The 230,686-nt window shown below is 55.6% G+C and carries 208 protein-coding genes, 8 tRNA genes, 1 other RNA gene and 3 pseudogenes (1 of these 220 cut by a window edge); 83 read left to right on the top strand and 137 right to left on the bottom strand.

Translation table 11 applies throughout. The annotated features are described in order from the left end of the window. From BV390_RS06960 to yejF, 9 genes are all read left to right on the top strand, one after another. A protein-coding gene (locus BV390_RS06960; protein ID WP_085396749.1) for a mannitol dehydrogenase family protein crosses the window boundary here: on the top strand, positions 1–359 show its 3' end. 1,108 nt of this gene lie to the left of the window's left edge; only the last 359 of its 1,467 coding nucleotides appear in the window; its start codon lies off the left edge, out of view; its stop codon occupies positions 357–359. A gap of 121 nt (positions 360–480) precedes the next feature. Then, positions 481–1,458: a CobW family GTP-binding protein gene (locus BV390_RS06955; RefSeq protein ID WP_047663322.1), complete on the top strand. Its 978-nt coding sequence runs from the start codon at positions 481–483 to the stop codon at positions 1,456–1,458. 42 nt (positions 1,459–1,500) lie between these two features. After that, on the top strand, positions 1,501–2,208 hold the full coding sequence (locus tag BV390_RS06950) for a phosphatase PAP2 family protein (RefSeq protein ID WP_085396748.1): 708 nt from the start codon (positions 1,501–1,503) through the stop codon (positions 2,206–2,208). A 425-nt stretch (positions 2,209–2,633) separates the two neighbouring features. After that, entirely contained in the window at positions 2,634–3,206 is a 573-nt protein-coding gene (gene mepS, locus BV390_RS06945; protein ID WP_032686691.1) for a bifunctional murein DD-endopeptidase/murein LD-carboxypeptidase, read from the top strand. A gap of 181 nt (positions 3,207–3,387) precedes the next feature. Next, positions 3,388–4,962, top strand: a complete 1,575-nt coding sequence (locus tag BV390_RS06940) for a cyclic di-GMP phosphodiesterase (protein ID WP_085396747.1) — start codon at positions 3,388–3,390, stop codon at positions 4,960–4,962. Positions 4,963–4,992: 30 nt separating this feature from the next. Beyond that, a complete protein-coding gene (locus BV390_RS06935) occupies positions 4,993–6,804 on the top strand; it encodes an extracellular solute-binding protein (RefSeq protein ID WP_085396746.1) in 1,812 nt (603 codons plus the stop codon). Positions 6,805–6,813: 9 nt separating this feature from the next. Then, positions 6,814–7,908: a microcin C ABC transporter permease YejB gene (locus BV390_RS06930; protein ID WP_032686688.1), complete on the top strand. Its 1,095-nt coding sequence runs from the start codon at positions 6,814–6,816 to the stop codon at positions 7,906–7,908. Further along, entirely contained in the window at positions 7,908–8,933 is a 1,026-nt protein-coding gene (locus tag BV390_RS06925) for a microcin C ABC transporter permease (protein ID WP_032695449.1), read from the top strand. Before BV390_RS06930 ends, BV390_RS06925 begins: the two co-directional genes overlap by 1 nt. Position 8,934: 1 nt before the next feature. Continuing rightward, positions 8,935–10,524, top strand: a complete 1,590-nt coding sequence (gene yejF, locus BV390_RS06920; RefSeq protein ID WP_032699100.1) for a microcin C ABC transporter ATP-binding protein YejF — start codon at positions 8,935–8,937, stop codon at positions 10,522–10,524. Between the two features lie 3 nt (positions 10,525–10,527). On the opposite strand, the gene BV390_RS06915 is transcribed toward yejF, so the two are convergent. From BV390_RS06915 to rsuA, 3 genes are all read right to left on the bottom strand, one after another. Next, positions 10,528–10,872 (bottom strand): YejG family protein, encoded by a 345-nt coding sequence (locus BV390_RS06915; protein ID WP_004864837.1) that lies wholly within the window; start codon positions 10,870–10,872, stop codon positions 10,528–10,530. Between the two features lie 333 nt (positions 10,873–11,205). Then, positions 11,206–12,402, bottom strand: coding sequence for a Bcr/CflA family multidrug efflux MFS transporter (locus BV390_RS06905; protein ID WP_032686684.1), 1,197 nt, complete (start codon positions 12,400–12,402; stop codon positions 11,206–11,208). Continuing rightward, the gene (rsuA, locus tag BV390_RS06900) at positions 12,399–13,118 is read right to left on the bottom strand and encodes a 16S rRNA pseudouridine(516) synthase RsuA (RefSeq protein WP_004864842.1); all 720 of its coding nucleotides are present in this window, start codon (positions 13,116–13,118) and stop codon (positions 12,399–12,401) included. Before rsuA ends, BV390_RS06905 begins: the two co-directional genes overlap by 4 nt. A 147-nt stretch (positions 13,119–13,265) precedes the next feature. On the opposite strand from rsuA, the gene BV390_RS06895 reads away from it, so the two are divergent. Then, positions 13,266–15,023: a DEAD/DEAH box helicase gene (locus BV390_RS06895; RefSeq protein WP_085396745.1), complete on the top strand. Its 1,758-nt coding sequence runs from the start codon at positions 13,266–13,268 to the stop codon at positions 15,021–15,023. Positions 15,024–15,160: 137 nt separating this feature from the next. Further along, a complete protein-coding gene (gene rplY / locus BV390_RS06890; protein WP_004864846.1) occupies positions 15,161–15,445 on the top strand; it encodes a 50S ribosomal protein L25 in 285 nt (94 codons plus the stop codon). A gap of 56 nt (positions 15,446–15,501) precedes the next feature. Here the strand turns inward: rplY and BV390_RS06885 are convergent, their stop codons facing one another. Then, a complete protein-coding gene (locus tag BV390_RS06885) occupies positions 15,502–16,392 on the bottom strand; it encodes a LysR family transcriptional regulator (RefSeq protein ID WP_085396744.1) in 891 nt (296 codons plus the stop codon). Between the two features lie 105 nt (positions 16,393–16,497). Here BV390_RS06885 and BV390_RS06880 point away from each other — a divergent pair, with 105 nt between their 5' ends. Next, entirely contained in the window at positions 16,498–17,811 is a 1,314-nt protein-coding gene (locus tag BV390_RS06880; protein ID WP_085396743.1) for a serine hydrolase domain-containing protein, read from the top strand. On the opposite strand, the gene BV390_RS06875 is transcribed toward BV390_RS06880, so the two are convergent. Continuing rightward, on the bottom strand, positions 17,808–18,428 hold the full coding sequence (locus tag BV390_RS06875) for an NUDIX domain-containing protein (protein ID WP_085396742.1): 621 nt from the start codon (positions 18,426–18,428) through the stop codon (positions 17,808–17,810). The genes BV390_RS06880 and BV390_RS06875 overlap by 4 nt on opposite strands. An 81-nt stretch (positions 18,429–18,509) precedes the next feature. On the opposite strand from BV390_RS06875, the gene BV390_RS06870 reads away from it, so the two are divergent. Then, positions 18,510–19,274: a DeoR/GlpR family DNA-binding transcription regulator gene (locus BV390_RS06870; protein ID WP_032686679.1), complete on the top strand. Its 765-nt coding sequence runs from the start codon at positions 18,510–18,512 to the stop codon at positions 19,272–19,274. A gap of 63 nt (positions 19,275–19,337) precedes the next feature. Here BV390_RS06870 and yejK read toward each other — a convergent pair whose 3' ends face one another. Beyond that, positions 19,338–20,345, bottom strand: coding sequence for a nucleoid-associated protein YejK (yejK, locus tag BV390_RS06865; RefSeq protein WP_032686678.1), 1,008 nt, complete (start codon positions 20,343–20,345; stop codon positions 19,338–19,340). A gap of 189 nt (positions 20,346–20,534) precedes the next feature. Between yejK and BV390_RS06860 the strand changes: the two genes are divergently transcribed. The 5 genes from BV390_RS06860 (at position 20,535) to eco (ending at position 24,888) form a co-directional block, all read left to right on the top strand. Further along, positions 20,535–20,762, top strand: coding sequence for a YejL family protein (locus BV390_RS06860; RefSeq protein WP_032686767.1), 228 nt, complete (start codon positions 20,535–20,537; stop codon positions 20,760–20,762). A gap of 19 nt (positions 20,763–20,781) precedes the next feature. Further along, positions 20,782–22,542, top strand: a complete 1,761-nt coding sequence (yejM, locus tag BV390_RS06855) for an LPS biosynthesis-modulating metalloenzyme YejM (RefSeq protein ID WP_032686677.1) — start codon at positions 20,782–20,784, stop codon at positions 22,540–22,542. Between the two features lie 77 nt (positions 22,543–22,619). Beyond that, a tRNA-Pro gene (locus tag BV390_RS06850) sits at positions 22,620–22,696 on the top strand. 233 nt (positions 22,697–22,929) lie between these two features. After that, complete coding sequence (locus tag BV390_RS06845) at positions 22,930–24,039, top strand: AI-2E family transporter (RefSeq protein ID WP_032686676.1); 1,110 nt, start codon at positions 22,930–22,932, stop codon at positions 24,037–24,039. A gap of 357 nt (positions 24,040–24,396) precedes the next feature. Further along, positions 24,397–24,888: a serine protease inhibitor ecotin gene (gene eco / locus BV390_RS06840; RefSeq protein WP_032686675.1), complete on the top strand. Its 492-nt coding sequence runs from the start codon at positions 24,397–24,399 to the stop codon at positions 24,886–24,888. Between the two features lie 52 nt (positions 24,889–24,940). Here eco and mqo read toward each other — a convergent pair whose 3' ends face one another. Then, positions 24,941–26,572, bottom strand: coding sequence for a malate dehydrogenase (quinone) (gene mqo, locus BV390_RS06835; protein WP_015583824.1), 1,632 nt, complete (start codon positions 26,570–26,572; stop codon positions 24,941–24,943). Between the two features lie 272 nt (positions 26,573–26,844). Between mqo and BV390_RS06830 the strand changes: the two genes are divergently transcribed. Further along, a complete protein-coding gene (locus BV390_RS06830; protein ID WP_032686674.1) occupies positions 26,845–28,092 on the top strand; it encodes a SulP family inorganic anion transporter in 1,248 nt (415 codons plus the stop codon). Here BV390_RS06830 and mgtE read toward each other — a convergent pair. The 6 genes from mgtE to ompK36 form a co-directional block, all read right to left on the bottom strand. After that, positions 28,055–29,491, bottom strand: a complete 1,437-nt coding sequence (gene mgtE / locus BV390_RS06825; protein WP_032686673.1) for a magnesium transporter — start codon at positions 29,489–29,491, stop codon at positions 28,055–28,057. The two genes, BV390_RS06830 and mgtE, sit on opposite strands and share 38 nt — an antisense overlap. Before the next feature lie 143 nt (positions 29,492–29,634). Next, a complete protein-coding gene (locus BV390_RS06820; RefSeq protein ID WP_032686672.1) occupies positions 29,635–31,278 on the bottom strand; it encodes a multidrug ABC transporter permease/ATP-binding protein in 1,644 nt (547 codons plus the stop codon). Between the two features lie 69 nt (positions 31,279–31,347). Next, complete coding sequence (gene alkB, locus BV390_RS06815; RefSeq protein WP_085396741.1) at positions 31,348–32,004, bottom strand: DNA oxidative demethylase AlkB; 657 nt, start codon at positions 32,002–32,004, stop codon at positions 31,348–31,350. Next, a complete protein-coding gene (ada, locus tag BV390_RS06810; protein WP_085396740.1) occupies positions 32,004–33,068 on the bottom strand; it encodes a bifunctional DNA-binding transcriptional regulator/O6-methylguanine-DNA methyltransferase Ada in 1,065 nt (354 codons plus the stop codon). Before ada ends, alkB begins: the two co-directional genes overlap by 1 nt. A 72-nt stretch (positions 33,069–33,140) precedes the next feature. Continuing rightward, entirely contained in the window at positions 33,141–34,193 is a 1,053-nt protein-coding gene (gene apbE, locus BV390_RS06805; protein WP_032699095.1) for an FAD:protein FMN transferase ApbE, read from the bottom strand. A gap of 103 nt (positions 34,194–34,296) precedes the next feature. Beyond that, positions 34,297–35,388 (bottom strand): porin OmpK36, encoded by a 1,092-nt coding sequence (gene ompK36 / locus BV390_RS06800; protein ID WP_085396739.1) that lies wholly within the window; start codon positions 35,386–35,388, stop codon positions 34,297–34,299. A gap of 775 nt (positions 35,389–36,163) precedes the next feature. Here ompK36 and rcsD point away from each other — a divergent pair. Together rcsD and rcsB are read left to right on the top strand one after the other, a co-directional pair. Continuing rightward, on the top strand, positions 36,164–38,821 hold the full coding sequence (gene rcsD / locus BV390_RS06790) for a phosphotransferase RcsD (RefSeq protein ID WP_085396738.1): 2,658 nt from the start codon (positions 36,164–36,166) through the stop codon (positions 38,819–38,821). Between the two features lie 16 nt (positions 38,822–38,837). Next, positions 38,838–39,488: a response regulator transcription factor RcsB gene (gene rcsB / locus BV390_RS06785; protein ID WP_002913007.1), complete on the top strand. Its 651-nt coding sequence runs from the start codon at positions 38,838–38,840 to the stop codon at positions 39,486–39,488. Between the two features lie 63 nt (positions 39,489–39,551). On the opposite strand, the gene rcsC is transcribed toward rcsB, so the two are convergent. Beyond that, positions 39,552–42,407 (bottom strand): two-component system sensor histidine kinase RcsC, encoded by a 2,856-nt coding sequence (rcsC, locus tag BV390_RS06780; RefSeq protein ID WP_032695459.1) that lies wholly within the window; start codon positions 42,405–42,407, stop codon positions 39,552–39,554. 167 nt (positions 42,408–42,574) lie between these two features. After that, on the bottom strand, positions 42,575–45,214 hold the full coding sequence (gene gyrA / locus BV390_RS06775) for a DNA topoisomerase (ATP-hydrolyzing) subunit A (RefSeq protein ID WP_032686665.1): 2,640 nt from the start codon (positions 45,212–45,214) through the stop codon (positions 42,575–42,577). 234 nt (positions 45,215–45,448) lie between these two features. On the opposite strand from gyrA, the gene ubiG reads away from it, so the two are divergent. The 4 genes from ubiG (at position 45,449) to yfaE (ending at position 50,307) form a co-directional block, all read left to right on the top strand. Then, a complete protein-coding gene (gene ubiG / locus BV390_RS06770; RefSeq protein WP_085396737.1) occupies positions 45,449–46,177 on the top strand; it encodes a bifunctional 2-polyprenyl-6-hydroxyphenol methylase/3-demethylubiquinol 3-O-methyltransferase UbiG in 729 nt (242 codons plus the stop codon). 356 nt (positions 46,178–46,533) lie between these two features. Beyond that, positions 46,534–48,819, top strand: coding sequence for a class 1a ribonucleoside-diphosphate reductase subunit alpha (gene nrdA, locus BV390_RS06760; protein WP_032699089.1), 2,286 nt, complete (start codon positions 46,534–46,536; stop codon positions 48,817–48,819). A 103-nt stretch (positions 48,820–48,922) separates the two neighbouring features. After that, on the top strand, positions 48,923–50,053 hold the full coding sequence (gene nrdB / locus BV390_RS06755; RefSeq protein WP_032686662.1) for a class Ia ribonucleoside-diphosphate reductase subunit beta: 1,131 nt from the start codon (positions 48,923–48,925) through the stop codon (positions 50,051–50,053). Further along, positions 50,053–50,307, top strand: coding sequence for a class I ribonucleotide reductase maintenance protein YfaE (gene yfaE, locus BV390_RS06750; protein WP_004201692.1), 255 nt, complete (start codon positions 50,053–50,055; stop codon positions 50,305–50,307). The genes nrdB and yfaE overlap by 1 nt, the downstream gene beginning before the upstream one ends. An 83-nt stretch (positions 50,308–50,390) precedes the next feature. Here the strand turns inward: yfaE and glpQ are convergent, their stop codons facing one another. After that, entirely contained in the window at positions 50,391–51,461 is a 1,071-nt protein-coding gene (gene glpQ / locus BV390_RS06745) for a glycerophosphodiester phosphodiesterase (RefSeq protein WP_085396736.1), read from the bottom strand. Between the two features lie 9 nt (positions 51,462–51,470). Then, on the bottom strand, positions 51,471–52,817 hold the full coding sequence (gene glpT / locus BV390_RS06740; protein WP_032686660.1) for a glycerol-3-phosphate transporter: 1,347 nt from the start codon (positions 52,815–52,817) through the stop codon (positions 51,471–51,473). Between the two features lie 270 nt (positions 52,818–53,087). Between glpT and glpA the strand changes: the two genes are divergently transcribed. The 3 genes from glpA to glpC are packed head-to-tail and all read left to right on the top strand — an operon-like array spanning position 53,088 to position 57,134. Next, the gene (glpA, locus tag BV390_RS06735; protein WP_032699088.1) at positions 53,088–54,710 is read left to right on the top strand and encodes an anaerobic glycerol-3-phosphate dehydrogenase subunit A; all 1,623 of its coding nucleotides are present in this window, start codon (positions 53,088–53,090) and stop codon (positions 54,708–54,710) included. Next, positions 54,700–55,959 carry a glycerol-3-phosphate dehydrogenase subunit GlpB gene (gene glpB / locus BV390_RS06730; protein WP_085396735.1) on the top strand — a complete coding sequence of 420 codons (1,260 nt, stop codon included), beginning with the start codon at positions 54,700–54,702 and terminating at the stop codon, positions 55,957–55,959. Before glpA ends, glpB begins: the two co-directional genes overlap by 11 nt. Beyond that, a complete protein-coding gene (gene glpC / locus BV390_RS06725; protein WP_032699086.1) occupies positions 55,956–57,134 on the top strand; it encodes an anaerobic glycerol-3-phosphate dehydrogenase subunit GlpC in 1,179 nt (392 codons plus the stop codon). Before glpB ends, glpC begins: the two co-directional genes overlap by 4 nt. A 424-nt stretch (positions 57,135–57,558) precedes the next feature. Here the strand turns inward: glpC and BV390_RS06720 are convergent, their stop codons facing one another. Both BV390_RS06720 and BV390_RS06715 read right to left on the bottom strand, forming a co-directional pair. Beyond that, positions 57,559–58,755 (bottom strand): nicotinamide mononucleotide deamidase-related protein YfaY, encoded by a 1,197-nt coding sequence (locus tag BV390_RS06720; RefSeq protein WP_004864909.1) that lies wholly within the window; start codon positions 58,753–58,755, stop codon positions 57,559–57,561. A 102-nt stretch (positions 58,756–58,857) separates the two neighbouring features. Next, a complete protein-coding gene (locus BV390_RS06715; RefSeq protein ID WP_004864911.1) occupies positions 58,858–59,400 on the bottom strand; it encodes a YfaZ family outer membrane protein in 543 nt (180 codons plus the stop codon). A gap of 229 nt (positions 59,401–59,629) precedes the next feature. Between BV390_RS06715 and nudI the strand changes: the two genes are divergently transcribed. After that, positions 59,630–60,055 (top strand): nucleoside triphosphatase NudI, encoded by a 426-nt coding sequence (nudI, locus tag BV390_RS06710; RefSeq protein ID WP_004864913.1) that lies wholly within the window; start codon positions 59,630–59,632, stop codon positions 60,053–60,055. On the opposite strand, the gene BV390_RS06705 is transcribed toward nudI, so the two are convergent. Together BV390_RS06705 and tctD are read right to left on the bottom strand one after the other, a co-directional pair. Then, positions 60,032–61,471, bottom strand: a complete 1,440-nt coding sequence (locus BV390_RS06705) for a sensor histidine kinase (protein ID WP_004864915.1) — start codon at positions 61,469–61,471, stop codon at positions 60,032–60,034. The genes nudI and BV390_RS06705 overlap by 24 nt on opposite strands. Continuing rightward, a complete protein-coding gene (gene tctD, locus BV390_RS06700; protein ID WP_004864917.1) occupies positions 61,458–62,132 on the bottom strand; it encodes a transcriptional regulator TctD in 675 nt (224 codons plus the stop codon). Before tctD ends, BV390_RS06705 begins: the two co-directional genes overlap by 14 nt. 15 nt (positions 62,133–62,147) lie before the next feature. Between tctD and BV390_RS31110 the strand changes: the two genes are divergently transcribed. The 5 genes from BV390_RS31110 to BV390_RS06680 all read left to right on the top strand — a co-directional run bounded on the left by BV390_RS31110 (position 62,148) and on the right by BV390_RS06680 (position 66,058). After that, positions 62,148–62,294, top strand: a complete 147-nt coding sequence (locus BV390_RS31110) for a hypothetical protein (RefSeq protein ID WP_155117247.1) — start codon at positions 62,148–62,150, stop codon at positions 62,292–62,294. A gap of 275 nt (positions 62,295–62,569) precedes the next feature. Further along, positions 62,570–62,770: a small membrane protein gene (locus BV390_RS31905; protein WP_369804295.1), complete on the top strand. Its 201-nt coding sequence runs from the start codon at positions 62,570–62,572 to the stop codon at positions 62,768–62,770. A 331-nt stretch (positions 62,771–63,101) separates the two neighbouring features. Further along, positions 63,102–64,082: a Bug family tripartite tricarboxylate transporter substrate binding protein gene (locus BV390_RS06690; RefSeq protein WP_004865070.1), complete on the top strand. Its 981-nt coding sequence runs from the start codon at positions 63,102–63,104 to the stop codon at positions 64,080–64,082. Positions 64,083–64,097: 15 nt separating this feature from the next. Beyond that, positions 64,098–64,529, top strand: a complete 432-nt coding sequence (locus tag BV390_RS06685; protein WP_004865072.1) for a tripartite tricarboxylate transporter TctB family protein — start codon at positions 64,098–64,100, stop codon at positions 64,527–64,529. Positions 64,530–64,540: 11 nt separating this feature from the next. Beyond that, entirely contained in the window at positions 64,541–66,058 is a 1,518-nt protein-coding gene (locus BV390_RS06680; protein ID WP_004865073.1) for a tripartite tricarboxylate transporter permease, read from the top strand. On the opposite strand, the gene menE is transcribed toward BV390_RS06680, so the two are convergent. The 7 genes from menE to BV390_RS06645 all read right to left on the bottom strand — a co-directional run bounded on the left by menE (position 66,055) and on the right by BV390_RS06645 (position 73,684). Continuing rightward, complete coding sequence (menE, locus tag BV390_RS06675) at positions 66,055–67,431, bottom strand: o-succinylbenzoate--CoA ligase (RefSeq protein ID WP_085396734.1); 1,377 nt, start codon at positions 67,429–67,431, stop codon at positions 66,055–66,057. The two genes, BV390_RS06680 and menE, sit on opposite strands and share 4 nt — an antisense overlap. Next, positions 67,428–68,393: an o-succinylbenzoate synthase gene (gene menC, locus BV390_RS06670; protein WP_004865075.1), complete on the bottom strand. Its 966-nt coding sequence runs from the start codon at positions 68,391–68,393 to the stop codon at positions 67,428–67,430. The genes menE and menC overlap by 4 nt, the downstream gene beginning before the upstream one ends. Continuing rightward, positions 68,393–69,250 (bottom strand): 1,4-dihydroxy-2-naphthoyl-CoA synthase, encoded by an 858-nt coding sequence (gene menB / locus BV390_RS06665; RefSeq protein ID WP_085396733.1) that lies wholly within the window; start codon positions 69,248–69,250, stop codon positions 68,393–68,395. The genes menC and menB overlap by 1 nt, the downstream gene beginning before the upstream one ends. 14 nt (positions 69,251–69,264) lie before the next feature. Further along, positions 69,265–70,023, bottom strand: coding sequence for a 2-succinyl-6-hydroxy-2,4-cyclohexadiene-1-carboxylate synthase (gene menH, locus BV390_RS06660; protein WP_085396732.1), 759 nt, complete (start codon positions 70,021–70,023; stop codon positions 69,265–69,267). Continuing rightward, positions 70,020–71,690, bottom strand: coding sequence for a 2-succinyl-5-enolpyruvyl-6-hydroxy-3-cyclohexene-1-carboxylic-acid synthase (gene menD / locus BV390_RS06655; RefSeq protein WP_047663335.1), 1,671 nt, complete (start codon positions 71,688–71,690; stop codon positions 70,020–70,022). Before menD ends, menH begins: the two co-directional genes overlap by 4 nt. Before the next feature lie 76 nt (positions 71,691–71,766). Further along, a complete protein-coding gene (menF, locus tag BV390_RS06650; RefSeq protein WP_004865080.1) occupies positions 71,767–73,062 on the bottom strand; it encodes an isochorismate synthase MenF in 1,296 nt (431 codons plus the stop codon). Between the two features lie 160 nt (positions 73,063–73,222). Then, positions 73,223–73,684, bottom strand: a complete 462-nt coding sequence (locus tag BV390_RS06645; RefSeq protein ID WP_004865081.1) for a GNAT family N-acetyltransferase — start codon at positions 73,682–73,684, stop codon at positions 73,223–73,225. Positions 73,685–73,738: 54 nt separating this feature from the next. Here BV390_RS06645 and rnz point away from each other — a divergent pair, with 54 nt between their 5' ends. Next, positions 73,739–74,659 (top strand): ribonuclease Z, encoded by a 921-nt coding sequence (gene rnz / locus BV390_RS06640; protein WP_032699078.1) that lies wholly within the window; start codon positions 73,739–73,741, stop codon positions 74,657–74,659. Positions 74,660–74,768: 109 nt separating this feature from the next. Here the strand turns inward: rnz and nuoN are convergent, their stop codons facing one another. The 14 genes from nuoN to BV390_RS06560 all read right to left on the bottom strand — a co-directional run bounded on the left by nuoN (position 74,769) and on the right by BV390_RS06560 (position 91,407). Then, positions 74,769–76,226, bottom strand: coding sequence for an NADH-quinone oxidoreductase subunit NuoN (gene nuoN / locus BV390_RS06635; RefSeq protein WP_004865083.1), 1,458 nt, complete (start codon positions 76,224–76,226; stop codon positions 74,769–74,771). A gap of 6 nt (positions 76,227–76,232) precedes the next feature. Further along, entirely contained in the window at positions 76,233–77,762 is a 1,530-nt protein-coding gene (gene nuoM, locus BV390_RS06630; RefSeq protein WP_004865084.1) for an NADH-quinone oxidoreductase subunit M, read from the bottom strand. A gap of 151 nt (positions 77,763–77,913) precedes the next feature. Then, entirely contained in the window at positions 77,914–79,755 is a 1,842-nt protein-coding gene (gene nuoL, locus BV390_RS06625; protein WP_004865085.1) for an NADH-quinone oxidoreductase subunit L, read from the bottom strand. Continuing rightward, positions 79,752–80,054, bottom strand: a complete 303-nt coding sequence (nuoK, locus tag BV390_RS06620) for an NADH-quinone oxidoreductase subunit NuoK (protein WP_004865088.1) — start codon at positions 80,052–80,054, stop codon at positions 79,752–79,754. Before nuoK ends, nuoL begins: the two co-directional genes overlap by 4 nt. Next, positions 80,051–80,605, bottom strand: a complete 555-nt coding sequence (gene nuoJ, locus BV390_RS06615) for an NADH-quinone oxidoreductase subunit J (protein ID WP_004865089.1) — start codon at positions 80,603–80,605, stop codon at positions 80,051–80,053. The genes nuoK and nuoJ overlap by 4 nt, the downstream gene beginning before the upstream one ends. A 10-nt stretch (positions 80,606–80,615) precedes the next feature. Then, complete coding sequence (gene nuoI / locus BV390_RS06610) at positions 80,616–81,158, bottom strand: NADH-quinone oxidoreductase subunit NuoI (RefSeq protein ID WP_004865092.1); 543 nt, start codon at positions 81,156–81,158, stop codon at positions 80,616–80,618. Positions 81,159–81,172: 14 nt separating this feature from the next. Further along, a complete protein-coding gene (nuoH, locus tag BV390_RS06605; RefSeq protein ID WP_004865093.1) occupies positions 81,173–82,150 on the bottom strand; it encodes an NADH-quinone oxidoreductase subunit NuoH in 978 nt (325 codons plus the stop codon). After that, the gene (gene nuoG, locus BV390_RS06600) at positions 82,147–84,873 is read right to left on the bottom strand and encodes an NADH-quinone oxidoreductase subunit NuoG (protein ID WP_049265606.1); all 2,727 of its coding nucleotides are present in this window, start codon (positions 84,871–84,873) and stop codon (positions 82,147–82,149) included. The genes nuoH and nuoG overlap by 4 nt, the downstream gene beginning before the upstream one ends. An 85-nt stretch (positions 84,874–84,958) precedes the next feature. Further along, complete coding sequence (nuoF, locus tag BV390_RS06595; RefSeq protein ID WP_085396731.1) at positions 84,959–86,296, bottom strand: NADH-quinone oxidoreductase subunit NuoF; 1,338 nt, start codon at positions 86,294–86,296, stop codon at positions 84,959–84,961. Next, entirely contained in the window at positions 86,293–86,793 is a 501-nt protein-coding gene (nuoE, locus tag BV390_RS06590; protein ID WP_004865099.1) for an NADH-quinone oxidoreductase subunit NuoE, read from the bottom strand. Before nuoE ends, nuoF begins: the two co-directional genes overlap by 4 nt. Positions 86,794–86,795: 2 nt before the next feature. Then, positions 86,796–88,604 (bottom strand): NADH-quinone oxidoreductase subunit C/D, encoded by a 1,809-nt coding sequence (gene nuoC / locus BV390_RS06585; RefSeq protein WP_004865102.1) that lies wholly within the window; start codon positions 88,602–88,604, stop codon positions 86,796–86,798. Positions 88,605–88,693: 89 nt separating this feature from the next. After that, complete coding sequence (nuoB, locus tag BV390_RS06580) at positions 88,694–89,368, bottom strand: NADH-quinone oxidoreductase subunit NuoB (protein ID WP_002913178.1); 675 nt, start codon at positions 89,366–89,368, stop codon at positions 88,694–88,696. Between the two features lie 15 nt (positions 89,369–89,383). Beyond that, positions 89,384–89,830, bottom strand: a complete 447-nt coding sequence (nuoA, locus tag BV390_RS06575) for an NADH-quinone oxidoreductase subunit NuoA (protein WP_004865103.1) — start codon at positions 89,828–89,830, stop codon at positions 89,384–89,386. 650 nt (positions 89,831–90,480) lie between these two features. Then, the gene (locus tag BV390_RS06560; RefSeq protein ID WP_032695476.1) at positions 90,481–91,407 is read right to left on the bottom strand and encodes a LysR family transcriptional regulator; all 927 of its coding nucleotides are present in this window, start codon (positions 91,405–91,407) and stop codon (positions 90,481–90,483) included. Between the two features lie 892 nt (positions 91,408–92,299). Between BV390_RS06560 and alaA the strand changes: the two genes are divergently transcribed. Further along, positions 92,300–93,520: an alanine transaminase AlaA gene (alaA, locus tag BV390_RS06555; RefSeq protein WP_004865108.1), complete on the top strand. Its 1,221-nt coding sequence runs from the start codon at positions 92,300–92,302 to the stop codon at positions 93,518–93,520. An 84-nt stretch (positions 93,521–93,604) separates the two neighbouring features. Then, positions 93,605–94,204 (top strand): 5'-deoxynucleotidase, encoded by a 600-nt coding sequence (gene yfbR / locus BV390_RS06550; protein WP_004865109.1) that lies wholly within the window; start codon positions 93,605–93,607, stop codon positions 94,202–94,204. A gap of 56 nt (positions 94,205–94,260) precedes the next feature. On the opposite strand, the gene BV390_RS06545 is transcribed toward yfbR, so the two are convergent. From BV390_RS06545 to yfbV, 4 genes are all read right to left on the bottom strand, one after another. After that, entirely contained in the window at positions 94,261–96,093 is a 1,833-nt protein-coding gene (locus tag BV390_RS06545; protein ID WP_004865111.1) for an SLC13 family permease, read from the bottom strand. A 76-nt stretch (positions 96,094–96,169) separates the two neighbouring features. Next, positions 96,170–96,829 (bottom strand): sugar phosphatase, encoded by a 660-nt coding sequence (locus tag BV390_RS06540; RefSeq protein WP_032695611.1) that lies wholly within the window; start codon positions 96,827–96,829, stop codon positions 96,170–96,172. A gap of 11 nt (positions 96,830–96,840) precedes the next feature. After that, on the bottom strand, positions 96,841–97,335 hold the full coding sequence (locus tag BV390_RS06535; RefSeq protein ID WP_004865120.1) for a YfbU family protein: 495 nt from the start codon (positions 97,333–97,335) through the stop codon (positions 96,841–96,843). Between the two features lie 86 nt (positions 97,336–97,421). Beyond that, positions 97,422–97,877, bottom strand: coding sequence for a terminus macrodomain insulation protein YfbV (gene yfbV / locus BV390_RS06530; RefSeq protein WP_004865125.1), 456 nt, complete (start codon positions 97,875–97,877; stop codon positions 97,422–97,424). A 337-nt stretch (positions 97,878–98,214) separates the two neighbouring features. On the opposite strand from yfbV, the gene ackA reads away from it, so the two are divergent. After that, positions 98,215–99,417 (top strand): acetate kinase, encoded by a 1,203-nt coding sequence (ackA, locus tag BV390_RS06525; RefSeq protein ID WP_004865128.1) that lies wholly within the window; start codon positions 98,215–98,217, stop codon positions 99,415–99,417. Between the two features lie 200 nt (positions 99,418–99,617). Beyond that, positions 99,618–101,759: a phosphate acetyltransferase gene (pta, locus tag BV390_RS06520; RefSeq protein WP_032686765.1), complete on the top strand. Its 2,142-nt coding sequence runs from the start codon at positions 99,618–99,620 to the stop codon at positions 101,757–101,759. Between the two features lie 72 nt (positions 101,760–101,831). Here pta and BV390_RS06515 read toward each other — a convergent pair whose 3' ends face one another. The 5 genes from BV390_RS06515 to BV390_RS06495 form a co-directional block, all read right to left on the bottom strand. Beyond that, on the bottom strand, positions 101,832–102,785 hold the full coding sequence (locus BV390_RS06515; RefSeq protein ID WP_004865134.1) for a transketolase family protein: 954 nt from the start codon (positions 102,783–102,785) through the stop codon (positions 101,832–101,834). Beyond that, on the bottom strand, positions 102,778–103,608 hold the full coding sequence (locus BV390_RS06510) for a transketolase (RefSeq protein WP_004865137.1): 831 nt from the start codon (positions 103,606–103,608) through the stop codon (positions 102,778–102,780). The genes BV390_RS06515 and BV390_RS06510 overlap by 8 nt, the downstream gene beginning before the upstream one ends. Next, positions 103,605–104,996 (bottom strand): PTS ascorbate transporter subunit IIC, encoded by a 1,392-nt coding sequence (locus BV390_RS06505; RefSeq protein WP_032686648.1) that lies wholly within the window; start codon positions 104,994–104,996, stop codon positions 103,605–103,607. The genes BV390_RS06510 and BV390_RS06505 overlap by 4 nt, the downstream gene beginning before the upstream one ends. Before the next feature lie 22 nt (positions 104,997–105,018). Then, the gene (locus BV390_RS06500; protein WP_004865143.1) at positions 105,019–105,291 is read right to left on the bottom strand and encodes a PTS sugar transporter subunit IIB; all 273 of its coding nucleotides are present in this window, start codon (positions 105,289–105,291) and stop codon (positions 105,019–105,021) included. Between the two features lie 80 nt (positions 105,292–105,371). Beyond that, positions 105,372–105,815 carry a PTS sugar transporter subunit IIA gene (locus BV390_RS06495; protein ID WP_004865146.1) on the bottom strand — a complete coding sequence of 148 codons (444 nt, stop codon included), beginning with the start codon at positions 105,813–105,815 and terminating at the stop codon, positions 105,372–105,374. Positions 105,816–106,050: 235 nt separating this feature from the next. Here BV390_RS06495 and BV390_RS06490 point away from each other — a divergent pair, with 235 nt between their 5' ends. Next, on the top strand, positions 106,051–107,070 hold the full coding sequence (locus BV390_RS06490; RefSeq protein WP_004865150.1) for a LacI family DNA-binding transcriptional regulator: 1,020 nt from the start codon (positions 106,051–106,053) through the stop codon (positions 107,068–107,070). Positions 107,071–107,073: 3 nt separating this feature from the next. Here the strand turns inward: BV390_RS06490 and yfcD are convergent, their stop codons facing one another. From yfcD to BV390_RS06470, 4 genes are all read right to left on the bottom strand, one after another. Further along, complete coding sequence (gene yfcD / locus BV390_RS06485; protein ID WP_004865153.1) at positions 107,074–107,646, bottom strand: NUDIX hydrolase YfcD; 573 nt, start codon at positions 107,644–107,646, stop codon at positions 107,074–107,076. Positions 107,647–107,704: 58 nt separating this feature from the next. Beyond that, positions 107,705–108,256 (bottom strand): phosphodiesterase, encoded by a 552-nt coding sequence (yfcE, locus tag BV390_RS06480; RefSeq protein WP_004865155.1) that lies wholly within the window; start codon positions 108,254–108,256, stop codon positions 107,705–107,707. A gap of 56 nt (positions 108,257–108,312) precedes the next feature. Continuing rightward, the gene (gene yfcF, locus BV390_RS06475; RefSeq protein ID WP_032686644.1) at positions 108,313–108,957 is read right to left on the bottom strand and encodes a glutathione transferase; all 645 of its coding nucleotides are present in this window, start codon (positions 108,955–108,957) and stop codon (positions 108,313–108,315) included. Positions 108,958–109,053: 96 nt separating this feature from the next. Next, positions 109,054–110,472, bottom strand: a complete 1,419-nt coding sequence (locus BV390_RS06470; RefSeq protein ID WP_004865161.1) for an aldehyde dehydrogenase family protein — start codon at positions 110,470–110,472, stop codon at positions 109,054–109,056. Positions 110,473–110,575: 103 nt separating this feature from the next. On the opposite strand from BV390_RS06470, the gene BV390_RS06465 reads away from it, so the two are divergent. From BV390_RS06465 to BV390_RS06445, 5 genes are all read left to right on the top strand, one after another. Continuing rightward, positions 110,576–111,490, top strand: a complete 915-nt coding sequence (locus BV390_RS06465) for a LysR family transcriptional regulator (RefSeq protein WP_032695482.1) — start codon at positions 110,576–110,578, stop codon at positions 111,488–111,490. Between the two features lie 71 nt (positions 111,491–111,561). After that, positions 111,562–112,191, top strand: a complete 630-nt coding sequence (gene yfcG / locus BV390_RS06460) for a GSH-dependent disulfide bond oxidoreductase (protein ID WP_015583782.1) — start codon at positions 111,562–111,564, stop codon at positions 112,189–112,191. A gap of 66 nt (positions 112,192–112,257) precedes the next feature. Next, positions 112,258–112,620 carry a dihydroneopterin triphosphate 2'-epimerase gene (gene folX / locus BV390_RS06455; RefSeq protein WP_004865171.1) on the top strand — a complete coding sequence of 121 codons (363 nt, stop codon included), beginning with the start codon at positions 112,258–112,260 and terminating at the stop codon, positions 112,618–112,620. An 18-nt stretch (positions 112,621–112,638) separates the two neighbouring features. Next, positions 112,639–113,532, top strand: coding sequence for a TIGR01777 family oxidoreductase (locus tag BV390_RS06450; RefSeq protein ID WP_032686641.1), 894 nt, complete (start codon positions 112,639–112,641; stop codon positions 113,530–113,532). Between the two features lie 336 nt (positions 113,533–113,868). Beyond that, positions 113,869–114,366 (top strand): GNAT family N-acetyltransferase, encoded by a 498-nt coding sequence (locus tag BV390_RS06445; protein WP_004865177.1) that lies wholly within the window; start codon positions 113,869–113,871, stop codon positions 114,364–114,366. Between the two features lie 41 nt (positions 114,367–114,407). Here BV390_RS06445 and hisP read toward each other — a convergent pair whose 3' ends face one another. The 15 genes from hisP to pdxB form a co-directional block, all read right to left on the bottom strand. Next, entirely contained in the window at positions 114,408–115,181 is a 774-nt protein-coding gene (gene hisP / locus BV390_RS06440) for a histidine ABC transporter ATP-binding protein HisP (RefSeq protein ID WP_004865181.1), read from the bottom strand. A gap of 7 nt (positions 115,182–115,188) precedes the next feature. Continuing rightward, positions 115,189–115,905, bottom strand: a complete 717-nt coding sequence (hisM, locus tag BV390_RS06435; protein WP_004865184.1) for a histidine ABC transporter permease HisM — start codon at positions 115,903–115,905, stop codon at positions 115,189–115,191. Beyond that, positions 115,902–116,588, bottom strand: a complete 687-nt coding sequence (locus tag BV390_RS06430) for a histidine ABC transporter permease HisQ (protein WP_004865186.1) — start codon at positions 116,586–116,588, stop codon at positions 115,902–115,904. Before BV390_RS06430 ends, hisM begins: the two co-directional genes overlap by 4 nt. A gap of 66 nt (positions 116,589–116,654) precedes the next feature. Further along, positions 116,655–117,437: a histidine ABC transporter substrate-binding protein HisJ gene (hisJ, locus tag BV390_RS06425; RefSeq protein ID WP_004865189.1), complete on the bottom strand. Its 783-nt coding sequence runs from the start codon at positions 117,435–117,437 to the stop codon at positions 116,655–116,657. A gap of 267 nt (positions 117,438–117,704) precedes the next feature. Then, on the bottom strand, positions 117,705–118,487 hold the full coding sequence (gene argT, locus BV390_RS06420; protein WP_004865192.1) for a lysine/arginine/ornithine ABC transporter substrate-binding protein ArgT: 783 nt from the start codon (positions 118,485–118,487) through the stop codon (positions 117,705–117,707). A 273-nt stretch (positions 118,488–118,760) separates the two neighbouring features. Then, positions 118,761–119,345 (bottom strand): UbiX family flavin prenyltransferase, encoded by a 585-nt coding sequence (locus BV390_RS06415; RefSeq protein WP_032699144.1) that lies wholly within the window; start codon positions 119,343–119,345, stop codon positions 118,761–118,763. A gap of 134 nt (positions 119,346–119,479) precedes the next feature. Next, a complete protein-coding gene (purF, locus tag BV390_RS06410) occupies positions 119,480–120,997 on the bottom strand; it encodes an amidophosphoribosyltransferase (RefSeq protein WP_032686639.1) in 1,518 nt (505 codons plus the stop codon). A gap of 33 nt (positions 120,998–121,030) precedes the next feature. Then, positions 121,031–121,519 carry a colicin V production protein gene (cvpA, locus tag BV390_RS06405; protein WP_004865201.1) on the bottom strand — a complete coding sequence of 163 codons (489 nt, stop codon included), beginning with the start codon at positions 121,517–121,519 and terminating at the stop codon, positions 121,031–121,033. Between the two features lie 198 nt (positions 121,520–121,717). Further along, a complete protein-coding gene (gene dedD, locus BV390_RS06400) occupies positions 121,718–122,416 on the bottom strand; it encodes a cell division protein DedD (RefSeq protein WP_004865204.1) in 699 nt (232 codons plus the stop codon). Next, positions 122,406–123,674 carry a bifunctional tetrahydrofolate synthase/dihydrofolate synthase gene (gene folC, locus BV390_RS06395; protein ID WP_032699073.1) on the bottom strand — a complete coding sequence of 423 codons (1,269 nt, stop codon included), beginning with the start codon at positions 123,672–123,674 and terminating at the stop codon, positions 122,406–122,408. Before folC ends, dedD begins: the two co-directional genes overlap by 11 nt. Before the next feature lie 189 nt (positions 123,675–123,863). Then, complete coding sequence (gene accD / locus BV390_RS06390; RefSeq protein ID WP_015583770.1) at positions 123,864–124,778, bottom strand: acetyl-CoA carboxylase, carboxyltransferase subunit beta; 915 nt, start codon at positions 124,776–124,778, stop codon at positions 123,864–123,866. 200 nt (positions 124,779–124,978) lie between these two features. Continuing rightward, positions 124,979–125,638 (bottom strand): DedA family protein, encoded by a 660-nt coding sequence (locus BV390_RS06385; protein ID WP_004865212.1) that lies wholly within the window; start codon positions 125,636–125,638, stop codon positions 124,979–124,981. A gap of 149 nt (positions 125,639–125,787) precedes the next feature. Continuing rightward, positions 125,788–126,600 (bottom strand): tRNA pseudouridine(38-40) synthase TruA, encoded by an 813-nt coding sequence (gene truA, locus BV390_RS06380; protein ID WP_004865214.1) that lies wholly within the window; start codon positions 126,598–126,600, stop codon positions 125,788–125,790. Further along, entirely contained in the window at positions 126,600–127,613 is a 1,014-nt protein-coding gene (locus tag BV390_RS06375; RefSeq protein WP_004865217.1) for an aspartate-semialdehyde dehydrogenase, read from the bottom strand. Before BV390_RS06375 ends, truA begins: the two co-directional genes overlap by 1 nt. Before the next feature lie 62 nt (positions 127,614–127,675). Then, positions 127,676–128,812, bottom strand: a complete 1,137-nt coding sequence (gene pdxB / locus BV390_RS06370; protein WP_085396730.1) for a 4-phosphoerythronate dehydrogenase PdxB — start codon at positions 128,810–128,812, stop codon at positions 127,676–127,678. A 108-nt stretch (positions 128,813–128,920) separates the two neighbouring features. On the opposite strand from pdxB, the gene flk reads away from it, so the two are divergent. Then, complete coding sequence (flk, locus tag BV390_RS06365) at positions 128,921–129,895, top strand: flagella biosynthesis regulator Flk (RefSeq protein ID WP_064794181.1); 975 nt, start codon at positions 128,921–128,923, stop codon at positions 129,893–129,895. A 95-nt stretch (positions 129,896–129,990) separates the two neighbouring features. Here the strand turns inward: flk and BV390_RS06360 are convergent, their stop codons facing one another. The 4 genes from BV390_RS06360 to BV390_RS06345 form a co-directional block, all read right to left on the bottom strand. Next, positions 129,991–131,664, bottom strand: a complete 1,674-nt coding sequence (locus BV390_RS06360; protein ID WP_085396729.1) for a carbohydrate porin — start codon at positions 131,662–131,664, stop codon at positions 129,991–129,993. Between the two features lie 59 nt (positions 131,665–131,723). Next, on the bottom strand, positions 131,724–132,035 hold the full coding sequence (locus BV390_RS06355; RefSeq protein ID WP_046852005.1) for a PTS lactose/cellobiose transporter subunit IIA: 312 nt from the start codon (positions 132,033–132,035) through the stop codon (positions 131,724–131,726). Between the two features lie 24 nt (positions 132,036–132,059). Further along, positions 132,060–133,382: a PTS sugar transporter subunit IIC gene (locus tag BV390_RS06350; RefSeq protein ID WP_085396728.1), complete on the bottom strand. Its 1,323-nt coding sequence runs from the start codon at positions 133,380–133,382 to the stop codon at positions 132,060–132,062. 112 nt (positions 133,383–133,494) lie between these two features. After that, positions 133,495–133,809, bottom strand: coding sequence for a PTS sugar transporter subunit IIB (locus BV390_RS06345; protein WP_085396727.1), 315 nt, complete (start codon positions 133,807–133,809; stop codon positions 133,495–133,497). Positions 133,810–134,005: 196 nt separating this feature from the next. On the opposite strand from BV390_RS06345, the gene BV390_RS06340 reads away from it, so the two are divergent. Then, positions 134,006–134,725 (top strand): GntR family transcriptional regulator, encoded by a 720-nt coding sequence (locus BV390_RS06340; RefSeq protein WP_032686630.1) that lies wholly within the window; start codon positions 134,006–134,008, stop codon positions 134,723–134,725. 15 nt (positions 134,726–134,740) lie between these two features. Here the strand turns inward: BV390_RS06340 and BV390_RS06335 are convergent, their stop codons facing one another. Both BV390_RS06335 and fabB read right to left on the bottom strand, forming a co-directional pair. Next, positions 134,741–135,916, bottom strand: coding sequence for an MFS transporter (locus tag BV390_RS06335; RefSeq protein WP_049265688.1), 1,176 nt, complete (start codon positions 135,914–135,916; stop codon positions 134,741–134,743). 216 nt (positions 135,917–136,132) lie between these two features. Further along, positions 136,133–137,350 (bottom strand): beta-ketoacyl-ACP synthase I, encoded by a 1,218-nt coding sequence (gene fabB / locus BV390_RS06330; protein ID WP_032686628.1) that lies wholly within the window; start codon positions 137,348–137,350, stop codon positions 136,133–136,135. A 158-nt stretch (positions 137,351–137,508) separates the two neighbouring features. Between fabB and mnmC the strand changes: the two genes are divergently transcribed. Then, positions 137,509–139,497, top strand: a complete 1,989-nt coding sequence (gene mnmC / locus BV390_RS06325; protein ID WP_064384686.1) for a bifunctional tRNA (5-methylaminomethyl-2-thiouridine)(34)-methyltransferase MnmC2/FAD-dependent 5-carboxymethylaminomethyl-2-thiouridine(34) oxidoreductase MnmC1 — start codon at positions 137,509–137,511, stop codon at positions 139,495–139,497. 109 nt (positions 139,498–139,606) lie between these two features. Here the strand turns inward: mnmC and BV390_RS06320 are convergent, their stop codons facing one another. Genes BV390_RS06320 through prmB form a run of 6 tightly spaced genes read right to left on the bottom strand, consistent with a single transcriptional unit; the run spans position 139,607 to position 144,146 of the window. Further along, positions 139,607–139,882, bottom strand: coding sequence for a YfcL family protein (locus BV390_RS06320; protein ID WP_032686625.1), 276 nt, complete (start codon positions 139,880–139,882; stop codon positions 139,607–139,609). A 31-nt stretch (positions 139,883–139,913) separates the two neighbouring features. Continuing rightward, entirely contained in the window at positions 139,914–140,462 is a 549-nt protein-coding gene (locus BV390_RS06315) for an elongation factor P hydroxylase (RefSeq protein ID WP_032695490.1), read from the bottom strand. Then, a complete protein-coding gene (locus BV390_RS06310) occupies positions 140,462–141,271 on the bottom strand; it encodes a sulfite exporter TauE/SafE family protein (RefSeq protein WP_085396726.1) in 810 nt (269 codons plus the stop codon). Before BV390_RS06310 ends, BV390_RS06315 begins: the two co-directional genes overlap by 1 nt. Beyond that, positions 141,271–142,095, bottom strand: coding sequence for a penicillin-insensitive murein endopeptidase (gene mepA / locus BV390_RS06305; protein WP_004865256.1), 825 nt, complete (start codon positions 142,093–142,095; stop codon positions 141,271–141,273). Before mepA ends, BV390_RS06310 begins: the two co-directional genes overlap by 1 nt. Before the next feature lie 3 nt (positions 142,096–142,098). After that, on the bottom strand, positions 142,099–143,184 hold the full coding sequence (gene aroC, locus BV390_RS06300) for a chorismate synthase (protein WP_032686621.1): 1,086 nt from the start codon (positions 143,182–143,184) through the stop codon (positions 142,099–142,101). Positions 143,185–143,213: 29 nt separating this feature from the next. After that, positions 143,214–144,146 carry a 50S ribosomal protein L3 N(5)-glutamine methyltransferase gene (gene prmB / locus BV390_RS06295; RefSeq protein WP_015583759.1) on the bottom strand — a complete coding sequence of 311 codons (933 nt, stop codon included), beginning with the start codon at positions 144,144–144,146 and terminating at the stop codon, positions 143,214–143,216. Positions 144,147–144,312: 166 nt separating this feature from the next. Between prmB and smrB the strand changes: the two genes are divergently transcribed. Next, positions 144,313–144,864: an endonuclease SmrB gene (gene smrB / locus BV390_RS06290; RefSeq protein ID WP_015583758.1), complete on the top strand. Its 552-nt coding sequence runs from the start codon at positions 144,313–144,315 to the stop codon at positions 144,862–144,864. A 20-nt stretch (positions 144,865–144,884) separates the two neighbouring features. Here the strand turns inward: smrB and sixA are convergent, their stop codons facing one another. The 4 genes from sixA to BV390_RS06270 all read right to left on the bottom strand — a co-directional run bounded on the left by sixA (position 144,885) and on the right by BV390_RS06270 (position 149,477). After that, positions 144,885–145,370 carry a phosphohistidine phosphatase SixA gene (sixA, locus tag BV390_RS06285; RefSeq protein WP_032699066.1) on the bottom strand — a complete coding sequence of 162 codons (486 nt, stop codon included), beginning with the start codon at positions 145,368–145,370 and terminating at the stop codon, positions 144,885–144,887. A gap of 209 nt (positions 145,371–145,579) precedes the next feature. Then, on the bottom strand, positions 145,580–147,724 hold the full coding sequence (gene fadJ / locus BV390_RS06280; protein WP_085396725.1) for a fatty acid oxidation complex subunit alpha FadJ: 2,145 nt from the start codon (positions 147,722–147,724) through the stop codon (positions 145,580–145,582). Further along, entirely contained in the window at positions 147,724–149,034 is a 1,311-nt protein-coding gene (fadI, locus tag BV390_RS06275) for an acetyl-CoA C-acyltransferase FadI (protein ID WP_032686615.1), read from the bottom strand. The genes fadJ and fadI overlap by 1 nt, the downstream gene beginning before the upstream one ends. A gap of 158 nt (positions 149,035–149,192) precedes the next feature. Then, positions 149,193–149,477, bottom strand: a complete 285-nt coding sequence (locus BV390_RS06270; RefSeq protein ID WP_032686614.1) for a YfcZ/YiiS family protein — start codon at positions 149,475–149,477, stop codon at positions 149,193–149,195. A gap of 371 nt (positions 149,478–149,848) precedes the next feature. On the opposite strand from BV390_RS06270, the gene fadL reads away from it, so the two are divergent. Then, positions 149,849–151,171, top strand: coding sequence for a long-chain fatty acid transporter FadL (gene fadL / locus BV390_RS06265; RefSeq protein ID WP_032686613.1), 1,323 nt, complete (start codon positions 149,849–149,851; stop codon positions 151,169–151,171). Between the two features lie 68 nt (positions 151,172–151,239). Here the strand turns inward: fadL and mlaA are convergent, their stop codons facing one another. After that, complete coding sequence (gene mlaA / locus BV390_RS06260) at positions 151,240–152,001, bottom strand: phospholipid-binding lipoprotein MlaA (RefSeq protein WP_015583753.1); 762 nt, start codon at positions 151,999–152,001, stop codon at positions 151,240–151,242. A gap of 268 nt (positions 152,002–152,269) precedes the next feature. Here mlaA and BV390_RS06255 point away from each other — a divergent pair, with 268 nt between their 5' ends. Beyond that, positions 152,270–153,175 (top strand): formate/nitrite transporter family protein, encoded by a 906-nt coding sequence (locus tag BV390_RS06255; protein WP_032695493.1) that lies wholly within the window; start codon positions 152,270–152,272, stop codon positions 153,173–153,175. A gap of 74 nt (positions 153,176–153,249) precedes the next feature. Beyond that, a tRNA-Arg gene (locus BV390_RS06250) sits at positions 153,250–153,321 on the top strand. 279 nt (positions 153,322–153,600) lie between these two features. On the opposite strand, the gene BV390_RS06245 is transcribed toward BV390_RS06250, so the two are convergent. From BV390_RS06245 to tssB, 24 genes and pseudogenes are all read right to left on the bottom strand, one after another. Beyond that, positions 153,601–154,995, bottom strand: a complete 1,395-nt coding sequence (locus BV390_RS06245; protein WP_085396724.1) for a VasL domain-containing protein — start codon at positions 154,993–154,995, stop codon at positions 153,601–153,603. Between the two features lie 82 nt (positions 154,996–155,077). After that, positions 155,078–155,533 (bottom strand): type VI secretion system baseplate subunit TssE, encoded by a 456-nt coding sequence (gene tssE, locus BV390_RS06240; RefSeq protein ID WP_032695495.1) that lies wholly within the window; start codon positions 155,531–155,533, stop codon positions 155,078–155,080. After that, positions 155,533–156,078, bottom strand: coding sequence for a type VI secretion system lipoprotein TssJ (gene tssJ, locus BV390_RS06235; protein WP_064384679.1), 546 nt, complete (start codon positions 156,076–156,078; stop codon positions 155,533–155,535). The genes tssE and tssJ overlap by 1 nt, the downstream gene beginning before the upstream one ends. After that, positions 156,056–157,141, bottom strand: a complete 1,086-nt coding sequence (gene tssG / locus BV390_RS06230) for a type VI secretion system baseplate subunit TssG (RefSeq protein WP_085396723.1) — start codon at positions 157,139–157,141, stop codon at positions 156,056–156,058. Before tssG ends, tssJ begins: the two co-directional genes overlap by 23 nt. Further along, complete coding sequence (gene tssF, locus BV390_RS06225; protein WP_085396722.1) at positions 157,105–158,859, bottom strand: type VI secretion system baseplate subunit TssF; 1,755 nt, start codon at positions 158,857–158,859, stop codon at positions 157,105–157,107. Before tssF ends, tssG begins: the two co-directional genes overlap by 37 nt. Positions 158,860–158,944: 85 nt before the next feature. Continuing rightward, entirely contained in the window at positions 158,945–159,421 is a 477-nt protein-coding gene (locus BV390_RS06220; RefSeq protein ID WP_085396721.1) for a hypothetical protein, read from the bottom strand. Continuing rightward, complete coding sequence (locus BV390_RS06215; RefSeq protein WP_085396720.1) at positions 159,418–160,482, bottom strand: polymorphic toxin type 44 domain-containing protein; 1,065 nt, start codon at positions 160,480–160,482, stop codon at positions 159,418–159,420. Before BV390_RS06215 ends, BV390_RS06220 begins: the two co-directional genes overlap by 4 nt. 30 nt (positions 160,483–160,512) lie before the next feature. Further along, a complete protein-coding gene (gene tssA / locus BV390_RS06210) occupies positions 160,513–162,114 on the bottom strand; it encodes a type VI secretion system protein TssA (RefSeq protein WP_085396719.1) in 1,602 nt (533 codons plus the stop codon). Next, positions 162,114–165,596 (bottom strand): ImcF-related family protein, encoded by a 3,483-nt coding sequence (locus BV390_RS06205; protein ID WP_085396718.1) that lies wholly within the window; start codon positions 165,594–165,596, stop codon positions 162,114–162,116. The genes tssA and BV390_RS06205 overlap by 1 nt, the downstream gene beginning before the upstream one ends. Continuing rightward, positions 165,593–166,801 (bottom strand): hypothetical protein, encoded by a 1,209-nt coding sequence (locus tag BV390_RS06200; protein WP_085396717.1) that lies wholly within the window; start codon positions 166,799–166,801, stop codon positions 165,593–165,595. Before BV390_RS06200 ends, BV390_RS06205 begins: the two co-directional genes overlap by 4 nt. Positions 166,802–166,946: 145 nt before the next feature. Beyond that, positions 166,947–167,492, bottom strand: a complete 546-nt coding sequence (locus BV390_RS06195) for a M949_RS01915 family surface polysaccharide biosynthesis protein (protein ID WP_369804297.1) — start codon at positions 167,490–167,492, stop codon at positions 166,947–166,949. A 231-nt stretch (positions 167,493–167,723) separates the two neighbouring features. Next, positions 167,724–168,071, bottom strand: coding sequence for a hypothetical protein (locus tag BV390_RS31445; RefSeq protein ID WP_227517229.1), 348 nt, complete (start codon positions 168,069–168,071; stop codon positions 167,724–167,726). A 32-nt stretch (positions 168,072–168,103) separates the two neighbouring features. Then, positions 168,104–168,340 carry a hypothetical protein gene (locus BV390_RS06185; RefSeq protein ID WP_227517228.1) on the bottom strand — a complete coding sequence of 79 codons (237 nt, stop codon included), beginning with the start codon at positions 168,338–168,340 and terminating at the stop codon, positions 168,104–168,106. A gap of 86 nt (positions 168,341–168,426) precedes the next feature. Further along, positions 168,427–168,711, bottom strand: a complete 285-nt coding sequence (locus BV390_RS06180; protein ID WP_127624805.1) for a hypothetical protein — start codon at positions 168,709–168,711, stop codon at positions 168,427–168,429. 419 nt (positions 168,712–169,130) lie between these two features. After that, positions 169,131–169,490 carry a hypothetical protein gene (locus BV390_RS31440; RefSeq protein ID WP_223526082.1) on the bottom strand — a complete coding sequence of 120 codons (360 nt, stop codon included), beginning with the start codon at positions 169,488–169,490 and terminating at the stop codon, positions 169,131–169,133. 5 nt (positions 169,491–169,495) lie between these two features. After that, entirely contained in the window at positions 169,496–170,728 is a 1,233-nt protein-coding gene (locus BV390_RS06170; protein WP_085396714.1) for a hypothetical protein, read from the bottom strand. Further along, positions 170,721–173,240 carry a type VI secretion system Vgr family protein gene (locus BV390_RS06165; protein ID WP_085396713.1) on the bottom strand — a complete coding sequence of 840 codons (2,520 nt, stop codon included), beginning with the start codon at positions 173,238–173,240 and terminating at the stop codon, positions 170,721–170,723. Before BV390_RS06165 ends, BV390_RS06170 begins: the two co-directional genes overlap by 8 nt. Then, a complete protein-coding gene (gene tssH / locus BV390_RS06160) occupies positions 173,237–175,891 on the bottom strand; it encodes a type VI secretion system ATPase TssH (RefSeq protein ID WP_085396712.1) in 2,655 nt (884 codons plus the stop codon). The genes BV390_RS06165 and tssH overlap by 4 nt, the downstream gene beginning before the upstream one ends. Before the next feature lie 300 nt (positions 175,892–176,191). After that, positions 176,192–176,683, bottom strand: coding sequence for a type VI secretion system effector Hcp (gene hcp, locus BV390_RS06150; RefSeq protein ID WP_032686595.1), 492 nt, complete (start codon positions 176,681–176,683; stop codon positions 176,192–176,194). A 4-nt stretch (positions 176,684–176,687) separates the two neighbouring features. Then, a pseudogene (locus BV390_RS06145) lies at positions 176,688–178,398 on the bottom strand (OmpA family protein). Further along, positions 178,395–179,084: a type VI secretion system protein TssL, short form gene (gene tssL, locus BV390_RS06140; RefSeq protein WP_085396711.1), complete on the bottom strand. Its 690-nt coding sequence runs from the start codon at positions 179,082–179,084 to the stop codon at positions 178,395–178,397. Before tssL ends, BV390_RS06145 begins: the two are co-directional and overlap by 4 nt. After that, positions 179,081–180,421, bottom strand: coding sequence for a type VI secretion system baseplate subunit TssK (gene tssK, locus BV390_RS06135; RefSeq protein WP_085396710.1), 1,341 nt, complete (start codon positions 180,419–180,421; stop codon positions 179,081–179,083). The genes tssL and tssK overlap by 4 nt, the downstream gene beginning before the upstream one ends. A gap of 17 nt (positions 180,422–180,438) precedes the next feature. Next, a complete protein-coding gene (tssC, locus tag BV390_RS06130; protein WP_463671388.1) occupies positions 180,439–181,929 on the bottom strand; it encodes a type VI secretion system contractile sheath large subunit in 1,491 nt (496 codons plus the stop codon). 95 nt (positions 181,930–182,024) lie between these two features. Then, positions 182,025–182,522, bottom strand: coding sequence for a type VI secretion system contractile sheath small subunit (gene tssB / locus BV390_RS06125; protein WP_032699049.1), 498 nt, complete (start codon positions 182,520–182,522; stop codon positions 182,025–182,027). 416 nt (positions 182,523–182,938) lie between these two features. On the opposite strand from tssB, the gene BV390_RS06120 reads away from it, so the two are divergent. From BV390_RS06120 to BV390_RS06110, 3 genes are all read left to right on the top strand, one after another. Then, the gene (locus BV390_RS06120; RefSeq protein WP_085396708.1) at positions 182,939–183,151 is read left to right on the top strand and encodes a hypothetical protein; all 213 of its coding nucleotides are present in this window, start codon (positions 182,939–182,941) and stop codon (positions 183,149–183,151) included. Beyond that, a complete protein-coding gene (locus tag BV390_RS06115; RefSeq protein ID WP_032686587.1) occupies positions 183,152–183,634 on the top strand; it encodes a WbuC family cupin fold metalloprotein in 483 nt (160 codons plus the stop codon). A gap of 210 nt (positions 183,635–183,844) precedes the next feature. Beyond that, the gene (locus BV390_RS06110; RefSeq protein WP_032686586.1) at positions 183,845–184,642 is read left to right on the top strand and encodes a MipA/OmpV family protein; all 798 of its coding nucleotides are present in this window, start codon (positions 183,845–183,847) and stop codon (positions 184,640–184,642) included. Positions 184,643–184,652: 10 nt separating this feature from the next. Here the strand turns inward: BV390_RS06110 and cynR are convergent, their stop codons facing one another. Next, entirely contained in the window at positions 184,653–185,552 is a 900-nt protein-coding gene (cynR, locus tag BV390_RS06105; RefSeq protein ID WP_085396707.1) for a transcriptional regulator CynR, read from the bottom strand. A 142-nt stretch (positions 185,553–185,694) separates the two neighbouring features. Between cynR and BV390_RS06100 the strand changes: the two genes are divergently transcribed. From BV390_RS06100 to ypdK, 4 genes are all read left to right on the top strand, one after another. Further along, on the top strand, positions 185,695–186,153 hold the full coding sequence (locus BV390_RS06100; protein ID WP_032686584.1) for a nucleoside deaminase: 459 nt from the start codon (positions 185,695–185,697) through the stop codon (positions 186,151–186,153). Then, positions 186,150–187,346, top strand: coding sequence for a cyanate transporter (locus tag BV390_RS06095; protein ID WP_032686583.1), 1,197 nt, complete (start codon positions 186,150–186,152; stop codon positions 187,344–187,346). The genes BV390_RS06100 and BV390_RS06095 overlap by 4 nt, the downstream gene beginning before the upstream one ends. Next, positions 187,333–187,527, top strand: a complete 195-nt coding sequence (locus BV390_RS30595) for a hypothetical protein (RefSeq protein ID WP_139155980.1) — start codon at positions 187,333–187,335, stop codon at positions 187,525–187,527. Before BV390_RS06095 ends, BV390_RS30595 begins: the two co-directional genes overlap by 14 nt. A 196-nt stretch (positions 187,528–187,723) precedes the next feature. After that, on the top strand, positions 187,724–187,795 hold the full coding sequence (gene ypdK, locus BV390_RS30590) for a membrane protein YpdK (RefSeq protein WP_099130696.1): 72 nt from the start codon (positions 187,724–187,726) through the stop codon (positions 187,793–187,795). A 74-nt stretch (positions 187,796–187,869) separates the two neighbouring features. Here ypdK and alaC read toward each other — a convergent pair whose 3' ends face one another. Next, complete coding sequence (alaC, locus tag BV390_RS06090) at positions 187,870–189,108, bottom strand: alanine transaminase (RefSeq protein WP_032686582.1); 1,239 nt, start codon at positions 189,106–189,108, stop codon at positions 187,870–187,872. Positions 189,109–189,507: 399 nt separating this feature from the next. On the opposite strand from alaC, the gene BV390_RS06085 reads away from it, so the two are divergent. Then, positions 189,508–191,187: a sensor histidine kinase gene (locus tag BV390_RS06085; protein WP_162180075.1), complete on the top strand. Its 1,680-nt coding sequence runs from the start codon at positions 189,508–189,510 to the stop codon at positions 191,185–191,187. 11 nt (positions 191,188–191,198) lie between these two features. Beyond that, positions 191,199–191,942, top strand: a complete 744-nt coding sequence (locus BV390_RS06080) for a LytR/AlgR family response regulator transcription factor (protein WP_032699044.1) — start codon at positions 191,199–191,201, stop codon at positions 191,940–191,942. Positions 191,943–192,006: 64 nt separating this feature from the next. Here BV390_RS06080 and glk read toward each other — a convergent pair whose 3' ends face one another. Further along, entirely contained in the window at positions 192,007–192,972 is a 966-nt protein-coding gene (glk, locus tag BV390_RS06075; protein ID WP_032686580.1) for a glucokinase, read from the bottom strand. A 264-nt stretch (positions 192,973–193,236) separates the two neighbouring features. Between glk and BV390_RS06070 the strand changes: the two genes are divergently transcribed. Further along, positions 193,237–194,472, top strand: coding sequence for an ion channel protein (locus tag BV390_RS06070; RefSeq protein WP_032686579.1), 1,236 nt, complete (start codon positions 193,237–193,239; stop codon positions 194,470–194,472). On the opposite strand, the gene BV390_RS06065 is transcribed toward BV390_RS06070, so the two are convergent. Beyond that, the gene (locus tag BV390_RS06065) at positions 194,469–196,130 is read right to left on the bottom strand and encodes an alpha-keto acid decarboxylase family protein (protein WP_049265758.1); all 1,662 of its coding nucleotides are present in this window, start codon (positions 196,128–196,130) and stop codon (positions 194,469–194,471) included. The two genes, BV390_RS06070 and BV390_RS06065, sit on opposite strands and share 4 nt — an antisense overlap. A 177-nt stretch (positions 196,131–196,307) precedes the next feature. Here BV390_RS06065 and mgrA point away from each other — a divergent pair, with 177 nt between their 5' ends. After that, a complete protein-coding gene (gene mgrA / locus BV390_RS06060) occupies positions 196,308–197,300 on the top strand; it encodes an L-glyceraldehyde 3-phosphate reductase (RefSeq protein ID WP_032686577.1) in 993 nt (330 codons plus the stop codon). A 153-nt stretch (positions 197,301–197,453) separates the two neighbouring features. Further along, positions 197,454–197,804, top strand: coding sequence for a DUF2502 domain-containing protein (locus tag BV390_RS06055; RefSeq protein ID WP_032686576.1), 351 nt, complete (start codon positions 197,454–197,456; stop codon positions 197,802–197,804). 49 nt (positions 197,805–197,853) lie between these two features. On the opposite strand, the gene BV390_RS06050 is transcribed toward BV390_RS06055, so the two are convergent. After that, positions 197,854–199,092 (bottom strand): Nramp family divalent metal transporter, encoded by a 1,239-nt coding sequence (locus BV390_RS06050; protein WP_085396706.1) that lies wholly within the window; start codon positions 199,090–199,092, stop codon positions 197,854–197,856. A gap of 346 nt (positions 199,093–199,438) precedes the next feature. Here BV390_RS06050 and BV390_RS06045 point away from each other — a divergent pair, with 346 nt between their 5' ends. Next, the gene (locus BV390_RS06045) at positions 199,439–200,641 is read left to right on the top strand and encodes a NupC/NupG family nucleoside CNT transporter (protein WP_032686573.1); all 1,203 of its coding nucleotides are present in this window, start codon (positions 199,439–199,441) and stop codon (positions 200,639–200,641) included. A gap of 42 nt (positions 200,642–200,683) precedes the next feature. Here BV390_RS06045 and BV390_RS06040 read toward each other — a convergent pair whose 3' ends face one another. From BV390_RS06040 to BV390_RS06030, 3 genes are all read right to left on the bottom strand, one after another. After that, on the bottom strand, positions 200,684–202,864 hold the full coding sequence (locus BV390_RS06040; RefSeq protein WP_085396705.1) for a sensor domain-containing phosphodiesterase: 2,181 nt from the start codon (positions 202,862–202,864) through the stop codon (positions 200,684–200,686). 211 nt (positions 202,865–203,075) lie between these two features. Beyond that, positions 203,076–203,151: transfer RNA gene (locus BV390_RS06035), tRNA-Ala, on the bottom strand. A 39-nt stretch (positions 203,152–203,190) separates the two neighbouring features. Then, a tRNA-Ala gene (locus tag BV390_RS06030) sits at positions 203,191–203,266 on the bottom strand. Positions 203,267–203,485: 219 nt separating this feature from the next. Here BV390_RS06030 and BV390_RS06025 point away from each other — a divergent pair. Beyond that, positions 203,486–203,839, top strand: a complete 354-nt coding sequence (locus BV390_RS06025) for a YfeC-like transcriptional regulator (protein ID WP_004865414.1) — start codon at positions 203,486–203,488, stop codon at positions 203,837–203,839. A gap of 4 nt (positions 203,840–203,843) precedes the next feature. Continuing rightward, entirely contained in the window at positions 203,844–204,236 is a 393-nt protein-coding gene (locus tag BV390_RS06020; protein ID WP_085396704.1) for a YfeC-like transcriptional regulator, read from the top strand. A gap of 60 nt (positions 204,237–204,296) precedes the next feature. On the opposite strand, the gene gltX is transcribed toward BV390_RS06020, so the two are convergent. After that, entirely contained in the window at positions 204,297–205,715 is a 1,419-nt protein-coding gene (gene gltX / locus BV390_RS06015; protein WP_032695522.1) for a glutamate--tRNA ligase, read from the bottom strand. 259 nt (positions 205,716–205,974) lie between these two features. On the opposite strand from gltX, the gene BV390_RS06005 reads away from it, so the two are divergent. From BV390_RS06005 to BV390_RS05985, 5 genes are all read left to right on the top strand, one after another. Beyond that, a tRNA-Val gene (locus tag BV390_RS06005) sits at positions 205,975–206,050 on the top strand. Between the two features lie 42 nt (positions 206,051–206,092). Continuing rightward, a tRNA-Val gene (locus BV390_RS06000) sits at positions 206,093–206,168 on the top strand. Between the two features lie 46 nt (positions 206,169–206,214). Then, positions 206,215–206,290, top strand: a tRNA-Val gene (locus tag BV390_RS05995). Between the two features lie 4 nt (positions 206,291–206,294). After that, positions 206,295–206,370: transfer RNA gene (locus BV390_RS05990), tRNA-Lys, on the top strand. 34 nt (positions 206,371–206,404) lie between these two features. After that, a non-coding RNA gene (locus BV390_RS05985) (RtT sRNA) lies at positions 206,405–206,524 on the top strand. A 63-nt stretch (positions 206,525–206,587) separates the two neighbouring features. On the opposite strand, the gene BV390_RS05980 is transcribed toward BV390_RS05985, so the two are convergent. Then, positions 206,588–207,514, bottom strand: a complete 927-nt coding sequence (locus BV390_RS05980; RefSeq protein ID WP_032695524.1) for a LysR family transcriptional regulator — start codon at positions 207,512–207,514, stop codon at positions 206,588–206,590. Between the two features lie 89 nt (positions 207,515–207,603). Between BV390_RS05980 and BV390_RS05975 the strand changes: the two genes are divergently transcribed. Continuing rightward, complete coding sequence (locus tag BV390_RS05975) at positions 207,604–208,602, top strand: bile acid:sodium symporter family protein (RefSeq protein WP_032686553.1); 999 nt, start codon at positions 207,604–207,606, stop codon at positions 208,600–208,602. Here the strand turns inward: BV390_RS05975 and BV390_RS05970 are convergent. The 3 genes from BV390_RS05970 to zipA form a co-directional block, all read right to left on the bottom strand. Next, positions 208,599–208,817: a DUF3820 family protein gene (locus BV390_RS05970; RefSeq protein ID WP_032686567.1), complete on the bottom strand. Its 219-nt coding sequence runs from the start codon at positions 208,815–208,817 to the stop codon at positions 208,599–208,601. The genes BV390_RS05975 and BV390_RS05970 overlap by 4 nt on opposite strands. Before the next feature lies 1 nt (position 208,818). Continuing rightward, the gene (gene ligA / locus BV390_RS05965; RefSeq protein WP_032686552.1) at positions 208,819–210,834 is read right to left on the bottom strand and encodes an NAD-dependent DNA ligase LigA; all 2,016 of its coding nucleotides are present in this window, start codon (positions 210,832–210,834) and stop codon (positions 208,819–208,821) included. Positions 210,835–210,908: 74 nt separating this feature from the next. Continuing rightward, positions 210,909–211,937 (bottom strand): cell division protein ZipA, encoded by a 1,029-nt coding sequence (gene zipA / locus BV390_RS05960; RefSeq protein ID WP_085396703.1) that lies wholly within the window; start codon positions 211,935–211,937, stop codon positions 210,909–210,911. A gap of 230 nt (positions 211,938–212,167) precedes the next feature. Here zipA and cysZ point away from each other — a divergent pair, with 230 nt between their 5' ends. The 5 genes from cysZ to crr all read left to right on the top strand — a co-directional run bounded on the left by cysZ (position 212,168) and on the right by crr (position 217,061). Next, positions 212,168–212,929, top strand: coding sequence for a sulfate transporter CysZ (gene cysZ, locus BV390_RS05955; protein WP_085396702.1), 762 nt, complete (start codon positions 212,168–212,170; stop codon positions 212,927–212,929). Positions 212,930–213,128: 199 nt separating this feature from the next. Then, positions 213,129–214,100, top strand: a complete 972-nt coding sequence (cysK, locus tag BV390_RS05950; protein WP_004865450.1) for a cysteine synthase A — start codon at positions 213,129–213,131, stop codon at positions 214,098–214,100. 379 nt (positions 214,101–214,479) lie between these two features. Next, positions 214,480–214,737 (top strand): phosphocarrier protein Hpr, encoded by a 258-nt coding sequence (ptsH, locus tag BV390_RS05940; RefSeq protein WP_000487600.1) that lies wholly within the window; start codon positions 214,480–214,482, stop codon positions 214,735–214,737. Positions 214,738–214,781: 44 nt separating this feature from the next. Continuing rightward, complete coding sequence (ptsI, locus tag BV390_RS05935) at positions 214,782–216,509, top strand: phosphoenolpyruvate-protein phosphotransferase PtsI (RefSeq protein ID WP_004866073.1); 1,728 nt, start codon at positions 214,782–214,784, stop codon at positions 216,507–216,509. 42 nt (positions 216,510–216,551) lie between these two features. Further along, positions 216,552–217,061, top strand: coding sequence for a PTS glucose transporter subunit IIA (gene crr / locus BV390_RS05930; protein WP_003861316.1), 510 nt, complete (start codon positions 216,552–216,554; stop codon positions 217,059–217,061). A 43-nt stretch (positions 217,062–217,104) separates the two neighbouring features. Here the strand turns inward: crr and BV390_RS05925 are convergent, their stop codons facing one another. Both BV390_RS05925 and pdxK read right to left on the bottom strand, forming a co-directional pair. Beyond that, positions 217,105–217,344, bottom strand: a complete 240-nt coding sequence (locus BV390_RS05925) for a hypothetical protein (protein ID WP_032686548.1) — start codon at positions 217,342–217,344, stop codon at positions 217,105–217,107. Further along, complete coding sequence (pdxK, locus tag BV390_RS05920; protein ID WP_032686547.1) at positions 217,341–218,207, bottom strand: pyridoxine/pyridoxal/pyridoxamine kinase; 867 nt, start codon at positions 218,205–218,207, stop codon at positions 217,341–217,343. The genes BV390_RS05925 and pdxK overlap by 4 nt, the downstream gene beginning before the upstream one ends. An 82-nt stretch (positions 218,208–218,289) precedes the next feature. On the opposite strand from pdxK, the gene ptsJ reads away from it, so the two are divergent. Genes ptsJ through BV390_RS05905 form a run of 3 tightly spaced genes read left to right on the top strand, consistent with a single transcriptional unit; the run spans position 218,290 to position 220,733 of the window. Further along, positions 218,290–219,585: a MocR-like B6 salvage transcription factor PtsJ gene (gene ptsJ / locus BV390_RS05915; protein ID WP_046851981.1), complete on the top strand. Its 1,296-nt coding sequence runs from the start codon at positions 218,290–218,292 to the stop codon at positions 219,583–219,585. Between the two features lie 14 nt (positions 219,586–219,599). Beyond that, a complete protein-coding gene (locus BV390_RS05910; protein ID WP_032695527.1) occupies positions 219,600–220,316 on the top strand; it encodes a type 1 glutamine amidotransferase in 717 nt (238 codons plus the stop codon). A gap of 15 nt (positions 220,317–220,331) precedes the next feature. Continuing rightward, entirely contained in the window at positions 220,332–220,733 is a 402-nt protein-coding gene (locus BV390_RS05905) for a YybH family protein (RefSeq protein ID WP_047663365.1), read from the top strand. On the opposite strand, the gene cysM is transcribed toward BV390_RS05905, so the two are convergent. From cysM to BV390_RS05855, 9 genes are all read right to left on the bottom strand, one after another. Continuing rightward, positions 220,730–221,641 carry a cysteine synthase CysM gene (cysM, locus tag BV390_RS05900; RefSeq protein WP_032695529.1) on the bottom strand — a complete coding sequence of 304 codons (912 nt, stop codon included), beginning with the start codon at positions 221,639–221,641 and terminating at the stop codon, positions 220,730–220,732. The two genes, BV390_RS05905 and cysM, sit on opposite strands and share 4 nt — an antisense overlap. Before the next feature lie 119 nt (positions 221,642–221,760). Continuing rightward, entirely contained in the window at positions 221,761–222,855 is a 1,095-nt protein-coding gene (gene cysA / locus BV390_RS05895; RefSeq protein ID WP_004866097.1) for a sulfate/thiosulfate ABC transporter ATP-binding protein CysA, read from the bottom strand. Beyond that, positions 222,845–223,720: a sulfate/thiosulfate ABC transporter permease CysW gene (gene cysW, locus BV390_RS05890; protein WP_032686543.1), complete on the bottom strand. Its 876-nt coding sequence runs from the start codon at positions 223,718–223,720 to the stop codon at positions 222,845–222,847. Before cysW ends, cysA begins: the two co-directional genes overlap by 11 nt. Next, entirely contained in the window at positions 223,720–224,553 is an 834-nt protein-coding gene (gene cysT / locus BV390_RS05885; RefSeq protein WP_004866101.1) for a sulfate/thiosulfate ABC transporter permease CysT, read from the bottom strand. The genes cysW and cysT overlap by 1 nt, the downstream gene beginning before the upstream one ends. Further along, entirely contained in the window at positions 224,553–225,575 is a 1,023-nt protein-coding gene (locus tag BV390_RS05880; RefSeq protein WP_085396701.1) for a sulfate ABC transporter substrate-binding protein, read from the bottom strand. The genes cysT and BV390_RS05880 overlap by 1 nt, the downstream gene beginning before the upstream one ends. Before the next feature lie 279 nt (positions 225,576–225,854). Then, positions 225,855–226,754 (bottom strand): Dyp-type peroxidase, encoded by a 900-nt coding sequence (locus tag BV390_RS05870; RefSeq protein WP_032686541.1) that lies wholly within the window; start codon positions 226,752–226,754, stop codon positions 225,855–225,857. Between the two features lie 94 nt (positions 226,755–226,848). Continuing rightward, on the bottom strand, positions 226,849–227,424 hold the full coding sequence (locus BV390_RS05865; protein ID WP_004866110.1) for an RpoE-regulated lipoprotein: 576 nt from the start codon (positions 227,422–227,424) through the stop codon (positions 226,849–226,851). Positions 227,425–227,485: 61 nt separating this feature from the next. Beyond that, complete coding sequence (locus tag BV390_RS05860; protein ID WP_004866113.1) at positions 227,486–227,935, bottom strand: DUF2919 domain-containing protein; 450 nt, start codon at positions 227,933–227,935, stop codon at positions 227,486–227,488. After that, positions 227,922–228,347, bottom strand: a complete 426-nt coding sequence (locus BV390_RS05855) for a GNAT family acetyltransferase (protein ID WP_004866116.1) — start codon at positions 228,345–228,347, stop codon at positions 227,922–227,924. The genes BV390_RS05860 and BV390_RS05855 overlap by 14 nt, the downstream gene beginning before the upstream one ends. A gap of 210 nt (positions 228,348–228,557) precedes the next feature. Between BV390_RS05855 and amiA the strand changes: the two genes are divergently transcribed. Then, positions 228,558–229,433: an N-acetylmuramoyl-L-alanine amidase AmiA gene (gene amiA / locus BV390_RS05850; protein ID WP_015583734.1), complete on the top strand. Its 876-nt coding sequence runs from the start codon at positions 228,558–228,560 to the stop codon at positions 229,431–229,433. After that, positions 229,430–230,329 (top strand): oxygen-dependent coproporphyrinogen oxidase, encoded by a 900-nt coding sequence (gene hemF, locus BV390_RS05845; protein ID WP_032695533.1) that lies wholly within the window; start codon positions 229,430–229,432, stop codon positions 230,327–230,329. The genes amiA and hemF overlap by 4 nt, the downstream gene beginning before the upstream one ends. A 77-nt stretch (positions 230,330–230,406) precedes the next feature. On the opposite strand, the pseudogene BV390_RS31900 reads toward hemF, so the two are convergent. Together BV390_RS31900 and BV390_RS31895 are read right to left on the bottom strand one after the other, a co-directional pair. Further along, positions 230,407–230,493: pseudogene (locus BV390_RS31900) on the bottom strand (phosphate acyltransferase); the annotation flags it as partial. A 106-nt stretch (positions 230,494–230,599) separates the two neighbouring features. Further along, positions 230,600–230,686, bottom strand: a pseudogene (locus BV390_RS31895) (phosphate acyltransferase); the annotation flags it as partial.

Here is a 230,686-nt window from a genome sequence, read left to right as displayed (position 1 = left end):
CGATGGACGGTAGTCAGAAGCTTCCGCAACGTATGCTTGACGGTATTCGCGTTCACCTGCAGCGCGGTAGCCGCTGGCCGTTGCTGGCGCTCGGGGTGGCAGGCTGGATGCGCTACGTCAGCGGTATAGATGATGCCGGTCAGGCTATTGATGTTCGCGACCCGCTGAGCGAGAAGATTCAGGCTCTGGTTGCCGGCAGCCGCGACGAGGAACGCGTCAGCGCCCTGCTCTCACTGGAAGAAATCTTTGGTCGCGATCTGCCGCGCAATACGCTGTTTGTGGATCACATCACCGCCGCCTGGCGTCAGCTTTCTGCCGTCGGTGCCCGCCAGGCCATCGCCAACGTGCCCGGGATTTAACAATTGCTGCTTTTTAGCGGACAGAATTCTTTTCTGTCCGCCGTAGCCCTTCTCTTTTCCCCTTTTTTTCGTCAGGATAGTCCCAACTGTTACAACATTACATTTGTATCCTGGAGAAAATGTGACCAAAACCAACTTGATCACGGGGTTTCTCGGCAGCGGTAAAACGACCTCGATTCTTCATCTGCTGGCCCACAAGCCTGCAGATGAAAAATGGGCCGTGCTGGTTAATGAGTTTGGCGAAGTGGGTATCGATGGCGCTTTGCTCGCCGATAGCGGCGCGCTACTCAAAGAAATTCCCGGCGGCTGTATGTGCTGCGTCAACGGCCTGCCGATGCAGGTTGGGTTGAATACCCTGCTGCGCCAGGGGAAACCGGATCGTCTGCTGATTGAGCCTACCGGGCTCGGCCATCCCAAACAAATTCTCGATATTCTGACCGCCGCCGTCTACGAGCCGTGGATCGATCTTCGCGCCACCCTGTGCGTGCTCGATCCCCGCCAGCTGCTGGACAGTAAAGTGATGGCGAACGCCAACTTCCGCGATCAGCTGGCGGCGGCCGATGTCATTATCAGCAATAAAACGGACCGGATGACGGCAGAAAGCGAACGGGCCTTTGACGCCTGGTGGCAGGAGCACGCGGGCGAGCGTCTGCATATTGGCGCCACCCACGGCAATATCGACCCGCAGCTGCTGGATTTACCGCGCCTGAATCTCACACCGCTGCCGGAAAGTGCCGAACATGCGCACAGCCACGGGCAGAAAAAAGGTCTGGCCGCGCTCAGCCTGCCGGCCCACCAGCGCTGGCGCCGGAGCCTCAACAGCGGTCAGGGTTATCAGGCCTGCGGCTGGATTTTTGATGCCGATACAACCTTTGATACGATTGGCCTGCTTGAGTGGGCTCGTCTGGCGCCGGTTGCCCGCGTCAAGGGCGTGATGCGTATTGCGGAAGGTCTGGTACGCATCAACCGTCAGGGACTTGATCTGCATATCGAAACCCAAAACGTTGCGCCGCCGGACAGCCGTATTGAACTGATTACCGAATCCGAGGCCGACTGGAATGCGTTACAAGCCTCTTTGTTGAAACTTCGTTTAAGTTAAGGCGGGTATGTTTCCCGCCGTCTTACACAACTCGCAACTGTTATGATTAAAAACCGAACTCCCCTGATCCTGCTGCTTAACGCCGCGGGCTTTGCCCTCTTTTTTTCGTGGTATTTGCCCGCTAATCATGGTTTCTGGTTACCGCTGGATTCCGCCATTTTCCACTTCTTTAACCAGGGTGTGGGAAAGAGTCAGGCCTATGCCTGGCTGCTGGCTATCATCAATAACCGGGCTTTTGACGCCTGCTCTTTGCTGGCGATGGGCGGCCTGATGCTGAGCTTCTGGTTGAAGGAGCAAAGCGCCGGTCGCCGGCGGATCGTCATTATCGGTCTGGTCATGCTGCTGTTCGCGGTAGTCATTAACCAGCTGGCGCAGCATCTGATGCCGGTTAAACGCGCCAGCCCCTCGCTCACGTTCAGCGAGATTGTAAAAGTAAGCGATGTGGTCGCCTTCCCGACCAAAGATGCGTCGAAAGACAGTTTTCCCGGCGATCACGGCATGATGCTGCTGATTTTCGCCACCTTCATGTGGCGCTATTTTGGCCGTCGGGCATTGGCTATTGCTTTGACTATTTTTGTCGTTTTCGCTTTTCCGCGGGTCATGATCGGCGCCCACTGGTTTACCGATATTGCCGTTGGTTCATTGACCGCCGTCCTCATTGGCATCCCCTGGGTGCTGATGACACCATTAAGCGACACATTGATCGCCTGGTTTAACCGTTCGCTTCCGGGCGGAGTGGGTAAAAATTAATCTCTTCCTTACATATTATTAACTATATCCATAAGGGATCGTTCTCGGTCCCTTTTTTATTTGTCCATCTTTTTATCGCCCGCGTCATCTTCCTGTCACATTAATCATCTTACAAATGAAGGAATTGCATATTTTTTACCCACGACTGCCGCTATTTTGTGCTTTCCCGATGATTCACTTTTAGATGCACAAATTCTTATAAGAAATCGCGCGAAACCGCTCGCCATCCCACGTTTGATAGGGTAATCTCAATCTCGTTTTGCCTTTCCAGTAACGTCAATCCGGCTCAAAAATAAATTTGTGCGGTATCCCACAAATTTAGGTTTAAGGAATTGTCTCATTGCTGGCAGGTATTTAGGCTCTAACACGTTTGGCATTTTTTATAACGACATTGTCGTTAAGGACAACAAGGGAAAACAAACAGCATGGTCAAATCTCAGCCGATTTTGAGATATATGTTGCGGGTAGTGCCCGCGATAGCAGTGGCAGTTTTGCTCTCTGCCTGTAGTTCGACAAGTAGTACCGCAAAGAATATGCATTCTGAGACGCATGCTGTGGGTAGTGGCGATTTATCATCACTGCAAGCCTCTCAGGATGAATTTGAAAAGATGGTCAGCAATCTGGACGTTAAGTCCCGTTTGATGGACCAGTATGCCAGCTGGAAAGGCGTGCGTTACCGCCTCGGCGGCAGCACCCGGAAAGGCATTGATTGCTCTGCCTTCGTGCAGCGTACTTTCCGTGAACAATTTGGTCTGGAACTGCCCCGCTCCACTTCTGAGCAGCAGGATTCCGGCAAGTCCATTTCACGCTCTCAACTGCGTACCGGCGATTTAGTTCTGTTCCGGGCGGGCTCCACCGGTCGCCACGTCGGTATCTATATCGGCAACGATCAGTTCGTCCATGCTTCCACCAGCAGTGGTGTGACCATCTCCAGCATGAACGAGCCGTACTGGAAGAAGCGCTATAATGAAGCGCGACGAGTTCTGAGCCGCTCGTAATCCTTTCTGTCGTGAGTTATCCCTTGGCTGACCTCAGAACAAAAAACACTGCTGCGGCGGTGTTTTTTTTTGCCTGTTTACCTGTGAATGCCGCAATATAAGCTATCCCTTTAAGTGGCGATAGAGAAAACGTTTTCTACCCATTGGCGCAACTCATTAACATGGACCGACTATAGAGCCTATGCTTACCCGTTACCTGTCACCCCGGCGTAATATCTGGCTGACCAGCATACTCATCGGAGTGATCGTCGCCCTGCTGGCCGGTAGCATTCAGGTTATGGTGATTTACCATAGCCGGTCTGAACGTTTTGACAGTATCATCGACAACGTCAACGTCTACCTGACTGAATACTTTAGCCAGCTCGAGAAGACGATGGTCGGCCTGCAGCCGCTGGTCAATCAAAAATGTGAAAATATTGTGTCAGACCTGACCGCACGGGCAGCCTTTAGCCCAAACGTGCGCGCGTTTTTGCTGGTAAAAGAGGGCGTCGCCTTTTGCTCCTCCGCCACTGGCTCCATGAATACTCCGCTGGTGCAGCTCATCCCCCATCTCGATACCCGTAAAGCGGTCGACATGCGGCTCCTGCCGGGGACACCGATGATGCCTGATAATGCCGCCCTGGCGATGTGGGTACGCAATCCGCACGACGATAACGATGGCATTTTCGTCTCAATCAATACCAACCTGACACCCTATATTCTTTATTCCGCCCGCCAGAACGATTTCAGCAGCATCGCGCTGGTTGTCAACGATACCGCCCTCTCCACCCTGACCAACCGCCTTATTGACCCGCAGAATCTGCGCGCAGAGCCGATTCGTCAGGTACAAATCAGAGGGCTGCCGCTGAAAGTCTATCTCTATGCCAACAGCTGGCTATCGGAAAATACGCTATTCTCGCTGCTGCTCGGCGTCGTGTGCGGTCTGCTGGCTGGCCTGGTGAGTTACTACGTGCTGACGTTGAAATCCGATCCGCGTAAAGCCATTCTGCTGGGGATAAAAAATAATCAGTTCTATGTTGTCTATCAGCCGGTAGTCAAAGCCGATACCCTGCGCATCAGCGGTATTGAAGTACTGATGCGCTGGCGCCATCCGGTAGCCGGGGAGATTCCGCCTGATGTGTTTATTAACCTGGCGGAAATGCAGCAAGTGATTGTGCCGCTCACTCATCATTTATTAGCACTGATCGCCCGCGACGCACCGGCCCTGCAAAAAATTCTGCCCGCTGGTAGCAAGCTGGGGCTGAATATCTCACCGGCCCATCTGCACGCCGACGAATTTCAGGATGACCTGCAGCAGTTCGCTGCATCCATGCCAGCCAACCACTTCAATGTGGTTCTCGAAATTACCGAACGTGCGATGATCGATAAAAACAGGTCGTTGGCCATCTTTGACTGGCTGCATGAGCAGGGGTTTGAGATTGCGATTGACGATTTTGGTACCGGACATAGTGCGCTTATCTACCTTGAGCGTTATAAATTTGACTATCTGAAAATCGATCGCGGCTTCGTGCAGGCCATCGGAACCGAGACCGTCACCTCCCCGGTGCTGGATGCGGTACTGACGCTAAGCCGCCGCCTGCAGCTCATGACCGTTGCAGAAGGAGTAGAAACACCGGAGCAAGCGGAGTGGTTACGCAAACATGGCGTAAACTTCCTGCAGGGCTATTGGCTGAGCCGCCCGCTGCCGCTGGAAGCGCTGATCGCGGCACATGATGAACCGGCTAACTATTTTTCCGCCGGTAATGGCTCTTTATGATGTCTGCCCACAGAGGATATTAATCTGGCTATGTTTGCGCGTGTCTGCCTGATATTACTGACCCTGTTCAGCCTGAATAGTCAGGCGCAAACCATAACCATAAAAGAGGGCAGCACTTTTGCCATCATTGGCGAACCGAAATACGCCGTCGGCTTTGACCATTTTGATTATGCCAATCCCAGTGCCCCGAAAGGGGGAACAATAGTCAACGCCAGCATTGGCACCTTCGATAACTTCAACCGCTATGCGCTGCGCGGCAACCCGGGAGTACGTACCGACGCTCTGTACGACACGCTGTTCACCACCTCCGATGATGAACCGGGCAGCTATTATCCGCTCATTGCCGCACACACGCGCTACGCCGATGATTTCTCGTGGATGGAGATAACCCTCAATCCGCACGCCCGTTTTCATGATGGCAGCCCGATTACCGCCGGCGATGTCGCCTTCACGTTCCACAAATTTATGACCGAAGGGGTACCGCAGTTCCGCTTGTTCTACAAGGGGACCCGCGTCGAGGCCATTGCGCCGCGCACCGTGCGCATTACGCTGGCGCAGCCTGGCAAGGAGAACATGCTGAGTCTGCTCTCCCTGCCGGTGATGCCTGAGGCATTCTGGCGCAACCATAAGCTCAGCGACCCGCTTTCCACCCCGCCGCTGGCCAGCGGCCCCTATCGAATTACCGACTGGCGGATGGGTCAGTACATCATCTACTCGCGGGTGAAGGACTACTGGGCGGCCGATCTGCCGGTGAACCGCGGGCGCTGGAATTTCGACACGCTGCGCTACGACTACTACCTTGACGATAATGTCGCCTTTGAAGCCTTTAAGGCCGGCGCCGTCGACCGACGCGCAGAGACGATGGCCAAAAACTGGTCGACCCGCTATGTCGGACGCAATTTTACCCACGGCTATATTGTCAAAGATGAGTACCCGAACACCTCGGCGCAGGATACCCAATGGCTGGCGTTTAATATCCAGCGCCCGGTGTTTAACGACCGCCAGGTCCGGGAAGCCATCACCCTCGCCTTTGATTTCGAGTGGATGAACAAGGCGCTGTTTTATGGCGCCTACAGCCGGGCCAGCAGCTACTTTCAGAATACCGAATATGCGGCGCGTCACGCGCCCGATGCCGAAGAGCTCGCCCTGCTGACGCCAATGAAGGCCGATCTGCCGCCGGAGGTTTTCACCTCCGTCTATCAGCCGCCGCGATCCCGCGGCGATGGGTTCGATCGCACAAATTTGCTGCAGGCGGATGCGTTGCTTAAGCAGGCGGGCTGGGTGCTGAAAAACCAACGCCGAATCAACGCCGTCACCGGCAAGCCGCTGCGCTTTGAACTGCTGCTGCCTTCCGGGGGCAACGATCGCTGGGTGCTGCCGTTCCAGCATAATCTCCAGCGCCTCGGTATTACGATGGATATTCGCCAGGTCGATAATTCACAGTACAGTAACCGCCGACGCAGTCGTGACTACGATATGATGCCCATCGTCTGGCGCGCGACGCCCTGGCCCGGAACCGACCTGCAAATCTCCTGGGATTCGTCATATATTCACTCCAGCTACAATGCGCCCGGGGTTCAGAGTCCGGTGGTGGACAAACTGATTGCGCAGATCATCCGCTGGCAGGGGAATAAGCAAAAGCTCCTGCCCCTGGGGCGCGCGCTGGACCGGGTGCTGACCTGGAACTATTACATGCTGCCGATGTGGTATATGGCGCAGGACAGGACGGCGTACTGGGATAAATTCTCCTTCCCGCAGACCCGTCCCGTCTACTCATCCGGGTTCGATACCTGGTGGTATGACGTGAACAAAGCGGCAAAACTACCCGCGGACAAACGGTAAGGAATAACGATGGGCGCATACCTGATCCGCCGGCTGTTGCTGATAATCCCCACGCTGTGGGCGATCATTACGATCAACTTTTTCATTGTCCAGATAGCCCCGGGCGGCCCGGTCGATCAGGCCATCGCCGCCATTGAGTTCGGCAACCGTGGCGGCTTACCGGGCGCCGGAGAAAGCGGTATGGCTGCCAGCCATGCCCGGACCGGCGTCGGCAACATCAGCGAAGGCCATTATCGCGGCGGGCGCGGTCTCGATCCGGAAGTGATTGCCGAAATCACCCACCGCTACGGCTTTGATAAACCGCTCCACGAACGCTACCTGAAAATGCTCGGCGACTATCTGCGCTTCGATTTTGGCGACAGCCTGTTTCGCAGCGCGTCGGTCTTGCAGCTGATCAAAAACAGCATGCCGGTCTCCATCACCCTGGGGCTGTGGAGCACGCTGATTATCTATCTGGTCTCGATTCCGCTCGGCATCCGCAAAGCCGTCCATAACGGCAGCCAGTTTGATATCTGGAGCAGTACGCTGATCATTATTGGCTACGCCATCCCGGCCTTTCTGTTCGCCATTATTCTGATCGTGCTCTTCGCGGGGGGCAGCTATCTGGACCTGTTTCCGCTGCGCGGGCTGGTGTCAGCTAATTTCGATAGCCTGACGTGGTATCAGAAGGTTCTCGACTATCTCTGGCACATTACGCTGCCGGTGCTGGCGACGGTCATCGGCGGCTTTGCGGCGCTCACCATGCTGACCAAGAACAGCTTTCTTGACGAGATCCGCAAGCAGTATGTCGTGACCGCACGCGCCAAAGGGGTGGGCGAAAAGCATATTTTATGGGGCCATGTTTTTCGCAATGCCATGCTGCTGGTGATCGCCGGTTTCCCGGCGATGTTTATCAGTATGTTTTTCACCGGTTCCTTGCTGATTGAAGTGATGTTTTCCCTCAACGGCCTGGGACTGCTGGGCTATGAGGCGACCGTTTCCCGTGATTACCCGGTGATGTTCGGCACGCTGTATATTTTTACCCTGATCGGCCTGCTGCTGAATATTGTCAGCGATATCTGCTACACGCTAGTCGATCCGCGTATTGATTTTGAGGGCCGCTGATGTCTTTTCTGAGTCCCGTTAATCAGGCCCGCTGGGCGCGTTTTCGTCACAACCGCCGCGGCTATCTGTCGCTGTGGCTGTTTATGATTCTTTTCGTGTTCAGCCTGTGCGCCGAACTGATTGCCAACGACCGCCCGCTGCTGGTGCAGTATCGCGGCAGCCTGTACGTTCCGGCATTGAAAAATTATAGCGAGACGACCTTTGGCGGCCCGTTTGCTACCGCCGCCGACTACCAGGATCCGTGGCTGCAAAAGCAGCTGGATGATAACGGCTGGATACTGTGGGCGCCGATCCGATTTGGCGCCACCACCATCGACTTCGCCACCCAAACGCCCTTCCCTTCTCCCCCCTCGACGAGAAACTGGCTGGGTACCGATGCCAACGGCGGCGACGTGCTGGCCCGTATTTTATACGGCACGCGAATATCGATTCTGTTCGGCCTGCTGCTGACCTTTTTCTCCAGCGTGCTGGGGGTACTGGCGGGTGCCATTCAGGGGTACTACGGCGGCAAGATTGACCTGTGGGGTCAGCGATTTATTGAGGTGTGGTCAGGCATGCCAACCCTGTTCCTGATTATTTTACTCTCCAGTGTCGTCCAGCCGGGCTTCTGGTGGCTGCTGGCCATTACGGTACTGTTCGGCTGGATGGCGCTGGTCGGCGTCGTGCGGGCGGAATTCCTGCGCACCCGTAACTATGACTATATTCGCGCGGCGCAGGCGCTGGGGGTCAGCGATCGGCATATTATCCTGCGCCATATGCTGCCCAACGCCATGGTCGCCACTCTGACCTTCCTGCCGTTTATTCTGTGCAGCTCCATCACTACCCTGACTTCCCTCGATTTTCTCGGCTTCGGCCTGCCGCTCGGTTCGCCATCGCTTGGCGAACTGCTGCTGCAGGGGAAAAACAATCTGCAGGCGCCGTGGCTGGGCATCGCCGCCTTTCTGTCGGTCGCGGTGCTGTTATCGTTGTTAATTTTCATTGGTGAAGCCGTCCGCGACGCCTTCGACCCCGGTAAGGCGGTATAACATGACGCAGCCTTTGTTAGAGATAGACAACCTCTCCATCGCCTTCCGCCAGCAGGGGAAAACGCATACCGTCGTCAGCGAGCTCTCCCTGAATATTGGCGCCGGGGAAACCCTGGCGCTGGTGGGGGAATCCGGCTCCGGTAAAAGCGTCTCCGCGCTCTCGGTGCTGCGGCTGCTCCCCTCTCCGCCGGTCTGCTACCCCGGCGGAGACATTCGCTTTCACGGCCAGTCGCTGCTTCACGCCGATGAGCGCACGCTGAGTCAGGTGCGCGGTAATCGGATCGCGATGATTTTTCAGGAACCGATGGTGTCGCTCAATCCCCTGCATACGCTGGAAAAGCAGCTGTATGAAGTGCTGTCTTTGCATCGCGGTATGCGCAAAGAGGCCGCGCGAGGTGAGATCCTTAACTGCCTGGAGCGGGTCGGTATCCGTCATGCCGTACGCCGGCTGGCGGACTACCCGCATCAGTTTTCCGGCGGCGAACGCCAGCGGATCATGATTGCCATGGCGCTGCTCACCCGTCCAGAGCTGCTGATTGCCGACGAACCCACTACCGCCCTGGATGTGACCGTACAGGCACAAATCCTGCAGCTGTTACGCGAGCTGAAAAATGAACTGAATATGGGGCTGCTGTTTATTACCCATAACTTAAGCATTGTCCGCCAGCTCGCTGACCGCGTGGCGGTGATGCAAAACGGTCGCTGCGTCGAACAAAACGCCTGTCGGGCGCTTTTTGCCGCCCCCGAACACCCTTATACCCGTCGTCTGCTGGACAGCGAACCCGCCGGCAGGCCGGTGCCGCTGGCCACCGATGCGCCGCTGCTGCTGAAGGCCGTCGATCTGAGCGTCGCCTTCCCGGTGCGCAAAGGGCTCCTCCGCCGGGTAGTGGATCATAACCGGGTGGTTAACGCGCTCAATTTCCAGCTGCGCGCGGGGGAAACCCTGGGCCTGGTGGGCGAGTCGGGATCGGGCAAAAGCACCACCGGGCTGGCCCTGCTGCGCCTGATTGCCTCGCAAGGGACGATCGCCTTTGAGGGGCAGGCGCTGCAGGGACGTAGCCGTCGGCAAATGCTGCCGCTGCGCCGCCAGATGCAGATAGTCTTCCAGGATCCCAACTCGTCGCTGAATCCCCGGTTGAACGTGCTACAGATTATTGAAGAGGGTCTGCGCGTCCACCAGCCAACGCTAACGTCGGCCGCGCGTGAACAAGCGGTGATACAGGCGATGCAGGAGGTGGGGCTCGATCCGCAAACGCGGCATCGCTATCCGGCTGAGTTTTCCGGTGGCCAGCGTCAGCGTATTGCGATTGCCCGGGCGCTGATCGTGAAACCTCAGCTCATCGTGCTGGATGAGCCCACGTCGTCGCTGGACAAGACTGTCCAGGCGCAAATACTGGCTTTGCTGAAAGCGTTACAGCAAAAATATCGGCTGGCCTATATTTTTATCAGCCATGATTTACGCGTAGTGCGGACGTTGTGTCATCAGGTGATGGTGTTACGGCAGGGAGAAGTCGTCGAGCAGGGGGAGTGCGAACGCGTTTTTACCGCTCCACAGCAGGAATATACCCGCCAGCTTCTGGCGCTGGGCTGACGGTCAGAATGGGTTGTGGCCAGAGAACGGTTCGGCAATCGCCACGCCGAAATTTTTCAGTCGACAGGTTGCCGCAAACTCGTCCTGTAAATTCACAAACAGGCACGGCTCCCCTTCACACTCAACGATGGAGCAATCGACTTCGATGTCGCTGAGGGCCTGGCTGAGCTTATGCATCACCGGCCACGCTTTCTCTCCGTCCGGGCTGAGTAGCTTCAGCGCAACGAGGCTGTTTTCACTCTCGGCGCCGTTTTGCGGAATCGGTTCAACTCTTGAACCCGCAAAACCGGCCAGCCAGCGATAGCTCTGCGGCAGACGGTGTACGATAGAGAGTTGCTGTGTATTCACTTAGTTTCCCCGGAAGCAAAATGCTTCACAATAAATTTACATCAATATTAACACATCGTTGACAAATAGTCCTGCATCAGCATAGAAAACGTTTACACCCGCGTCACGCCAGGGTTAACGACTTATAATCCAGAACCTTATAGTTTCGCTGCGGAAACAGATCGGGGCTATATGTACCCGTTTCTGTGATCCAAAACAACTTTTTTATCGCAACAATGCGACTTTTTACACTAATTGATTTTACATAAAAGAAACAAATTACAGAACCGGGAAGCCCATCGCGGTTGATGTGCATCAAAAAAGGGGCGGAAATCGCCCCTTGTGGCAGGTATTTTAGTGCGCGGTTTTACGTCGCCGACTGGCGTAGAGGTAAAAAAGGATGGAACTGCTGGCGCAAAATGCGATCGAAATCAGCATCGGCCAGGCGGTAGTAAAGGTGGCCATGGACAGCAGCGCGCCAATAATCGCCCCGATGCCAAAGCGGAAGGTCCCCGCCAGCGATGAGGCGGTGCCCGCCATATGCGGAAACTCGTCCAGAATGACCGCCATCGCGTTGGAGGAGACCATCGAAACGCAGCCGACAAACGCGGCAACGCCGACCACCAGCGCCCAGAATCCGACATCCAGCAGCGCGCAGACCACCATCCATACCGCCATCACAAACTGAATCCACAGCCCGGCGCGGAACATATTCAGCGCCCCGACCCGTCGGACAAAGCGGCTGTTAATGATGGTCATGATGAACAAGAAGACAATGTTCAGCGCAAAATAGTAACCAAAGTGCTGCGGCGAAACGTGGTTGATATTGATGTAGACAAACGGCCCGGCGCTCAGGAAGGAGAACATCCCGGCAAAGCTGAAGCCACTCGCCAGCATATAGCTCAGCACCCGCTTATGCCGGAACAAGGTCGCAAAGTTACCCAGCGTGGTGCGCAGACTAAATTTTTGTCGCCGTTCAACCGGCAGCGTTTCGCTGATGAAAAAAGCAATCATCGCCGAGGCCAGCAGCGCCGCCAGCGCGAGAATCCAGAAGATCGCATGCCAGCTGAACCACACCAGAACGGCGCCCCCTACCATCGGCGCAACCAGCGGCGCGATAGTGGTGACCAGCATGACGAACGACATCATCCGCGAAAACTCTTCTTTCGGATAGATATCGCGCATCAGGGCATTGATGACCACGCTCGCCGCCGCGGCCGCCAGACCGTGGAAGAAGCGCATGGTAATCAGCATGTCGATAGTCTGCGACAGCGCGCAGGCCACCGCAGCCGCGGCGAAAATCAGCGTTCCTCCGAGGATCACCGGCTTACGGCCGATGCTGTCGGCCATCGGGCCATACAGCAGCTGACCGAAAGCAAAGCCCAGAATATAGGTACTGAGCGTCATCTGCGCACTGCCGTCCGGCACATTAAACTGCGCCGAAATCACCGGCAGCGCCGGGAGGTACATATCAATCGACAGTGGCATCAACATGGCCAGCAGGCCAAGAATAAACACAATCCCCAGTGAAGAATTCTGCTTTGCCGTCACGTTTTACTCCGTGCATGCTGGAGGCCAACGCTGGCTATCTCGTCTTCCGTCAGCGGGCGGTACTCGCCAGGCTCCAGAGATTCATCCAGCATGATGTCGCCAATACGTTCACGATGCAGGCCGACGACGTGATTACCCACCGCCGCGAACATGCGTTTCACCTGATGGTAGCGCCCTTCGCTTATCGTCAAGCGCACTTCCGTTGGCGTCAGCACTTCCAGACGCGCAGGTTTCGTCAGATCCTTTTCATTGTGCAGCTGAACGCCTTTCGCAAACTGTTCAGCCGTTTGCTCATCCACCGGGTTTTCCAGCGTCACCAGATAGGTTTTCTCACAGTGATGGCGCGGAGAAGTGATGCGGTGCGACCACTGCCCGTCATCGGTCATCAGCACCAGTCCGGTGGTGTCGATATCCAGTCGACCTGCGGCATGCAGCTTATGCGCGACCGGGACATCCAGGAAATAGAGAATCGTTGGATGATCCGGATCGTCCGTGGAGCAGACGTACCCCTGCGGCTTGTTGAGCATAAAGTAGCGCGGGCCGTTCTGCTGGGTCAGCGTATTGCCGTCATACTCCACGTCGTGCTCTGGCTGGAGCTTAAACGACGCATCTTTGACGATTTCGCCGTCTACGAGAACGCGGCTGCTGCGGATTTCACGCCCGGCAATAGCCCGACTGACGCCAAGTTGCTGAGCGATAAACTTATCAAGTCGCATGAGATTTTTTTAGCCTGTAATAATGCTGGAGCGGGCAAACGCCCGAAAAAGAAGAAGTTCGCTGGCTAGTATAACGGGCTCTTAACGCCACTCAAGGGAAAAGATTCGTGGCATACTATTTGCGAGTTAATTAACGCCAGTATAGCCATGACTTTTACATTACGTCCCTACCAAAAAGAGGCCGTCGACGCCACGCTCGCCTGGTTTCGTCGCCATCATGAACCGGCCGCCATCGTCCTGCCAACCGGCGCAGGTAAAAGCCTGGTCATCGCCGAACTGGCGCGTCTGTCGCGCGGCCGCGTTCTGGTGCTGGCGCACGTCAAGGAGCTGGTCGCGCAAAACCACGCCAAGTATTGTGCGCTTGGGCTGGAGGCGGATATTTTTGCTGCCGGCCTGAAACGTAAAGAGAGCCACGGCAAGGTGGTTTTCGGCAGCGTGCAATCGGTAGCCCGTAACCTTGAACAGTTTCAGGCCGAGTTTTCACTGCTGATCGTCGATGAATGCCACCGCATCAGCGACGATGATGACAGCCAGTACCAGCAAATTATCAGCCATTTGCAGCAGGTCAATCCGCAGCTGCGTCTGCTCGGGTTGACCGCCACGCCGTTCCGCCTCGGCAAGGGCTGGATCTACCAGTTTCATTATCATGGTATGGTTCGCGGTGATGAGAAGGCGTTGTTCCGCGACTGTATTTACGAGCTGCCGCTGCGCTATATGATCAAGCACGGGTATCTGACGCCTCCGGAGCGGCTGGATATGCCGGTCGTACAGTACGATTTCAGCCGCCTTCAGCCGCAGAGCAACGGGCTGTTTAGCGAAGCGGACCTGAACCTTGAGCTAAAAAAGCAGCAGCGCATTACGCCGCATATCGTCAGCCAGATCGTCGAATTTGCCCAGACGCGCAAGGGAGTGATGATTTTCGCCTCCACGGTAGAACACGCGCGGGAAATTACCGGCCTGCTGCCCGCCGGCGAGGCGGAGCTGATTACCGGTGACACGCCCGGTCCGCAGCGCGATCGCATCATCGAAGCATTTAAGGCGCAGCAGTATCGTTATCTGGTGAACGTGGCGGTGCTCACCACCGGGTTTGATGCCCCGCATGTCGATCTGATCGCCATCCTGCGCCCCACGGAGTCGGTCAGCCTGTATCAGCAAATTGTCGGCCGCGGCCTGCGTCTGGCGCCGGGGAAAACCGACTGCCTGATTCTCGACTATGCCGGAAATCCTCACGATCTCTATGCGCCAGAGGTGGGCTCGCCGAAGGGCAAGAGCGATAACGTCCCCGTACAGGTATTCTGTCCGGCCTGTGGCTTTGCCAATACCTTCTGGGGAAAGACCACCGCCGACGGTACGCTGATTGAACACTTTGGCCGCCGCTGCCAGGGCTGGTTTGAAGATGACGACGGTCATCGTGAACAGTGCGATTTTCGTTTTCGTTTTAAAAACTGTCCGCAGTGCAATGCGGAAAATGATATTGCCGCCCGCCGCTGCCGCGAGTGCGACACGATTCTGGTCGACCCCGACGATATGCTGAAGGCCGCGCTGAAGCTCAAAGACGCGCTGGTGCTGCGCTGCAGCGGTATGGACCTGCAGCACGGTGGTGACGATAAAGGCCCGTGGCTGAAAATCACCTATTACGATGAGGACGGCGCCGATGTCAGCGAGCGCTTCCGCCTGCAGACGCCGGCCCAGCGGACCGCGTTTGAGCAGCTGTTTATCCGCCCGCATACCCGCACGCCGGGCGTGCCGCTGCGCTGGATAACCCCTGCCGACATTGTTGCCCAGCAGCCGCTGTTGCGTCATCCGGACTTTGTCGTCGCGCGCATGAAAGGCCAGTACTGGCAGGTCAGGGAAAAAGTCTTCGACTATCAAGGCCGCTTCCGTCGGGCAAACGAACTGCGTTAATCAGCGCCGCGCCTGAGGTTTTCATTGCCGTCAACGCCATAGGTGGATATAATGCCGCCCGCTTTTGCATTCGCAAAGCAGATCATCTGCCTGCTGCTGGGTCGCCTGTAGCAGGATTTAAATATAGAGAGACATCAATGTTTACTATCAACGCAGAAGTACGTAAAGAGCAGGGTAAGGGTGCGAGCCGCCGCCTGCGTGCAGCTAACAAATTCCCGGCCATCATTTATGGCGGTGAAGCTACTCCGGTAGCAATCGAGCTGGACCAGGACAAACTGTGGAACATTCAGAGCAAAGCTGAGTTCTACGGTGAAGTTCTGACCATCGTTATCGATGGCAAAGAAGAAAAAGTAAAAGTTCAGGCTGTTCAGCGTCACGCGTTCAAGCCAAAACTGACTCACATCGACTTCGTTCGCGCTTAATCGCGATAGCAAGTTGAGTGGCAAACGCCCCGGCCCGCAAGGTCCGGGGCGTTTTGTTATGCGTCTTGTTTCCATAGCAAAGGCGCAAAATCAACCACCTCTCCCAGCGTCGGATGCTTGTTCATTCCCGGCTGCCACAGCATTACCATCGTGACATTCAGCCCCTGGGTACCGACTTCGGTGTCAATCTCCTCCACCCCTTGCCAGTCGACCGCCTGAAAATGGTCAGGTAAGAATCCCCACCCCTGCCCCTGCTGCAGCGCATGGCGCAATAACGCTTTCTCATTCATGTACAGCGTGTGTCCCGAGATTTGCACCCGGCGGGCAATTTGCTCGTCTGCACGGCGATGCATCACCAGCTGTGGCACCAGCGACAGATTGAGCAGAGTCAGCGGACGCGCGCAGTCAGCAAACAGGCGCTCCGTCGCATAAAAGCGCAGATCGACGGTTCCCAACGCTCGCCATTCCATTTCGCTACCGAGAGTCCGGTTATTGGCCTGGCAAATAGCCAGATCGGCCTGCCCGTCGGCCAGCGCCTGCTCCGCCTCGCGACGCGATGCGCTCCAGCAGCTCATTCGCAGCTGACGTCGGGCAAGGTGGTCTGCCAGCGCGCAGAGAAAGGGGCGCGGGACAAACGGATCGTACACCACCCGCAGCTCCTGCCCCGCCGTGCGCGGCAGAGTCTGCGCAAATGACTCAAAGGCCTGCGCCTGGCGCAGGAGTAGATGCGCCTGGCGAAACAGTTGTTCCCCTTCGGCGGTTAACGCCAGGCTCCGCCCTTCGCGCAGGAACAGCGCATATCCCAGCGCATCTTCCAGATAATCCAGCAGATCGCGCAGCGTGGTACGGTCCTTTCCGAGCCGAATCGCCGCCCGTGAGAGACTCCCGGTTTCCGCGATGGTGGCAAAGGCTTCAATCTGGGCAAATGAGTAATGCAGCATTTTCATCCCGAGGTTTCCTTTGGGGGAAAATCCCCCATCGGCTGATTTTAGCCTGCCGAAGGCGATTTATATACTGCAGGCCTGGTTGTTATGGCTAATAAGGAATCTCTGATGACAAAGATAAAAAAAACCACACCGCTGGCCCTGGCGCTGATGTTCGCGCTTTGCCCTACCGTCAGCATGGCGCAAACCCCGTCACCGCAGTCCTGCGGCGGAGTGATGCTGGATGTCTGCCCGACGCCTTTTGATCCCGTGCTGCCCGCCACAAAAGATATGCTCAACTGGGATCAATCTGCCCGGGTTATCGGCTTTCGCAACGACTACCGTAACTATGACGGCGATGTCTTCCGTCACGGTAGCGCCACGCCGCTGTCGCCATCAGATAAGCCGCTGACCGACGTCAGCTACACGGTAAACGGCCAGACATGGAACCTGCAGGATTACCTGAAGCGCCAGAACGTTACCGGTTTTCTGGTACTCAAAGAGGGTAAAATTGCCTACAAATATCTCGGCGCAGGCAACACCGACACCACGCTGTGGACCTCCCGCTCGGTAGGTAAAGCGGTGGTCTCCACCTTAGTCGGTATGGCGATTCAGCAAGGTAAAATCCATTCGCTTAATGACCGGGTCACCGATTACGAGCCCGACCTGAAAGGCACCGCCTGGGATGATGTCACCCTTAAGCAGCTGATTCAGCACACCTCCGGCGTCGAGTGGAATGAAGATTACACCAATCCACAATCCCATTTCGCCCGCCTGACCCAGTGTGAGGCCCATCCGGGCGCCTACGCATGCGTGCGCAAGATCGTGGCTTCCCTGAAGCGTACGCATCCCGCCGGCGAGCAGTGGTCCTACTCATCAGGGGGCGCATGGCTATTGGGGGATGTGGTGGAGCGGGCCACCGGAATGCCGCTTGCCGCATGGCTGGAGCAGGCCCTGTGGCAACCCGCCGGAATGGCGCATGACGGCGTCTGGCACGCTTATCAGCAGGGTAAACATGACGTCGGGGCGCATGGCTTTAACGCCACGCTGGAAGACTGGGGTCGTTTCGGCGAGTTTGTCGCCCGGGATGGACGCCTGGCCAACGGCCAACGACGGGTGCCTGAAGGCTGGTTTGACCAATCCTCCGCCTGGACTCAGGCGCAGAAATCAGTCTCCCCGGCACACCCGGAAGGCATTTACGGCTATCAATGGTGGAATAACGCGATTCCGGCCAACGCGCAGCACGTCGACCCTACCGCTCGCCAGGGGCTGAAAGGTTCGCTGTGGGCGCTGGGTATCTATGGCCAGGTGATTATGGTCAACCGCGCGGAACATCTGGTGATCGTGCAGTGGTCAACCTGGCCGCAGGCCGAACCTTCGTTTAACGCCCAACCGCTGGAAGCCGCGCTGATGTACAGCGCTATCGCTCGCAAGCTGCGTTAAGGGTTATCGCGCCTTGTTTCACCCGGAGCAAGGCATGATGAAACCGTGAGGGCCAGGTGTTGCAGGAGCATAATGGTTTTGGCATCCACAATTTCCCCCTCGCGTATCGCTTGTAACGCCCGGGCCAGTGGCCACTCCAGCACTTCAATATCCTCCCCTTCCGCCGCCAGCCCGCCGCCTTCGCTGCGGCGATCGTCCGCCGAATATTCGGCAATGAAAAAGTAGAGTTTTTCGGTAACCGACCCCGGACTCATGTAGGCAGTAAAAACCGGTTCAATACCGGTGACGCGAAAGCCGGTCTCTTCTTCCGCCTCGGCGATAATGCGCTCTTCCGGCGACGCATTATCCAGCAGTCCGGCAGCCGCCTCGATCAAAAAACCATCATGACCGTTAATCCACACCGGAAAACGAAACTGGCGAATAAGCACGACGGTTTGCTTTACCCGGTTATAGAGCAGAATCACCGCGCCGTTGCCGCGATCGTAGGCCTCACGGCTCTGCTCCTGCCAACGGCCGTCCCGTCGCAGCAATTCAAAAGTGTATTTTTTTAACGTATACCAGTTGTCGGACAGCAGCGTTTCACGCACGTGGCGAACGCGGGATGTATCGCAGGACATATTTTTCTCCTGATAAGATGACAGCGGCCACGATAACATGCAAAATAACGCACAAACAAGATCAAACATGAAGGAAAAAATATGTTTGCCAGCCAACGAAAACAGCAAATACTGCAGATTCTGGCCGTCGAAAAACAGGTAATGTCCGGTGAGCTTAGCCAGCGGTTTAACGTCTCTGAAGACTCTATCCGCCGGGATTTACGCGAGCTGGCGGGGGAAGGCAAGCTGCAGCGGGTCCACGGCGGGGCGCTGCCGGTTTCGGCGGCCATCGCGCCGATCGAAACAAGAAAAAACGTGCAAATCGCCTCGAAACAGGCCATTGCCCGCCGGGCGGCGGCCCTGATCCAGCCGGGTCAGGTGGTGATTATCGATGGCGGGACCACCACAGAAGAAATGGTCCGCTGTCTGCCGGCTGATTTAGCCTGCACCATCGTGACCCATAGCCCCGGTATTGCCGTCGCGCTGGTGGAGCGGCCGTTGATTGAGGTCATTCTTATCGGCGGGCGGCTGTTTAAACATTCGGTGGTCACCGTCGGCGCCAGCGCGCTGGAAGGTATTGCGCGGATCAATGCCGATCTGTTTTTTATGGGCGTTACCGGGGTGCATGACCGCGCTGGTTTCACTACCGGCGATTATGAAGAGGCGGCTATCAAGCGGGCGCTCGCCGCGCGGGCAGCTGAAACCATTGTGATGGCGTCGCAGGAAAAACTGAACTCGGCATCGGCGTTTGCCATCGGCGAGTTAAGCCTTGCCAGTACCCTGATTATCGATGGTTTGCTGGATGAGGCCCTGCAGGCGAAGCTGACCCAGCACGGGATCGAGACGATCCGCGCCGATGCAGAGTAAGAACGCCGCGGGCCGACGATGGCCCGGGCAGCAGCCCCGGCCTTCACCGGGGCTGGCGGAGAATCAGCTACCGCCGGAAGTCCGACGCTGCAGCTGATCGCGCAGGTTAGGCGGCGTACCTTTGATGGTCAGCGTATCCGTTGCCGGATCCCAGAACACCCGCTCGCCCAGCAGCATGGCATCAAAGTTGATCGTTAACCCGCCGCCGCTGCCGGCAAACTTGGTCAACTGACGCAGCGTGCTGCGATCCGCCGGGAAGCTCTCTTCCAGCTCATACCCCTGTTCAGCGGTAAATTGCTGGAAGCTCTTCTCGCTAACGCCGGCCAGCTCTTTGGATAAAGATTCCAGCTCAATCTCTTCTCCCGCCTGCAGCTGCTCGTTGCAATAAGCATAGACCTGCTGACGAACGTTCTGCCGTTCGGACTTATCGAGCTGAGCATCGGAGGCGAAATCATCGACCGCCTGGAGCAGGCCACGGTTCTGCGCTTTCGCGTTCAGCCCTTCGCTGGCGCCAAGGAAGTCCATAAAGAAATCAGCCACTTTACGCCCGACACGGCCTTTGAGGAAGGTCAGGTAGCGGGTCGACTCCGGATTGGTTTCCCATTCAGTTAAGTCAATGCGCGCCACAATATCGGCATGATTGATATCCAGATAGTGGGTCGAGCTGATATCCAGATCTTCATTAACGCGCATACTGCTCAGGTTGTTCAGCACCGCCACCAGCAGGTACTCTACCGCCAGATACCGATACTGACAGAACAGCACGATACCGCCTTCTGCGAAAGGATACTTCGCCAGTTCGTCACGCAGACGGCCGGTTGCCGCCCGGCTGAACGGGAGAAAGTCTTCCTCGCCCTGACGCTGCAGGCGAAGGGCCTGCGCCAGCTCGCTCTCCTGGTTAAACAGACCGTAGGCCTTGTTTTTAGCGCTGTAGACACGATGCAGCTCGGCCATCATTTCCACGACCGTCGCATTCGGCTCCAGTAAGGAATCGCGCAGCACCAGTTCGAGGTTTTGTTCATCACGTTTAATTAACTGATGCAGGGCAATCTGGTCGATATCCAGACTCATGTTAAACTCTCCTTTTAGACCGGCCGGTATTCAACCACCGCCGGGACGGCGACGCAACCGCCGCGTGACTCTTCGACGACCTGAGACTCGCGATCCTGCGCGCTTTTGCGCCGTGGCGAAAAAATGCGGAAAAAAAGCTGCTGCTACGGTAATATGTTGCCCTTTCACGAACAAACAGATTTTGAGTTTATGCCGCAATTATCCCGCTATAGTGATGAACACGTCGAACAGCTGCTTAGCGAGCTGAGCAACGTGCTGGAAACACACAAAGCCCCCGTTGACCTTTCACTGATGGTGCTAGGCAATATGGTGACTAACCTGATCAATAGTAGCGTCGCGCCGGCGCAGCGTCAGGCGATCGCCCGTTCTTTTGCCCAGGCTCTGCAGTCTTCAATCAACGACGACCCGGCGCACTAAGGATAACCAACAACTGTATATGGTGACTCTTCGTCAGCCCTACCGAGAAAAAATCTCCCAGATGGTCAGCTGGGGGCACTGGTTCGCCCTGTTCAACATGTTGTTGGCCATGGTGCTCGGCAGCCGCTATCTTTTTGTCGCCGACTGGCCCACGACTCTGGGCGGACGTATTTTCTCGTATGTCAGCCTCGTGGGTCACTTCAGTTTTCTGGTGTTTACCAGCTATGTCCTGATTCTCTTCCCGCTGACCTTTATCGTCATATCGCAGCGATTGATGCGCTTCCTGTCGGTCATTCTGGCGACCGCGGGCATGACGCTTCTGCTGATCGATAGCGAAGTCTTTACCCGTTTCCACCTGCATCTTAACCCGATTGTCTGGGAACTGGTCATCAACCCTGACCAGAATGAGATGGCGCGCGACTGGCAGCTGATGTTTATCAGCGTGCCGATTATCTTCCTGCTGGAAATGCTGTTTGCGACCTGGAGCTGGCAGAAGCTGCGCAGCCTGACGCGTCGCCGCCACTACGCCCGGCCTGTCGCCTGGTTTTTCTTTCTCTCTTTTATCAGCAGCCACCTGATTTATATCTGGGCGGATGCGAATTTCTATCGCCCGATCACCATGCAACGGGCGAATCTGCCGCTCTCCTATCCGATGACGGCCCGCCGTTTCCTTGAGAAACATGGCCTGCTCGATGCCCAGGATTACCAGCGTCGGCTGGTAGAACAGGGGGCGCCGGAAGCCGTCTCCGTTGAGTATCCGCTGAGCAACCTGCGCTATCGCGATCTGGGGGCTGGCTACAACGTTCTGCTCATTACCGTCGATAACCTGAACTATTCACGGTTTGAGAAAAATATGCCGGAACTGGCCCGTTTCGCACAAGAGAACGTCAACTTTACCCAGCATATGAGCTCCGGCAACACTACCGATAGCGGTATGTTTGGCCTGTTCTACGGGATTTCGCCGGGCTATATGGATGGCGTGCTGTCGGCCCGCATTCCGGCCGCGTTGATTACGGCCTTTAACCAGCAGGGATATCAGCTGGGGCTGTTCTCCTCCGATGGCTTCAGCAGCCCGCTCTATCGCCAGGCGCTGCTGTCCGATTTCTCGCTGCCAAATGAGAAAACGCAAAGCGATGAGCAAACGGCGGACCAGTGGATTGGCTGGCTCAATCGCTATGCGCAGGATGAAAACCGCTGGTTCTCATGGATTTCGTTAAACGGCACCACGCTGGACAACAGTCAGCAGCAAAACTTCGCGCGTCGCTACAGTCGTGCGGCGGGAGATGTTGATAGTCAAATCAGCCGGGTACTGAGCGCCCTGAGCGATGCCGGAAAACTGGATAACACCGTGGTGATTATCACCGCCGCTCACGGTATGCCGTTGAATCCGCAGCGCGGTAAGTTTGACTGGTCCCGGGAGCAGCTGCAGGTGCCGCTGGTTATTCACTGGCCAGGAATTCCGGCGCAGAACATCGCGACGCTGACCAGCAACAAAGATGTGATGACCACGCTGATGCAGCGCCTGCTGCACGTCTCCACGCCTGCCAACGAATATTCACAGGGTGAAGACCTGTTCAGCCCCGCGCGTCGCCGGGCCTGGGTGACGGCAGCCAACGGCGATACGCTGGCGGTCACGTCGCCAGAGGTGACCGTGGTGCTAAACCACAACGGTACCTACAGCACCTGGAACAGCGATGGCAAAAAGATTGATAACCGCAAACCTCAGCTCAGCCTGCTGTTGCAGATCCTGACTGACGAAAAACGCTTTATCGCTAACTGATTGATTAATTATGAATCAATCAGCCGTTCCCCGGCTTGCATTCGGTCGGGGAACGGGTAATATTGTCCTCCATACGTCGGCACGTAGCGCAGCCTGGTAGCGCACCGTCATGGGGTGTCGGGGGTCGGAGGTTCAAATCCTCTCGTGCCGACCAAATCATTCACCGGTAGGTTATCTTAACCACCGGTAACCCCTTAAAAACCCGCATCCTCTCTGAGCCTGCGGGTTTTTTAATGCCCGAATCCGCCCCACCGACACGGTCGCGGTCCGCGCTCGAATCCATCCCCGTTTCCGTGCTGCCGATGAACAAACTCCGACCTTACTGATTGTAAAACGAAGAATAGCTTCTATTATTCGTCGTACTTGCCTGACACCGGAACAATTAATATGAGAGTTAATGGACTTACGAAGGGATTTTTTATCCTGATTTTGCTGATGGTCAGCCTCGCCTTTTTTAATGTTCTTTCGCCTTATTATTCAGCCATACTGTGGGCCGCGATTCTGTCGGTCATCTTCAACCCGGTAAAGAACAAATTGCGGGCTCGCCTCGGTGAGCGCAATGACCTGGCATCGTTGTTGACCGTGGTGATTATCTGCCTGATTGTTTTCACGCCGCTGGCGATCATCATTTCATCGCTGGCGTTCGAGCTAAACCTGGTTTACACCCGGCTTCAGCATAATGACACCCAGTTTCCGGTGGTGGTGGCAAACCTGTTTGCCCATCTGCCCGAGTGGGCCAGAAGCTTTCTCTCCGAACATAACCTTGACAGCGCAGAGCAGATTCAGAAACAGCTCTCTGACGCCGCCCTGAAAGGCGGGCAATATCTGGCCGGTAGCGCGTTCCTGATTGGTAAAGGGACATTCGGCTTTACCGTGAGCTTCGGCATCATGCTGTATCTGCTGTTTTTCCTGCTCAAAGATGGCCCCTATCTGGTCATGCTCATCCTTGAGTCCCTGCCGCTGTCTAACTACGTTAAGCAGCATCTGTTTGCCAAATTTGCCGCCGTATCACGGGCAACCGTAAAAGGTACCGTCGCCGTCGCCCTCGCCCAGGGGATACTTGGCGGTATCGCATTTTCTATCGCCGGCCTCGACGGCAGCATTTTGTGGGGCGCCATCATGGCGTTTCTGTCGCTGATTCCGGCGATCGGTTCCGCCATAGTCTGGGTACCGGCGGCTATCTTCCTGTTTGCCACCGATCAGCTATGGCAAGGGGCGTTTATCGTGGGCTTCTTCGTGATTGTGATAGGCCTGGTGGATAATATTCTGCGCCCGCTGCTGGTGGGCAAAGACACCAAAATGCCGGACTATCTGATTTTGATTGCCACCCTCGGCGGCATGGAGATTTACGGTATTAATGGCTTTGTCATCGGGCCGCTGATCGCCGCCCTGTTTATCGCCTGCTGGAATCTGTTATCGGGGCGCGAACACGCGGGCAACACCGACGAAATAGATGAAGAGTTCATCGAGGAAGGGAAAGTCAGTCGCGATGAGTAAGCATCGGGGGGAGCATTTCGCTTCCCCCTTCTGTTTGCATTCATGTCACTGATAACGCCTCATCATTCGCGGGTATGGGCCGGTCAGAGTGGAATCATTGCACCTGAAAGCGTCTTCGCTTGCTGATGATTATTAACGCCGGATTACCGGCCGCAGTTGGCGGCAATATCCCGTCAAGGATACCGCAAGAACCTTTCGCTCAGAGCGTGGAAATGGGTAGTGAATACTTGCACACCATCAAGAAAAGTCAGTCAATAAGACCAGAATGTATGAAAATAATGGTAAATTATTCTTACCATTACGCAAAAGAGTGCTAGTCTTTTGCCGTTAAAGATCGATAACAAAGGATGATGAATCGTGAATAAAATCTCTACGCTTGCTGTTTCTCTGTTGGCCGTTGCCTGTGTTTCCACCAGCGCGCTGGCCGCTGAACAGCCTCTGGAAAAGGTCGCCCCCTATCCGAAGGCGGAAAAAGGCATGAAGCGTCAGGTGATTCAGCTGCCGCAGCAGCAGGACGAATCCGCATTTAAAGTCGAACTGATGATCGGCCAGACCCTTGAGGTCGACTGCAACCGCCATCGCCTCGGCGGCCAACTGGAAAGCAAAACGCTGGAAGGCTGGGGCTACGATTACTACGTTTTTGATAAAGTAACCGGACCGGTTTCAACCATGATGGCCTGCCCGGACGGCAAAAAAGAGCGTAAATTTGTGCTGGCAGGGTTAGGTGATGATGCGATGCTGCGCTACAACAGCAAGCTGCCAATCGTGGTCTACACGCCAGATAACGTCGAAGTGAAATACCGAATCTGGAAAGCAGACGAAACCATCGGTAATGCCGTTGTACGCTAACGCGAAGCGATAAACAGTCACTATCCGGCGGCATCAGCCGCCGGATGTCGTTCTATAGCGCAATATCCGCCATAGGTTTGTCACCGGACAGCGGCTTCAGCTCCGCAAGCGGGACCTGATCAACCACCGCGACTGGCTCGTAATGCAGCTGCAGCACTTCACTGGTCCACGCCAGCGCCTGTTCAATTGCCGCCGGATTACCGTCCAGACGCAGACCGTAGGACGGAACGATCTCTTTCAGTTTCGCCTGCCAGGCGGCCGACTGCACCTTCTCTTTAAAGACCTTCTCCATCAGCTGTAGCATGATAGGCGCCGCCGTCGATGCTCCCGGAGAGGCTCCCAGCAGCGCTGCAACGGTACCTTCGTCATCGCTGACCACTTCCGTGCCCAGACGGAGTACACCCTTCTTGCCGTTGCGTTTGATAATCTGTACGCGCTGGCCAGCCTGCCACAAGCGCCAGTCCTCTTTATTCGCTTCCGGATAGTATTCGCGCAGCGCCTCGTGACGATCGTTATCTTTCTGCATCACCTGGCTAATCAGGTATTTCACCAGATCGAAGTTATCCAGACCAACATTGAGCATCGGTAGAATATTCGAGGTGTTGGTTGATGCCAGCAGATCCCACAGCGAGCCGTTTTTCAGGAAGCGGGTCGAGAAGGTCGCGAACGGTCCGAACAGCACCACGCGCTTACCATCGATAATCCGCGTATCGATATGCGGAACCGACATCGGCGGCGCGCCCACTTCGGCCTGGCCATACACTTTCGCCAGATGATGGTTCACCACCTCCGGGTTTTCGCACACCAGGAACTGACCGCCCACCGGGAAGCCCGCGTACTCTTTCGCCTGAGGAATGCCGGTTTCCTGAAGCAGCGTCAGCGCGGCGCCGCCGGCGCCAATAAAGATAAATTTGGCTTTAATAACGCGCTTCTGGCGACGATTATCGGCATCGGCCAGGGTCACCGTCCAGCTCTTGTCCGCGTTGCGCTTAAAGCGACGCACAACGGTGCCAAGCTGCAAAGAGAAGTTATCATGGGTCTGCAGTCCGGCAATCAGCTGGCGGGTGATTTCCCCGTAGTTGACGTCGGTTCCGACTTCGGTGCGGGTCGCGGCCACTTTTTGCTGCGGATCGCGCCCTTCCATCACCAGCGGCGCCCACTCTTTGATCTGCTGATGATCTTCAGAATAGCGAATCCCGCGGAACAACTCACTCTGCTGCAGCGCCGCGTAACGTGCGCGCAGGAAATTCACATTGTCTTCGCCCCACACAAAGCTCATGTGCGGCACGCTGTTAATAAACGATTTCGGCTTACTGAGTATGCCGCGTGTCACCTGGTGAGCCCAAAATTGCCGGGAGATATGGAAGGATTCATTGATATCGACCGCTTTGTCGATATTAATCCCGCTGGCGGTTTGTGGCGTGTAGTTCAGCTCCATCAAAGCCGCATGGCCGGTACCCGCATTGTTCCAGCCGTTCGAGCTCTCTTCAGCCACGCTGGACATCTGCTCGACCATGGTAATAGACCAGTCCGGCTCAAGTTCCTGAAGCCAGGTTCCCAACGTGGCGCTCATGATGCCGCCGCCAATCAACAATACATCCGTCTCTTGCTCATGGCGGGTGTTGGTCCGAGGTGTATTTGAACCAACAGCCGGTGAGCTGGGTACGGCCATCTTTTTCTTCATCGGATTTGAGCCTTACTTTACTCGCTTTTGGATTTAGCGCAGGTGAAACGATTATCGGGAATCAAGGTAACACCGAAGATCAAAAAATTAAATATTGTTTAAAATTTAAGTTGAGTTTTGAGATCTGTTATAAAAATGTTTAATAAATGTGTACGCTAAATCATATTTTGTACTGGTATATGTCACGTCCACGCGCTATCATCCCCTGTTTTGTGACAGACCGCACACAAGCTCAGGCTCGTGGCTCCGGTTTATCTACCAGCGAAACGCTTATGCATCAGGCCACCAACCACGTACCACCCTCTTCGAACGGCGCTCTTCGCCATGTATTACGCTCGCCCTCGCTGCTGACCCGCGAAGCGCTGGCTGGCGTACTCACCGCGCTGGCCCTGATTCCAGAGGTTATCTCCTTCTCCGTGATTGCCGGGGTTGACCCGAAAGTCAGCCTGATTGCGTCCGTTGTGCTCTGCCTGGCGATGTCGGTTCTTGGCGGCAGACCGGCCATGGTCACCGCTGCGGCGGGGTCGGTGGCGCTGGTGATTGGCCCTATGGTGCATCAGCACGGCGTCGGCTATATCCTGCCCGCTGTTATTTTGGCTGGTATTATTCAAATTTTGTTTGGGTTGTGCGGCATGGCCCGGCTGATGCGGTTTATTCCGCAATCGGTGATGACCGGTTTTGTGAATGCGCTGGGAATACTGATCTTCTTTGCCCAGCTGCCGCATTTCTGGAGCACACGGCCGCTGATCATCGGCCTGTTCGTGCTGACACTGCTGATTGTGCTGTGGGCGCCGCGCTATATCAAAGCCATCCCTTCGCCGCTAATCGCTATCATCCTGCTGACCTTGTTTACCGTCACCACCGGCCAGCTGCTGCCCACCGTCGGTGATGAAGGCAGCATGAGCGGCGGACTGCCCGGATTTACCGCTCTGCGGGTACCGCTCGATCTGCACACGCTGAACATTATCTGGCCCTGCGCATTGAGTATCGCCTTCGTTGGGCTGCTGGAGTCGCTGCTGACGGCTAAACTCGTGGATGATCTGACCCACACGCCATCCAGCAAAGCGCGCGAGAGTACCGGGCTGGGCATCGCCAATATTCTCGCCGGACTCTACGGCGGTATCGCCGGCTGCGCCATGATCGGGCAGACCATCGTTAACGTCGAAATGGGCAAAGGCCGAAGCCGCGTCTCAACCGTTGCGGCAGGCCTTGTACTGCTGCTGCTGGTGACCGCGCTGAGTGAAGTGATGGCTAAAATTCCGATGGTGGTGTTGGCCGGAGTGATGGTGATTGTGGCGGCAAAAACCTTCAGCTGGCATAGCATTCGTCCGGCGGAAGTGGCGCGTCATCCGTGGCCGGAGACGCTGGTCATGCTGGCGACCGTCGGCGCGACGGTCGGAACCAGCAATCTGGCCATTGGCGTTCTGGCCGGACTGGCAGTGATGGCGCTGATTCCCCGTCGCCTGCGCAGCAGGCCGGCGCTTACATCAGAAATATCGTCGCCAGACCGAGAAAAATAAAGAAGCCGCCGGTGTCGGTAATCGCGGTAATCATCACGCTGGAGCCGACCGCCGGATCGCGCCCCAGCTTGACCATCACCATCGGGATAATCACCCCCATCATCGCGGCCATCAGCAGATTCAGCATCATCGCCAGCGTCATCACGCCGCCCAGCTGCGGGTCCTGATACAGCCACCAGGTGATCGCTCCCATGATCCCGCCCCACACCAGGCCGTTAATCAGCGCGACGCCCATCTCGCGCATGATCAGAAACGAAAAGCTGCCGGGCTGGATGTGCTGTAACGCCATAGCGCGCACGATCATGGTGATCGTCTGATTACCGGTATTGCCGCCGATCCCGGCGACGATCGGCATCAGCGAGGCAAGCGCCACCAGCTGTGAAATAGTGTGTTCAAACCCGTCAATCACCCGCGAGGCGATAAAGGCGGTGCACAGATTAACCGCCAGCCAAGCCCAGCGGGTCTTCACCGCTTTACTGACCGGCGCAAAGACATCCTCTTCGCTGCTCAGGCCGCCCATGCCGCGCAGATCGCTGTCCGTCTCTTCATAGACGACGTCAACGATCTCATCGATGGTCAGACGCCCCATCAGCTTCCCTTCCGCATCAATCACCGCGGCGCTGATCAAGTCGTCACGCTCAAAGGTACGCGCCACCTTTTCAGCCTCTTCATGCGGCTGGAAGGTAACCGGGTCCCCTTCCATAACGTCGCCGACCCGTTTTTGCGCATCATTGAGCAGAATCGTTTGCAGCTGAAGCTCACCCAGCAGAAGCTTATTGCGGGTGGTCACAAACAGCTTATCGGTGTTCTCCGGCATTTTGCCCAGCCGCCGCAGGTAGCGCTGTACCGCCGCCAGCGTCATTTCCGGACGCACGACAATCACTTCGAACTCCATGATTGCCCCGACGGTATTGTCGGCGTAGCGCATAATCTGGCGGACACGCGCGCGCTTTTCCGGCGGCATCGTCGCCAGTAAGCGGCCGGTCAGGTTACGCGGCAGGTGCTGAACCAGATAGACCTGTTCGTCGATATCCAGGGTTTGCAGCGCGTCGAGCAGCTCGTGGTCGCTCATCTTATCGATGAGATCGCCCCAGACGTTTTCCGATGCCTCGAGCAGCACCTCGCCGCGTTTGTCGTTGCTGACCAGCTGCCAGAGCGCATTACGCCCGTCGTACGGCAGCGCTTCGAGGGCATCGGCAAGGTCCGGCGGCGGCAGGTGAGAAACCAGCACCTCGACCTCCGCCAGATCGTCTGCCAGCGTACCGTCGTCATAGCGTTCAGCGAGAGTGAGTTTTCCCAGCAGCGCCGAGGTCACGGCTTTATCGGTGGTCAGCAGCCAGATAAGACGGGCACGCTCTTCATCACGTAATCTGGCACTTTTTTTATGCGAAACGGACATCGGTCAGGCAATCCTTTTGAGAACATGTGGCAGGCCAGGAGCCATAAGCATAGCGCGGGGAGGGAGAAAAAATAACCGTCGCCCCGTTCAGGCGGCGGAAAAATCAACAACCGCGCCGCCGGCGAGCCGGGCGACGCGGTCAGTCAGGCGGTGCGAGCCACCGCATCCCGGGTAGCCAGCTCGCGCTCTTCTCCCGTCAGCTCTGTCAGCTGGCCGCCTCGCATCTCCAGCAGGCGGTCGGCATGCTGGAAGTAGTGATCGTCGTGGCTAATGGCGAAAACGGTTTTCCCCATCTGCTGCATCAACGGCAGCAGCAGCTGGTAAAACTCGCGACGGAAATGCGGGTCCTGATCCGCCGCCCATTCATCAAGCAGGATGATATCCCGCTCCTCCGCCAGCGCCAGCAACAGCGCCACGCGTTTTTTCTGCCCTTTCGACAGCTTCAAATCGACAATCCTGCCGTTATCCAGCTGCAGTTTGTGCGTCATTTTCAGGTACTCCATCCACTGGCCGACCAGCGCAGGGTTCGCCGCTTTCCCGCCAGGCCCCAGCAGCCGATCGAACAGCCAGACATCGGTAAAGACCGCCGAAAAAAGCTTGCGGTAATCTTCGGGCTTGTCCGCCGCAAGGGGCTGGCCATCCAGCAGAATCTGCCCGGAAGCCGGTTGATACAACCCGGTCAGCAGCATCGCCAGCGTGGATTTCCCGCTACCGTTGCCGCCAATTAAAAACACCAGCTCGCCACGCTGCAGGGTCAGGTTAATCGGCCCGACGGCAAAGCTGTTATCCGGATAGTGGAAGCAGACGTCGCGCAGCTCCAGAGTCTGCCAGTGCGGGTGCGGTTCCGGCTGCGGGAAGTCGGCGCGATACGGTGTCAGCGAGAAGGTATTCAGCTTGTTGAACGCGACCTGGGCGCTGAGCAACGTCGGCAGCGCTCCGACCGCCGAGAGCAGCGGCGTGCGCAGGAACAGCAGCGTCAGCGAGTAGGTCGCCGCCACCGCGGTATTCGCCCAGCCGAGGCTGTTTGCCATCCAGAACACCAGTCCGATGGCCCCCAGCATCATAATATTCGACCAGTTCACCGCGCTGAGATGGAACGTATCGGCGCGGATAATATGGTGACGATATTCGCGGGCATCCGGCAGATACAGTTGATTAAACACGTATTCCGCGCGTTCCCGGTTGAGGGTTAGCTCTTTACGCCCTTCCAGCACCGTCTGGTAGTCGTGGTACAGCTTGTCTTCGGTTTCCCGCAGCGTCGCCATATGCCGGTAGACGCGAGCCACCAGCACAAACCCGCCCCAGATGGTCAGCGCCATCCACAGCGCGGTGACCATCATCATTTTGCCCGACAGCCACGCCAGGTAGGCGGCGGAACCAACGGTCAGGATAATCCCCTGCACCAGCTCCGGCAGGCGAACAAAAGCGATGGTGATATTACGAATGTCGCTGGTTAAACCGGCGAGCAGCGAAGCGCTACCGATCTTCTCGACCTTTTCGATTTGGCTATCAAGGATGCGTTTGATAAATTCGCCGCGCAGGCGGAAGACAAAATGGTGTCCCAGGGTGGTCAGAGCCAGCTGGGAACCCAGCGTCACGACCATCAGCAACAGCAATAAACCGAGAAATTCCGGCAGCACCGCCAGCGAGGTATCGACCACGGTCATCAGGCGCAGATTAATAAAGGCAATAAGCCCGAGTCCCAGCGCCGCGCTGAGCAGACTCAGGGCAATGACGGAGATAAACGGCCAGCGATACTGGCGCCAGACAAGCAGCAGAAGTTCCATAACTCACAATCCGGGCAAGCAAAACAGCCAGCAGTTTAAACTGCTCGCCAATGACATCAAGAATAATTCTTATTTTTGTTCTTTCGCGCCGGCCAGACGGAAGGTGAGATTATAACGGCAGACGCCGGTCTGCGGATGGTTGCCCTCTTTCAGCGGCTGGATACCGTGGTAAAACAGGCGCGATTCTCCGCCCCAGACCACCACATCGCCATGCTCCAGCAGCACGCGCTGCAGCGGATCGCTGCGCCGCAGACCGCCAAACTGAAACACGGCGGGCAACCCCAGTGACACCGACACAATAGGCGCCCGCAGATCGCGTTCATCTTTATCCTGATGCAGAGACAGCTTTGCCCCGGGCTGATAGCGGTTAATCAGACAGGCATCAGGAGCAAAACGGAGATAGCCGCAGGCAAGCGCCGCCTCCGCAGCCAGTTCGCGAAAGATCGTCGGCATCGACGGCCAGCGCTGACCGGTTAACGGATCGTCGGGGGCATAGAGGTAGCCGTGCATATCGGTGGTCCAGCCAACTCTGCCACAGTTGGTCATCGCCACCGACATGGTATAGCCTCCCGGCGTCACCATTTGACGAAACGGCGACCGGCTGGCGACCTGCATTATCGCCTGGAGCAACGCCGCCGCGCGCAGGTGGGCGAAGCGCCGCAGAATGGCGGCCCCCGGCGCCAGCGGCTCCTGCCAGGGAGGCGTATCGGCGAATAAATCGAGCATCACTTCTCCTCGGTTTGCGCTTCCCGGGCCAACAATTGCGCTTTGCGGGCCGTTCCCCAGCGGTAGCCTGAGAGCGCCCCGCCCTCGCGGACCACCCGATGACACGGGATAACAATGGCCAGTTTATTGGCCGCGCAGGCGCCTGCTACGGCTCTCACCGCACGGGGTTGGCCAATGCTCTGCGCGACCTGACGATAGCTGCGGGTCTCTCCTGCCGGGATCTGGCGCAGCGCCTGCCAGACGCGCTGCTGAAACGCGGTGCCGCGCAGATCCAGCGGTAGATTAACCGCCTGGCGAGGATCGTCCAGATGGGCGAAAACCTGGGCTACCCGCTGGCAAAAATGCGCATCCCCCGGCAGAAGCCGGGCGTGAGGAAAGAGGCGGGATAACGCATCAAGCAGCGCCGCGTCCTCTTCCCCCGGTAAAACGGCGCACACGCCCCGTTCACTTTCTGCGACCAGGCAGCGACCGACCGCACAGTCGCCGACAGTATAGACAATGTCGGTATCCTCGCCGCCGCGGCGAAACTGACGGGCGGTCATACCAAGCGCGGCATCCGCCTGACGATAATAGCTGCTGCCTCCGGGAAAGCCTGCCGCTAACACGGCGGGCGTCACTTTTTCACCCTGCCCCAGCGCTTCGCGCAAACGTCGTGCACGCCATGCCTGCTGCCAGGCTTTCGGCGTCATTCCGGTGACGGATTTGAATAAACGATGAAAATGAAAGGGGCTGACCGCCAGCTCCTGTGCCAGTGCCTCAAGGGTCACCGGCGCTTCCTGTTCCAGCAGGCGACAGGCCCGGGTAACTTTGTCCACCTTCTGTTGCTGCGGATCGCTTCTATCCGGCTGGCAGCGCTTACAGGGACGAAAGCCATCGGCGATAGCCGCCTCGACACCGGGGTAAAAGCGCACATTCTCCCGCAGCGCTCGCCGCGAACGGCAGGACGGGCGGCAACAGATACCGGTGGTCAGTACGGCAAAGACAAACTGACCATCGGCTCGCACATCACGATCGCACACCGCCTGCCAGCGGCGATCGTCGGTATCAGCAATTATCGGTTTCATAACGGGCTCCTGCTTTAAGTGTATCGTCAGTCTGAATCAGCGCCCGATGAAAAAAACCCGAAATCTTGCTGTTTAATTCTTTTCGCCGACCAGGAAAGTGCGGAACTGCGGCGACATCCAGGTTTTAAACCCGTCGCCCTCTTTGATGATCATGTAGACCGCCAGCCCCTGCTGGCGCACCACTTCCTGCGCCCTTTCCGGCCCCAGCACCATCAGGCCGGTATCCCAGCCGTCCGCTTCCAGCGCCGTCGGAGCGATAACCGTGACCGAGACCAGTTTATGATCGATAGGCCGGCCGGTTTGCGGATCGATAACGTGGGAAATACGTTTACCGTCCAGCTCATAGTAGTTGCGGTAGCTGCCGGAGGTACTGATCCCATGTCCGTTGATATCAACAATCGCCTGTACGGCATTCTCGCGATCGGTGGGTTTCTGGATGGCCACCCGCCACGGCTGCCCGTCGCCATTCATCCCCCGGCTGACCAACGCCCCGCCGACCGAAACCAGGTATCGGGAAATGCCCTCCTGCTCCATCAGGCGAGCCAGATGATCGGCGGCATAGCCTTCGCCAACGGTGGAGAGATCGACAAACAGATCCGGGATGTCTTTTTGCAGATATTGCCGATCCGCGTGGTTAATGACCGTCAGATGCTGGAGCCCCGTGCGCGCTTTCGCGGCGGCGATCTGCTGAGGATCCGGCGTTTTAACCGGTTGCTTGTCGGGGCCAAACCCCCAGAGGTTCACCAGCGGCCCCACCGTAATATCCATGGCGCCCGCGGTTTTTGCGCCGATGCGCAGCGAGAGGGTGACAATATCAGCCATCGCTTCGCTGACCGGCCACGGATCGGTCGTGGTGGCATGGTTAAAGCGCATCAGCGCAGAATCGTTTTTCCAGGTGGAGAGCAGGCGATCGTCGGCATCGAGCTGTGCCTGGACCTTCTGTCGCAGCGCCTCGGCTTTGGCTTCATCAACGCCAATGACGCTGACCCGCCAGAATGTGCCCATCGTCTTACCATCCAGCACGGTCGCGGCACTTTTTGGCGCAGTGGGGGTGGTGGCTGAATCGCAGCCGGAAAGCAGTACGCAGACGCTGAACAGCGCGCTACGGAAAAAAGTGATATCCATAAAATCAGGTTCCTCTTGCTAAGGCAGCAAGATTACACCAGCGAGGTTAAACCGGGCATAAAAAAAGGCGCCAGAGGCGCCTTTTTTCGTCACTTCAGCGTGCTTAGAACTGGTAAACCAGGCCCAGAGCAACCACGTCGTCGGTAGAGATACCGGCGTTACGGGTGAAGCTGTTGTCGTCCAGCAGGTTGATTTTGTAGTCAACGTAGGTGGACATGTTTTTGTTGAAGTAGTAGGTCGCGCCTACATCAACATATTTCAGGATATCCTGGTCGCCGTAGGAGCCCATGTCCTTACCTTTAGACTGCAGGTAAGCAACGGACGGACGCAGACCGAAGTCGAACTGGTACTGAGCAACCACTTCGAAGTTCTGTGCTTTGTTAGCAAAGCCCAGGTCACCCGCGCGAGTTGCGTTGTAGGTCTGGGTGTACTGAGTTGCCAGGTAGATGTTGTTCGCGTCGTATTTCAGGCCGCCGGTGTAGGTTTCAGCGTGGTCGCCTTCACCCAGAACCAGTGCGTTCTGATCGTCGGTACGCTTGGAGTTAGCGTAAGCGAAACCAGCGCTGATGCCGTCCCAGATGTCATAAGTTACGGAAGTACCGAAACCGTCGCCGTTCTGTTTCAGAGCGCCACGACCGTTGTTGGTTGCGCCTTCGCCGCTAACGCTGCCGTTTTTACCCTGGTACTGCAGAGCAAAGTTCAGGCCGTCAACCAGACCGAAGAAGTCAGAGTTACGGTAGGTTGCAACGCCGTTAGCACGGGACTGCAGGAAGTTGTCAGAACCGTAGGTGTCGCCGCCGAATTCCGGCAGAACGTCGGTCCAGGAAGTTACGTCGTAAACAACGCCGTAGTTACGACCGTAGTCGAAAGAGCCCGCGTCGCCAAATTTCAGACCAGCAAACGCCAGACGAGTCCATGCCTGATTGCTGGAGCTTTCAGTGTTGTTCGCCTGAACGTTGTATTCCCACTGGCCGTAACCGGTCAGCTGGTCATTGATCTGAGTTTCGCCTTTAACGCCTACACGCATGTAGGTCTGGTCGCCGTCAACGCTCTTGTCGTCAGAGAAATAGTGCAGACCGTCGATTTTACCGTACAGGTCTAATTTGTTGCCGTCTTTGTTATAAATTTCAGCCGCATTCGCTGCGCCTGCTACCAGCAGAGCCGGTACCAGGAGGGACAGTACTTTAACTTTCATGTTATTAACCCTCTGTTTGTTATATGCCTTTTATTATTGCCACTGCTTACTGATTACCCTTCTAATCAGTCGGCTATATTCATTGTGCTGTAAAATGCAGAATAATCCAACAAGAATATGATACGAAAACTTCTAAGGTGTTTCAAAATGCGCACAAGATGTTTCAAATTGTAAACGCAGGGGAACTTTTCTTCATCGCTAAAAAGCACTAAAATAAGCACCAATAATCAAGAAAATAAATTTTCTCAATGAAGTTCATGCAGTTACACGTTGTTTCATGTATAGCACTGAATGACAAAACAAAATCCACCCCGGCGACTAGAATAACTCTCGCTATCATCATTAACTTTATTTATTACCGTCATTCAGTTCTGAATGTCTGTTTACCCCTATTTCAACCGGATGCCTCGCATTCGGTTTTTTTTTACCCTTCTTTACATAACTTTAATTACCCTGCGATATCCATGGAAAAAAATAACGGTTATTAATCAATCACCTCGCAAGTGAGTAAAGTCTTATCGAGATAATTTCTTGTTATTTAGTGCTATTTATTGCGTAAAACAGGTAAATAATTGTACAAGGTTCGCCTTGTTGTACATCTCATTGCGCCCGCTCTTTTTAAGATAATTCTCAGGATTAAAAAAAATTGCAGAACCGCAATCTGTAGTATGGATTTGATAAATTAGCCTTTATACTGCTTAGCGTATTCACTCTGCTAGCAGCTACCTGGGGCGATGCCCTGCTTACAAACCTTGATGAGTCGCTCCGTCACACGATGACCCAGAAAAAATTCTCCCTGATGCCAGGCAGCATCACCCGCTTCTTCGTTTTAATGGTCATCGTCCTGCTGGCGACGATGGGTGTTATGATCCAAAGCGCGGTCAATACCTGGCTGAAAGATAAAAGTTATCAGGTCATTGATGTCAGCCACGCGCTGCATAAACGCATCGATACCTGGCGCTACGCAACCTGGCAGATTTACGACAATATCGCCGCCACTCCGTCCAGCACCGTCAGCGATGGCCTGCAAGAAACGCGGTTGAAGCAGGATGTTTACTACCTGGAAAAACCGCGGCGCAAAACCGAAGCGCTGATCTTCGGATCCCACGATAGCTCCACCCTGGAGATGACGCAGAAAATGTCCAGCTACCTCGACATCCTGTGGGGAGCGGAAACCATCCCCTGGTCGATGTACTATCTGAATGGTCTGGATAACAGTCTGATCCTCGTATCGACGCTGCCGCTGAAAGACCTGTCATCCAGCTTTAAAGAGTCAACGATTACCAGCGTGGTTGAATCCCGTCGCGCAGAAATGTTGCTGCAGGCGAACACCCTGGACGAGAGGGAGACCTTTTCCTCCCTGCGCCGCCTCTCCTGGCAAAATGGCCACTATTTCACCCTGCGCACCACCTTTAACCAGCCGGGCCACCTGGCGACGGTTGTCGCCTTTGACCTGCCGATTAACGACCTGATTCCGCCCGGCATGTCGCTGGATAATTTCCGTATTGAACCCGACCCGGCGCAAAGCGCGGTCAGCAACCCGGAAAAAGAGACCGCCGATAGCGTCAATATCGACTTTAACGGTGCGCGGATTGAAATCATCACCAGCATTAGCACCACCGGTATGCGCCTGATCTGGGTGGTTCCCTTCGGTTCACTGCTGCTGGAGTCCCTGCAGAATATTCTCCTGCCGCTGCTGCTGATTATCGGCCTGCTGGCGCTAACGCTGTTCGGTTTCACGACGTTTCGTCATTTCAACGGCCGCGGCCGTCAGAACGGTACCGCCGTCTCTTCCGCGGCCAATAGCGAATTGCGCACCCTGCGCGCCATTAACGAAGAGATCGTCTCGCTGCTGCCGCTGGGGCTGCTGGTCCACGATCAGGAAGCCAACCGCACAATTATCAGTAACCCGATAGCCGATCATCTCCTGCCGCACCTCAATCTGCAAAACATCACCAACATGGCCGATCAGCATCAGGGGGTTATTCAGGCGACGATCAATAACGAGCTGTATGAAATACGCCAGTATCGCAGCCAGGTTGCGCCGCGGACGCAGATCTTCATTATTCGCGATCAGGACCGGGAGGTTCTGGTCAATAAGAAACTGAAACAGGCCCAGCGTCTGTATGAGAAAAATCAGCAGGGGCGCGTTGCATTTATGCAGCATATCGGCAGCGCCTTAAAACAGCCGGCGCAAAGCCTGGCCGAAGAAGCGGCAGCCATTGGCATTGCCCAAAGCCTGCAGCTTGCGCAGCATGCGGATCAGCTGGTACAGCTGGTTGATGAAATTCAGCTGGCAAATCTTCTGGAGAGCGACAGCTGGAAAAGTAATCCTGGACTGTTCTCCATTCAGGAGCTGATCGATGAAGTGGTGCCTGAGGTGCTGCCGGCCATTAAACGTAAAGGTCTGCAGCTGTTGATTAACAATGCGCTGCCGGCCAACGAACAACGCTATGGCGATCGCGAAGCGCTGCGCCGCACGCTGCTGTTGCTCATTCAATACTCGGTGACCACGACGCAAATTGGCAAAATCACGCTCGAAGTGAGTAAAGATGAATCCGCAGACGACCGGCTGACCTTCCGTATTCTGGATACCGGCAACGGCGTTTCCGGCAACGAAATCGACAATATGCACTTCCCGTTCCTGAACGAGACCCAGTCCGACCTGTATGGTAAAGCCAACGCCCTCACCTTCTGGCTCTGCGATCGTCTGACGCGCAGGCTTGGCGGTCAGATGAATATCAAGGCGCGTGAGTCGCTGGGAACGCGTTATTCTCTCCATCTCAAAATGGCGGCCAGCGAAGAAGAGAGCGACTCCGGCGAGCATCTGCTGGATGATGTCGTGGTGATGCTGGATATTACCGCCAATGAGGTCCGCCGGATTGTAGTGCGCCAGCTCGAAAGCTGGGGAGCCACCTGCATCACGCCGGATGAAAGGCTGACAAGTCAAGAATACGATCTCTTTTTAACGGATAATCCGTCTAATCTTACTGCTTCGGGCTTGCTTTTAAGCGATGATGAGGTCGGGATACGCAAAATTGGCCCAGGCCAGCTGCGTGTCAATTTTAATATCAGCACGGCAATGCAGGAAGCGATTCTGCAACTGATTGAACAGCAGCTGGCGCAGGAAGAGGGACAATCCACCTCTGCGGGAAGCGAGAGTAACGCCGAACTCCATGCCAGCGGCTATTACGCACTGTTTGCCGACACAGTTCCGGATGATGTTAAGAGGCTGTATACTGAACTGGCAACGAGCGACTTAGCTGCGCTGGCGCAGACAGCGCACCGCCTCAAAGGGGCGTTTGCTATGCTTAATCTGATACCCGGCAAACAGTTATGTGAAACGCTTGAGCATCTGATTCGCGAGAAAGATGCGCAAGGCATAGAAAAATATATCAGCGACATTGACGTTTACGTCAAGAGCTTGCTGTAGCAAGGTAGCCTAATACATGAACACTATGAACGTAATTATTGCCGATGACCACCCGATCGTACTGTTCGGTATTCGTAAATCCCTTGAGCAAATCGAATGGGTCAACGTAGTCGGCGAATTTGAAGATTCAACGGCACTTATCAATAATCTTCCTAAGTTAGACGCACACGTTTTGATTACCGACCTGTCGATGCCTGGCGATAAATACGGCGACGGGATCACGTTGATCAAATACATCAAACGCCATTTCCCGGATCTGTCTATCATCGTTCTGACGATGAATAACAACCCGGCGATCCTTAGCGCTGTGCTGGATCTGGATATCGAAGGGATCGTGCTGAAACAAGGCGCCCCGACCGATCTGCCTAAAGCGCTGGCGGCGCTGCAGAAAGGCAAAAAATTCACTCCGGAAAGCGTTTCGCGCCTGCTGGAAAAAATCAGCGCCAGCGGTTACGGCGACAAGCGCCTGTCGCCGAAAGAGAGCGAAGTGCTGCGCCTGTTCGCCGAAGGGTTTCTCGTGACCGAGATTGCCAAAAAGCTGAACCGCAGCATTAAAACCATCAGCAGCCAGAAGAAATCGGCGATGATGAAGCTGGGCGTGGAAAACGATATCGCGCTGCTGAACTATCTGTCTTCCGTTTCTCTGAGCGCCACCGACAAAGAGTAACGCTGCCTGCCCGGATAACGGCGTCGCGCTTTATCCGGGCTGGTACACAATCGGTTCCCTGCCCTACTCCCTTTCCTGACGTTCTTTACGCACCCGCGCGGCGTAGACCGCCAGCGTCTGCTTGATAATATCGAGCGTCACCGGTTTAGACAGACAGTTATCCATACCAGACTCCAGACAGCGCTGTTTCTCCTCAGCCAGCGCGTTGGCGGTCACCCCAATTACCGGCAGGGTCATTCCCAGCTCGCGGATACGTTGCGTCAGGCGATAGCCATCCATATTCGGCATGTTGACATCGCTCAGCACGATATCGATATGCTGTTTGCTCAGCACGCCCAGCGCATCGACCCCATCGTTTGCCGTCACGCACTGATATCCCAGCGAGCCAAGCTGGTCGGCCAACAGCCGACGGTTAATCGGATGATCGTCCACCACCAGGATCATCATATCGTCATTGCTGGCGACTTGCGTTTCCGGAGCAGCGAGCGCCGGACCGTGTTCGGTGGTCGTCACCGCAATCCGGAAGATACGTCCCAGTAGCGGCAGCAGCTCGTGCGGTGTCGTCACGCTGTGTATCCACTCGCCGGGCGCGCGTTCCAGCGGAATACCGATATGGCGGCGACAGAAAATCACCGCCGCACTCCCCTGCCAGCGAGCATCCGGCTCATCATCCGTCAGCAAAATATCATCTGCACCGGGCTGCTGCCCGTCATAGATTTGGGCGTGAAGACCGTGATGGGTAAGCAGCGACTCGACAAACAGCGCCAGGGAGGTATTGCGGATAGCCAGCCAGCAGCATTTACCCACCAGACCATCAATCACCAGCGGCGAGCGGTTTTGCACGCCGTACAGCGGAATACGAATAGTAAAGCGGCTGCCCATTCCCGGTTCGGTTTCGACGGCAATATCGCCGTCCATCATGCTGATGAGCTTTTCACATATCGCCAGCCCCAGACCGGTACCCTGGAAGTTGCGCTGCACGCCGGTCCCCACCTGGAAGAACGGGTCAAACAGGCGCACCACCTCTTTTGCCGGGATCCCTTCGCCCGTATCGCGCACGCTAATTTGCAGGTAATCCCCGGCACACTGCACGTGCAGGACGATGCAGCCGGTGTCGGTAAACTTAATGGCGTTGCTCAGCAGGTTAGAAATGACCTGCTGCAAACGCATCGGATCGCCGGACATCAGCTGCGGAACGTCAGGCTCGATAAAGCAGTAGAGCCCCAGCTGTTTACGTACCACCAGCGGTAAATAGTTGGCCGAGATATGGTTCATCACCTCACGCGGCGAAAATTCGCCGGGTTCGATTTTCAGCTGCTCGGATTCAATTTTCGAGAAGTCGAGGATATCGCTGATGATTTTCAGCAGCAGGCTCGAGGAGTTATTCATCGCCGTGACCAGCCTGTCGACGCCCTTCGGCAGCTCTTTGGTTTGCAACAGGTCAAGGTTACCGATAATTCCATATAGCGGCGTACGCAGCTCATGGCTGACGGTGGCGAGGAACATCGATTTCGACTGGCTGGCCTGCTCCGCGGCCTGCGCCATCTCCTGCAACGACTCTTCCATCTTGACGCGGGCGCTGACGTCCACCAGCACGCAAATCGCGACGTTTTCATTGCGATAGCGCGAATGCACGAAGCTAATCTGCAGGTTGGTGTTGTTACTGGTCAACACATCCACGAAGTTGACCTGCTGGCCGCAAATAATCTGCGTTAACCGCTGCCGATCCTCATGGGTTAACATATTGAGGTAGTTGTGCGCCAGTTCGTTGCTCAGAATATTGGTGCCATCGAGGGTGCGCAGGATACAAATTCCCACCGGCGCCGACGCGACAATTTTACGGTTGAACTGCTCATGCTCTTCCAGCCGCTGGGCATCATTCTCCGCCGGGATAAAGATCCGCCGCTCATACATCCGCGCCAGGGCAAACAGAATCACCCCGGTCAGAATATTCAGGACAATCGCGTTGATAATCAGCATCCGGATACGTTCAAGCACCTGATCGACCGACACGGAATAGACAATGCTTAACGACGATGGCGGCAGGCTCTTCTTCAGCGCCAGCTCGCGGAAACCCGCGGTGTAGCCAAACCAGATCCGCTCCTGCATCCAGCGGGCTTCGCTCTTGATTTTGTTATCCTGCCCGGCAAGAGAAATAAGCGGCTGCCCGTTGTCGTCGAGAATCGTGACGCTCATTGGCAGACTGCCCGGCGTAAAGAAGCTCTCCATACGAATGGTCTGCTCAATACCCAGCAACGCCTGCAGGCGGTTTGCCATATAAACCGGCGTCAGGGCGTAAAAATAGCCCACGCCCGGACGCACGCCCTGGCTTATCCAGAACAGGTTGTTGCCGCGCTCGTTTTGCGGCGCATCGCGGTACTGCTCAATACGCTGGTGCAGCACTTTCAGCGCCTGATCGCGCTCCAGCGGCATTTCCCGCAGGCCAAAGTTGGCCATACACAAATTATCGCTGCCAATGAGAAAGATGCGGTTGAGGTCATAGGCCGCGGAAAAGTTATCGCGCCAGTAGCGCATAAACCACGCCAGCGACTGCAGAGAGTTGCGCCAGGTGGCGCCCATGGTCCCGCAATCAGAATCAGGGTACAGCGGCTCGAAATCAGGGACGGCGATGTTGCCGCCCGGAGCGGGAGTCGCCCCCCCCTCGCCGCCGCTGGTCGGACGGTTTCCCGCCACGTATTTCAGCTCTTTAATCACATCCGCGGTTCGCTGGATATAGCGCTGTGCCTGATCGGCATTGAGGTTAAATTCCTGGCGGATTTCCGACTCTCTGTCATGCAGGGCATTGACGATATAGAACACGGAAACGAAAGCGATCAGCATCCAGAGCAGTACCGCCAGCGCTCTGAACAGGTAGCGTGAAACCTTTAGCGTGGTATGAAAAGAGGCAAGATATTTCAATGGGGCGATACTCGGCCGTCAGGGACTCAACAGAATGGGGTTAAGGTAGCGGTAAACACGTTTCGTCGCAACGTTATACTCTCTGGATTTCGCGTCGGATAAAGGGCGGCGTACAAATAAAAAAGGGCCGGAGTCTCTCCCGGCCCTTTTCGCACCACTAGCGCAGATTATTCTTCATCTTCGACAGTGTCATCATCGGCGTCAGCGTCAGTTTCCGGCGCGATCTCGTCGTCACCTTCCGCCACGCTGCCGTCGATGGCATCCAGCTCTTCGTCATCAACCGGCTCGGCTACGCGCTGCAGACCCACAACGTTTTCATCTTCCGCGGTACGGATCAGAATAACGCCCTGCGTGTTACGACCGACGATGCTGACTTCCGACACGCGCGTACGCACCAGCGTACCCGCATCGGTGATCATCATGATCTGATCGCAATCATCGACCTGCACGGCACCGACCACGGAACCGTTACGCTCGGTGACCTTAATGGAGATCACGCCCTGCGTTGCACGGGACTTAGTCGGATACTCTGCCGCCGCCGTACGTTTACCGTAACCATTCTGCGTGACGGTCAGGATAGCGCCTTCGCCGCGTGGAATGATCAGCGAGACCACTTTATCGTCACCCGCCAGCTTGATGCCGCGAACGCCGGTTGCGGTACGGCCCATGGCACGGACCGCGCTCTCTTTAAAGCGCACCACTTTACCGGCGGCTGAGAACAGCATCGCTTCATCGTTACCGTTCGTCAGGTCAACGCCAATCAGCTCGTCGCCTTCGTTCAGGTTCACCGCGATGATCCCGGCAGAACGCGGACGGCTGAACTCGGTCAGCGCGGTTTTCTTCACGGTACCGCTGGCGGTCGCCATAAAGACGTTCACGCCTTCTTCGTATTCGCGTACCGGCAGAATAGCGGTAATGCGTTCGTTAGCTTCCAGCGGCAGCAGGTTGACGATTGGACGCCCGCGCGCACCACGGCTGGCTTCCGGCAGCTGATAAACCTTCATCCAGTACAGGCGACCACGGCTGGAGAAGCAGAGGATCGTGTCATGGGTATTGGCCACCAGCAGGCGGTCGATAAAGTCTTCTTCTTTAATACGTGCGGCCGATTTACCTTTGCCACCGCGACGCTGCGCCTCATAGTCGGTCAGCGGCTGATACTTCACATAGCCCTGGTGAGACAGGGTGACCACCACATCTTCCTGGTTGATCAGATCTTCGATGTTGATATCCGCGGTGTTGGCAGTGATTTCGGTACGACGCGCGTCGCCGAACTGTTCGCGCATGGCTTCCAGCTCTTCCCGAATCACTTCCATCAGACGATCGGCGCTGCCGAGGATATGCAGCAGTTCAGCGATCTGTTCCAGCAGCTCTTTATATTCATCGAGCAGTTTTTCATGCTCAAGGCCGGTCAGTTTCTGCAGACGCAGATCCAGGATCGCCTGGGCCTGCTGTTCGGTCAGATAGTATTGACCGTCGCGCACGCCGAACTCTGGCTCGAGCCACTCCGGACGCGCGGCATCATCACCGGCACGTTCCAGCATCGCCGCCACGTTGCCCAGATCCCATGGACGCGCGATCAGGCCAGCTTTAGCTTCCGCAGGCGTTGGCGCACGGCGGATAAGCTCGATGATCGGGTCGATGTTGGCCAGCGCAATCGCCAGCGCTTCAAGGATATGCGCACGATCGCGGGCTTTACGCAGTTCGAAAATGGTACGACGCGTCACCACTTCACGGCGGTGGCGCACGAACGCAGAAAGAATATCTTTCAGGTTCATGATCTTCGGCTGGCCATGGTGCAGCGCAACCATGTTAATACCGAAGGAGACCTGCAGCTGCGTCTGGGAGTAGAGGTTGTTGAGAACCACTTCGCCCACCGCATCGCGTTTCACTTCAATCACGATGCGCATCCCGTCTTTATCAGACTCGTCACGCAGCGCGCTGATGCCTTCAACGCGTTTGTCTTTCACCAGCTCGGCAATTTTCTCGATCAGGCGCGCTTTGTTCACCTGATACGGAATTTCGTGCACGATGATGGTTTCACGACCCGTCTTCGCATCGGTTTCCACCTCAGCGCGGGCGCGAATATAAATTTTGCCACGACCGGTGCGGTAAGCTTCCTCAATCCCACGACGACCATTAATAATGGCGGCAGTCGGGAAGTCCGGACCCGGGATGTGCTCCATCAGCCCTTCGACGGAGATATTTTCATCGTCGATATAGGCCAGGCAGCCGTTGATCACTTCCGTCAGGTTGTGCGGCGGAATGTTGGTTGCCATCCCGACGGCGATACCGGACGAACCGTTCACCAGCAGGTTAGGGATTTTCGTCGGCATGACGTCAGGAATACGTTCCGTACCGTCATAGTTATCAACGAAATCAACCGTCTCTTTTTCCAGGTCGGCCATCAGCTCGTGGGCGATTTTCGACATACGGATTTCCGTATAACGCATCGCTGCGGCGGAGTCGCCATCGACAGAACCGAAGTTACCCTGGCCATCGACCAGCATATAACGCAAGGAGAATGGCTGTGCCATACGTACAATGGTGTCATAAACGGCGGTATCACCATGAGGGTGGTATTTACCGATTACGTCACCAACGACACGGGCGGATTTTTTATAGGCTTTGTTCCAGTCATTGCCCAATACGTTCATGGCGTAAAGTACGCGACGGTGTACCGGTTTCAGGCCATCTCGGACATCCGGCAGCGCACGGCCAACAATGACCGACATCGCATAATCCAGATACGAGCTCTTAAGCTCTTCCTCAATGTTGACCGGTGTAATTTCTCTCGCAAGGTCGCTCATCTAACCGCTATCCCTCTACTGTATCCCGGATTCAAAGGTCGCAAATTATAACACAGCCACGGTGATACGGGTAAACCTATACCCAATGAATTTCGCGCCGCATCGTGGCGGCAAATGCAGGCGCTCCGATTCGCGCTATCGGGTCCCGGCAAAAGGCGATGGGGATAGACGGTTTATTCATGTCGGTCACCTGATATACTCGGCGGTCTGAACAGAAAAGGAGTCGAAGCGCCCATGAATGCCGAAAAACAGCCGGTGGCCCACAACGTTGATCATCATGAAATTGCTAAATTTGAAGCCGTCGCCTCGCGCTGGTGGGACTTAGAGGGCGAGTTCAAGCCCTTACATCGTATCAACCCGCTGCGTCTTGGCTATATTGCGGAGCGTTCTGGCGGCCTGTTTGGCAAAAAGGTACTCGATGTTGGCTGCGGCGGCGGCATCCTTGCCGAGAGCATGGCCCGTGAAGGCGCAACGGTAACCGGGCTCGACATGGGCTTTGAACCGCTGCAGGTAGCGAAGCTGCACGCGCTGGAAAGCGGCGTTCAGGTCAAGTATGTCCAGGAGACGGTAGAAGAGCACGCGGCGAAGCACGCCGGTCAGTACGATGTGGTGACCTGCATGGAAATGCTGGAGCACGTTCCGGATCCACAATCGGTGGTGCACGCCTGCGCACGGCTGGTGAAGCCCGGCGGTCAGGTCTTCTTCTCGACCATTAACCGCAATGGTAAAGCGTGGCTGATGGCGGTAGTCGGCGCTGAGTACGTGATGAAAATGGTGCCCAAAGGGACGCACGACGTGAAGAAATTCATTAAGCCGGCGGAGCTGATTGGCTGGGTTGATCAGACTACTCTGAAAGAGCAGCATATCATCGGCCTGCATTACAATCCGCTGACCAACACCTTCAAGCTGGCGCCGGGCGTAGATGTTAACTATATGTTGCATACAACCGCGAAAAGCGCATAACGTCAGCAGTTTTTCATATGATGATTATTTGATGATTGCGCGGCATCAAGCCGCGTAATTTTTACATCCGTCGAAGAAATCAGCATTCGATCAAATTTTCATATTTATTTTCCAGTTTATTGACATCTCCGCCAGGCCTTATGCGGCGTGGACTTAGCGATCATTACGCTTCCGCAACCTCAAATTAACGTCAAAATCAACCCTTGTACTCAAAAGAATCCTTACTAAAATACTCACCATATAGCGTTTCTTTTATCTACAACCCCCTACATATAGTATTTATCCACAGAGTTAGTCACAACGGCGTTCTGTGGATAAGCGGGGGATATTTTCTCTCACGGACAGGTATAATCCACATGAATCAGAGTCTGCTGGTGACAAAGCGTGACGGTAGCACCGAGCGCATTAATCTCGATAAAATCCACCGTGTACTGGATTGGGCGGCAGAAGGACTGAATAACGTTTCGATTTCTCAGGTAGAACTGCGCTCTCACATTCAGTTTTACGACGGCATCAAAACCGCCGATATCCACGAAACCATCATTAAGGCAGCCGCGGACCTGATCTCCCGCGAAGCGCCGGATTACCAGTATCTCGCCGCGCGCCTGGCCATCTTCCATCTGCGTAAAAAAGCCTACGGCCAGTTTGAACCGCCTGCGCTGTACGACCACGTCACCAGGATGGTGAAAAAAGGTAAATACGATACTCATCTGCTGGAAGACTACACGGAAGAAGAGTTCAAGCAGATGGATTCGTTCATTGTTCACGATCGCGATATGAGTTTCTCCTACGCTGCCGTTAAGCAGCTGGAAGGCAAATATCTGGTCCAGAACCGCGTCACCGGCGAAATTTACGAGAGCGCCCAGTTCCTCTATATTCTGGTTGCCGCCTGCCTGTTCTCCAACTACCCGCGCGAGACGCGTCTGGACTACATCAAGCGTTTCTATGATGCCGTCTCCACCTTTAAAATCTCGCTGCCGACGCCGATTATGTCCGGCGTGCGTACCCCAACGCGTCAGTTCAGCTCCTGCGTGCTGATCGAGTGCGGCGATAGCCTCGACTCCATCAACGCCACCTCCAGCGCCATCGTGAAATATGTTTCCCAGCGCGCAGGTATCGGCATTAACGCCGGCCGTATTCGTGCGCTGGGCAGCCCGATCCGCGGCGGCGAAGCGTTCCACACCGGCTGTATTCCGTTCTATAAGCATTTCCAGACCGCGGTGAAGTCCTGCTCGCAGGGCGGCGTACGCGGCGGTGCGGCGACGCTGTTCTACCCGATGTGGCATCTGGAAGTCGAAAGTCTGCTGGTGCTGAAAAACAACCGTGGTACTGACGCCAACCGCGTTCGCCACATGGACTACGGCGTACAGATCAACAAACTGATGTACACCCGCCTGCTGAAAGGTGAAGACATTACCCTGTTCAGCCCGTCCGACGTCCCGGGTCTGTATGACGCCTTCTTCGCCGATCAGGACGAATTCGAACGTCTGTACACCCTGTACGAAAAAGACGACAGCATTCGTAAGCAGCGCATCAAAGCGGTTGAGCTGTTCTCCCTGATGATGCAGGAACGCGCCTCCACCGGCCGTATCTACATTCAGAACGTTGACCACTGCAACACCCACAGCCCGTTTGACCCGGTGGTGGCGCCGGTTCGCCAGTCCAACCTGTGCCTGGAAATCGCGCTGCCGACCAAACCGCTGGATGACGTCAACGACGAAAACGGTGAAATCGCGCTGTGTACGCTGTCTGCCTTTAACCTTGGCGCCATTGAAAGCCTCGACGAGCTGGAAGAGCTGGCGGTACTGGCGGTGCGTGCGCTGGATGCCCTGCTGGATTACCAGGACTACCCGATTCTGGCGGCTAAACGCGGCGCGATGGGCCGTCGTACGCTGGGCATTGGCGTAATCAACTTCGCCTACTACCTGGCGAAGCACGGTAAACGCTACTCTGACGGCAGCGCCAACAACCTGACGCATAAAACCTTTGAAGCGATTCAGTACTACCTGCTGAAAGCGTCAAACGAGCTGGCCATTGAACAGGGCGCGTGCCCGTGGTTCAACGAGACCACCTATGCTCAGGGCGTGCTGCCGATCGATACCTATAAAAAAGATCTCGATGCCATCGTCAACGAGCCGCTGCACTACAACTGGGAAGCGCTGCGCGAGTCCATTAAAGAGCACGGCCTGCGTAACTCCACGCTCTCCGCGCTGATGCCGTCAGAGACCTCTTCGCAGATTTCCAACGCTACCAACGGTATTGAGCCGCCGCGCGGACATGTCAGCATTAAAGCCTCGAAAGACGGCATTCTGCGTCAGGTGGTACCGGACTACGAAAAACTGCAGGGCAACTACGAGCTGCTGTGGGAAATGCCGAACAATGACGGCTACCTGCAGCTGGTGGGTATCATGCAGAAGTTTATCGACCAGTCGATTTCGGCCAACACCAACTATGACCCGACGCGTTTCCAGTCGGGTAAAGTGCCGATGCAGCAGTTGCTGAAAGACTTGCTCAATGCCTATAAATTCGGCGTAAAAACTCTGTACTATCACAACACCCGTGATGGCGCGGAAGATGCCCAGGACGATCTGGCGCCGTCCATCCAGGACGACGGCTGCGAAAGCGGCGCATGTAAGATTTGATAATATTGCCCGGCGGCGCGTTGCTTGCCGGGCCTACGGTCTATTGTAGGCCGGGTTAGCGAAGCGCCACCCGGCGTATAATTCCAGGACAGGATCCCCACTCATGGCATACACCACTTTTTCACAGACGAAAAACGATCAGCTGCTTGAGCCGATGTTTTTTGGCCAACCGGTTAACGTCGCCCGTTACGATCAGCAAAAATATGACATCTTCGAAAAGCTGATCGAAAAACAGCTCTCCTTCTTCTGGCGTCCGGAAGAAGTTGACGTCTCCCGCGACCGTATCGACTATCAGGCGCTGCCGGAACACGAAAAACATATCTTCATCAGCAATCTGAAGTATCAGACGCTGCTGGACTCTATTCAGGGCCGTAGCCCGAACGTCGCCCTGCTGCCGCTGATTTCGATTCCGGAACTGGAAACCTGGGTAGAAACCTGGGCATTCTCAGAGACGATTCACTCGCGCTCCTACACCCATATCATCCGTAATATCGTCAACGACCCGGCGATGGTCTTCGACGATATCGTCACCAACGAGCAAATCCAGAAACGCGCGGAAGGTATCTCCCACTACTACGATACGCTGATCGAGCTGACCAGCTACTGGCATCTGCTGGGTGAAGGCACGCACACCGTCAACGGGAAAACCATCACCGTTAACCTGCGCGAGCTGAAAAAGAAACTCTACCTGTGCCTGATGAGCGTCAACGCGCTGGAAGCGATTCGCTTCTACGTCAGCTTCGCCTGCTCCTTTGCATTCGCCGAGCGTAAGCTGATGGAAGGCAACGCCAAAATCATCCGGCTGATCGCCCGTGACGAAGCGCTGCACCTGACCGGCACCCAGCACATGCTGAATCTGCTGCGCTCCGGCGTCGACGACCCGGAAATGGCGGAAATTGCCGAAGAGTGTAAGCAGGAGTGCTACGATCTGTTCGTGCTGGCGGCACAGCAGGAGAAAGAGTGGGCGGATTATCTGTTCCGTGACGGTTCAATGATCGGTCTGAACAAAGATATTCTCTGCCAGTACGTGGAATACATCACCAATATCCGCATGCAGGCGGTGGGTCTCGATCTGCCCTTCCAGACCCGCTCCAACCCGATCCCGTGGATCAACACCTGGCTGGTGTCCGATAACGTGCAGGTTGCGCCGCAGGAAGTGGAAGTCAGCTCCTACCTGGTTGGCCAGATCGATTCCGAAGTCGATGCCGACGATCTGAGCAACTTCCAGCTCTGATGAAACGCATTTTTCTGAAAATCTCTGACACTCGCCTTGAGTGTCAGGATGAACACCCTTCCCTGTTGGCCGCCCTGGAATCACATAATATCGACGTGGAGTATCAGTGTCGCGCCGGCTATTGCGGATCCTGTCGCACGCGGCTGGTTTCCGGTCAGGTTGACTGGCTGACCGAGCCGCTGGCGTTTATCCAACCGGGAGAGATTTTGCCCTGCTGCTGCCGGGCGAAGGGTGATATAGAAATCGAGATGTGATTGTGTCGGGCGGCGCTTCGCTAACCCGACCTGTAAAACCGCAGTTCACAGGCCGGGTAAGGCGCAGCCGCCACCCGGCAATTTCAGCGTTTATCCTTCAAAAAGCTCACCGCCTTATCCGGGAAATCCGTAAACAGCCCGTCCACGCCCGCCTGGTTATACAGCAGGTCGTAAAGCTGATTCACATCCGTGGTATATTCCGGCAACTGGTCTGCCCGGACGGTGTACGGATGCACCTGCATTTTGCTCTCATGCGCCTCTTTCACCATCTCGTTTAGCACAACCTGACCCGGCCTGGAATTCGCCGCCACCAGCATATGGTAGTCCGGGCCAATTCCGTCGGCATATTGCGCAATCTGCTGCATCGCGCCGGGCTTAAACATCCAGTCATAGCTGTAGTTAACCCATTTGCCGTCCGCCTGGCGTTGCCGGGTTTCGTTCCAGTCGGTGTAAGCGATCAGCTGCACCAGCTTCAGGTCCATCCCCATCTTCGGCTCCAGCTCATGCTTAATACGCTTGAGCTCGTTAGCATCAAAGCACTGCAGATAGATCTTATCCTGCTTGCGAGTATACCCGTATGTCTTCAGCACCTGCAGGACGCTGGCGGCGATATCCTTGCCTTCCTGATGGTGGAACCACGGCGCCTTAATTTCCGGGTAGATACCAATATTTTTCCCCGTTGAATGGTTCAGCCCCTGAACAAACTCGATCTCCTCTTCAAAAGTATGAATGCGGAAGTCCGATTTCCCCATCGGGAAGCGGCCAGGGAAGGTCTGTACATGCTTGCCGTCCTTCGGCTCAAACCCTTCGCTGAACCGCAGCGATTTTATCTCCGCCAGGGTAAAGTCGATGGCGTAGAAGCGGCCATCCTGCCGCGCGCGCTGCGGGAAACGCTCCGCGACGTCGGTCACCCGATCGAGATAGTGGTCATGGAGCACCACCAGCCGATCGTCTTTGGTCATCACCAGGTCCTGCTCAAGATAATCGGCGCCCTGAGCGTAGGCCATCGCTTTTGCCGGCAGCGTATGCTCCGGCAGATAGCCGCTGGCGCCCCGGTGGGCGATGACAAGCTTATCCGCCGCAGAGGCGGAAAAGCTCAAAGTAGAACCGGCCAGTAAAATCCCCGTCATTAACGTTGTGGCTAGCGTTTTCATGCGCATTCCTTAAGCCTGTTTCAGTTGTTGGTGATGGCGTTTTTCGCCAATCATCACCACCACCAGCAGTAGAACCGCCAGTACGCTGCCGCCAATCATCACCATGAAACCGCCGTCCCAGCCGAAGAAGTCAACGGTATAGCCGACGATCGCGCTGGCGGCAACGGAACCGCCCAGGTAGCCAAATAAACCGGTAAAACCTGCGGCAGTGCCAGCCGCTTTTTTCGGCGCCAGCTCAAGGGCATGCAGGCCAATCAGCATCACCGGGCCATAGATCAGGAAGCCAATCACAATCATACAGGTCATATCGATACCCGGGTTACCCGGCGGGTTGAGCCAGTAGACAACGGTCGCAATCGTCACCAGCGTCATAAAGAAGACGCCGGTGGCTCCGCGATTGCCCTTAAACACCTTGTCGGACATCCAGCCGCAAATCAGCGTGCCTGGAATCCCCGCATACTCATATAAAAAGTAGGCCCAGGAGGATTTATCCAGCGCAAAGTGCTTCACTTCTTTCAGGTAGGTCGGCGACCAGTCGAGGATGCCGTAGCGCAGCAGATAGACAAAGACGTTCGCCACGGCGATATACCACAGCAGCTTGTTCGGCAGGATATACTGCTTAAAGATCTGGCTGGCGGTCAGCTCCTGTTCATGCTTTTCGCTGTAATCATCAGGATAGTCATTTTTATACTCTTCAATCGGCGGCAGGCCGCAGGACTGCGGCGTATCGCGCATCATCGCGAAGGCAAACACCGCCAGCAGAATCGCGCCGAATGCCGGCATATACAGCGCCGCGTGCCAGTCGTTAAACCAGGCCATCCCCAGCAGGAACAACAGCGGTGGGATCCCGCCCCCCACGTTATGCGCGCAGTTCCACACCGAGACAATGCCGCCGCGTTCTTTCTGCGACCACCAGTGCACCATCGTCCGCCCGCACGGCGGCCAGCCCATCCCCTGGAACCAGCCGCAGAGGAACAGCAGCACGAACATCACCATAATGCTGGAGGTCGCCCAGGGTACAAACCCCATCACCAGCATCACCAGCGCGGCCAGGATCAGCCCCGCGGGCAGAAAAATGCGCGGATTCGAGCGATCCGATACCGACCCCATGATGAATTTCGAAAATCCATAGGCGATCGAAATACCGGAGAGGGCGAAACCGAGATCGCCGCGGGAAAAACCTTGCTCCACCAGATAGGGCATAGCCAGAGCAAAGTTCTTACGCACCAGATAGTAAGCAGCGTATCCAAAGAAAATACCGATGAAAATTTGCCAGCGCAGTCGGCGGTACAGCGGATCGATTTCCGCCGCGGGCAAACGCGCTTTGTGCGGCGCAGGTTTAAAAATAGTTAACATAGCAGCCTCCGTGGCCATCTCTTCTCTACTGACAGCGATAAGAAAAATCTAATCTAATCACCCACTTCTGATGAGCCGGGATGGTAGGCAAAGCTGGCCCTGGATACTGTGAAACATCGCACGCTTTGTTACAAAAATATGACAAAACATTCCATTATGAGCATGAAATCACATAACCCGCTCGAATAACGCGCGAATATGCTCGAAATCAAACAATACCCACTATTTGTATGGCTAAATGGCGTAAAACGAACATAGAGGGACTTGGAGATGGCCGATAGCGGTGAATGTGATGTCATCATCATTGGCGGCGGCGCCACCGGCGCAGGGATCGCGCGCGACTGTGCGCTTCGTGGGCTGCGCGTGACGTTAGTGGAACGCCACGATATCGCCACCGGGGCGACCGGGCGCAATCATGGGCTGTTGCACAGCGGCGCGCGCTATGCCGTAACCGATGGCGAATCGGCCCGGGAATGCATCAGTGAAAACCGCATCCTGCGCCGCATCGCCCGCCACTGTATTGAGCCCACTAACGGACTGTTTATCACCCTTCCCGAGGACGACCTGGCCTGGCAGCAGACCTTTATCAGCGCCTGTCAGCAGGCCGGTATCGAGACCCGCCAGCTGTCGCCAGCGGAAGCGCTGCGTATTGAGCCGACCGTGAATCCGACTCTGCTCGGCGCCGTTCAGGTCCCCGATGGCACCATCGACCCGTTTCGCCTTACGGCAGCCAACATGCTCGACGCCCGGGAACATGGCGCGACCATTCTGACCGGTTGTGAAATTACCGGGCTCATCCGCCGTGGAGAACGCGTTTGCGGGGTCGAGTTTTATGATCATCAACAGCGTGAGAGACGCACGCTGTACGCCGGTGTCGTGGTCAATGCCGCCGGGATCTGGGGACAGCGGATCGCGGAATATGCCGATCTGCGCATCGCCATGTTCCCGGCCAAAGGATCGCTGCTGATCCTCGACCACCGTATCAACCGGCAGGTCATCAACCGCTGCCGCAAACCCGCCGATGCCGATATTCTGGTGCCCGGAGATACCATTTCGCTGATTGGCACGACGTCGGAACATATCCCTTACGACGAAATTGATGACAACCGGGTCACGACGGCCGAAGTCGACACCCTGCTGCGGGAAGGGGAAAAACTGGCTCCGGTACTTGGGCGTACTCGCGTGCTGCGCGCCTATTCAGGCGTGCGTCCACTGGTGGCCAGCGATGATGACCCCAGCGGACGCAGCGTCAGCCGCGGTATCGTTCTGCTCGACCACGCCGGACGCGACGGCATGGAGGGCTTTATCACTATTACCGGCGGCAAGCTGATGACCTACCGTCTGATGGCGGAGTGGGCCACGGATGCCGTGTGTCGTAAGCTGGGCAACAGCGTCCCCTGCTCTACCGCCGACACTCCGCTTCCGGGCTCAACGGAGCCCCCCGAAGTCACGGTAAAAAAAATCATCTCGCTACCCGCGCCGCTGCGCGGTTCCGCCCTCTACCGCCACGGCGACCGCACGCCTGCCTGGCTGGGCGATACCCGCCAGCATCGCAGCTTAATCTGTGAATGCGAGATGGTGACCGCCGGAGAAGTACAGTACGCGGTGGAAAACTTAGCGGTTAACAGCCTGCTCGATCTACGTCGCCGTACGCGCATCGGCATGGGCACCTGCCAGGGAGAGCTGTGCGCCTGCCGGGCGGCCGGGCTTCTGCAACGGTTTAACATCACCACTCCCGCCCAGTCGCTGACCCAGCTTTCCGATTTTTTAAACGAGCGCTGGAAAGGTGTGCAGCCCATTGCCTGGGGCGATGCGCTCAGGGAAAGTGAATTCACCCGCTGGGTCTATCTCGGACTGTGCGGGCTGCCAAAGGAGTCTCAGGATGAAATTTGATAGCGTGATTATCGGCGGTGGCCTCGCGGGCCTGCTCTGCGGGCTCACGCTTAATCAGTTCGGCCTGCGTTGCGTCATCGTCAGTCGGGGTCAAAGCGCGCTGCACTTTTCTTCCGCTTCGCTGGATCTGCTCTGCGCCCTTCCCGATGGGGAACGCGTCAGCGAGGTGGCTCACGGGATCGCCCGCCTGGCAGAACAGCATCCCGAACATCCCTATGCCATGCTGGGCGCCGATCGGGTGATGGCATACGCCGCGCAAACCGAGGCGCTGCTGGCCGCCAGCGGGATCGCGATGCGCGGCGAGGCCAGCCAACCGCATGAGCGCGTGACGCCGCTGGGCACCCTGCGCCCGACGTGGCTTTCGCCGCAGGAAGTTCCCGTGGCGCCACTCTCCGCAGGAAGCGTTGGCGTCGTGGGTATCGGCGGGTTCGCCGACTTCCAGCCGCATCTGGCCGCCGCCTCGCTCACCCGGCAGGGGGTAAAAGCGACGGCGACCGAGATAGACTTACCGGTACTGGATGTTCTGCGGGATAACCCGAGCGAATTTCGCGCGGTGAATATCGCCAGAATGCTCGATGAACCGTGTCATTGGCCCGCGCTCCTCGCCGCGTTACGTCCGCTGGCGCAGGCGCACGACCTGCTGATCATGCCCGCCTGTTTCGGTCTGAACGACGCCGGGCTGTATAGCTGGCTACAGGAACAGCTGCCCTGCCCGCTGCGCCTGCTGCCGACGCTGCCGCCTTCGGTTCCCGGCATGCGCCTGCATAACCAGCTTCAGCGTCGTTTTATTCGGACCGGTGGCACCTGGCTGGCTGGCGATGAAGTCACGCGGATCGGCCATCAGGAGGGGAACGTCAGCGAAGTCTGGACCCGGCAGCACGGCGATGTTCCGCTGCGTCCCCGTTTTGCAGTTCTGGCCAGCGGCAGTTTCTTCAGCAATGGCTTGATCGCCGATAAAGAGCGCGTTCGGGAGCCGATTCTCGGCCTCGACCTTCAGCAGACTACCCCGCGCGAGAACTGGTATCAGCGCGATTTCTTTGCTTCGCAACCCTGGCAACGCTTCGGCCTGAAAACGGATACGATGCTGCGCCCGCTGCTCGACGGCCAGCCGCTGGGCAACCTGTTCGCCATCGGTTCGCTACTGGGCGGTTTTGACGCCATCCAGCTGGGATGCGGCGGCGGCGTTTGCGCGGTCACCGCGCTCCACGTCGCGAAACAGATTCATGACCTTGCCGGAGGCACGCGATGAACGATACCCGCTTTGAGAGCTGCATTAAATGTACCGTTTGTACGACCAGCTGTCCGGTCAGCCGGGTTAATCCCCGCTATCCGGGCCCGAAACAGGCGGGTCCGGACGGTGAGCGCCTGCGGCTGAAGGACGGGGCACTGTACGACGAAGCCTTAAAATATTGTATTAACTGCAAGCGCTGTGAAGTCGCCTGTCCCTCTGATGTAAAAATTGGCGATATTATCCAGCGGGCACGGGCGCAGTACAGCCAGCAAAAACCGACGCTGCGCGATGCTATCCTCAGCCATACCGACCTGATGGGCACTCTCTCCACGCCGTTTGCCCCGCTGGTCAACGTCGCAACGGGCCTCAAGCCGGTGCGCCGGCTGCTCGATGCGACGTTAAAGATTGACCACCGGCGAACGCTGCCGAAATACGGTTTCGGCACTTTTCGCCGGGCTTACCGCCAGCAGGCGGACCGCCAGGCGCAGTTCAGTGAGCAAGTGGCGTTTTTTCACGGCTGTTACGTCAACTACAACCATCCGCAGCTTGGCCACGATCTCATCCGCGTGCTGAACGCGATGGGCACCGGCGTACAGCTGTTAAGCAAAGAAAAATGCTGCGGCGTGCCGCTTATCGCCAACGGCTTTTTTGCCAAAGCCCGCCGCCAGGCGCAGAGCAACGTCGCCGCCATGCGAGAGACTGCGCTGCCGGTCATTGCCACCTCATCAACCTGCGCTTTTACCCTGCGCGACGAATACCCGCATCTGCTGGATGTCGATAATCAGGACCTTCGCGACCGGGTTGAACTGGCCACCCGCTGGATCTGGCGCCAGCTTGATGCCGGGCGAACCCTGCCGCTTCGGCCGCTGCCGCTGAAGGTGGTTTATCACACGCCGTGTCATATGGAGAAGATGGGCTGGTCGCTGTATACCCTCGAACTGCTGCGGCTGATCCCGGGTTTACAGCTGGAAGTGCTGGATTCGCAGTGCTGCGGTATCGCCGGCACCTACGGGTTTAAATCGGAAAACTACCCCTCTTCTCAGGCCATCGGCGCACCGCTGTTCCGGCAAATTGAGGAGAGCGGTGCCGACCTGGTGATCACCGATTGCGAAACCTGCAAATGGCAAATCGAGATGTCCACCAGCAAACGCTGTGAACATCCCATCACTTTGCTGGCGCAGGCGCTGACCTGATATCGGCGCCAGAACCGAGTGAAATCAATGGGCGATGACAAATCCGCTGTGAATACTGTCGCCGTGTTTTTGCCGGGTGGCGGCTAACGCCTGACCCGGCCTACGGGTGCTTGCGAATTGGGTATTAGCATCGCCCTGACTGACGACCTGCCTGGCGCCATATGCGGATCTCGTAGGCCCGGTAAGGTGCAGCCGCCGGGACTTTACTTGATTCCAGCATCCTGGACTCCAATCCTGAGTACTGGAATCAGTGTTGCGGTTGTCCGGGGGGTAAATTGTCAGCGACCTCAAATGGCGACGCTATTCCAGCAGAGTGGACGTTCGGCGGGAGGAAAAGGCGAGATGGCGCACGGAATATTTAAAAGCAAGTACAACCGGCTGGACCGATCGCGCGTCGGGAGGAGTTCCCGACGCAGAGGTTTGTTTAAACCGAGAGAGATTCGACGACGTTAATCCAACCGTGTTCGCCGGCGACCGGCTGACCGTTCAACCAACGGCGCAGCATATTCAGCGCCATCATGGCACAGACTTCCTGACGAACCGCCAGGCTGTAGCGCGTGGCGCTGAATTTGACCCGTAGCGCATGGGTGCCTTCCGGCGTCGAGAGGACGAAATTCAGGTGATCGGCTTCCTGGCCGCTCACCGCCAGTGCCAGACCGGCGAAATGATTGACCCGCCGTTCTGCGGCCCAGCGAGCAGACTGCGCCAGCGACTCCTCCTGGCAAGGGACGACTTCGCTTGCCAGCAGCGGCGCATTTGCCCGCGAAAGCTGAAGCGCCAGCAAACCGCCGGTAAACTGTTCACTCAGCGTCAGACTCAGCTGGCGCTCCTGTAAACAACGCGCGATCTGCGCGGGCAGCCCTTCGGTGCCCTCGAAAATCATGCTCTCTCCCGCCACTTTTTTCACTTCCGGCCATATCGCCAGCATCGCTTCGCGCTGCTCCGCCGGCCCGGTGAGCTTCAGCTCAATAATCGGCATTGAAGAACGGTAGCCCATGACGACGCCCGGCGGCAGCTCCAGCGGATCGAGGCTTTGCGCCAGATCGCTTTCCGAACGGCCAAAAGTCGTCAGACGCAGACACAGCGGCGGTGCAGAGAGCGGGAAACGCTCACGCAGGCGGGGTAAAATTTCCTGCTCGACCATGACTTTGAATTCCGACGGGACGCCGGGGGTGAAAAACATCAGACAGCGGTTAAGCTGAACGGCAAAACCGCAGGCCGTCCCCACCGGATTATTGATCATCTCCGCGCTGGCGGGGATCTCCGCCTGCTTGCGGTTGCTTGCGGCCATCGGGCGACCGCGCTCGGCAAAGAAACGGGTCATCGTTTCCAGCCACGCTTCGTGCAGAATCAGTCCTTCGCCCTTGGCGGTCGCTGCGGCCAGCGCGCTCAGATCGTCACTGGTTGGCCCCAGGCCGCCGTTGACGATCAGCACATCCGCCTGTTCACTGCGTTCACGTAACACCGTGACCAGGGAATCAAGGTCATCGCCCACGGTGTTGCGGCGCGTTAACGGTAATCCCTGATTGAAAAAGAAATCGGCCAGCCACGCGGCATTGGTATCGACGATTTGCCCGTGCAACACTTCATCGCCGGTGGACAGCATTTCCACATTTATCATTATTCACTTCACTCCTTGCCTGCCAGGTGGCAATACTATAGCGCAAGGCGCAGGCGGAGTAGACAGGAATACGGCGCGGGAAAGGTTCGCGCCGTTGCGGGATTAGAAGCTGGCGCTGACGCCGAGGTACGGGCCGTCTGCAATCGTGCTGTCTTTGTTGCCGTCTTTCCCTTCGAGGTTCAGATAACGATAACCGGCTTCGATGCTCAGAGGACGCATAATCGTCCAGCTCGCACCGGCGTTGGCTTCCTGATAGCTCTGAATACCGCTGGAGAGTGAATCCGGGGAATAATAGTATTCGCCGAACAGACGGAAGCTGTCGCCAATTTTCCACTGCAGGCCGCCGCCGACGGCCGCCGCATACCCTTCATCGCCGCTCTTCGGGTTGGTGTAAACGCCCTTGCCGCCAACCGTCGCGAGGAATGGCCCCAGCGGAATATTCAGACCAAGACCTAAACCCGCCGCGTCGCCGTCATTGTCGCTGTGCATCCAGTTGCCGGTCACTGCCAGACCAGATGACTCAGTCCCGAAACCGACGCCAAGGTTGGTGTAGTGCTCGCCAGCCTGCCCGGTTACGCTGATGGCATTTGCCGCCGTAGAGACGAACATCATGCCGGCAAGACCTAATAAAATGCTCTTTTTCATTTTTACTCTATCCAGAAAACAAGAATCAAAAAAGTCCCAAAAACCGCAGAATTGTACTGCCGAACGCTGAGGAATCAATGCACTAAAATGACCTTTACTCTCGTGATTGTAACCAGTTGCTACGGATAGCGTCGGCTAAATACGGACAATGCAGCTTGCGGTTTAGCGAGACGGCTCGCAAACTGGTGCTCCAACACCTTTTTCCTACCGTTTAGTCAAGGAGATCACCATGCGCCAAAGGACCATCGTCTGCCCGCTGATTCAGAATGAGGGCCACTATCTGCTCTGCAAAATGGCTGACGATCGCGGCGTTTTTCCCGGGCAGTGGGCACTTTCCGGCGGCGGCGTTGAACCGGGCGAACGTATTGAAGAGGCGCTACGTCGGGAAGTTAGTGAGGAGCTTGGCGAGGCGTTGCAGCTGACGCAGATTACGCCGTGGACCTTCAGCGATGATATTCGGGTCAAAACCTATGCCGACGGCCGTCAGGAAGAGATATATATGATTTACCTGATTTTTGACTGCCTCAGCGCCAATCGCGAAATCACCCTCAACGACGAGTTTCAGGCGTATGCCTGGGTGAAACCGCAAGATTTGCACCGCTACGATCTGAACGTCGCGACCCGCAAAACATTAACCCTGAAAGGCCTGCTCTGAGCGACCCGGCGCCGCGGCCAGAAAACGCAGTCTGACTTTCAGGCCGCCCAGCGTTTCGCTGCGCAGCAGCTGCGGGTGACTGCGATGCAGTCGGGCAATATCCGTCACCAGCGCCAGCCCGAGACCCGCACCGGGGTTATCCCCGACATTTTCCAGGCGCTGAAATGGCAGCAGCGCCTGCTGAATCTGGTCATCCTCAATACCCGGGCCACTGTCTTCGACCTCCATGACGACGCCTTCTCCATCGCGACGCAGGCTCAGCGTCACCGTTCCGTTTGCCGGCGTGTAGCGAATTGCGTTATCCAACAGATTGGCGCACAGCTCAGCCAGCAGGACGCCGTCGCCGGCGATCATGACCGCGGACCGTTCGCCCTCATAACCGAGGTCGATATTTTTACTGCGCGCCTGGGTAATCCGCGAAAAGCAGCTGTTTTGCACGATGTCCTGAAGATCGACGGCCAGGAAGGCCCGATCCCCCTGCTCTTTACCTTTAACGCTCGCCAGCTGCAGCAGACGTTCGGTCAACATAATCGTCCCATCGAGCGTGGTACGCATGGCCTGCAGACTTTCACGCCACAGCTGCGGGTCATCGCTGGCCAGCGCGACGGAGGCCTGGGTCTTTAAAACCGCCAGCGGCGTCTTGAGCTGATGGGAGGCGTCGGCGCTAAAGCGCTCCTGCCGTGAAATCATCACTCGCAGCCGGTCAATATAGCGGTTAAATGCCACTATCAGCAGCCGGGTTTCTGACCACGGCAGCAGTTCCGGCAGCGGCGTCAGCAGGCCAGGTTCGCGCCGGACCATCAGCGCCGAGAGCTGGCGCATCGGGCGCAGCACGCGCCGCAGCAGCCAGCCGGTCAGCACCAGCGTCAGCAGCACCAGCAGCCCCTGCGATACCCAGGAAGAGAACAGCAGCTGCCCGGCAAGCCAGCGCCGCGACTGCAGGGTCTCAGCGATATAGATTTCCGCCATCCCGAGAATGCCCCCTTCGTTGATCGGCTGCAGCAGCCGCGCCACGCGAATGGCCTGGCCACGATATTCGGTGTGGTAAAACCATGCCAGCGCCGGATAGAGCGTCGTGCGCGAGGTTGCCGGCGGCATGGCGGGCAAATCATCAAAACCTGAAATCACCTTCCCGTCCGGGTCCACCACCTTGTAATACAGGCGGTCGTTCATGTTGAGCTCAAAACTATCCAGCACGACCCAGGGCACGTTGACCTCCAGCCGCCCCTCGCGCACCACCAGCCGTTCCGCCACGGTGCGGGCCGAGGAGAGCAGCGTCCGGTCATAGGCCTGCGTCGCCGCCTGGAGCGCGCTCACATAGCTGTTGAATGCCGACAATCCCCACAGCAGCACCAGCGGCAGCCCGAGAAACAGCATCAGTTGGGCAAACAGCGACTGCGGCTTACCCCACTTCATGACCGCCCTCCAGCACATAGCCGAGCCCACGCAGCGTGGTAATCCGCACGTCGCTGTCCTGTAGCTTTTTCCGCAGCCGATGGACATAGAGTTCGATACTTTCCGGACTCACTTCGTCATTCAGACTGAAGACCTGCTCAAACAGCTGCTGGCGTGAGACGGGTCGGGAACGACGAAACATCAGCACCGTCAATAGCGCCTGCTCGCGCGGGGTTAGCGACAACCGCTGTCCTCGCAACAAAAAATACCCCTCATCGCGATACTCCAGCTCGCCCAGCTGCTGTACTTCATGCACCTGACCTTCGCTGCGCCGTAGCAATGCCCGCAGCCGCGCGTCCAGTTCCTCAAGCTCAAAGGGCTTCGGCAGATAATCATCGGCGCCGACGTTCAACCCTTTAACCCGATCCGCTACCGCGCTGCGTGCCGTCAGCAACAGTACCGGTAGCGTCTGCCCGCGTTTGCGCAGCCGCTGAACCACTTCCAGTCCGTCGAAACCGGGCATCCCGATATCCAGCACCGCCAGCGCGTATTTTTCACTTTGCAGCAGATGGTCAGCCGCCCGACCATCGAAGACGCAGTCGACGGCAAACCCGCCCTGTACCAGCGCTTTTTCCAGCCAGTGGGCCAGTTCACGATTATCTTCAGCTAATAAAAGGCGCATTGTGGTGATATCTCCATGTTTATCGGCACGGCAATCGGCAGGACTGACTTTGGTTCCGTGGTCACCCATTGGCGCAAGCATCCATCACAGCGCGACGAGCAACAAAAAGATGAGAATGACAAAATGAAACAAATATGCAACATCGACGCAGCTGATTTGTAAGCGGTTTAACACTCTGAACAAAGAGGGCGATCGCTCTCCCCACCGTCTGCCGCTATTCAGCCCGCAGATAGCCGTCAACGCGCTTGCGGGAAACCCAATTCGCCATCTGTTTATTCTCATGCATATTCTGACGAAATTAACTTTAAATCATCATTAAATACGCTGACTTTATTATTCATTCAGCGCAAAATAACATTATAAGAACGCCCAATATTATAGAGATCATAAGAATGTACTAATTATGTTCATTACTGTATGAATGGGAATAACATTTGATGAAGATCATACTTTCACCGGATAAATATCCCGATACTGAAAATGAAAAAACACCACACTATCAATGGACTAATAGCATGGTTAATATTTTATTTTTAATTCTCGCCGTCGTACTGCTGGCCGTATCCGTATTTTCCCTGTACTCATATCTGAAAGATATCCGCAGAACAAAACGTGTATTTATAAAAAATCGCAGATAAGTGCTCAGCCTCATTCATAATACATTCGGCTGAATCTGGTACTTTCCTGCGCCTGCTCAGCTGATCCCACCGGCGATTTATGCTGCTCAATCCCTGGGCCAGTTCTGGCCCGTTTTATCGTGCTTCGCATTTCCCATCGCCGGAAATAACCCCGCCGCTGATGCCTCCCTGTCGCTGAGGGAAATAAGAGAGATCTATCACATCCTGTAAAGTTATCCCGCGACTGAAAGGGAAATGAAAGGTTGTTGATTTAACAATTGCGCAACCAAACAGTCCGACATTGTTCCACATAACCAGAATAAACCAACCCTGTACCCGACTGAGGAAGCCCATGAACACACCATTCCTTCGCCATCTTAGCGCACTCGCGCTATGCCTCTGCAGCGTCTCAGCGTATGCCGCCGAAGCCCCTTCCCGTACCGAATGTATTGCGCCGGCTAAGCCCGGCGGCGGCTTCGATCTGACCTGCAAACTGATTCAGGTCAGCCTGATGGAAACAGGGGCGATCGCTAAACCGATGCGGGTCACCTACATGCCCGGCGGTGTCGGCGCGGTCGCCTACAACGCCATCGTCGCACAGCGTCCGGGCGAGCCGGGCACCGTTGTCGCCTTCTCCGGCGGTTCGTTACTCAATTTATCGCAAGGTAAATTTGGCCGCTACGGCGTCGATGATGTCCGCTGGCTCGCCAGCGTAGGTACCGATTACGGGATGATTGCCGTGCGCGCCGACTCTCCGTGGCAGGACCTCCCTTCGTTTATGGCCGCAATGGAAAAAGATCCCGCCAACATCGTCATCGGCGCCGGCGCCTCCATCGGCAGCCAGGACTGGATGAAGGCCGCGCTGATGGCGCAAAAAGCCCATGTTGACCCGCATAAAATGCGCTACGTCGCTTTTGAGGGCGGCGGCGAACCGGTGACCGCGCTATTGGGAAACCATGTTCAGGCGGTCTCTGGCGATCTGAGCGAAATGGTGCCCTATCTGCAAGGCAACAAAATTCGCGTGCTGGCGGTCTTCTCCAGTGAACGGCTGCCCGGCGCGCTGGCCAATGTCCCGACCGCTAAAGAGCAGGGTTACGATCTGGTCTGGCCGATTATTCGCGGCTTTTACGTCGGTCCGAAGGTCAGCGATGCTGACTACCAGTGGTGGGTCGAGGAGTTCAACAAGCTTCAGCAGACCGAGGAGTTCAAAAAACAGCGCGAACTGCGCGGCCTGTTTGAGTTCAACCTGAGCGGCGAAGCGCTCGATGCCTACGTGAAGAAACAGGTCAACGACTATCGCGAACAGGCCAAAGCCTTTGGTCTGGCGAAATAATCTGCGGAGGTTGCCATGAGCGATCGTATTTTTGCCAGTATCTGGCTGCTGCTCTGCGCGGGGGGGATGTTCGTTGCCTGGCAGATTCACAGCGAGTACGCCTATGAACCCGTTGGTCCTCGCCCGTTCCCGCTGGGGATTATCGGCCTGATGCTGCTGTGCTCGGTCCTGCTGTTATTACGCCGCCCCGACGCGGTGACGTGGCCCGGGAAGCGAGTTTTACAACGCTTGTTAACCATGGTGGTGGTTCTGGTGGTCTATGCATGGGGATTTGAATGGCTTGGTTTCCCGCTGGCCACCGCCTTGCTGACCGCCGTCATTGGCCTGCTGTTTGGCGCCACGCTGCCTGCCACCGCCGCGGCCGGGGTGGTGATGGGCGCGGCCCTGTGGTACGCCTTTGACACCCTGCTCGATGTCACGTTGCCGCTCGGCATCTGGTTAAGTTAACGGAGAAGTCTATGGATACCTGGATTTATCTTTCGCAGGGCTTCGCCGTGGCGATGACGCCGACGAACCTGATGATTGCGCTGATTGGCTGCTTCGTCGGCACCATCGTCGGCCTGTTGCCCGGCCTCGGGCCAATTAACGGCGTGGCGATTCTGCTGCCGCTGGCGTTCGCACTGCATCTGCCCGCTGAATCTGCCCTTATTCTGCTGGCGACGGTCTATATCGGCTGCGAGTACGGCGGGCGCATCTCGTCCATTTTACTGAATGTGCCCGGCGATGCCGCCGCCATTATGACCGCTCTCGACGGTTATCCGATGGCCCAGCAGGGACGCGGCGGGGTGGCCTTATCGATTTCGGCGGTCAGCTCTTTTGTCGGATCGCTTATCGCGATTGGCGGCATTATTTTGTTCGCACCGGTGCTGGCACAGTGGTCGCTGGCATTCGGTCCCGCAGAGTATTTCGCCCTGATGGTGTTTGCCATTGCCTGCCTGGGCAGCATGATGGCGCAGAACCCGCTGAAGTCGTTTCTCTCCGCCTTAATTGGTTTAGGTCTGGCGACGGTGGGTGTCGATGCCAATACCGGAGTCTACCGCTTTACCTTCGACAGCATCCACCTCTCGGATGGCGTGCAGTTTATCGTCGTCGTCATAGGGCTGTTTAGCGTCTCTGAAATTCTGCTGATGCTGGAAAGCACCAGCAGCGGGCAAACGCTGGTGCGGAAAACCGGGCGTATGTTGTTTAACGCCAAAGAGGCCGGTCAGTGCGTGGGCGCCACGCTGCGCTCGTCGGTGGTAGGTTTCTTCGTCGGTATTCTGCCCGGCGCCGGGGCTACCATTGCCAGCGCCATCACCTATATGACCGAGAAAAAGCTCAGCGGCAGCAGCGACAGCTTCGGCAAAGGGGATATCCGCGGCGTCGCCGCCCCGGAAGCGGCCAATAACGCCTCCGCCTGCGGCTCGTTCATCCCGATGCTGACCCTCGGGGTGCCCGGTTCCGGCACCACGGCGGTGATGATGGGAGCCCTGACGCTGTACAACATCACGCCAGGCCCCGCCATGTTTACCGAACAACCGGACATCGTCTGGGGATTGATCGCCGCCCTGCTGATCGCCAACGTGATGCTCCTGATTATGAACATCCCGCTGATCGGCCTGTTTACCCGGATGCTGACGATCCCACTGTGGTTCCTGGTGCCGGCGATTGCCGCCGTTTCTGCCGTCGGCGTCTACGCGGTCCACAGTACGACCTTCGATTTGCTGCTAATGGTCGGACTCGGAGTGCTCGGTTACATTCTGCGTAAAATGCACTTCCCGATGTCGCCGCTGATCTTAGGTTTCGTGCTCGGGGAGATGCTGGAGCAAAACCTGCGCCGGGCGCTGTCTATCAGCAACGGCAATCTGTCGATTTTGTGGGGAAGCGGCGTGACCAAAACATTATTGTTCCTCGCCATCGCCGCGATCGTTATTCCCCCGCTGCTACGCTATCTGCGTAAGCAACGCCGGCGCCGTGCCGAGGCCAACCCCGGTTAACGGGTCTGGCTGCCTGGCAACGCATTAACCCAGTCACGTAATGCCCGGCGGGAAATTTTAATCCCGCCGGTTTGCAACGAATCAGGTAACATCAACCAGCGTACCGGCTGCTGAAAACGTGCCAGCTTATCCTGTGCCCAGACCGCCAGCGCGGCGACATCGCACTGCGCAGCGCACTCCACCACCGCCACCGGACGCTGACCAAACTCCGCATCGTCTAACGGCACGATAAACGCCTGCTGAATCTGCGGATGAGCCAGGAGTACTCTCTCCACCTCTTCAGGCTGAATACCTTCCCCTCCGCTGAAAAAGAGGTTATCCATCCGCCCAAGCAGAGTCAGTTTGCCCTCCCTGATCTCGCCGCGATCGCGAGTGGCAAACCAGCCCTGTTCGTTGACCAGCGGCTGCACCCCGCCATCGCGCCAGTAGCCAGCCGCCATGCTGTCGGCACGCAGCCAGACTTCGCCTTCAACGATTTTCAGCGCGCGCCCCGGCAGCGGCTGGCCAACGTCCGGTGCGCCATCCGCCTCTTTGCCGCATACCGTCGAGGCGAACTCCGTCAGACCATAGCCGCACCAGCAGCGAATCCCCCGGCCGCGCGCCTGTTCGGTCAACGCGACGGGAATCGCCGCCCCGCCCAACAGCACCGCCTTCAACGACACATCAGCCTCACTATTGAGCAACCGCCAGAGCTGAGTGGGCACCAGCGAGGCATGCGTACAGCCTCGCAACGCCTGTTCCAGCGGTTGTCTTTCTCTTACCGTCAGGCGGGCGCCCGCCAGCAGCCAGCGCCAGAGAATACCCTGGCCGGAAACATGAAACAGCGGCAACGACAGCAGCCAGTCATCATCCGACGCCAGCGGAATCATCGCCAGCACGCCTTCAGCGCTGGCAAGATGCGCCCGACAGCTGTGCACGGCAGCCTTCGGCAGCCCCGTAGAGCCGGAGGTGAGCGTCATTGACGCCAGGCGTTCTTCGCACCAGGGTAGCGTCAAGCCACCCGCCTCGCGTTGCAGCGCCAGCGGCGCAAAGTCGAGGGCGAGCGGATCGCCGTTCAGCGCCAGCGCATAACGCAAATCGAGGGAGGGTAACACTGCCGCCAGCAGCGAAGGCGGGAGCTGAGGATTCAGAGGAAGCACCCGGGCGCCGCACTGAAGCAGCGCCAGCCATGCCAGCAATGCCGACGGCTGGTTATAGGCCCGCAGCAGCACGCCCTCCCCTTCATTGACCCCTTGAGCGCGGAAGCCCGCGGCCAGCGCGTCAACTTCAGCGCACAGCTGTCGCCAGTTCAGGACAACGTCGTTCAGACGCACCGCCGGCGCATCGCCGCGCAGCCGGCGCCAGTGGCGCCATGGCCAGTCGCTAAAGGTCACAGCAGCGGCTCCAGCTCATCACTGTTCAGGCAGGGTAACGGGCTGTCAGGCCAGGGGCGAATCAGCTGCGCGCGCATCAATGCCAGGGTATCCAGACCGGGAAGGGTCTGCGGCGTCAGCCAGGCGGCAATCCGCGCCAGCTGCGTCAGTCCAAGGCTTGATTCGATCGATGAGCTGATCACCGCCGTCAACCCCAGCGCGTGTGCCGCGGCGACCTGTTCCCGTACTTTGTCCAGGCTACCGGTGAGCGTCGGCTTGATCACCAGCGCACGCAAACCCGGCTCCGCCTGAAAACGAAAATCCGCCTCACGCAGACTTTCATCCCAGGCAATCGCAATGCCGGTTTCCCGGGCAAAAGCCCGGGAGTCGTCGCGGGTTTTACACGGTTCCTCAAGGAAGGCGATACGGTCGCGGTACTGCGGATGGACATATTTCGCAAACTGCTGCGCTTTGAGCGGGGTCCAGGCGCGGTTGGCGTCCAGACGCAGCTGCAGATCGGGAATCGCTTCCAGCAGCAGGTTAACCACCATGCCGTCACGCACCGCTTCATACAGCCCGATCTTGACCTTCGCTACCTTTTCACCGGGCAGCGCCGCCAGCCTGGCAAACAGTTCGTCCGGGTCGCCGGTGCACAGCGGCACCGCGCGATACTCCGCCTCCAGCGGCAGTTCATCGTTCAGCTCCGCCAGCGCGCAGCTGACGCCGAAGGCCACGGAAGGGTGAGACGGCCCGGACAGGTTCTCGCCCTGCCGCCAGGCTTTCGCCCATGCCACCAGCGCGCACTGCGCCTCCTCCAGCGTTTCCGCGCTAAAGCCCGGCAGAGGCGCAATTTCGCCCCATCCCTGACGTTCACCGTCCTGCAGGTGGATGAACAGCCCATCGCGAGTTTTTAACCGCCGTTCGCGCAGTACCACGCCCGCGTCCATCGGTACCTGCCAGCGGTAAACCTGCGCCTGACGCATTATGGATTCCGTTTAAATTTGCTGAAGTCCGGCTGACGTTTCTGGTTGAAAGCGTTACGCCCTTCCTGCCCCTCTTCGGTCATGTAGAACAGCATGGTGGCATTCCCCGCCAGCTCCTGCAGCCCCGCCTGGCCATCACAATCGGCATTCAGCGCCGCCTTCAGGCAGCGCAGCGCCATCGGGCTGTTTTGCAGCATTTCTCGACACCAGCGCACGGTCTCTTTTTCCAGATCTGCCAGCGGGACGACGGTGTTGACCAGCCCCATATCCAGCGCCTGCTGCGCATCGTACTGACGGCACAGGAACCAGATTTCGCGCGCTTTTTTCTGTCCGACGATCCGCGCCATGTAGGATGCGCCCCAGCCACCGTCAAATGAGCCGACTTTCGGGCCGGTCTGGCCGAAGATGGCATTTTCTGCGGCAATCGTCAGATCGCACATCATATGCAGAACGTGACCGCCGCCGATGGAATACCCCGCCACCATCGCCACGATCGGTTTCGGGCAGGTGCGGATTTGGCGCTGAAAATCGAGCACGTTCAGGTGGTGAACGCCGGAATCATCCTGGTAGCCGCCGTAATCGCCGCGTACCTTCTGGTCGCCGCCGGCGCAGAATGCTTTATCGCCTTCGCCGGTGAGGATAATGACGCCGATATTGTCGTCATATCGGGCATCGGACAGCGCCTGAATCATCTCATTCACGGTCAGCGGGCGGAACGCATTGCGCACCTGCGGCCGGTTAATGGTGATTTTAGCAATCCCGTCCGTCGACTTCTGGTAACGAATGTCGGTATAGCCTTCGGAGCAATCGTGCCATTCCACGGGGGCGTAGAGCATTGCTTCATCAAGAGAGATCATAGAATGTCCTTTGGTTAACTCGCTAAAAACTGGGCCAGACATGACACCACCGCCGCGGGATTTTCCCGATGCGCGTTATGCCCGGCATGATGAATAATATGTGTCGTTGCGGCGACGTCGCGCGCAAGGGCGCGAAACTTCGCATCGCGCTCGCCGCAAAGATAGTGAAAAGGGTAGCGCCGGGCGCGGAGTTGCGCACGCAGGTCGGGCTGTACGGCGAGGGAAGTCGCCTCCAGCATCGCGGCCAGACTGGCACCGCTGTTGTGGCTGCGCAGCGCAACAAGCGCTTCCCGCTGCTGCGTACTTAAGCCGGCGAAAACCGGCTGCTGGTACCAGTCGGCAAAAACCTGAACCAGCGGCTCGCGGCGAAAGCGCTCAGCCCAGGCAGCATCGCTACAAGCGCGCTGCCGGCGTTGATGCGCATCCTGGAGACCGGGATGGCCGCCCTCTACGACCAGTCCGCACAGCCCGCACCGCGCCTGACTGGCAAAAAACATCGCAATACGCCCGCCCAGCGAATAGCCGATCAGCCAGTAGTCCCGAACATGATAGTGCGCCAGCGTTTTCTCCAGCCGCAGGCTAACCTCGGCAAAACCGCTGACCCTGACATCGCGCGAACCACCGTGGCCCGGCAGATCAATATACAGCTGCGGATAAGCGCTGAACGCGGCGCCCACCGTTTGCCACTCCCGGCTGTCGCCGGAAAAACCGTGTAAAAAGACCAGCCAGGGATAGCCCGACTGCCCCTTTTCGCACCGGGCGTGCAGACTCATAGCCGGCTGACCTGCGCCAGCAGCTGTTGCAGAGTATGAGTGCCTTCCGTCTCATTCACCACCAGCTCAATCAGCGTGGCGCCAGGAAGACGCCAGGCGCCGGCCAGCGCCGCTTCCAGAGCCTCCCAGTTGCCCGGGCGATGATAATGAAGGCCAAACATCGCCGCCGCATGGCCGAAATTGACATCCTGCGGCATCAGATAAAACTGGCGCCGTTGATCCTGCGGCGTCGGCAGCAAAGAGAAGATCTGCCCGCCGTTGTTGTTTACCACGATCAGCACCAGCGGCGCAGAGGCCTGGCGCAGCAACGCCAGCGAGTTCAGATCGTAGAGCGCGGAAAGATCGCCGACGATCGCCAGCGTCGGGCGGGCGCTGGCTCGCTGAACCCCTGCCGCCGTCGCCAACAGGCCATCAATACCGCTGGCGCCGCGGTTGCTATAAACCGGATATCCTGCCGGAAGCTGCGCCAGGGCATCAATTAACCGAACCACCAGGCTGTTACCGACAAACAGCTGCCCCTGTTCCGGAAGATAGCGGTGAATCCGGTGAGCCAGCTGGGCTTCGCCAAATGCCTCACTGCGGTCGGCCGCCGCCTGCCAGGCCTGCCGCGACAGCTCCGGGATCGTCGTCGCCCACGGCTGGCGGCTTTCCGCCGGATGCAGATCCAGCCACTGTTCCACCGGGCAGACCAGCCGACGACCGCGGTGATGAGCCGGGTCGAGGCGACCGGGGAGATTATCCACGACCCAGTATTCTTCCGGTTCACAGGTGGCCTGCCACTGCAGCACGCGTTTACCGGTGAGGCTGCTGCCCAGTTGTACAACGATTTGCGCCTGCTGCAGTTCGCTCACCGCTTTGCCGTTCGCCAGCCACAGGTCGGCGCACGGCAGCGGCTGCCCGGTCTGGGAAAGGATGTCGCCAATCAGCGGCCAGCCGAGCGTTTTTGCCCACCCGGCGACTTTTTTACCTTCAGCAGCGCTCATGCGACCCGCGACGACAACGCCCCGCTTCTGTCGCCAGAAAAACCAGTCGCGCTGCTTTTCGCTTTCCAGATGCAGGGACTGCCGCAGCCAGGGTTTATCGCTTTGCCACCACGCGCCGAGCTGCTGCTGCCACTCCACGCCGGTGTCATCCATCTCGCCGTACAGCGGCTCGGCGAACGGACAGTTGATATGGATACCGCCGGAATGCAGAGCGCCCAGCGCCTGGTCAATCGTCGATACCAGCCAGCGCGCGGGCACATCCTGCGACGGACGCGGCAACGACAGCGTCTGCGAGGGATGAGAAGCAAACATGCCCGGCTGGCGGATAGCCTGGTTCGCACCACAGTCAATCAGCTCCGGGGGACGATCGGCAGTGAGAAGTATCAGCTTTTCACCGGTCAGCCCCGCCTCAATTAAGGCCGGATAGAGGTTAGCCGTCGCCGTTCCGGACGTGACAATCACCGCCACCGGCTGCCGGCTGGCTTTTGCCAGCCCCAGCGCCAGATGGCCGAGACCGCGCTCATCGAAATGGGTATGAGGAATAAACGCGCGGTTTTCCGCCGCTGCCAGGGTAAGAGGTGTCGAGCGCGAGCCCGGCGCAATGCAAATATGCTGCACGCCGTGGCGAGTTAATGCTTCGAGGATCACCGCCGCCCAGCGTCGGTTAAATGCGCTTACTGACATGAAATTGTCCGGTATCAAATATTGAGGCTAAGTATAGGTAATACAAAGCAATGGAGTATTGATATGCGTCGTTTATCTACGTTTTTGTCAATAACAAGGAACGCAGTCCCGCCGCCTTATTTTCTATCTCCTGCCACTCCTGCTCAGGATCGGAACCGCTGACAATCCCGGCACCGGCATACAGCCTCAGCGTGACGTTTTCGACTTGCGCCGAACGCAGGGCCACGCAGAATTCGCTTTGCGCCAGCGACAGGTAACCAGCGGAACCGGCGTACCATTCCCGGGTAAAAGGTTCATGGCGGGTAATAAATGCCAGCGCCGCCCGACGCGGTAATCCTGCGACCGCGGCGGTCGGCTGCAGCTGATGCAGGCAGCGGGTATCGTCAGGCTGAGAGAGTTCAGCCCAGATGCAGCGGCGCAGATGCTGAACTTTACGCAACCGCACCACCTGCGGCGGCAGGACGTCCAGCGAACGGACCTCATCCTGCATACGCTGGCAGATATCCTCCACCACCAGCATATTCTCGCGCTGATTTTTATCATCTTTCATCAGCCAGTCGGCCAACAATTGCGCCTGGCGATCGTCAGGATGGCTGGCAACGGTCCCGGCCAGCGCTTCGGTGCGCAGCAGCGTCCCGCGCCGGCGCCAAAGCCGCTCCGGCGTTGAACCAAAGAATGTCCGCTGTGCGTTAAAGGCCATCATAAAATGAAAACAGCGGTGGTTACTGCGCCGGCTGGCAGCCACGATCGCCAGCGGATCCGGCGGCGCGGCAAACTGGACATCGGTGGCCCGCGCCAGCACCACTTTATCCATCTCCCCTGCGGCAATCGCCTGAGTTGCCTGTTCAATCAACGCATGCCATTGCGGATAGTCCGGGGAATGGTGTTCGCTGAGCACCGGCGGCAGAGCGGCGGGCTGCGCCTGGTCAGGCGTTAGCGTCTGGAGAAATTCCCGGGCCGCGATGGCATCTTCGCGCAGTGAGGTCTCGCTACTCAACAACAGGCGCAGGGTGGCTCTCCCCCCGACCCGACGCCACTCCAGCCGCGGCAGAAAGAGCCTCCCTTCCTGCGGATTAAATGCATTCAGGCCGCAAATACGTAAATCCGCCAGCCCCTGGCGCTGCAGGAAGCCGTGAGCCCCGGCCAAAGACGGGAAGGTTTTGACCGCGCCGAGCGCGGCAAGCTCTTCATCGCCATTGCGCTGCTGCCAGTAAAACTGCGGCCACTGCGCTTGATGACCGCACCACAGAAGCGGGTCAAAAGCGTCATGAAGAGGGAAAGGAATATCGAAAATTCGCGTACCGGACGACGGCGGAAAATCGTCAGACAGGCAGTCACGTAAGCGTTCCAACGCAGTGGAAACAGACAGCACGCAAACCTCCAGAGAATAAAAACCACAGATTATACGGGGTACTGGGGTGAAATTGCAGTACCCATAATGAGGGAGAGGACTTTCCGCATGCGGCGGCGGCCAGCCAGAGCAAACTGAAGGAAAAAAATATAGATTCTTTGCGTAGTTACGCTAACGGCGCTTAACCGGTGACCGCCTCGCGGGCCATACCAATATGCGCAATACCGTCCTCATCGTAAACGTCGGTCACCGGTTGAAAACCGAAGCTGGCGTAAAAACGTTGCAGATGCGCCTGGGCGCCGAGATAGATAGCCTTGTGCGGCCAGTGACGACGACAGCTGGCCAGCGCCTGCTCCATCAGCTGATAACCCAGCTTTTCACCGCGCACCGCCGGGCTGACAATGACGCGTCCAATCACCACCGGCTCAATATCATCGTCGCTTTTCAAAATGCGCGCATAGGCCACCAGTTCATCCCCTCGCCAGCCGAGCAGATGGCGGTTTTCACCGATCAGATCATCACCGTCAACATCCTGATAGGGGCAGGTTTGTTCGACGACAAATACCGCGCAGCGCAGCTGTAGCAAAGCGTACAGCTGCGGGACGGTCAGCTCTGCGTGGTGAAGATCCTGCCATGTAATCATTGACTGCTCCTGTATACTTGAGTTTTTTCACCCACGCCCTGAGGACACTGGACGATGGAATTGACATTTTTGGGGACATCCGCAGGCGTGCCGACCCGTACACGTAATATGACGTCTATCGTGCTGAATTTGCAACAGCCGACGGCAGCGGAGATGTGGTTGTTCGACTGCGGAGAAGGTACCCAGCATCAGTTTTTACATACCCCATACCACCCAGGAAAACTGAATAAGATTTTTATTACCCACCTCCACGGCGATCATCTGTTCGGCCTCCCCGGCCTGCTGTGCAGCCGCTCCATGCAGGGCAACTCGCTGCCGCTGACGCTGTACGGCCCGACGGGGCTCAGGGAGTTTGTGGAAACCGCGCTGCGCTTAAGCGGTTCATGGACCGATTATCCGCTCACCATTGTCGAAGTGGGCCCCGGTCTGGTCTTTGATGAAGGAGGCTATCGGGTCAGCGCGTATCCGCTGAATCATCCGGTGGAATGCTACGGCTATCGTATCGAAGAGCACGCCCGCCCTGGCGCCCTTGATGCCGCGCGTCTGATTGCCGACGGCGTCCGCCCGGGCCCGCTGTTTCAGCGCCTGAAACAGGGAGAGACGGTGGAGCTGGAAGATGGCCGGACGATCGATGGGAAGCGCTATCTTGGCCCGGCGACGCCCGGCAAAACGCTGGCAATTTTTGGCGATACGGCCCCCTGCGAGGCGGCGCTTGAGCTGGCGCGCGGCGTTGACCTGATGGTTCATGAAACGACGCTGGAGCAGGCCATGGCGGAAAAAGCCAATAGCCGCGGTCATTCGTCGAGCCAGCAGGCAGCGGCGCTGGCCCGCGATGCCGGCGTCAGTATGTTTATCGCTACCCATTTTAGTTCGCGCTATGACGCGGAAGGCTGTCTGCGCCTGCTGGCGGAGTGTCGGGACGTGTTTCCCCGGACGCTGCTGGCCGAAGACTTTATGGCGTACAGCCTGAGTTAGCCGGGCTGGAGGGGATAAAACAGCGGAACGAGGCAAAAAAAATGCCAGCCCGTCTCACAACGGGCTGGCAGGGTTACAGGGCCAGCGGTATCCACCCCGGCCCCGGCGATTACATCAGCGGTGTTGCCAGCTGCACAATGCTAATCAGCGGCTGCGGCCACACGCCAAGCACGAGGACCAGCAGCGCGGAGATCAGCACCACGATACCGCCCGCGCTGTACTGCCAGTTCGACGGCGCATCGCGATTCAGTTTATCCGGCGCGCTCAGGTACAGACTCACCGCCACGCGCAGGTAGTAGTACAGACCAATCGCCGAACCGATCACCACGGCGGCAACCAGCCACCACAGGTGTGCATGCACACCGACGGCCAGCACGTAGAATTTACCGATAAAGCCCAGCGTCATCGGGATACCCGCCAGCGACAGCATCATCACCGTCATGACCGCCGACAGAATCGGACGGTGCCAGAACAGGCCGCGATAGGAGTACAGCGAATCGGCATCCGGACCACGGTATGGGCTGGACATCAGGCTCACCACGCCGAACGCGCCGAGGCTGCTGAACAGATAGCCGGCCAGATAGACACCCACGGCTTCCATCGACATTTCACCGCTCTGCAGGGCAATCAGCGCCACCAGCAGATAGCCAAGATGCGAGATGGAGGAGTAGCCGAGCAGACGTTTGATATTGGTCTGGCTCAGCGCCATCAGGTTACCGAAGATGATGGAGGCAAAGGCAATCAGGCCAAGCACCACGCGTACCGCTTCGCTGTTGCCCACCGGCATGTACAGGAACAGACGCATCACCACGCCGAAGATAGCAATCTTGCTGGCGGTTGCCAGGAAGGTAGATACCGGCGCCGGCGCGCCCTGGTAAACGTCTGGCGTCCACAGGTGAAACGGCACCAGCGACAGCTTAAAGCCGAGGCCGACGATCATCAGGCCCAGACCCGCCAGCAGCAGCGGTTCGTGCAGAGCGTTGTCTGCCAGGCTTTTACCCAGCGCCAGGAAGGACAGGTTGCCCGAGTTGGCATACACCAGCGCCATACCGAACAGCAGGAATGAAGAGGCTGCGGCGGACAGAATGGTGTATTTGATACTCGCTTCCAGCGAACGCTTCTGGCGGAAGGCATAACCGATAAGGCCGAACAGCGGCAGCGAAATCAATTCAATACCGAGGAACAGCGCGGCCAGATGGTTGGCGCCCGCCAGCAGAATGCCACCCAGCGCGGCGATAAGCACCAGCAGGTAGAACTCTTCTTTGTTGTCCTTGTATCCCTCAAGCCACGGGTACGCGAAGGTACAGGTGGCCAGGCTTGCCAGCAGCACCAGCCCGGTATAGAGCATGGCGTAGCCGTCAACGCGAATCAGCGGCGTGACGTCCATCGCACCGTTCTGACCCACGAACCAGAGTGAGATCAGCGCAGCGTTCAGACCAAGAACCGACAGCGTGGCATTAAGGAAATGATTGCGTCGCCACGCAATGGAGAGCATCACAACCACCACCGTCAAGCCGACGATCAGCAGCGGTAGCAGTGCGATCAGTTGTTGTGGAGTTATTGTCATGGCGAATTACGGCCTTGTAGTAGAAACGGAATTAACAAACCACTGCTGAATGTTGCTCATCGCAGCATGTGAGGTGTCCAGAATCGGCTGCGGGAAGAAGCCCAGCAGCACCAGCAGAACCACCAACAGCAGAACAATCGACAGTTCACGCAGCGACATTCCCCGCATCTCCTGCGCCGCGATGTCGCTCTTCGCTTTACCGAAGTACGCGCGATGCAGCATTGAGAGCGAGTAGACGGAAGCGAAGACCAGTCCAAAGGTGGAGATCACGGTAATCACCGGCACCACTTTGTAGCTGCCGAACAGAATCATGAATTCGCCGACGAAGTTACCGGTACCCGGCATCCCCAGCGTTGCCACGGCGAAGAACATCGACAGCGCCGGCAGCCATTTAATTTTGCTCCACAGACCGCCCATCTGACGCATATCGCGGGTATGCAGGCGTTCATACAGCTGGCCGCAGAGAATGAACAGGCCGGCCGCGGACAGACCGTGGGCAATCATCTGAATGACCGCCCCCTGGTACGCCAGCTGGCTGCCGGTGTAGATAGCAATCAGCACGAAGCCCATGTGGGAAACGGAGGTGTAAGCAATCAGGCGTTTGATGTCGTACTGGCAGAAGGCCATCCACGCGCCGTAGAAGATACCGATAACGCCCAGCCACATGGCGATGGGAGCAAACTCGGCGGAGGCATTCGGGAACAGCGGCAGAGCAAAACGCAGCAGGCCGTAGGCCGCCGTTTTCAACAAAATACCGGCGAGGTCAACGGAACCGGCGGTCGGTGCCTGAGAGTGGGCATCCGGCAGCCAGCCGTGCAGCGGAACCACCGGCATTTTCACCGCGAAGGCGATGAAGAAGCCGAGCATCAGCATGTATTCGACGCCATGGGACATCGGGGTTTTCAGCAGATCTTCATAGTTGAAGGTCCAGACGCCGGTCGCGTTAAAGTGCACGAAGGCCAGCGCCAGGATGGCAATCAACATCACCAGGCCGCTCGCCTGGGTATAGATGAAGAACTTGGTTGCCGCCGTGATACGCGTTTTACCGTCGGAAGCCTTATGGCCCCACAGCGCGATCAGGAAGTACATCGGCACCAGCATCATTTCCCAGAAGAAGAAGAACAGGAACAGGTCGATGGCAAGGAACACGCCGATAACGCCGCCCAGGATCCACATCAGGTTCAGGTGGAAGAAGCCCTGGTATTTTTCGATTTCGCGCCACGAACAGAGCACGGCCAGCACGCCGAGCAGACCGGTCAGCACCACCATCAGCAGCGACAGACCGTCGATAGCCAGATGAATGCTAATACCGAAGCGAGGGATCCACGGCATCACGAATTCTGACTGCCACTGCGGAATACCCGCGGATTGCGTCAGCGAATAACCGCCCTGTAGCCACAGCTGCAGGGAGAGCACCAGCGTCAGTCCCATGGTAATCAGCGCAATCCAGCGCGGCATCTTCACGCCAAAGCGTTCAGTCTGCCAGCACAGAAACCCGCCGATAAAGGGGATTAGTATTAACCAGGGTAATAGCATAGCTAAGTATGTCCCTTATATTCTCACTCCCGAACAGGCTATCGCACTCGCCGATGACGCCTGGACTTCAGAAGCAGTTACCTAAAATTCATTCTTGGTTCACAAACCCGGCAGCGGACCGCCGCCGGGGATATTCACTCAACCCACAAACTCAGCGCAGTACCATCAGCAACGCCAGGACGACAACCGCCCCGACGCTCATTGACGCCACATACCAGCGTAGATAACCATTCTCGCTAAGCAGCAGGCCTTTACCTGCAAAGCGGGAGAGGATGGCCGGAATGTTCATCATGGCATTCAGCGGATCGCTCTTCAGCAGCCACGCGATGCCGAGGAATGGTTTCACGAACACTTTGTCGTACAACCAGTCGAAGCCCCATGCGTTGTACCACCAGGTACCCAGCAGACGGCCCGGCGCGCTGTTGGCGATGGAGGTCACCAGCGTACGTTTACCCAGCCACAGCCAGGCGGCAATCAGGATGCCGGCAATCGCGATGATCCCCGAGGCGATTTCCAGCGTCATCACGCGACCGTGCTCAAGTTCGGTGGTCTGCGGCAGTACGCCCTGCAGCGGCGGAACGATCAGTGCGCCAACGAAGGTCGACAGAATCAGCAGCACAATCAGCGGCAGATGGTGGGTAATCCCCTTCCCGGCGTGCGCGTGGATCTGTTCTTTACCGTGGAAGACGATGAAGATCATCCGGAAGGTATACAGCGAGGTCATAAACGCCCCGACCAGGCCGGCTACCATCAGGTTGATATGACCGTTAGCCATCGCGCCAGCGAGGATTTCGTCCTTACTGAAGAAGCCTGCGGTAATCAGCGGCAGTGCGGACAGCGCCGCGCCCCCCACCAGGAAGCAGACGTACACCAGCGGAATCGACTTACGCAGGCCGCCCATTTTGAAGATGTTCTGCTCGTGGTGGCAGGCCAGAATGACCGAGCCGGACGAGAGGAACAGCAGCGCTTTAAAGAACGCGTGGGTCATCAGGTGGAAAATCGCCGCATCCCATGCCTGTACGCCCAGCGCCAGGAACATGTAGCCAATCTGGCTCATAGTGGAGTAAGCGAGTACGCGTTTGATGTCGGTCTGAACCAGCGCGGCAAAGCCTGCCAGCACCAGCGTCACCGCCCCGACGATACCGACCAGATGGAGAATTTCCGGGGTCATCAGGAACAGGCCATGGGTACGGGCAATCAGGTAGACGCCCGCGGTCACCATGGTGGCGGCGTGGATCAACGCGGAGACCGGCGTCGGACCGGCCATCGCGTCCGCAAGCCAGGTCTGCAGCGGCAGCTGCGCCGATTTACCGACCGCACCGCCCAACAGCATCAAGGTGGCCCACCACAGCATATTGTTGCCGGCTTCAAAGTGCGCAGGCGCCAGTTCGACCATTTCGCGGAAGTTCAGGGTGCCCAGCTCGTTGTAGAGAATGAACAGCGCAAACGCGAGGAACACGTCACCGACACGGGTCACCACGAAGGCTTTCATTGCGGCGGCGCCATTCTTCGGATCGGTATAGTAGAAACCGATCAGCAGATAGGAGCACAGGCCCACGCCTTCCCAACCGAGATACATCAGCAGCAGGTTATCGGCCAGCACCAGCACCACCATGCTCGCGATAAACAGGTTGGTGTAGGCGAAGAAGCGGGAGTAGCCCTCTTCACCGCGCATATACCAGGAGGCGAACATGTGGATCAGGAAGCCAACGCCGGTGACCACGGAGAGCATGGTCAGCGAAAGACCATCCAGCACCAGGTTAAAACCGATGTTGAAATCACCCACCGACATCCAGGTCCACAGCGGTACGCTGACCGCCTGTTTGCCGTTCGCAAAGAAGTCGACGCCGACAAACGCGGTCACCAGCGCCGCCAGGCCGACTGACCCCATTCCCACGGTGGCGGAGAGGTTTTCCGACCAGCGGCCACGGGAGAATGACAGCAGAACAAAGCCAATCAATGGCAGAAGAATGGTTAAGGCAAGCATGTTCATCCACGCAACTCACTTACTGAATCGATGTTCAGGTTCTGGCGGCGACGATGGAGCTGCAGCAACAGCGCCAGGCCGATACTCGCTTCCGCAGCCGCGAGGCTGATGGCGAGGATATACATTATCTGACCGTCGGTCTGACCCCAGTAGCTGCCTGCCACCACGAAAGCCAGCGCCGCGGCGTTGATCATGATTTCCAGGCTAATCAGCATAAACAGCAGATTGCGGCGGATAACCAGACCCGTCAGGCCGAGCACAAACAGGATCGCGGCGAGGATCAGCCCATGTGTTAAGGGAATCATGCGTGTTCCTCCGTTTTTCTTTTGTCGCTATCGCCCTGACGGTTGCTCAGCACTTCACCGGCGCGCTCTTCGCGGCCAATGTGGAAGGCAACAACCAGACCGGCCAGCAGCAGCATGGAGGCCAGCTCCACCGCCAGTACGTACGGCCCAAACAGCGTAATACCGACTTCTTTCGCGCTTATCGCCGCGCCATCAATCCCCTGATCGTTAAGACCGAGGATGGCATACACGATAACCACCAGCAGCACCGCGGACAGGATAGCCGGGCCAATCCAGATCCCCGGCTGCAGCCATTTGCGTTCCTGTTCGATTTCGCTACCGCCCAGGTTGAGCATCATCACCACGAAGACGAACAGTACCATGATGGCCCCGGCGTAAACGATGATTTCCAGCGCCCCGGCGAAGTACGCGCCCAGAGAAAAGAACACGCCGGCAATCGCCAACAGCGAAATAATCAGGTACAGCAGCGCATGCACCGGATTGGTGTGGGTGATCACCCGCAGGGTTGCGAGGATGGCGATGAGGCCACAGATATAAAAAGCGAATTCCATTGCCCTCTCCTTACGGTAACAGGCTCTTGACGTCGATAGGCTTAGCTTCGTTCTCTGCTTCGCCTTTATCTTTGCCGTCGATTGCCATACCCGCCATCCGGTAGAAGTTATATTCCGGGTATTTGCCCGGACCGGAAATCAGCAGATCCTCTTTTTCGTACACCAGATCCTGACGCTTGTATTCACCCAGTTCGAAGTCCGGGGTCAACTGAATCGCCGTGGTCGGGCACGCTTCTTCACACAGACCGCAGAAAATGCAGCGTGAGAAGTTGATACGGAAAAACTCCGGGTACCAGCGGCCATCTTTGGTCTCTGCTTTTTGCAAAGAGATACAGCCTACCGGACACGCTACCGCACACAGGTTACAGGCCACGCAGCGCTCTTCACCGTCCGGGTCGCGCGTCAGCACGATACGGCCACGGTAGCGCGGCGGCAGATATACCGGTTCTTCCGGGTACATCTGGGTCTCACGTTTGGCGAAGGCATGCATCCCGATCATCCAGATACTGCGGACCTGGGTGCCAAACCCCACCAATAATTCTTTTAAGGTCATGGTCAATTCACCCCTTATTGCGCCTGCCAGAGAATGACAGCCGCCGTTACCAACAAGTTGATCAGCGTTAACGGCAGGCATACCTTCCAGCCAAAGGACATTACCTGGTCATAGCGCGGACGCGGTAATGATGCGCGGATCAAAATGAACATCATCATGAAGAACGCGGTTTTCAGCGCGAACCAGATGAACGGAGGTAACCATGGGCCATTCCAGCCGCCGAAGAACAGCGTCACGATCAGCGCTGATACGGTGACAATCCCGATGTACTCACCGACGAAGAACAGACCGAACTTCATGCCGGAATATTCGATGTGGTAACCATCGGCCAGTTCCTGCTCGGCTTCCGGCTGGTCAAACGGGTGACGGTGACAGACCGCTACGCCGGCGATAGCAAAGGTGACAAAGCCGAAGAACTGCGGAATCACGTTCCACAGATGCGCCTGGTTGTTGACGATATCGCTCATGTTGAACGACCCCGCCTGCGCCACCACGCCCATCAGCGACAGACCGAGGAACACTTCGTAGCTCAGGGTCTGCGCGGATGCACGCATCGCCCCCAGCAGCGAGTATTTGTTGTTACTCGACCAGCCGGCGAACAGCACGGCGTAAACCGCCAGACCGGCCATCATCAGGAAGAACAGGATGCCGATGTTCAGGTCGGCGACCACCCACGTCGGGCTGACCGGCACGATAGCAAAGGCCAGCAGCAGCGACGTAAAGGCGATAACCGGCGCCAGAGTAAAGATTACGCGGTCCGTAAAGCGCGGAACCCAGTCCTCTTTAAAGAACATCTTGATCATGTCGGCGACGAGCTGCAGCGAGCCGCCCCAGCCGACACGGTTAGGTCCGTAGCGGTTCTGGAACAGACCCAGCAGACGACGTTCGCCAAAGCTCATGAACGCGCCGCAGGTTACCACCACCAGCAGAATCACCACTGCCTTGAGGATGCTTAACAGAATGTCGATGAGATCCGGTGTTAACCAACTCATGCTTTCGCCTCCTGCAGAGTGTCAATACGTGCTCCGGTCAGTACCGGCGCAATACCCGGCATGCCCATCGGTAAACCCACCTGCCCTGCCGTCAGTCCCGCAGAAATCACCAGCGGGAGACTAAGCGTCTGGCCTTCAACGCGGAACGAAATCATCGCGCCCTCATTGACGCCAAGCTTCGCGGCATCGGCCGGGTTCAGCTTGATGTACGGCTGCGGCATGCGGCTCTGGAAGACCGGAGAACGCTGCGACAGTTCATCACTGCCGAACAGATGGTAGTACGGCGCGATACGCCATTGACCTTCTTCAGCCTGGAAGCCTGCCGGCACCGCGGTAAAGTACTCCAGACCGCTGGCGGAAGCTTCGATCAGACGCACGCCCGGATCGCCATGGCGCAGTTTACCGCCCACTTCATCCTGGAATTTGTTCCACGCCTGCGGGGAGTTCCAGCCCGGCGCCCAGGCAAACGGAATTTGCGAACGCGGTGCAGACGGCTGGTTGTTCCCTTCCATCGAGAAGGCAAACATGGTGTCTTTATCCTGCGGCTGACGCGGTTCATGCACGCTGATATTGGCGCGCATCGCCGTACGACCGCTATAACGATGCGGTTCACGAGCCAGTTTCTGCCCGCGAATGCGGAAGGTCGCGTCCGGCGCGGCATCTTTAATCCCCGCCAGCTGCGGCAGCTTAGCAATGGCGGCATCAATCACATGATCCAGCTGCGTCCAGTCAACCTGACGGTTGTCGACGGTGCTGTGTAGTGAGTGCAGCCAGCGCCAGCTTTCCAGCATCACGGTATTCGCATCGTAGTAGGACGGGTCGTAGACCTGGAAGAAACGCTGTGCGCGCCCTTCGTTATTGACCACGGTTCCGTCGCTTTCGGCGAAGCTCGCCGCAGAAAGCACCAGGTGCGCTTTGTCCATAATTGCGGTGCGTTGATGGTCAACGACCATCACCAGCGGCGCTTTGGCCAGCGCGGCGTCAACGCGCGCGGCAGAAGCGTGACGATGCAGATCGTTTTCCAGCACCACTACCGCATCGGCAGCGCCGGTTTCCAGCTCGCTCAGCGCCTCTTCCAGAGAACCGCCGCCAATCATGCCAAGGCCAACGCTGTTCACTGCCCGGGCCACCATGGTGACGCCGACGTCAATACCGCGGCCTTTCAGCGCTTTGGCTACGTTGGCCGCCGCCTGAATGATTTCAATGCTGCCGGCGTTAGTCCCGGAGACAATCAGCGGTTTCTTCGCTCCGGCCAGCGCCTGAACGATCACGTCAATTTTGCCTTTCAGATCGCTGCTCAGACCGTCCACCGCCGGTGCGGTTTCATCCAGCGCATGGGCAATCGCAAAGCCCAGACGCGCTTGATCTTCAACCGGTGCGCGGTAGGTCCACGCGGCGACATCGTCAAGACGGGTGTCGTCAATATTGGTAACGAACAGCGGATGCTTCGCGCGTTGACCGATGTTGAGGATTGCGGCTATCTGCCAGTCGGCGACTTTCTGCGCCGCCGCCATTTCACGCGCTTTCCCTTTCACCGCCTGGCGCACGGCCAGGGCAACGCGGGCGCCGGTCTGGGTAATATCTTCCCCGAGTACCAGAACCGCATCGTAGGATTCAATGTCACGCAGCGTCGGGGTATGAATACCGCCGTCACGCAGCACGGTCAGCATCATCTGCAGACGTTCCTGCTCAGCCTTCGCAATGCCGGTATAGAAGTTCTCTGCCCCGACCAGCTCGCGCAACGCAAAGTTGCTTTCAATGCTGGCGCGCGGCGAGCCGATACCAATCACCTTTTTCGACTGACGCAGAATATCCGCCGCACCCTGCATTGCCTGCTCGGCGTTAAGGGTAATCAGATCGTCGCCACGGCGCTGAACCGGCTGACGCGGACGGTCTTTCAGGTTCACATAGCCATAGCCAAAACGGCCGCGGTCGCAGAGGAAGTAGCGGTTAACGGTACCGTTGTAACGGTTTTCGATACGGCGCAGTTCGCCATAGCGCTCGCCCGGGCTGATGTTGCAGCCGATGGAACACTGCTGGCAGATGCTCGGCGCAAACTGCATATCCCATTTACGGTTATAGCGCTCGGAGTGCGTCTTATCGGTGAATACGCCGGTCGGGCAGACCTCAACCAGGTTGCCGGAAAATTCGCTTTCCAGCACGCCATCTTCCGGACGACCGAAGTAGACGTTGTCATGCGCACCGTAAACGCCCAGGTCGGTACCGTCAGCGTAATCTTTGTAGTAACGCACGCAGCGATAGCAGGCGATGCAGCGGTTCATTTCATGAGAGATGAACGGCCCCAGGTCCTGGTTGCGGTGGGTACGCTTGGTGAAACGGTAGCGGCGGAAGCTGTGACCGGTCATGACGGTCATATCCTGCAGGTGGCAGTTGCCCCCTTCTTCACAGACCGGGCAGTCGTGCGGGTGGTTGGTCATCAGCCACTCAACCACGCTCTCGCGGAACTGCTTCGCTTCACCGTCGTCGATAGAGATAAAGGTGCCGTCGGATGCCGGTGTCATACAGGACATCACCAGGCGACCACGCGTGTCTTCCGCGTTTTGATATTGCTTCACCGCACACTGGCGGCAAGCACCGACGCTGCCAAGCGCCGGGTGCCAGCAAAAGTATGGAATATCAAGACCAAGAGAGAGACAAGCCTCTAACAGGTTGTCCGCTCCGTTGACCTCGTATTCTTTGCCGTCTACATGAATCGTAGCCATTAGCATGCTTCCAAATTAAAAAATCGTTACCACTTCCTCTTCCCGGTTGCCGCCTTCGCGTCGCCTGGAAGAGCCTGTGGAGACATTACCAGCGCGTCTTAAGCAGGTTCGGCTGAATCCCGTTGATAGCATGGGTATTACTGAACTGCTGCTTAATGCCTGCTTCGAATTCGTCGCGGAAATATTTAATGGCGCTCTGCAGCGGTTCTACCGCACCTGGCGCATGCGCACAGAAGGTTTTGCCCGGGCCAAGGAACCGACACAGTTGCTCAAGTGTCTCGATATCTCCCGGCTGACCTTCACCGCGTTCCAGAGCGCGCAGAATTTTCACGCTCCACGGCAGACCGTCACGGCACGGCGTACACCAGCCGCAGGATTCGCGGGCAAAGAACTCTTCCAGATTACGCACCAGCGACACCATGCCAATCTCATGGTCAACGGCCATCGCCAGCGCGGTACCCAGACGGCTCCCCGCTTTGCCAATACTTTCGAATTCCATCGGCAGATCAAGATGCGCGTCGGTCAGGAAGTCAGTCCCCGCGCCGCCCGGCTGCCAGGCCTTGAACTTCAGGCCGTCGCGCATGCCGCCGGCATAATCCTCGAGGATTTCGCGCGCGGTGGTACCAAACGGCAGTTCCCAGACGCCCGGGTTTTTCACCCGGCCAGAGAAGCCCATCAGCTTGGTACCAGCATCTTTGCTGGTTGAAATGTTCTGATACCACTCGACGCCGTTGGCCAGAATCGCCGGGACGTTACACAGGGTTTCAACGTTGTTCACGCAGGTCGGTTTACCCCACACGCCGGAGCTCGCCGGGAACGGCGGCTTGGAACGCGGGTTGGCGCGACGGCCTTCAAGGGAGTTAATCAGCGCGGTTTCTTCACCGCAGATGTAACGCCCTGCTCCGGTGTGCACGAACAGTTCGAAATCGAAACCGGTGCCGAGAATGTTTTTGCCCAGCAGACCGGCTTCGGTCGCCTCGGCAATGGCGCGGCGTAAATGCACCGCCGCTTCAATATATTCGCCGCGCAGGAAGATGTAGCCGCGGTACGCTTTCAGCGCAAACGCGGAGATCAGCATGCCTTCCACCAGCAGGTGCGGCAGCTGCTCCATCAAAAGACGGTCTTTATAGGTGCCCGGCTCCATCTCATCGGCGTTACACAGCAGGTAACGGATGTTCATGGATTCGTCTTTCGGCATCAGGCTCCACTTCAGACCGGTGGAAAAGCCCGCGCCGCCGCGCCCTTTCAGACCGGCGTCTTTCACCTGATTGACGATCTCATCCGGCGCCAGGCCCAGCAGCGCCTTACGCGCGCCGGCATAGCCGTTTTTGCTCTGATACTCTTCCAGCCATACCGGCTGTTTATCATCGCGCAGTCGCCAGGTCAGCGGATGCGTTTCGGGAGTGCGGATCACTGTCTTCATTTATACTGCTCCAACAGGTCAGGAATCGCCTCCGGCGTCAGATAACTATGAGTATCCTCATCAATCATCATCGTCGGTCCCTTGTCGCAGTTGCCCAGACAGCAGGTCGGCAGCAGAGTAAAGCGGCCATCAAAGGTGGTTTGACCCGGTTTGATGTCGAGCTTTTTCTCGATCGCCGACTGAATGCCCTGGAAGCCGGTAATGTGGCAAACCACGCTATCGCAATAGCGGATCACGTGACGGCCAACCGGCTGGCGGAAGATCTGGCTGTAGAAAGTGGCTACCCCTTCCACGTCGCTTGCCGGGATCCCCAGTACGTCGGCGATCGCATAGATCGCGCCATCCGGCACCCAGCCGCGCTGTTTCTGAACGATCTTCAGCGCTTCGATGGACGCCGCACGCGGGTCTTCGTAGTGGTGCTTCTCGTGCTCAATGGCCTCACGCTCTGCCGCACTCAGCTCAAAAGCCTCGGTTTGTGGTTGTTGATTCTCGTGCATAATTAGCGGTCCACGTCTGACATAACAAAATCGATACTACCCAGATAAACGATCAGGTCGGATACCAGGCTGCCGCGAATCGCCGACGGGATCTGCTGCAGGTGCGCATAGCTCGGCGTGCGGATACGGGTACGATAGCTCATGGTGCTGCCGTCGCTGGTCAGGTAGTAACTGTTAATACCCTTCGTCGCTTCTATCATCTGGAAGGATTCGTTGGCCGGCATGACCGGGCCCCAGGAAACCTGCAGGAAGTGCGTAATCAGGGTTTCGATATGCTGCAGCGTGCGCTCTTTCGGCGGCGGCGTCGTCAGCGGGTGATCCGCCTTGAACGGGCCTTCCGGCATATTATCGAGACACTGCTGGAGAATGCGCAGGCTCTGGCGCAGCTCTTCGACTTTCAGCATCACGCGGGTATAGCAGTCGGATACACCGCCGCCAACCGGCACTTCGAAGTCAAAGTTCTCATAGCCAGAGTATGGACGCGCTTTACGCACGTCGAAGTCGATCCCGGTGGCGCGCAGACCGGCGCCGGTGGTGCCCCACGCCAGCGCTTCTTTCGCGCCATAAGCGGCGACGCCTTTTGAACGGCCGATCAGAATGCTGTTGCGCAGCGCGGCTTTCTCGTAAGAATCCAGACGCTTGGGCATCCACTCAAGGAATTCACGCAGCAGACGATCCCAGCCGCGCGGCAGATCGTGCGCCACGCCGCCGATGCGGAACCACGCCGGGTGCATACGGAAACCGGTAATCGCTTCCACCAGATCGTAGATCTTCTGACGGTCGGTAAAGGCAAAGAACACCGGCGTCATTGCGCCGACGTCCTGAATAAAGGTCGAGATATACAGCAGGTGACTGTTAATGCGGAACAGCTCAGAGAGCATAACGCGAATCACATTGACGCGATCCGGTACGGTGATCCCCGCCAGCTTTTCGACCGCCAGAACGTACGGCATCTCATTGACGCAGCCGCCGAGGTATTCGATACGGTCGGTATACGGAATATAGCTGTGCCAGGACTGACGTTCGCCCATCTTCTCAGCGCCACGGTGGTGGTAGCCGATATCCGGTACGCAGTCGACGATCTCTTCGCCATCAAGCTGCAGAACGATACGGAAAGCGCCGTGGGCAGACGGGTGGTTCGGGCCGAGGTTGAGGAACATAAAGTCCTCGTTTTCGGTTCCGCGCTTCATGCCCCACGCTTCCGGTTTGAAAGTCAGCGCTTCCATCTCCAGATCCTGCTTGGCTTTCGTCAGCTCAAACGGATCGAATTCGGTGGCGCGCGCCGGGTAGTCTTTACGCAGCGGATGGCCTTCCCAGGTCGGCGGCATCATGATGCGCGTCAGGTGCGGGTGGCCTTCGATATCAATCCCGAACATTTCCCACGTTTCACGCTCATACCAGTTGGCATTCGGGAACAGTTTGGTCAGTGTCGGCACGCGCAGATCGTTTTCAGACAATGCTACCTTGAGCATGACGTCACGATTGCGTTCAATAGAAATCAGGTGATAGAAAACGGAAAAATCCGCGGCGGGCAGCCCGTCACGGTGGGTACGCAGACGTTCGTCCATGCCATGCAGATCGAACAGCATGACGTAAGGTTTTGGCAATTTCTTCAGGAAATCAACCACCTCCAGCAGCTGCTCGCGCTTGACCCAGACCACCGGAACGCCGGTGCGGGTAGGCTGAACGGTAAAGGCATCCGGCCCAAAACGATTGCGCAGTTCGCCGATCACCGGGTCATCGAGGTGATCGCGGGTTTGCCAGGCTGGTGCGGCGTCATGCGCATGTAAATCGGTCATATTGTTCACCATTGCAAAAGGTCCGTGGTGACTGCCGGGCGAGGCTTCGCGCTGTTGTAGATTGATTTGCGAAGTGTTATTCCGCCGCCCGCAGGCGCAAGTTAAATCTCGTCCGGTGTCCGCAGATTGGTCACTGCAATGCGTTCACCACGTTTACGCTCGCGTTCCGACTGCATGTTGGCGCGGTACACGCCCTGATCGCCAACCACCCATGAGAGCGGGCGACGTTCTTTGCCAATGGACTCCTGCAGCAGCATCAGCGCCTGCATATAAGCTTCCGGACGCGGCGGACAGCCCGGGATGTAAACATCAACCGGAATAAACTTGTCCACGCCCTGGACGACAGAATAAATATCGTACATCCCGCCGGAGTTGGCGCAGGCGCCCATGGAGATAACCCACTTAGGCTCCAGCATCTGGTCATACAAACGCTGAATGACCGGCGCCATTTTGGTGAAGCAGGTGCCGGCGACCACCATCAGGTCCGCCTGACGAGGAGAAGCACGCAGTACCTCGGCGCCAAAACGCGCAACGTCATGCACCGCAGTGAATGACGTCACCATTTCAACGTAGCAGCATGACAGGCCGAAGTTGTAGGGCCAGATTGAGTTCTTGCGGCCCCAGTTCACCATGTCATGCAGCGCATGTTCGAGTTTCCCCATATACACGCTTTTATTGACTTCTTGCTCCAGGGGGTCGGTTACGATCTCCTGTTTCTGCAGGGGGTAACGGTCGTTCTCACCGTTAGGATCTATGCGGGTGAGCGTATAATCCATCTTATTGCCTCGCTTTTACTGCATATGACGGTTAGTGGGACTGTCTGTTTCTGAATTAACCAGCGTGCGACGGGAACGCGCAGGCGTCCAGTCCAGTGCGCCGATACGAACGAGGTAAACCAGACCTGCCAGTAGCACTAAAATGAAAATTGCGGCTTCCACAAAGCCGACCCAGCCGCTTTCGCGGATAGAAGTCGACCATGCGTAGAGATACAGAGCTTCCACGTCGAAGATAACGAAGAACATGGCAACCAGATAAAACTTCGCAGAAAGACGTAAGCGAGCCGAACCAACGGAGTCGATCCCCGATTCAAACGGCGTGTTCTTGCTACGCGCGCGCGCGCGACCGCCGAGGTACCAGCCCCCGACAAGCATCAGGCAGCACAGGCCGATGGCAATGATGAGAAATATAGCGAATGCCCAATGATGAGCGATGACTTCAGTGGATGTTGACATACGCATTGCTTAACCAAAAAAGTGTAGCGCTAAACCCTCTGCTCTTGCTGGCAGATGAACGCCACAGCGTTTCACGGGGAGGAATAAAAAAATAACCTTGCAAAAAAGCGTCCCTACTTAGCGTAGAAGGCTGTATGCGGTGGCTTTTTACCCCTTTCTTTAACCTTTTGTCAACTTCAACAAAAGTTTTAACAACATTAATTTACATTAGATTTTTTTCATTAACATTAAATGCCCTTTTATGCGGAATAACCTTGCATACAAACCGGATTTAGTGTTGTTGAATCGTGTCCGTTTCTGGTGTAAATCAAAATTACCCGTCTATTTTGACAGGATTTAGCCTCGATTCCTCCCCCTAAGGAGGGGTATTTTTTTGATCTGTGACACGGTTTTGTTAATTAAACCTATAAAACAGCAACAATCCAGCCGGTTTTTTAACATTAGCATGAAGTATTGAAAGTGCAGGGAAAAGTCGGGGAGTGAGCGCCGCATTGAATGTAACCAACTGATAAACATACAAATAAAACAATAAAATATTAAAAACCCCTGTAAAATAAGAAAAAAAAGAACCGCAAGGCATAATTCAGACCTTTGCGGCTCATTTTTACACTTACAATTTGTTACCAGCTTTTTGTGATCTGTGTAACTAATTCCACTCAGGAAATGAGGGAATTATCTCCCCCTTCCGGGGTAAGCGCAGGCTCAGATGACCAGGGGGTATAATCCTGGGTCAGCGACTGGAAAATAGCCTGCGCCGACTCGCTTATCCTGTGCGCATTACAGCTCAGCACATATTGCGTATCCGGCAGAACAGGAAGCCCCTCATTCTTGCCGACAACCCGTAGCTCGGGACTCATCATTTCTACCGGACGGGCGGTCACACCCAGCCCTGCTTTTACCGCCGCTTTGACGCCCGCAAGCGTCGAGGCGGAATGGGCCAGATGCCACGGCGCACTGGCGGCATTCAGCGCGGCAATGATGTCCTCACGGAACGGGCCTGGCTCTTCCAGCAGGATCAGCGGGATCGACTCCTCACGCGGCAACACATAATCAGCAGCGCAGTACCATAGCGTTGGCGAAGTGCGTAGGATCAGCGTATCGAAATCCGCGGCCTGGTGAGTCGTCAGCGCGAGATCAATCGCCCCGCTCGCCAGCCTGTCCACCGCTTCAGCATGATTAAGAACCTTAATTTCCAGCGTCAGTTTCGGGTAGAAACTGCCGATCCGGTTCAACAAAAACGGCAAAATAGTCTCGGCCGTTTCATCAGATGCGCCAATGGTTAAGATCCCTTGCAGGCCGCTGAACATCAGCGACATACAGGCTTCATCATTAAAACGCAGGATTTTGCGTGCGTAGCCCAGCAGTTGAATACCCTGCTCAGTCAGCAATTTATTGCGCCCATGGCGGGCAAAGAGCTCTTTTCCGACCAGCTGTTCCAGACGTTGCATCTGTTGACTTACCGCAGACTGAGTTCGGCATACCGCTGCTGCGGCAGCGGCAAACGTATTCAGATCGGCGACGGCAACGAATGTTCTCAGCAGATCGAGGTCGAGATTCAGTATCGGACGATTTGCATTTATCATATTTCTTCACTTACAGGTGGCGAATGCGGACCTGCCTTATTGACGCTGTGCTCCAGGTTTCCGGCTAATCCTTGAGCCTTGTGCCATTCACAAACGGAATGTGCAGCTGGATGAACGTTATTGCATGTGAAAGTACTCGCCCGCGACAAGTGCGCGAAACGTCTGAGTCATATATTGTTCGTAGTTCTACGCTTTCTATTACACCGTTTTGATTTCTGTGACGGCCTTCAAAAAAAGGCGTCTACGGCAAGTGATGTTGCCATCAGCATCCCGGCACATCCATTGTAAAAAGCGAAAAAATCAAACAAAAAAAAGCCTGCAATAACAATATATTAATAACTTAACCTGCCAAAAAACAGGTTCTTAATCGATATTAACGCCGGTATCCTAACCGAAAACGGAATTCTTTATAAGGTCTAATCATTATTATTAAAGCCAATTTTAAATTTTTTTTCATGACTTTAATTTAATTAACAAAAAGAAAATTCCAGATTGCGAAAAAATAAAAGCTTTTTAATTAATTAAATATTCTTATTAAGCATATTTAACATTACCGTTACAGCCACCACGTTCTACCCGTTATACGCCTTTTCATACCCACCTGCGTGCCATGCGCAAAAAATAACCTCCGGCACTACGCTCAGGACATCGAACCATATAAATGTTCACAAAACAGCGAATACAACACAATTATTGACCATTAAAATACCACTTATAGGCATATTCTATAAAAGACACAGGTAATCAACAGACAAATCAATTAAACCAAAAAAAACACATAAGCAAAATCTTCTCCTGCTAACCCTTCAAAACCTCGGGGATGAAGAGTACATTGTTCCGTGCTGACTTCCACGGCAGGGAGTGGCGATAACAGCTAAAAGGTCAAAGATTCATGTCCCCTATCGAAAAATCCAGCAAGTTAGATAACGTCTGTTACGACATCCGTGGCCCGGTTCTGAAAGAGGCAAAACGCCTTGAAGAAGAAGGCAATAAAGTCCTGAAACTGAACATCGGCAACCCGGCGCCGTTTGGCTTTGACGCCCCTGACGAGATCCTTGTTGATGTTATTCGCAATCTGCCTACCGCCCAGGGTTATTGTGACTCTAAAGGCCTTTACTCGGCGCGTAAGGCTATCATGCAACACTATCAGGCGCGCGGTATGCGCGATGTGACGGTCGAAGATATTTATATCGGTAACGGCGTCTCAGAACTGATTGTTCAGGCCATGCAGGCGCTGCTGAACAGCGGCGATGAAATGCTGGTTCCGGCACCGGATTATCCGCTGTGGACAGCCGCCGTCTCGCTCTCCAGCGGCAAAGCGGTGCACTATCTGTGCGATGAATCTGCCGACTGGTTCCCGGACCTCGACGACATCCGCGCTAAAATCACCCCGCGCACCCGCGGCATCGTGATTATTAACCCGAACAACCCAACCGGGGCGGTGTACTCGAAAGAGCTGCTGATGGAGATCGTTGAGATTGCCCGCCAGCACAACCTGATCATCTTCGCCGATGAGATCTACGACAAGATCCTCTACGACGAAGCCCAACACCATTCGATCGCCGCACTGGCTCCCGACCTGCTGACGGTGACCTTTAACGGCCTGTCCAAAACCTACCGCGTTGCCGGTTTTCGCCAGGGCTGGATGGTACTGAACGGACCGAAGAAACACGCAAAAGGTTATATCGAAGGTCTGGAGATGCTGGCCTCTATGCGACTGTGCGCTAACGTACCGGCGCAGCACGCGATTCAAACCGCATTAGGCGGCTATCAAAGCATCAGCGAGTTTATCGTTCCCGGCGGCAGACTGTACGAACAGCGCAACCGCGCCTGGGAGTTGATCAACGAGATCCCCGGCGTTTCCTGCGTGAAGCCGAAAGGCGCGCTGTACATGTTCCCGAAGATCGACGCGAAGCGCTTTAATATTCACGATGACCAGAAAATGGTGCTCGACTTCCTGCTGCAGGAGAAAGTCCTGCTGGTTCAGGGAAGCGCCTTTAACTGGCCGTGGCCGGATCATGTGCGTATTGTCACCCTCCCGCGTGAGGACGATCTGGAAATGGCGATTTCTCGCTTTGGTCGCTTCCTCTCCGGCTATCACCAGCTCGGATAAACATTGCCCGGCCGCCGGTATTTGCATCCGGCGGCAATCCCTGCGCACAATAGGACCCGATGTTGTCACTGATTAAGGGTTGCTATGAGTCAGAGTCATTTCTTTGCCCACCTCTCTCGCCTGAAGTTAATTAACCGCTGGCCGCTGATGCGTAATGTACGCACCGAAAACGTCTCCGAACACAGTCTGCAGGTGGCGATGGTTGCCCACGCGCTGGCGGCGATCAAAAACCGGATGTTTGGTGGCAAGGTTAACGCCGAACGAATCGCCCTGTTGGCGATGTACCACGATGCATCGGAAGTGTTAACCGGCGATCTGCCGACTCCAGTCAAATATTTCAACTCGCAGATTGCGCAAGAATATAAAGCCATCGAGAAGATTGCCCAGCAGAAGCTTATCGACATGGTTCCTGACGAACTACGCGATATCTTTGAACCGCTGATCGACGAGCATCGCTATAGCGAAGATGAGCAATCGATCGTCAAGCAGGCCGACGCGCTCTGCGCCTACCTGAAATGCCTGGAAGAGCTGTCTGCCGGCAACAACGAGTTTCTGCTGGCCAAGGGCCGGCTTGAGAAAACGCTGGAATCCCGGCGCAGCGAGGAGATGGACTACTTTATGCAGGTCTTCGTCCCGAGCTTCCAGCTGTCGCTGGATGAAATCAGCCAGGATTCCCCGCTGTAAATGTACTGTGCCCCGGCCTGCGCTATGCGTATCAGACCGGGGCTGCGCCGTGGCGGTTAAAACGGAAACAGTATCGGCACGAGCAGCACGCAAACCACCATCACCAACACGGTGAACGGCACGCCAATCTTCACAAAATCGCTGAAGGTATATTTTCCCGGTCCCAGCACCAGCGTATTTACCGGTGAAGAGACCGGCGTCATAAAGGCCGCCGAAGCCGCCATCGCCACCACCATGGCAAAAGGATAAGGCGAGACGTCCATTGATTTCGCCGCCGCCAGGGCTATCGGCGCCATCAGTACCGCCGTGGCGGTGTTGGAAATAAACAGACCGATAGTGGCGCACATCACGAACAAACAGCCCAGCATCACGTAAGGGCCTTTGCTGCCGGCGACATCCATCAACCCTTCCACCACCAAATCGACGCCGCCGGTTTTTTGCAACGCCAGTGCAAAGGGCATCATCCCGACGATTAATATAATGCTTGGCCAGTGAATCGCTTTATAAGCGCTCTCAGCATTAATACAGCGGAACTTACCCATCAGCAGGCAGGCGATAATCGCCGCTATCGGGTTGGGGATCTCGTCGGTGAGCATCAGGGCGACCATCAGTACCAGGCAAAAGATGGCGTGCGGCGCCTGGCTGTGCGCGGGAGAAGCGTCATTTACTTCAACCGGCATGTTGAGGACCACAAAATCGCGACCGCGTTTCGCCAGCTGGCCGATGTGCCGCCAGTCCCCCACCACCAGCATAATATCGCCCAGTTGAAGCGACTCATCGACCACTGACCCATCAAGGGCTTTACCATCGCGCTTCAGGCCAACGATATTGAGGCCAAAGCGGGTACGAAAACCGATTTCGCGCACCGTTTTGCCGATCAGCTCTGAGTCGGGAATCAAAGATACCTCCGCCATGCCGACATCCAGCGCCTGGTCAGCGAAATATTCGCCGCGCAGCACCATTGGTTCGAGCATTTGCTCGCCGCAGAACTGGCGTAAATCAACGTCTGACGCCGACATGTCGATCAGCAGCACGTCGCGGGCGCGAAACTCGGACACACCGTTCACGTTGACGATAACCCGGCGAAAACGGCGCCAGCGCTCTACGCCGATCACGTTGGCGCAGTAACGTTCACGCAGCTTGAGGTCATCAAGCCGCTGGCCGATCATGGGAGAACCCGGACGAATGGCCAGACGGCGGGCCCGGCCGGTCAAGTGGTACTCTTTGATTAAATCGCGAAAGGTGCTCCTTTTGCGCCCGTCCCGCGCATGGTCGCTCTCCCCGCCTCTGAGCATAAAGCGCACCGCCAGCATATAGACGACGCCCAGCAGCAGCACCACCAGGCCAATCGGCGTGACGCTAAAGAAGCTGAATCCATGTAGCCCTTCACGTAACAGTTCACTGTTCACCACCAGGTTCGGCGGCGTAGCGACCAGCGTCATCATCCCACTGATGAGCCCGGCAAAGCTAAGCGGCATCATCAGGCGCGATGGCGACGTATTCATCCGCATGGAGACGCTGAGCACAACCGGAATAAAGATAGCGACCACGCCGGTCGAGCTCATAAAGGCGCCCAGTCCGGCGACGGTCAGCATCAGAAAGACCAGCATTTTTGTTTCGCTGTTGCCGGCCACGCTCACCAGCCAACTGCCGACATTGGTAGCCACCCCGGTACGGACCAGACCATCGCCGATAATAAACAGCGCCGCAATCAGGATCACGTTCGGATCGCTAAAACCCGAGAACGCTTCGCTGAGCGTCAGCGTATCGCTGAGGACAAAGGCGACTATCACCAGCAGCGCAATCGCGTCCATGCGCACTTTCCCGCTGGCAAAGAGCACGACCGCGACGGCAAGAAGAGACAACACCCAAATCAGTTCACCGTTCACAACTTATCCTTGTCTGAAGATGGAGCCGGAATTTTTGCATAAAAAAGCCCCGGCCATGCGGGGCTACATCATGAGATCACGCTTTAAGAGCGACATTCACCCTACCGTCCGCCAGCTTCTCAACCGCCAGACTTTCAAGGCTGGTCAGCACAAAATCAGCTTCATTGAGACGGGGCGCATCCGCCGGCATATTCACGGCGATGGTATGACACCCGGCGGCCAGACCGGAAAGTAGCCCGGCAGGCGCATCCTCCACCACGACGCACTCCTGCGGCGCCAGTCCCAGCAGTTCCGCTCCGAGCAGGTAGGCATCCGGCGCCGGTTTACCATGCTTCACGCGCTCCGCGGTGACGAAGACTTTGGCCTCAGGCAGCCCCGCGGCGCGATGGCGGGCGTGAGCAACGGGCACCGAACCAGAGGTGACGATGGCCCACGGGATCCCCGCCTCATCCAGAGTGGTCAGCAGCGCCACCGCCCCCGGCAGCGCCGTGATGCCATCGGTATCCGCCGCTTCCACCGCTTCAAGACAGGTGAACTCCGCCTGAATTTCCTCTTCACTGCGCCCCGCTAAAAAATGGCGTAAAGAGGTTATCGCCTGCTTGCCATGAATGAAGTTCAGCACCTCATCGTGCGGGATGTCGAAACGATCCGCCCATTTGCACCACGAGCGCTCCACTACGGGTAATGAATCGACTAACGTCCCGTCAAGATCAAACAGGAAACCTTTACACTGCACGGAAACCTCCATCAGGCATTAATAATTTGATTAATTTCGTTGCTGCTTAAATGGTACTGACGCGGGCAAGCGTGCCAGGCGTTGAGCATCCGCTGGTATTTATCCCACATCGGTGTCTGTGAGTTAAAGCCATGGGTGCCGGCGTCAAAGTGGCTGTAGCGTCCCTCAACGTTGACGATAAAGCGAACGTAGCCGAGGAAGCGCGCTTCGGTTGCGACATCAAATCCGAGGAAAGTGACCCGGCGTTCGTCGATTTCACTTGCGTCCTTCAGGTTCGTCCAGGAGACATGCAGCGCATGATACATTTCCATAATATCAATGATGGTACGGCAGGTTTCTTCCGTTAGCTGGCCAAACTCGCGATCCAGTTCGCGCATTTGCAATCCGTATCCACGCTCAATGATGGTCTGTAGACGGCGGTAACGTTCAGCGTTGTCCGGGTCGAGCATCGTCATCATCTTGTACTGATTAGATAAAATCAGACGCTGCGCATTGGTCATTTCCATTTTTTGACTCCTGTAGCACTTTACGGCGTGAAAAAAGAAGGCGCATTAATCATGCGCCTTCTTTTATATGCGTTTTCCTTAGTGAATTACAAATCATCAAGGAAAGTTTTATCCAGTTGTTTGAAGGCGCGCTTAAGCGTGTCAGCTAATGCCTGATAATCCGGCTTACCGTCGACAGGCGCCAGCGCCTGTCCTGCCTCCTGCAATTTGCCACGCACTTCATAAAACCAGTTCAGTACCGACGGCGGCAGCGGCGTCACCGAACGTTTACCCAGCCACCATAATCCCTGCATCGGCAAACTTAAGGCAAATAGCGCAGTCGCCACCGCCGGACCAAGCTGCCCACCCAGCGCGATTTGCCAGCACAGCGTAAAGACCGCGATCGGCGGCATGATGCGGATAGCGTAACGGGTGGCGCGAATAATGCGGTTTTCAATAAATACCGGGGCGAGGCGTTTGTCCAAAGGCCAGGTCTTTGCGTAGTGCTGCCCGCGGCGGAACAAGCTAAAGAAGCTGACGGGACGATTATCGGGGGTCGACATGGCTTTACCTCAACTTTACATATAAAACTTAAAAAATTCGTGCAAAACACCAACTGTGCATGACAACGTTCAAAACATTTTGGCAATGGCTGCGGCAATCAGGTATCCTGTGCCCGCCTGAAAGGGCGATAGACCCTTTGACCAGGTTAGTCAAATTATCGCACATTCTGCCATTGGCTGAAAATTATCCAAAATGGCATAAAATCAAATGTACTTCTCCCATCGTGCCCGAAAACAGAACAAGGCATGATGTTAATCATAAATGTCGTTGTCATCCTGCGCTACGCTTTGTGACACACTGACGTTTTTTTAGCCACGTATCATAAAAGGTACTTCCATGTCGAGTAAGTTAGTACTGGTTCTGAACTGCGGTAGCTCCTCACTGAAATTTGCTATCCTTGATGCCGTAAACGGTGACGAATATCTGTCTGGTTTGGCCGAATGTTTCCATCTTCCTGAAGCACGTATTAAGTGGAAAATGGACGGCAGCAAACACGAAGCAGATTTAGGCGCTGGCGCCGCTCACAGTGAAGCGCTTAACTTTATCGTTAACACTATTCTGGCACAAAAACCAGAACTGTCTGCTCAGCTGACCGCAATCGGCCACCGTATTGTTCACGGTGGTGAAAAATACACCAGTTCCGTGGTCATTGATGATTCTGTTATCCAGGGCATCAAAGATTCCGCCTCTTTCGCTCCGCTGCACAACCCGGCTCACCTGATCGGTATTGCTGAAGCGCTGAAATCATTCCCGCATCTGAAAGAGAAGAACGTTGCCGTGTTCGACACCGCGTTCCATCAGACAATGCCGGAAGAATCCTATCTGTATGCCCTGCCGTACAGCCTGTACAAAGAGCACGGCGTACGTCGCTATGGCGCACACGGCACCAGCCACTTCTACGTAACTCAGGAAGCGGCTAAGGTCCTGAACAAGCCGGTTGAAGAGCTGAACATCATCACCTGCCATCTGGGCAACGGTGGTTCTGTTTCCGCTATCCGCAACGGTAAATGCGTTGACACCTCTATGGGTCTGACCCCGCTGGAAGGTCTGGTCATGGGTACCCGCTCTGGCGACATCGACCCGGCTATCATCTTCCACCTGCACGACTCCCTGGGCATGAGCGTTGATGCTATCAACAAAATGCTGACCAAAGAGTCTGGCCTGCTGGGTCTGACCGAAGTCACCAGCGACTGCCGTTATGTTGAAGACAACTACACCGATAAAGCCGATGCTAAACGTGCAATGGACGTTTACTGCCATCGTCTGGCCAAGTACATCGGTTCCTACACCGCGCTGATGGACGGTCGTCTGGATGCCGTTATCTTCACCGGTGGTATCGGTGAAAACGCAGCGATGGTTCGTGAACTGTCTCTGGGCAAACTGGGCGTTCTGGGCTTCGAAGTTGATCACGAGCGTAACCTGGCTGCCCGTTTCGGCAAGTCTGGCTTCATCAACAAAGAAGGCACCCGCCCGGCTCTGGTTATCCCGACCAACGAAGAGCTGGTTATCGCGCAAGACGCCAATCGTCTGACTGCCTGATTCCACACCGCCAGCGATAGCCCTGAACCACTCGAGTTGCAGGAAGGCGGCGATGCCGAAAATCCCCAGGAGCGTACAAGTAGTACGTGACTGGGGTAAACCGGGAAAGCCAACGCACATGCTGCTTGAAATATAACGGGAAGCTGGTGGTGCAGTTTTGTATCCCGCCTGATACCGGCGGTAACGAAAGAGGATATATCGTGTCCCGTATAATCATGCTGATCCCGACCGGAACCAGCGTTGGCCTGACCAGCGTCAGCCTCGGTGTTATCCGCGCAATGGAACGCAAAGGCGTTCGTCTGAGCGTCTTTAAACCTATCGCCCAACCGCGCGCTGGCGGCGATGCACCAGATCAGACGACCACCATCGTTCGCGCTAATTCAAGCCTTCCGGCCGCTGAGCCGCTGAAGATGAGCCACGTCGAGTCGCTGCTGTCCGGCAACCAGAAAGACGTGCTGATGGAAGAGATCATCGCCAACTATCACGCCGCGACTCAGGATGCAGAAGTGGTGCTGGTAGAAGGTCTGGTCCCGACCCGTAAACACCAGTTTGCTCAGTCTCTGAACTTCGAAATCGCCAAAACGCTGAACGCGGAAATCGTCTTCGTGATGTCTCAGGGTACCGACACCCAGGAACAGCTGAACGAACGTATCGAGCTGACCCGCAATAGCTTCGGCGGCGCGAAAAACACCAACATTACCGGTGTTATCGTCAACAAGCTGAACGCACCGGTTGACGAACAGGGTCGTACCCGTCCCGATCTGTCGGAAATCTTCGATGACTCTTCCAAAGCGAAAGTCGTGAAGATCGATCCGGCTCAGCTGCAGACTGGCAGCGCTCTGCCGGTTCTGGGCGCGGTGCCGTGGAGCTTCGATCTGATCGCAACGCGGGCGATCGATATGGCCCGCCACCTGAATGCCACCATCGTCAACGAAGGCGACATCAACACCCGCCGCGTGAAGTCTGTCACCTTCTGCGCACGCAGCATCCCGCACATGCTGGAACATTTCCGCGCGGGTTCTCTGCTGGTGACTTCCGCAGACCGTCCTGACGTACTGGTCGCCGCCTGCCTCGCCGCCATGAACGGCGTTGAAATCGGCGCGCTGCTGCTGACCGGTGCTTACGAAATGGACGCGCGCGTCAGCAAGCTGTGCGAACGTGCATTCGCAACCGGCCTGCCGGTCTTTATGGTGAACACCAACACCTGGCAGACCTCCCTGAGCCTGCAGAGCTTCAACCTCGAAGTTCCGGTTGACGATCACGAGCGTATCGAGAAAGTTCAGGAATACGTGGCCAGCTATATCAACGCCGACTGGATCGAGTCTCTGACCGCCACCTCCGAGCGTAGCCGTCGCCTGTCTCCTCCGGCCTTCCGTTACCAGCTGACCGAGCTGGCGCGCAAAGCGGGCAAACGTGTGGTTCTGCCGGAAGGCGATGAGCCGCGTACCGTTAAAGCCGCCGCTATCTGTGCAGAGCGCGGTATCGCGACCTGCGTGCTGCTGGGTAACCCGGATGAGATTAACCGCGTTGCCGCCGCTCAGGGCGTAGAACTGGGCGCAGGCATCGAAATCGTCGATCCGGAAGTGGTTCGCGAAAGCTACGTGGCTCGCCTGGTCGAACTGCGTAAGAGCAAAGGCATGACCGAAGCGGTCGCCCGCGAGCAGCTGGAAGACAACGTGGTTCTCGGCACCCTGATGCTGGAACAAGACGAAGTCGACGGCCTGGTGTCCGGCGCGGTACACACCACCGCCAACACCATCCGTCCGCCGCTGCAGCTGATCAAAACGGCGCCGGGCAGCTCCCTCGTCTCTTCCGTGTTCTTCATGCTGCTGCCTGAACAGGTTTACGTTTACGGCGACTGCGCGATCAACCCGGATCCGACCGCAGAACAGCTGGCCGAAATCGCGATTCAGTCCGCGGACTCCGCGATTGCGTTCGGCATTGAGCCGCGCGTGGCGATGCTCTCCTACTCCACCGGGACTTCCGGTGCCGGTAGCGATGTGGAAAAAGTGCGTGAAGCGACCCGTCTGGCACAGGAAAAACGTCCTGACCTGATGATCGACGGCCCGCTGCAGTACGATGCTGCGGTGATGGCTGACGTGGCGAAGTCCAAAGCACCGAACTCGCCGGTTGCCGGCCGTGCGACCGTGTTCATCTTCCCGGATCTGAACACCGGTAACACCACTTACAAAGCCGTACAGCGTTCTGCCGACCTGATCTCCATCGGGCCAATGCTGCAGGGTATGCGTAAGCCGGTCAACGACCTGTCTCGTGGCGCGCTGGTAGACGATATCGTCTACACCATCGCTCTGACCGCGATTCAGTCTTCCCAGCAGCAGTAATCTGCTGGATTATCCGCCTGGCGTTTAACGCCGACGGAAAGTAAAAAGGCGACCATCTGGTCGCCTTTTTTATTACAGCAGCTCGCGGGCCGCAGACACAATGTCGTGCGCCGTCAGGCCGTACTCCTTCTGCAGGTAGTCCTGAGTCCCCACCTGGCCATAGCGCTCCTTCACGCCAACCCGGCGCATCGGTACCGGGCAGGTCTCTACCAGCACTTCCGCCACCGCCGATCCCAGTCCGTTGTGGATACTGTGGTTTTCACAGGTCACGATGCGTCCGGTTTTCTCGGCGTAATTTTTTACCAGCATGCGGTCAATGGGCTTCAGGGTAAACATATCGATAACCGCCGCGCTGACCCCCTCCTGCTCAAGCTGACGTGCCGCCTCCAGCGCCTCGGACACCATGATACCGTTCGCAATCAGCGTAATATCATCGCCTTCGCGCAGCACATTTCCCTTGCCGATGGTGAAGGTCGAACCCGGCGCATAGACGCTCGGCGCCTGCTTACGGATGGTTCGTACCCAGTAGAACCCCTCGAGATCGATCAGCTGACGCAGAATATCCTCAAACATCGTCGCATCGGTGACTTCCAGCACCACCGAATGCGCTAATCCGCGGACAATGCCCATATCTTCAAACGACATATGGGTACCGCCGTTATGGCAAGCGGTCACCCCGGCATCCGAGGCGATGACCTTGACGTTATTGCGCTGATAATCCAGGGACATAAACAGCTGATCGAAACAACGACGGCTGGCGAAGGCGGTAAAGGTATGCACAAACGGCTTGCGTCCGGTCAGCGACAGGCCCGCGGCAGTGCCAATCACATTGGCCTCCATGATGCCGCAGTTGATGACATGCTGCGGGTATTTCCGCGCAACGCTGTCCATCGCCATAGAACTCATCAGGTCCGCTTCAAGGGCAATAATCGACGTCCCCTTTTCCACCTGCTGTGAGACGAAACCGGCGTAGATTTTACGCATTTCTACGGCATCTTTTTGTCCTGCGGGTGCAACCTTAATCATGCTCGGCCTCCAGTTGGCGAATCGTCTCGTTGAGCGCTTCTGTCATTTCATCGGTCAGGCGCAGGTGATGGGAGTTGCTGAGCTGCTCCAGATACGGCACGCCCTGCCCTTTAATACTGTCGAGGATCACCACTCGCGGACGGGCATCTGCCGCCGGCCGCGGAGAGACCGTTTCAAGCAGCCGCGGTATGTCGTCCCCTTTTACCGTGACCACATCAAAACCAAAGGCGCGGAACTTACCCTCCAGATCAAAGGCACAGATAATCTCGTCCAGTTCGCCGTCAAGCTGCTGTTTATTCCAGTCGACAAATATCGTCAGGTTAGTTAAACGATGATGGGCAATAAACTGGAACGCCTCCCAGCACTGGCCTTCATTGAGTTCGCCATCGCCGACGATGCAGAACACCCGGTTAGCGCGCCCCGCCAGCTTATGCGATAACGCCATTCCGCCGGCAATGGAAATCCCCTGTCCCAGCGAACCGGTGGTGGCATCCACGCCGCGGGTCTTCAGCCGATCGGGATGGCTGGGCAAGCGGGTGCCGTTATGATTCAACGTGCTGAGCTCCTCGATCGGAAAGTAGCCCTTGATAGCTAAAGTGCTGTACAGCGCCGGGCCGGCGTGGCCTTTCGACAGCACAAAGTAATCACGTTCCGGCCAGTCGGGATCCGCCGGGTCAATGTTCATCACCGCGCCATACAGTACGGCGAGCGTCTCCACCACAGACATGCTGCCGCCGTAGTGGCCGAAGCCGAGCTGCGTCAACGTTTTAAGCGTGGCAACGCGGATATCGCGCGCCAGCTGAGTCACTTCATTCACATTCATGGTTTCGCTCCGGTGTTTTCCTGCGTGTTACCGCGCGCAGATTTGTTTTTAGCCAGTACGTTGTACGCCACCAGCAGCGCGAACAGCGCCACGACGAGCCCGGTAATGGCAAATGGCGATAAATAGCGCGCGAGATTGCCCAGCACGATGCCGATAGCGCCAAAGTCAGCATCGGAGAAGGTGGTGTTGGCAAAACCGATAGCGCCTAATACCGGCAACAGCAGCACCGGCAGGAAAGTAATCAGCAGGCCATTGGCGAACGCGCCAATCATCGCCCCGCGGCGCCCGCCGGTAGCATTGCCAAACACCCCAGAGGTCGCGCCGGTAAAGAAGTGCGGCACCACGCCGGGGAGGATCAACACCAGCTTCATCTGTCCGAGCAGGAACAGCCCCACCAGTCCCCCGAGGAAGCTGAACAGGAAGCCAATCAGTACCGCGTTAGGCGCATAGGGATAGACGACCGGGCAATCCAGCGCCGGACGGGCATTCGGCACCAGTTTTTCCGAGAAGCCGGTAAACGCCGGAACGATCTCCGCCAGAATAAGACGCACGCCCTGCAGAATGATGAACACGCCGGCAGCAAAGGTGATGGCCATAATAATGGCGTACACCAGGTAGTTCTGACCGCCGCTGAAGGTGCTTTCGACATACTCTCGCCCGGCGCTCACCGCCATTATCAGATAGATAATCATCATGGTCAGGGAGATAGAGATTGAGCTGTCGCGCAGGAAGCTTAAATTCTTCGGCAGGTTCATCTCTTCGGTAGAACGCGAGCCTTTGCCGCACAGGCTGCCAATCCAGCCGGCGAGGACATATCCCAGGGTGCCGAAGTGGCCAAACGCAATATCGTCGGTACCGGTAATCCGCTTCATATAGCGCTGCGCCAGCGCCGGGAAGAAGGCCATCACCAGGCCTAAAATCAGCGAGCCGGTGAACACCAGGCCGATGCCATCAAAGCCGGCCACGGTGAGGATCACGCCGATCATGCAGGCCATATAGAAGGTGTGATGCCCGGTCAGGAAGATATATTTCAGGCGCGTAAAACGGGCGACAATAATATTGGCTACCATGCCAAAAGCCATAATTAGTGCCGTCGATGCGCCATATTTCTCCAGCGCAATGGAGACGATGGCTTCATTATTTGGAATAATCCCCTGGATATTAAATGCATGTTCAAACATGCCGCCCAACGGATTTAACGACCCCACCAGCACCGTTGCCCCGCCGCCTAACACAATAAACCCGAGAATGGTTTTAACCGTCCCTTTCACGACGTCGGAAAAAGATTTTTTCTGCGCCACGAGACCAATCAGGGCAATTAATCCCACCAGTACCGATGGGACTTTGAGAATATCAACAACAAAATTCAGCGTCTCAAGGATAAACATATCCGCCTCGCTTAAAATAAGGTTATTGTTTATCGAACCATGCGCGCAGCTGCGCTTCGAGTTCATTAATATCGATGATGTTTTTAATCACCACCAGCTGGCTTTCCGGTACGCTGGCGCTGGCGGCAATATCTTTCGCCATCACGAACAGATCCGCAGCACCGGGGGTCGCCGATGACAGATCGGAATGTTCAACTTCGGCCTCGATAGCGAGTTTTTTCAACACTTTCTTAATATTCATTTCGACCATAAAACTGCTGCCGAGGCCGGAGCCACAAATTGCCATAATTTTCATCATTATCACCTTTTTTAAGTAGAGGGCGTCCGCATTACGCTCGCGCGTAATGTGCGGTGAAATCAGGTTATAAAATTAAATCAGAAACGTGCGATTATTTTTTTAATATCCTCCAGGGTTGTCGCCTGATGTAATTTCCCCATTTCCTCCTCGCTGGAAAATAATTCTGCGAGGGCGGAAATCATCTCAATATGACTATGCTTATCGGGAGCGGCGAGCATCACGATAACATCCACCGGGTCAAACTCTTCAGCGCCAAATGCGACGCCCTCTTCCAGCTTGAGCAGAGACAGCCCTAACCCTTTGGCCCCCTCCTCCGGACGGGCATGCGGCATCGCCAGACCGGGCGCCAGAACATAATACGGCCCCAGCTTTTGATGCTGGTCGACAATGGCGGTGATATATTCAGGGCCGATAACCCCCGTAGCCAGCAGCGGTCTGGCGCAAAGTTCCAGGGCCTGCCGCCAGTCCGCTACGCTTTTCTGCTGCGTAATAGTTGCATCAGAGATCCATTTTTCCAGCATGTTGTCCCCCATCAGTAAGCCCGCGATGAGCAAACTCTATTCAAGCTGACAACAGTTAACTGCGATTACGGTCACAAAGATAGCGCTACCATCGGCTAACATTCAAAATTGTGATAGCGCTATCAATTCGCATTTTACCGAGGAAAACACAGCAAAAAAAAGGATTTAAGGCGTATACTCCGTGAAAGGTGAAATAAAGGATGATGGTAAAAGCATCTGCTCTGCAGGAATTCGTATGTCTCTAACCCGAAAACGGCGTAGTACCGGTAAAGTGACTCTCGCCGACGTTGCCCAGCTTGCCGGCGTGGGAACCATGACCGTTTCACGCGCATTGCGCACCCCTGAACAGGTTTCCGATAAACTGCGCGAAAAAATCGAAGCCGCGGTGCAGGAACTGGGATATATGCCCAATCTTGCCGCCAGCGCACTGGCGTCCGCTTCATCGTGGACCATCGCGATGGTGGTACCTAATCTTGCCGAGGCGGGATGTTCGGCCATGTTTGCCGGTCTGCAGCAGGTATTACAGCCCGCGGGATACCAGATAATGCTTGCGGAATCACAGCACCGCCTGGAACAGGAAGAAAAGCTGCTGGAAACCCTGTTAGCTTCCAATATTGCCGCGGCGATTCTGCTGAGCGTCGAGCACAGCGATACCGTGCGCCACTGGTTAAAAAACGCCTCTATTCCGGTCATGGAAATGGGGGCGATGCGCGCCGACCCGATTGATATGAATATCGGTATCGATAATGTTGCCGCCATGTATGAACTGACGGAAATGGTCATTAAGCGCGGCTATCAGAATATCGGCCTGCTGTGCGCTAACCAGGAGCAGTGGATTTTTCAGCAACACCTGCAGGGGTGGTATAAGGCGCTGCTGCGCCATCATCTGTCGCCCAACAGGGTGATTAACGCCGCCCTGCCACCGAATTTCTCCACCGGTGCCTCCCAGCTGCCGGAATTTTTACTGGCGTGGCCGGAACTGGATGCCCTGGTCTGCGTATCAGATGAGCTAGCCTGCGGGGTGCTATATGAATGCCAGCGGCGACGCATCAAAGTGCCTGACGATCTGGCCGTTGTCGGGTTTGGCAACAGCGATGTGAGCCGGGTGTGCCAGCCGCCGTTAACAACCATGACGGTACCGCACCATAAGATTGGCATTGAGGCCGGGCGGGCGCTGCTGGAACGGCTTAACGATGGTGACTGGAGCGACCGGAAGGCGATCGTCTCCAGTTTATGTCTGCGGGATAGCTGCTAAAGGCTATTCGGCTGCTTCTGGTTTTTCTGGTTTTTCCGGTTTTTCCGCTTTTACCTGGTCATTATTGGCGTTGCGGGTCATCCACAGCGCCAGCGCTTTCAACGAATCCGGGGTGAATTCATCGCAGCGAGCGGTAATCTCTTCCGGCGTCAGCCAGCACACTTCGCTTACTTCCTCTTCCTGCAAGGCAAAGGGGCCGTGCGACACGCAGCTAAACAGGCTCCCCCAGACGCGACAATGCTTATCTTCGTAATAGAACTGGCCATGATCGGCGAACGGCACGCCGGCAATCCCCAGCTCTTCTTCCGCTTCCCGGCGAGCCGAATCCAGCAGCTGCTCATCGGCCTGCACCACGCCACCGGCGGTAGCGTCCAGCATGCCCGGCTGGAAATCTTTGGTCTCGGTACGACGTTGCACCAGGATTTTGCCCATCCCATCGTGAACAACAATATAGGTTGCCCGATGACGCAGGCACTGCGCGCGCATTTGCTCGCGGCTGGACTGCGCTATCACCTCATTGTTTTCATTAACAATGTCTACCCATTCTGTGCTTGCCAAATCGTTCTGTTCCGCCATCAGGAAACCTTACTTTTGAAAGCGCTCTCGCGGCGCGTCTTTACGGTTGGGGGGTAAATTACGGGTTAATTGCAACCTCTGCAATAACCTGATGATCATCAAGTGCTAAAACCTGTAGTCGGTCCCCTTCCATGAGGCCATAGCTGGCGGAAAATCCCCCTTTGGGAATACTGACCGAGCCGGGATTGAAGAGAAAAATAGTGCCGCGCTTCTCGGCTACCGGAATATGAGTATGACCATAAACCAGGACATCGCCAGCGGCGAGAGGAGGCATATTTTCGGGGCTGTACAGATGCCCGTGGGTCAGAAACAGGCGAGTGCGTTCGCTCAGCACCTGCTGCCAGGGTGCAGTGACAGGGAAATCCAGCAGCATCTGATCGACTTCGCTGTCGCAGTTGCCGCGAACGGCGATCACGCGTTGCGCGACGCCGTTGAGCTTCACAGCGACGTCCGCCGGCGCATAGCCTTCGGGTAACGCATTACGCGGCCCATGATTGAGCACATCACCGAGAATAATCAGCCACTGCGCCCCACTTTGCGCGAACCGTTCCAGAACGCGTTCAGTAGCGGGCAGGGAACCATGAATATCCGATGCAAACATCAGCTTCATTTCTTCCGTCTCCACGCATTTCGATGCGCCTATGATAGCGGAACCGCTGCCGCGAATCAGCCCGCGCGTTTAGCTGACAGTGCGACAAAACGCTGCACCGACGCCCGCTGCCACTGGAATGTCGCATAGTCCGCCAGCGGCTCCGGAACCGCATCGCCGTTAAGCACCAGCCGGTTGATCATCAGGGCGAGATCGGTATCGGCAATCGACCACTCACCGAACAGATTATTGCCGCCGTGGGCCAGCAGTTCAGCAGCGGTTTCGAATAATTTTTCCGCGCTTTTGCGGCCCGCGGCGCTAAGCTCCGGTTTCTTTTGCCCACCGAACACCACGTCGGTAGAGCGCTCCTCGCGGATGGGCAGCAGATCGCTGCGTAGCCAGGCTTGCACCTGCCGCGCCCGGGCCCGCTTTTGCAGATCGTGGGGATAGAGCCGCTCCCACTCCGGCGGGGCGAAACGTTCATCCAGATACTCGCTAATCGCGGACGATTCGCTAAGCGCGAACGCCTCCACCTCTAACAACGGCACGCGGCGGGTCACGGTGTAACCTTTCCAGCCAGGCTGCTGATTTTCACCGCTATCGAGATCGATGGTTTTGAGAGTAAATGGCAGGCTTTTTTCCTGCAGGGCAACGTAGACAGACATTACGTACGGCGAGAAAAAGCTCGAATCGGACCACAGGGTAATGGCGGGCTGGCTCATGGCATCCTCAATAAATTATGGGGCGATAAGTCAACATATCCTGTCTTTTAAGGGATGTCACTTACCGCACCATGAGGATTTTGCATCCCCTGACGGCTAGCCGATGATCATCGTTTTCGGCTCCAGATAAGCCTGCATCCCCCATTTGCCCATTTCACGCCCCAGACCGGATTGCTTGAAGCCACCGAACGGCGCCTGCGGTTCATGTTCAAGGGTATTGACCAGTACGCGCCCGGACTCTATCGCCAGCGCAACCTCCTGACCACGCTGCCGATCGCCGCTTAATACCAGGGCGCTCAGGCCATAGGTCGTATCATTGGCAATTGCGATGGCTTGCGCCTGATCCTGATAGGGAATCAGTACCAGCACCGGGCCAAAGATCTCTTCTCGCGCAATGCGCATCTGGTTGTGGACATCGCTGAATACGGTCGGTTTCACACACCAGCCTTTTTCCATGCCCTGCGGTCGCCCTTCACCGCCAATGAGCAATCTTGCCCCCTCCTGCTGCCCCAGGCGAATATAATCCTGCACCCGTTGCCACTGCTTCCGACTGACCATCGGACCAATCGTCGTTCGCGCGTCGCGCGGGTCGCCGGAGATATACTCCGCCATTCCCTGCACGATGGCCTGTTCAAACTCCGCCAGACGCCCGGCAGGCACCAGAATTCGCGTCCCGGCGATGCAGGCCTGTCCGCTATTCATAAACCCGGCCGCCAGCGCCAGGGGCACAGCCTGCTGCACATCGGCATCATCCAGAATGAGGGTCGGTGATTTACCGCCAAGTTCCAGCGTGACGCGTTTCAGCGTTTGCGCCCCGCTTTCGATAATATGTTTCCCTACGGCGGTAGAACCGGTGAAAGAAATTTTAGCAATATCGGGGTGATGGTTAATAATATCCCCCACCACTTCGCCCCGTCCGGTCACGATGTTAACGACCCCGGCGGGGATCTGCGCCGCGTGCAGCGCTTCGGTGACGATCTGCGTCTGCCAGGCGCTCATCTCGCTGGGTTTAATCACCGCCGTACAGCCTGCCGCCATCGCCGTCGCCAGCTTGCTACAGATAAAACCGGCATCGCTGTTCCACGGCGTAATCAACCCCGCCACGCCGACCGGCGTCATCACCACCTGCGCACGCCCCGCCGGTTCAACAAATTCGAAGCTCGCCAGCGTCTCCATCGCCTGCTTAATGGTTTGCGCCGGCCATGTCGCCATCCATTGCGAGCGCGAAGCCGGGGCGCCATATTCGGTGACAATCGCCTCGAGTAAATCCGCCTCTCTCGCCCGGACGGCCTGGTACATCCGCTCAAGGACATCCAGACGCTGCTGTTTCGTCGTCCGTGACCAGCAAGGAAAGGCAGCTTTTGCGGCGGCAATCGCTCGCCGGGCATCCTCTTCGTCCGCCAGCCGCGCCTGGCCAATCATCTCTTCCGTCGCCGGGTTGAACAGCGCAAAGGTTTCGCTGCCGTGCGGGGTGACAAATTCACCGTTGATATAAATTTTATCGATGTGCAGCATCTTCGTCTTCCTCATTGGTTTGATGAAGGGAAGTATAGAGTCGACGTATTGCCCCGATAAGAGGGTATAATCAACACAGCCTGTCACGAAAATCGGGATAATCATGCACCGTAGCGGTCTTACTGAACTGGAAGTCCTCCTTGCCGTTGCCCACCGCCAGAGCTTCCGAGCGGCTGCCCGGGAGCTGGGCATGTCGGCCACCGCCATCAGCAACGCCGTCGCCGGACTGGAGGCGCGGCTCAACGTACGCCTGTTTAACCGCACCACCCGTAGCGTCGCGCTGACGGAGGCCGGGCGACGCTACGTCGAGCGCGTGGCGCCTGCGCTGGCAGAAATTCAGCGCGCATCGGAAGAGATTGCCACTCAACCGGAAATGCCGACCGGCACGCTGCGCATCAATGCGCCACGCGAGAGCGTTGCCCTGCTGTTTGGACTGTTCGATACCTTCCTCAAGCGCTACCCGGACATGCGTCTCGACATCACCACCGAGTCGCGGCTGATCGATATTGTCGCCGAAGGTTACGACGCCGGCATTCGCCTGGCGGAGTCGCTGCCGCAGGATATGATTGCCGTCACGCTGACGCCCGATGTGCGGATGCGTATCGTCGGTGCGCCGGAATATTTTGCCCGCCGCGGCATTCCGCACAGCCCGGAAGATCTGCTGCATCATCAGAGCATCGGGATGCGTATGTCACACGGCGGACTCTATCACTGGGAGCTGGAGCGCCAGCAACACAAGCTGACGGTGAACGTCCCGCCGCGTATTACCCTCAGCGAAATGGGCGCCATCCATTGTGCGGTACTCGCCGGCCTTGGACTGGCCTATATCTCGGACTGGTTTATCAAGGAAGATCTGGCCTGCGGCAAGCTCGTCAGCGTGATGGATGAGTGGTGCCCGTCGTTTGCCGGTCTACGCCTCTATTATCCCGGCCGCCGCCACGTTCCGCCCGGGCTGAAGGCTTTTATCAGCCTGGTGCACGAGTTGCGCGACCATCCCGACCCTGCGGGCAAAATTTAGCCCCCCGCCTCCCGGATGACGGCAGGTCGCCTATACTCGAACACGTGCGACCTACCACGGCGGGAGTCACCATGATCGACCTTTACTACGCACCCACCCCTAACGGCCAGAAAATTATTCTCTTTCTCGAAGAGGCGCAGCTGGCCTACCGCCTGATTCGGGTCGATATCAATAAAGGGGAACAGTTTCGCCCGCAGTTTCTCGCTCTCTCGCCGAATAATAAAATTCCCGCCATCGTCGACCACCTCCCCGTTGACGGTGGAGCGCCGCTCGGCCTGTTTGAGTCCGGGGAAATCCTGCTCTATCTGGCAGAAAAATCAGGAAAACTGCTCAGCGGCGAGCTGCGTGAGCGCCATACCACGCTCCAGTGGCTGTTCTGGCAGGTTAGCGGATTAGGCCCTATGCTGGGGCAGAACCACCATTTCAACCACAGCGCGCCGCAGGCGGTGCCCTATGCCATAGAGCGTTATCAGGTCGAGACCCAGCGGTTGTACAACGTACTGAACCGTCGTCTGGAGGTCAGCCCATGGCTCGGCGGCGAACATTACAGTATTGCCGATATTGCCTGCTGGCCGTGGATTCGCGCCCACCCTCGCCAGCGTATTGATCTCGCACATTTTCCGGCGATTCATAACTGGTTTGAACGCATTCGTCAGCGTCCGGCCACCGGGCAGGCGCTGATAAAAATACAACACCAATAACCCCCCTGCTCGCATGGCTTGCTTTCATGTATGATTGCGGAAATGACAACACGGAGGAAGCCTGCAATGTCTCAGCCAGACGCCATTATTCGTATAAAGAACCTACGCTTACGTACTTTTATTGGAATCAAAGAAGAAGAAATCGCTAACCGCCAGGATGTGGTGATCAATGTGGCGATTCACTACCCGGCGGAGCGGTCCCGCAACAGTGAAGATATCAACGATGCGCTGAATTACCGCACGATTACCAAGCGTATCATCAGCCATATTGAGAATAACCGCTTCTCGCTGCTGGAAAAATTAACTCAGGATGTGCTCGACATCGCATGCGAACATCACTGGGTCACTTATGCTGAAGTTGAGATCGATAAACTTTATGCACTGCGCTACGCCGACTCCGTCTCAATGACCATGAGCTGGCGACGCTAAGCTTCTTAGGGAGGCGCTATGAGGATTCTGCTTACTGGCGGTACCGGCCTGATTGGCCGGCATCTGATCCCCCGGCTGCTGGAGCTTGGGCATCACGTAACGGTATCAACGCGCAGCCCGGAAAAAGCGCAAACCCGGCTGGATGCCCGCGTCACCTTGTGGCGCGGTTTCGAAGGCCATCATCACCTCAATGATATTGATGCCGTCATCAATCTGGCGGGCGAACCTATCGCCGACAAACGCTGGACGACAGAGCAAAAGCAGCGCCTGTGTCACAGCCGCTGGGATATCACTCAAAAGCTGGTGAATCTGTTCAACGCCAGCGATACGCCACCCTCAGTGCTGATCAGCGGTTCTGCCGTAGGCTTTTACGGCGATCTCGGGGAAGTGGTGGTGACCGAAGATGAGCCGCCGCACAATGAGTTCACCCATAAACTCTGCGTCCGCTGGGAGCAGCTGGCCTGCGAGGCGCAAAGCGACCGCACCCGCGTCTGCCTGCTGCGCACCGGCGTGGTGCTGGCGTCGACCGGCGGGATTCTGGCCAAAATGATGCCGCTTTTCAGGCTTGGTCTCGGTGGCCCTATTGGTAACGGCAGGCAGTATCTGGCCTGGATTCATATCGATGATATGGTCAACGGTATTCTGTGGCTGCTGGATAACGATCTCAGCGGGCCTTTCAATATGGTTTCCCCTTATCCGGTCCGCAATGAACAGTTTGCTCATTCTCTCGGGCATGTGCTGAATCGTCCGGCAATTTTCCGCGTACCGGCAACGGCGATTCGCCTGCTGATGGGAGAGTCGTCGGTACTGGTACTCGGCGGGCAGCGGGCGTTGCCCCGGCGCCTGGAGGATGCCGGTTTTGGCTTCCGCTGGTACGATCTGGAAGAAGCGCTAAGAAATATCGTCGGGTAAACGCGGCCCATTTTCCTCCCGGGAGAGTTACCGCTCTGCCGGGAGGGTCCCCGATGGTCCATCGCCAGTGGTACCCGCCTTCATTATCGCGGTGAAGATTATGCCTGCGTCTGCCTGAACCGGCGATTCTATTGGCGATCGATAACCTGAATCTGGCTCTGCAGCTGCGCGCCTCACCGCCTGGCGAAACCGTACTGGGCTAGTTTCACGGGCTCGACGCGCCTTGCCCGACTTCACCTGCTGTCAGGTAATCCACCGCCACGAGCGGTATAAGATCATATTATCCGGTACTTTCTGGTGTTAAGGTGAGCTAACGATCCACCGAACAACCTGCAAATGATGACCTTAACAACCCCCCGACTGCTGCTTTCTCCGTTTACGGAAGCCGACTGGCCGTTTTTCCTCCGCCTGCGTCGCGATCGCGAAGTGATGCGCTTTATGGGCGAAATGCTCGATGAACCCGCGCTGCGCCCCCTGTTTGCTGCGCGCTGCACGGATCCCGGCGTATTTGTGCTACGCGATAGAAAGGGTGAGGCCATCGGTGATATTGGCCTGCGCATCAGCAGTAAAAACCCGCATGAAGCCGATGTCGGATATGCCCTCATCCCGGAGGCACAGGGTCAGGGATATGCCAGTGAAGCGCTGCGGGCGATATGCGATTACGGCTTTAGCCAACTCGGCGTCAATGCCATTAACGCCTGGGTACTGGGTGACAATATCGGGTCGGCGCGTCTGCTGGAAAAACACGGTTTTGTGCGGATTCAGGTGCTGGAAAAAGCCTACCACCTGAACGGCGTCGATTACGATGACTGGGTATATCGGCTGGAGCGGTAATCTGCTCCCGGCGAACTGTTTCGCCGGGAGAGACCGCAGGCTTACTTCAAGGAGCCTTTCAGGAACTGCTGCAGGCGGGGGCTTTTCGGATTGCCGAACAGCTCATCCGGATGGCCTTCTTCTTCAATCTTACCCTGGTGCAGGAAAATGACGTGCGACGAGACATGGCGCGCAAAGCCCATTTCATGGGTCACTACCACCATGGTTTTCCCCTCCTCCGCCAGCTTCTGCATGATACGCAGCACTTCCCCTACCAGTTCAGGGTCAAGCGCGGAAGTCGGTTCGTCAAACAGCAGCACATCGGGCTCCATCGCCAGCGCACGCGCAATGGAGACGCGCTGCTGCTGACCGCCGGAGAGATGCACCGGGTATTTGATCTGCTGGCGCTCATCAATGCCCACTTTCGCCAGATATTTCACCGCCCGCTCGCGCGCTTGCTGCTTACTCAGCCCGAGAACCTGAATCGGCGCTTCCATGACGTTTTCCAGCACTGTCATATGGCTCCACAGGTTGAAATGCTGGAACACCATCGTCAGGCGCGTACGCAGCAGGCGCAGCTGGTTTTTATCTGCGACCTTCAGCTGACCGTCTTTGTCGCGGACCAGACCAATATTCTGCCCGTTAACCACTATCGTGCCTTCGCTGGGCTTTTCCAGGAAGTTAATGCAGCGCAAAAAGGTACTTTTACCGGAACCCGATGAACCGATAATGCTGATAACGTCCCCGGCTTGCGCCCGTAACGAGACGCCTTTCAGCACCTCATGCTCGCCGTAACGTTTATGGAGATCGATAACATTTAATTTATTGTCGGACATGGCGGTCTCAATGCGTCGAAGAAGGTTTTATATGCTGCAACCAACGCTTTTCCGCCTTGCGGAACAGGCTAATCAGCACATACGAAATAATTAAATAGAGCACCGCGGCAATCCCGAAGGCGGTAAACGGCTGATAGGTCGCCGAGTTAATATCCCTGGCGATTTTCAGCAGATCCGGCACGGTGGCAGTAAAAGCCAGCGCGGTGGAGTGCAGCATCAGAATCACTTCGTTGCTGTACGCTGGCAGCGCGATACGCAGCGCAGACGGCAAAATAATGCAGCGATACATTTTGACCGATGAGAAACCATAGGCCCGCGCCGCTTCAATTTCCCCGGGAGGGACGGAACGGATCGCCCCGGCAAAAATCTCCGTGGTATAGGCGCAGGTATTGAGCGTTAAGGCCAGCACCGTACAGTTGAGGCCGCTGCGGAAAAAGGCGTTCAGCAGCTCGGTGCCTTTGACGATTTCCAGCGTATACATCCCGGAGTAAAACACCAGCAGCTGCACATACAGCGGCGTACCGCGGAACACATAGGTAAACAGCCAGATCGGAAACTGAATGTATTTGTTGCTTGAGACGCGCCCGATAGCAAGAAACACCGCCAGAATGCCGCCCATCACCACCGAGGAAATTAACAGCCACAGCGTGATGGCCACCCCGGTAAAACGGTAGCCGTCGGTCCACAGCAGCGATTTCCAGTACTCCTGAATAATCTCAATCACAGGTCAGCCCTCTTCACGCCCACGGAGTAACGGCGTTCAAGCAGCAGCAGTACACCATTGGAAACGGTTGTAAACACGAGATAAACCAGGCCGCAGACAATCGCAAAGTAGAACGGCTGCCAGGTGCTTTTCCCTGCCAGCTGGGTGGCTTTGACCACATCCTCCAGACCCAGCAGAGAGACCAGCGCCGTTGCCTTGAGGATAACCTGCCAGTTGTTGCCAATTCCCGGTAATGCATAGCGCATCATTGCCGGAAAGAGGATCCGCCGGAAGGTCTGGCCGTTGCTGAAGCCAAAGGCCGTCGCCGCTTCGATGTGACCTTTCGGAACCGCCATAAAAGCGCCGCGGAAGGTTTCAGTAAAATAGGCGCCGTAGATAAAGCCCAGCGTAATAATCCCCGCGATCATCGGGTCAATATCAAACTGCGATAGTCCCAGTGCGTCGGTGAGCGTATTCAGCGCAATCTGCAGACCGTAGAAAATCAGTAGCATCAGCACCAGATCGGGCACGCCGCGAATTAACGTGGTGTAGCCTTCAAATACCAGCGCCAGCGGTCGATTGCTCGATAGCTTAGCTCCGGCACCCGCCAGACCAATGAGGACCGCCAGCACAACCGAACTAAGAGCCAGCTCCAGCGTGACCAGAGCGCCCTGTAAAATAACCTGTGAAAACCCGTACAGCATGCTGTCTGCCCTGTCTGTCATCGACCATCGCGCGCCAACATGCGCGCGATGGGGTACGTATGATGCTTAGTCACCGTACACGTTAAAATCGAAATATTTTTTTGCCAGCTTGTCGTAGGTGCCATCTTTGCGCATATCCGCGAAGGCTTTATTTAACGCCTCACGCAGCTCGTTGTCCTCTTTACGCAGGCCCATGCCGGTACCGACGCCAAACAGTTTTTCATCCTTAATCGACGGACCGCCAAACTGGTAATCTTTGCCAACAGGCTGTTTGAGGAAGCCTTCGCTCGCGGCGACTTCATCCTGGAACGCCGCGTCGATGCGCCCGGCGGTCAGGTCGGAATAGATATTGTCCTGGCCCTGGTAGGAGACAATTTCAATGCCTTTCGGTGCCCAGTGCTCATTACCGTAGGTCTCCTGGGTGGTCCCCTGAAGCACACCGATCCGCTTGCCTTTCAGTCTGGCGAGATCCGGCGTGATATCACTGCCTTTTTTCACGACCAGACGGGAATCCGCCGCGTAAAGTTTGTCGGTGAAAGCAATTTCCTGCTGACGTTTTTCGGTAATGGACAACGAAGACATAATCGCATCGATTTTCTTCGCTTTTAAAGAAGGGATCAGCGCATCCAGCGGGTTTTCAACGAAGGTACATTGCGTATTGATACGCTTACACAGCTCTTTTGCCAAATCGATGTCAAAACCAATCAACTGACCCTGCGCATTTTTCGATTCGAACGGGGCATAAGTTGGATCGGTACCGATACGTAGTTTTTGCGGAATGGCTGCGAATACCGTGCTAACGCTGGAAAGGGCCAGCGCTAAAGAAAGAGACAACGCCAGTTTTTTCATAACTATCCTCAACAGACTGTCATTCTAACGAGTTTATTAGAAGTACTTACGCCAGTTATCGTGCCATTATTCGCCCCGGTAAGGCAAAGCATTCTGCGCCCGGAAGCCAATTATTTCGCACCATAAACGCTTAACTATGCACTAAGCACGCGACAAAACCGCCTTTTATGCACCAAATCGGAACACTGCAGGTAAATTTGCACCAATTTAGTGCAATCGTGGACATACGAAATCCCTCAGGCCCGGTTTCCCGGGCCCGCGGCGTGTTTAGTCACCGTAGACGTTGAAGTTGAAGTATTTCTTCGCCATTTTGTCGTAGGTTCCGTCTTTACGCATTTCAGCCAACGCACTGTCGAAAGCGGCTTTCAGCTCGCCATCGGTTTTACGCAGGCCAATGCCGGTACCATCACCGAAGAATTTTTTATCTTTGACAGAGGGACCGGCAAAGGCGAAATCTTTACCGGCGGGTTGTTTGAGGAAGCCTTCGCTGGCGGCGACTTCATCCTGCAGCGCAGCGTCAAGTCGGCCGGCAGCAAGGTCGGAATAGATCAGATCCTGGTTCTGGTAGGCAACGACATCCACGCCCTGGCTACGCCAGCGCTCATTGCCGTACGCTTCCTGAGTGGAACCCTGTAGTACCCCGACGTGTTTGCCCTTCAGGGATTCCAGCGTCGGCTGGATTGATGAGCCTTTTGGCGCAATCAGACGGGAGTCAGCGGCATACAGTTTGTCAGAGAAGGCAATCTCCTGCTGCCGTTTTTCAGTAATCGATAAGGAAGAGATAATGGCGTCAATTTTCTTCGCCTTCAGCGAGGGAATCAATGAATCAAAGTCGCTCCCCACCCAGGTACATTTTACTTTGATACGCGAACACAGCTCATTGCCCAAATCGATATCAAAACCCACGAAATCCCCTTTCGCATCTTTCGAGGAGAAAGGCGCGTAGGTGGCATCGGTACCGATACGAATGCTTTGCGGAAGCGCGGCAAAAACGCTGGAAGCGCTGCTGATTCCCATGATTAAAGAGAGGGCCAGGATCGTCTTCTTCATACAATACCCTTAAGTGTCGTGATGTTGTTATATGGTGCGTTGTTTCGTTATGTGTAGCCGACTCATCCTGCAGGTTTTATGCCATCTTCTCAGTGCGTGCTGGAAACAGCGTTAAATTTGTTAATATAAAGTTGCAGGATTGTCTTAAGAGGGAAGATAACAGCATTGACGGACAAACCGCAGTGGCCGAACGCAAAAAAACAAATTAAATGTTGAGGATTTGATCGAGGCGACAAAATTGCACTGCGGAGGCGCAAAAGTTCACGGCACGCACTACTTTAGTGCGTCCGAAGGTCCCTGCCAACGGGTAAACAGATCCTGCGGGAGGGTAATATCGAACTGATCGATAACCCGGTTGACCGTCTGATTAATCACATCATCGAGGGTTTGCGGGCGATGGTAGAAGGCCGGAACCGGCGGCATAATCACCGCTCCCATCTCTGCCGCCTGCACCAGCAGGCGCAGATGCCCGAGATGGAACGGCGTTTCCCGCACGCACAGTACCAGCGGACGACGCTCTTTGAGGACCACGTCCGCCGCGCGGGTCAGCAGACCATCGGTATAGCTGTGAACAATGCCAGAAAGCGTTTTCACCGAGCAAGGCAGGATCACCATTCCGGCCGTCTTGAACGACCCCGACGAGATACTGGCGGCGATATCGCGCGCATCATGGACCACATCCGCCAGCGCCTGCACTTCCCGCAGAGAGTACTCGGTCTCCAGCGCCAGCGTCTGCCGCGCTGCCTGGCTCATGATCAGATGCGTTTCGACATCAGGCACATCGCGTAAAATCTGAAGCAGTCGCACACCGTAAATGGCGCCGCTGGCGCCAGAGATACCAATAATAAGTCGTTTCACGATGATGCCCTCTTCCACATAATGGGGCAGACTTTGCCGGATTATAGCAGCGGACGCAAGCCTTGCGGCCACGCGGTAAGAACACAAAAGCCCGCGGTCGTATGACGGCGGGCTTTTCACAACGCCAGGGTCAATTAGCCTTCGTTATGCATCTCTAAATTTTCCACTTCGTTCAGACGCTGCACCGCTTTCGCATCGTCATTACGTAAGGAATCGAGATAATCGAGGTACTGCTGGTCCACATCCTTAGTGACGTATACGCCGTTAAATACCGAACATTCAAACTGTTGAATATCCGGATTTTCCACACGTACGGCATCAATCAGATCGTTCAGATCCTGGAAGATAAGACCATCAGCGCCAATGATCTGGCGGATTTCGTCCACTTCGCGACCGTGGGCGATAAGCTCGGTAGCCGTCGGCATATCAATGCCGTAAACGTTCGGGAAACGAATCTCTGGCGCCGCGGAAGCCAGATAGACTTTTTTCGCGCCGGCTTCGCGCGCCATCTCGATAATCTGCTCCGAGGTGGTGCCACGCACGATGGAGTCATCCACCAGCAGGACGTTTTTATCCCGGAATTCTGCGCGGTTAGCATTGAGCTTACGGCGTACGGATTTCCGGCGCAGCTGCTGACCTGGCATGATAAAGGTGCGGCCAACGTAGCGGTTTTTCACGAAGCCCTGGCGATAGGGTTTATCGAGGATTCGGGCGATTTCCAGCGCGATATCGCAGGAGGTTTCCGGAATCGGAATGACCACGTCGATGTCCAGATCTTCCCACTCGCGCGCAATCTTCTCACCCAGTTTGGTGCCCATATTGACGCGCGCGCTGTAGACGGAAATTTTGTCGATAAACGAGTCCGGGCGAGCAAAATAGACGTACTCAAAGAGGCACGGGTTGCTGACCGGATTCTCGGCGCACTGACGGGTAAACAGCTGGCCCTTCTCGGTAATATAGACCGCTTCACCCGGCGCCACATCGCGCAGGAATTCGAAGCCCAGGGTATCCAGCGCCACGCTTTCGGAGGCCACCATATACTCGGTACGACCATCGCCAACATCACGTTTCCCCAACACCAGAGGGCGGATGCCGTTCGGATCGCGGAACGCGACCATACCGTGACCGATAATCATCGCCACGCAGGCGTAGGCGCCGCGGATCTGACGGTTGGTGGCGGCAATCGCGGCAAAAATGTTATCCGCTTCCAGTGGGTAATGACGGAAGTTATCCAGCTCGCTGGCGAAGATGTTGAGCAGGATTTCAGAATCAGAGGTGGTGTTGATATGGCGGCGTTTTTCTTCAAACAGCTTCTTGCGCAGCTCGTGCGCGTTGGTCAGATTGCCGTTATGCGCCAACGTAATACCATACGGTGAGTTGACATAGAAAGGCTGCGCTTCGGAGGCACTTGAGCTGCCCGCCGTAGGATAGCGAACATGGCCAATCCCCATATTGCCCTGCATACGCTGCATGTGGCGAGCTTCAAAAACGTCGCTCACCAGTCCGTTCGCCTTACGCAAACGGAAACAGTTATTTGCATCAATAGTGATGATGCCTGCGGCATCCTGGCCACGATGCTGAAGCACCGTTAACGCGTCATAAATCGACTGGTTTACCGGCATAACACCGGCGATACCGACAATACCGCACATACGTCTTTTCCTCGTTCAGCCACATCCCAACGCTTATGCTTTGGGCAAGAAACTTGACGAGCTTTGCAGATAGTCAAAAAACCATCTGATAACGAAACTGAACTGCGGGATAAGCTCTGACTTTTGCCAGTCTTCGCTTTTCGCCATACCGGTAAAGCTATCGAGAAAGAACAGAATCGCAGAGACAATCAGCACGCCACGCAGGGCGCCAAAACAGATCCCTAACACCCTGTCGGTACCCGACAGGCCCGTTTTCTCAACCAGTGCGCCAATCACATAGTTAACGATGGCGCCAACGATAAGCGTTGCGATAAACAGTATCGCGATAGCAATCCCATTGCGGACCATTTCGTCTTCAAAGCCCGTGAACCAGACAGCCAGGTAAGTGTAGTAATGACTGGCGACAAAGAAAGCACATCCCCAGGTTACCAGCGATAACGCTTCACGAACAAAGCCGCGGATCAGGCTTACCAGACAGGAAAAACCAATCACCGCTATAATGACGTAATCAATCCAGACCATAAACATCCCACGATTTACGCCCTGTCGTCCGGTTCGGGGCGCATTCTAACAGAAAAAGAAAACGTTTGCGTAGGGATTTCCGTGCCCTACAGAAATAAAAATGGCGCTGAAAAAACATTCAACGCCATGTTGCCTTGCGCCTCCTGAAAGCGCGTCAGACAGGAGCTTCGCCCCTCATCAGCGCGGCAAGGGGCAAGATTAGTTGGGGCTATATCCCATGACCACACCGCTCAGGCCGGAGATCTGTTTCAGGTCGCCAAGCTGCCCTTTCAGTTTATCTTTTGAGGTATCGGGACCGACCAGAATACGGGTAATTTTACCCTGAACCGGCGTCGAAGGCGACGTGTAGACCTTAAACCCGGAGGAACGCAGCTTACCGACGATTTCGTTGACCTTATCCGCATTCTTCAACGCACCGAGCTGTACCACATAGGCTTTGCCGGTCGGAGCAGGGATCTCTGCCGGTTTCGCCGGCGGCGTCTGGGCAACGGTTTGTTGCTGCGGCTGCGGCTTCTCAACCGGCTTCGGCGGCTGAGGCTGCGGTTTAGGCTGAGGCTGCGGTTTGGGCTGCGGCTTCGGCGCGACCACCGGCTCCTGCACATCATCGAAACTGTTGCTGTTAACCGGAATACGCGACGGATCCAATGACGGCGCAGCGGCGTCCCCCGCTCTGACCTCTTCCGCCGCCCCTTCCGGCGGTTGGGCCGGAAGGGCCTGAGTCGCCGCCGGAAGCATATCCGGCTCATCGCGATCGCCCGGTTTTGGCACCAGTGGAATGGCCGCGAACTCGTCCTGATAATGCTTTTTCTGACCGTCAAGCAGTCCCGGGAGGATAATCACCCCCAGCGCTACCAGTACAATCGTCCCGACTAAACGGTTCTGAAACTTACTCGCCACCGATTCTCCCCGCCTCTATTTCTTCCATTACATGCGCCACCGTATGGAATGAACCACACACCAGTACCGTATCTTCCGGCCTGGCATCGGCCATCGCCGCATGCCAGGCCTGAGCCACGTTGGCGTAAGCTTTTCCTGCGTGCAAATGCTCCTGCAGCTGTTGCGCCGTTGCACCGCGCGGCCCCTCCAGAGGCGCACAGTACCAGCTATCCACTTCCGCCGTCAGGTTTGCCAGCGTGCCGGCAATATCCTTATCATGCAGCATACCAACAACCGCCAGCACGCGCCCCGTTTTCGACAGGCTTTTGAGACGTCCGGCGAGCCAGGCTGCCGCATGGGGGTTATGCGCCACATCGAGAATAACGCGCGGCGTTTCGCTGATTATCTGAAAACGCCCCGGCAGCATGGCCTGTTTAATACCGTCGCGAATCGCCCGATCGCTCACCTGAAGTCGGCTGGCTCGCAGCGCCGCCAGCGCCGTTGCGGCATTCGGCAGCGGAATCTGAGGCAACGGTAAATCTGCCAGTGTCCCCTCCCCGTCACTGAATGACCACGTCTGCGCACCGGCGGCATAGCGCCAGTCGACGTCGCGACGCAGAAGCGTTGCGCCTTTCCCGGCGGCTACCTCTGCGATGGTATGGGGCATCTCCGGTTCGCCAACGACGGCCGGTTTACCGGCACGGAAAATACCGGCCTTCTCGCGGCCAATGCTTTCCCGATCCGGCCCCAGCCAGTCAGTATGATCCAGGGCGATGCTGGTTACCACCGCCACATCCGCATCAACGATATTGGTGGCATCAAGACGCCCGCCGAGACCAACCTCAAGGATCACCACGTCGAGCTGCGCCTGCTTAAACAACCACAGTGCAGAGAGCGTACCAAACTCGAAATAGCTCAGGGAAATCTCACCGCGCGCGGCTTCAATTTCAGCAAAAGAGGCGGTATGCGCCGCTTCCGGCAGCTCCGCGCCCTGTACTCGCACGCGCTCGGTATAGCGCACCAGATGCGGTGAACTGTAAACCCCCACCTTGTAGCCCGCCGCCATCAGCACAGACTCCAGCGTGCGGCAGGTGGTTCCTTTACCGTTGGTCCCCGCCACCGTAAAGACGAACGGCGCCGGCTTTAACACCGCCATTCGTCCGGCGACTTCGCTCACGCGGGTCAGCCCCAGATCGATGGTTTTACTGTGCAGATGTTCCAGATAGGAAAGCCACGTAGCCAGGGGCGACGTGGCCTGAGGAATAGGTTCTTTTTCCATGATGTCCGCGAGTGTTAACGGTAAATACGCTTCATCCTTCAAACTGCCTCTTGCCGGCAGCGCTCGTCACCCACGCTGTCCATTGGACCGGGCCCTGACGGGGCTTTAGCCTTTCCGCCGCGCCGCAGTTTGAATGATGGCGCATAGAATTAAAAAAGGGCAGCGCCGTCAGGCCTGCCCTCCGAATTATCAGGCCTCTGGTTCCTGATCCGGTGCCGGTGGCACCACCTCACCTTCGTGAGAGACGTCCTGGCTGGGCGCCGGAAGATTCATCAGCTTCGCCAGGATGCTGGCCAGCTTCAGACGCATTTCCGGGCGACGAACGATCATATCGATCGCCCCTTTTTCAATCAGGAACTCACTGCGCTGGAAGCCCGGCGGCAGTTTCTCACGTACGGTCTGCTCGATAACGCGAGGACCCGCGAAGCCGATCAGCGCTTTCGGTTCCGCAATGTTAAGATCGCCCAGCATGGCGAAGCTCGCCGATACGCCGCCCATGGTCGGGTCGGTCAGTACGGAGATATACGGTAAACCACGCTCCTGCATTTTCGCCAGCGCGGCTGACGTTTTCGCCATCTGCATCAGCGACATCAGCGCTTCCTGCATACGCGCGCCGCCGGAAGCGGAGAAGCAAATCAGCGGGCAATTATCTTCCAGCGCCTGTTCTACCGCGCGCACGAAGCGAGCGCCAACAACCGAACCCATCGAGCCGCCCATAAAGGAGAATTCGAATGCTGCTGCGACAACTGGCATCTCGTGCAGAGTGCCCTTCATGACCACCAGCGCATCTTTTTCACCGGTCTCTTTTTGCGCGGACGCCAGACGGTCTTTGTATTTTTTCGAATCGCGGAACTTCAGCACATCTTTCGGCTCGAGCTCGCTTCCCAGCTCCACCAGGGAACCTTCGTCCAACAGGCTATGCAGGCGATTACGCGCCGACATACGCATGTGGTGATCGCACTTAGGGCAAACCTCCAGGTTGCGCTCCAGCTCCGCGCGGTACAGAACCTGCCCGCAGCTGTCACACTTGGTCCATACACCCTCAGGAATGCTTGCCTTGCGGGTGGGAGTGATATTGCTTTTAATTCGTTCAATCCAGCTCATTGATAACCTTTCTGCCTGAACCTGGTCGATGCCAGTTTTGTCGTAAGGGGCGCATAATGCCATTTTTGACCCTTACAGACCATGAATGTTGCACATTAAATCATAACATCCCGTAACATGGGATAAAAAAGTGGTCGTACCGCTCACACTTCCCTCTTCGGGCAGCACGCTGCTGCCCGAAGCAGATAAAAGCAGGAGGGTTATTTGGTCTGCTTCGCCGCCGCGCGCTTGTGGCGAATAATTTCAATGACCCCAGGCAGCACCGACAGCACAATAATGGCGACAATCAGCAGCTTCAGGTTTTCCTGAACGATCGGCAAATCGCCAAACAGGTAGCCTGCGTAGGTAAACAGCAGAACCCACAGCAGCGCACCAACCACGTTATACGCTGCAAAATGACGATAGGACATATGGCCCATTCCCGCCACAAACGGCGCGAAGGTTCTGACGATCGGCACAAAACGCGCAAGAATAATCGTTTTACCGCCGTGACGCTCATAGAACGAATGGGTTTTATCCAGGTAGCTACGACGGAAAATCTTCGAATCAGGGTTACTGAAAAGCTTTTCGCCAAACAGCCGTCCGATAGTGTAGTTCAGCGCATCGCCGACAATGGCCGCAATGACCATCAATGCCACCATCAGATGCACGTTCAGATCGTTCGTCGGCAGCGCCGACAGCGCGCCGGCCACGAACAGCAGCGAATCGCCGGGCAGGAATGGCGTCACCACCAGACCCGTTTCGCAGAACAGAATCAAAAACAGAATGGCGTATACCCAGACGCCATAGTTGGCCACCAGCTCAGCCAGATGAACATCAATATGCAGGATGAAATCAATTAAAAAGCGAATCAGGTCCATATTGTATGAGTCCTTAATGACACGACACAAAATCGGCCAGGATACCGTGCGACAACAAACCGGTCGTTTCCGGTCGCAGAAAGAATTCCCCGACCGGAACGCTCAGATGCAGCCAGCAAGCAGGCAGCCTGAAGGATAAAGCGTTAATGTTAGTCCGCCAGAAACAGCGGGCCCATCGGCATCACCGGCAGATCGTAGCGGGCCGGATAATCCACCGACACCAGATACAACCCTTCTGCTTTTGCCGTCGCGGCGGCCAGCTTCCTGTCTTTCGCCGCCAGAAGTTCTGCTATCCAGCTCTCTGGCTGGTTCCCGGCCCCCACTTCCATCAGGCTGCCGACAATGTTCCTTACCATATGATGTACAAAGGCATTCGCTTTGATATCTACCACCACATACGCGCCATACCGCGTGACGCTAATATGGTTAATATTCCGCCACGGCGTGCGCGACTGGCACTGTACCGCGCGAAATGAGGTGAAATCATTTTCACCCAGCAAACACTGGGCGGCGCGCTGCATCCGCTCCGCATCCAGAGGCTGATGATAATGGGTGACCCCCTGGCTTAACACCGCCGGACGCAGGCGGTGATTATAGATGACGTAACGGTAGCGACGCGCGGTAGCGCTGAAGCGAGCGTGGAAATCATCCGGTACATGCTTCACCCAACGGACGGCGATGTCTCCAGGCAAATTCGCATTAACCCCCAGCGTCCAGGCCGCGTCTTTGCGCAGCGCATGGGTCTCAAAATGCACAACCTGGCCGGTGCCATGAACACCCGCGTCGGTGCGACCAGCGCAGAACACGGTAATCGGTTCATTCGCCACCTGCGAGAGCGCCTTTTCCAGCTTCTCCTGCACGCTGCGAACTTCGTTTTGCCGCTGCCAGCCGTAATATTTGCTGCCGTCGTACTCGATGCCCAGCGCGATTTTATAGACCGGCTGCTGCTCCATCTCAGACATCAGTACAGATACTCCTGCACCAGTTTCTCGGCGATTTTCACCGCCATCAGCGCGCCGCCGAAGCGCACGTTATCGGCAACGGACCAGAACTGAATCTGTTCCGGCATCCCGTAATCATTGCGTACGCAGCCGACGGAGAGTTGCGCGGTACCTGAAGCATCGCCGACCTGAGTCGGAAATTCGCGCTCGGCAGAGAGCTCAATATCTTCGCCGCGAGCGAAGGCATCACGTGCCTCTTCTGCCGCCAGCGGACGCATTGCTTCGAAGTTCACCATCTGCGCATGACCGTAGAACACCGGCGACTGCACGACGCTGGCGGAAACCATCAATCCTTCATCCTGGAGGATCTTGCGAACTTCATCGACAATACGGCGCTCTTCGCGCACGCTGCCCTCACGATCCGGCAGCAGCGGCAGCATGTTAAACGCCAGCTGACGGCCAAAGAAATCTTCATCATCGATGGGCATACCGTTGAGCAGCTTCGCGCTCTGACCTGCCAGCGCATCAACGGCTTTTTTACCGTATGCGGAAGCGGAGATCAGGCTGGTCACGCTGATACGCGACAGGCCGCCTTCATCGATCAGCGGTTTCAGCGCCGTCAGCAGCTGGCTGGTCAGGCTGTTGGCGACGGCGATGACGTTGCGATTGCGGTAATCGGCCAGTACAAACGGGTTCACTTCCGGCACAACCAGCGGTACGTCCGGCTCCAGCGCAAACAGACCGCTGAGATCGATAACCAGACAACCGGCATTGGTCGCCTCATCAACATAGGCCGCACTCGCTTCAACGCCGGCGGCAAAAAAGGCCAGCTGTACCTGGGTCCAGTCAAATACGGCAGCATCCTGCACGATCACCGACTTACCGCTAAAACGCAGATGCTCTCCCGCGCTCTCATTGCGCGCCAGCGCATAGATATCACCCACCGGGAACTGACGTTCAGCAAGGGTGTCGAGCAGGGCTTCGCCGACGGCGCCCGTTGCGCCCAGTACGGCAATATTCCAGCCTTCAGACATGGTGGTTTACTCCAGAGAAAAGCGACCCTGCCGGAGTATCCAACAGGGTCATTAAGAAGACATTAACGAATGGGGTGATGTACGGCATTAAAACCGAGCTGACGCAGCAGCGTCGCCGCCTGCACATCGCTGCACTGCACGTACAGTGATGACCATTCACGGCGTTCCTGATAATTCTTGCGCAGCTTATCAAATTCACCCGGCACGCCGGCCACTTTTCGCAGCGGCGCATCATCGCGGCGCACATCATACACCAAATGCACCAATCGTTTCAGCGTTGGCTGATCGAGCGCGCCGTGCAGGGTAATGCGACCAAACTCCGGGGCTGGCAGCAACGTGTCCAGCGCTACCTGTTGCGGATGGCCGATAAAGGCGCTGTAGGCTTCAAAAACCTGCGTCGTCCCGCGCGCTTTCCCTTCGAGGGTGTAGCCTGCAATGTGCGCAGTGCCAATATCGACGCGATCCAGCAGCGCAAGGTTCAAATCCGGCTCAGGTTCCCAGACATCAAGCACGACGCTCAACGCCTGCCCGCTTTGCAGGCAGGCCAGCAGCGCAGCGTTATCCACCACCGGTCCGCGGCAGGCATTGATCAGCACGCTTCCCGGTTTCAGACGGCGAATCAGCGCCTCATCGGCCAGATGCAGGGTTGTGTAACGACCTTCTTTATATAAAGGGGTGTGGAACGTCAGAACGTCCGCTTCCTCTACCAGCTCATCCAGGGTGCGGAAGTCGCCTTCATCTCCCCGATCGGCACGCGGCGGATCGCACAACAGCGTTTTGATCCCCAGCGCTTTCAGACGCTTTTGCAGGCGCCCGCCGACGTTGCCGACGCCGACGATCCCGACGGTACGATCGGTCAGCGCGAAACCGTCGCGCTCAGCCAGCATCAGCAGCGCCGAGAAAACATATTCTACGACCGCGATCGCGTTGCAACCCGGCGCGGCAGAAAAGCCAATTCCGGCCTGCTGCAGCCACGTCCGATCGACATGATCGGTACCGGCTGTCGCGGTGCCCACGAATTTAATTGCTTTGCCGGCGAGCAGCGCTTCATTGACTTTGGTGACCGAGCGAACCATCAACGCATCGGCGCCGGTCAACGCATCGACGGGGACCGGACGGCCGGGGACCGCCTCGACTTCGCCCAGGCGACTAAAAAGCTCGCGGGCATAGGGCATATTTTCATCAACGAGGATTTTCACGGTTCAGTACCTGTCTGAGAACGAGAGTAAACCGGGGAAGTGTGCCATAATCTCGCCGCCAGGAACATCATCACCGGGCCTCTGTACAGCAATACGGAAAGGATTAATATGACACAACCCGTTTCAGGTATGTCCGATCGTCCCCCGGGGACCGGCGCTTCCGTCGCCGGAGAGCCCGCGCTAACCATGCAACAACGTACCGTTCTCGAGCGACTGATTACGCGCCTGATGGCGTTAACCTCGCAGCAGAACGCGGAAGTGTGGGCGGGAATCAAGCACGATCTGGGGCTCAAAGGCGATGCGCCGCTGCTGGCTTGCCACTTTAGCGCTGCCGAAAACAACCTGAATCAACGCTTAACCGTGGCGCAGCAAAACCACCATCAGCGCCAGATTCTGGCGCAGTTGAGCGAGTTGCTGAGTCAGGGGAACAACCGTCAGGCAGTGAGCGACTATATCCGCCAGCATTATGGGCAAACGACGCTGCACGCGCTGACGCAGGAGCAGTTGCAAAATGTGCTGCAGCTCCTGCAAAACGGCCAGCTGTCGATCCCTCAGCCGCAGCAGCGCCAGCCGACTCTGCGTCCGCTATTGCCCGCGGAGCACAATACGCTGAATCAGCAGGTGAGCAGGCTTGCCGCGGCGACCGGCGAACCCGGCAAACTTATCTGGCAGTCAATGCTGGAGCTGTGCGGTGTGAAAACCGGTGAACTGATTCCGGCCACCCATTTCACCCCCCTCTCCTACTGGCTGCATGCGCGGCAGACGCTGAGCGCGCAGGCCGCTCCGACGCTCACCTCGCTACAGGCGGCACTGAAGCAGCCGCTGGAAGCTCAGGAGTGGCAAAAGATCGTCGATTTTGCCCAGCACAGCTGGCACGTCACGCCGCAAACGGCGTTGAGCGCAACGCAGATTCTGACGCTACTGAATAAGGTCTTTGTGCTTCGTGTCGCCCGGGCGCAAGAAACGCTGGCTATTCCCGCGCTGCCACCGGAACCAGTTTCGCTCGCCGGGAGGCTCAAAAAGCCGGGAGTGATTGTTGTGGTGTTGATACTGCTTATCGCTCTGCTCTGGCTGGTGATGTAATTCCGCGTAGCTCGCGGTCAGACAGGGTATCGTTGGCGGTTATCTTTTTACTCAAACGCCCGCATGATGCGGGCGTTGATGTCTTGATGAGGCAATTACCACCACACCTCGGCCTGCACGCCCAGCATCAATTCATCCTTACTGTCGTCGTTGAACCGATACTGTGACAGGTCGTTATCCAGAATATTGATATAGGTTCCGTAGAAACGAATTTCCGGTCGCGAACCTAACAGACTCGGCCCGACTTTCAGCGCATGATAGAGCGTCGTTTTATATGCCGATTCTTTCAAATCTCTGCCTTGCTCCGTTTTGTTTTTCTGCGCAAACCAGCCTAACTCCACCCCGGTCTGATTCCAGGTATCCCAAATCCATGCCGGACGAATCACCGCGCGGAAGCTGTCAAAATCACTATGCGCGCCGCTTTCGTAACTGTAGATATCGTTCCCGTGCGACCAGACCAGCGCATTAGCCATAATCACGCGATCGGCCAGGTACATTTCGCCCTGTGAAATCAAACGTAAAGCGACACCGTTAGTATGATCGCCATAGTAGTAGCGCCCGTGGGCCATGGAGTTACTGGCACCGTAGAAGTTCGAGAAGCTGCTGGCATAAGAGTTATTCGCCACCTGGAGCGTAAATTCATTAAAGCCCTTACGCTCCAGCTCCTGACGGATGATCCCGGTGGCCATCCAGCTATCCTTGAGCCTAAAGTAGCTATTGTTATCCTCGTTTTTCTCCTGTTCATCATTCTTGTTTGCAAAAGCATATTTGCCCATCAACGACAGCGAGCCGTTGTTCCACAGCGGAATATTGCGGTAGCGCAGATCCAGCGAATTGGTGTTCATTTGTGTGGTCTGCGTGAAATCACGCGAATAAACATCCACATCATTGCGACTGAGAGAAGCGTCAAGCTGCCCGACGCCCAGCGCCCAGTTCTGGATCCCGACACCGGCTGCAACATCGGTGGTCAACGATTTCCAGTCAAGCATCTGGATCTCATATTCCGGCAGTTTGTGTTTACCTACCCAGAAATCAGCCTCCGGCGCAAACGGCAGGAATCCTTTGGTGGTGAGATAGATATCGCTGAACTGAAGAATATTCTCGTTATTGGTGTCGCCAAACCAGGCATCGTTATACTGCTCACCGACATTACCATCGTAGGTCACGACGGCATTGGCGGTTTTCCCATCCTGGTTATAAACCCGCTGATTTAAGGTCAGATCAAACCAGCCGCTCATTTCATTACCAAAGCGGCCCAGCGAACCCGCCGCATAGGTCTGCGACGACCCGTGATTTGAGGTGCCCCAGCCGGAACGTAGATATCCCTGATAGCTGAAACCAATATCCTCTTTGACGAATTTGCTGAGATCTTTCATGGTCACGCTCTCAACTTTCGCCTTCTTACCGTCGGTATTAATGACCGCCACCTGCTGTGTCGCTTTGACTTCTGCCGGCGCCGCCCGTTGGCTGATTTCATTATTTTCATTGGCGATATTTTCTGCCGCCGGAGAGGTCGCCGTCGGGTAACCCGCGGTGACATTTCTTTTCTCATTTTCTTTTATACTTTTTTGTAACACGGCCACTTTATCTTTATACGTCGATAATTGTGATTGCGTTTTTTGCAATTCTTTTTTATTGGCTGATAATTCTGATTCCAGCAATTCAAGACGTTGTTCAATAGTTAATTTCGCCGCTAAAACAGAGGGTGACGAAATAGCCAGAAGTACCGATAAAGACAATAAGCTAACCTTCAATTGACTTGAATACATAGAGTACCTTTCATATTTTTATAATACGCCTTCAGCCGGATGGCTGAAGGCAGAGAAAGTCAGGCAGTGAGTTCTTGTCGCAACGCAATAATTTCTTTAGCTAAATCCTGGCACAGCATCGCGGTCATTAAATGGTCCTGCGCGTGAACCAGAATAAGATTGACGGTAATTTTCCCGCAGCCTTCATCCAGACCAATCAGCGCCGTTTGTATCTTGTGCGCCTCCCGGCAGGCCATTTCTGAACTGGCCATTAGCTTCTCAGCGGTCCTCCATTCCCGGCGGCGTGAGGCGGCGATGGCCTCCATGGCATCCGAGCGGGCCTGTCCGGCATGGATAAGCAGTTCCATCACCGTGCTTTCATCAGCAAACATATTTATTTCCCCACGTCTTTTTCATTACTCAGCGGTCGCTGCGGTATTCACCTTATTCGCCGCAATAACAAACGGTAAATAGATCAGCGTTGAAACAGCAAGGCACAGAATGCCGACAAAGAGCGCTAACCAGTTACCGCCGGTACCAAAGAAGGCAATCAGCGGACCTGGCGTGGTCCACGGAACCGCGTAGGCAATCGGCGGGATAAATTCCATGCTAATAAAGAAGTAACCGATCAACGAGTTAATAAAAGGAACCAGAATAAACGGAATCACCAGAATCGGGTTCAGGACTATCGGTAAACCAAACATCACCGGTTCGTTGATATTGAACAAGCCCGGTAAGAAGGCCATTTTCGCCAGATCGCGATAATCTTTACGCCGCGAAGCGATGAAGATTGCCAGCAGCAGACCCAGCGTCATCCCCGAGCCGCCGCAGTTGGCAAACGCATCGTTGATGCCGGTCCAGGTTATCGGATAAGGCGCCCCCCATGTGGTGCCGTGTGAGGCCGCATAGGAGAGGTTTTCCAGATTCGCTTCCGAGAAGATAGTTTCACGAATCGCCGCAACGGTATTGGGACCGTGGATCCCCAGCACCCACAGGAAGTTTGCCACCAGTCCCAGAATCAGAACGGTGATAATGTTGGTGCCCATATCCTTTAGCGGGGCCTGAATCAGCGTATAGATCAGATCGTTAAGGCCGTTCGGCGAGATGCGGGTCAGCAGGTAGTTAATGATGGAAAAGGAAATCATCACAAAGAAGATCGGCAACAGCACCTTGAACGAGCGCGCCACCGCCGGCGGTACCGCTGCCGGCATCGTAATCGTCACTTTCGGGTTACGCGCTAGCCGGCAAAAGACCTCGCTGGAAATCAGCGCAACGATAATGGCCACAAACAGCCCCTGCGGCCCGAGATATTTTGTCGTCAGATAAGCCTGACCATCGATGATGGTATAAGGTGTATAGACCACAAAAAAGGCGCCAATGGCCGTTAGTCCGCACAGCAGATCGTCCTGCTGGAAGCTAATCGCGATATTGCGCGCAACGAGAAAGGTAATCAATATTGCCATAATATTGACTGAGCCATTCATCACCGGAGTAAAAATTTGCTGCGCGTCAGCAAGATTCGGAAATATTGTTCCCAAATGTAAAATGCTTGCAATAAAACCATCAGGAGACAATATTGCAAAGTTAATTAAAATAATCAGCGAACTGGCCATCACGATTGGGAAGGATAAGATAAATGCATCCCGAATCGCCGATACGTGAATCTGAGAATTTAGTTTTATAGCCACAGGGACAAGGATTTTCTCCATGCCGCGTTCAAAGGCATTCATAAAACTCATGATGAATCCTTATTTTTATCGATAATCTGCGATAGCGCCCCAGCAGTGGAGCAGAGGTATCCGGCGGCACGACGCTGATATTCAGGCGTTAACCGGGGTAATAGATAAAAAATTATTTATTGGCCAGTAAGGTGAGCGCGCCGTCTAACACGGCCGGACCATCCATTTGCCCGTAATATTTCATATCAATAACCGCAACCGGCATTTTACCGTGAGCGACCTCTTCTATTTCACTTTTCTGGAAACGAACCTGCGGCCCTAATAAAACCACATCCACTTCGTTTTTTTTGATTTTTTCTTTGGCTTCAGAAATGGCCAGCGCATTGATATTTACCGCTATCCCCACCGCCGCAGCATGCTCCTGCATGCGTTTCACTAACATACTGGTGGACATCCCGGCAGCACAAACTAACAATATATTTTTCACTTTCCTTCCTTTTCCTGTTCATCAGTCTCAATTGACGAGCACTGTAATAATTGTTAATTTTCTTATCCGCAGTTGCGATCACAGTTAGCAAGAGAAAAGTTGTTCAAAAACCAGAAAAAAAATGAACGTGTTAGCGTAAATTTAACGGCACATAACGACAACCCAATGTTTTAAAAGGGATTATTGAGGTTCAAAAGTGGTTTATAAAAATGTAGTTAATTTACTGAAAAACAAAATTAATAGCCCGCTCTATAGCATTGGCGATCTTCTGCCATCAGAAAAAGAATTAGCAGAACTTTATGATGTTTCGCGAAATACACTGCGTAAGGCGCTAAAGACTCTGGAGGAGGAGGGTTTAATCGAACGGAGACACGGTTCGGGAACCTGGATTAGAAATAAACATTTCCAGGCGTCGGTAACGCATTTAGACAGTTTTACCGAAATTGCCCGCAATGAAGGTAAAACGCCCTCTAGCCAAATTCTCAAATTTGAATTGCAAACCGCATCAGAAGAAATCGCAAAAGCTTTGCAGTTACAGCACGGTGAACCTGTATATTATGCTAAAAGATTGCGTTTTATCGATAGCATTGCGATGCAATTAGAAGAAACCTGGCTCTCGGCAACGCGCTTTCCTGACCTGACCATCGCCCATATGAAAAAGTCGAAGTTCTCGTATATCGAAAACGAATGCGGGATACGCATTGACGGTTGCTACGAATCCATAGTGCCGATACTTCCCTCTCCGGAACTGGCCACGCTGCTGCATATCAGCCCCAAAGATCCGATCATCAAAATGCAAACCCAGGCGATTGATGAGCAGCATCAGCCGATAGACTATTCCATTCTCTATACCAACATGTTTGAGTTTCAGGTGAAGTATTACCTTCCACGTAAAGCCCCCGGTCTCCCTCGCTGAAGACCGGGAATCGCGTTATCGACGTAGGGAGAACAGCGTCATGAGCATGCCCAGCACCGCGCATATTGCGCCCGCCAGAAAGACAGAAGAGTAGCCCAGCGACGTGGCAAGCAGCCCGGCAAGCGGGCCGGTGACACCGTATGAAATATCCTGAAAGGCCGCAAAGCCGCCGAGCGCGGTACCGCGAACCTGAGCCGGTACGCGTTTGACAACTTCAACGCCGAGGGACGGGAAGATGAGCGAGCAGCCGCAACCGGTCAGCGCCGCCCCGGTCAGGGCAACCCAGGCGCTCGGCGCCAGCCACAGCAGCGTCAGGCCAATGGCCTCGATCAGCAGTGACACCATCGCCACCTTTACGCCGCCAAAACGGTCCGGCATCCAGCCAAACAGAATACGCATCAGCACAAAGGCGCCGCCGAACGCGGTCAGCGTGAAGCCCGCCATCGCCCAGCCGCGGCTGGCGAAATAGAGTGAGACAAAGGTGCCAATCACGGCAAATCCCACCCCTTGCAGCCCCAGGCCGATACCCGGGCGCCAGATCATACCGACGACGCTCCATAACGATGGCCGTTCGCCCCCGTGCGCCGGAACTTTACTGACCGTACCATTGATGGCCAGCGCCAGCAGCGGTAGTCCCATCGTGACGCAGGCGAGAACCACAACGCCAAAGTGTGAGTAGATCATCAGTCCCAGCGGCGCGCCCACGGCCAATGAGCCGTACATCGCCATCCCGTTCCAGGACATGACCTTGCCTGAACGCGCAGGGCCAACCAACCCCAGTCCCCAGCTCAGGTTTCCGGTCAACAGCTGGCTTTCACCAAATCCGAGGATCAAACGCCCCAGCACCAGCAGCGCAAATTTTACCAGCACGGAAACCGGCAGTAACGCGGCCAGCAGCCACGCCGCCCCGGCTAATGCGCAGGCTAACATGCCCTGCAGCACCGAGCGCTTGGCACCATGCTGATCGGCCAGACGACCGGCATAGCCGCGGGTCAGCACCGTCGCCAGAAACTGAATGCCCACCGCTACGCCCACCATCGTGTTGCCGAAGCCCAGCTCATGGTGGACAAAGAGCGGGATCACGGGTAGCGGCAGGCCAACGGTCATATAGGTCAGAAAAACGGCAAAGGTAATACGAAATAATGGAATATTCGCTGAAGAGGTATTTGTTGTTTCAGTTGCTGCGGACATGCTTTACTCCAGTTCGCAGAGTAAGGCGAGGTAGTAGCCACGCCCCCTCCACCTGATTATCAGGGTTAAGGCGCGTTGGTTGACGTTAAACGCTTACGCATTACCGGGGTGATAATGTTTCGCAGCAGTTTGCCTGTAGAGGTCCGGCTCTGTCAAGACGACAAAAAAGGGAGCCCGCAGGCTCCCTTTTTACATATCGGTTGAATAACCAGCCGATTATGCCTTGTGTTTACGCATGACCAGCGTGGCGTTGGTGCCGCCGAAACCGAAGCTGTTGGACATCACGGTCGTCAGCGCTTGTTCGGTCGGTTTGGTGACGATGTTCAGACCCGCCGCCTGCTCATCCATCTCTTCGATGTTAATGCTTGGCGCAATAAAGCCATGTTCCAGCATCAGCAGAGAGTAGATCGCTTCCTGCACGCCCGCGGCGCCCAGGGAGTGGCCGGTCATCGCTTTGGTCGCGGAGATAGCCGGGCTGTGGTCGCCGAAGACTTCGCGAATGGCGCCCAGTTCTTTCACGTCGCCGACCGGAGTCGAGGTGCCGTGGGAGTTCAGGTAGTCAATCGGCGTGTCTACACCGGCCATCGCCTGTTTCATACAACGCACTGCGCCTTCACCAGACGGAGCAACCATGTCCGCGCCATCAGAAGTTGCGCCGTAGCCGACCACTTCCGCATAAATGTGCGCGCCGCGCGCCAGAGCATGCTCCAGCTCCTCAACCACAACCATACCGCCGCCGCCGGCGATAACAAAACCGTCGCGGTGCGTATCATAAGTGCGGGACGCTTTATCCGGCGTTTCGTTGTATTTGGTGGACAGTGCACCCATGGCGTCGAATTCACAGGCCATTTCCCAGCACAGCTCTTCGCCGCCGCCAGCAAAAACGATATCCTGTTTGCCAAGCTGAATTTGTTCAACCGCGCTGCCGATACAGTGAGCTGATGTCGCGCAAGCGGAGCTGATAGAATAGTTCACACCGTGGATTTTGAACGGCGTGGCGAGGCAAGCGGATACCGCAGAAGCCATCGCTTTGGTCACAACATAAGGACCCACTGCTTTCAGGCCGCGCGGGCTACGCATCGCATCTGCGCCAAACACCTGAGATTTAGAAGAACCGCCGGAACCGGCAATCAGACCCACGCGAGGGTTGTTTTGATAAACTTCTTCTTTCAGTCCAGCATCGGCTACAGCCTGCTGCATAGAGAGATAAGCATAGATAGAGGCATCGTTCATGAAACGGACCACTTTGCGGTCGATAAGACCTGTGGTGTCCAGTTTAACGTTACCCCACACGTGGCTGCGCATACCAGAATCTTTGAATTCTTGAGAGAAAGTGATCCCCGAGCGCCCTTCACGCAGAGATTCCAGGACTTCCTGCTGGTTGTTACCGATGCTGGAAACGATGCCCAGGCCAGTAATCACTGCACGTTTCATTCAATACCTCTGTAAGTCACACTATTTTAAGTTTCGAGTCGCACAATAGCGTACACTTGTACGCCGAACAAGTCCGATCAGCCATTTTGTGTATAAATTTGCGCCCCCCGGCACACATCGTTAAGATCGTTCTACGCCTTGAGATTCGAGTAACTTACGTGAAACAAAACGCCATACAACCTGCCAACCTGGAATTCAACGCTGAGGGTACACCTGTTTCCCGAGATTTCGATGACGTGTACTTTTCCAATGACAATGGTCTGGAAGAGACGCGCTACGTTTTCCTCGGCGGCAACCGCCTCGATGCACGCTTCCCGGTCCATCCACACCCGCTGTTTGTGGTCGCCGAGAGCGGATTCGGCACCGGTCTCAACTTCCTGACGCTTTGGCAGGCGTTTGATGTTTTTCGCCGTGATAATCCTGAAGCTACCCTGCAAAGATTACATTTCATCAGTTTCGAAAAATTTCCGCTGACCTCCGCCGATCTACGGCGGGCTCATCAGCACTGGCCGGAACTGGCGCCGTGGGCGGAACAATTGCAGGCGCAGTGGCCGCAGGCGATCGCTGGCTGCCATCGCCTGCTGCTGGATGACGGGCGCATCACGCTGGATTTGTGGTTCGGGGATATCAATACGCTGACCCACGAGCTCGATGATTCGCTGAATCAGCAGGTCGACGCCTGGTTTCTTGATGGTTTCGCCCCGGCGAAAAATCCGGATATGTGGACACCAGAGCTGTTCGGGGCAATGGCCCGCCTGGCCAGACCGGGCGGCACGCTGGCCACCTTTACCTCCGCCGGTTTTGTCCGTCGCGGCCTGCAGGAAGCGGGCTTTACCATGCAGAAACGCAAAGGGTTCGGCCGCAAACGTGAAATGCTGATCGGTGAAATGGCCCGGACGCTGAATATCCCCGCCCGCACGCCCTGGTTTGCGCGAACCGGCAGCCAGCAACGCGATGCGGCGATTATCGGCGGCGGTATCGCCAGCGCCCTGCTTGCGCTCGCGCTGCTCCGCCGCGGCTGGCAAGTCACCTTATACTGCGCCGATAACGCACCGGCTGAAGGCGCATCCGGTAACCGTCAGGGCGCGCTCTATCCTCTGCTTAGCCAGCACGATCCAGCGCTGGCCCGCTTCTTTCCGGCGGCATTTACCTTCGCCCGCCGCCTGTATGACGCCCTTCCGATCATGTTCGACCATCAGTGGTGCGGCGTCACCCAGCTTGCCTGGGACGAGAAGAGCGAACAGAAAATCGCGCAGATGCTGGCACTCGAGCTGCCGGCAGAGATTGCTGCGGCCGTCAGCGCGCAAACTGTCGCTCAGATCGCCGGCGTGGAAACCGGCTGCGGTGGCATCACCTATCCCTCCGGGGGCTGGCTCTATCCGCAGCAGCTGACGGCAGAACTTTTTGCGCTGGCGGCAACACGGGGCCTGCGCACCCGATATAACGTTAAGGTCACAACGCTTGCTGCTGACCATGACGGCTGGCAGCTCAATGCGCAGCTACGTCATGAGGTGGTCGTACTGGCAAACGGCCATCATCTGACCGACTTCCCTCAGACTGCGCGATTGCCGGCATATCCGGTGGGAGGACAGGTGAGCCATATTCCGACCACGCCTGCGCTGTCAGCTTTGCGCCAGGTATTGTGCTACGACGGCTACCTGACGCCACAAAATCCACGTTATCAGCAGCACTGCATCGGCGCCAGCTACCACCGCGGACAGACGGAGGCGACCTTTAGCGCCGATGATCAACAGCAAAACCGTCAACGACTGATCGACTGCTTCCCGCAGGCAGCATGGGCGCAGGACGTGGATACCCGTGGAAATGACGCCCGCTGCGGCGTGCGTTGCGCCACCCGGGATCACTTACCGATGGTGGGAAATGTACCGGATTATGACGCCACGTTAGCGCAGTACGCGACGCTGGCCGAACACAAAGCGCAGGCGCCGACGGCACCGGTTTACCGCAATCTGTTCGTGCTGGGGGCGCTGGGTTCGCGCGGACTATGTTCCGCCCCATTGACGGCGGAAATACTGGCGGCGCAGATGAGTCACGAACCGCTGCCGCTGGACCGAGAGACGCTGGCGGCGTTGAATCCGAATCGATTATGGGTGCGGAAGCTGCTGAAGGGAAAAGCGGTGAAATAAGCCGGGCGGCGGCGATCGCCGTCGGTTGGAGGCAAAAAGCAGCGCGACATCAGGATGATACCCGGTGTCGCGCCGCCTGGCCGCTTTTTCAGGCCAGGCGGTCAGGGGATTATTGCTTTGCCCGCTGATATAAATTATTCCACATTCCCTGCACCAGAATCTGGTCCGGCGGCGACAGTTCGCCTGCGCCGATCGCTTTCTCCAGGCTGCGCACCACCCGATCGTTGATTGCTTTCGCAGAGTGATCGTCCCCTCCTTCCAGCTCGGCTACCGCCAGCGTCAGGTGGCCGCGCAGATAGCCGCTGGCAAACAGTTCATCATCACTGGCGTGGTCTACCATTTCATCAATCAACGCCAGAATGCGTGATTCAAACTCCGCGAGCATTGTCTTTCCTCTTCTAGTGTCAAACGTGGCTTTATTGCAGGTCTTCCGGCCACGGGAATTGTTCTGCCGTCAGTGGCGGCGTCTGATAATATTCTTGTAACGCGCGGATAAACCGCGCCGGACGTTCAGGGATCCCTTGCTCCAGCAAGGTCATAACCTGGGCATGAACTCGCCGCTGAAAGGCAATGCGGTCAGGTTCGAAGTCGCCTTCCAGATTGTCACAGCTCACGTTAAACGGAAAACCTGCCGCCACGCAAAACAGCCAGTCCAGCGCCTGCGGTTTCACCTCAACATCTTCAAACTGACACTGGGTCATGGCATCACGGCCATCCGGGCAGTACCAGTAGCCGAAATCAACCTGCTCGCGACGCGCTTTGCCCGCGATGCACCAGTGAGAAATCTCATGCAGGCCGCTGGCGTAAAAACCATGGGCAAACACAATGCGGTTATACGGCACGTCGCTATCTGCCGGAAGATAGATCGGTTCGTCATCGCCTTTAATCAGACGGGTATTAAAATCATCGGCAAAGCAGCTGTCAAAGATAGCGATCAGCTGCTGATAATGGTGTTGCTGTTGCATTAATGAATTCCCAACCACTGAAGAATTTCAGTACCGTGGCTGTCATAAAGAAGTTTCGCGCTCATCACGGCGGAGACAACCACAATCATCGGACGAATCAACGATTGTCCTTTACTCAGAACCAGACGTGAACCGGCGCGAGCGCCAATAAACTGCCCCGCCATCATCACGAAACCGGTCGCCCAAATCACTTTGCCGCCAATGATAAACAGCAATAGCCCACCGACGTTAGAGGTCGCGTTCAGCACTTTGGCGTGAGCGGTTGATTTGGCGAGGTTAAACCCGGCAAGAGTGACGAAAGCCAGCGCGTAGAAAGAACCCGCGCCAGGGCCGAAGAAACCATCATAAAAACCCACGCAGCCGCCGGCGATCAGGGCAAACGGCAGGCCGTACAGCCGACGCTGACGGTCTGCTTCGCCTAATTTTGGCATCAGCAGGAAGTACAGGCCAATGCCGATCACCAGCACCGGCAGGATCTGGCGCAGAATATCGGACTGGACGTGCTGCACCAGCAGCGCACCGGCGGTTGAGCCGATAAACGTCATCAGGATATTGAGCTTCTGATCCGCCAGGTTCACCACCTTGCGGCGGATAAAATAGAGCGAAGCAGAAAGCGATCCCCCGCAGGCCTGCAGCTTGTTTGTCGCCAGCGCCTGCGCCGGAGGCAACCCTGCCGCCATCAGCGCCGGAACCGTCAGTAACCCGCCGCCGCCCGCCAGGGAGTCAATAAATCCCGCCAGAATAGCCACGAAAAAAAGCGCCACCAGTACCGTCGGCGACACCATAAACAGCTCAATAAAGCTTTCCATTACAGCACATGCTCATCCAGTAGCGCCTGGCAGGAAGGCGGCAGCGGAGGCGGCGTCTTCTTCACAGGAGAGGTTGTTCCGGGTTTTGGGGGTTCAAACCAGCTTTGTAGCTCGGCTCCGCAGCCATCGCCTGGCGGCGGTGGCGCCTGTTCTTCGCACTCCAGGCTACCCGCCGGGCAGCGCAGACGAACATGCATATGTGCGCGATGCTGGAACCATGGCCGGACTTTGCGTAGCCACCCGCGATCGTTGCCAGCATCGAGGCAGAGCTGCTGTTTGATTGCCGGGTTAACAAAGATACGCGTGACGTCGTTATCTTCTGCCGCCAGTTTAATCAGATGACTGATTTGCGGGCTCCACAGCGACGGCACCACGCGCTTGCCGTCGCGAGCCACCAGATCCAGCGCCTGCGGTTTCAGGAGCTGCGCTGAACTCCAGCGCGTCTGCGGGAGCTGAAGGAAAATATCAACATCCAGCCCGCTCTGGTGACTGGCATGACCGCCGTTAAAGCGTCCGCCCGCTGGCATCCCCATATCGCCAATCAGCAACGTCCCCATGCCCTGACTCTGCACCTGATTGCCCAGGCGCTGAATAAACTGGATCAGGTCCGGATGGCCGAAGTAGCGGCGCTGGTCGGTGCGCATGACCTGGTAACTGGTCGCGCTCAGCGGCAGCGCCTGCGCGCCGACAATACAGCCGTTGGCAAATGCGCCAATTGACTGCGCGCTGCCGCTAATCGGCTGGGTGATTTTTTGCCACGGCGTCGCCGCAAGGCAGGCAGAGCTGGCGACCAGCGCCAGCAGAGCGATAACGGTTTTTTTCATCGATTACCAGCGTGGAATTGATGTCGTCACGTCGCCATTTTGCGCGCGTTGACGCATAAAGTGATCCATTAGCACGATCGCCAGCATGGCTTCCGCGATCGGCACCGCACGGATGCCCACGCAAGGATCGTGGCGCCCTTTGGTGATCATCTCGACTTCTTCACCGTGACGGTTAATCGTATGACCCGGTACGGTGATGCTGGAGGTCGGCTTCAGCGCGATATTCGCGACGATCTGCTGACCGCTGCTGATACCGCCAAGAATGCCGCCCGCATGGTTGCTCTGGAAACCGTTTTTGGTGATTTCATCGCGATTTTGGCTGCCGCGCAGTTTCACTACCTCAAAACCATCGCCAATTTCCACGCCCTTCACCGCATTGATGCTCATCAGCGCATGGGCAATGTCGGCATCCAGACGGTCGAATACCGGCTCACCGAGCCCCGGAGGCACGCCGTCCGCGACCACGGTCACTTTAGCTCCGATGGAGTCGCCCTCTTTTTTCAGGCCGCGCATCAGTTCATCAAGCGCTTCAATTTTATCCGGATCCGGACAGAAGAACGGGTTTTGTTCAACCTGTTCCCAGTCTTTGATCGCCAGAGGAATATCGCCCATCTGGGTCAAACAGCCGCGGATAACAATGCCGAATTTTTGCGCGAGGTATTTCTTGGCAATCGCGCCAGCCGCCACCCGCATCGCGGTTTCACGCGCTGAGGAACGTCCGCCGCCGCGATAATCGCGCAGGCCGTATTTCTGCTCGTAGGTATAGTCAGCGTGCCCAGGACGGAAAACGTCTTTAATCGCGCCGTAATCCTGAGAACGCTGATCGGTATTCTCAATCAGCAGACCAATGCTGGTCCCGGTCGTCACGCCTTCGAAGACGCCGGAAAGGATCTTCACCTGATCCGGTTCACGGCGCTGCGTGGTGTAGCGCGAGGTACCCGGACGACGACGATCCAGATCGTGCTGCAGATCGGCTTCCGTCAGCGGAATGCCCGGCGGCACTCCGTCAACAATGCAGCCCAGCGCCAGACCGTGCGACTCGCCGAAGGTAGTGACGCGAAAGAGTTGTCCAATTGTGTTTCCTGCCATCACGGCTCCGTCATGTTTGCGTGTTGTTTTTAGTCTTTATAAATGCCGAAATGCGCGCGGGCGGCGATCAGCTGTGGTTTGGTCAGCATGAACACGCCGTCCCCGCCATTTTCAAACTCAAGCCAGGTAAACGGCACGTCCGGATACTGCTCAATCAGATGTACCATGCTGTTACCGACTTCACAAATCAGAATACCGTCGTCGCTGAGATAATCCGGCGCATTACCGAGGATACGGCGCGTCAGCTTCAGACCATCGCTGCCGGAAGCCAGACCCAGTACCGGCTCATGACGATATTCGCCCGGCAGATCGGACATATCTTCTTCGTCAACGTACGGCGGGTTGGTGACGATAAGGTCGTACTGCACTTTCGGCAGATCGCGGAACAGATCGGAACGAATCGGCGTGACCTGATGGATCAGGCCGTGCGCTTCAACGTTCTGCTCGGCAACGGCCAGCGCGTCAACGGAGATATCCACCGCGTCCACTTCCGCTTCCGGGAAAGAGTAAGCGCAGGCGATCGCAATACAGCCGCTGCCGGTGCACATATCCAGAATGTGCTGCGGTTGATGGTCAATCAGGCCGGCGAAGTGATTATTGATAAGCTCACCGATCGGAGAACGCGGCACCAGCACACGTTCGTCCACGAAAAATTCATGGCCGCAGAACCAGGCTTTATTGGTCAAATAGGCAACCGGAATACGTTCGTTGATCCGGCGAATCACGCGCTCAACGATGCGGTGTTTTTCGCTGGAAGTCAGACGCGCGGAGTGCATATCCTCCGGAATATCCAGCGGCAGGTAGAGCGATGGCAATACCAACTGCAGCGCCTCATCCCACGGGTTGTCCGTGCCATGGCCGTACCAGATATTCGCCGCGCTGAAACGACTGACCGCCCAACGCAGCATGTCCTGAATGGTATGCAGCTCATTGACCGCTTCATCAACAAAAATTTTATCCACGCCATCCTCCAGGACACGCTCTACTGTAAATTCGGCGGCTAGTTTGCCACGAAGACGGCGATAAATCAGCATTCTTACGTCAGGCGGACGGGGAAAAATACGTTTTGCTTGCCTGAATACAGGCCGAGTCGGGTAAACTAGCGAAAAGAAATGATGAGAGTGGGCAATGAAAAAGAAAACATCGCTAAGCGACGAGGATCAGGCGTTGTTCCGCCAGTTAATGACCGGCACGCGTCAGATTAAGCAAGACACCATCGTGCATCGCCCGCTGCGCAAGAAAATCACCGAGGTACCGCCAAAACGCTTACTTCAGGAGCAGGCCGATAACAGCCACTATTTTTCCGATGAATTTCAGCCGCTGCTGAATACCGAAGGGGCGGTCAAATATGTCCGTCCGGACGTGAGCCATTTTGAACTGAAAAAACTGCGCCGCGGGGATTATTCGCCGGAGCTGTTTCTCGATCTGCACGGGTTGACCCAGCAGCAGGCTAAGCAGGAGCTGGGGGCGCTGATCGCCGCCTGTCGTCGCGAACATGTCTTTTGCGCCTGCGTGATGCACGGGCACGGCAAACACATCCTCAAGCAGCAAACGCCGCTCTGGCTTGCGCAACATCCGCACATCATGGCTTTTCATCAGGCGCCAAAAGAGTACGGCGGAGACGCCGCACTGCTGGTGCTGATTGAAGTTGAAGAGTGGCAGCCGCCGGAGCTTCCGTAATACGGATGCTCCAGGGGGAGTCAGATAGCCTTCGCCATCTTCAGATTGCAGGGGCTCATCTGCCAGTTGAACTCGCCCTTGCCATCGGCATCAAGGGTGACACAGGCAATAGCCGAAGTGGTGAACATCGGGGGAGTTTCTCCCGGGCACAGCTCTGAGACGAGGTACCCCACCAGCGGCAGGTGCGAAACCACCAGCACCGTTGAAACACCTTCATTGGCCAGCGTCTGAAGCCAGGCGCTGACCATGCCAACATCGCCACACGGCGTGAGCTCCGGCATCACGTCGACATTTTCAGGCAGGTCCATGCACTCTCTTACCACATCCAACGTCTGTTCAGCACGCAGGTAAGGACTGACAAGAACCCGTTCAATATCCACTTTTTGACCTTTCAGCCAGGTTGCCATCTGACGGGACTCGTCACAACCACAAACGGTTAAGGGACGAACCGAGTCACTGGCTGCATCGAGGGCAGCGTCGCCGTGACGCATGATAAAAACTTGCATATTGCACCGCTTTTGTTAACCAGAAGCACCGCAGTCTTACCTGCGTAGATAGCACGCAGTCGACCCGGTGGCCGGGCATTGTGCCTGATTCATCCAACGAATGAAACGCTGTTTTTTACCTCAATGGCGTAAGTATAGTCAATGATCGTTTACAAAACAGCCAACCAACAGCGTCATTCATCGCCGGATTTATCTTCTTTGACCAGAACTTAGGTCGTCCGTTCAGCAGCGGGCCAAAAGGTTGCCCCCTGCCCGGCCATGCGCAATAAATTTTCGCATGGGGTAAACCGTGGGCCGTACTGAGCGGCCAGACGTTGCAAGATGGCAACAACTTCACTCGCCCCGAGTTGATCCATATAACGGAACGGGCCGCCAAGAAACGGCGGGAAGCCAATACCGAACACCGCGCCAATGTCGCCATCGCGGGCACCGCGGATGACCTGCTCATCGAAGCAGCGCGCGGCTTCGTTAAGCATCATCATGACGCAACGCTCAGCTATCTGCCGGGCGGATAAGCGCGCCTGCGGAGCAGAAACGCCCAGCAGCGAATAGACCGCAGCATCGGGTCGTTTTTTGCTTGTACGCCCTTTTGGCTCATAAAGATAGAAACCGCGGTTATTTTTTCTCCCTTTGCGATCGTCATTCAAGATCGCATCAATGATGTTTGCAGGCGGGCTAAAACGTTCTCCCCACGCGGCTTCCAGAACCGGCAGAATTTTGGTCCCGGTATCAATTCCGACCTCATCCAGCAGCTGAATCGGCCCCACCGGAAAGCCGAATTTCACCAATGACTTATCGATATGATCAATGGGCTCACCTTCCATGAGTAAGCGCATCGCTTCGTTGATGTAGGGCGCCAGAATACGGTTGACGTAGAAACCCGCTTTATCAGCCACAACGATCGGCGTTTTGCCCTGCATTTTGGCCAGCTTGACTACCGTCGCAATCGTCTGCGGATCGGTATGCTGATGGGGGATCACTTCAACCAGCGGCATTTTCTCGACCGGGCTGAAGAAATGCAGGCCAATCACCTGCCCCGGTCGGCTGGCCTGCGCCGCAATGTCGCCGATGGGCAGCGAAGAGGTATTGGAGGCAAAGATCGTCTGCGGGCTGCAGTGTGCTTCGATCTCAGCCACCATCCGCTGTTTAAGAGCTAAATCCTCGAAGACAGCCTCGACAACCACATCGCAATGGGCGAAGCCCTGATAATCCGTGGTGCCGGAAATCAGCGCCAGCTGACGATCCCGTTCGCTGGCGCGCAGATAGCGGCGACGCACCTGCTTGTCCAGCAGTTCCCAGCTGTATTTCAGCGCATGGTTAATTCCCCGTGCCTGAATATCTTTGATACGCACCGCAAGCCCGCCTTTGCAGGCGGTAACATACGCAATCCCGCCGCCCATCAGACCGCCACCGAGAATGCCGATGCGATTCAGTGGCCCGGCCTGCGCATCGGCGCCGCGATCTTTCTTCAAATCCGTGCTGGCAAAGAATATCGATCGCAATGCCTGAGACTGCGCAGTCATCGCCAGCTCACCGAAGGCACGCGCTTCCTCGGCATAGCCGCTGCTACAGCCGTGAGCTAATCCATTTTCAATCACCTGCAGAATGCGCTCGGCGGCAGGATAGTTGCCCTGGGTTTTCTGTCGGGTCTTTTTCCCCACCAGCCGAAACAGCAGATTACGGCCCAGCGGTCCGGCAAGCACCCGTTCGCGGATCGGCATACTGCGGCTCGCCGGCCGTCCTTTCAGCGCCAGCTCAACCGCCGTCTGCAGCAGAATCGATTGCGGAACCACCTCATCCACCAGGCCCGCTTTTAACGCCTGACGCGCGCGAAGCTGCTTGCCGGTCAGAATCATCTCCAGGGCGCTGCTGACACCGATCAGGCGGGGTAATCTCTGAGTGCCGCCGGAGCCAGGCAGCAGCCCCAGCTGGACCTCAGGCAGACCCAGACGCGTTTTCTCGTCATCGCTGCATACCCGTCCATGGCAGGCCAGCGCCAGCTCAAGGCCGCCGCCCAGGCAGGCGCCGTGGATGGCGGCGATCACCGGAATCGCTAACCCATGGATCTCCGCCATAATTTGTTGCCCCTGGCGGGCGAGCGCTTCCGCTTCCTGAGCGCTGGCGCAGCGGGCAATCATATTGATATCCGCGCCGGCGATAAAATTGTCCGGTTTTGCGGAAATCAGCACGACGCCGCGCAGAGATTTATTATCACGAATCTGGCGAACGATCGCCCGCACCTGCTGGCCAAATTCGGCCTTCAGGGTATTCATCTTTTCACCGGGCGAATCGATAGTGATGACGCCGACGTTATCCGGGCGAATATCGAGGGTAAATGCCGATGCCATGTCCATTATTCCACCTCCAGAATCATCGCCGCGCCGAGTCCACCCGCCGCACAGGCGGTAACCAGGCCAAATCCGCCCCCCCTGCGCCGCAGCTCATGCAGCGTCTGGGTAATCATCCTCGCGCCGGTGGCAGCAAAAGGATGCCCGTAAGCAATTGAACCACCGAGGACATTGAATTTACTTTCGTCGACTTCCCCGGTCGCCTGCGAGCGTCCAAGCACCTCGCGGGCAAAGCGGTCGCTGGCCAGGCACTGAAGATTCGCCAGCGTCTGCGCGGCAAAAGCCTCATGCATATCGATAAGCGTTAAATCAGCCAGGCTCAGTCCCGCCCTTTCCAGAGCCAGCGGCGTTGACCACGCCGGCCCCAGCAGCATATCCTGGCGGACATCGATGGCGGTAAAGGCATAGCTGCGCAGGTAGCCAAGCGGGGTTAAGCCCAGCGCTTTGGCCTGAGACTCGGTCATCATGATCACCGCCGCGGCACCGTCGGTTAGCGGCGTACTGTTTGCCGCAGTGACCGTGCCATGCTTGCGGTCAAAAGCCGGACGTAACTTTTGGTAATCAGCCAGGGTTGAATTTTTACGAATATTGTTGTCGTTTTCCAGCGGTTCACGGAACGGCGGCACATACGCGGTCATCACCTCAGAGGCCAGTTTCCCCTCTTCCCAGGCTTTCGCCGCCAGCTGGTGCGAACGGTGCGCCAGCGCGTCCTGCTGTTCGCGGGTGATACCCCATGTTTTTGCCATTTGCTCTGCGGTATCCCCCATCCGCAGCCCGGTCGAATACTCGGCCACCGCAGGCGGTACCGGTAAAAGATCGCGAAGGCGTAAACGGGAGAAGAGCTTCAGACGCTGCCCGAGAGTGCGCGCTTTATTGGCATCCACCAGCGTACGGGCCAGCTTTTTACTGACGCCGATCGGCAGAACGGATGAAGAGTCGGCGCCGCCGGCAATACCTGCGCGGATCGTTCCCGCCATCAGGCTCTCCGCGACGTTGGCAACCGCCTGAAAACTGGTGGCGCAGGCGCGACTTACGCTGTAGGCATCGGTGTGTACGCTCATGCCGGTGCCAAGCACAATTTCGCGCGCAATATTTGGCGCTTCGGGCATCTGCACCACCTGGCCAAATACCAGCTGCTCAATCATTTCCGGGGGAATATCGCTACGAGCCAGCATTTCGCTGATAACCATTTTTCCCAAATCAACGGCGGGAACACCGTGAAATACCGTGGCCTGGCGGGCAAACGGCGTACGTAAACCGCTGACAATGGCAATGCGATCGCCTTGACGGGTGACAAGCGGTAATGGCTGACTCATGACTTTCCCCTGTTAACCGATAAAACCAAGTGGTCTGACCTGATAACAGTTTTAACTAATTTTTTACATTAAGCCAATCGGCGAAGAGAAAAAGTGGGAGCCAAAACACATACAAAGCAGGAGATAACGCCCCTGACGGGAGGGGCGTTGAGGAGAAATTAACGCAGACCAAGCTGGAAAATCAGCGTTTCGGCTTCACAGCAGAAGACAAAATCGATATCCATCTGCACTCCGCCTTCAACGTCGGTAAAAGTCGGGGTAATTTTGCACGGTTCAGATTCCACACCCCGTGCTTTCTCAGTCAATGCGGCGAGAGTTTGTTCCGCTTCGGCGCGATTGGCAAAAACCCGGCTGTAAGAGGCGGTGCAATCGGTGTTGTCCATAATGGTGCCAACATCCATACAGCAGCAAACCGGGGTTTCATCAGCACTACATTTACTCATCGTAGATTTCCTCTGTATATGCACTCAAGGTGCCAGACAAATAATGAGGTTATTTTACGCGCGGCGCCTCCCGGCCTCCAGTCGTTAATGGCGACAAAAGTCCTAAGTGACCGAAATCACACTTAAAAATGATCCAAAACAAAAAATGCCCTGTTTAGATAATGCGAACGAGGCCAATTTTGCTAACTGGATCGCTTTTTTCGTATCACAACTGAAAAATCTCATAAACAAACTTGCAACATCTCATCTGGTCAGACCTATACTCAGCGCACTGGTCTGATTTCTCTGTCGTAAAGCAGACCCTACACTTCGCGCTTCTGTTACGGCATGTAACATAGTTTAAATAAAAATAACTCAATGAGGTTATGGGCATGAGCCAGAAAACCCGCTTTACCCAATCTGCCCTCGCAGTGGCTGTAGCACTTGTTTCAACACAGGCCTGGTCAGCAGGCTTTCAGTTAAATGAATTCTCTTCATCAGGTCTGGGCCGCGCCTATTCCGGTGAAGGTGCAATTGCTGACGACGCGGGCAATGCCAGCCGTAACCCAGCATTGATTATGATGTTCGATCGCCCGACGATGTCTGCGGGCGCGGTCTTTGTCGACCCTAACGTCAATATTTCCGGCCAGTCTCCAACAGGCAAAAGCCTGAACGCCGATAATATTGCGCCAACCGCATGGGTGCCTAACTTCCACTTTGTATCGCCGATTAACGATCAATTTGGTTGGGGGGCCTCTATCACCTCTAACTATGGTCTGGCGACCGAGTACGCCGATGATTATGCCGCCGGCAGCATGGGCGGAAAAACGGACCTGACCACCGCCAACTTCAACCTGAGCGGCGCCTATCGCCTGGACAGCCACTGGAGCTTTGGCTTAGGGTTTGATGCGGTGTATGCGAAAGCGAAGATTGAGCGCTATGCAGGCGATTTGGGGCAAATCGTTGCGGGCTCTGGCGCACTGCCGCCGCAGCTGGCCGGCCCGGTATCGAAAATTCCTGCCGATACGCAAATTGCTCACCTCAACGGTAACGCGTGGGGCTTTGGCTGGAACGCCGGTATTCTTTATGAACTGGATAAGAATAACCGCTATGGCTTCACCTATCGTTCTGAAGTGAAAATCGACTTTGACGGTAATTACAAAAGCAGCTTACCTTCCGCGTACAACCAGATCCTCGGTAACTTCGGGCTTCCGGCGGGCACCAACGGTCAAACTACCGATGGTTCTCTGACGCTGAACCTGCCTGAAATGTGGGAGCTGTCCGGCTATAACCGCGTTGCACCGCAGTGGGCGGTCCACTATAGCCTGACCTACACCAGCTGGAGTCAGTTCCAGGAGCTGAAAGCAACGGGTAGCAACGGTGAGACGCTGTTCTATAAAGATGAAAGCTTTAAAGACGCCTACCGTATTGCTCTGGGTACCACCTATTACTATGACGATAACTGGACCTTCCGTACCGGTATCGCCTTTGATGATAGCCCGGTCCCTGCAAGCACCCGTTCTATCTCCATCCCGGATCAGGATCGTCTGTGGCTGAGCGCAGGTACCACCTATGCCTTCAACAAAGATGCTTCGGTTGACGTGGGTGTTTCATACATGCACGGTCAGCACGTAGAAATTAAAGAAGGTCCTTATACCTTCCGCTCTGAAGGTACCGCCTGGCTGTACGGCGCGAACTTCAACTACCGCTTCTGATCGGTCTGGCAGCATAAAAAAAGGGTGAACGCGAGTTCACCCTTTTTTATTGTCATATTTACTCGTGTTTACTGCGAGTCGATATCTTTCAGATCGCCCTGAATCGCCTGAGCGTTAGGGTTCTCGACCGGCGTAAGTTTACCGCCGTTGGCAATAAAGTCATGACGCTGGAAGTAGGCTTCGCGAACCATGATATACGGGTCGGAAGACTGGCGCAGCAGGCCGTCGGAATCCAGCAACTGAGCACGGGTCTCAACCCCTTCAACCGCCCACTTACCGATAGACATCGGCCAGGTCAGCCAGGAAAGGACCGGATAAAGACCATCAGCCATATCACCGCCTTCATCACGCAGCGTAAAGCTGCCATAGAACGGCAGTTGTACGTAAGGGCCGTAACCCACGCCATAATGACCCAGGGTGCTACCAAAGCGATGCGGTTCAACACGCTGCAGTTTCGGGTTCGCCATCCCGGCGACATCAATCAAGCCGCCCATCCCGAGAAGGGTATTAAGGAAGAAGCGGGTAAAGTGCACCATACCTTTATAGGGATCGCCCTGCAGGAAGTAGTTCGCCATCACCGCCGGTTCTTCAAGGTTGCTGGTGAAGTTACTCAGCCCATTGCGCGCCGGCTGCGGGACATAATCACGCCAGGCAACGGCAACCGGACGCAGCACGTACGGATCCACCACGTTAAAGTTGAAGTCGAACATCGTACGGTTAAACCCTTCAAGCGGGTCTGAACGCCCCTGCGGCAGATCGCCAGAGCTGGAACTGGCACATCCCACCAGCAATGTGGCGCCAAGCGCAAGCGCCGACAGGCGAAAATTCATAGGTGTCTCCCTGTTAATTTTGGCTATTGCGGTGGGCTATCCGGGGACCACTGCCTCCATGACGATACCACCCGAAGCAAATTGCAATCTGGTGCCTGCTTTCAGCATAGCCTTCTTTGGCATAATTGTTGCGCCCTGATTCTATACATATTTTGCAATATTCGTATTGCTATTCTTGCCATCAGCAAAAATTTAGGAGGTTATCCCGGGCCAGTCGGGTGAAACATCTCTACGCTTATGAGAATGAAAAAACGCAGGAGGAAATGCCATGACGACAGATCCCAAACCTCACGAGCGCCCTCATAGCGAAGAGGTGGAGGTTGAAAGCGATGAAAAACAGGATGGCGAACCGATTGAGGTCAACGAGAAACGCCTGCCCTCGCGTGCAATGGCCACCCATGAAGAGATCCGTCAGGAGGGGGAAAAAGAGCTGGAGCGCGATGCCCTTGCACTTCTGTGGTCAGCGGTAGCCGCTGGTCTGTCGATGGGGGCCTCGATGGTGGCGAAAGGGATTTTCCATGTTCACCTGGGCGAACTTCCCGGTGGTTATTTAGTGGAGAATCTGGGTTATACCTTCGGGTTTGTTATTGTCATCATGGCTCGCCAGCAGCTGTTTACCGAGAATACCGTCACCGCGGTATTACCCATCATGCATAAGCCGACGCCCGGGAATATCGGCCTCCTGCTACGGCTCTGGGGCGTGGTGCTTATTGGTAACCTGGTCGGTACGGCAATTGCGGCATGGGCCTTTAATATGATGCCGATTTTTGACGATGCCACCCGCGGCGCGTTTCAGGAGATCAGTTTAAAGGTCATGGAAAATACGCCGTCTGAAATGTTCGCCAATGCGATTATTTCCGGCTGGCTGGTGGCGACCATGGTGTGGATGTTTCCCGCCGCCGGCGCGGCAAAAATCGTGGTGATCATCATGATGACCTGGCTGATTGCGCTCGCCGATACCACCCATATCGTTGTCGGCAGCGTTGAGATTTTTTACCTGGTCTTCAACGGCTCACTGCCCTGGCAAGACTTCATCTGGCCTTTCGCGCTGCCGACGCTGGCTGGCAACATTTGCGGCGGCACTTTTATTTTTGCGCTGCTCAGCCATGCGCAGATTCGCAACGACATGAGCAACGACAAAAAGGAGCGGCTCAAGGCGAAAAAACACCCTTAAGTGGCGAGAGTTTAAGCATTCAACCCATAGATGCTTAACGAACAAGGAAAAAAACGCTATACTCCCGCCGCTTCGTCCCCTTAGTTAAATGGATATAACGAGCCCCTCCTAAGGGCTAGTTGCAGGTTCGATTCCTGCAGGGGACACTTCTTAGCCGCTCGCCACACTCCGACACAGTTCGTTCAATCCCTTACGTACCCACTATTCGATAAAACGCCTGTTCGACAGCAACGGACTCTATCTCATGGTCAACATAACGGCTCAACGTGCCCGCGCATGAAATATCTCTTGCTCACGCTTACAGACTTGCAAACCGTCGGACGGTGGATGGCGGAATAGAGGGAAAGCGATTGTCAGGAAAGAGTAAAAAAGCCGACAGGCTATCTGGCACGCCAATAGAATTAACATAATGAATAATATAAGTTTTATTCTGATGCCTTCTGTTTTATTTCAGCATAACGGACAGCCAATTGCTTCAGATGCATCTCCAGTTGAGTCCTGTCAGCAACCGGTAAAGGTTTGCCGGCAGGCGTTTGTGATAATGCCCGCAATTGCTCTTCAGCGGGTATAGCTTGATTAAAGGACTGCATGGCGGAAAAGACCACTGATTTCAGCTCACTGACCGTCATGTATTTCCCCTTCTGCTCATCAAGCCGGTTCAGCCTGTCGCTCAGTTTTTGTAGCGTCGTCATTCCCTGATACCAGCCATTGAGATTTTCTGCCGGCAATGAGGCAGCAGTAAGCTGTTGCTGCCACTGTTGTGCCAGAGATTTAGCCTGCTCCGGCCAAAGCGTCTGAGCCTGTTCCAGAAGCTGCCTGCTCCAGGCGATATTCCAGTCAGGGGGAAGCTTGTCCAGTCGGGCAAGCTGCTGCTGCGTTTGTGTGATAACCGCAGGTGATAACGAGGATCGCTGGCGCAACACATCCAGCTGTGCAGGTGTGAGCGTTGCAGGTAACGGCGCAAGCGAGGCGGCGAGCTGAGTCTGGAGTGGCTCAGACCGCAGTAAGGTATGCCAACCCCACGCCGTCGCCACGCTTACCACCAGCATGGTGCACATCCCGGCGACAAAGGATTTCGTTTTGTTTACCGGCGCGGGCATTGCCACCTGTATTCCGATATTCGCCTGGTGTTCTGCTTGCGCGACATACACCCGCTTCGCTGTACTATCCGCCGCGCGACTCCCTTCCGGCGGACCACCAGCTGGAGCGCTCATTGCTCCCCCTGAACCATTCATTACCGTGGCAGGCAGCCCGATCCCCGTCTCGATGCTCGCCCCAGCACAACCGGAGGTGTCATCACCGTTTTCCAGCCGGGCGGCATTGTTGTGCATCAGCGTACGCAAGGCAGCAAACTGACTCAGGTGTTTAAGTTCCAGGCGCTGTAACACGACGCAGAGAGCGGTAAGCAACTGCTCTGCCCGATATAGCTGGCAGAGGTCGCTGTAATTCGGCAGGAGCGTGCGCATCCGTTGCTGCAGACGCTGACTCAGACCACTAAGGATTTCGATGCGGGCATGTACTGGTTGAGGCCAGAGCGCGCCCCACTGATGGCTTATCAGGGCCTCCAGGATTGCCAGCCCTTCATTTAAACCAGACAATCCGGCCAGATGCGTCCGCGCAAGCGTATACCAGGCAGCCGTCTGCAGTTCAACACCGTTTTGTTCAAATAATGAAAGGCAGAGCTTTTCGGCATATTGCCAGTTCACATCCGGGCGCGCCGGATGGGTCAGCTTACTCAATTCATCACGTAGGGCTGCATAATCCGGCAGGGTACGCGGATCGCCGCCGGTTTTAATTTTATGTGGGGTAATGTCATTCATGACCAGATATCCATCTGACGTGTCTGAAACTATGGAGGATTTTTGAGGCCCGGAGATATGACTGATATGGTGCTATCCGGCCTTACATGCGGGTTGTCGTGTCGAGATACTGCCGTTGCTTCAGGTGTCGCAGCAGGACCCGCCCTTCGGGCATAAACTCGGTGCCGTAGCGCACCAGGCCAACACCGTTGAGTTCAGCGTCAATGGCATAGTGCAGTTCACCTGGAATTTCCTGTTTCTCCAGGACAACGGTTATTTTTTTCAGGCGCGGCTCATATTTCAGCAGAACCGCAGACAATGTCGCCATCAGCTCATGGGCGCTACCCGGCATCCCTTGCAGGATTCTGGTCATATCCGGCAGCCCGTAATCCGGCAGGTGCGCCAGCGTCCCGGCACGGCAGTTGAGAACCCGCAGCATGTTGTCCAGCACAGACAGGATGACCTGATTTTCTTCACTGACCTGATTGACAGCAAGGCCACCGGTAAAATGACCGGTGAGCATTTCATACAGCGAAGGCGTGCGATGTTCCCGGGGCATTAGTCGTCCTTGAGCGGTTGCAGCGTCAGATGATTGTTACCGGCTTCCAGAATGCGCGGCTTATCCGGATCGAGGTCTTCACGCTGAATCACCCGCTTCCAGGTATTGTTAACCATATCCGGGTGACGAAACAGTCCCGCCACTGCCACAAACTGCGCACCGGCTTCCATTGGCATGTTGAGGCTCGCATCTCCGCCCGGCTTCACCACCACATCACGGCTCGCCAACAGGTCAGCTTTCAGAATGCTATCCCCATCCTGGAGCAATTGCTGGTAAACCGTTTTGTCGAAGGTTTTGCGGTCTTTCAGTTGGTAGACACGGACCACCACTGGCTCAGACAGCGAGTTACTCTCGCGGGAGTCGGTGTTCAGCGCTTCACGGGCGGTGAAATCCAGGTGCAGCACCTTAATATTTTTGTAGAACACGGCGTTAAACGCCGATTTGGTGCCATCGGTGATGCCCTGGGTCACCCCACAACCCGCCAGACTGAATGCCAGCAGGGGCAACAGCCAGCGCGCTGTTTTAGTTAAATTTGTACGTAACACGTCGGTTTCCTTGTTGTGGTGTCGCAGGCTCCAGCCCGGTGTAGTCACCCAGTTCTGTCGTAAAGGTCTGAGGGAGATCCTCCGGGAGGTCATCGCCTTCCATGCCCAGTACGCCGTTCATGCCGAGCCAGAAAGGACCGTCGCCGAGCGGCGGAGCGGCCAACAGACGGGTCCGGGTGGTGAAGGTGATTTTTGCCTTAAAGCGCCAGCCGAGATAAACACGCAGCATCACCAGGAAATCGTGGTACAGCAGACCATCCGGTTTCCAGCCCTGCGCCTCCTGCTCGTTATCCGTCGTGAGCGCAACCAGCAGTTGGCTGCCCGCATCCATCGCTTCGTCACCCAGGGGGGTGTTGCCGTCCAGCAGAAAATCATCATCGCCGTAAAAGCCCAGTGGCCGGCTGACTTCCACCGGCCGCAGGCAATACGGGCTGACCCTGACGGTGGTCTCCGGGGCCAGCAGGGTCACCAGCGCCTGCATCCCCTCCTGGGTTTTACCAGGCTGGCGCAGCACCCCCAGCAGCGCCAGAAATCGGGATACCGGTGTGGCAATGTGGTTCGCCGTGCCGGGAATACCCAGTCCCACCAGGCCCAGCAGTGACTGCGAAATGTTGTCGGTCCCCCCTGGCTCAAACGTGGCGGGGTAAGAGTATTTACGCCAGATGCGATAAAACTGCGTCAGGATGCGGTGGCTGAAAATATCCAGAAAGCCCTGCAGCGCCTCATGCCCTTCCCGGCGCTGGGTGATGTCATCAAGATAGGCGGTCGGCAAGGGGGAATCCACGCCATACATCCCCATAAATGTGGCGCGGATAACCGGCGGTTTGCTGTCATTATCCTCATCATATTCAACGGCTTTCAGCTCACTGGCCGGAAACCCCATCCCCGGATGCGGGGCAAAGCGGACCGGATCATCCACAGGGTGGCTGGTCGAGCCCATCAGCGGCCTGTGCGGATTACGTTTCTCCAGCAACTGACAAAAACGATAAAAGTTAATGCGGTGAAGATCGGCCTCCAGCCGCGGGGTCAGCCGGGAATGCGGCGGTTGTGCTTCTCTTGCCATTCCAGGCGCTCTCCGGTCGGTTGTAGAATGATAATCAGGCGGTTAAACAGATAGATGTCGGTGTAAAGCGCAAAGAAGCGGCTCAACATCTCGCCGAACAGGCAGATGTCACCGCGTCCGGCAAAGCCGTGACTATCCAACGTCACCTCAATCTGCACGCCGCGCACCAGATAGCCCTGTTCGAAGCGTTGAGCTTCACCGTGCTTCACATCGATGATGGCTTCCAGACGTAGGCGGTTCATCTCACTATCAGTCCACTCATACAGCGCCAGAGTGCCACGCAGCACGTCAGCATTATCCATCATTGAGAGAAAACCGCTGCCAAGGTGGCTCAGCACGCGCCAGTGAAAACGGTCCTGCGCCGGCGGATAACAGGGTAGCGTCGGCGCGCACAGATTGCGCACGGCGATACTGGCCGAAGTGGTTTTCATCACCGTATCGAGCACGGCGCTTTGTAGCGCCCGGCGAGGCAACTGACCATTGGTGCCGGTGAGCGTCAGCGACAGGCTTTCATCTTCCGGCACCGTGTGGTTATCAAACGCTTCGCCACCGAGGATAAGCCAGGTATTGTGTAGCCCGGACGGGCCGCGGCGCACGCGGGTATGATAGAAATACTCCGGCGCGTCGTGTCGCAGCATTCCGCCCTTGTGGCGAAAGCTCGAGAACGGCACGTAAGAGTGCTGGCTGGAAGACATCACCGAATCCACTGCGTAAATCTCAGTATGGCCATCCTGCACGCGCATCGGGCGCAGCATGTATTCGGTTTGCAGAGAATTGAGCGTCAGCGGGTCAGATTCCAGCGGGAACAAGTTAATCACCGGCACGCAGTTCAGACGCAGATGCTTTTCGGTAAAGCTGAAGTCATGCTCCCAGCGTTCCGCCAGCACCACGTCGATTTCAAACCAGGGGAGCTCAGCCGGGAATTCCACCCTCTCCAGCCCACGCAGGCCGGTGAACATAAATTTCTCGCGGAAGGTGAAATATTCCAGCAGCAGCTGGTAACCGCTAAAACTGCTACCCCCTCTCGGCCACAGGTCGTCGTCATCGCCAAACCCCAACGCGGTGAAATATCCGTCCAACGGTCTTCTGTCCACGTCGCCTGGCATTCTCAACCAGAGACGCGCAGTGTTCATGGTAAAGGCTTCATGCATGGCGCAGGCCAGCGGTGCATCGGCGTTAAAATAGAACGGGATCTGGCTGAGATCGACACGACGCCAGTCAGCAAGATAGCTGCAGTTAAAGCGCAGGCTGATGACCGAGCGCCCGTCAGGGTCTGACGACAGGCGGGCGTGCTCCAGCGACAGCGGCTGAAGCGCGATCTCTTTCGTTGTCGTATAGCGGCAGCGGGTGCCCTTCTCACCGATCGGCCGCGAGTTCACCTCGAAACCTTTGACAATGCGCATCTGCTCTTTCATTTCACGCCAGTCGGGGGTGAACTCCACCACCGACATCGACGGAATGGTGCGCAGGTAGTGTGGCCAAAGCAGGCTGACCAGCCCTTCGGTCAGTTCCGGCAGATCGTCATCGAGTTTCTCGCGCAGCCGGCCCATCAGGAAGGCAAAGCCTTCGAACAGGCGTTCCACGTACGGGTCGCGCGCACCCGCTTTATCGAGATTGAGCATTGCCGCCTGCTCGGGATGAGCACGGGCAAACTCTTCGCCAGCTTCCAGCAGGTAGCGCATTTCGGCGTCGTAATAACGCAGGGTTAAGTCGTCCATATATTTTATATTGATTTTCTCTTATTTATTAAACGCTGAAATTGCCGAGCCCAAATATACAGAACCAAAATTACAGCGACATTAATTAATATTTATACTTGAATGCCTTGATTTTTTTAAAACACAAATCACCTGAATCATTTTCAAGAGTTTCATTATTAAACCCATCTTTCACTTCAATCGACACGGAACATGCTCCATGCATTGAGGAAAGAATAAAATTCTTACCGCCCCCACCATTAGAATTATATTCATACTGACCGCCAATTCTCCAGCCGATATCAATTGCCGCATCTTTTCTAATCAGAGACATGAATGAAGCGGTGAATGCGATTTTTTTGCCAGATGCTATGACATCAGGTTTTGACCTTACTATTTGTTCAACTTCGTCAGGTTCAGGATCGACGTCATACACACTTTCACCAGCATATACAAATAGAGGTTTGCTTGTGTTATTGATAATAGTAACAACAGGTCTTATCGGGATGACGTGGGCGATAAGAAATACCCCTCCCAGAAATAACACAATACAAATCAGAGCTATTTTCTTTTTCAACGTCATTCCTCAATTTTTTCTGGGTTTTCTGTGTTCCAGCACCAATGTTTTTCTCTTGAGTGAGGGAGTAACTGATCAGGTGTTTTCTCTAGCGCATCCAGTATATTATTTACAGTCAGACTCTCTGCATATTTCCCATATTGATGATAAAGAGCAAACCCTATCTTCATGCTTGTAACATCATCCAGCGTATCATCTCCAACTGCGCCAGGTGTCATGTTTTGTTCCCAGGTGGAACCTTTCAAAAGCAATGACTCAGAAAAACCAACGCTAAGTCCAACATAACCATAATGAATGTTTGACCAAACATCATAAAAGTAATCATGTTGTTTGAACTTATGGTAATAAGACTTCGATGATTTTCCTTTTCTAGGCAACGGGCGTGCGACTGCAACCGACGAAAACCTGTCGCGAATCTTCGGTTTATGATCCCAGGTAGACCCCGTTTTTACGGTCTGATACCAGACAGCCATTGCAGCAAGTAAATCTGGTTGAGGAGGAGGCGCCATTTTTGAGTAAAAAGGCAGTCTGTCCCATTCAGCTTTCCTTTCCCTTAAGGTCTCATCATCAATTAAATAACGGATTGTTTTTGCAATCTGGCCTCTGACATTCGTCTTAATTTCATTAAGTATATAATCAGCAACCTTCACAGCTCCGTCAGTATGTTGACAATGCTGCTTAATCTTAAGTTCGGGAGCCGCCGCCAGTGGAGCCGTTGCTGATGAATTGCTTGCCAGTGCAGTGACTGTCGGTGAAGTTCCCCCTGCAGAATTAGCACTCCCTCCACTCTTCTCATACGTATCACCCCACATCGAGGGGATAAACTTTGCCTTACAGGGACAGGTACTGTAGCTGTCGAGCGTGCCGGCCATTCGCCTGCCATGGATGGTGTCGTTATCAATGCCGCCGGCTATCTTGTAAAGCCCGGCATGTTTACCGCAGGTCACGCTGTCCTGCTCCCGGGCTACAGGTTTATCAAACAGAGTGTGATCCTCTGCGCCCGTGGTGATTTTCCCACCGCAGGTCGTTTTGTCGCCCTGCACCAGATAAAAGCCTTCTGCTGCCATATTTTTCCCTTTAGCTGAATTCAGTCCTAACTACCCGCAAAGCACCACGCTGCTTGCCGGGTCGAGCGCAATGAGACCGGCCAGAAGCTGGTCCATCTCAGGCTGTAACCGTGATTTATCGGTTTCACCGCGTGTGGCTTTCATGCGCAGCAGTCTGAGGCGACGCGATTTGACTTCGAATAACAGTGTCGGCGTCCACTGCGTGAGGGTGATGGACTGCGCGGCGCTATCGAGTTCCCTCAGCAGATGCAGGGCCAGTTCATTCTTACCTTTCTGTTCGGCCACGCGGGCCATCAGCAGGCGCAGTAGCCATTTATCTTTTATGGCGTCGGTGCCCGGGCGTGTTTGCAGCCAGTGAAGAGTGGCATCCAGTCCGTCACTGTCAGCTTTCTCCAGTGCTTCTGGTTCAAGTGCCAGAATGTCGTTGTCAGCCCCTCTGGCGGCATTGACCGGTTCATCCCGCCAGCCGGATATATCGTCCAGCACGTTCTGATTTATCCAGTTCAGCGTGACCTCATCGGCAAAGGGCGTACCGTCATTAAAGGCCAGCGTTTCAAGTCCGGTGAGGCGGCGCAGCAGCCCTTTCAGGTCGGCGGTGATGATGTCGGCCAGCACTGCTTGCCCGGACTTCAGCAGGGCCTGATGGATATACCACTGCAAATCCAGCCAGAGATGATTAGCGCCGCGTGAGAAGGTGCTGTCCGCCTGCTCCAGTATTTCCAGCCAGCTCTGCTGCAGGTACAACCGCTTGAGCATGGCCCGCTGGTCAGCCCGCGGCGGTTCGATACGCGTTTTCCCTTCGGCATTCGGTGCCGGAATAGCGCTCAGCGTGTCATGGCGTAGGCTTTTCATTAGCCGATGTGCCGCAAGCCAGCCATCGGGTTGTTCACGCAAATATCCGGTCAGGATTCGGGCCTGGGCCAGTAAATCCTGACCGGACGTGATGCGACTCAGGACCGGCGCGTCAGGCTCGGTCGTAGGCGCGGAGGTCTGTGACTGCCCCTTGTTACCGGCGTTTTGCGGCACCACCGCATCCACGCCACCAGCCTTCATCAGGCGAGATTCCAGCGCGCTGTACAGGGCATTCATCTCCGGACGTGACGCTTCCGGCCCGGTATCCAGACTGTTGCGGATGAGCAGCAGCGCACCGGCTGTGCGCAGGGCATCCTCGCGCACCACTTCCGGCCAGAGTGACAGGCTATCGAGAACACGGGAGCCTGCGAGCCACTCCAGCGCCGGTTTACGGCTCCGCTCCCGCTGAGGGTGAAGTTTCGTCCCATAGTGCTGCAACAGCCCCGCCAGCAGCTCAAGCCCTTCGGCAAAACCGGCTTCGCCGTCCTGGTGCAGGCGCGCCCAGCAGTAATAGGTGGCAACCCGGATATCTTTAGCGGTGCCAGTCAGCAGCTTTTCAGCAAGCGTGCAAATCAGCCCGGTATTGATGCCGGAAAGTTTGTTGACCTCTTCGCGGATACGCTGAAAATCCTCGTCATATCCCGGGTCTTCTCCCGTCGGACTGGTATCGCTGACCGGGGCAAGCCAGGGATGCCAGCTTTCCGTGCGTACCTGCGCCTGTTGCGACAGCAGGTTTTTATCCGCCTGACAGGCGGCAACCAGATTCTGCAGAGTGCTCATCATTCGCTCCCATCGATGTCACTGTTTCCGCTGTTGTCCATCAGCGCCTGAGCGGTGGCCGCGCTGTCGACACTGAATATCTGATCCGGCAGCGTGAAACCGCGCAGATCCAGCAGCGTCAGCGGACCTTTTCCGAGTTGTGAGCGCAGTACCCACTGCAGAATTCGACCGTCCGGGGCGGTAAAGCTCATCATCCACTGGCTACGGTCAAGCTGCTGGCGCTTGCCCTGCTCCAGCCAGCGAATAAAGCCCCAGGTGCCGCTGTAATCCCCAAACAGGCGCGCACCGGCGCTGGTTGAGGTCCAGGTCAACATCGTGCCTGGCTTATACGTTTCTCCCGGCCAGCGGAAAGATTGCCAGTCGGCCATCTGGTTAAAGTAATGCAACTTTTGTCCATCAATTGTCAGTTGGGTTTCCACCACCTGCGATGCAGGACGCGCCTGCAGTTCGAAGCTGATGCCCTGACTGCCATCGGTGAACAGAATGTCTGACAGCTGGCTAAGCTGGTTAATGGCCCGCAGAAAGGCCGGGTTAAAACTCAGCCCCTGGCTGTTGACCTTATCCGGTGCCCACTGGCTGCCTTCCTTGTGCAGCACACCGCTGAGCTCTGTCGTCAGGAAGCGATCAATTCGTCCGCTGTCCTTGCGCACAAATTCAGCCAGCATCGGCAACGAGGCGTCACTTTTGCTGGCGGCAAACGGAAAGCGTGCGTCGAATGCGGTGTGCCAGTTCGCCGCCACCGAGCGGCTCCACTTATCATTCAGGCTCGCTGCCGACGGCTGCAGTACGGTCTCCCAGGCCTGGGTCAGCGGCTGCACAAACATCGTGTTACCGAAGCCGCTCCACTCCTCGCCAAGGCTTGCCGAAATCAGGCTGCCATATTGTTGGGTATCGGTCAGGTCAACGCTTTTACCCTGAAATACCGTCTGCGCCAGGGTCTGCATCATCTCCTGCGGGTCAGAGGCGCTGGCTACCTGCTGCAGACGGAGACGTACGCGGGTGATGCGAGTCAGGTAAGTTTGCAGGCTCAGTGAGTTATCAGCCGACATCACATTGCTGCTGGTGTTTTTGCCCAGAAGCTGAAGCAGCGGGCCAAAGGTTTCATCCAGTGGCCCCTGTGGGCCTGACGCAGACTGGTCAATCACCGGTTTGTCTTTCCCGCCCACCAGGTCTTTAGCCGATTTGATGAGGGAGTCCGAAAGCCCTTCGCTTTGCTGGCCGGTCTGCCCCTGCCACGCCAGCGTATTCATCAGGGCAATCAGCGGTGACTGACGGACATCACTCATCAACGTCAGTTGGTCGGTGACGTCAGCGATATTGTTTGCCGGGTTAAGTCGCAGACTATTCAGGAAGCTCAGCCAGCTGCCGGCAAAGTCGGTGAAGTAACGTTGCGTCAGACGCGCTTTCAGTGCTTCCGGCGACAAGTCTGAGGAGACAGCTTTTCGACTGTCGCTCAGCACCCAGTCAATTTCATCGCGGCGCGAACTGGCCGCTTTCTCGATGACCTGCTGAATCCCCCCTTCCCATGCCTGGCGGGTAAACATGCCCGGCACCACCTCCTCGGTGGTGAACAGGCGGCGAGCATCGGTGCCGCTGGTCATGTCTTCCAGAGACACATCGGCGAAATTACGGCGTACCGATTTGAGCATGCTTTCATACAACGTGCTTTCGGCATTGCGGTGCCCAATTTGCTGCAACAGCACCTGGCGGCTCTGGCTGACCAATTGCGTATTCGGTGTAATTTTCCACTGCGGCTGCTTTGGCAGTTCGGAGATGTAGAACGCCCACAAATCCGGTGACAGGCTTTGCCACAACCCGGTTGAGATGCCTATGCGCGTCGGCTGCACCACTTTCATGGTCTGCGCGTAAAACGCGCCGTCGGCTTTATCTGGCCGGGCCATCATCAGCCAGGCTTTCAGCTGGTCATAGCCCGGTTTCGCCAGCTGCGCACGCTGGTCACTGTTCGGCGCTGAGTTAGCCAGCGCGCTGAGCTTTTGCGTCAGGGCGACATTCGCCGGATCGCGAATCAGTCGGTTGTTCACCACGCCGTACCAGGGCAGCATCGCGTTCAGCAGCTGCGGGTTGTGGTCGAGACCAAAGCGCTGATACCAGGGCGCTCCCTCCCGGACACGGTGCAGCAGGCGACCGGCGTCATTACGCAGAGTATGCAAGGCCGTCAGTTGGTAATCCGATACGGAAGGATGCTCTACCAGGGCATGAGCCTGCTCAGCAACAGAAACTATCTGCATGCGGTTGACAGCGAACGACAGCAGCGTCCCCACTCCCCAGACACCGATAATGGCCATCAGCGTCCAGGCAAGCGTCTGTTCCCACGCCATGCCGACACGGCGGCCACGTATGCGGGCGCAGTCGTCAACGATACCCTGCCAGGACACCGGCAGGGTCAGCGCATGGCGTTGTGATTCCGGGACATATTTTTCAGCATCGGCAGATACTGGTGCTGCTGCTCTCTCAGATGTATCAGCGGTTTTATCGCGTGGCAGGCTGAACATCAGGCCACGCAGTGGAACGCGCTGCTGAGAGTCGAAGAGCCATGGCACCAGTTGCTGAGCCCAGCGGGCGATACCGCCGTCTTTCAGACGCTGGCCCAGGCGCAGCAGAAAGTCGTGACCGTTGTTCTCAGCGACCTGACTCACCCCCTGCGTTCGCAGGACCGGCAACATCAGTTCTAGCTGGCGGGTAATATCGTCAGGCTTAGCACGCAGCGGGAAACGGGCTCCGACCGCCTGCTCAGGGCGTGTAGTCTGCGACCAGGCGCTGTCGCACAGTTGCCACAGCCAGACCGGCGCAGAGTAACGCAACAGTTCGCTGATTTTTTCCAGTCCGCGTAAATCGCTGTCGCTGATTTGTGGGGTCAGATTAAGCGACTGCGGCATGACGCGAACAATGCCGTCCAGTGGGCGCCCGCGGCGCAGCTTGCGCAGCGCGGTGTATTTTTCGCGATCGGGCTCAGCAGTCAGACTGCCGCCGTAAATCAGCACGGTACGGCTGCCTTCCAGCCACTGCTGTTGTTGCAGGCCGGGGACCAGTTGTTCGATTGCCGCCTCATCGCCGGTGATTAACAACAGACGGGTTTTACGACGCCAGTAAAGGCCAATACGGGAGCGGAGATGCCCCCGAATCTTGTTGCACATGGCCACCGCAGGGTGAACAGGCGCTTTATCATTTTCCCGTTTCTTTTTCTCATCATCACCGTTGGTATGGTCGACAAGCGCATTAAACTCCTGCTTACCGGCACTGCGTACCGTCGCCAGAAGCACCATTGATACGATAAGGACACAGCCTGAAATACATCCGCCGGCGATAAGCCAGTAAATTTGCTGCTGACTACCGTCTTCAATCCCGGCTATATCCGGGGTCTTCCAGACCATGTACGTCATAACGGCTAACAGTAAAAAGAAAATTAATGCAACAGCAAGATAGCGGCCTTCCGTAGTCTTCGGTGCTAAAGGTAGCTTCACGGATCCATCTCCTGTCGGGAAGCAATCGGGGTAACGAGCGTGCTCCAAAGCACATTCTGTGTGGTATCACCGCAGATAATCATCTGTGGTAACTGAGTTTGTCGGGCAATTTCAGTGGCGGCAGCGATAGCCAGCCAGGGGGCCGCGGCACCGGCATGTCCCATGGATGTATCGAGCGAAATGACGGCTTCGTCCTCTACAGACTGCGCAGGGTGCGCATTCTGGCACACGATCACTTCAGCCCGCTGTTTACCCGTCATCCCGGCAAGCCATAAATTTTTCACGATATTTTCTTTAAGCGGGACGTTCCAGGCGGCCATGTTCATCCCCTCCCTCAGTTCACCTGTTGGAGCAGCATCTGGCCGGTGCAGTAATGCGAGAGGTTCGAGTGACTCCTGGGTCAGGCGGTTGCCAAGAAGCAGTGCTACACCGGCTTCAGCTGTGTTGTCAGATTCGGCAGGCTTTAACTGGAGACCCACAATCAATAACATTGCTTTATCTTTAATACGTTCATTCAACCAGCGGTCGATTACACTGAGCCCACTCCCTTCACCATATTCAACAGGAAGAGTAATTTTGTTCTTTTGCCAGGCCTCATCCCAGTAATGGCGAATACTCTCCAGAGGCAGCGATGTTGTTACATCAAAAAATACTACCAGTGGTACTTTGTCAGGGATGTGTGCAAAAGGAATACCAGCAATCAACTGCGAAAAAATATTCGTTATCACGAATTTTAGCGAGTCCTGCGGGCTGGAAGAAATTTGGCTCATCCTGGAGCTTTCATTACCATCCCGGTCGACCTGCGAAACAATAATGCTATCGTTATTTTTCATCGAAATAGCTGTATCTTTCTGAGCAACTGATGAGTGGCCGGTAATGAATGTTGCATTCAGCACCTGCAGTGCACGACGTGCCTTACGGGTTTCTCGAAGGATCCATTGTTCCCGTTGTTTGTCGAAAGCATTTGCTTTGCTATCCTGCAATGCCCACAGAAGCAGACAAGAAGCAAACGGAACACTCCACAAAACAATAGGCACACCTAAAGCAAACTTCCAAAAATACAGGTTTTCAACATAACGCCCAAATATACGCATTAATATAACTCTGACTGAAAGCATGGCAACCAGAGCAATAAGCCAACGAGAAAATTTCAGAGGTTTATGTCTGGGATAGCATTCTGGAAAATGTTTAAGTGTATATGACATTAATTCTCTCATATTACAGGATGGCTAAATTAGATTGATATGCAAACGAGGCAAGAATTCACCATGTTATATTTTTCTCATTATCGAAACTCACGCTCAAATATACAACCATCCTTTCTGTTAAAGAAAAACAGAAATCAGAGCGCTAATTTATTTTTGTTGTTGAAATGGCCTTCCATTTTTTCAGCATGTAATCCAGAAGAGGTTTATCACCTCTTAAATTAGAATCTGGAATCGGTGGATTTCCCCCACCATAACTGCCATTTCCAACAACAATATGCTCCTCCCCTCTCAAGGCATATTTCACTCCATTTTTATATGCAAAGCACTTCACAGTAACAGGATCTAACCCACCGATGCATCCAATTTTATACGCGAACAGAACTGTCGCTTCGTTATTAGAAAAAGCCCGACTTATCTCAATTGCTTTAGTTATCACATCCAGATTGATATCAACTTCGCAGTCATTAACATAATCGTTAAGAACCCAATCAACATTCCCTCCTGTTACTTGTTTTACTGACAAATACTCACCAGAGTTGTTTTTAGCAACCCCCTTTTCTATCACTAAGTTATGCTCACCAGAATCGTCAATCCAAGTTCTATTAATGAACAAATCCTTAGCAAAAACGGAGGGGCATTGAACAATCAATAATATGCAAATAAATTTAAAATGGGAAGTGAAAGAAATATTTCATTTACATATCCATTATTAGATGTAGTGAATATTATCTCATCGGCTGTAAGATAAATCGCTTTCAAGTTCACTTGGGGAACATAAATTTGTTTGCAGCCTTGCACGCTAAGGTCCCATCAGGAAGAGCATCAAACAAGGAAGTAAATCTGTATAATGACAACTCCCCTCCATTTTTCTTAAAATCAATAAAGTATCCATATGCACCATCATCGTCACATTTTTTCCTCATGGACTCTGGTAATGCAAAAGAAATATTCCACACACATACCCTCTCACCAGGGAAAACTGGCGACGAATGCATTGGATATTTAGAATTCTTATCCACACCCCAGCCATAATAAACCTCAGACATATTAACAAGAGTGCTTTTTTATTTAGAACGAGTTCATCCTGCTCAATATCACCCTTTATAGCACCAGAAGAAAAAATAATTAATGATTGCTTGTCATTATTTTTAAAAACTCCTATCAATGAATCCACATCCGACTTATTTATACATTCTTCAGCTGAAGCATAAGAACCATAACTAAACAGTAAAATAAAATAAAATAAAATAAAATAAAAGAATTTCATATCACTCTCCAAAAAAATACCATTAGATTTAATTATCTTGTTCTCTCATCATCTTTAGAAGAGTCATTCGCCCCCAGGCTTTTACGCAACTCTCCGATGTTAGACATTGTTGGTTGCTCTTTTGCACCTGAAGTAATAAATCCTTGTGCATGTGGATAATACGATTTAGGCACATAATATCCAATCAATTCATAACCTAAACGCCCATTTATATAGACTTGATATAATGGATTTATCGTAACACTATCTCCTTGATTTCCACCTAGCACACCTATCTCCCCATCTTTAAACTAGCAATATATAAAAGCAACATGCCCAGTCCACGATCCTTTCATTAGCGTATCAGTGCATAATATTACTTTCCGCTGTAATTTATTCTTATTATATATGATTTATCAATTTTTCTTCCCGGTGTTGATGTTCCCATAGAGTATCCATTAATATGAATCAATATTTCACCGTTTTCTTGGGGCTTTCCACTAATTATTATGTGATGGTAGTCCTCCACCTCTCTTTCCCGCCCTCCCCTTTTTAAGGTAATCATTTCAGGATTCCATATCAGACCTGAGTTTATAGGTAAGATATCTACGCCGATATTTTCTTTGAACAAAACAGCATTAGTTATTTCAACTTCAGCCAAATAGGCTTGCCCCACAATTCCATCTGGGAGTTCATTTCCTCTTGGTGAAAAATTCGGTGCTGGATTTGCACAGGCAGAAACAAAGAAAATAATAAAAACTATTATTTTTTTTCATTCTTATTTCATTGATTTAAAAACCAACCCTCAAAAAACATGCCGAGCGAAGTAGTTAAGGCTGCTTTTATCTTTTGTTTGCCAATCAACGCTTCCCCAAGAGAAAAGCTTCAGTTCAATTAATTCATCACTATCTTTGGGAGTAATATCTCCGCTATCAACCTTACAAACAGGCTCATCCCAAACGATCCAGTGGTTCTTTGACGATGAGTCACCATTGCCCCATCCTTTTAACATCCCTGCGGATATGAGAGTTACAACTCTATAATCTTGTTTTGCATATGAGCTAAATCCTTATTATTAATTTATTTTAATACATTAATTTCATATTTTCGTTTAAAATCTTGCCCAGCACTAGCAACGACACCGCCCTTTATACTGATTGTTATTACTCCTTGTGCTTCAGGCTTGCCTTGTATGGTAAAGTTATTATATATGTGTTTCGTATAATATTTCTTTTCAACAAACACCAACTTTAATCCCGAATTTGATGGATGGATTTCATAACTCAAATCAACAACCGGTCCTGTACCTCCAGATATGGTAATTGGAACATAGTATTCCTGACCAACAAATGCTTCAGGCAATTTATTGGGTTCGAATACAATCTGATTACCACACCCAGTTAAAAATAAAAAAACAAAAACCGCACAATATTTACTCATGTTAATTATGGTATTTTTGTAAATACCATCCCCCCAAAAGTATGGCTTAGAAATTCACCCAATGTTAATGATGCCCGGAGCGCATTATCTTTAACTTCACCCCATGAAAAGAGCCTCAACGAGACAAGTTCTTCTAAATTGGTTTCGTTAGTAATACTTCCCCCGTTAACTAACTTTAACTCTCCATCCCAAACTATCCAATGATCTTTGAATGGAACATCTGCGCCCTGTTGGAGCATACCCGCAGAGATCAAACTAAAAATATGGACATCATCATTCATTAATGAGTTTAGATTACATATATCACTTAAGCTGCTATGATACAAACTTATATTACTGAATATTTTATGTGCACCTGCATTCAACATCCATTTTTCAATATCGCCCCACAATGTTATTGCAGATGCTTTATCTCCAACTGAGTCATATTTTAATAAATTATTAGAAGAGTCACGCAAACTGGCCATTGTAATCCAATCGATCGCGGAAACTCGAGGATGACTCGCCCCTGCAAACAAATCGTTCACCTTCATCGTGCTAGTGCTTGGTTGAAGTAAGAAAGAGCCCAGCATTGCTTTGCCATGATTCCACAGATCCCAGACCAGTTGCTCATAAACATCATATCGGTCCATCATTAAACAATAGTAAAATGCTGCCGGACCACATAGCATCGAGTAATACTGATCTGGGTAATATTCCCCTTCAGGCCCCAACAGAGAAGCAGCCTTTCTGGTATCAAGCTCATTTATTATAATATTTTTTGTAAAAGGGTCTAATGGATCTCCTACTGGATGCTCCAGCGCAACAAAGAACCTCGGTAGACAAGTGATATATACATTATGTATATTGTCATCACCATTGCTATTGACAGACTTTGTCTGAGCTTTAGTCTCAAAATAACAGACATTCTCTCGTTTGCTTTTAGAGTAAGCCTGCCCGGAAACCATTTCCCCAAGTTTATACATTTTTTTAGACGGGGATGATAGCACTGAAATCAGCTTACCTCCGTGTTTGCGGTATAGGTTAATTTCTATAATGTAGATCACTGACAAATCATCCTCAGTCTCATTCGTATCATGAGGCTGAGTATAATAACTAGGGTCTATTGGTTGTTGCGTCACTGACAGCAGAACATGCTTTTTATTATTACCGTCAGTTTTATACACATTGAGGTCATAAAAAAGGTCAGATGTGGGAACATTCGATTCAATTTTTGTATAAATATTATACTTAGGCATTGATAACTCCCGGCATCATATGCAGCAATACATCCTGAGCCTGCGCAGAAGTAAACAACTTCGTATACCCCTCACTATCACTGACACCTTCCAGTACTGAGCCATCAGCCAAAAATGCTCTGTAAGGAGTATTCAGCATCGGTATTCCATTATCATCTGCACACAAATAACGAATATTGTGGCTACCGTCGTCGATAGCATTGGCTAAAGGTGAAATCTCAGGCTTATGTTGCGCTCTTGTCTGTCTGGTGTAATGGCCTGCTCTTGTCCTGAAATCTCCCATCGTCGCAGATTCAATAGCATTACCATCCAGAGTGATGTAACTCCCCCCGCCGTTTACCGTCAGCTTCTTCTTCGCGATGATTTTAATTTCATCTTCCGTGCTGACAATGCTGATTTCTTTACGTGCCAGCAATTCCATCAGATCGTTTTGTGCCTGCACCTTCACAGGTCCCTGATTTGCAATAAGCTTGATCCCCAGCTTACGAACAAACACACTCAGGGCATTACCCACCCCGATGAACAGATTTTTCACCACGCTGACGTCGGCATTTTTACCGGCAGTAGCTATCAGGTTCTGCCCTGCAGATACCTGCAGATGTTGCCCGCTGGTCAGCGCCATTCCATCCGGTGCGCTGAGCAGCAGTACTGATTTTTTGAGGTCTGTCAGCTGCTGTTCCAGCAGTTTAATTTGCGCCTGGAGATCGGCCGGGTTCGCGGTCGCCTTCTGCGCATCATCGGAGATGGACGTCATCTGCTCCCGGGCACCACCCAGATTGCTGACCGCTGGCTGCATCTCCAGTACCTGGTCCTGTGCTTTCGCCTGCCCGTCCGCACTGATGAAGATGCCCTTCTGCGCCCGGATGGCTCCCCAGCTGTCGGTTCTGAGTTCAAAACCCTCACCGCGCTGTTGTTTTTCGCTGTCGACCAGGTGCCCGAGATTCAGCTGGCTCTTGCCGCCGTATTCCGTGGAAACCTTGATATGCTCTTTCCCGCGTTCATCGTCGAGGCGAATTTTGTTGTTCGCCGGGGTGCGCAGGACGTTACGTTTGTAGTTGCGGATAGTGACATGGTCACCGTGCGCCGAGTCATGCAGCACACCGGAAATGTACGGCCTGTCCGGGTTACCGTCCTCAAAGCCAATCGCCACTTCGGTGCCCGCCAGCAGCGGCAGGTGCAGACCGTAGGTATCTCCTGCATATTGGCGTGACTGGCGCACCCACAGGCTCTCGAACCCGGTCTCCCGGTTATCACGATCAAACAGCATGTTGACCCGGTAACGGCCGTCTTTATCGATATGGCCGTAGGTGTCGTTTTCGGTGGTACTGGTGACGCGGGCCGGTAAGGTACCGGCCATCACCGGGCGTGAGCCAGGCTCAGGACGGAAACTGAAATCAGTGCTGTCCGGGATCCCGTCAAAATCAACCGCCAGGTCCTTATCGCGGCGGGCATGCGTGCGCAGGGCTGTGATAACCACGCCATGAGCAAACACGTCGGCCACTTCGTAGCCGCCGGTGACTTTCAGTACCTGACCCGGCGAGAGGGTCGGGCAGCTGGTGATGGCACGGGTCTGCGTCTGGCCATTCAGGTAACGCTCATGACGAATGCGGGCGTAAAACGCCCCGGACTCCGGGGCCGGATTGCGGTCCCAGGTACTCCCCTGAGTCAGATAGTTATCGGCATAGTGATAGGCATCACCGTAGGTGGTGGCATCCCCGCGGGTCGCATTCACCTGGGTGTTCATGTCTTCCGTCGCCTGACGGTAGTTGTAATCACGGGTGCTGACCTGCTTCTGCACCACGTTATGGTGACTCTCCATGCCCCACACCGAGTCCACGCCTTGTGAATGCTGTCCTGATGGCGGAACTGATGGCAGGGTCAGGCCTTTTCCATACCCCTGCTGACCGTCGTAAAACTCCACCACGTCGATGTTCAGGCGGGTATCGGTGGTAAAGCGGAACCAGATACCGACTTCGCCCAGCAGGCGGGAGATAAAGCGCAGGTCGTCCTCGCCGTACTGCATCACCTGCTCACGGCGCGGATACTCTTTTGCAAGCGAGAACAGAAAATCCTGACCGCGCATGCCGTGGCGCTCGCGCAGGATTTTTTCCACGATTTGCGGCACTGACATATCCTGATAAATGGCATTCTGGTGCGAACGGTCAAGCAGCGCCAGGCGCGGCTGCAGCGTCAGGGCGTAATGGGTTTCATCTTTTGAGGTGCCGAAGCGTTCAAAGCCCGTCACCACTCCCTGAATCACCCGCACCGGCTGCTGCATTTTACTGCCGTAACCCTGATCAACCGGGGCCTGCAGCGTCAGGGAGGCGGGCTTCATCAGCATCATCTCTTTACTGATGGCATGGTCGCCACTGGTAAATTCAATGCGGTAGCTGAACGGTTTACTCAGGGCTTCGTTGCCTTCAAATGCCAGCACATCAAGCTCGGCTTCACACCCCTTCACCGAAAGCCAGTGGTGGTTGTGGCTGAATCTTATCGGGGGATGGTTGCTCATGCGTTCACTCCTTCAGTGCGGTTGAAATCCAGTGAGATCCCCTCATCCTCGCTCCAGCCGAGCATCAGGAATTGCGGCTTCTGTTTTGCAGCCATATAGGTCAACAGCTGCTGGCTCAGTACGGGCAGGATTTGCTGATTGAGTAAGCTCTCCACGTTACGCGCGCCGGTATCCGGAAGCAGGCAGGCGGCGGTCAGTACGTCGTACAAGCGGTCATCGATACAGGTGATCAGGCCGTAGTGGCGGTGCAAGCGTTTACTGACCTGGGCGAGCTTCATTTCCACGATAGTGCGCATGGCGGTTTCAGCCAAAGGCCGGAAAATTACGGTCTGGAAGCGGGCGAGTAGCGCGGGCTGAAAATGATCGCGCAGGATCGGGCGCAGCAGTTCGTGCAGGTCGCCCTCGCTGGCTTCCGGTTGTTCGTCCAGAAGCTGCATCAGAGGGTCGCTGCCGAGGTTGGAGGTCATCAGAATAACCGTGTTGCGGAAGTCGATTTCTCGACCTTCGCCGTCGCGCATAAAGCCGCGATCGAACACCTGATAGAACAGATTCATCACATCACGGTGGGCTTTTTCCACTTCATCGAGCAGCACCACGCTGTACGGGCGCTTGCGCACGGCTTCGGTGAGGATCCCGCCCTGCCCGTAACCGACGTAACCCGGAGGTGAACCCTTCAGTTGAGAAACGGTGTGCGGCTCCTGGTATTCCGACAGATTGATGGTAATCAGCGATTTTTCCCCGCCGTACATCACGTCCGCCAGCGCCAGCGCGGTTTCGGTTTTCCCCACGCCGCTCGGGCCCACCAGCAGGAACACGCCCTGCGGGCCATTCTCGGAGGTGAGTCCGGTTTTGGCGGCACGCAGGCGCTGAGCAATGGCATTGAGGGACACATCCTGTCCGACGACGCGCTTACCGATTTCGTTTTCCAGGGTCAGCAGCCCGGTCTGCTCGTCTTTCATCAGCGAGGACAGCGGTACGCCCGTCCAGTCAGCAATCACCGTTGCAACGGTACGCACATCCACATCAACGCAGAGCAATGGGTGGCTGCCCTGCATGCCGTTCAGCTCCTGTTGCAGCGTGTGAGTCTCACTCTGACGGGAGATATCCTGGCGGCTTTCCAGCAGTTGTTCGGTGAGTTTCAGCTCCTGACCGTACTGGGTTTCCAGCTCGTCGAGCGCAACGATGAGGTCGTTCTCTTCCTGCTCAATGGCGCTCAGGCGTTTACCGTGGCTCTGATTGCCAAGCGCGATATCCTCCAGCAGCGCCTGCTTCTCCATTTCCAGAGCGGTAATCTGTGAGCGGATGCGGGTCAGCGGTTCCGGGACGGTATCGAGGCTCATGCGCACGCGGGCGCTGGCAGTGTCGAGGAGGTCAACGGCCTTGTCCGGCAACTGACGGCCCGTCAGATAACGGCGAGAAAGCGTGACGGCAGCTCGCACGGCATCATCGGTAATGTGCACGTTGTGGTGCTCAGCATAGCGGGATTTCAGACCACGCAGCATCAGACACGCCGTGCCATCATCCGGCTCGTCCACCTTCACCATCTGGAAGCGACGCTCCAGGGCAGCATCGCGTTCGAAGTACTGCTTGTATTCGGACCAGGTGGTCGCGGCGATGGTGCGCAGTTCGCCTCGCGCCAGCGCCGGTTTCAGCAGGTTGGCGGCGTCTGCGCCCCCGGCCTGATTACCGGCACCAATGATGGTATGCGCCTCATCGATAAACAGCAGAACCGGTGTGGATGACTGTTGCACGGCATCGATGACGTTTTTCAGGCGCTGTTCAAATTCGCCCTTCACGCTGGCGCCCGCCTGCAGCAGGCCGAGGTCAAGCGTGCGCAGAACAACAGGTTTGAGCGATTCCGGTACGTTGCCTTCGGCGATTCTGAGTGCGAGACCTTCCACCAGCGCGGTTTTCCCCACGCCTGGCTCACCGACCAGGATCGGGTTGTTTTTACGGCGACGCGAGAGAATGTCCACCATCTGGCGGATTTCCGTATCACGGCCAAACACCGGGTCGATTTTGCCTTCCTTCGCTTTGGCGGTGACGTCGAGGGTGAATTTATCCAGCGCGTTTTGTAATGCCGGGCTGAGCTCGCTCTCTTGCACTTCAGCCCCAACCGGGCGCCCGACAAACGCCACTCCCCCGCCATGGCTCTGCGCCAGTTCAGCTTCCTGCTGTACTTCGGGACGTTCATCAGACTGTGCATCAAGCAATGGACGCAGGCGCACCAACTGACTCTGACCCATCGTCAGCAGTGGCCACAGTCCGTCACAGTGGGCCAGTTTTGGCTTACCGACCAGCGCCATCAGCAAATGGAGGCTACGGATTTGCTCTTCTCCATTAAGGGAGGCAATCAGCCAGGCTTCCTGCATCAGCGTCTGGATGTTTTCCGAGAGCTGCGGTCGGTGGCGCACTGAGCGCGGTTGTTTATCCAGCCAGCCGAGCAAATCCTGCCAGATGCTGTCCATATCCCATTCGTAGCGACGGGCCAGCACCGTGAGATCGCCTTCCCCCTGCTCCAGCAGTTTCAACAACCAGTGCTCCGGAAGAATTTCCGCATGCGCGCGGCTCTGGCAGAGCGAGGCCGCCCCTTCCATCGCACGGGCACAGTAAGGGTTCAGACGTCGCAGCAGGATGGCTGGATTTTCCATGAGTCTCTCTTTGTCGGTTCCTGGACACGCTACCGCCCCTCGCTGTTTCCCGTGAAGGGGACCAAAGCGCATCCGGTCGGCTGGCAGATTGTGGGTTCTTTGCTCAACGCCCGCGTGGGCAGACGCTCAGCAAAGACAAAAAAAGCGGACAGAGAGGACTGTCCGTCTGAGTGGTTACTCTAAATAGTTCGTGCAGTAACAAGGCGGCAAGTTCGCGAATCCCCGGGAGCTTACAGCGGTAAGTGACCGGGGTGAGCGAACGCAGCCAACACCGTTACCGCGCGAAATATGACGAGTAACTTAGGCGGTGGCGCGTTCGTTCCACGAATCGGAATGAATGATGTTGCCGTCTTTGTAGGTCCAGGTGATTTTTTCGTAACGCAGCTCAATCTGCTCAAGGTGGTTGTGTTTCTCGAAAGAGGGATCCTTGATGTCGTGCATCACCGGGTTCACTTTCACCACTTTTACGTTTTCGAGTCTGGTGTTGAAGTACTCCACTTCCTGGCCTGCGTCGTTGATTTTGTACCACTTGAATTCCGCAGACTTGAGGGTCTGACCGGTGGTCACCGCCTTGTACAGATACGGGCTGGACGAATCGATTTCCTTGGTGAACAGGAACGGCGTGTGGATACGGGTACCCGTCAGTTTGCCGGTGTTGTTATCGGTCGGGATGTACAGGTTATGCTGCTGCGCCACCACTTCGATGCTGCCTTCGCGATCCTGAACGTCCACAGACCCTTTAATGTCCGCGCCGCCGTCGTCTTTCAGCCAAAGATAAACAGGAATTGCCATGGAATTACTCTCCATTGTGTAGTGATGCGCCATCATCCTGCGATGACGCCGGGGTTTTGCCAGGTATCTGACAGGCACTGGCCTGCGGTACCAGACTGATTTCGACACGGCGGTTGAGCGCACGGCCCTCCGGAGTGTCGTTGGTTGCAGCAGGACGGCTTGCGCCATAGCCCTGCACCGCAAAACAGCTTTCCGGCACGTCGCCGGTATCGCGCATCCAGTCGCGCACGGCTTCGGCACGTTTCTGAGAAAGCCTCTGGTTCAGTTGCGAAGTGCCGGTGTTATCCGTATAGCCGGCGACCACAATCAGCCAGCCCGGCTTTGCCTTAATGTCGACCAGCGAGTTGACCAGCAGTTTGGTAGAACCGGGTTTCAACACGGACTGCCCGGAGTCGAACAGCGACATGCTGTCGAGGCGCGCAATTTTCGTTACCGGTTTGGATTTCGGCTGCGGTTCAGGCGGCGGGGCGGGGGCACCCAGGAGCGGATCGCATCCAGCACAGGCATTCGCAGCCGCTCACCCTGATACAGACCGAAGCTCATCCGGGCCGGTACGCCATTGCGCACCCAGCTATCCAGCTGTTCCGCATCGTCACGCAGGACGGTAACGGCGTCGGCTTTTGGTCCGAAATCATGCATCGGGATACGGTCATAGCGGGCAATATCGAAGCTCACACGCTGCAGCAACTGGTGATTGTTCCAGCCACTGCTGAGCAGCGCAGCAATGGCCGCCAGCGTGAGGATCCCGAGCGAATAACGGAAGGCTCGCCCACGCGGCGTCAGGCCTCGCCCTTCAGGCAGCAGCGGCAGGATAAAATCCGGCAACGGGGAGATAACCGTACTGTCCGTTCCCACCGGCTGCCAGCCCGCAACCTGCTGCATCGCAGTGTGGCGGGAAAGCCACCCCGTCCAGGCCGATGTGGCCAGACTTCCGGCAAGAATCGGCCCCATTCCCCACAGCACCGCAACAGGTGCAATGACGGGAATATCGGGGTTTTCATCCATAAACACGGCTTTGACGTGCTGATGGAACCAGCTCATCAGGCTGTTCATCAGCACCTGTTGCTGCATCGCCATAGCACCACCGGTGGCAACCCAGGCTGCAATGGAGCCCGGCGCTGAAGATTCACGCCAGACCCTCCCCCCTTCTCCCGGGATAGCCGCCTGCCAGAGCATGTCATTCGTCATCGCGCTGCCAACCTGACCATTCAGAACCAGCGGCACAGAATGACCGGTTTCTTTACGCAGGCGGCTGATTTGCCAGCGCAGGGCCAACAGACGACTGGTAAGGCGCTCGCTGTCAGCGTGTTGCTGTGGGCAGACGCTGACCATCACCGACAGCTGACGCCCCCAGTCAGGGCGTAGCCACAGTACCTGGCGGGCTGCCTGCTGCAGATCCTGATGATCTGCCACGCGGATCCAGCATCCCTGGGTGACAGTGAGCACCAGTGACTGCTGCATACATGCCAGCGGCAAATCACCACAGACCAGCACCACGGCTGACGGTAAGTGGCTTCCGGTAGGTCATCCAGACGCAGGATGACATCATGCTGCGCACGACGACTGGCGGCGTACCAGAGCGTCAGGATAAGCCCCAGCACCACCAGCAGAACGAGCGCAGAAACCAGTCGGGTGACCGGCAGAAAACCCAGGCAGACCACGGCGCTGAGCAGGGCGGCCCACAGCGCAAGCCCGCACTGTTGTGCCGGACTCATTTCACGGCTCCCGGCAACAGGGTCAGCAGCGTCTGATCCAGCCAGTGATCCAGTCCCAGCCAGAGTGCAGCCACCGCCACCACACTCAGGCCAATACGCACGGGCCATGACGCCAGCCAGCCGCCCATTCCCCATCCGGTACGGCTTTCGGCCAGGACCGAATGGGTTTGTGGGTAGCTGAACGGCGTGACATGCTCACTGAGCGCGCTGACGAGTTTCTGGCGCTCCGGGTCGTTCAGAGAGCGGAAACTGCCGAGGAATCCCAGCATCATGACTCGCTGGAAGCAGGTCACGACGGCGTGGTCTGGAGCCGGTTCGCGCAACACATCACGCATCCGATCGCACAACGTATCGCCAGCGTCCATGGTGCCGAGGAAGTGCCCCTGCAGGGGAGTGTCATACCACTGCACACAGGCGTCATCCTCCACGCCGCGATCTTTGACCGCCTCATCAAGCAGCGCACACTGTGCAGTGAGAATATGCTGACAGCTGGCTTCATCGAGTTCGCTCGCTTTCAGCTCACGCTGGACACGTTCGACATCAGCAATGCAGCGCTCCCACAGCGTGCGCCCTTCTCCATCCTGAAATTTCGGGCCATGACGCAGGCTGATCGCCTGCAGCCAGGTGTCCTGCAGGAGGGCATCAATATCAATGGACGCGGCAGCGCCGCGTTTACGCTCACTCATGTTCGCAGTACCGCAAAGAGTTCAAGTTCAGGCTCGCCAAGCATTCCCGGAACGTAAAACATACAGGTGCCGCTCTGGAGCATTTCGATGGCCAGAGGATGAGAGACATCAAGGCTGAAATACTGGTTTTCCAGGCGCAGTGGAATAGCTGCCGGCACATGACGCAGCGGCGTCAGAGGAACGCCCACCCGCGATGAATTGACGATGCTTCTGACATGATCGGGACTGCCGACCTTGCACAATTGCGGGAACTGTTCCTGCAGCTGTGCCACCGGCATCGGTGAACGCACGGAGAGATAGTAATCAGCGCCTTCGCGCAGACGTGGGTCATGCAGACGAGCCTGCGAGAAGTGAAGTCGGGCATCATGCTCAAGCTCAATCGCCACCACCCGCGACGGCAGGCTGGCTTCCAGCAGGTCGCCCAGTAAATCAAACAGCGGCGGGAAGACGTTAGTCAGTTGCTCATGCTGCCAGACCGGAATAGCACTCACCTGATGCTCCAGTGAGAAGGTCAGCAGGCTGCCCGCAAGCCGTGCCAGCTCCGGATACAGACGCTCAGGCGGGATTTGCGGGTGGCGCAGAAACTGTCCGAGCACGGGCTCAGCGCTGTTCAGGGCGTTGAGCAGCCAGAACAGTGACACGTCGGCCACGGCAAAATCTGCCATTCGTTCGTTACTCTCCCGGCGCATATCCATCAGGCGACTCAGACGGGCACGCAGTTGCGTCATCAGCTGCTCCAGCTGGGTCACCAGCCAGCGGTTGCCCTGCAGAGCCAGCAGTGGCGGGAGATAGGTTTCATCGAGTGCCCAGTTCCCCTGCGAATCCTGCTGCAGACGGGCGACCGGACAGGCCAGATAATCGCTGTTGTTTTGATGGGCAAACCGCAGCGTCAGCTCTGGCTGCATCACCGCAATCTGGCGGGTATCATCTCCGAAAATATTGCGGACATCCCGCCAGCGCTGGCGATAGCGAACAGGACGCTCGGCCACCTCATCAGGTTTAAGGCAGTTACCGCCATTTGCCCGCAGCAGCGGAAGGGCCAGAACTACCACCATGTCCTGTGATTCACTCTCAAGCGACAGCACCGGCGGCAGGTCATCAGCATTATCCGTGTCGATAAGCGTCCCGTCGGGAAAACGGATGTGCAGATGGCGGGCCTGCAGTCGGCCCAGCTTCAGTGTTTCCGGTTCGAAAGCGACATTTATCACGCCCCAGGGCTGTGATAAACCCATCCGGGCGATACCTTCGGCGGACCAGGCCGCATACGCGGCCTGTTGCTGGAAGTGCTGGGGCGAAACCATAATCCCTCGACCCCATAACGGTTGTTCCGTTTTCATCGGCTTCCTGCCTTACGTTACGATTTGGCTTTCGGCATCTGGGAAACCAGTGACAGGTTGACATCCATCCCTTCCACCTGGAAATGCGGCACGGCGAACAGCTTCACGCGGAAAAAGCCCGGGTTGTCTGCAATGTCTTCCACCACCACTTTTGCATCGCGCAGCGGGTGAGAAGCCTGAAGTTCGTCACCGGGATCGGTCATTTCAGTGACCAGACCGCGCACCCAGGTATTGAGTTCCAGCTCCAGCAGGCGGCGATCTTTGGTGGTACCGATATTTTCACGCTGGATAAGCTTCAGGTGGTGCGCGATGCGCGACAGCAGGAAGATGTATGGCAAACGCGAGTTAATGCGGCTGTTGGCCGTGGCATCTGCAGTGTCATACAGGGCGGGTTTCTGGGCGGAGTTCGCAGAGAAGAAGCAAGCGTAGTCGCGGTTTTTGTAATATGACAGCGGAATAAAGCCGAGGCTGGAGAACTCAAACTCGCGGGTTTCCGGGATCATCACTTCGGACGGAATTTTCACCTGGTTGCCGGTACCGAGGTCATACAGGTGGATCGGCAGATCTTTCACTGCACCACCGGCCTGCGGGCCGCGAATTTGCACGCACCAGCCATTATTGATGAAGCTTTTCACCATGTTGGCTGCAAAGGCGAAAGACGCATGAGTCCACAGGTATTTGTTGTGATCCGGACCTTTCACTTCTTCGACATAGTTGAAACTGCGTACCGGTACGGTGTCCGGACCATACGGCAGGCGAGCAAGCACGCGCGGCATCACCAGGCCGATATACCGCGAGTCGTCGGTGTCGCGGAAGGATTGCCACTTGATGTACTCGGCGCGCTCGAAATAGTTGCTGATATCTTTGATAGCCGCCACCTCTTCCATCGTCTCTTTGAGGAAGAATTTCGGCCCCGCAGAGCCAATAAATGGCATGTGCGCGGCGGCGGAGACTTTTGAAATATGACGCATCAGCGCTACGTCCTGCGCGGTGGCATCGAACTCATACGCCGAAATCACTGCCGCAATCGGCTCACCGCCAGGGGTATCGTATTCAGCGATGTAGGTCTGCTTGTACAGGCCGCTCTGGACAATTTCCGGCGAATCTTCGAAATCCTGACGCAACTCTTCTTTGGACAAATCGAGGATTTCCAGCTTCACGTTCTGGCGAAAGTCAGTCTTGTTCACCAGGGACTGAAGGCCACGCCACACGGACTCCACTTTCTGGAACGCGTCATTGTGCATGACTTCATCAAGCTGACGGCTGATCTGGAAATCCAGTTCAGCGATATGGTGGTCGAGTAATGTCTTATCGAGCTTCTCGACCTTCTGACCGGACTTGTGCAGACACTGCATGAAAACCTGAACAGCGGCGGTAACACGTTCATCGGCCGAGGTTTCCGCCATTACGGTATTATCTTCAAATCCATTCAGGCCGCCGATTTCAGCAACCGGCTTTAAATTAATTTTGTCGAACAGTGAGGCATATACACCGTTCTGCGGCAGCATTTTTTCAACTGTGGCTGCCCTTCCCTCATTCTGGATTTCGTTATTTACTGACATCAGCATTTTTCTCGTTAATATTCCGTTAAAGTTTCCAGAAATTAATCCTGGCCCAGGGCAAGCGCATTCAATTCACTGCGTAGCTCGTCGGAAAGAGCAGGGTCTTTTAAAATTATTTCCAGTTCTTTCCGGAAAGTAACGTTGTCCAGCAGATTGGATTTCAAATCACGTAATAAATTACGCATAGCAAGCATCACACGAAGCTGTGGAATTTGCCGCGCTACCGCCTCTGGTTCAAAATCCTTCATATCCTGAAAGGCCAGTTTCACACTCTCTTCGGAACCATCGTTGGCGAGGGTATTTTTAACGGTGAGATAAACTTCAGGATTGAGATCCGCGAGAACGCTGTTGAAATTGCGCATAGTGATATTGATTTTTTCGCGCTCTGAAAGCGTCCCTTGAGCCTTGCCGTTGCTGAAATCACCAACACTCAGGAGCTTCAACGGCAGTTCAACTTTCTTCTGAGCGCCACCCGTCACCAGATCCAGTTTTATATTTACACGCGCACGAGGTATCTCATTCTGAAATGATTCAGACATATATATTTATCTCCTGAATAAATTAGTCCTTTTGCCGGACAGAGTATCGCTATATAAAAATATGTTTTTATTTTAACCAGTAATTTGCTTTAAGGTAAAGCAGGCAAAAAAGGTGATAATTACAGCCAGCAGCTGAAACATTTAATACTGGTGTAAACACCGCATCATCACTGGATTTTCAGATTAAATCGCTCAACTATTTAAAAAATTCAAAACAACAACCTCACTCAAACAATAAATATTGCGCAGGCATTAAGAGAAAAAACTCTCCTTTAAAAACGAAGTTATATAAAACTTGCCATGTCTTTGTAAGAAGATATTCATAAAATGAATGGGTTGTATTTTTGCGCCGCAGACATAAGAGAATAATCATCCGAATTTATGGAAGGTGTCATATATATAAAAAGGAGCGTGCTATGGTCCACCATGTTCCAGGACGTCACCAAAAGGTCAATGGCGTCAGCGTGTTGAATTTGCCAGGCGATACGGCACTTGATGCACTGAAAAACAGTGCGCGCCGGCCAAGGGAAATGGATACAATGCGGCAACTGGCTTTCGACAAAGCAGTGCAGAGCTCATCCACCGTAGCGAAACCATTCGCAATCTCAGATCTCACGTCAGGCGGCTAAATGAAATACATCACTTTCAGCGACATGCAACAGCAGAGCGACGCGGCAGCGCGTTCACCTCGTTTACGTGCACATCGTAATTTTCACCCGGAATTAACCGATCCCGTACAACGTCTGGCGATCGCGATGGAACCGGGAACCTATATTCGCCCTCACCGTCATCCGCACACCTTTGAGCTGCTGTTAGCTCTGAGCGGGCGCTTTGTGGTACTGACTTTTGATGATCTCGGTTACGTCACTCGCCGCATCGTATTAGGCGAAGAGTGTACGGCGCTAGAGATGGATGCCGGGACCTGGCATGCGGTTCTGTCGCTGGACGCCGGCGGCGTTATTTTTGAGGTCAAACACGGCGGTTATCAGCCGGTTGCTGCCGGGGATTATGTCTCGTGGGCTCCGGCGGAAGGTGAAGCGGGGACGTTTGAACTGATGGAGTGGTATCGTCAGGCTCAGGTTGGCGACGGCGGGCACATTCGCTCACTCTGACCGGGCCGGTTAAAAAAACAGTCCGCTGCCGGGAAGCGGCGGATTAGAACCTTTCTATCTCATCAAACCGGCCAGCATAAATTTAGAAAAAACAAAAACTCGCCCACTGACTGACCTGCGCTGGTATATATTCACATTAGCAATGCTTTATCTGCAAAACAGCATCTACGCGTATTAGCTCTATAATCCCTCATCATATTTGGAATCCGGATGAAACCATTTCGCTACCCTGCTGCTCTCTGCTCCCTGATGCTGTGTTGTTCGCCCGCCAGCGCCGAGGTTGACCTGGGTTCCATCGATATCTTCTCTGCATCGAATCCAAATAGTCCGGTACCAAAAGGAGTGGTGCTGGGAGCCGCAACCATCAGCGGAACGGCGCGCTACGAGAAGCAGAATAATGAAACTTACGTTATTCCCGGCGGGCTCTACTTCGGCGATCGGTTTATCTATCTCGGCGATCGCGCCCGCTACTATTTTCATATCGACGACAACGTTGCTTTTTACGGCTATGGCCGCTGGCGATTTGGCAACTTAGATCCCAGCGATAATAGCGCGTTCAAGGGCATGGAGCAGCGAAAAGGCGAGTTTGAAGCCGGTATCGGCGCCACGCTGATTACGCCGTATGCGCTGCTGAGCGCCCGTATCAGTTCCGACGTTACGGGTCGCAGCAATGGGCAAGAGTTGCTTTTGTGGGCAGACTTTCCCGTCATCAAGGATAATCTGCTGATCATGCCGGGGATGGGACTGATGATCCGCAGTAGCAATATGGCCAACTACTATTTTGGCGGCGTCTCGGCCAGCGAAGCCACCAGCCAGCGCCCACAGTGGGATACCGGCACCACCGTCTCACCAATGGCGGCGATTATTACCAGCTACCGTTTCAGCCCCCACTGGGTCGGCATGTTCGCCGCGAACTACGAGCTGTATGATAAAGATATCGCCGACAGCCCCCTTGTTCAGCACAACGGCGAGCTGTATGGCATTCTGGCCGTCGGCTATAGCTGGTAAGTGGACGCTATCACGAGGTTTCCCCACCGCTAAGTTCCCCGGCTATCTGGAATGCCATCGCACGAAACGCGCGCGTCGCGACGCTCTGCCAGGCCTCTTTGTGCTGCAGCAGGCAGGCCGTGCGCTCCAGCAGCACCGGCGTGAGCGCCACCGCGACCAGATCGTCGCGGTCCCGTACGATGGCGGCCGGTAACAGCGTCCCAAGCTGGGTATGTTGAATTACCGCCAGCATCGCGCTGATAGAATTGGCCTCCATGCGCACCGTTGGCTGAATACCGTGCTGCCGGCAACAGGAGTCGATTTGCCCGCGCGTCGCAAACTCCTCGCTCAATAAAATCAACGATTGCTGATTGAGCGCCTCCAGCGTCATACGGCGCTGACCCGCCAGCGGATGATGCCGCCCCACCACCAGCGCCAGCGTTTCGCTGAATAAAGGTGCGGCCACGATATCCCGTGAGCCGCTATCGGCAAAAGCAATCCCGGCATCCAGCTCATCGTTAAGCAATAACGCTTCCATCCGTTCCTGGGCCATTTCACGCATCGTCAGCGTGATGTTCGGATAACGCTGATAAAAAGCCGCTACCAGCGGCCCCATAAAGTAGGTCGTAAACGTCGGCGTCATCGCCACCCGCAGCGTTCCCCGCTGCAGGTCTTCTACCTCCAGCAGGGCTCGTTTGCCCTCTTCCAGCTCCTGTAGCACCCGGCGGGCATAAGTGAGCCAGACCTCGCCGGAATCGGTCAAACGGATCTGCCGCCCGCTGCGGTCAAATAACAGCACGCCCAGCATCTCTTCAAGCTGGCGGATCTGTTGTGAAAGTGCCGGCTGCGAAACATGCAGCGCCGACGCGGCTCGGGTAAAACTGCGATGTTCCGCAACCGCCAGAAAACAGGTGAGATGGCGTAGCAGCATGGGCCCCCCTATAAGCAAAACCAATAGAGTCAATCATAAATAAGTCTTTTAACTTATAAAACAAAATGCGTACTCTGGCCCTGTGCACAACCGTAAAGTTCCTCTTCCCGCAACATCTCAGCCTTTCCTCTCCGGAGCCGCTATGTCAGTTCACGATAACTATCTTCAGCATGCCATCGCCCTCGCCACAGCCAATGTTGAAAACGGCGGGCGTCCGTTTGGCGCGCTCATCGTCCGCAGGGGTGATATTGTCGCCCGGGCCGTCAATACCCTGCATCAAAACGGCGATCCGACCGCGCATGCCGAACTCAACGCCATTCGCGACGTCTCGCAGCGTCTGGGTAGCCAGGTGCTCAGCGAGTGCATCATTTATGCCAGCGGTCAGCCCTGCCCGATGTGCCTGAGCGCTATCTATCTGACCGGCATACGCGAGGTTTATTTCGCCAACAGTAACCGGGATGGCGAGCCCTTCCGGCTCTCCACCGCCGCTATCTACCACCAGCTAAGTCAACCGCTGGAAACGCAATCACTCCCGATTCACCATAGCCCTCAGCCCGAGGGCCTCGCGCTTTATCAGCGGTGGGCGGATAAGCACAAATGAACCCGACGTCGCGCAACGGCCTGATGCTTCTGGTGCTGATGCTGATCGGCATCAATATGCGCCCGCTTTTAACCTCCATCGGCCCGCTTCTTCCGCAACTCCAACAGGCCAGCGGAATGGGGTTTAGCCTCGTTTCGCTACTCACCGCGATCCCGGTCATCGCGATGGGACTGCTGGCGCTGGCAAGTCCGTGGACTCAGCGCCATATCAGCGAAAGTCGCGGGATTGTCCTGAGCCTGATGATGATCGCCTCAGGCGCTGCGCTTCGGGAATTCACGCCGCACAGCGGGCTGCTGCTGAGTAGCGCCCTGCTCGGCGGGATCGGAATTGGTATTATTCAGGCGACGATTCCGGCGGTGATAAAGCGTCAGTTCCCCCACCGAACGCCGCAGGTCATGGGCCTGTGGTCAGCGGCGCTGATGGGTGGCGGCGGCCTGGGAGCCGCGTTGACGCCGTGGCTGGCGCAGCACAGCGCCCTTTGGCATTACGCGCTCGCCTGGTGGGCCCTGCCCGCCATCGCAGCGCTGCTTAGCTGGTGGTCAGTCAACCGCATGCAGCCTACCGGGCAACATCAGGTCGCGCCCCGGGCAAACGGGTCTGTTTTCCGCCGCCGCCGCGCCTGGACGCTCGGGCTGTACTTCGGCCTGATTAACGGCGGTTACGCCAGTCTGATCGCCTGGCTGCCCCCCTATTACATGCAGTTGGGCTATAGCGCCCAGTTTAGCGGAACCCTGCTGGCCATGATGACCGTCGGCCAGACCGCAGGCGCGCTGCTGATACCAATGCTGGCACGTCACGACGATCGCCGCAGACTATTACTCTTGACGCTGATGCTGCAGCTTATTGGTTTCTGTGGGTTCATCTGGCTGCCGCTACAGCTCCCGCTGCTATGGGCTGTGTGCGGCGGCATAGGGTTAGGCGGCGCATTCCCGTTGTGCCTGGTACTGGCGCTCGATCACGCCCGCCATCCGGCGATTGCAGGCCGACTGGTGGCCTTTATGCAGGGCATCGGTTTTATGGTGGCCGGCGCCTCCCCGTGGTTATCGGGCCTGCTGCGAAGCCTGAGCGGTAATTATGTGCTGGACTGGGCGTTTCATGCCGTCTGCGTCGCCGCTCTGATGGGCGTCACCCTGCGTTTTGCACCGGCACGCTTTCCGCAAGCGTGGCGCCAACCTGAACATGCCGCCGATTAAGCCCGAATGTTGCGCTGCGGGAGCGCGTTTCCCGCAGCGCATCCTCGGCATCGCCAATAGAATAAATCCCAAAATCAAACAGCTATCGCGTAAAGGCGGCTACGGCAAAATGCCGTCGCCAGAATGGAATTTATTACCGAATGAAATTAATGTGTCGCCGAATCACGACACTCGTAAGTAACTAAAAATTAATAAAAAAATGCCTCTTGTTTCCCTCATTTTTTAGGCGTACATTAGCGCCATCTGGAGCAGTTACAGCACAGAATTTCGACCTGCCGCGGCCGCCAGAATCCTCTGGTTTTGCCGCGACGGATCAAAATCAACAATGAAGATTAAATTCATTTAGGCGTTTCGCCGAGAACGCGGAGTGATGAGTCGTGAAATACTTTATTATGGGCGTATCTTTTATGGTCATCGTTTGGGCCGGTACTTTTGCCCTGATGATTTAAGCGCAGCCAGAGTCAAAAAAAACGGGAGCCAGCGGCTCCCGTTTTTTGTTGGCACTTTTCTTTCTTTCGCGCCGTTATTCGAGGCCTTCGCCGGCTGACTTGCCCGCTGCTGGCAGCAGCCCGTCGGCACGAAACATCGATTTGATCCCGCGAATCGCCTGGCGGATACGATCGCGGTTTTCGATAAGCGCAAAGCGCACATGGGTATCCCCGTAATCACCGAAGCCGATACCCGGCGAAACGCATACTTTCGCATCCTGCAGCAGCTTTTTCGCAAACTCCAGCGAGCCCAGCGCCGCATACTGCTCGGGGATCTTCGCCCAAACGTACATGGATGCCTTCGGACACTCGACCATCCAGCCTGCTTCGTGCAGCCCTTTAACCAGCACATCGCGACGGCGCTTGTACTGCTCGGCGATATCACGAACGCACTGCTGGTCGCCTTCCAGCGCCGCAATTGCCGCGACCTGCAATGGAGTGAAGGTGCCGTAATCGTGATAGCTTTTAATACGCGCTAATGCATTGACCAGCGTTTTATTACCGACCATGAAGCCGATACGCCAGCCGGCCATGTTGTAGCTTTTGGAGAGGGTAAAGAACTCCACGGCCACATCGCGCGCGCCGGGAACTTCCATAATCGAAGGGGCCTTCCAGCCATCATAAACGATGTCGGCATAGGCCAGATCGTGTACCACCAGCACATCGTAACGCTTGGCCAGCGCGACCACTTTTTCAAAGAATTCCAGTTCGACGCACTGCGCGGTCGGGTTGGACGGGAAACCGAGGATCATCATTTTCGGTTTCGGGTAACTTTCACGAATCGCCCGCTCCAGCTCATTGAAGAAATCAACGCCCTCCACCAGCGGCACGGAACGTACCTGCGCACCGGCAATCACCGCGCCATAGATATGGATCGGGTAGCTTGGATTGGGCACCAGCACCGTGTCGCCATGATCCAGCGTCGCCAGCATCAGATGCGCCAGCCCCTCTTTTGAGCCAATTGTGACAATCGCTTCCGATTCCGGGTCGATTTCAACGTTATAGCGATCCTGATACCAGCGCGAAATGGCGCGGCGCAGGCGAGGAATACCGCGGGAGGTAGAGTAGCCGTGCGTATCGGGCCGCTGGGCAACGGTGCACAGTTTTTCAACGATATGCGGCGGCGTCGCGCCGTCCGGGTTGCCCATGCTGAAATCGATAATATCTTCACCGCGCCGACGCGCAGCCATTTTCAGTTCAGCAGTAATATTAAAAACGTAGGGGGGCAGACGATCGATACGCGTAAAACGGCGTTCAGGACTGGATGCAGTCATAGATTCCTCAGAGTAACGTTAGCGCCCGGACCGTCCGAGCGACGCTGTCGCGTTTGCGACGAGCTTAGAAAATAACCCGAAAAAAATGATGCTGTCGAGGGGGTGAGAAAAAAATAATCGCTGGCGAAAAAAACGGGCATCAGCATCATGACATGCAGCGGCGGAGGTCCTCGATTTAGCCGGTACGAAAATTAGATGCAACATATTAATATCTATTAATTTACCTGTTTATATCATTCACCCTCCGCTCATCACGTTGACACCGGCCCGGCGATCAATCCCCTTTTTTTAGTATGACTTTTCCCTATTCAACGCTTCGGCTGGCCTTCTGGCGCGAGGTTTTTTATCATGTCGCTTTCCCGCGATAGACACGGCGCACCCATGCACGAAATATTCACAATGCTGCTGGCGGTTTTTGACCGCGCGGCACTCATGTTGATTTGCCTTTTTTTCCTTATCCGTCTGCGCCTGTTTCGCGAGCTACTGCATAAATCGGCACATACACCGAAAGAGCTGCTGGCGGTTATCGCCATTTTTTCCCTGTTTGCTCTGTTCAGTACCTGGTCTGGCGTGCCGGTAGAGGGTTCTCTGGTTAACGTGCGGATTATCGCGGTGATGTCGGGGGGGATTTTATTTGGCCCCTGGGTCGGAGCTATCGTGGGGGTGATTGCCGGCGTTCATCGTTATCTCATTGATATTGATGGTGTAACTGCTATCCCCTGCTTTATCACCAGTATTGTCGCCGGGTTGTTGTCAGGGCTGATTAATCGCAAAGTGCCAAAAGCTCAGCGCTGGAAGATCGGGATTCTCGCCGGGATGCTCTGCGAAACCTTAACCATGATCCTCGTGGTCTTTTGGGCGCCGTCGTTTTCGCTGGGCGTAGATATCGTCTCCAAAATCGGGATCCCGATGATCCTTGGCAGCGTCTGTATCGGTTTTATCGTGCTACTGGTCCAGAGCGTCGAGGGTGAAAAGGAGGCCAGCGCCGCGCGCCAGGCAAAACTGGCGCTGGATATCGCCAACAAAACGCTGCCGCTCTTCCGTCATGTGAACAGCGAATCCCTGCGTCAGGTGTGCGATATCATTCGCCGCGATATCAATGCCGACGCGGTGGCCATCACCACCACCGATCGGGTTCTGGCCTACGTCGGGTTTGGCGAAAGCAACTATCGCGATAGTGATAATGACATCAGCCCCACCACCCGCCAGGCTATCGAGAGCGGGAAAATCATTATTAAAAACAATGATGAGGCCTACAGAACGCCGGAGATTCACTCCATGCTGGTCATTCCGCTACGGGAGAAAGGCGTGGTGACCGGTACGCTGAAAATTTATTACTGCCACGCCCATCGCATCACCTCGTCCCTGCAGGAGATGGCCGTCGGTCTGTCGCAAATCATCTCTACTCAGCTGGAGGTCTCGCGGGCGGAACAGCTGCGTGAAATGGCCAATAAGGCCGAGCTGCGCGCCCTGCAGAGCAAAATCAACCCGCACTTTCTCTTTAACGCCCTCAATGCGATTTCATCCTCGATTCGCATGAATCCGGATACCGCCCGTCAGCTCATTTTTAATTTGTCGCGCTATTTACGCTATAACATTGAATTAAAAGACGACGAACAGATTGATATCAAAAGAGAGCTGTACCAAATCAAGGATTATATTGCCATCGAACAGGCGCGCTTCGGCGATAAGCTGACCGTCATCTACGACATCGACGATGAGGTCAGCTGCGTGATACCGAGCCTGCTGATTCAGCCGCTGGTGGAAAATGCCATTGTCCACGGGATCCAGCCGTGCAAAGGCAAAGGCGTCGTCACCCTCGGCATCAACGAGTGCGGTAATCGGGTCCGGATTAGCGTTCGCGATACCGGGAATGGTATCGATCCTGCCGTGGTCGCGCGGGTGGAAGCGGATGAAATGCCGGGTAATAAAATCGGTCTGCTCAACGTCCACCATCGGGTAAAATTGCTGTATGGCGAAGGACTCCATATCCGCCGCATGAATCCGGGAACGGAGATTGCGTTCTACGTGCCTAATAAACTTGTCTCCCAGACCACTCCGGTGTCTCTGTTGCCATGAACGGAGAAAAAATGAAAGTCATCATCGTTGAAGACGAGTTCCCGGCACAGCAGGAGCTCACATGGTTAATTAACACCCACAGCCAGATGGAGATTGTCGGGACCTTCGACGACGGGCTGGACGTGCTGAAGTTTCTGCAGCACAACAAGGTTGATGCCATTTTTCTCGACATCAACATACCTTCGCTGGACGGCGTTCTGCTGGCGCAGAATATCAGCCAGTTCGCGCATAAACCGTTTATTGTGTTTATCACCGCCTGGAAAGAGCACGCGGTAGAGGCATTTGAACTGGAAGCGTTTGACTACATCCTGAAGCCATATCAGGAATCACGCATCATTAACATGCTGCAAAAGCTGACCAGCGCCTGGCAGCTACAGCAGCAGTCAGGTAGCCAGACCGGGACGTCTGCCAATCCGCAGCGGGAAAATGACACGATCAATCTCATTAAAGATGAGCGAATTATCGTGACCAGTATTCACGATATTTACTATGCGGAAGCCCACGAAAAAATGACCTTTGTCTACACCCGACGGGAATCATTCGTGATGCCAATGAACATCACGGAGTTTTGCGGCAAGCTGCCGCCAGCGCACTTCTTCCGTTGCCACCGCTCATACTGCGTTAACCTGAATAAAATTCGCGAGATTGAGCCCTGGTTCAACAACACCTATATTCTGCGCTTACGCGATCTGGAGTTTCAGGTGCCGGTCAGTCGCAGCAAGGTCAAAGAATTTCGCCAGCTCATGCATCTGTAGCAAGGATCGAAGAGAGTAGCCAGCCCTTGCACGGCGGCGCCGGAACAGGCTGGCTATGACAAGATTAGAGAATCTGTCCGAGCGTCTGGCGCAGATGCGCCCCGGAGCCCAGCAGGCCCGGATTATCGTGAACGATCAGGTAGACCGGAATATCCTGGACGAAGGCTTTAAAACGCCCCTTGTCTTCAAATCCTCCGCGGAAACCGGAAGCTTTAAAGAACTCCAGGAAGCGCGGGACAATGCCGCCAGCAATATACACGCCGCCGAAGGTGGCCAGCGTCAGCGCCAGGTTGCCGCCAAAGCGCCCCATAATCACGCAGAACAGCGACAGCGCACGACGACAATCGATACAGGTGTCGGCCAGCGCGCGTTCGGTCACATCTTTCGGCTGGAGGTTTTCCGGCAGGCGGCCGTCTGATTTCACTATCGCCCGATACAGATTAACCAGCCCCGGGCCGGATAATACACGCTCGGCCGAGACATGCCCCAGCTCCGCGCGCAGCTCTTCGAGGATAATCCCCTCTTCTTCGCTGTTCGGCGCGAAATCAACGTGCCCCCCTTCACCCGGCAGACTCACCCAGCGTTTGTCAACATGCACCAGATGCGCCACGCCCAGACCGGTTCCTGCGCCGTAGACGGCGATAGGTTTCCCCTCTACCGGCGTCGTGCCGCCAAACTGAATCAGATGCTCAGCCTTCAGCATCGGGATCGCCATCGAAACCGCCGTAAAATCGTTGATGATCTCCAGATGTGAGAACCCGAGGTTCTTTTTCATCTCGGCGATGGAAAAGGCCCACGTATGGTTGGTCATCGCCACCCAGTCACCGGTGATCGGGCAGGCAATGGCGATGCAACCGTCTTCAACCTCAACGCCCCGCTCGTCAAGATAGACGCGGACAACGGCTTCAAGACTGGGGTAATCGAGCCCGGAATAGGTTTTTGCCTGGGAAATCTCCCCGCTTGCCATATCGCATAATGCCAGTCGGGCATTGGTTCCGCCGACGTCTCCTACTAAAGCAAATTTTGTCATTCCGTTACGGCTCCACTAAAGTCAAAATGATTCTTTTGGCACACTGTAAATTCATGATGCCTTAACAACAACGACCAACGTATAAGTGCCCACAGTTTAGCGACCTATGTCACATTTAGGTTGTAATCTGTGCAAAATGATTCTCAACGCACTGCGGGATCGTCAGGCATAGCCATCAGTTTATCGTTTCAGCACCATTTGCATCGACGCCCCTCAGAGGCACGGGCAAAATCGTGCTTCACAACCTTTAAAAGGAAATGTTTCATGCTGCATCCGCGCGCCAGAACGATGCTGTTGTTATCGATACCCGCCGTGATTATCGGTATCGCTTCCAGCCTGGTATTGATTGTGACGATGAAGATTGCAGCCATATTGCAGCATGTTATCTGGTCCAGCGTGCCGTTGAGTTTAGGCATCGAAGCCAGTGGCCAGCTGTGGACTATCGCCGTACTCACGCTAACCGGTATTGCCGTGGGACTGGTGGTACGTTTTAGCCCCGGGCATGCCGGGCCGGACCCGGCCACCGAATCGTTAATTGGCGCTCCCATCAGCACCGGTGCGCTGCCGGGTCTGGTCGCCGCGCTGGTATTAGGTCTCGCGGGCGGGGTCAGCCTCGGGCCTGAGCATCCGGTCATGGTGATGAATATCGCCCTTGCCGTCGCGATCGGCTCTCGCCTGTTCCCCCGCGTCAGTTCGCTGGACTGGACCATTCTTGCCGCCTCCGGCACGATCGGCGCGCTGTTTGGCACCCCGGTGGCCGCCGCGTTGATTTTTTCGCAAACCCTCAACAGCAGTAACGATGTGCCGCTGTGGGACCGGTTGTTCGCGCCCCTGCTGGCGGCAGCGGCGGGTGCCCTGACTACGGATCTGTTCGTCCATCCTAATTTCTCGTTGCCCATCCCCGTTTATCCGCAAATGCATTTCGTGGATATCTTAAGCGGCGCTATCGTGACGCTTATCGCTATTGCCGTAGGAATGGTGGCCGTCTGGTGCTTGCCGCGACTGCATGCGTTGATGAACCGTCTGAAAAATCCGGTGCTGACGCTGGGTCTCGGCGGCCTGCTGCTGGGGATTCTCGGCGCTGCCGGCGGACATATTACGTTGTTTAAAGGCCTGGAGGAGATGCAGCAAATCGCCTTAAGCCAGACCCTGACGGCCGGCGACTTTTTGCTGATTGCGCTGGTGAAGCTGGCGGCGCTGGTGATTGCCTCCGCCAGTGGTTTTCGCGGCGGGAGAATATTCCCCGCGGTCTTCGTCGGCGTGGCGCTCGGCTTTATGCTGCACGCCCATGTCGAGGCCGTTCCGGCCGCGATCACGGTCTCCTGCGCCATCCTGGGCATGACTCTGGTGGTAACCCGCGATGGCTGGCTCAGCCTGTTTATGGCGGCGGTCGTCGTGCCGGATACGACGCTGCTACCGCTGCTGTGTATCGTGATGCTCCCGGCCTGGCTGCTTTTGGCCGGGAAGCCGATGATGATAGCCAGGCGACGAAACGACTAGACGCGGCTGTTTCTCTCTTCCAGAGCCTGGGTTACCGCGCGCAGGAAGTCAGGAATATCCATTTTGGGCAGCATGACCTCCACCAGCGTCAGCTTATCGGAGCCAATACTGTCGGCCATCGCCTCTTCAAGCTCTTCCGTGCGCGTCACGCGCCAGCATCGGGAAGGAACATTGGGGGCGAAGGCTCCCGGCAAGCGGTTCCAGTCCCACAGCGCAATATCGTTATAACGCTGCTCCGGACCGTGAATCGCACGTTCAACCGTATAACCCTCGTTATTAAGCAGCAGGATCAGCGGGTTCTGTTTATCGCGTAGCATCGACCCCAGCTCCTGGATCGTCAGCTGAGCTGCCCCGTCGCCCACTATCAGCACCACCCGTCTGCCCGGCGCTGCGGTTTGGGCGCCGTAGGCGGCCGGTAAGGTAAATCCTATCGATCCCCATAGCGGCTGGACCAGCAGGGTGGCGTCGGAGGGCAGCTTGAGCGCCGCAACGCCGAAAGCCGCGGTTCCCTGATCGGCAAGAATAATATCCCCGGGACGCAGCTGCTCTTGTACGGTACTCCAGAAACTGCTCTGCGTCAGGCTGCCGCCCGCCATGCTTTCCACCTCCGGCGCAGAGCAGTCTGGCAACCTCCACTCTGCTGACAGGCTGGCAGACAGAATCATTAACTCCTTAAGGGCTTGATCCATCGGAATACGGCTGAACCAGTGGTCGCCCACTCTGACGGCAAAAGGCTGAATTTCAATCGTTCGTTCAAGGGGTAAATGCTGGGTAAATCCGGCAGTGATGGTGTCGGTGAAGCGGGTTCCAACGCAGATGATCGTATCGGCGTTTTCGATTGCCTCACGCGTTTGCGGCGCGCTGGCGATACCGCTATAGGTGCCGACAAAGCCAGGCTGCTGCTCATCAAACAACCCTTTTCCCATCAGCATCGTGGCGCAGGCAATCGGCGTTTTCGCCACCCACATCCGTAGCGTATCCTGCAGACCATAGCGCTGGGCGAGGAAATCCGCCAGCAATGATACCTGCCGACTGCTGCGCAGCATCTGCCCGGCATGCTCACGGAATCCGGCCAGCTGATTCTCATCCGCAGGCGGCCCTTCGATCGCCAGACGACGAGCGGGCGGCGTCGCTTTTGCTTTCGCCACATCGGCAGGTAACATCAGATAACCGGGGCGATGGTGGGTGAGCATCTCGCTCAGCACGCGATCGATTTCGTGGCAGGCATTCCCCGCCGTCAACGTAGCCTGCGTGCAGGTGATCTGCTCGCTCATCCGCGCAAAGTGCGTGAAGTCGCCATCCCCCAGCGTATGGTGCAGCAGTTCTCCGCGCTGCTGGGCCCCGGTGCCAGGCGCGCCGACGATATGTAGCACCGGAATATGTTCCGCATAGCTACCGGCCACGCCGTTAAGCGCGCTCAGCTCACCGACGCCGTAGGTCGTCAACAGCGCCCCGGCGCCTTTGATGCGCGCATACCCGTCGGCGGCGTAAGCTGCATTCAGCTCATTCGCACAGCCAACCCATCCCAGCGCTTCGTGCGCGATGACGCGGTCGAGGAATTGTAAATTGTAATCTCCAGGTACGCCAAACAAGCGGTCTATGCCGCAATCTACGAGACGATCCAGCAGATAATCGCCAATGGTGTAAGTCGGTTGCATCTCCATACTCCTCTTCCCGTTGCAGGTGATCTGAGTATTGAATAAGCGATCCAACTGTCCAGATAGCGGTCAATAATCGGGGTGGAAAGCAAAATTTACGCCTTTGAAGTGTGTACTCCGCGCTGAACATTCTTTAGTGTAAACGTATACACAACCTGTTCTATCTGCGGAGGAAGTATGGTTTACCAGGCAAATGCGGCACGATATCAAACGATGGAATACCGCCGTTGTGGCCGGAGCGGATTAAAGCTCCCGGCCATTTCACTCGGCCTCTGGCACAATTTTGGCGACGAAACGCGGGTGGAAACCAGCCGTCAGCTGCTGCGACATGCCTTTGATCTTGGCATGACCCATTTTGATTTAGCCAACAATTACGGGCCGCCCCCGGGCTCGGCGGAAAGCAATTTCGGCCGCATCCTGCGCGAGGACTTTTTACCCTGGCGCGATGAACTGATTATCTCCAGTAAAGCCGGCTACACCATGTGGGACGGCCCTTATGGCGACTGGGGATCGCGTAAATACCTGGTCGCCAGTCTCGATCAAAGCCTGAAGCGGATGGGGCTGGAGTACGTTGATATCTTCTATCATCACCGCCCGGATCCCGAAACACCGTTACAGGAAACCATGCGTGCGCTGGACCATCTCGTGCGCCAGGGCAAGGCGCTGTATGTCGGGCTTTCCAACTATCCGCTTGAGCAGGCTGCCGAAGCGGTGCGCATCCTCAATGACCTCGGAACACCGTGTCTGATTCATCAGCCTAAATATTCCATGCTCGAGCGCTGGGTTGAGGACGGACTGCTCGATTTTCTGCAGGCTGAAGGGGTGGGAAGCATCGCGTTTTCACCGCTGGCGGGCGGTCAACTCACCGACCGCTATTTACAGGGTATTCCGGCAGACTCCCGCGCCGCCAGCGGCAGTCGCTTCCTGCAAGCGGAGCAGTTAACCGAGGCGAAGCTCGAGAAGGTTCGTCAACTGGACGCGCTGGCCGGGGCCCGCGGGCAAAAGCTCTCACAGATGGCGCTGGCCTGGGTTTTACGGGAAGAGAAAGTGACTTCAGTCCTGATTGGCGCCAGTAAAACCACCCAGCTTGATGATGCCGTGGGTATGCTGGCGAATCGCCATTTCAGCGCCGAAGAGTGTGCGGCAATTGACGCCATCCTTGCGGCGTAAACTCAATTTTACTTTAGCAAAAAGTGCTCTTATCCGCGATTTAGGAGTTCATCCAATGCTGCGGGGCTTTACCGCCCCGTAATATCACGTTAACAGGCCCAATGAGCGCCAATATCATCCGGTGCTCAGGCCCCGATCGTGAAGGAGAAGAGTATGTTCAGGTCACTGATTCTGGCTGCGGTGCTTTTGGCCTCAGCGCCACTGGTTGCAAATGCCGGAGAGATCACCCTGCTGCCATCTGTAAAATTACAAATAGGCGATCGTGATAATTACGGTAACTACTGGGACGGTGGCGGCTGGCGCGACCGTGATTACTGGCGTCGTCACTATGAATGGCGCGATAACCGCTGGCGTCATCACGATAACGGCTGGCATCGCGGCTGGGATAAACGTAAAGCCTACGAACGTGGCTATCGCGAAGGCTGGAATGACCGCGATGACCGACGCGGCGGCTGGGGTCGCGGACCAGGCGGCGGTCGCGGCCACGGTCATGGCCATCATTAATCAAAAAGGGGAGCCAGATGGCTCCCCTTTTTGATGGCTATCGACATGATTACAGCCCGAAGATCGTGCCAACCAGCAGCCAACCATTGAGCAATACCACAACGCCAACAATCGCCCACCCCGTCCGTTTCACCCACAGGGTATTGACCAAATCCCCCATCAGCTGCGAATTACTGGTGAAAATCAGCAGCGGGACCAGCGCCAGGGCGATCCCAAAACTCAGCAGTACCTGGCTCATCACCAGAATTCTCGTCGGGTCCAGTCCCATCATAATGACAATAAACGAAGGCAGCATCGTTACCGCACGACGAAACCACAGCGGAATATGGAAGCGAATAAAGCCCTGCATGACGACCTGTCCTGCCAGCGTTCCCACCACCGTCGATGACAACCCTGCGGCTACCAGACTCAGGCCAAAGATGGTGGCTGCCGCGTGGCTTAACAGCGGTTCCAGCGTCAAATATGCCTGATCCAGATCGGCAATCCCCGTGTGGCCATTAAAGTGAAATGCGGCGGCGGCGGTGGCCATCATCGCCAGGTTAACAAACCCGGCAATGGTCATCGCTATCGCAACGTCCCAGCGGGTGGCGTGATAACGCTCTTTTCGCGTACCGTCGTGCAGATTCTGCGTTAACGACGAGTGTAAATAGATGACGTGTGGCATGATCGTCGCGCCGAGCACGCCGGCGGCAAGGAACACGGCTTCACCGTTTGGCAAACTCGGGACGATCATCCCTTTCGCCAGCGGCGCCAGCTCCGGTTGGGAGAAAATCAGCTCTACAATGTAGGCGGCTGCAACAAACAGCAGTAAACCACCGATCGCTTTTTCCAGCGGCTTTTGCCCGCGACGCTGCAGCATCAGGATTAAGAAGGTAGCAATCCCGGTTAATATTGCTCCCTGCAGTAACGACACGCCAAGAATCAGCTTAAAGCCAATGGCCGCCCCAATAAATTCGGCGAGGTCGGTAGCCATGGCGATAATTTCCGCCTGCACCCAGTAAAACCACACCACCGGGCGCGGATAGTGATCGCGAATCTGTTCCGCCAGGTTTTTACCCGTAGCAATACCGAGCTTTGCCGATAGCACCTGAATCAGCATCGCCATCAGATTTGCCCATACCACCACCCACAGCAGCTGGTAGCCAAAGCTGGCGCCAGCCTGAATATTGGTGGCGAAGTTGCCGGGATCGATATATCCAATGGCAGCAATGAACGCAGGCCCCATCAATGCGAGCTTCATCTTGCGCGCTGCGCGACCGCTGCTATTCTCAACGCGACTGCTAGTCATTTTCTGCCTCTGAAATATAGCCTTTGCTATGTTTTATGTTATCAAAATGCGAATGATTATCAAGTTCATTTAGGAAGATGATCATTATTGCTTTGATAGGGGGGAACGATAGCGGCTAACAACGAAAAAAATGGCATTGATGAATTCGCATCTCGCCAGTTCACAGATTAGTACAATCTAAGCAACTTTTAAAACCTTTACGCTACATAACAAAAATGTATGTTTGATCACTAATTTGGTGATTGGTCACAGTTCATTGCAATAGTGTGGATTTGATCTCGTTTTCTTTAGTCTTGTTACATAGAATGTGCACAGAAATTTAACCTGCCTCATATTTGGAGCAAATATGGACCGCGTCTTGCATTTTATCCTCGCGATCGTAGTGGTGGCTATACTGGCCCTTCTGGTCAGCCATAACCGTAACCAAATTCGTATTCGTTATGTTATTCAATTACTTGTCATTGAAGTTTTGCTGGCATGGTTCTTCCTGAACTCTGATATCGGTCTGGGTTTTGTGAAAGGCTTCTCCGAGATGTTCGAAAAACTTCTCGGCTTTGCAAACGAAGGGACAAACTTCGTTTTCGGCAATATGAATGACAAAGGTCTGGCTTTCTTCTTCCTGAAAGTTCTCTGCCCTATCGTCTTTATCTCTGCGCTGATCGGTATTTTGCAGCATATTCGTATCCTGCCTGTGGTCATTCGCGCCATTGGTACCGTGCTGTCCAAGATTAACGGCATGGGCAAACTGGAATCATTCAACGCCGTCAGTTCCCTGATTCTGGGCCAGTCAGAAAACTTTATCGCCTATAAAGATATTCTGGGCAAAATGTCGCGCAACCGGATGTACACCATGGCTGCAACCGCGATGTCGACCGTCTCCATGTCTATCGTCGGTGCCTACATGACGATGCTGCAGCCTAAATATGTCGTGGCTGCGCTGGTGCTCAACATGTTCAGTACCTTTATTGTCCTGTCGCTGATTAACCCGTATCGCGTCGAAGAAAGCGAAGAAAACCTGCAGATGTCCAACCTGCATGAAGGTCAGAGCTTCTTTGAAATGCTGGGTGAATACATTCTGGCAGGCTTTAAAGTTGCCATTATCGTTGCTGCAATGCTGATCGGTTTCATCGCCTTGATCTCCGCGCTGAACGCCCTGTTCGCTACCGTTACCGGCTGGTTTGGCTACAGCATCTCCTTCCAGGGGATCCTTGGCTACATCTTCTATCCGGTGGCCTGGGTGATGGGCGTCCCGGCAGGTGAAGCGCTGCAGGTGGGCAGTATTATGGCCACTAAACTGGTGTCTAACGAATTTGTGGCGATGATGGATCTGCAGAAAATTGCCAGCACGCTTTCTCCACGCGCTGAAGGCATTATCTCTATCTTCCTGGTCTCCTTCGCCAACTTCTCCTCTATCGGGATTATTGCCGGGGCGATTAAAGGCCTGAACGAAGAACAGGGTAACGTGGTATCCCGCTTTGGTCTGAAGCTGGTTTACGGTTCGACTCTGGTGAGCGTGCTCTCGGCGTCTATCGCCGCACTGGTTCTGTAAGCTGACAAGATGATAAAAAAAGCCGGGCTTGCCCCGGCTTTTTTACGCCCGCAGCTCACTGAGCGGCCGCGGCTTGCCGATTAAATATCCCTGCAAATAGTCGACGCCTAATGCCAGCAGTTTCTCTTTTTGCTCTTCCGTCTCAACGAACTCCGCCACCACCGTCATATTTTTAACTTTCGCCACTTCAATAATGGATTTAATCATAATCACATCCAGCGGCTCGCTCTCGAGATCGCGGACAAAACAGCCGTCAATCTTTACGATATCCGCCTGCAGGCGCTTCAGACGTTCGTAGTTGGCGTAACCCGTACCGAAATCATCAATGGCAATAGCGCAGCCAAAATCCCGCAGCAGATCAATGTTATGCATACTTTCTCCCGCATCGCTGAACGCCTGCTCTTCGGTAATCTCGATGGTGATGGCCTCCGGCGACAGCTGATAGCGTTTAAACAAGGCGATAATCTGCGCGGCGCTATCATTTTGCATCAACGTGTAAGGCAGCAAATTAACCGAAAAATGTTGCCCCGGGTACTGATGCAGCGTGCTGAAAAGCATCTCCAGCACCAGCATGTCAAAACGCTGGCTCAGGTTGAACTGAACAATCAGCGAAATAAACTGGTCTGGCGTCATCATCGACTGGCCACAGCGCATCCGCGTCAGGATTTCATGATACCCCTCGCCGGCCGAATTCTGGATCGGCTGGGCATACAGCACAAGATCGCGTTCATTCAGCGCCCGCTTCACCTGGGTCAACATCCGAACCTGCTCGCTGGTTTGGTCAGAAACCTGCTCTTGCGCGGCGTCCAGTGCCAGCACCTGCCGACCGTTCCCTGCCTGCTCTGACAGCCAGCTCAGTTGGCCCAGCATGGGATGCAGCTCTTCTTCGATGCCGCGATGTCTTGCCCAGGACGCGCCAAACTCCAGATCCAGCGTTTGATTATGCCAGCTGAACTTCTTGTGATTTAGCATCGCCACCATATGACCCAGCCGCGCGGAAGGATCTGGGCCGCCTAAAACCAGTAATAACTCGCTCCCCGGCAACTGGAAGAGTTCATCCCTTTCCCCCAGCAGCGGCCGTAATTTGCTGGCAATTTGCTGTTTGCAATGCACCCCCATCATCATGCCGTAATGACGGCTGAGAAAGTCGAGGTTAGCGATCCGTAAGCTGCTGATGACGAAATCAGCATCCTGGCGCAGATAGCATTCCAGCGCGCGCAGGTTCGGGAGCCCGGTTAACGGATCTTCCTGGGCCTGATCCCGCCATCTGAGTTTAATTCGTTCGTTCTGGCCGTAAATATCTACCATATAAAACAAACAGATGGTGAATGAGATCAGCACGGAAAGCACAAATGACAGGGAGTATTCAGTCTGGACACCTTGCAGAAAATTTTGATTATAGGCAACGAGTAAAAATGCCGAAACAGACCAGGAAATACGAATTAATACATGGCCCAGGCGGCTAATGCCGATAAAATAGAGAATGAAAATAAGTGGTACTAAATAACCTGCAATATAATCAGAATTATAGGGGGCGCAAAGCACCAGCAATATGGCCCCCAGCGCCATAAACCAGTACAGGGTAAATGCCCGTCGTTCGCGGGTAAACCATGGCTGGCAATGGCGCCGCCAGAATAATTTTGCGTAACGCGGACTGATAAGCATCCGCATTGGGTAATAAAAGAAGGTGGTAAATATTAACGCCGCGCTGATCAGGCTTTGTATATCAATAATAGTATACACGGCCGGCATCCCTTTGAAATAACTAGAGATAGCCAGCGGGAATGCGAAAAACACGCCGACCAGATACATGGTCAGTTTCATTAACACCGGTGCAAAAAAAGCGCCCCAGAAAATCCGCGTCCCCATATACTTTGCCGTCAGCCCGCTGCGCCAGGTCCTGCCAATCAGCATTCTGACAATCGCGCAGGACACCAGCACTGAAAATAGCTGGCAAAATAGCAGCAGCACCGACTGCAAGGCCGTCAGGGGAAGGATGATATGATTAGTAATAGCAAACGAAATAATTAATGGTGCGATTGCGTAGCGGCCAAAAATAAAGATAACCGCATACATCATGCTTAATGGTAGCCAGGCGAGAAAAACCTGATTCCCGTCGACGATAGCCAGAGGTGAAATAAACCTGGCTAATGGGATCGAAATTAAACAAACAACCAACGCGAGAAACGTTTTTCTGATATCAATGTTAAAATTATCAATCATTATTGTTAATAAAAACTCCGGCGCTGGATAATACTATTTTATATTGAATAAAATACTAAAGGGGATAATAAATCCAGGCAAGAAAATAACCTGAGGAAGAATCTTAAATTACATAGAATTCTAATGGCTGTAAGTTTTCTGACTTAACCAGAAAGTGCTTTACATTCGCGATGGCAAAAAAAAACCCCCGCCGTAGCGAGGGTTCTGAATTTGGTGGAGCTAAGCGGGATCGAACCGCTGACCTCTTGCATGCCATGCAAGCGCTCTCCCAGCTGAGCTATAGCCCCACAAGTGTTTTACGAACCAAACCTGATGGGAACAGTGTTTGGTGGAGCTAAGCGGGATCGAACCGCTGACCTCTTGCATGCCATGCAAGCGCTCTCCCAGCTGAGCTATAGCCCCGAACCGTAAAACGTGTCGTGTTGACGGGCGGCATAATATGAATTCCTTCGTCAGGTGTCAACGGCAAAATGAAGCCTCGCAATTTGATCGCTGAAAAAGCAGGCAACTCGCTGACATTGCGAGCCTTATCGCAGGTAGACGTTAAACATGTCACTCTTTCGCGTAAAAGGATGCTATAACATGAGCAACTAATTCCCACATTTTTACTCAGGAAATAGTATGCTCAAGGAACGAATGACACCTGAAGAAATTGCGCATCTTACCGGGTTCAGCCGGCAGACGATCAATAAATGGGTACGTAAAGAGGGATGGCAAACATCACCACGCCCCGGCGTGCAGGGCGGTAAGGCGCGTCTCGTACACGTTAATGAGCAGGTCAAAGAATTCATTCGCAGCGCGCAGCGCGTGGCGGAACCCTCCCCTTCTTATTCTCCGGCAGAAAACGACCTTGAACCCTTGCTGCTGACGCTCAGTAAAGAGATGACTCCCGGGGAACAGAAACAGCTGATGTCGCTACTGCTGCGCGAAGGCATTCGCGGGTTACTCCAGCGGCTGGATATTCGTGACCAGTAATATAATGATGAAACTAAAAGATAAAATGACGCCAGCAGAGCTGGCAGAATGCCTTGGGCTGGCCAGACAAACGATTAACCGCTGGGTCAGAGAACAAAAATGGCGCACCGAGACTATTCCCGGCGTAAAGGGTGGCCGCGCTCGTCTGATCATTATTGATAAGCCGGTCCTCGATTTTCTGGCCAATATTCCGGCACTCCGTCATCTGCTGACCGAGCATCAGCTGGCGGAACCGTCCAGCCACTATTTTGTTAACGATGCTGGCGTTATCTGGCGGCAGATTGCCGAGACGCTGCATCTGATGACGGCTGAAGAGCAGCAGCGCCTGCGGGAGCTTCTCGCCCGTGAAGGCATCAGTGGGTTCTTGTCGCGTCTCGGTATTGCCAGTCAGAAATAGGTAAAAAAAACGGCAGGATATATCCTGCCGCTTCGTTACGCTTCGAGAAGCAAACCTGAATCAGGATTGCTGGCTTTCACGTTCGGCAATAAAAGTCAGCGCTTTATTGATACGTTCTACGCTGCGGGATTTACCGATCGCATGTACAGTCACATCAAGAGCCGGTGACTGGCCTGCCCCGGTCACTGCAACGCGCAGCGGCATCCCGACTTTACCCATCCCGACTTCCAGCTCATCCGCCGTCGCCTGAATAGCATGGTGAACATTTTCTGCTGTCCAGTCAGTGATGGCGGCCAGTTTGTCACGCACGACTTCCAGCGGCTGACGAGCAACCGGACGCAGGTGTTTCTTCGCAGCGTCCGCATCAAACTCGTCAAACTCCTCGTAGAAATAGCGGCAGCTTGCCGCCATCTCTTTCAGAGTTTTGCAACGTTCACCCAGCAGAGTGACCAGCTCAGCCAGCTGCGGGCCGTTACGGGTATCGATATTTTCCTGCTCAATATGCCACTGCAGATAGGTCGCTACGTATTCCGGCGCCATCGAATTAATATAGTGATGGTTCAGCCACAGCAGTTTATCTGTGTTGAATGCGCTGGCCGATTTGCTTACTGCTCCGAGAGAGAACAACTTGATCATCTCTTCACGGCTGAAGATCTCCTGATCGCCGCTGGCCCAGCCCAGACGCACCAGGTAGTTCAGCAGAGCTTCCGGCAGGTAGCCATCATCACGATACTGCATGACGCTCACGGCGCCGTGACGTTTGGAGAGTTTCTTACCGTCATCACCATTAATCATGGAAACGTGGGCGTATACCGGTACCGGCGCGTTCAGCGCTTTCAGGATGTTGATCTGACGCGGGGTGTTGTTGATATGATCTTCACCACGGATCACGTGAGTGATCTCCATATCCCAGTCATCCACAACCACACAGAAGTTGTAGGTCGGAGAACCGTCGGTACGACGGATGATCAGATCGTCAAGTTCCTGGTTGCTGAATTCAATTGGCCCACGGATCTGGTCGTCAAAAATAACGGATCCGTCCTGCGGGTTAGCAAAACGCACGACGCAAGGTTCATTATCGGCATGATGTTCATGGCCGTGGCGGCAGCGCCCGTCATAACGCGGCTTTTCACCCTTTGCCATCTGCTCTTCACGCAGCGCGTCCAGACGTTCTTTGGAGCAATAGCATTTATAAGCGGTACCCGCTGCCAGCATTTCATCAATGACGGCGTTATAACGGTCAAAACGTTTGGTCTGGAAGTACGGACCTTCATCCCATTCCAGATTCAGCCAGTTCATCCCATCCATGATGGCTTCAATTGCTTCCGGCGTTGAGCGTTCAAGATCGGTGTCTTCAATACGCAGTACAAACTCACCGTCATTATGACGAGCAAAAAGCCAGGAATAGAGAGCAGTACGCGCACCGCCAACGTGCAGATAGCCTGTCGGGCTGGGCGCGAAGCGAGTTTTGATTTTCATGAAATGGCCTTACGTTTAATAAAGATGCCGACAACCGGCAGAGTCCGTGGGTATTTATGGGTGAATATTCTAACACCGTGGGCTGATTCCTCAATGTTGTTCAGGTCTGAACGTCACGCTTTGCTATTTTTGTTTATAAATCATGCGTCGCGGATGCTTTTGCGATCGTTTTGGCTAATTTTACGACGAACAAACAAATTATTTAGAAAAGGCGTTGACTCATTTTCAACTCTCCCTATAATGCGACTCCACACAGCGGGGGTGATTAGCTCAGCTGGGAGAGCACCTCCCTTACAAGGAGGGGGTCGGCGGTTCGAACCCGTCATCACCCACCACTACTTATGTAGTCTCCGCCGTGTAGCAAGAAATTGAGAAGTGGGTGATTAGCTCAGCTGGGAGAGCACCTCCCTTACAAGGAGGGGGTCGGCGGTTCGATCCCGTCATCACCCACCACTTTCTCGCCAGCTGGATTTCTTGTTAAAATGTGAAGTACCGAAGTGGGTGATTAGCTCAGCTGGGAGAGCACCTCCCTTACAAGGAGGGGGTCGGCGGTTCGATCCCGTCATCACCCACCACTTCGGGTCGTTAGCTCAGTTGGTAGAGCAGTTGACTTTTAATCAATTGGTCGCAGGTTCGAATCCTGCACGACCCACCAATGTAAAAAAGCGCCCTAAAGGCGCTTTTTTGCTATGTGCCAAATTCAACAATTCGAACCTGCGGCAGGTTCGAGTCGAGCAAAGCGAGACAACGGAGCCGCTCGCGGCGACGGCCCGAAGGGCGAGCAAAGCGAGTTATCCTGCATCCCACCACACGTATTCTTTACACCCGTATTGTTGTTTCTGCACACCGCGCCCGCCCCCCTGAAGCACGCTTCATCGCTGATACAGCGGATCGTCAGTTCTGCCCGCGGTCAGCGTATTTCCCTCTTCACGCACGACTTCCCATAACGCCTGCGCGGCGGTAGAGAGTGAACGATTTTTACGCTGCGCCAGCATCAGCTGACGCTCAACAACCGGAGTGAGTCGCTTGACCCGCAAATGGCTGCCTTGAGGCAACGGTAGCGCCAGCGCCGGTAGAATGCTGATGCCAATACCCGACTCCACCATCGGAAACAGCGTCGCCGGATGCCCAATCTCCTGCACAATATTGGCGTCAATGCCAAAGCGCGCCAGCGCGGCATCAATCAACGGCCGGCTGCCGGAGGCGTAATCCTGCAATACCAGCCTCTGGCGGTGAAGCTCCTGCCAGCTCACCGATGCTCTTTCAGCAAAAGGATGATCCTCCCGGCATAAAAGCAAAAAAGGTTCCGCCAGCACCGTTTCACATTGCAGATCGGTCGCCGCGCCGGGATCGATAACAATGCCGAAATCCACTTCCCCCTGGCGAATGCTTTCCAGCACCCACTGCTGCGGCCGATCGTGCAGAACAAAATCGATCTCCGGATAACGTTGATTACTGTGGGCAATACATTGGGGGATCAGGTGCGCTGAAATCGTCTGGCTGGCGGCCACCCGTACGGTTCCGGTTAACTGCTGCCCGACCCGTCCGGCATCACGCAGCGTACTGTTCAGTTCGTCCAGCAGCCGCTCAAGTCGACCGGCCAGCTGCTGTCCCGCCTCGGTCAGCACCACCTCCCGGGTCGTACGGTCGAGCAAACGAACGCCGGTCTGGTGCTCCAGCTCTTTGACGCTATGGCTGACCGCAGACTGACTAAGACCAATGATCTCCCCTGCCCGGCTGAAGCTTTTTGCTCTGGCGACGGTGACGAAGACCTTTAACTGACGCAGCGAATAATTCATCTTTTTTATTCATGAATGGATGCAATAAATTAATTTTATTTCTCAAAATAGAAAAAGCACAATAGCGCTATCGATTTTCAGGAGCGTTTATGAAACTTTTCCGCATTCTTGATCCCTTTACTCTGACTCTTATCACCGTTGTGCTGCTGGCCTCTTTTTTTCCGGCCCGCGGCGGTTTTGTTCCCTTCTTTGAAAATTTAACCACCGCCGCCATTGCGCTGCTGTTTTTTATGCACGGGGCGAAACTCTCCCGCGAGGCCATCGTCGCCGGCGGCAGCCACTGGCGTTTACACCTGTGGGTGATGTGCAGCACGTTTGTGGTATTCCCTGTTTTAGGCGTGCTGTTTGCCTGGTGGGCGCCGATTAATGTCGACCCTGCACTGTATACCGGGTTTATCTATCTCTGCATTCTGCCTGCGACCGTTCAGTCAGCCATTGCCTTTACCTCGCTGGCAGGGGGTAACGTCGCGGCGGCCGTCTGCTCGGCATCGGCTTCGAGTCTGCTGGGGATATTTATTTCGCCGCTCCTGGTCGGTCTGCTGATGAACCTGCACGGCGCCGGCGGCAGTCTGGAACAGGTCGGTAAGATTATGCTGCAACTTCTGCTGCCGTTCGTCCTGGGCCACCTCTCGCGCCCATGGATTGGCGACTGGGTTGCACGGCATAAAAAGTGGATCTCAAAAACCGACCAGACGTCGATTCTGCTGGTGGTCTATTCCGCCTTCAGCGAGGCGGTAGTGAACGGCATCTGGCATAAAGTCGGCGTCGGCTCGTTGCTCTTCATCGTGGTCGTCAGCCTGGTTCTGCTGGCTATCGTGATTGCCATTAATATCTTCGTCGCGCGCAAATGCGGCTTTAATAAGGCCGATGAAATCACGATTGTTTTCTGCGGTTCGAAAAAGAGCCTGGCAAACGGTATACCGATGGCCAACATCCTCTTCCCGACGTCGATTCTGGGGATCATGGTACTGCCGCTGATGATCTTCCATCAGATTCAGCTGATGGTGTGCGCCGTTCTGGCACGACGCTACAAACGGCAGGCTGAAGCACAGCTGGCGCAGGAGAAAACCCGCGCCTCTGAGGCTTAACGCGGCTTCTTCAAGGGCTGAACCAGCTGGCTCAGCCCTTCTGTTTTGATCAACAAAGTTAATGCCATCAGCTCGCCAAGATGGCCGGCAGGAAACTGGTCTTTACGAGCAAACCACAGCAAATACTCTTCCGGTACATCAATCAGACGACGGCCTTTGTATTTGCCAAACGGCATTTCCGTATTAGCAATCTCAATGAGCTGATCCTTATCCACCTTATTCTCCCAGCAGCCGCAGCATTTCGGCTTCATCAATAACGGCAATGCCCAGCTCCTGCGCTTTAGCGAGCTTAGAGCCCGCCGCTTCGCCGGCAATCACCAGATCCGTTTTCTTCGAGACGCTGCCGGCGACTTTTGCCCCCAGCGCCATCAGCCGCGCCTTCGCATCATCGCGAGAAAGCTGGCTGAGGCTGCCGGTCAGGACAACCGTTTTACCGGCAAACGGACTATCAATCTCCTCGGCATTGACCACCACCGGCGCAGGCCAGTTGACCCCTTCGGCGCGGAGCTGCGCGATCACATCGCGGTTGTTCTCTTCAGCAAAGAAGTGAAAGACGTGCGTGGCCACGACAATGCCCACATCCGGAACTTTTTGCAGCTCCTCAATGGAAGCCTGCTCCAGCGCTTCAAGCGTGGCGAAATAGGCCGCCAGCCCGGCGGCCGTTGCTTCACCGACCTCGCGAATACCTAATGCGTAGAGGAAACGAGCAAAGGTGGTTGCTTTTGATTTTTCCAGGGCATTAACCACGTTTTGTGCTGACTTAGGCCCCATTCGATCCAGGCCAGTGAGCTTCCCGGCGGTTAAGCGGAAGAGATCCGCCGGTGTGTGAACGTACTCTTTCTCAACCAGCTGGTCGATAATTTTGTCCCCCATGCCCTCCACATCTAACGCGCGGCGGGAGACAAAATGCTTTAACGCTTCCTTACGCTGTGCGCCGCAAATTAACCCGCCGGTACAGCGCGTTACCGCCTCGCCTTCGACCCGTTCGACATCAGAATTGCACACCGGACAATGGGTCGGGAAGACTATCTCTCGCGTCTCCTCCGGACGCTCGGAGAGTACAACGTTAACGACCTGAGGAATCACGTCCCCCGCGCGGCGAATCACCACCTTATCGCCAATTCGCAGCCCCAGGCGCTCTATTTCATCGGCGTTGTGCAAAGTAGCATTACTCACCAGAACACCGGCCACATGCACCGGCTCCAGGCGAGCCACCGGGGTGATGGCTCCGGTACGCCCCACCTGAAACTCGACGTCGCGCACGAAAGTCATTTGCTCCTGCGCCGGGAACTTAAACGCCACCGCCCAGCGCGGCGCGCGGGCCACAAATCCAAGCTGTTCCTGAAGCGCCAGGGAATCGACTTTGATGACCACGCCATCAATATCAAAACCTAAATTCGGACGGTCTTCTTCAACTTTACGGTAGTAAGTAAGCACTTCCTCTGGGGTATGGCAAAGTTTCACCCGGTCGCTAACCGGCAGCCCCCACGCCTTAAACTGCTGCAGACGGCCGGAATGACTCCCCGGCAGCTCACCGCCATTCAGCGCTCCCACGCCGTAGCAAAAGAAAGTAAGTGGTCGCTTCGCCGTAATTCGCGGATCGAGTTGACGCAGAGAGCCTGCCGCCGCGTTGCGTGGGTTAGCAAACACTTTCCCTCCGGTGCGGCGGGCCTCTTCGTTAATTTTTTCGAAGCCGGCCTGCGGTAAGAAGACCTCGCCGCGAACCTCCAGCCGTGCTGGAATATTGTCGCCACGCAGTCTCAGTGGGATGGCGCGAATCGTCCTGACGTTGGCGGTGATATCTTCGCCGGTGGTGCCATCGCCACGGGTTGCCGCCTGAACCAGCACGCCGTTTTCATACAAAATGCTGACCGCCAGCCCGTCCAGCTTTAGCTCACAGCAATAGATCAGGTCATCACTGCTCTTCAGCCGATCCTGAACGCGCTTATTGAAGGCAAGGAAGCTCTCTTCATCAAAGACGTTATCCAGCGACAGCATCGGAACTTCATGGCGGACCTGGCTAAATGACGCCAGCGGCGCCGCGCCCACGCGTTGGGTTGGAGAATCAGGGGTAATCAGTTCCGGATGCAGGGCTTCAAGCTCGCGCAGTTCGCGCATTAACCGGTCATATTCCGCATCGGGAATCTCCGGGGTATCCATAACGTGGTACAGATATTCATGATGGCGAAGCGTGGTTCGCAGTTCAGTTAGTTTTTGTTCGATCGGTTCCATATCACACCATCAATGATAAAAAACCCCCGGCAGGCGGGGGTTCTGGATTGGTAGACGAAACGCCGGGGAATAAATCAGGCGTTGGCCTCTTTAACTTCACGAATACGATCCTGATATTCGCGCAGTTTTTGCGGGGTCATCATCCGACGCTGATCGTCCAGCACCACACCACCGACTTCATCGGCAATATACTGTGCGGATTGCAGCATCAGTTTAAAGTTTTGTAGCTCATCACCAAACGACGGCACCTGCATAAAGATCGTTACGCCAGGCGTGGTCATGTCGGCCATACCATCGGGATTGAAGGTGCCCGGTTTAACCATATTTGCCAGGCTGAACAGAACCTGGCCGCTGCCGTCCGGGCTGAGATGGCGATGAAAGATATTCATATCGCCAAATTTAAAGCCCGCCTGCTGGATGCTGTTAATCAGCACTTCGCCGTTAATCTGCGTGCCCTGGTGCGCAGAAACGTTCATGACGATAACCGTTTCTTTGCGTTCTTTTGGCTGCGGCGCTGGCTGCTGAGGCTCGGAGACCTGCGGTTCAGCTACCGGCTGAGGCTGCGCGGCGACAGGCTGCGGCGCTGGCTGCGGTACCTGAGCAGGCTGTTGCGGCGCACTCTGAACGACCGGCTGCTGAGGCGACTGCTGAGGCTGATATTGCGGCGGCACAGGCTGCTGCGGCGCGACAGGTTGCGGTGGCTGTTGCCCCTGAGGCGACGGCACATGAGGCTGCGGTGCCTGATGCTGAGCGGGCTGCTGCCGTACCGGCTCTTCCGGACGCACAGGCTGCTGCACCTGACGCTCGTAAGGAGGCTGGTATTGGTGTTGCGGCGGCGCCTGACGAGGTGCTTCTTGCTCCCCATGCACGCCATTTGGGGCGTGGTTAACCCGGTGAACGCGAACTTCACCTACGCCTTCAACATCGTCATCAAAGTCATCGTTCTCAGACTCTTCGTCATCGCGAGACTTCATACGTTTCAGTGGGCGATCGCGAAACATCGAGGAACGTTCTTTACGGCTGGTCCAGAAACCGTGTACCAGTAAAGCGAGTATGGCGATCGCGCCAACAATGATTAATATCAGACGCAAATCCTGCATCATTATATTCTCTGTTGTTCTAACACCTTGCCACCACGGCAAACATTTACTCACTAAGAGTATTTGCCGATTACGTCGAGTGCAAGTGTGTCTACCGCTTTCACTACATAAAGATGAACTAAATCGTGCTTTTTGCTGTTTTTTCGAACATTTCCTAACTGGTTATTGTCTGACAACCCGATAAAATAAGCGGGCATTCAGTTAGGATGTCAAAAGAGGAGCATCGCCTGACCATGGTTTCAACATCCGCATCTACCCCGCGTAGCGGCGTCTACTATTTTTCGCAGGGCTGGAAACTGATCGGGCTGCCGGGGATTCGTCGTTACGTCTTTCTGCCTCTGTTAGTCAACATCATTCTGATGGGCGGCGCCTTCTGGTGGCTGTTCACCCGCCTGGATAGCTGGATCCCATCCTTAATGAGCCATGTTCCGCAGTGGCTACAATGGCTGAACTATCTGCTGTGGCCCATCGTGGTCATCTCTATCCTGCTCGTGTTCGGGTACTTCTTCTCCACCATCGCCAACTGGATTGCCGCACCGTTTAGCGGCCTGCTCGCTGAGCAGCTCGAAGCTCGTCTCACCGGCGCCACGCCGCCGGACGTGGGTATTTTTGGCATCATGAAAGACGTGCCGCGCATTATGAAGCGTGAGTGGCAGAAGTTCGCCTGGTACCTGCCGCGTGCGATCGTCCTGCTGATACTCTATTTTATTCCCGGGATTGGCCAGACTCTGGCGCCGGTACTGTGGTTCCTGTTTAGCGCGTGGATGCTGGCCATTCAGTACTGCGACTACCCCTTCGACAACCACAAGGTGTCGTTTAAAACCATGCGCGAGGCGCTGCGGACCCGTAAAGTCACCAATATGCAGTTTGGCGCTCTGACCAGCTTATTTACCATGATCCCGGTACTGAACCTGGTCATTCTGCCGGTCGCCATTTGCGGCGCAACGGCCATGTGGGTCGATTGCTATCGCGATAAACACGCCATGTGGAAATAGCGCCCTCTCCTTATGCTCAGTGCTTCAGGCCAGCAAAAGCATGGCCTGAAGCACAGCGGCTATATACCGCTCCTTATTCCTTCTGGCTTACCATTATTTCCCTTCCGAATATAGATATGCTAAATCCTTACTTCCGCATATTCTTTAAGCGGGTATGCTGAAGCCGTACTCCCAAATTTCATACAGTTAAGGACGGGCCATGAGTAAGATTTTTGAAGACAACTCCCTGACTATCGGCCACACGCCGTTAGTACGACTGAACCGAATCGGTAACGGGCGCATCCTGGCAAAGGTTGAATCACGCAACCCGAGCTTTAGCGTAAAATGCCGAATTGGTGCCAATATGATTTGGGATGCCGAAAAACGCGGTGTACTGAAAGCAGGTGTTGAACTGGTTGAACCGACCAGCGGCAACACCGGTATCGCTCTCGCCTATGTTGCGGCAGCGCGCGGGTATAAGCTGACGCTGACCATGCCGGAAACCATGAGTATTGAACGTCGTAAGTTGCTGAAAGCTCTGGGCGCGAATCTGGTGCTGACCGAAGGCGCTAAGGGCATGAAAGGCGCGATTCAGAAAGCAGAAGAGATTGTCGCCAGCAACCCGGAAAAATATCTGCTGCTGCAGCAATTCAGCAACCCGGCAAACCCGGAAATTCATGAAAAGACCACCGGTCCGGAAATCTGGGAAGATACGGATGGCCAGGTGGATGTCTTTATCTCCGGCGTCGGCACCGGCGGTACGCTGACCGGCGTGAGCCGCTACATTAAAGGCACTAAAGGCAAAAAAGATCTGATCACCGTGGCGGTTGAACCGACCGACTCCCCGGTTATCGCTCAGGCGCTGGCAGGCGTTGAGCTGAAGCCAGGTCCACATAAAATTCAGGGCATCGGTGCCGGCTTTATTCCTGGCAACCTTGATCTGAAGCTGGTTGATAAAGTGGTTGCTATCACTAACGAAGAAGCCATTTCCACCGCACGTCGCCTGATGGATGAAGAAGGTATTCTGGCCGGTATCTCATCCGGCGCGGCCGTCGCTGCCGCACTTAAGCTCCAGGAAGATGAGGCCTTTACCAATAAGAATATTGTAGTTATCCTACCGTCTTCAGGTGAGCGTTATTTAAGCACCGCGCTGTTTGCCGATCTCTTCACCGAGAAAGAACTGCAACAGTGATGCCAGCTCGTTAGCATCGTGTAAAAAAGCACCTTTTCAGGTGCTTTTTTGTGGCATACGTCAAAGTTTTACCCCTCCTGGCATTGATTCACCGCGTAGGGTCTGGTATTTAACCAACACATTTATTTTGATGCGCGAAATTATTCATAATCGGATTTCCGTAAGCTGAATCGATTTTATGATTTGGTTCAAGTCTTCCTTTCGCTGCATAATGTTTAATGACGTGCCAGACGTCCACGGCCAGATGGTCTTCACAGCGAACACGCTGCTGACACCTTAGCCAGACACGTAATGCCGGCGCTAACAATACAGGCTAAAGCCTTGCCGTTAGGCTAGACTTTAGGTCCACAACACTAAACCTATAAGTTGGGGAAATATAATGTTCCAGCAAGAAGTTACCATTACCGCTCCGAACGGTCTGCACACCCGCCCTGCTGCTCAGTTTGTTAAAGAAGCAAAAGGCTTCACTTCTGAGATCACTGTAACCTCCAACGGCAAAAGCGCCAGCGCCAAAAGCCTGTTCAAACTGCAGACTCTGGGTCTGACTCAGGGTACCGTCGTGACTATCTCCGCTGAAGGCGAAGATGAGCAGAAAGCAGTTGAGCATCTGGTAAAACTGATGGCTGAACTCGAATAAGTTCACGGGTTCTTTTTAATATCAGTCACAAGTAAGGTAGGGTTATGATTTCAGGCATTTTAGCATCCCCGGGTATCGCTTTCGGTAAGGCTCTCCTGCTGAAAGAAGACGAAATTGTCATCGACCGGAAGAAAATTTCTGCCGATAAGGTTGATCAGGAAGTCGAACGTTTCCTGAGCGGCCGCGCCAAGGCCTCCGCCCAGCTGGAGGTCATCAAAACCAAAGCTGGTGAAACTTTCGGTGAAGAAAAAGAAGCCATCTTCGAAGGGCACATCATGCTGCTGGAAGATGAGGAGCTTGAGCAGGAAATCATAGCCCTGATTAAAGATAAGCAGATGACTGCCGATGCGGCAGCAAATGAGATTATCGAAGGTCAGGCCACTGCCCTGGAAGAGCTGGATGATGAATACCTGAAAGAACGTGCGGCTGACGTACGTGACATTGGTAAGCGCCTGCTGCGCAACATCCTCGGCCTGGCTATCATCGATCTGAGCGCGATTCAGGAAGAAGTGATTCTGGTTGCCGCCGATCTGACTCCGTCGGAAACCGCACAGCTGAACCTGAACAAGGTGCTGGGCTTCATTACCGACGCCGGTGGCCGTACCTCCCACACCTCTATCATGGCGCGTTCCCTTGAACTGCCAGCCATCGTGGGCACCGGTAGCGTCACCACCCAGGTGAAAAACGGCGATTATCTGGTCCTTGATGCGGTGAATAACCAGGTTCTGGTTAACCCGACCAACGAACAAATCGAAGAGCTGCGTAAACTGCAGATTCAGGTCGCTGAAGAGAAAGCAGAACTGGCTAAGCTGAAAGATCTGCCGGCGATTACGCTGGACGGACATCAGGTTGAAGTCTGCGCCAACATCGGTACCGTACGTGATGTCGATGGCGCTGAGCGCAACGGCGCAGAAGGCGTAGGTCTGTACCGTACAGAATTCCTGTTCATGGACCGCGATGCGCTGCCGACTGAAGAAGAGCAGTTTGCTGCCTATAAAGCGGTTGCCGAAGCGTGCGGTTCTCAGGCCGTTATCGTTCGTACCATGGACATTGGCGGCGATAAAGAACTGCCGTACATGAACTTCCCGAAAGAAGAGAACCCGTTCCTGGGCTGGCGTGCCGTACGTATCGCGATGGATCGTAAAGAGATCCTGCGTGACCAGGTACGTGCCATCCTGCGCGCCTCCGCGTTCGGTAAGCTTCGCATCATGTTCCCGATGATCATCTCTGTTGAAGAAGTGCGTGCGCTGAAGAAAGAGATTGAGATCTACAAGCAGGAACTGCGTGACGAAGGTAAAGCATTTGACGAAAAAATCGAAGTCGGCGTAATGGTTGAAACACCGGCCGCGGCAACGATTGCCCGTCATTTAGCGAAAGAAGTCGATTTCTTTAGTATCGGAACCAATGATTTAACGCAATATACTCTGGCAGTTGACCGTGGTAATGATATGATTTCACATCTTTACCAGCCCATGTCGCCATCTGTACTGACGCTGATTAAGCAAGTAATTGATGCTTCTCATGCCGAAGGCAAATGGACTGGCATGTGTGGTGAGCTTGCGGGCGATGAACGTGCTACACTTCTGTTGCTGGGTATGGGGCTGGACGAATTCTCTATGAGCGCCATTTCCATCCCGCGTATCAAGAAGATTATTCGTAACACGAACTTCGAAGATGCGAAAGTATTAGCAGAGCAGGCTCTTGCTCAACCGACAACGGACGAGTTAATGACGCTGGTTAACAAGTTCATTGAAGAAAAAACAATCTGCTAATCCACGAGATGCGCGGCCCAAATTACTGCTTAGGAGAAGATCATGGGTTTGTTCGATAAATTGAAATCTCTGGTTTCTGATGACAAAAAAGACTCCGGAACTATTGAGATTGTTGCTCCGCTCTCTGGCGAGATCGTCAACATCGAAGACGTGCCGGATGTGGTTTTTGCGGAAAAAATTGTGGGTGATGGCATTGCCATCAAACCTACCGGCAACAAAATGGTTGCGCCGGTAGACGGTACCATCGGTAAAATCTTTGAAACCAACCATGCATTCTCTATTGAATCGGATAGCGGCATCGAGCTGTTTGTTCACTTCGGTATTGATACCGTTGAACTGAAAGGCGAAGGCTTCAAACGCATTGCCGAAGAAGGTCAGCGTGTGAAAGTGGGTGACCCGGTCATCGAATTCGATCTGCCGCTGCTGGAAGAGAAAGCCAAGTCGACCCTGACTCCGGTTGTTATCTCCAACATGGACGAGATCAAAGAGCTGATCAAACTGTCCGGTAGCGTTACCGTGGGTGAAACCCCGGTCATTCGCATCAAGAAGTAATTCTTGCCGCAGAAAAAATGGCGCCCTATTGGCGCCATTTTTTTTACAGGATGGATTTTACCGGCCGAAAGCATTTCTCCCGGGAGAGGACCTTCATTCCCTCTGGTCCACTTTCCAGAATCCGCCGTTCGCTATCTGAAACCAACAGATCGCACTGGTATCCACCGGTGACGCCAAACAGCGACCGGGCCACGCAGACATCTTCCAGGGCATCATTACCGGCGGTATCAAAATAACCAACAATGCGCCCTTGCTGACGTACAACTAAACGATAGCTCTTCATGCGCTTACCTCCGGGGGCGGCAGGATCAGCTCATCGCAGCCCTGTCGATCGGTCCAGGTCATCACTGCCAGCACGCGCTGCGCCGCAGCATGTGTCGCCGCTCCCAGCGCCAGCCCCGACATCAGGCCGCTGATCAGCTCGGCGCAAAACAGGTCGCCGGTACCTTTCAGGTCCGTTTCAACCCGCGGATGGACCACCACCTCAACCGAATCAGCCGTCACCACCAGAACGTTAATCGTCGCGCTGTCCATTCCCGGAGCGCTGGTAATCACCACCCACTTCAGCGAGTCGGATAACAGACTACGCGCGGCAGCGATGGCCTCCTGCTGATGGCGGCAGGGCATGCCGCTCAGCGTTTCCAGTTCGAACAGGTTTGGCGTTATCCCCTGCGCCAGCGGCAGCAGATGAGTACGATAGGCATCCGGAATCTCCGCCTTTACGTAGATCCCGCTGTCGACATCGCCAATGACCGGGTCAACAAGAATACAGAGCTGAGGGTGAGATTTGCGGATCCGGCGTAACCACTGCGCCAGACGTTCTATCTGTACCGCGCTGCCCATATAACCCGTGGTCACCGCCCGCAGTTCACGCAGCGCGTCACGCTCCTCCAGCGCCTGCAGGTAACCCACAAACCACGCTTCCGGAATCACTCCGCCATAGAACGTATCGTAGTGTGGCGTATTACTGAAAAGCACGGTCGGCACGGCCATCACCCGCAGTCCATGCTGTTTAATGGCCGGCACCGCGATACTGTTACCGACGCTACCGTACACGACTTGCGATTGCACGGCGACGATGTCGACCTGCAGCGCCCGGCTCTTATCGTTGAAGAGCACTGATTGTATTTCGTCTTGTTGGCCCATCCCTTCTCCCCCCGCTGGACAGCGGGTCATACTCTGATTATCATTCGTCCTATGCTAAAATTCATTTTGTCATAGGTCAATAATGATCGTTGGAAAAACCGCCAGTGAAATTTTTGATAACATCCGCCATCTGATACAAAGCGGTGTATTAAAACCCGGAGAGACGCTGCCTCCGGTTCGTGAGCTGGCTGCTGAGCTGACGGTTAACCGCAACACCGTTGCAGCGGTCTATAAACGGCTGGTCACCTCCGGGCTGGCCGTCAGTCAAGGGCGCAACGGTACCGCCATTAAATCCGCGAACGCTCCCCTGCCGCAGGAAGGCGGAGATCCCTCGTCGCCACTCAGGGATATCTCCGGTGGTAACCCGGATCCCCGCCGCCTGCCGGATCTCGCTCGCTATCTGAATCAGCTCTCGCTGACCCCGCACCTGTACGGCGATGCTGCCGTGGAACCTAAGCTGGCGGCCTGGGCGCAGCGCTGGATGCACCAGGACCTGGGAATCCAGGCTGAGATTAACCTGACCAGTGGCGCCATCGATGCGCTGGAGCGGCTGCTTTGCGCCCTGCTTCTGCCCGGTGATGGCGTGGTGGTTGAAGACCCCTGCTTTCTCAGCAGTATCAATATGCTGCGCTACGCCGGATTTAATGCCTGTCCGGTGGCCGTTGACGGTGAGGGGATATTGCCTGACGAACTGGAACTGGCCTTACGCAGCGGCGCGCGAGCCGTCATTCTGACCCCACGCGCGCACAACCCGACCGGCTGTAGCTTCAGTGAAGCCAGAGCAGCGGCTATTCGCGAGATACTGACTCGCTACCCGCAGGTGCTGGTGATTATTGATGACCACTTCGCATTGTTATCGGCAACGCCCTGGCATTCCCCCCTGCCCGCCACCACGCAGCGCTGGGCGCTGGTACGCTCCCTGTCAAAAACGCTCGGGCCGGACCTGCGTCTGGCGTTTGTCGCCAGCGATAGCACCACCTCAGCTGCGCTACGTCTGCGGCTCAACGCCGGCAGCCAGTGGGTCAGCCATCTGCTGCAGGGCTTTGCCTTTGCCTGCCTGAATGATAGCGTCTTTACTGCCTCGCTGGCGGAGAGTCGGCGCCATTATCGTCGGCAGAATGAAAAACTGGCCGCGGCCCTGACCCACCGTGGTTTCCCCCCCTTTCCTCCGGGAGATGGCCTGAATTTCTGGCTGCCGCTAACGCAGCCGAGCCAGCCAATAGCCCTGCGCTTAGCCCGCGCCGGCTGGTTAGTCCGCGAAGGCGAAGCGTTCGGTATTCGCACGCCATCGCACGGCCTTCGGCTATCGCCGGGGACGTTAAGCGATGATGAGATTGAGCGCCTGGCTGACGATTTACACCTCGTTCTACAACCCTGACGGGAGTGACGTCTATGCACATTTATTTTATCGTCCACGAACACTTTGAAGCACCGGGAGCCTACCTCCACTGGGCCCAGGAGCGGGGCTACACCACCGGCTGGTCACGGGTATATGCCGGTGACCCGCTGCCGGCAAACGCCGATGCCTTCGATATGTTGGTGGTACTCGGCGGCCCGCAGTCGCCTCGTACGACGCTGGCGGAGTGTGCTTATTTTGATACGCATGCTGAGCAACATCTTATTGCCCAGGCCATCGCCGCCGGGCGGATGGTCATCGGCATCTGTCTTGGATCGCAACTGATTGGCGAAGCGCTGGGCGCCCCGGTCATGCAAAGCCCGGAAAAAGAGATCGGCCACTACCCTGTCACCCTCACCGTAGAGGGTTTACGCGACCCGAATATCGCTCATTTTGGCCCTGCTCTGGTCGTGGGGCACTGGCATAACGATATGCCCGGCATGACGCCGACGGCGACGGTTCTGGCCGCAAGCGAAGGTTGCCCGCGACAAATTGTGAAATATGGCGACCGGGTATATGGTTTCCAGTGCCATATGGAATTTGACGCAGAGGTCATTGAACGACTAATCACCCATTCGCAGGAGGAGCTTGAGGCGGCAAGAGGCCGGCGTTTTATCCGTTCCGTACAGGAGATGCGCAGCTGGGATTATCGCGAGATGAACCAGAAACTGTGGACATTTCTCGATAATCTGGTGACCCATTATCCGCACTAAACCCGGGGAGTATGTATGGTAAACCCGCAGCTAAAAGCCGTCATTGAAGCGTGCGACCGCGCGATATCGCAGGAAGACTACGATACGTTAATGGACTACTACGCAGAGGATGCCCTGCTGGTGGTGCAGCCGGGACGGATCGTGAAAGGCAAGGAGAACATCCGCAAAGCCTTTCTCGCCATTGCCGACTATTTTCAGCACCGGCTGGTGGTGACGCAAGGCAAAATGGAGATACTGGAAGGCGGTGACACTGCGCTGGTGATTATGGAAACCCGGCTGGATGTCCCGACTCCGCAGGGGGGAACCACCCAGGTTACACGCCGCGCCACCTATGTTTTTCGCTGGCAGGAACAGCGCTGGCTATGTACCGTAGATAACTCCTACGGTACCGATCTGCTGGACTCACCTGCCAGTTAAATACCCGCCCCCTGGCTGAAGTGCTCTTCGCCAAAAACCCCGGTGGACAGGTAGCGATCGCCGCGATCGCAGACGATCGCCACCACTACCGCGCCGGGGTTTTCCCGCGCGACACGTAATGCGCCGGCCACCGCGCCGCCTGAGCTGACGCCGCAAAAAATACCTTCCCGTACCGCCAGCATACGCATGGTGTTTTCCGCATCCTGCTGGTGAATATCCAGCACCGCATCGACCAGAGAAGCATTAAAAATTCCCGGCATATACTCTGCCGGCCAGCGCCGAATCCCCGGAATGCTGCTGCCCTCTTCCGGCTGAAGCCCCACGATGCTCACCGGCTTATCCTGTTCACGCAGAAAGCGGGATACGCCGGTAATGGTGCCGGTAGTGCCCATACTGGAGACAAAATGGCTGATTCGCCCGGCGGTCTGCTGCCAGATTTCCGGCCCGGTGGTGGTGTAATGCGCATAGGGGTTATCCGGATTGTTGAACTGATCCAGCAGTTTCCCTTCGCCACGCTGCGCCATTTCTGCCGCCAGATCGCGCGCGCCTTCCATCCCCTGCTCTTTGGTTACCAGAATCAGCTCGGCACCGTAGGCCAGCATCGCAGCGCGGCGCTCCTGGCTCATGTTGTCCGGCATCAGGAGCTTCATCTGATAGCCTTTCAGCGCGGCAATCATCGCCAGAGCGATCCCGGTATTCCCGCTGGTGGCTTCAATCAGGACATCACCGGGCTTTATTTCACCGCGTTTTTCAGCTTCAACGATCATTGAAAGCGCGGCGCGGTCCTTTACTGAACCCGCCGGGTTATTGCCTTCCAGTTTGACCCAGATTTCACTGCCGTTGTCCGGTCCCATGCGCTGAAGCTTGACCAGAGGGGTATTACCGATGGTGTGTTCAAGTGTATTCACGATTTTTACTCAATAAAAAAGCCGGGTGGCGCTTCGCTTACCCGGCCTACAAGACGCAGTGATAACTGTAGGCCCGGTAAGCGTAGCGTCACCGGGCGATAAACATATTCAATAAACTATCAGGCTGACTCCGCCAGAGCAATATCCTCACGCGGCTCTATCCGCTGATTGCCGTTATAGAGTCGCGCATTCTGTAAGCCGACAAACAGCCGTTCACCGCGATACGGCGCGTCATCGCCCGACAGCACGACGGTCAGCGGTTCGTCATACCACCCTAATGGCTGAACAACTAATTGGGTGTAGTGCCCTTTCGGACTGGCTTCCAGTACCTGGACCGGCAAGGGTGAATCGAGGCTGGTACGGCGACTGATATCCACTTCCCAGGGGCGGAGGAACAGATCCACCGGCCCTTGATAAGCCGGGGTATACCCCAACGGCCAACGATGAGCACCGACATGGAACTGGCCACCGCGAACAATCCCTTTCAGGCGGTTAACCTCGCCCATAAACTCCAGTACAAAGCGGGTGGACGGTTCACGCCAGACCTGTTCCGGTGCATCGGCCTGTTCGATATTGCCCTGGCTCATGACCACCACGCGGTCGGCCACTTCCATCGCCTCTTCCTGATCGTGGGTCACGAACACGCTGGTAAACTTCAGCTCTTCATGCAACTGACGCAGCCAGCGGCGCAGCTCTTTGCGCACCTGAGCGTCCAGCGCACCGAAGGGCTCATCGAGCAGCAGAATTTGCGGCTCCACGGCTAACGCTCGCGCTAACGCCACGCGCTGCTTTTGCCCGCCGGACAGCTGCGCCGGGTAGCGATCGGCAAGATGAGCCAGCTGCACCATTTCCAGCAGCCGGGTAACTTTCGCTTTGATCCCGGCGGCGTTCGGACGTTCACGACGCGGCAACACCGTCAGCCCGAAGGCGATATTCTCAAATACCGTCATATGGCGGAACAGCGCATAGTGCTGGAAGACGAAGCCCACTTTACGGTCACGGGCGTGAACGCGGCTCACGTCGGTACCATGGAAACGAATATGACCGCTGGATTGATTCTCCAGACCAGCAATAATACGCAGCAGCGTGGTTTTCCCGGAGCCTGACGGCCCCAGCAGCGCGACCATCTGTCCGGAAGGGATATCCAGAGAGATATCATTCAGCACCTGAGTGCGTCCAAAAGATTTCTTAATATTGACAATCTCAATGCTCATGATTCCCCTCCAGTTGCGCGCGTTTTTCCTGATTGGCCAGACGCCATTGCAACATACTCTTTAAAAACAAAGTCAAAATAGCCATTAACGTCAGCAGAGCTGCGGCGGTAAAGGAACCGACGGTATTGTAATCCTGCTCCAGCAATTCAATCTGCAGCGGCAGCGACAGGGTTTCACCGCGAATCGAGCCCGAAACTACCGAAACGGCGCCAAACTCCCCGATAGCACGAGCGTTGGTCAGCACCACGCCGTATAACAGCGCCCAACGGATATTCGGCAGAGTCACCCGGCGGAACATCTGCCAGCCGGACGCGCCGAGCAGAATCGCCGCTTCATCTTCATTACTGCCCTGACTGATCATCACCGGAACCAGCTCACGCACCACAAATGGGCAGGTGACAAAGATGGTGGCCAACACCATGCCCGGCCAGGCAAACATGATTTGCAGGTTATGCGCGTCCAGCCAGCCACCGAGCGGACCGTTGGAACCGTAGAACAGCAGATAGACCAGCCCCGCCACCACCGGCGAAACGGCAAAAGGAATATCCAGCAGCGTCAGCAGCAGCTGGCGGCCAGGGAAGTTAAAACGCGTCACCAGCCACGCCAGCAGCGTGCCAAAGACCAGGTTTACCGGTACGGTAATCAGCGCAATCATCACCGTCAGCCAGATTGCGTGCAGCATGTCCGGATTAGCCAGGTTGTGCAGGACCGGCATCAGGCCTTTGCTGAAGGCCTGGACGAAGATATAGACCATCGGCACGATCAGAATGAAAGCGGAAACCAATATTCCGGTGCCGATCAGAAACCATTTACCCCAGTTGATACGGGGCGCATCGTAACGCTTCAATTGAGTAACTTCCGCCATTAGTGACCTACCACACGTCGACCAAAGCGACTTTGCAGGGTGTTGATGGAAAACAGCAGCAGCAGCGAAGCCGCCAGGATCACCGACGCAATCGCGCTCGCCGCCGGGTAATCAAACTCCTGCAGGCGCACGAAAATCATCAGGGAGGTGACTTCGGTTTTCCATGCGATGTTGCCGGCGATGAAAATCACCGCGCCAAACTCGCCAAGGCTACGCGTAAATGACAGCGCAATCCCGGCCAGCAGCGCCGGAGAGAGCTCAGGCAGCACCACTTTACGGAAGCTCTGCAGGCGCGTGGCGCCCAGCGTTTCCGCCGCTTCTTCATATTCCGGCCCCAGCTCTTCAAGTACCGGTTGAACCGTACGGACCACGAAAGGAATACTGGTAAACGCCATGGCGACCGCGATACCGAGCCAGGTATAGGTCACCTTAATATCAAACTTCGCCAGCCACTCGCCGTAAAAGCCGTTGACCGAAAACAGTGAAGCGAGGGTCAGGCCGGCGACTGCCGTCGGCAGAGCAAACGGCAGGTCCATCAGCGCATCGAGCAGCGTACGGCCCGGAAAGCGATAGCGCGTCAGAATCCAGGCCATCAGCAGGCCAAATACGCCATTAAAAATTGAGGCGACAAACGCCGACAGCAGCGTGACTTTGTAGGCCGCCACCACCTGCGGGTTGGTCACCACTTCCCAGTACTGCCCCCAGGTCATCTGCGCCAGCTGCATCACCAGCGCACTCAGGGGGAGCAGTAAAATCAAGCAGACAAACAGCAGGCTGGTGCCGAGGCTCAGGGTAAAGCCCGGCAGCACGCGCTTAGATGCAGCAGCAAACATTACTTACGCCCCGCCGCCAGCAGTTTGTCCAGCTCACCGCCGCTGACAAAGTGGGTTTTCATTACCTGCGGCCAGGAGCCAAACTGGTCTTCGACGCGGAACAGTTCGGTCTGCGGGAATTTATCCTTTAACGTCTCCATCACCTGCGGGTTGTTCACGCGATAGTAATAGTCGGTGATGATCGTCTGCGCCTGCGGGCTATAGAGCCAGTTCAGATAAGCCTTCGCCGCCTTCTCGGTTCCGTTGGCCTTGACGTTTTTGTCCACCCAGGCAACCGGGAACTCCGCCAGAATATTGACCTTCGGCACCACCACTTCGAAGCCCTGGTCCTCGTACTGTTTGCGAATATTGTTCACTTCCGATTCAAAGGTAATCAGGACGTCGCCAAGTCCACGTTCAACGAAGGTGGTGGTTGCGCCGCGGCCGCCGGTATCAAACACTTCGACGTTTTTCAGGAACTGGGTCATAAACTGCTCGGTTTTCGCTTTATCGCCACCGTCAGCTTTATCTGCGGCTCCCCATGCAGCCAGATAGGTATAGCGCGCGTTGCCGGACGTTTTCGGATTCGGGAAAATCAGCTTCACGTCCGGGCGCACCAGATCGCTCCATTCATGAATATTCTTCGGGTTCCCCTTACGCACCAGGAACGCCATGGTGGAGTAGAACGGCGAGCTGTTGTTTGGCAGACGGCTTTGCCAGTCGGCGGGGATCAGATTGCCTTTGTCATGCAGGATCTGTACATCCGTCACCTGGTTATAGGTCACTACATCGGCTTTTAAGCCCTGCAATATGGCCAGCGCCTGTTTCGACGAACCGGCATGAGATTGTTTGATCGTCAGCTTATCGCCGGCATTATCTTTCGCCCACTGCTGTTCAAACGGCGGATTAAGGGCGGCAAACAGCTCGCGGGAGACATCATAAGAGCTGTTCAGCAGCTCAGTCGCCTGCGCCTGCGCCTGCGCAACCAGCAGCATCGAAGCAGCCAGTGCCAGATATCCTTTGTTCAGTGATTTAACCGCCATTGCGCACCCTTATCAGTTTGATGACTTTCTTATAGCCATAATATTTATAACGAGTATGAAAGGAGTAACGGTTTTATATACCGTTTGGCGATTTGGAAGTCGAAAAGAGAATAAGCCGTTTACAAACCCGTACGAAGGCGGATTTTCGGCGTGCTTCTCCCTCTATGGGGTGGGAGAGAAGATAAGGTAGAACAAGGAGTTAAGCCGAATGAGGTCGCCAGACAGGGAGAAGGTTATCTGCCCTCTTCCGAAGGGAAGAGGGGCAGGGTCAACCCGGGATTACAGCGCCTGGAGACGATCCAGGGATGGCGCAAAGTAGTAGCCGCCGGTCACAGGTTTAGTAAAGCGCAGCATGGCATCACGCTTGCCGTCGGTATCGCCAAACATGCTCAGCAGCTGCTGTTCAATGTTATGGATACGCGCGCAGTACGCACAGAAATAGAGGCCGTGAGTGCCGCTGGCGGTGCCGTAAGGCAGGCTCTGACGAACAATCTTCAGCCCTTTACCATCTTCTTTTAAGTCGACGCGACTCAGATGCGAGGTTGCCGGGCGATCGTCGCCGTCAATCTCTTCATTGGCTTCTTTGGTCCGGCCAATCATCATCTCCTGGTCCGCAACGCTCATGCGATTCAACTGCTTGAGATTATGCTCCCAGCGCTGAACGAACACATAGCTGCCGCCGGCATCCACGCCATCTTTAATGATCGCCACTTCACGGCGGGTCTCAAGACCGGCCGGGTTTTCCGTACCGTCGACGAAACCGCTCAGGTCGCGCTCTTCAATCCAGCGGAAACCGTGCACCTCTTCTTTCACCTCAATCGCATCGCCGAAGGCCGCCATGGCGGCCTGAGCCACGGAGAAGTTCACCTCATGACGCGCAGAGAGGATATGAATCAGGACATCATACTGGGTAGACGGCGCCAGGCCCTTGCCGTATACCGGGAAATCTTTAAGCTCTTCGGCACCAACACCGCCGCTCAGCTGGCGCCAGACGTTATTGCCAAAAGCCACCACCGCACCCAGCTGGGCGTCCGGAAACTGCGTTTGAAAGGTCGCTAATTTATCAATAAAGACTTTGCTGGCTTCGCGCAGGGCGTTGACGTCCCCTTTGACATTGGCTTCAATCCAAATCGCCGCACGGCAATGTTCCGGCAAAATGCCGCTCTGAACCTGAGACATCGCTCCTCCTGAAATGATACAACCACAAAACTGTGGCACTTTTATCGCGCTATTGTACCCGTTTTTTCCCTGTGCCGTGTCCCTTCAGATCAAATTAGCCGCGCCAGATAATTTTGCTGACCTTCCAGTTTTTCAGCGTGTCGTCGGAAGGCATCAGCTCTTCCGGACCATTCCAGTGGCCGGTAAAGGCGTAGCTGATATGCTGACTGCCGTCCGCCTGGCACTCCACCACGGCGCCATTATCGTTTGCCCCTTTCTGACAATGACCAAAGGCTTTGCTATACAGCTCGCTAAATGGCGTGCCGACCTGAACGCCGCGGTCCGTTTTGATCTCGCTATCCCGCACTTCAATACGGTTGATGGTGCCGCCGTCGCCGTTAATGGTCATCGCGACTTTGTCATCTTTCAGCGCCTCAAAGTAGCGCACGATATTACCGTTGGCGGCTTTCATGCCGCTGCGCAGGCGATAGCTTCCGCCAAGCGCATCGCTGATGGCCTGTTCATTCAGCGGCGTTGTGGCCGTCAGTTTACCCACGCCCTGCTCGGTCACTTCCATTGAGGAACCAAACCAGTTCCATGGGTAGGCCGCTGACCAGTTAACCGCACTCATGGTGGAGCAGCCGGTTAATGCCAGCGGTAAAGCGCAGAGAAGTAAACGTAGCGATTTCATGACTCGGTCCTTTCTTGTTTATTTGACGCCTGTTGGAGTGCAGGATCGGCAAAAAGTGCCGTTAAACCCGATCTTCCTGAAAACAGGCTTTGAGTCGACGGCTGGCTAACAGCCACCAGAAGGCATAGAGATCGGCGATCAGCAGGCCGATAGTCAGCATCGAAGGTGACTCACCGCTCAGCCATAACAGCGGTTGCCAGAGCAGCAGCAGCGTCTGGGACAGCACCAGCAGCCAGCGCATTAGCGGCCAGAGACGGGGAAAGCGCTGCCGCTGCCCGCTTACGATAAACGCCAGTACTGCCGGGATGCCCGGCAGTAACCCTAGCCAGAAATTGTCGTGATCGGGATAGAACAGGTTCAGTAACACATCGCCCTGCTGGCGGGAGGCCCCCGCCATAATGAACAGCACCCAGGTCCGCGCCTGCAGCAGCAGTACGCACCAGAACAAAAACGGTAGCCTGAGCCGGCCATGAGCATCAAAATCAGAGGGGATAAACTCAGTATTCTTCATCTTCAATCAAACGTTTACCCAGACTCAGGATATCGGCATATTCGTAACCAAGCCGTTCATACATCCCCTGCACCACCTCATTATCATCGCGAACCATAATGTTAATTTTCGGGCAGCCGCGAGCAATCAGCTTTTTTTCCAGCCGGTTCAGCAGCGCATTGGCGATACCGCGGCCGCGATATTCCGGATGCACGCCAAGGTAGTAGGCGGAACCGCGATGACCGTCATAGCCGCCCATCACCGTGCCAACCACCTCGCCATTCACTTCCGCGACCAGAAACAGGCTGACATCGTGGTTAACTTTACGCTCAATGTCCATTTCCGGGTCATTCCACGGGCGCAGAAGCTCGCAGCGCTCCCACAGCGTAATCACTTCTTCAAAATCTTGCTGGCGAAAAACGCGTATCTCCATGGTATTCCCCATTTTTCAGGCTTAAAAACAGCGATTATGGCGCGATTTCAGCGGATAGCCAATATCAGGCGAAATGAAGTGGAAAAAATGACATAATACGCACTGTCATGTATTGAAATGAAAAGTAAAACAATTCTTGTTTTGAATGGTCGTAACGGAAAACGCGATACGATATAACACCAGGTACCACTTGTTTGCAATTCAGGCCGAATGAGCACTTTTAAACCATTAAAAATACTTGCTTCGCGCCGCCAGGTGCTGAAAGCAGGACTGGCTGCCATGACCCTTTCCGGGGTTTCATCGCAGGTCATCGCAAAAGAACAGCCGCTGACGACGTCCAACGGCCACAGTAAACCCGCGGCGAAAAAGGCGGGCGCAAAGCGCATCGTTATGCTCGACCCGGGCCATGGCGGTATTGATACCGGCGCCATCGGTCACAACGGTTCTAAAGAGAAGCATGTCGTACTGGCGATTGCCAAAAACGTACGCAGCATCCTGCGCAATAACGGTATTGACGCGCGCCTGACGCGTTCTGGCGATACCTTTATCCCGCTGTACGACCGCGTGGAAATTGCCCACCAGCACGGCGCCGATCTGTTTATGTCGATTCACGCCGACGGCTTTACCAATCCCAGCGCAGCCGGCGCTTCGGTATTTGCCCTCTCCAACCGCGGCGCGAGTAGCGCGATGGCGAAATACCTCTCCGATCGCGAAAACCGCGCCGATGAGGTCGCCGGTAAAAAAGCCACGGCCAAGGACCACCTTTTACAGCAGGTGCTGTTTGACCTGGTGCAGACCGATACCATTAAAAACAGCCTGACGCTGGGTTCGCATATTCTGAAAAATATTAAGCCGGTGCATAAGCTGCATAGCCGTAACACGGAACAGGCCGCCTTCGTGGTATTGAAGTCGCCATCAATCCCGTCCGTACTGGTTGAAACCTCATTTATCACCAACCCGGGCGAAGAAAAACTGTTAGGCACCACCGCGTTCCGGCAAAAAATCGCCAGCGCGATCGCGTCCGGTATCATCAGCTACTTCCACTGGTTCGATAACCAGAAGGCCCACTCGAAGAGACGTAAATGAAGCCCGATGCGCACCAGGTAAAACGCTATCTCCTCCAGCTCCAGGAGACCATTTGCCAGAAACTGAGCGCCATTGACGGCGGTGAGTTTGTCGAAGACAGCTGGCAGCGCGAAGGCGGCGGCGGTGGTCGCAGCCGGGTTCTGCGCGATGGCGGCGTGTTTGAGCAGGCGGGCGTAAACTTCTCCCACGTTCACGGCGACGCCATGCCGGCTTCGGCAACGGCGCATCGCCCGGAACTGGCTGGTCGCAGCTTTGAGGCGATGGGGGTTTCTCTGGTGGTGCATCCGTGGAATCCCTATGTGCCGACCAGCCATGCCAACGTGCGTTTTTTCATTGCTGAAAAGCCCGGCGCAGAGCCGGTGTGGTGGTTCGGCGGCGGGTTTGACCTGACGCCCTTCTACGGCTTTGAGGAGGATGCGGTTCACTGGCATCGCACGGCTCACGATCTGTGTCAACCCTTCGGCGAAGAGGTTTATCCGCGCTATAAAAAATGGTGCGATGACTACTTCTATCTGAAGCATCGTCACGAGCAGCGCGGAATTGGCGGCCTGTTCTTTGACGATTTGAATACCCCGGATTTTGACCACGCCTTCGCCTTTATGCAGGCGGTGGGCAACGGCTATACGGATGCCTATCTGCCGATAGTTGAGCAGCGCAAAGCCATGCCATATGGCGAGCGCGAGCGGAATTTTCAGCTCTATCGTCGCGGCCGCTACGTGGAGTTCAATCTGGTGTGGGATCGCGGGACGCTGTTTGGCCTGCAGACCGGAGGGCGCACGGAGTCGATTCTGATGTCGATGCCGCCGCTGGTGCGCTGGGAGTATGACTACCGGCCGGAAGAAGGCAGCCCTGAGGCTGCCCTGAGTGAGTTTATTCAGGTTCGCGAATGGATTTAATGCCGGGCGGCGCCTTCGCTGGCCCGGCCTACGTTATTCCGTAGGTCGGGTTAGCGCAGCGCCACTCGACAAATCCCCTACAGCGGCTGAGTCTGTGCCTCGACCACCGCCAGCGCAACCATATTGACAATGCGGCGCACGGAAGCGATCGGCGTCAGAAAGTGAGTCTGTTCAGTTCCACGCATGGATTTAATGCCGGGCGGCGCCTTCGCTTGCCCGGCCTACGTTATTCCGTAGGTCGGGTTAGCGCAGCGCCACCCGACAAATCCCTTACAGCGGCTGAGTCTGTGCCTCGACCACCGCCAGCGCAACCATATTGACAATGCGGCGCACGGAAGCGATCGGCGTCAGAATATG

Source organism: Klebsiella sp. YJ (assembly GCF_002108615.1).
GTDB lineage: Bacteria > Pseudomonadota > Gammaproteobacteria > Enterobacterales > Enterobacteriaceae > Klebsiella > Klebsiella planticola.
This window is presented reverse-complemented; position numbering and strand designations above follow the sequence as displayed.

Excerpts from the sequence above, each read along its gene's own strand:
- BV390_RS06950 (WP_085396748.1), top strand. The coding sequence starts at position 1,501 with ATGATTAAAAACCGAACTCCCCTGATCCTGCTGCTTAACGCCGCGGGC.
- mepS (WP_032686691.1), top strand. The coding sequence starts at position 2,634 with ATGGTCAAATCTCAGCCGATTTTGAGATATATGTTGCGGGTAGTGCCC.
- BV390_RS06940 (WP_085396747.1), top strand. The coding sequence starts at position 3,388 with ATGCTTACCCGTTACCTGTCACCCCGGCGTAATATCTGGCTGACCAGC.
- BV390_RS06935 (WP_085396746.1), top strand. The coding sequence starts at position 4,993 with ATGTTTGCGCGTGTCTGCCTGATATTACTGACCCTGTTCAGCCTGAAT.
- BV390_RS06930 (WP_032686688.1), top strand. The coding sequence starts at position 6,814 with ATGGGCGCATACCTGATCCGCCGGCTGTTGCTGATAATCCCCACGCTG.
- BV390_RS06925 (WP_032695449.1), top strand. The coding sequence starts at position 7,908 with ATGTCTTTTCTGAGTCCCGTTAATCAGGCCCGCTGGGCGCGTTTTCGT.
- yejF (WP_032699100.1), top strand. The coding sequence starts at position 8,935 with ATGACGCAGCCTTTGTTAGAGATAGACAACCTCTCCATCGCCTTCCGC.
- rsuA (WP_004864842.1), bottom strand. The coding sequence starts at position 13,118 with ATGCGACTTGATAAGTTTATCGCTCAGCAACTTGGCGTCAGTCGGGCT.
- BV390_RS06895 (WP_085396745.1), top strand. The coding sequence starts at position 13,266 with ATGACTTTTACATTACGTCCCTACCAAAAAGAGGCCGTCGACGCCACG.
- rplY (WP_004864846.1), top strand. The coding sequence starts at position 15,161 with ATGTTTACTATCAACGCAGAAGTACGTAAAGAGCAGGGTAAGGGTGCG.
- BV390_RS06885 (WP_085396744.1), bottom strand. The coding sequence starts at position 16,392 with ATGAAAATGCTGCATTACTCATTTGCCCAGATTGAAGCCTTTGCCACC.
- BV390_RS06880 (WP_085396743.1), top strand. The coding sequence starts at position 16,498 with ATGACAAAGATAAAAAAAACCACACCGCTGGCCCTGGCGCTGATGTTC.
- BV390_RS06875 (WP_085396742.1), bottom strand. The coding sequence starts at position 18,428 with ATGTCCTGCGATACATCCCGCGTTCGCCACGTGCGTGAAACGCTGCTG.
- BV390_RS06870 (WP_032686679.1), top strand. The coding sequence starts at position 18,510 with ATGTTTGCCAGCCAACGAAAACAGCAAATACTGCAGATTCTGGCCGTC.
- yejK (WP_032686678.1), bottom strand. The coding sequence starts at position 20,345 with ATGAGTCTGGATATCGACCAGATTGCCCTGCATCAGTTAATTAAACGT.
- BV390_RS06860 (WP_032686767.1), top strand. The coding sequence starts at position 20,535 with ATGCCGCAATTATCCCGCTATAGTGATGAACACGTCGAACAGCTGCTT.
- yejM (WP_032686677.1), top strand. The coding sequence starts at position 20,782 with ATGGTGACTCTTCGTCAGCCCTACCGAGAAAAAATCTCCCAGATGGTC.
- BV390_RS06845 (WP_032686676.1), top strand. The coding sequence starts at position 22,930 with ATGAGAGTTAATGGACTTACGAAGGGATTTTTTATCCTGATTTTGCTG.
- mqo (WP_015583824.1), bottom strand. The coding sequence starts at position 26,572 with ATGAAGAAAAAGATGGCCGTACCCAGCTCACCGGCTGTTGGTTCAAAT.
- BV390_RS06830 (WP_032686674.1), top strand. The coding sequence starts at position 26,845 with ATGCATCAGGCCACCAACCACGTACCACCCTCTTCGAACGGCGCTCTT.
- mgtE (WP_032686673.1), bottom strand. The coding sequence starts at position 29,491 with ATGTCCGTTTCGCATAAAAAAAGTGCCAGATTACGTGATGAAGAGCGT.
- BV390_RS06820 (WP_032686672.1), bottom strand. The coding sequence starts at position 31,278 with ATGGAACTTCTGCTGCTTGTCTGGCGCCAGTATCGCTGGCCGTTTATC.
- alkB (WP_085396741.1), bottom strand. The coding sequence starts at position 32,004 with ATGCTCGATTTATTCGCCGATACGCCTCCCTGGCAGGAGCCGCTGGCG.
- ada (WP_085396740.1), bottom strand. The coding sequence starts at position 33,068 with ATGAAACCGATAATTGCTGATACCGACGATCGCCGCTGGCAGGCGGTG.
- apbE (WP_032699095.1), bottom strand. The coding sequence starts at position 34,193 with ATGGATATCACTTTTTTCCGTAGCGCGCTGTTCAGCGTCTGCGTACTG.
- ompK36 (WP_085396739.1), bottom strand. The coding sequence starts at position 35,388 with ATGAAAGTTAAAGTACTGTCCCTCCTGGTACCGGCTCTGCTGGTAGCA.
- rcsD (WP_085396738.1), top strand. The coding sequence starts at position 36,164 with ATGACCCAGAAAAAATTCTCCCTGATGCCAGGCAGCATCACCCGCTTC.
- rcsB (WP_002913007.1), top strand. The coding sequence starts at position 38,838 with ATGAACACTATGAACGTAATTATTGCCGATGACCACCCGATCGTACTG.
- gyrA (WP_032686665.1), bottom strand. The coding sequence starts at position 45,214 with ATGAGCGACCTTGCGAGAGAAATTACACCGGTCAACATTGAGGAAGAG.
- ubiG (WP_085396737.1), top strand. The coding sequence starts at position 45,449 with ATGAATGCCGAAAAACAGCCGGTGGCCCACAACGTTGATCATCATGAA.
- nrdA (WP_032699089.1), top strand. The coding sequence starts at position 46,534 with ATGAATCAGAGTCTGCTGGTGACAAAGCGTGACGGTAGCACCGAGCGC.
- nrdB (WP_032686662.1), top strand. The coding sequence starts at position 48,923 with ATGGCATACACCACTTTTTCACAGACGAAAAACGATCAGCTGCTTGAG.
- yfaE (WP_004201692.1), top strand. The coding sequence starts at position 50,053 with ATGAAACGCATTTTTCTGAAAATCTCTGACACTCGCCTTGAGTGTCAG.
- glpQ (WP_085396736.1), bottom strand. The coding sequence starts at position 51,461 with ATGAAAACGCTAGCCACAACGTTAATGACGGGGATTTTACTGGCCGGT.
- glpT (WP_032686660.1), bottom strand. The coding sequence starts at position 52,817 with ATGTTAACTATTTTTAAACCTGCGCCGCACAAAGCGCGTTTGCCCGCG.
- glpA (WP_032699088.1), top strand. The coding sequence starts at position 53,088 with ATGGCCGATAGCGGTGAATGTGATGTCATCATCATTGGCGGCGGCGCC.
- glpB (WP_085396735.1), top strand. The coding sequence starts at position 54,700 with ATGAAATTTGATAGCGTGATTATCGGCGGTGGCCTCGCGGGCCTGCTC.
- glpC (WP_032699086.1), top strand. The coding sequence starts at position 55,956 with ATGAACGATACCCGCTTTGAGAGCTGCATTAAATGTACCGTTTGTACG.
- BV390_RS06720 (WP_004864909.1), bottom strand. The coding sequence starts at position 58,755 with ATGATAAATGTGGAAATGCTGTCCACCGGCGATGAAGTGTTGCACGGG.
- BV390_RS06715 (WP_004864911.1), bottom strand. The coding sequence starts at position 59,400 with ATGAAAAAGAGCATTTTATTAGGTCTTGCCGGCATGATGTTCGTCTCT.
- nudI (WP_004864913.1), top strand. The coding sequence starts at position 59,630 with ATGCGCCAAAGGACCATCGTCTGCCCGCTGATTCAGAATGAGGGCCAC.
- BV390_RS06705 (WP_004864915.1), bottom strand. The coding sequence starts at position 61,471 with ATGAAGTGGGGTAAGCCGCAGTCGCTGTTTGCCCAACTGATGCTGTTT.
- tctD (WP_004864917.1), bottom strand. The coding sequence starts at position 62,132 with ATGCGCCTTTTATTAGCTGAAGATAATCGTGAACTGGCCCACTGGCTG.
- BV390_RS31110 (WP_155117247.1), top strand. The coding sequence starts at position 62,148 with ATGTTTATCGGCACGGCAATCGGCAGGACTGACTTTGGTTCCGTGGTC.
- BV390_RS31905 (WP_369804295.1), top strand. The coding sequence starts at position 62,570 with ATGAAGATCATACTTTCACCGGATAAATATCCCGATACTGAAAATGAA.
- BV390_RS06690 (WP_004865070.1), top strand. The coding sequence starts at position 63,102 with ATGAACACACCATTCCTTCGCCATCTTAGCGCACTCGCGCTATGCCTC.
- BV390_RS06685 (WP_004865072.1), top strand. The coding sequence starts at position 64,098 with ATGAGCGATCGTATTTTTGCCAGTATCTGGCTGCTGCTCTGCGCGGGG.
- BV390_RS06680 (WP_004865073.1), top strand. The coding sequence starts at position 64,541 with ATGGATACCTGGATTTATCTTTCGCAGGGCTTCGCCGTGGCGATGACG.
- menC (WP_004865075.1), bottom strand. The coding sequence starts at position 68,393 with ATGCGTCAGGCGCAGGTTTACCGCTGGCAGGTACCGATGGACGCGGGC.
- menB (WP_085396733.1), bottom strand. The coding sequence starts at position 69,250 with ATGATCTCTCTTGATGAAGCAATGCTCTACGCCCCCGTGGAATGGCAC.
- menH (WP_085396732.1), bottom strand. The coding sequence starts at position 70,023 with ATGAGTCTGCACGCCCGGTGCGAAAAGGGGCAGTCGGGCTATCCCTGG.
- menD (WP_047663335.1), bottom strand. The coding sequence starts at position 71,690 with ATGTCAGTAAGCGCATTTAACCGACGCTGGGCGGCGGTGATCCTCGAA.
- BV390_RS06645 (WP_004865081.1), bottom strand. The coding sequence starts at position 73,684 with ATGATTACATGGCAGGATCTTCACCACGCAGAGCTGACCGTCCCGCAG.
- rnz (WP_032699078.1), top strand. The coding sequence starts at position 73,739 with ATGGAATTGACATTTTTGGGGACATCCGCAGGCGTGCCGACCCGTACA.
- nuoN (WP_004865083.1), bottom strand. The coding sequence starts at position 76,226 with ATGACAATAACTCCACAACAACTGATCGCACTGCTACCGCTGCTGATC.
- nuoM (WP_004865084.1), bottom strand. The coding sequence starts at position 77,762 with ATGCTATTACCCTGGTTAATACTAATCCCCTTTATCGGCGGGTTTCTG.
- nuoL (WP_004865085.1), bottom strand. The coding sequence starts at position 79,755 with ATGAACATGCTTGCCTTAACCATTCTTCTGCCATTGATTGGCTTTGTT.
- nuoK (WP_004865088.1), bottom strand. The coding sequence starts at position 80,054 with ATGATTCCCTTAACACATGGGCTGATCCTCGCCGCGATCCTGTTTGTG.
- nuoJ (WP_004865089.1), bottom strand. The coding sequence starts at position 80,605 with ATGGAATTCGCTTTTTATATCTGTGGCCTCATCGCCATCCTCGCAACC.
- nuoI (WP_004865092.1), bottom strand. The coding sequence starts at position 81,158 with ATGACCTTAAAAGAATTATTGGTGGGGTTTGGCACCCAGGTCCGCAGT.
- nuoH (WP_004865093.1), bottom strand. The coding sequence starts at position 82,150 with ATGAGTTGGTTAACACCGGATCTCATCGACATTCTGTTAAGCATCCTC.
- nuoG (WP_049265606.1), bottom strand. The coding sequence starts at position 84,873 with ATGGCTACGATTCATGTAGACGGCAAAGAATACGAGGTCAACGGAGCG.
- nuoF (WP_085396731.1), bottom strand. The coding sequence starts at position 86,296 with ATGAAGACAGTGATCCGCACTCCCGAAACGCATCCGCTGACCTGGCGA.
- nuoE (WP_004865099.1), bottom strand. The coding sequence starts at position 86,793 with ATGCACGAGAATCAACAACCACAAACCGAGGCTTTTGAGCTGAGTGCG.
- nuoC (WP_004865102.1), bottom strand. The coding sequence starts at position 88,604 with ATGGTGAACAATATGACCGATTTACATGCGCATGACGCCGCACCAGCC.
- nuoB (WP_002913178.1), bottom strand. The coding sequence starts at position 89,368 with ATGGATTATACGCTCACCCGCATAGATCCTAACGGTGAGAACGACCGT.
- nuoA (WP_004865103.1), bottom strand. The coding sequence starts at position 89,830 with ATGCGTATGTCAACATCCACTGAAGTCATCGCTCATCATTGGGCATTC.
- BV390_RS06560 (WP_032695476.1), bottom strand. The coding sequence starts at position 91,407 with ATGATAAATGCAAATCGTCCGATACTGAATCTCGACCTCGATCTGCTG.
- alaA (WP_004865108.1), top strand. The coding sequence starts at position 92,300 with ATGTCCCCTATCGAAAAATCCAGCAAGTTAGATAACGTCTGTTACGAC.
- yfbR (WP_004865109.1), top strand. The coding sequence starts at position 93,605 with ATGAGTCAGAGTCATTTCTTTGCCCACCTCTCTCGCCTGAAGTTAATT.
- BV390_RS06535 (WP_004865120.1), bottom strand. The coding sequence starts at position 97,335 with ATGGAAATGACCAATGCGCAGCGTCTGATTTTATCTAATCAGTACAAG.
- yfbV (WP_004865125.1), bottom strand. The coding sequence starts at position 97,877 with ATGTCGACCCCCGATAATCGTCCCGTCAGCTTCTTTAGCTTGTTCCGC.
- ackA (WP_004865128.1), top strand. The coding sequence starts at position 98,215 with ATGTCGAGTAAGTTAGTACTGGTTCTGAACTGCGGTAGCTCCTCACTG.
- BV390_RS06515 (WP_004865134.1), bottom strand. The coding sequence starts at position 102,785 with ATGATTAAGGTTGCACCCGCAGGACAAAAAGATGCCGTAGAAATGCGT.
- BV390_RS06510 (WP_004865137.1), bottom strand. The coding sequence starts at position 103,608 with ATGAATGTGAATGAAGTGACTCAGCTGGCGCGCGATATCCGCGTTGCC.
- BV390_RS06505 (WP_032686648.1), bottom strand. The coding sequence starts at position 104,996 with ATGTTTATCCTTGAGACGCTGAATTTTGTTGTTGATATTCTCAAAGTC.
- BV390_RS06500 (WP_004865143.1), bottom strand. The coding sequence starts at position 105,291 with ATGAAAATTATGGCAATTTGTGGCTCCGGCCTCGGCAGCAGTTTTATG.
- BV390_RS06495 (WP_004865146.1), bottom strand. The coding sequence starts at position 105,815 with ATGCTGGAAAAATGGATCTCTGATGCAACTATTACGCAGCAGAAAAGC.
- BV390_RS06490 (WP_004865150.1), top strand. The coding sequence starts at position 106,051 with ATGTCTCTAACCCGAAAACGGCGTAGTACCGGTAAAGTGACTCTCGCC.
- yfcD (WP_004865153.1), bottom strand. The coding sequence starts at position 107,646 with ATGGCGGAACAGAACGATTTGGCAAGCACAGAATGGGTAGACATTGTT.
- yfcE (WP_004865155.1), bottom strand. The coding sequence starts at position 108,256 with ATGAAGCTGATGTTTGCATCGGATATTCATGGTTCCCTGCCCGCTACT.
- yfcF (WP_032686644.1), bottom strand. The coding sequence starts at position 108,957 with ATGAGCCAGCCCGCCATTACCCTGTGGTCCGATTCGAGCTTTTTCTCG.
- BV390_RS06470 (WP_004865161.1), bottom strand. The coding sequence starts at position 110,472 with ATGCTGCACATCGATAAAATTTATATCAACGGTGAATTTGTCACCCCG.
- BV390_RS06465 (WP_032695482.1), top strand. The coding sequence starts at position 110,576 with ATGCACCGTAGCGGTCTTACTGAACTGGAAGTCCTCCTTGCCGTTGCC.
- yfcG (WP_015583782.1), top strand. The coding sequence starts at position 111,562 with ATGATCGACCTTTACTACGCACCCACCCCTAACGGCCAGAAAATTATT.
- folX (WP_004865171.1), top strand. The coding sequence starts at position 112,258 with ATGTCTCAGCCAGACGCCATTATTCGTATAAAGAACCTACGCTTACGT.
- BV390_RS06450 (WP_032686641.1), top strand. The coding sequence starts at position 112,639 with ATGAGGATTCTGCTTACTGGCGGTACCGGCCTGATTGGCCGGCATCTG.
- BV390_RS06445 (WP_004865177.1), top strand. The coding sequence starts at position 113,869 with ATGATGACCTTAACAACCCCCCGACTGCTGCTTTCTCCGTTTACGGAA.
- hisP (WP_004865181.1), bottom strand. The coding sequence starts at position 115,181 with ATGTCCGACAATAAATTAAATGTTATCGATCTCCATAAACGTTACGGC.
- BV390_RS06430 (WP_004865186.1), bottom strand. The coding sequence starts at position 116,588 with ATGCTGTACGGGTTTTCACAGGTTATTTTACAGGGCGCTCTGGTCACG.
- hisJ (WP_004865189.1), bottom strand. The coding sequence starts at position 117,437 with ATGAAAAAACTGGCGTTGTCTCTTTCTTTAGCGCTGGCCCTTTCCAGC.
- argT (WP_004865192.1), bottom strand. The coding sequence starts at position 118,487 with ATGAAGAAGACGATCCTGGCCCTCTCTTTAATCATGGGAATCAGCAGC.
- purF (WP_032686639.1), bottom strand. The coding sequence starts at position 120,997 with ATGTGCGGTATTGTCGGTATCGCCGGTGTTATGCCGGTAAACCAGTCG.
- cvpA (WP_004865201.1), bottom strand. The coding sequence starts at position 121,519 with ATGGTCTGGATTGATTACGTCATTATAGCGGTGATTGGTTTTTCCTGT.
- folC (WP_032699073.1), bottom strand. The coding sequence starts at position 123,674 with ATGGAAAAAGAACCTATTCCTCAGGCCACGTCGCCCCTGGCTACGTGG.
- accD (WP_015583770.1), bottom strand. The coding sequence starts at position 124,778 with ATGAGCTGGATTGAACGAATTAAAAGCAATATCACTCCCACCCGCAAG.
- BV390_RS06385 (WP_004865212.1), bottom strand. The coding sequence starts at position 125,638 with ATGGACCTGATTCGCTTTTTAATTGATTTCATCCTGCATATTGATGTT.
- truA (WP_004865214.1), bottom strand. The coding sequence starts at position 126,600 with ATGTCTGAGATGGAGCAGCAGCCGGTCTATAAAATCGCGCTGGGCATC.
- BV390_RS06375 (WP_004865217.1), bottom strand. The coding sequence starts at position 127,613 with ATGTCTGAAGGCTGGAATATTGCCGTACTGGGCGCAACGGGCGCCGTC.
- flk (WP_064794181.1), top strand. The coding sequence starts at position 128,921 with ATGACACAACCCGTTTCAGGTATGTCCGATCGTCCCCCGGGGACCGGC.
- BV390_RS06360 (WP_085396729.1), bottom strand. The coding sequence starts at position 131,664 with ATGTATTCAAGTCAATTGAAGGTTAGCTTATTGTCTTTATCGGTACTT.
- BV390_RS06355 (WP_046852005.1), bottom strand. The coding sequence starts at position 132,035 with ATGTTTGCTGATGAAAGCACGGTGATGGAACTGCTTATCCATGCCGGA.
- BV390_RS06350 (WP_085396728.1), bottom strand. The coding sequence starts at position 133,382 with ATGAGTTTTATGAATGCCTTTGAACGCGGCATGGAGAAAATCCTTGTC.
- BV390_RS06335 (WP_049265688.1), bottom strand. The coding sequence starts at position 135,916 with ATGTCCGCAGCAACTGAAACAACAAATACCTCTTCAGCGAATATTCCA.
- fabB (WP_032686628.1), bottom strand. The coding sequence starts at position 137,350 with ATGAAACGTGCAGTGATTACTGGCCTGGGCATCGTTTCCAGCATCGGT.
- BV390_RS06320 (WP_032686625.1), bottom strand. The coding sequence starts at position 139,882 with ATGCTCGCGGAGTTTGAATCACGCATTCTGGCGTTGATTGATGAAATG.
- BV390_RS06315 (WP_032695490.1), bottom strand. The coding sequence starts at position 140,462 with ATGCAACAGCAACACCATTATCAGCAGCTGATCGCTATCTTTGACAGC.
- BV390_RS06310 (WP_085396726.1), bottom strand. The coding sequence starts at position 141,271 with ATGGAAAGCTTTATTGAGCTGTTTATGGTGTCGCCGACGGTACTGGTG.
- mepA (WP_004865256.1), bottom strand. The coding sequence starts at position 142,095 with ATGAAAAAAACCGTTATCGCTCTGCTGGCGCTGGTCGCCAGCTCTGCC.
- aroC (WP_032686621.1), bottom strand. The coding sequence starts at position 143,184 with ATGGCAGGAAACACAATTGGACAACTCTTTCGCGTCACTACCTTCGGC.
- smrB (WP_015583758.1), top strand. The coding sequence starts at position 144,313 with ATGAAAAAGAAAACATCGCTAAGCGACGAGGATCAGGCGTTGTTCCGC.
- sixA (WP_032699066.1), bottom strand. The coding sequence starts at position 145,370 with ATGCAAGTTTTTATCATGCGTCACGGCGACGCTGCCCTCGATGCAGCC.
- fadJ (WP_085396725.1), bottom strand. The coding sequence starts at position 147,724 with ATGGACATGGCATCGGCATTTACCCTCGATATTCGCCCGGATAACGTC.
- fadI (WP_032686615.1), bottom strand. The coding sequence starts at position 149,034 with ATGAGTCAGCCATTACCGCTTGTCACCCGTCAAGGCGATCGCATTGCC.
- BV390_RS06270 (WP_032686614.1), bottom strand. The coding sequence starts at position 149,477 with ATGAGTAAATGTAGTGCTGATGAAACCCCGGTTTGCTGCTGTATGGAT.
- fadL (WP_032686613.1), top strand. The coding sequence starts at position 149,849 with ATGAGCCAGAAAACCCGCTTTACCCAATCTGCCCTCGCAGTGGCTGTA.
- mlaA (WP_015583753.1), bottom strand. The coding sequence starts at position 152,001 with ATGAATTTTCGCCTGTCGGCGCTTGCGCTTGGCGCCACATTGCTGGTG.
- BV390_RS06255 (WP_032695493.1), top strand. The coding sequence starts at position 152,270 with ATGACGACAGATCCCAAACCTCACGAGCGCCCTCATAGCGAAGAGGTG.
- BV390_RS06245 (WP_085396724.1), bottom strand. The coding sequence starts at position 154,995 with ATGAATGACATTACCCCACATAAAATTAAAACCGGCGGCGATCCGCGT.
- tssE (WP_032695495.1), bottom strand. The coding sequence starts at position 155,533 with ATGCCCCGGGAACATCGCACGCCTTCGCTGTATGAAATGCTCACCGGT.
- tssG (WP_085396723.1), bottom strand. The coding sequence starts at position 157,141 with ATGGCAAGAGAAGCACAACCGCCGCATTCCCGGCTGACCCCGCGGCTG.
- tssF (WP_085396722.1), bottom strand. The coding sequence starts at position 158,859 with ATGGACGACTTAACCCTGCGTTATTACGACGCCGAAATGCGCTACCTG.
- BV390_RS06220 (WP_085396721.1), bottom strand. The coding sequence starts at position 159,421 with ATGACGTTGAAAAAGAAAATAGCTCTGATTTGTATTGTGTTATTTCTG.
- BV390_RS06215 (WP_085396720.1), bottom strand. The coding sequence starts at position 160,482 with ATGGCAGCAGAAGGCTTTTATCTGGTGCAGGGCGACAAAACGACCTGC.
- tssA (WP_085396719.1), bottom strand. The coding sequence starts at position 162,114 with ATGAGCACTCTGCAGAATCTGGTTGCCGCCTGTCAGGCGGATAAAAAC.
- BV390_RS06200 (WP_085396717.1), bottom strand. The coding sequence starts at position 166,801 with ATGTCATATACACTTAAACATTTTCCAGAATGCTATCCCAGACATAAA.
- BV390_RS31445 (WP_227517229.1), bottom strand. The coding sequence starts at position 168,071 with ATGAAATTCTTTTATTTTATTTTATTTTATTTTATTTTACTGTTTAGT.
- BV390_RS31440 (WP_223526082.1), bottom strand. The coding sequence starts at position 169,490 with ATGAGTAAATATTGTGCGGTTTTTGTTTTTTTATTTTTAACTGGGTGT.
- BV390_RS06170 (WP_085396714.1), bottom strand. The coding sequence starts at position 170,728 with ATGCCTAAGTATAATATTTATACAAAAATTGAATCGAATGTTCCCACA.
- BV390_RS06165 (WP_085396713.1), bottom strand. The coding sequence starts at position 173,240 with ATGAGCAACCATCCCCCGATAAGATTCAGCCACAACCACCACTGGCTT.
- tssH (WP_085396712.1), bottom strand. The coding sequence starts at position 175,891 with ATGGAAAATCCAGCCATCCTGCTGCGACGTCTGAACCCTTACTGTGCC.
- hcp (WP_032686595.1), bottom strand. The coding sequence starts at position 176,683 with ATGGCAATTCCTGTTTATCTTTGGCTGAAAGACGACGGCGGCGCGGAC.
- tssL (WP_085396711.1), bottom strand. The coding sequence starts at position 179,084 with ATGAGTGAGCGTAAACGCGGCGCTGCCGCGTCCATTGATATTGATGCC.
- tssK (WP_085396710.1), bottom strand. The coding sequence starts at position 180,421 with ATGAAAACGGAACAACCGTTATGGGGTCGAGGGATTATGGTTTCGCCC.
- tssC (WP_463671388.1), bottom strand. The coding sequence starts at position 181,929 with ATGCTGCCGCAGAACGGTGTATATGCCTCACTGTTCGACAAAATTAAT.
- tssB (WP_032699049.1), bottom strand. The coding sequence starts at position 182,522 with ATGTCTGAATCATTTCAGAATGAGATACCTCGTGCGCGTGTAAATATA.
- BV390_RS06120 (WP_085396708.1), top strand. The coding sequence starts at position 182,939 with ATGGTCCACCATGTTCCAGGACGTCACCAAAAGGTCAATGGCGTCAGC.
- BV390_RS06115 (WP_032686587.1), top strand. The coding sequence starts at position 183,152 with ATGAAATACATCACTTTCAGCGACATGCAACAGCAGAGCGACGCGGCA.
- BV390_RS06110 (WP_032686586.1), top strand. The coding sequence starts at position 183,845 with ATGAAACCATTTCGCTACCCTGCTGCTCTCTGCTCCCTGATGCTGTGT.
- cynR (WP_085396707.1), bottom strand. The coding sequence starts at position 185,552 with ATGCTGCTACGCCATCTCACCTGTTTTCTGGCGGTTGCGGAACATCGC.
- BV390_RS06100 (WP_032686584.1), top strand. The coding sequence starts at position 185,695 with ATGTCAGTTCACGATAACTATCTTCAGCATGCCATCGCCCTCGCCACA.
- BV390_RS06095 (WP_032686583.1), top strand. The coding sequence starts at position 186,150 with ATGAACCCGACGTCGCGCAACGGCCTGATGCTTCTGGTGCTGATGCTG.
- BV390_RS30595 (WP_139155980.1), top strand. The coding sequence starts at position 187,333 with ATGCCGCCGATTAAGCCCGAATGTTGCGCTGCGGGAGCGCGTTTCCCG.
- alaC (WP_032686582.1), bottom strand. The coding sequence starts at position 189,108 with ATGACTGCATCCAGTCCTGAACGCCGTTTTACGCGTATCGATCGTCTG.
- BV390_RS06085 (WP_162180075.1), top strand. The coding sequence starts at position 189,508 with ATGCTGCTGGCGGTTTTTGACCGCGCGGCACTCATGTTGATTTGCCTT.
- BV390_RS06080 (WP_032699044.1), top strand. The coding sequence starts at position 191,199 with ATGAAAGTCATCATCGTTGAAGACGAGTTCCCGGCACAGCAGGAGCTC.
- glk (WP_032686580.1), bottom strand. The coding sequence starts at position 192,972 with ATGACAAAATTTGCTTTAGTAGGAGACGTCGGCGGAACCAATGCCCGA.
- BV390_RS06070 (WP_032686579.1), top strand. The coding sequence starts at position 193,237 with ATGCTGCATCCGCGCGCCAGAACGATGCTGTTGTTATCGATACCCGCC.
- BV390_RS06065 (WP_049265758.1), bottom strand. The coding sequence starts at position 196,130 with ATGCAACCGACTTACACCATTGGCGATTATCTGCTGGATCGTCTCGTA.
- mgrA (WP_032686577.1), top strand. The coding sequence starts at position 196,308 with ATGGTTTACCAGGCAAATGCGGCACGATATCAAACGATGGAATACCGC.
- BV390_RS06055 (WP_032686576.1), top strand. The coding sequence starts at position 197,454 with ATGTTCAGGTCACTGATTCTGGCTGCGGTGCTTTTGGCCTCAGCGCCA.
- BV390_RS06050 (WP_085396706.1), bottom strand. The coding sequence starts at position 199,092 with ATGACTAGCAGTCGCGTTGAGAATAGCAGCGGTCGCGCAGCGCGCAAG.
- BV390_RS06045 (WP_032686573.1), top strand. The coding sequence starts at position 199,439 with ATGGACCGCGTCTTGCATTTTATCCTCGCGATCGTAGTGGTGGCTATA.
- BV390_RS06040 (WP_085396705.1), bottom strand. The coding sequence starts at position 202,864 with ATGATTGATAATTTTAACATTGATATCAGAAAAACGTTTCTCGCGTTG.
- BV390_RS06025 (WP_004865414.1), top strand. The coding sequence starts at position 203,486 with ATGCTCAAGGAACGAATGACACCTGAAGAAATTGCGCATCTTACCGGG.
- BV390_RS06020 (WP_085396704.1), top strand. The coding sequence starts at position 203,844 with ATGATGAAACTAAAAGATAAAATGACGCCAGCAGAGCTGGCAGAATGC.
- gltX (WP_032695522.1), bottom strand. The coding sequence starts at position 205,715 with ATGAAAATCAAAACTCGCTTCGCGCCCAGCCCGACAGGCTATCTGCAC.
- BV390_RS05980 (WP_032695524.1), bottom strand. The coding sequence starts at position 207,514 with ATGAATTATTCGCTGCGTCAGTTAAAGGTCTTCGTCACCGTCGCCAGA.
- BV390_RS05975 (WP_032686553.1), top strand. The coding sequence starts at position 207,604 with ATGAAACTTTTCCGCATTCTTGATCCCTTTACTCTGACTCTTATCACC.
- ligA (WP_032686552.1), bottom strand. The coding sequence starts at position 210,834 with ATGGAACCGATCGAACAAAAACTAACTGAACTGCGAACCACGCTTCGC.
- zipA (WP_085396703.1), bottom strand. The coding sequence starts at position 211,937 with ATGATGCAGGATTTGCGTCTGATATTAATCATTGTTGGCGCGATCGCC.
- cysZ (WP_085396702.1), top strand. The coding sequence starts at position 212,168 with ATGGTTTCAACATCCGCATCTACCCCGCGTAGCGGCGTCTACTATTTT.
- cysK (WP_004865450.1), top strand. The coding sequence starts at position 213,129 with ATGAGTAAGATTTTTGAAGACAACTCCCTGACTATCGGCCACACGCCG.
- ptsH (WP_000487600.1), top strand. The coding sequence starts at position 214,480 with ATGTTCCAGCAAGAAGTTACCATTACCGCTCCGAACGGTCTGCACACC.
- ptsI (WP_004866073.1), top strand. The coding sequence starts at position 214,782 with ATGATTTCAGGCATTTTAGCATCCCCGGGTATCGCTTTCGGTAAGGCT.
- crr (WP_003861316.1), top strand. The coding sequence starts at position 216,552 with ATGGGTTTGTTCGATAAATTGAAATCTCTGGTTTCTGATGACAAAAAA.
- BV390_RS05925 (WP_032686548.1), bottom strand. The coding sequence starts at position 217,344 with ATGAAGAGCTATCGTTTAGTTGTACGTCAGCAAGGGCGCATTGTTGGT.
- pdxK (WP_032686547.1), bottom strand. The coding sequence starts at position 218,207 with ATGGGCCAACAAGACGAAATACAATCAGTGCTCTTCAACGATAAGAGC.
- ptsJ (WP_046851981.1), top strand. The coding sequence starts at position 218,290 with ATGATCGTTGGAAAAACCGCCAGTGAAATTTTTGATAACATCCGCCAT.
- BV390_RS05910 (WP_032695527.1), top strand. The coding sequence starts at position 219,600 with ATGCACATTTATTTTATCGTCCACGAACACTTTGAAGCACCGGGAGCC.
- BV390_RS05905 (WP_047663365.1), top strand. The coding sequence starts at position 220,332 with ATGGTAAACCCGCAGCTAAAAGCCGTCATTGAAGCGTGCGACCGCGCG.
- cysA (WP_004866097.1), bottom strand. The coding sequence starts at position 222,855 with ATGAGCATTGAGATTGTCAATATTAAGAAATCTTTTGGACGCACTCAG.
- cysW (WP_032686543.1), bottom strand. The coding sequence starts at position 223,720 with ATGGCGGAAGTTACTCAATTGAAGCGTTACGATGCGCCCCGTATCAAC.
- cysT (WP_004866101.1), bottom strand. The coding sequence starts at position 224,553 with ATGTTTGCTGCTGCATCTAAGCGCGTGCTGCCGGGCTTTACCCTGAGC.
- BV390_RS05880 (WP_085396701.1), bottom strand. The coding sequence starts at position 225,575 with ATGGCGGTTAAATCACTGAACAAAGGATATCTGGCACTGGCTGCTTCG.
- BV390_RS05870 (WP_032686541.1), bottom strand. The coding sequence starts at position 226,754 with ATGTCTCAGGTTCAGAGCGGCATTTTGCCGGAACATTGCCGTGCGGCG.
- BV390_RS05865 (WP_004866110.1), bottom strand. The coding sequence starts at position 227,424 with ATGAAATCGCTACGTTTACTTCTCTGCGCTTTACCGCTGGCATTAACC.
- BV390_RS05860 (WP_004866113.1), bottom strand. The coding sequence starts at position 227,935 with ATGAAGAATACTGAGTTTATCCCCTCTGATTTTGATGCTCATGGCCGG.
- BV390_RS05855 (WP_004866116.1), bottom strand. The coding sequence starts at position 228,347 with ATGGAGATACGCGTTTTTCGCCAGCAAGATTTTGAAGAAGTGATTACG.
- amiA (WP_015583734.1), top strand. The coding sequence starts at position 228,558 with ATGAGCACTTTTAAACCATTAAAAATACTTGCTTCGCGCCGCCAGGTG.
- hemF (WP_032695533.1), top strand. The coding sequence starts at position 229,430 with ATGAAGCCCGATGCGCACCAGGTAAAACGCTATCTCCTCCAGCTCCAG.